The 224,796-nt window shown below is 57.6% G+C and carries 229 protein-coding genes, 1 tRNA gene, 2 other RNA genes and 1 pseudogene (1 of these 233 running past the window's edge); 125 read left to right on the top strand and 108 right to left on the bottom strand.

Annotated features, from left to right (window positions below; all coding sequences use genetic code 11):
- Window positions 1-18 precede the first annotated feature (18 nt).
- On the bottom strand, window positions 19-495 hold the full coding sequence (gene greA / locus ACQZ6D_RS05965) for a transcription elongation factor GreA (RefSeq protein ID WP_003513396.1): 477 nt from the start codon (window positions 493-495) through the stop codon (window positions 19-21).
- Between the two features lie 221 nt (window positions 496-716).
- On the opposite strand from greA, the gene ACQZ6D_RS05960 reads away from it, so the two are divergent.
- From ACQZ6D_RS05960 to ACQZ6D_RS05950, 3 genes are all read left to right on the top strand, one after another.
- Complete coding sequence (locus ACQZ6D_RS05960) at window positions 717-1,949, top strand: putative DNA modification/repair radical SAM protein (RefSeq protein ID WP_065702322.1); 1,233 nt, start codon at window positions 717-719, stop codon at window positions 1,947-1,949.
- Window positions 1,949-3,394, top strand: coding sequence for a UdgX family uracil-DNA binding protein (locus ACQZ6D_RS05955; RefSeq protein WP_448729732.1), 1,446 nt, complete (start codon window positions 1,949-1,951; stop codon window positions 3,392-3,394). Before ACQZ6D_RS05960 ends, ACQZ6D_RS05955 begins: the two co-directional genes overlap by 1 nt.
- A gap of 152 nt (window positions 3,395-3,546) precedes the next feature.
- Entirely contained in the window at window positions 3,547-4,686 is a 1,140-nt protein-coding gene (locus ACQZ6D_RS05950) for a GGDEF domain-containing protein (protein ID WP_065702530.1), read from the top strand.
- Window positions 4,687-4,769: 83 nt separating this feature from the next.
- Here ACQZ6D_RS05950 and carB read toward each other — a convergent pair whose 3' ends face one another.
- Both carB and ACQZ6D_RS05940 read right to left on the bottom strand, forming a co-directional pair.
- The gene (gene carB / locus ACQZ6D_RS05945) at window positions 4,770-8,258 is read right to left on the bottom strand and encodes a carbamoyl-phosphate synthase large subunit (RefSeq protein ID WP_065702531.1); all 3,489 of its coding nucleotides are present in this window, start codon (window positions 8,256-8,258) and stop codon (window positions 4,770-4,772) included.
- A 156-nt stretch (window positions 8,259-8,414) separates the two neighbouring features.
- The gene (locus ACQZ6D_RS05940) at window positions 8,415-9,281 is read right to left on the bottom strand and encodes a LytTR family DNA-binding domain-containing protein (protein WP_019565240.1); all 867 of its coding nucleotides are present in this window, start codon (window positions 9,279-9,281) and stop codon (window positions 8,415-8,417) included.
- 48 nt (window positions 9,282-9,329) lie between these two features.
- Here ACQZ6D_RS05940 and ACQZ6D_RS05935 point away from each other — a divergent pair, with 48 nt between their 5' ends.
- Together ACQZ6D_RS05935 and ypfJ are read left to right on the top strand one after the other, a co-directional pair.
- Window positions 9,330-9,818: a DUF2306 domain-containing protein gene (locus ACQZ6D_RS05935; RefSeq protein ID WP_019565241.1), complete on the top strand. Its 489-nt coding sequence runs from the start codon at window positions 9,330-9,332 to the stop codon at window positions 9,816-9,818.
- Window positions 9,819-9,913: 95 nt separating this feature from the next.
- Window positions 9,914-10,843 carry a KPN_02809 family neutral zinc metallopeptidase gene (gene ypfJ / locus ACQZ6D_RS05930; protein WP_003513383.1) on the top strand — a complete coding sequence of 310 codons (930 nt, stop codon included), beginning with the start codon at window positions 9,914-9,916 and terminating at the stop codon, window positions 10,841-10,843.
- Between the two features lie 40 nt (window positions 10,844-10,883).
- On the opposite strand, the gene ACQZ6D_RS05925 is transcribed toward ypfJ, so the two are convergent.
- Together ACQZ6D_RS05925 and mcpU are read right to left on the bottom strand one after the other, a co-directional pair.
- Window positions 10,884-11,363: a DUF2938 domain-containing protein gene (locus ACQZ6D_RS05925; protein WP_065702325.1), complete on the bottom strand. Its 480-nt coding sequence runs from the start codon at window positions 11,361-11,363 to the stop codon at window positions 10,884-10,886.
- A gap of 200 nt (window positions 11,364-11,563) precedes the next feature.
- Window positions 11,564-13,654, bottom strand: a complete 2,091-nt coding sequence (mcpU, locus tag ACQZ6D_RS05920) for a methyl-accepting chemotaxis protein McpU (RefSeq protein ID WP_065659165.1) — start codon at window positions 13,652-13,654, stop codon at window positions 11,564-11,566.
- Between the two features lie 329 nt (window positions 13,655-13,983).
- Here mcpU and ACQZ6D_RS05915 point away from each other — a divergent pair, with 329 nt between their 5' ends.
- On the top strand, window positions 13,984-15,381 hold the full coding sequence (locus ACQZ6D_RS05915; RefSeq protein WP_065702326.1) for an MATE family efflux transporter: 1,398 nt from the start codon (window positions 13,984-13,986) through the stop codon (window positions 15,379-15,381).
- Window positions 15,382-15,420: 39 nt separating this feature from the next.
- On the opposite strand, the gene carA is transcribed toward ACQZ6D_RS05915, so the two are convergent.
- The gene (gene carA, locus ACQZ6D_RS05910) at window positions 15,421-16,626 is read right to left on the bottom strand and encodes a glutamine-hydrolyzing carbamoyl-phosphate synthase small subunit (protein ID WP_013636555.1); all 1,206 of its coding nucleotides are present in this window, start codon (window positions 16,624-16,626) and stop codon (window positions 15,421-15,423) included.
- Between the two features lie 339 nt (window positions 16,627-16,965).
- On the opposite strand from carA, the gene ACQZ6D_RS05905 reads away from it, so the two are divergent.
- From ACQZ6D_RS05905 to ACQZ6D_RS05890, 4 genes are all read left to right on the top strand, one after another.
- A complete protein-coding gene (locus ACQZ6D_RS05905) occupies window positions 16,966-17,415 on the top strand; it encodes a GatB/YqeY domain-containing protein (RefSeq protein ID WP_026330775.1) in 450 nt (149 codons plus the stop codon).
- A 382-nt stretch (window positions 17,416-17,797) separates the two neighbouring features.
- Window positions 17,798-19,783 (top strand): DNA primase, encoded by a 1,986-nt coding sequence (gene dnaG / locus ACQZ6D_RS05900; RefSeq protein WP_013636554.1) that lies wholly within the window; start codon window positions 17,798-17,800, stop codon window positions 19,781-19,783.
- Between the two features lie 394 nt (window positions 19,784-20,177).
- Window positions 20,178-22,232, top strand: coding sequence for an RNA polymerase sigma factor RpoD (gene rpoD / locus ACQZ6D_RS05895; RefSeq protein WP_003513359.1), 2,055 nt, complete (start codon window positions 20,178-20,180; stop codon window positions 22,230-22,232).
- A 195-nt stretch (window positions 22,233-22,427) separates the two neighbouring features.
- On the top strand, window positions 22,428-23,348 hold the full coding sequence (locus ACQZ6D_RS05890; protein ID WP_038491710.1) for a DUF930 domain-containing protein: 921 nt from the start codon (window positions 22,428-22,430) through the stop codon (window positions 23,346-23,348).
- A gap of 176 nt (window positions 23,349-23,524) precedes the next feature.
- Here the strand turns inward: ACQZ6D_RS05890 and ACQZ6D_RS05885 are convergent, their stop codons facing one another.
- Window positions 23,525-26,077, bottom strand: coding sequence for an HWE histidine kinase domain-containing protein (locus ACQZ6D_RS05885; RefSeq protein ID WP_065702327.1), 2,553 nt, complete (start codon window positions 26,075-26,077; stop codon window positions 23,525-23,527).
- A 252-nt stretch (window positions 26,078-26,329) separates the two neighbouring features.
- Here ACQZ6D_RS05885 and ACQZ6D_RS05880 point away from each other — a divergent pair, with 252 nt between their 5' ends.
- Both ACQZ6D_RS05880 and ACQZ6D_RS05875 read left to right on the top strand, forming a co-directional pair.
- Window positions 26,330-26,755, top strand: a complete 426-nt coding sequence (locus tag ACQZ6D_RS05880) for a secondary thiamine-phosphate synthase enzyme YjbQ (protein WP_038491704.1) — start codon at window positions 26,330-26,332, stop codon at window positions 26,753-26,755.
- 159 nt (window positions 26,756-26,914) lie between these two features.
- Complete coding sequence (locus tag ACQZ6D_RS05875; RefSeq protein ID WP_003513350.1) at window positions 26,915-27,292, top strand: hypothetical protein; 378 nt, start codon at window positions 26,915-26,917, stop codon at window positions 27,290-27,292.
- Between the two features lie 171 nt (window positions 27,293-27,463).
- On the opposite strand, the gene ACQZ6D_RS05870 is transcribed toward ACQZ6D_RS05875, so the two are convergent.
- The gene (locus ACQZ6D_RS05870; protein WP_003513348.1) at window positions 27,464-28,207 is read right to left on the bottom strand and encodes an SIMPL domain-containing protein; all 744 of its coding nucleotides are present in this window, start codon (window positions 28,205-28,207) and stop codon (window positions 27,464-27,466) included.
- A 178-nt stretch (window positions 28,208-28,385) separates the two neighbouring features.
- Between ACQZ6D_RS05870 and ACQZ6D_RS05865 the strand changes: the two genes are divergently transcribed.
- From ACQZ6D_RS05865 to ACQZ6D_RS05730, 28 genes are all read left to right on the top strand, one after another.
- Window positions 28,386-28,461: transfer RNA gene (locus tag ACQZ6D_RS05865), tRNA-Ile, on the top strand.
- A 161-nt stretch (window positions 28,462-28,622) separates the two neighbouring features.
- Window positions 28,623-29,819, top strand: coding sequence for a tyrosine-type recombinase/integrase (locus ACQZ6D_RS05860; protein WP_448729731.1), 1,197 nt, complete (start codon window positions 28,623-28,625; stop codon window positions 29,817-29,819).
- A gap of 233 nt (window positions 29,820-30,052) precedes the next feature.
- Window positions 30,053-30,268, top strand: a complete 216-nt coding sequence (locus tag ACQZ6D_RS05855; RefSeq protein WP_448729730.1) for a helix-turn-helix transcriptional regulator — start codon at window positions 30,053-30,055, stop codon at window positions 30,266-30,268.
- Complete coding sequence (locus ACQZ6D_RS05850) at window positions 30,268-30,936, top strand: DUF1441 family protein (RefSeq protein ID WP_448729729.1); 669 nt, start codon at window positions 30,268-30,270, stop codon at window positions 30,934-30,936. The genes ACQZ6D_RS05855 and ACQZ6D_RS05850 overlap by 1 nt, the downstream gene beginning before the upstream one ends.
- Complete coding sequence (locus ACQZ6D_RS05845; protein ID WP_448729728.1) at window positions 30,911-33,001, top strand: terminase gpA endonuclease subunit; 2,091 nt, start codon at window positions 30,911-30,913, stop codon at window positions 32,999-33,001. The genes ACQZ6D_RS05850 and ACQZ6D_RS05845 overlap by 26 nt, the downstream gene beginning before the upstream one ends.
- Window positions 33,002-33,071: 70 nt before the next feature.
- The gene (locus ACQZ6D_RS05840) at window positions 33,072-34,466 is read left to right on the top strand and encodes an RtcB family protein (protein ID WP_448729727.1); all 1,395 of its coding nucleotides are present in this window, start codon (window positions 33,072-33,074) and stop codon (window positions 34,464-34,466) included.
- A 78-nt stretch (window positions 34,467-34,544) separates the two neighbouring features.
- Window positions 34,545-34,760 (top strand): phage head-tail joining protein, encoded by a 216-nt coding sequence (locus ACQZ6D_RS05835; protein WP_448729726.1) that lies wholly within the window; start codon window positions 34,545-34,547, stop codon window positions 34,758-34,760.
- Entirely contained in the window at window positions 34,751-36,568 is a 1,818-nt protein-coding gene (locus ACQZ6D_RS05830) for a phage portal protein (RefSeq protein WP_448729725.1), read from the top strand. The genes ACQZ6D_RS05835 and ACQZ6D_RS05830 overlap by 10 nt, the downstream gene beginning before the upstream one ends.
- On the top strand, window positions 36,558-37,883 hold the full coding sequence (locus tag ACQZ6D_RS05825) for a S49 family peptidase (protein WP_448729724.1): 1,326 nt from the start codon (window positions 36,558-36,560) through the stop codon (window positions 37,881-37,883). The genes ACQZ6D_RS05830 and ACQZ6D_RS05825 overlap by 11 nt, the downstream gene beginning before the upstream one ends.
- A 26-nt stretch (window positions 37,884-37,909) precedes the next feature.
- Window positions 37,910-38,362, top strand: a complete 453-nt coding sequence (locus ACQZ6D_RS05820) for a head decoration protein (RefSeq protein WP_448729723.1) — start codon at window positions 37,910-37,912, stop codon at window positions 38,360-38,362.
- 34 nt (window positions 38,363-38,396) lie between these two features.
- Window positions 38,397-39,497 carry a major capsid protein gene (locus ACQZ6D_RS05815; RefSeq protein ID WP_448729722.1) on the top strand — a complete coding sequence of 367 codons (1,101 nt, stop codon included), beginning with the start codon at window positions 38,397-38,399 and terminating at the stop codon, window positions 39,495-39,497.
- 79 nt (window positions 39,498-39,576) lie between these two features.
- Window positions 39,577-39,903, top strand: coding sequence for a hypothetical protein (locus tag ACQZ6D_RS05810; protein ID WP_448729721.1), 327 nt, complete (start codon window positions 39,577-39,579; stop codon window positions 39,901-39,903).
- Complete coding sequence (locus ACQZ6D_RS05805) at window positions 39,903-40,304, top strand: hypothetical protein (protein WP_448729720.1); 402 nt, start codon at window positions 39,903-39,905, stop codon at window positions 40,302-40,304. The genes ACQZ6D_RS05810 and ACQZ6D_RS05805 overlap by 1 nt, the downstream gene beginning before the upstream one ends.
- Window positions 40,304-40,621, top strand: coding sequence for a DUF6527 family protein (locus ACQZ6D_RS05800; RefSeq protein ID WP_448729719.1), 318 nt, complete (start codon window positions 40,304-40,306; stop codon window positions 40,619-40,621). The genes ACQZ6D_RS05805 and ACQZ6D_RS05800 overlap by 1 nt, the downstream gene beginning before the upstream one ends.
- Window positions 40,621-41,199, top strand: a complete 579-nt coding sequence (locus ACQZ6D_RS05795; RefSeq protein WP_448729718.1) for a hypothetical protein — start codon at window positions 40,621-40,623, stop codon at window positions 41,197-41,199. Before ACQZ6D_RS05800 ends, ACQZ6D_RS05795 begins: the two co-directional genes overlap by 1 nt.
- The gene (locus ACQZ6D_RS05790) at window positions 41,196-41,735 is read left to right on the top strand and encodes a hypothetical protein (protein WP_448729717.1); all 540 of its coding nucleotides are present in this window, start codon (window positions 41,196-41,198) and stop codon (window positions 41,733-41,735) included. The genes ACQZ6D_RS05795 and ACQZ6D_RS05790 overlap by 4 nt, the downstream gene beginning before the upstream one ends.
- Window positions 41,736-41,781: 46 nt before the next feature.
- Complete coding sequence (locus ACQZ6D_RS05785; RefSeq protein ID WP_448729716.1) at window positions 41,782-42,564, top strand: phage tail tube protein; 783 nt, start codon at window positions 41,782-41,784, stop codon at window positions 42,562-42,564.
- 15 nt (window positions 42,565-42,579) lie between these two features.
- Window positions 42,580-43,017 (top strand): phage pre-tape measure protein, encoded by a 438-nt coding sequence (locus tag ACQZ6D_RS05780; protein ID WP_448729715.1) that lies wholly within the window; start codon window positions 42,580-42,582, stop codon window positions 43,015-43,017.
- Between the two features lie 56 nt (window positions 43,018-43,073).
- Complete coding sequence (locus ACQZ6D_RS05775; RefSeq protein ID WP_448729714.1) at window positions 43,074-43,349, top strand: hypothetical protein; 276 nt, start codon at window positions 43,074-43,076, stop codon at window positions 43,347-43,349.
- Window positions 43,349-48,382, top strand: coding sequence for a tape measure protein (locus ACQZ6D_RS05770; protein WP_448729713.1), 5,034 nt, complete (start codon window positions 43,349-43,351; stop codon window positions 48,380-48,382). Before ACQZ6D_RS05775 ends, ACQZ6D_RS05770 begins: the two co-directional genes overlap by 1 nt.
- Window positions 48,383-48,431: 49 nt before the next feature.
- On the top strand, window positions 48,432-49,664 hold the full coding sequence (locus ACQZ6D_RS05765) for a hypothetical protein (RefSeq protein ID WP_448729712.1): 1,233 nt from the start codon (window positions 48,432-48,434) through the stop codon (window positions 49,662-49,664).
- A gap of 1 nt (window position 49,665) precedes the next feature.
- Window positions 49,666-50,481 (top strand): phage BR0599 family protein, encoded by an 816-nt coding sequence (locus tag ACQZ6D_RS05760; RefSeq protein ID WP_448729711.1) that lies wholly within the window; start codon window positions 49,666-49,668, stop codon window positions 50,479-50,481.
- On the top strand, window positions 50,481-50,786 hold the full coding sequence (locus ACQZ6D_RS05755) for a hypothetical protein (RefSeq protein ID WP_448729710.1): 306 nt from the start codon (window positions 50,481-50,483) through the stop codon (window positions 50,784-50,786). Before ACQZ6D_RS05760 ends, ACQZ6D_RS05755 begins: the two co-directional genes overlap by 1 nt.
- Complete coding sequence (locus ACQZ6D_RS05750; RefSeq protein ID WP_448729709.1) at window positions 50,783-50,986, top strand: hypothetical protein; 204 nt, start codon at window positions 50,783-50,785, stop codon at window positions 50,984-50,986. Before ACQZ6D_RS05755 ends, ACQZ6D_RS05750 begins: the two co-directional genes overlap by 4 nt.
- Window positions 50,976-53,177, top strand: a complete 2,202-nt coding sequence (locus ACQZ6D_RS05745) for a phage tail protein (RefSeq protein WP_448729708.1) — start codon at window positions 50,976-50,978, stop codon at window positions 53,175-53,177. Before ACQZ6D_RS05750 ends, ACQZ6D_RS05745 begins: the two co-directional genes overlap by 11 nt.
- 53 nt (window positions 53,178-53,230) lie before the next feature.
- Window positions 53,231-54,418: a peptidoglycan-binding protein gene (locus ACQZ6D_RS05740; RefSeq protein WP_448729707.1), complete on the top strand. Its 1,188-nt coding sequence runs from the start codon at window positions 53,231-53,233 to the stop codon at window positions 54,416-54,418.
- Window positions 54,415-55,335, top strand: a complete 921-nt coding sequence (locus ACQZ6D_RS05735) for a phage tail tube protein (RefSeq protein ID WP_448729706.1) — start codon at window positions 54,415-54,417, stop codon at window positions 55,333-55,335. Before ACQZ6D_RS05740 ends, ACQZ6D_RS05735 begins: the two co-directional genes overlap by 4 nt.
- A gap of 12 nt (window positions 55,336-55,347) precedes the next feature.
- Window positions 55,348-57,441, top strand: a complete 2,094-nt coding sequence (locus tag ACQZ6D_RS05730; protein WP_448729705.1) for a hypothetical protein — start codon at window positions 55,348-55,350, stop codon at window positions 57,439-57,441.
- Between the two features lie 96 nt (window positions 57,442-57,537).
- Here the strand turns inward: ACQZ6D_RS05730 and ACQZ6D_RS05725 are convergent, their stop codons facing one another.
- Window positions 57,538-60,102 (bottom strand): CDP-glycerol:glycerophosphate glycerophosphotransferase, encoded by a 2,565-nt coding sequence (locus tag ACQZ6D_RS05725; protein WP_448729704.1) that lies wholly within the window; start codon window positions 60,100-60,102, stop codon window positions 57,538-57,540.
- Between the two features lie 220 nt (window positions 60,103-60,322).
- Here ACQZ6D_RS05725 and ACQZ6D_RS05720 point away from each other — a divergent pair, with 220 nt between their 5' ends.
- A complete protein-coding gene (locus tag ACQZ6D_RS05720; RefSeq protein ID WP_448729703.1) occupies window positions 60,323-60,913 on the top strand; it encodes an acyltransferase in 591 nt (196 codons plus the stop codon).
- 30 nt (window positions 60,914-60,943) lie between these two features.
- Here the strand turns inward: ACQZ6D_RS05720 and ACQZ6D_RS05715 are convergent, their stop codons facing one another.
- Window positions 60,944-61,261, bottom strand: a complete 318-nt coding sequence (locus ACQZ6D_RS05715) for a hypothetical protein (RefSeq protein WP_448729761.1) — start codon at window positions 61,259-61,261, stop codon at window positions 60,944-60,946.
- A 140-nt stretch (window positions 61,262-61,401) separates the two neighbouring features.
- Between ACQZ6D_RS05715 and ACQZ6D_RS05710 the strand changes: the two genes are divergently transcribed.
- Genes ACQZ6D_RS05710 through ACQZ6D_RS05700 form a run of 3 tightly spaced genes read left to right on the top strand, consistent with a single transcriptional unit; the run spans window position 61,402 to window position 62,512 of the window.
- On the top strand, window positions 61,402-61,758 hold the full coding sequence (locus ACQZ6D_RS05710) for a hypothetical protein (protein ID WP_448729702.1): 357 nt from the start codon (window positions 61,402-61,404) through the stop codon (window positions 61,756-61,758).
- Window positions 61,755-62,006: a hypothetical protein gene (locus ACQZ6D_RS05705; protein ID WP_448729701.1), complete on the top strand. Its 252-nt coding sequence runs from the start codon at window positions 61,755-61,757 to the stop codon at window positions 62,004-62,006. The genes ACQZ6D_RS05710 and ACQZ6D_RS05705 overlap by 4 nt, the downstream gene beginning before the upstream one ends.
- On the top strand, window positions 62,003-62,512 hold the full coding sequence (locus ACQZ6D_RS05700) for a hypothetical protein (RefSeq protein ID WP_448729700.1): 510 nt from the start codon (window positions 62,003-62,005) through the stop codon (window positions 62,510-62,512). Before ACQZ6D_RS05705 ends, ACQZ6D_RS05700 begins: the two co-directional genes overlap by 4 nt.
- A 16-nt stretch (window positions 62,513-62,528) precedes the next feature.
- Here ACQZ6D_RS05700 and ACQZ6D_RS05695 read toward each other — a convergent pair whose 3' ends face one another.
- The 25 genes from ACQZ6D_RS05695 to ACQZ6D_RS05575 form a co-directional block, all read right to left on the bottom strand.
- Window positions 62,529-62,795 carry a hypothetical protein gene (locus ACQZ6D_RS05695; protein ID WP_448729699.1) on the bottom strand — a complete coding sequence of 89 codons (267 nt, stop codon included), beginning with the start codon at window positions 62,793-62,795 and terminating at the stop codon, window positions 62,529-62,531.
- Window positions 62,796-62,879: 84 nt separating this feature from the next.
- Entirely contained in the window at window positions 62,880-63,116 is a 237-nt protein-coding gene (locus ACQZ6D_RS05690; RefSeq protein WP_448729698.1) for a hypothetical protein, read from the bottom strand.
- A complete protein-coding gene (locus ACQZ6D_RS05685) occupies window positions 63,113-63,421 on the bottom strand; it encodes a hypothetical protein (protein ID WP_448729697.1) in 309 nt (102 codons plus the stop codon). Before ACQZ6D_RS05685 ends, ACQZ6D_RS05690 begins: the two co-directional genes overlap by 4 nt.
- Window positions 63,402-64,754 (bottom strand): DNA methyltransferase, encoded by a 1,353-nt coding sequence (locus ACQZ6D_RS05680; protein WP_448729696.1) that lies wholly within the window; start codon window positions 64,752-64,754, stop codon window positions 63,402-63,404. The genes ACQZ6D_RS05685 and ACQZ6D_RS05680 overlap by 20 nt, the downstream gene beginning before the upstream one ends.
- An 8-nt stretch (window positions 64,755-64,762) precedes the next feature.
- On the bottom strand, window positions 64,763-65,047 hold the full coding sequence (locus tag ACQZ6D_RS05675; protein WP_448729695.1) for a hypothetical protein: 285 nt from the start codon (window positions 65,045-65,047) through the stop codon (window positions 64,763-64,765).
- Window positions 65,031-65,270 carry a hypothetical protein gene (locus tag ACQZ6D_RS05670; RefSeq protein ID WP_448729694.1) on the bottom strand — a complete coding sequence of 80 codons (240 nt, stop codon included), beginning with the start codon at window positions 65,268-65,270 and terminating at the stop codon, window positions 65,031-65,033. The genes ACQZ6D_RS05675 and ACQZ6D_RS05670 overlap by 17 nt, the downstream gene beginning before the upstream one ends.
- Entirely contained in the window at window positions 65,267-65,497 is a 231-nt protein-coding gene (locus ACQZ6D_RS05665) for a hypothetical protein (RefSeq protein WP_448729693.1), read from the bottom strand. The genes ACQZ6D_RS05670 and ACQZ6D_RS05665 overlap by 4 nt, the downstream gene beginning before the upstream one ends.
- Window positions 65,494-65,706 (bottom strand): hypothetical protein, encoded by a 213-nt coding sequence (locus ACQZ6D_RS05660; protein WP_448729692.1) that lies wholly within the window; start codon window positions 65,704-65,706, stop codon window positions 65,494-65,496. The genes ACQZ6D_RS05665 and ACQZ6D_RS05660 overlap by 4 nt, the downstream gene beginning before the upstream one ends.
- A complete protein-coding gene (locus ACQZ6D_RS05655) occupies window positions 65,706-65,918 on the bottom strand; it encodes a hypothetical protein (RefSeq protein ID WP_448729691.1) in 213 nt (70 codons plus the stop codon). The genes ACQZ6D_RS05660 and ACQZ6D_RS05655 overlap by 1 nt, the downstream gene beginning before the upstream one ends.
- A gap of 2 nt (window positions 65,919-65,920) precedes the next feature.
- Complete coding sequence (locus ACQZ6D_RS05650) at window positions 65,921-66,208, bottom strand: DUF2312 domain-containing protein (protein WP_448729690.1); 288 nt, start codon at window positions 66,206-66,208, stop codon at window positions 65,921-65,923.
- Window positions 66,201-66,446, bottom strand: a complete 246-nt coding sequence (locus tag ACQZ6D_RS05645) for an acyl carrier protein (RefSeq protein WP_448729689.1) — start codon at window positions 66,444-66,446, stop codon at window positions 66,201-66,203. The genes ACQZ6D_RS05650 and ACQZ6D_RS05645 overlap by 8 nt, the downstream gene beginning before the upstream one ends.
- Window positions 66,436-66,606, bottom strand: coding sequence for a hypothetical protein (locus ACQZ6D_RS05640; protein ID WP_448729688.1), 171 nt, complete (start codon window positions 66,604-66,606; stop codon window positions 66,436-66,438). The genes ACQZ6D_RS05645 and ACQZ6D_RS05640 overlap by 11 nt, the downstream gene beginning before the upstream one ends.
- Before the next feature lie 49 nt (window positions 66,607-66,655).
- Window positions 66,656-67,063: a DUF3310 domain-containing protein gene (locus ACQZ6D_RS05635; RefSeq protein WP_448729687.1), complete on the bottom strand. Its 408-nt coding sequence runs from the start codon at window positions 67,061-67,063 to the stop codon at window positions 66,656-66,658.
- On the bottom strand, window positions 67,056-67,349 hold the full coding sequence (locus ACQZ6D_RS05630; RefSeq protein ID WP_448729686.1) for a hypothetical protein: 294 nt from the start codon (window positions 67,347-67,349) through the stop codon (window positions 67,056-67,058). The genes ACQZ6D_RS05635 and ACQZ6D_RS05630 overlap by 8 nt, the downstream gene beginning before the upstream one ends.
- Window positions 67,346-68,266: an FAD-dependent thymidylate synthase gene (locus tag ACQZ6D_RS05625; RefSeq protein WP_448729685.1), complete on the bottom strand. Its 921-nt coding sequence runs from the start codon at window positions 68,264-68,266 to the stop codon at window positions 67,346-67,348. Before ACQZ6D_RS05625 ends, ACQZ6D_RS05630 begins: the two co-directional genes overlap by 4 nt.
- 29 nt (window positions 68,267-68,295) lie before the next feature.
- Window positions 68,296-68,640: a hypothetical protein gene (locus ACQZ6D_RS05620; protein WP_448729684.1), complete on the bottom strand. Its 345-nt coding sequence runs from the start codon at window positions 68,638-68,640 to the stop codon at window positions 68,296-68,298.
- A complete protein-coding gene (locus tag ACQZ6D_RS05615; RefSeq protein ID WP_448729683.1) occupies window positions 68,637-68,861 on the bottom strand; it encodes a nucleoside hydrolase in 225 nt (74 codons plus the stop codon). Before ACQZ6D_RS05615 ends, ACQZ6D_RS05620 begins: the two co-directional genes overlap by 4 nt.
- A gap of 6 nt (window positions 68,862-68,867) precedes the next feature.
- Window positions 68,868-69,437: a hypothetical protein gene (locus ACQZ6D_RS05610; RefSeq protein ID WP_448729682.1), complete on the bottom strand. Its 570-nt coding sequence runs from the start codon at window positions 69,435-69,437 to the stop codon at window positions 68,868-68,870.
- A gap of 30 nt (window positions 69,438-69,467) precedes the next feature.
- Entirely contained in the window at window positions 69,468-70,043 is a 576-nt protein-coding gene (locus ACQZ6D_RS05605; protein ID WP_448729681.1) for a hypothetical protein, read from the bottom strand.
- Window positions 70,044-70,111: 68 nt separating this feature from the next.
- Window positions 70,112-70,975 (bottom strand): prohibitin family protein, encoded by an 864-nt coding sequence (locus ACQZ6D_RS05600; protein WP_448729680.1) that lies wholly within the window; start codon window positions 70,973-70,975, stop codon window positions 70,112-70,114.
- 152 nt (window positions 70,976-71,127) lie between these two features.
- The gene (locus ACQZ6D_RS05595) at window positions 71,128-71,505 is read right to left on the bottom strand and encodes a hypothetical protein (RefSeq protein ID WP_448729679.1); all 378 of its coding nucleotides are present in this window, start codon (window positions 71,503-71,505) and stop codon (window positions 71,128-71,130) included.
- Window positions 71,506-71,582: 77 nt separating this feature from the next.
- Complete coding sequence (locus tag ACQZ6D_RS05590) at window positions 71,583-71,990, bottom strand: hypothetical protein (protein ID WP_448729678.1); 408 nt, start codon at window positions 71,988-71,990, stop codon at window positions 71,583-71,585.
- A complete protein-coding gene (locus ACQZ6D_RS05585; protein ID WP_448729677.1) occupies window positions 71,987-72,247 on the bottom strand; it encodes a hypothetical protein in 261 nt (86 codons plus the stop codon). Before ACQZ6D_RS05585 ends, ACQZ6D_RS05590 begins: the two co-directional genes overlap by 4 nt.
- Window positions 72,244-72,534: a hypothetical protein gene (locus tag ACQZ6D_RS05580; RefSeq protein ID WP_448729676.1), complete on the bottom strand. Its 291-nt coding sequence runs from the start codon at window positions 72,532-72,534 to the stop codon at window positions 72,244-72,246. Before ACQZ6D_RS05580 ends, ACQZ6D_RS05585 begins: the two co-directional genes overlap by 4 nt.
- The gene (locus tag ACQZ6D_RS05575) at window positions 72,531-73,148 is read right to left on the bottom strand and encodes a GcrA family cell cycle regulator (RefSeq protein ID WP_448729675.1); all 618 of its coding nucleotides are present in this window, start codon (window positions 73,146-73,148) and stop codon (window positions 72,531-72,533) included. The genes ACQZ6D_RS05580 and ACQZ6D_RS05575 overlap by 4 nt, the downstream gene beginning before the upstream one ends.
- Before the next feature lie 65 nt (window positions 73,149-73,213).
- On the opposite strand from ACQZ6D_RS05575, the gene ACQZ6D_RS05570 reads away from it, so the two are divergent.
- A complete protein-coding gene (locus ACQZ6D_RS05570; protein WP_448729674.1) occupies window positions 73,214-73,540 on the top strand; it encodes a hypothetical protein in 327 nt (108 codons plus the stop codon).
- A 1-nt stretch (window position 73,541) separates the two neighbouring features.
- On the opposite strand, the gene ACQZ6D_RS05565 is transcribed toward ACQZ6D_RS05570, so the two are convergent.
- The 26 genes from ACQZ6D_RS05565 to ACQZ6D_RS05440 all read right to left on the bottom strand — a co-directional run bounded on the left by ACQZ6D_RS05565 (window position 73,542) and on the right by ACQZ6D_RS05440 (window position 88,292).
- Window positions 73,542-73,772 (bottom strand): hypothetical protein, encoded by a 231-nt coding sequence (locus ACQZ6D_RS05565; protein WP_448729673.1) that lies wholly within the window; start codon window positions 73,770-73,772, stop codon window positions 73,542-73,544.
- The gene (locus ACQZ6D_RS05560) at window positions 73,769-74,509 is read right to left on the bottom strand and encodes a hypothetical protein (protein WP_448729672.1); all 741 of its coding nucleotides are present in this window, start codon (window positions 74,507-74,509) and stop codon (window positions 73,769-73,771) included. The genes ACQZ6D_RS05565 and ACQZ6D_RS05560 overlap by 4 nt, the downstream gene beginning before the upstream one ends.
- Entirely contained in the window at window positions 74,478-74,741 is a 264-nt protein-coding gene (locus ACQZ6D_RS05555) for a hypothetical protein (RefSeq protein WP_448729671.1), read from the bottom strand. Before ACQZ6D_RS05555 ends, ACQZ6D_RS05560 begins: the two co-directional genes overlap by 32 nt.
- 5 nt (window positions 74,742-74,746) lie before the next feature.
- Window positions 74,747-75,019: a helix-turn-helix domain-containing protein gene (locus tag ACQZ6D_RS05550; protein WP_448729670.1), complete on the bottom strand. Its 273-nt coding sequence runs from the start codon at window positions 75,017-75,019 to the stop codon at window positions 74,747-74,749.
- 56 nt (window positions 75,020-75,075) lie between these two features.
- Window positions 75,076-76,041 carry a hypothetical protein gene (locus ACQZ6D_RS05545; RefSeq protein WP_448729669.1) on the bottom strand — a complete coding sequence of 322 codons (966 nt, stop codon included), beginning with the start codon at window positions 76,039-76,041 and terminating at the stop codon, window positions 75,076-75,078.
- A gap of 729 nt (window positions 76,042-76,770) precedes the next feature.
- Window positions 76,771-78,000, bottom strand: a complete 1,230-nt coding sequence (locus ACQZ6D_RS05540) for a helicase HerA-like domain-containing protein (protein ID WP_448729668.1) — start codon at window positions 77,998-78,000, stop codon at window positions 76,771-76,773.
- Complete coding sequence (locus ACQZ6D_RS05535; protein ID WP_448729667.1) at window positions 77,997-78,209, bottom strand: hypothetical protein; 213 nt, start codon at window positions 78,207-78,209, stop codon at window positions 77,997-77,999. The genes ACQZ6D_RS05540 and ACQZ6D_RS05535 overlap by 4 nt, the downstream gene beginning before the upstream one ends.
- A 66-nt stretch (window positions 78,210-78,275) precedes the next feature.
- Window positions 78,276-78,503 carry a hypothetical protein gene (locus ACQZ6D_RS05530; RefSeq protein ID WP_448729666.1) on the bottom strand — a complete coding sequence of 76 codons (228 nt, stop codon included), beginning with the start codon at window positions 78,501-78,503 and terminating at the stop codon, window positions 78,276-78,278.
- Window positions 78,504-78,531: 28 nt separating this feature from the next.
- Window positions 78,532-79,029, bottom strand: a complete 498-nt coding sequence (locus ACQZ6D_RS05525) for a hypothetical protein (protein WP_448729665.1) — start codon at window positions 79,027-79,029, stop codon at window positions 78,532-78,534.
- Window positions 79,016-79,417: a hypothetical protein gene (locus tag ACQZ6D_RS05520; protein WP_448729664.1), complete on the bottom strand. Its 402-nt coding sequence runs from the start codon at window positions 79,415-79,417 to the stop codon at window positions 79,016-79,018. The genes ACQZ6D_RS05525 and ACQZ6D_RS05520 overlap by 14 nt, the downstream gene beginning before the upstream one ends.
- Before the next feature lie 71 nt (window positions 79,418-79,488).
- Window positions 79,489-79,947 carry a hypothetical protein gene (locus tag ACQZ6D_RS05515; protein WP_448729663.1) on the bottom strand — a complete coding sequence of 153 codons (459 nt, stop codon included), beginning with the start codon at window positions 79,945-79,947 and terminating at the stop codon, window positions 79,489-79,491.
- 40 nt (window positions 79,948-79,987) lie between these two features.
- Window positions 79,988-80,266, bottom strand: coding sequence for a hypothetical protein (locus ACQZ6D_RS05510; RefSeq protein ID WP_448729662.1), 279 nt, complete (start codon window positions 80,264-80,266; stop codon window positions 79,988-79,990).
- Between the two features lie 25 nt (window positions 80,267-80,291).
- Window positions 80,292-80,576, bottom strand: a complete 285-nt coding sequence (locus ACQZ6D_RS05505; protein WP_448729661.1) for a hypothetical protein — start codon at window positions 80,574-80,576, stop codon at window positions 80,292-80,294.
- An 80-nt stretch (window positions 80,577-80,656) separates the two neighbouring features.
- The gene (locus ACQZ6D_RS05500) at window positions 80,657-81,205 is read right to left on the bottom strand and encodes a hypothetical protein (RefSeq protein ID WP_448729660.1); all 549 of its coding nucleotides are present in this window, start codon (window positions 81,203-81,205) and stop codon (window positions 80,657-80,659) included.
- A 1,141-nt stretch (window positions 81,206-82,346) separates the two neighbouring features.
- Entirely contained in the window at window positions 82,347-82,523 is a 177-nt protein-coding gene (locus tag ACQZ6D_RS05495) for a hypothetical protein (protein WP_448729659.1), read from the bottom strand.
- Window positions 82,524-82,579: 56 nt separating this feature from the next.
- Window positions 82,580-82,951: a hypothetical protein gene (locus tag ACQZ6D_RS05490; protein ID WP_448729658.1), complete on the bottom strand. Its 372-nt coding sequence runs from the start codon at window positions 82,949-82,951 to the stop codon at window positions 82,580-82,582.
- Window positions 82,952-83,126: 175 nt separating this feature from the next.
- Window positions 83,127-83,516, bottom strand: a complete 390-nt coding sequence (locus tag ACQZ6D_RS05485) for a hypothetical protein (protein ID WP_448729657.1) — start codon at window positions 83,514-83,516, stop codon at window positions 83,127-83,129.
- Window positions 83,516-83,746, bottom strand: coding sequence for a hypothetical protein (locus ACQZ6D_RS05480; protein ID WP_448729656.1), 231 nt, complete (start codon window positions 83,744-83,746; stop codon window positions 83,516-83,518). The genes ACQZ6D_RS05485 and ACQZ6D_RS05480 overlap by 1 nt, the downstream gene beginning before the upstream one ends.
- A complete protein-coding gene (locus ACQZ6D_RS05475) occupies window positions 83,746-83,976 on the bottom strand; it encodes a hypothetical protein (protein ID WP_448729655.1) in 231 nt (76 codons plus the stop codon). Before ACQZ6D_RS05475 ends, ACQZ6D_RS05480 begins: the two co-directional genes overlap by 1 nt.
- Window positions 83,976-84,224: a hypothetical protein gene (locus ACQZ6D_RS05470; RefSeq protein WP_448729654.1), complete on the bottom strand. Its 249-nt coding sequence runs from the start codon at window positions 84,222-84,224 to the stop codon at window positions 83,976-83,978. Before ACQZ6D_RS05470 ends, ACQZ6D_RS05475 begins: the two co-directional genes overlap by 1 nt.
- Window positions 84,197-84,427 carry a hypothetical protein gene (locus tag ACQZ6D_RS05465; RefSeq protein ID WP_448729653.1) on the bottom strand — a complete coding sequence of 77 codons (231 nt, stop codon included), beginning with the start codon at window positions 84,425-84,427 and terminating at the stop codon, window positions 84,197-84,199. The genes ACQZ6D_RS05470 and ACQZ6D_RS05465 overlap by 28 nt, the downstream gene beginning before the upstream one ends.
- Window positions 84,424-84,930 carry a hypothetical protein gene (locus ACQZ6D_RS05460; protein WP_448729652.1) on the bottom strand — a complete coding sequence of 169 codons (507 nt, stop codon included), beginning with the start codon at window positions 84,928-84,930 and terminating at the stop codon, window positions 84,424-84,426. The genes ACQZ6D_RS05465 and ACQZ6D_RS05460 overlap by 4 nt, the downstream gene beginning before the upstream one ends.
- Complete coding sequence (locus tag ACQZ6D_RS05455) at window positions 84,930-85,136, bottom strand: hypothetical protein (protein WP_448729651.1); 207 nt, start codon at window positions 85,134-85,136, stop codon at window positions 84,930-84,932. Before ACQZ6D_RS05455 ends, ACQZ6D_RS05460 begins: the two co-directional genes overlap by 1 nt.
- A complete protein-coding gene (locus ACQZ6D_RS05450; protein ID WP_174002044.1) occupies window positions 85,133-85,330 on the bottom strand; it encodes a DUF1382 family protein in 198 nt (65 codons plus the stop codon). Before ACQZ6D_RS05450 ends, ACQZ6D_RS05455 begins: the two co-directional genes overlap by 4 nt.
- 66 nt (window positions 85,331-85,396) lie before the next feature.
- Window positions 85,397-87,853, bottom strand: coding sequence for a DUF5906 domain-containing protein (locus ACQZ6D_RS05445; RefSeq protein ID WP_448729650.1), 2,457 nt, complete (start codon window positions 87,851-87,853; stop codon window positions 85,397-85,399).
- 127 nt (window positions 87,854-87,980) lie between these two features.
- Window positions 87,981-88,292: a hypothetical protein gene (locus ACQZ6D_RS05440; protein WP_448729649.1), complete on the bottom strand. Its 312-nt coding sequence runs from the start codon at window positions 88,290-88,292 to the stop codon at window positions 87,981-87,983.
- A 164-nt stretch (window positions 88,293-88,456) separates the two neighbouring features.
- Between ACQZ6D_RS05440 and ACQZ6D_RS05435 the strand changes: the two genes are divergently transcribed.
- The 11 genes from ACQZ6D_RS05435 to ACQZ6D_RS05385 all read left to right on the top strand — a co-directional run bounded on the left by ACQZ6D_RS05435 (window position 88,457) and on the right by ACQZ6D_RS05385 (window position 98,413).
- Entirely contained in the window at window positions 88,457-88,984 is a 528-nt protein-coding gene (locus ACQZ6D_RS05435) for a hypothetical protein (protein WP_448729648.1), read from the top strand.
- Window positions 88,985-89,135: 151 nt separating this feature from the next.
- A complete protein-coding gene (locus ACQZ6D_RS05430) occupies window positions 89,136-89,669 on the top strand; it encodes an NUMOD4 motif-containing HNH endonuclease (RefSeq protein WP_448729647.1) in 534 nt (177 codons plus the stop codon).
- On the top strand, window positions 89,666-90,898 hold the full coding sequence (locus ACQZ6D_RS05425; protein WP_448729646.1) for a DUF2800 domain-containing protein: 1,233 nt from the start codon (window positions 89,666-89,668) through the stop codon (window positions 90,896-90,898). The genes ACQZ6D_RS05430 and ACQZ6D_RS05425 overlap by 4 nt, the downstream gene beginning before the upstream one ends.
- A gap of 22 nt (window positions 90,899-90,920) precedes the next feature.
- Entirely contained in the window at window positions 90,921-91,598 is a 678-nt protein-coding gene (locus ACQZ6D_RS05420) for an ssDNA-binding protein (protein WP_448729645.1), read from the top strand.
- 75 nt (window positions 91,599-91,673) lie between these two features.
- Window positions 91,674-92,270 carry a 3'-5' exonuclease gene (locus ACQZ6D_RS05415; protein ID WP_448729644.1) on the top strand — a complete coding sequence of 199 codons (597 nt, stop codon included), beginning with the start codon at window positions 91,674-91,676 and terminating at the stop codon, window positions 92,268-92,270.
- Window positions 92,165-94,384, top strand: coding sequence for a hypothetical protein (locus tag ACQZ6D_RS05410; RefSeq protein ID WP_448729643.1), 2,220 nt, complete (start codon window positions 92,165-92,167; stop codon window positions 94,382-94,384). The genes ACQZ6D_RS05415 and ACQZ6D_RS05410 overlap by 106 nt, the downstream gene beginning before the upstream one ends.
- An 11-nt stretch (window positions 94,385-94,395) precedes the next feature.
- A complete protein-coding gene (locus tag ACQZ6D_RS05405; RefSeq protein ID WP_448729642.1) occupies window positions 94,396-94,818 on the top strand; it encodes a deoxycytidylate deaminase in 423 nt (140 codons plus the stop codon).
- Entirely contained in the window at window positions 94,811-95,098 is a 288-nt protein-coding gene (locus tag ACQZ6D_RS05400; RefSeq protein ID WP_448729641.1) for a hypothetical protein, read from the top strand. The genes ACQZ6D_RS05405 and ACQZ6D_RS05400 overlap by 8 nt, the downstream gene beginning before the upstream one ends.
- Window positions 95,073-96,683 carry an SNF2-related protein gene (locus tag ACQZ6D_RS05395; protein WP_448729640.1) on the top strand — a complete coding sequence of 537 codons (1,611 nt, stop codon included), beginning with the start codon at window positions 95,073-95,075 and terminating at the stop codon, window positions 96,681-96,683. The genes ACQZ6D_RS05400 and ACQZ6D_RS05395 overlap by 26 nt, the downstream gene beginning before the upstream one ends.
- Before the next feature lie 38 nt (window positions 96,684-96,721).
- Window positions 96,722-97,555 (top strand): hypothetical protein, encoded by an 834-nt coding sequence (locus tag ACQZ6D_RS05390; RefSeq protein ID WP_448729639.1) that lies wholly within the window; start codon window positions 96,722-96,724, stop codon window positions 97,553-97,555.
- Between the two features lie 117 nt (window positions 97,556-97,672).
- A complete protein-coding gene (locus tag ACQZ6D_RS05385; protein WP_174002032.1) occupies window positions 97,673-98,413 on the top strand; it encodes a helix-turn-helix domain-containing protein in 741 nt (246 codons plus the stop codon).
- Window positions 98,414-98,653: 240 nt separating this feature from the next.
- On the opposite strand, the gene ACQZ6D_RS05380 is transcribed toward ACQZ6D_RS05385, so the two are convergent.
- Window positions 98,654-99,016, bottom strand: a complete 363-nt coding sequence (locus ACQZ6D_RS05380) for a hypothetical protein (protein WP_003513347.1) — start codon at window positions 99,014-99,016, stop codon at window positions 98,654-98,656.
- A gap of 212 nt (window positions 99,017-99,228) precedes the next feature.
- Window positions 99,229-99,861 carry an outer membrane protein gene (locus ACQZ6D_RS05375; protein ID WP_003513345.1) on the bottom strand — a complete coding sequence of 211 codons (633 nt, stop codon included), beginning with the start codon at window positions 99,859-99,861 and terminating at the stop codon, window positions 99,229-99,231.
- Window positions 99,862-100,247: 386 nt separating this feature from the next.
- Between ACQZ6D_RS05375 and ACQZ6D_RS05370 the strand changes: the two genes are divergently transcribed.
- Both ACQZ6D_RS05370 and ACQZ6D_RS05365 read left to right on the top strand, forming a co-directional pair.
- Window positions 100,248-100,700: a hypothetical protein gene (locus tag ACQZ6D_RS05370; RefSeq protein WP_003513344.1), complete on the top strand. Its 453-nt coding sequence runs from the start codon at window positions 100,248-100,250 to the stop codon at window positions 100,698-100,700.
- A gap of 202 nt (window positions 100,701-100,902) precedes the next feature.
- Window positions 100,903-101,463 (top strand): dual specificity protein phosphatase family protein, encoded by a 561-nt coding sequence (locus tag ACQZ6D_RS05365; RefSeq protein WP_003513343.1) that lies wholly within the window; start codon window positions 100,903-100,905, stop codon window positions 101,461-101,463.
- A gap of 99 nt (window positions 101,464-101,562) precedes the next feature.
- On the opposite strand, the gene ACQZ6D_RS05360 is transcribed toward ACQZ6D_RS05365, so the two are convergent.
- Entirely contained in the window at window positions 101,563-102,822 is a 1,260-nt protein-coding gene (locus ACQZ6D_RS05360) for an AGE family epimerase/isomerase (RefSeq protein ID WP_448729638.1), read from the bottom strand.
- Between the two features lie 179 nt (window positions 102,823-103,001).
- On the opposite strand from ACQZ6D_RS05360, the gene metH reads away from it, so the two are divergent.
- Entirely contained in the window at window positions 103,002-106,775 is a 3,774-nt protein-coding gene (metH, locus tag ACQZ6D_RS05355; protein WP_019565253.1) for a methionine synthase, read from the top strand.
- A gap of 69 nt (window positions 106,776-106,844) precedes the next feature.
- Here metH and ACQZ6D_RS05350 read toward each other — a convergent pair whose 3' ends face one another.
- Together ACQZ6D_RS05350 and ACQZ6D_RS05345 are read right to left on the bottom strand one after the other, a co-directional pair.
- On the bottom strand, window positions 106,845-108,176 hold the full coding sequence (locus ACQZ6D_RS05350; protein WP_113472943.1) for an MFS transporter: 1,332 nt from the start codon (window positions 108,174-108,176) through the stop codon (window positions 106,845-106,847).
- A gap of 79 nt (window positions 108,177-108,255) precedes the next feature.
- Entirely contained in the window at window positions 108,256-109,032 is a 777-nt protein-coding gene (locus ACQZ6D_RS05345; protein ID WP_065702330.1) for an AAA family ATPase, read from the bottom strand.
- 200 nt (window positions 109,033-109,232) lie between these two features.
- On the opposite strand from ACQZ6D_RS05345, the gene ACQZ6D_RS05340 reads away from it, so the two are divergent.
- Window positions 109,233-109,877, top strand: coding sequence for a hypothetical protein (locus ACQZ6D_RS05340; RefSeq protein WP_065702331.1), 645 nt, complete (start codon window positions 109,233-109,235; stop codon window positions 109,875-109,877).
- 47 nt (window positions 109,878-109,924) lie between these two features.
- On the opposite strand, the gene ACQZ6D_RS05335 is transcribed toward ACQZ6D_RS05340, so the two are convergent.
- The 6 genes from ACQZ6D_RS05335 to ACQZ6D_RS05310 form a co-directional block, all read right to left on the bottom strand.
- Entirely contained in the window at window positions 109,925-110,968 is a 1,044-nt protein-coding gene (locus ACQZ6D_RS05335; protein WP_065702332.1) for a zinc-dependent alcohol dehydrogenase family protein, read from the bottom strand.
- 75 nt (window positions 110,969-111,043) lie between these two features.
- The gene (locus ACQZ6D_RS05330) at window positions 111,044-112,102 is read right to left on the bottom strand and encodes an ABC transporter ATP-binding protein (protein ID WP_003513332.1); all 1,059 of its coding nucleotides are present in this window, start codon (window positions 112,100-112,102) and stop codon (window positions 111,044-111,046) included.
- A gap of 13 nt (window positions 112,103-112,115) precedes the next feature.
- Window positions 112,116-112,898, bottom strand: a complete 783-nt coding sequence (locus tag ACQZ6D_RS05325) for an ABC transporter permease (RefSeq protein WP_003513330.1) — start codon at window positions 112,896-112,898, stop codon at window positions 112,116-112,118.
- The gene (locus ACQZ6D_RS05320; RefSeq protein ID WP_003513327.1) at window positions 112,895-113,779 is read right to left on the bottom strand and encodes an ABC transporter permease; all 885 of its coding nucleotides are present in this window, start codon (window positions 113,777-113,779) and stop codon (window positions 112,895-112,897) included. The genes ACQZ6D_RS05325 and ACQZ6D_RS05320 overlap by 4 nt, the downstream gene beginning before the upstream one ends.
- A 202-nt stretch (window positions 113,780-113,981) precedes the next feature.
- A complete protein-coding gene (locus tag ACQZ6D_RS05315) occupies window positions 113,982-115,088 on the bottom strand; it encodes an ABC transporter substrate-binding protein (protein WP_003513325.1) in 1,107 nt (368 codons plus the stop codon).
- 288 nt (window positions 115,089-115,376) lie between these two features.
- The gene (locus ACQZ6D_RS05310; RefSeq protein WP_003513323.1) at window positions 115,377-116,255 is read right to left on the bottom strand and encodes a MurR/RpiR family transcriptional regulator; all 879 of its coding nucleotides are present in this window, start codon (window positions 116,253-116,255) and stop codon (window positions 115,377-115,379) included.
- Between the two features lie 177 nt (window positions 116,256-116,432).
- Here ACQZ6D_RS05310 and ACQZ6D_RS05305 point away from each other — a divergent pair, with 177 nt between their 5' ends.
- From ACQZ6D_RS05305 to ACQZ6D_RS05265, 9 genes are all read left to right on the top strand, one after another.
- Complete coding sequence (locus tag ACQZ6D_RS05305; protein ID WP_111790690.1) at window positions 116,433-117,206, top strand: N-formylglutamate amidohydrolase; 774 nt, start codon at window positions 116,433-116,435, stop codon at window positions 117,204-117,206.
- Between the two features lie 212 nt (window positions 117,207-117,418).
- Entirely contained in the window at window positions 117,419-118,933 is a 1,515-nt protein-coding gene (locus ACQZ6D_RS05300) for an amino acid permease (protein WP_003513319.1), read from the top strand.
- A 64-nt stretch (window positions 118,934-118,997) separates the two neighbouring features.
- Window positions 118,998-120,362: a glutamine synthetase family protein gene (locus ACQZ6D_RS05295; protein WP_448729637.1), complete on the top strand. Its 1,365-nt coding sequence runs from the start codon at window positions 118,998-119,000 to the stop codon at window positions 120,360-120,362.
- Between the two features lie 18 nt (window positions 120,363-120,380).
- Window positions 120,381-121,769: an aldehyde dehydrogenase family protein gene (locus ACQZ6D_RS05290; protein ID WP_013636539.1), complete on the top strand. Its 1,389-nt coding sequence runs from the start codon at window positions 120,381-120,383 to the stop codon at window positions 121,767-121,769.
- Window positions 121,766-122,911, top strand: a complete 1,146-nt coding sequence (locus ACQZ6D_RS05285) for an iron-containing alcohol dehydrogenase (protein ID WP_003513312.1) — start codon at window positions 121,766-121,768, stop codon at window positions 122,909-122,911. Before ACQZ6D_RS05290 ends, ACQZ6D_RS05285 begins: the two co-directional genes overlap by 4 nt.
- 9 nt (window positions 122,912-122,920) lie before the next feature.
- Window positions 122,921-123,304, top strand: coding sequence for a hypothetical protein (locus ACQZ6D_RS05280; protein ID WP_035251832.1), 384 nt, complete (start codon window positions 122,921-122,923; stop codon window positions 123,302-123,304).
- A 161-nt stretch (window positions 123,305-123,465) separates the two neighbouring features.
- Window positions 123,466-124,182 carry a ParA family protein gene (locus ACQZ6D_RS05275; protein ID WP_038491666.1) on the top strand — a complete coding sequence of 239 codons (717 nt, stop codon included), beginning with the start codon at window positions 123,466-123,468 and terminating at the stop codon, window positions 124,180-124,182.
- Between the two features lie 59 nt (window positions 124,183-124,241).
- Entirely contained in the window at window positions 124,242-124,889 is a 648-nt protein-coding gene (locus tag ACQZ6D_RS05270; protein WP_026330777.1) for a TetR/AcrR family transcriptional regulator, read from the top strand.
- Window positions 124,890-124,935: 46 nt separating this feature from the next.
- Entirely contained in the window at window positions 124,936-126,141 is a 1,206-nt protein-coding gene (locus ACQZ6D_RS05265; protein WP_306625851.1) for an MFS transporter, read from the top strand.
- 70 nt (window positions 126,142-126,211) lie between these two features.
- On the opposite strand, the gene ACQZ6D_RS05260 is transcribed toward ACQZ6D_RS05265, so the two are convergent.
- Window positions 126,212-127,603, bottom strand: coding sequence for a L,D-transpeptidase family protein (locus ACQZ6D_RS05260; RefSeq protein WP_003513302.1), 1,392 nt, complete (start codon window positions 127,601-127,603; stop codon window positions 126,212-126,214).
- Window positions 127,604-127,759: 156 nt separating this feature from the next.
- Here ACQZ6D_RS05260 and ACQZ6D_RS05255 point away from each other — a divergent pair, with 156 nt between their 5' ends.
- From ACQZ6D_RS05255 to ACQZ6D_RS05245, 3 genes are all read left to right on the top strand, one after another.
- Window positions 127,760-128,593: an aldose 1-epimerase family protein gene (locus ACQZ6D_RS05255; protein WP_113556392.1), complete on the top strand. Its 834-nt coding sequence runs from the start codon at window positions 127,760-127,762 to the stop codon at window positions 128,591-128,593.
- Between the two features lie 142 nt (window positions 128,594-128,735).
- Window positions 128,736-129,074: a protein tyrosine phosphatase family protein gene (locus ACQZ6D_RS05250; protein ID WP_003513297.1), complete on the top strand. Its 339-nt coding sequence runs from the start codon at window positions 128,736-128,738 to the stop codon at window positions 129,072-129,074.
- A 49-nt stretch (window positions 129,075-129,123) separates the two neighbouring features.
- Window positions 129,124-129,465, top strand: a complete 342-nt coding sequence (locus ACQZ6D_RS05245) for a RidA family protein (protein WP_003513295.1) — start codon at window positions 129,124-129,126, stop codon at window positions 129,463-129,465.
- Window positions 129,466-129,675: 210 nt separating this feature from the next.
- Here the strand turns inward: ACQZ6D_RS05245 and ACQZ6D_RS05240 are convergent, their stop codons facing one another.
- From ACQZ6D_RS05240 to ACQZ6D_RS05225, 4 genes are all read right to left on the bottom strand, one after another.
- Window positions 129,676-130,440 carry a HugZ family pyridoxamine 5'-phosphate oxidase gene (locus ACQZ6D_RS05240; RefSeq protein WP_065702340.1) on the bottom strand — a complete coding sequence of 255 codons (765 nt, stop codon included), beginning with the start codon at window positions 130,438-130,440 and terminating at the stop codon, window positions 129,676-129,678.
- A gap of 67 nt (window positions 130,441-130,507) precedes the next feature.
- The gene (locus ACQZ6D_RS05235) at window positions 130,508-132,175 is read right to left on the bottom strand and encodes a thiamine pyrophosphate-binding protein (protein ID WP_065702341.1); all 1,668 of its coding nucleotides are present in this window, start codon (window positions 132,173-132,175) and stop codon (window positions 130,508-130,510) included.
- Window positions 132,172-133,374: a succinate--glutarate CoA-transferase gene (gene caiB, locus ACQZ6D_RS05230; protein ID WP_038491653.1), complete on the bottom strand. Its 1,203-nt coding sequence runs from the start codon at window positions 133,372-133,374 to the stop codon at window positions 132,172-132,174. The genes ACQZ6D_RS05235 and caiB overlap by 4 nt, the downstream gene beginning before the upstream one ends.
- A gap of 100 nt (window positions 133,375-133,474) precedes the next feature.
- Window positions 133,475-134,446, bottom strand: a complete 972-nt coding sequence (locus ACQZ6D_RS05225) for an alpha/beta fold hydrolase (protein WP_173995117.1) — start codon at window positions 134,444-134,446, stop codon at window positions 133,475-133,477.
- 127 nt (window positions 134,447-134,573) lie between these two features.
- On the opposite strand from ACQZ6D_RS05225, the gene ettA reads away from it, so the two are divergent.
- The 3 genes from ettA (at window position 134,574) to metF (ending at window position 138,307) form a co-directional block, all read left to right on the top strand.
- A complete protein-coding gene (ettA, locus tag ACQZ6D_RS05220; protein ID WP_003513287.1) occupies window positions 134,574-136,223 on the top strand; it encodes an energy-dependent translational throttle protein EttA in 1,650 nt (549 codons plus the stop codon).
- Between the two features lie 163 nt (window positions 136,224-136,386).
- Complete coding sequence (locus tag ACQZ6D_RS05215) at window positions 136,387-137,400, top strand: ArsR/SmtB family transcription factor (RefSeq protein ID WP_019565268.1); 1,014 nt, start codon at window positions 136,387-136,389, stop codon at window positions 137,398-137,400.
- 1 nt (window position 137,401) lies between these two features.
- Entirely contained in the window at window positions 137,402-138,307 is a 906-nt protein-coding gene (gene metF / locus ACQZ6D_RS05210; protein WP_003513283.1) for a methylenetetrahydrofolate reductase [NAD(P)H], read from the top strand.
- A gap of 465 nt (window positions 138,308-138,772) precedes the next feature.
- Here the strand turns inward: metF and ACQZ6D_RS05205 are convergent, their stop codons facing one another.
- The 7 genes from ACQZ6D_RS05205 to ACQZ6D_RS05175 all read right to left on the bottom strand — a co-directional run bounded on the left by ACQZ6D_RS05205 (window position 138,773) and on the right by ACQZ6D_RS05175 (window position 146,495).
- Window positions 138,773-139,999 carry a lytic murein transglycosylase gene (locus ACQZ6D_RS05205; RefSeq protein ID WP_065702342.1) on the bottom strand — a complete coding sequence of 409 codons (1,227 nt, stop codon included), beginning with the start codon at window positions 139,997-139,999 and terminating at the stop codon, window positions 138,773-138,775.
- A 122-nt stretch (window positions 140,000-140,121) separates the two neighbouring features.
- Window positions 140,122-140,901: a glycoside hydrolase family 25 protein gene (locus ACQZ6D_RS05200; protein WP_013636525.1), complete on the bottom strand. Its 780-nt coding sequence runs from the start codon at window positions 140,899-140,901 to the stop codon at window positions 140,122-140,124.
- A 245-nt stretch (window positions 140,902-141,146) separates the two neighbouring features.
- Window positions 141,147-141,863: a class I SAM-dependent methyltransferase gene (locus tag ACQZ6D_RS05195; RefSeq protein WP_065702343.1), complete on the bottom strand. Its 717-nt coding sequence runs from the start codon at window positions 141,861-141,863 to the stop codon at window positions 141,147-141,149.
- The gene (locus ACQZ6D_RS05190; protein WP_065702344.1) at window positions 141,860-143,110 is read right to left on the bottom strand and encodes a BtaA family protein; all 1,251 of its coding nucleotides are present in this window, start codon (window positions 143,108-143,110) and stop codon (window positions 141,860-141,862) included. The genes ACQZ6D_RS05195 and ACQZ6D_RS05190 overlap by 4 nt, the downstream gene beginning before the upstream one ends.
- A 293-nt stretch (window positions 143,111-143,403) precedes the next feature.
- On the bottom strand, window positions 143,404-144,471 hold the full coding sequence (locus tag ACQZ6D_RS05185) for a lytic transglycosylase domain-containing protein (RefSeq protein ID WP_065702345.1): 1,068 nt from the start codon (window positions 144,469-144,471) through the stop codon (window positions 143,404-143,406).
- A 125-nt stretch (window positions 144,472-144,596) separates the two neighbouring features.
- Window positions 144,597-145,232, bottom strand: coding sequence for a LysE family translocator (locus ACQZ6D_RS05180; RefSeq protein WP_025594056.1), 636 nt, complete (start codon window positions 145,230-145,232; stop codon window positions 144,597-144,599).
- 51 nt (window positions 145,233-145,283) lie between these two features.
- Window positions 145,284-146,495 (bottom strand): pyrophosphate--fructose-6-phosphate 1-phosphotransferase, encoded by a 1,212-nt coding sequence (locus ACQZ6D_RS05175; protein WP_003513264.1) that lies wholly within the window; start codon window positions 146,493-146,495, stop codon window positions 145,284-145,286.
- A gap of 318 nt (window positions 146,496-146,813) precedes the next feature.
- Here ACQZ6D_RS05175 and ACQZ6D_RS05170 point away from each other — a divergent pair, with 318 nt between their 5' ends.
- The 6 genes from ACQZ6D_RS05170 to rnpB all read left to right on the top strand — a co-directional run bounded on the left by ACQZ6D_RS05170 (window position 146,814) and on the right by rnpB (window position 152,210).
- Window positions 146,814-147,554 (top strand): J domain-containing protein, encoded by a 741-nt coding sequence (locus ACQZ6D_RS05170; protein WP_013636520.1) that lies wholly within the window; start codon window positions 146,814-146,816, stop codon window positions 147,552-147,554.
- On the top strand, window positions 147,551-148,330 hold the full coding sequence (locus ACQZ6D_RS05165; protein ID WP_080798128.1) for an N-acetylmuramoyl-L-alanine amidase: 780 nt from the start codon (window positions 147,551-147,553) through the stop codon (window positions 148,328-148,330). Before ACQZ6D_RS05170 ends, ACQZ6D_RS05165 begins: the two co-directional genes overlap by 4 nt.
- 247 nt (window positions 148,331-148,577) lie before the next feature.
- Window positions 148,578-149,117 (top strand): lytic transglycosylase domain-containing protein, encoded by a 540-nt coding sequence (locus ACQZ6D_RS05160; protein ID WP_003513258.1) that lies wholly within the window; start codon window positions 148,578-148,580, stop codon window positions 149,115-149,117.
- Between the two features lie 186 nt (window positions 149,118-149,303).
- Window positions 149,304-150,491 carry an NAD(P)/FAD-dependent oxidoreductase gene (locus ACQZ6D_RS05155; RefSeq protein ID WP_448729636.1) on the top strand — a complete coding sequence of 396 codons (1,188 nt, stop codon included), beginning with the start codon at window positions 149,304-149,306 and terminating at the stop codon, window positions 150,489-150,491.
- A 66-nt stretch (window positions 150,492-150,557) separates the two neighbouring features.
- On the top strand, window positions 150,558-151,748 hold the full coding sequence (locus ACQZ6D_RS05150) for an FAD-dependent oxidoreductase (RefSeq protein ID WP_111783562.1): 1,191 nt from the start codon (window positions 150,558-150,560) through the stop codon (window positions 151,746-151,748).
- A 56-nt stretch (window positions 151,749-151,804) separates the two neighbouring features.
- An RNA gene (gene rnpB / locus ACQZ6D_RS05145) (RNase P RNA component class A) lies at window positions 151,805-152,210 on the top strand.
- Window positions 152,211-152,236: 26 nt separating this feature from the next.
- Here the strand turns inward: rnpB and ACQZ6D_RS05140 are convergent.
- The 3 genes from ACQZ6D_RS05140 to ACQZ6D_RS05130 are packed head-to-tail and all read right to left on the bottom strand — an operon-like array spanning window position 152,237 to window position 154,403.
- Entirely contained in the window at window positions 152,237-153,394 is a 1,158-nt protein-coding gene (locus tag ACQZ6D_RS05140) for a glutathionylspermidine synthase family protein (protein WP_448729635.1), read from the bottom strand.
- A 1-nt stretch (window position 153,395) separates the two neighbouring features.
- Window positions 153,396-153,992 (bottom strand): DUF1190 domain-containing protein, encoded by a 597-nt coding sequence (locus tag ACQZ6D_RS05135; RefSeq protein ID WP_448729634.1) that lies wholly within the window; start codon window positions 153,990-153,992, stop codon window positions 153,396-153,398.
- A 9-nt stretch (window positions 153,993-154,001) separates the two neighbouring features.
- Window positions 154,002-154,403, bottom strand: a complete 402-nt coding sequence (locus ACQZ6D_RS05130) for a DUF350 domain-containing protein (protein ID WP_003513245.1) — start codon at window positions 154,401-154,403, stop codon at window positions 154,002-154,004.
- A 621-nt stretch (window positions 154,404-155,024) separates the two neighbouring features.
- On the opposite strand from ACQZ6D_RS05130, the gene mraZ reads away from it, so the two are divergent.
- The 13 genes from mraZ to ACQZ6D_RS05065 all read left to right on the top strand — a co-directional run bounded on the left by mraZ (window position 155,025) and on the right by ACQZ6D_RS05065 (window position 170,015).
- Window positions 155,025-155,465 (top strand): division/cell wall cluster transcriptional repressor MraZ, encoded by a 441-nt coding sequence (gene mraZ / locus ACQZ6D_RS05125; RefSeq protein WP_003513235.1) that lies wholly within the window; start codon window positions 155,025-155,027, stop codon window positions 155,463-155,465.
- Window positions 155,466-155,479: 14 nt separating this feature from the next.
- Window positions 155,480-156,505 carry a 16S rRNA (cytosine(1402)-N(4))-methyltransferase RsmH gene (gene rsmH, locus ACQZ6D_RS05120; protein ID WP_013636514.1) on the top strand — a complete coding sequence of 342 codons (1,026 nt, stop codon included), beginning with the start codon at window positions 155,480-155,482 and terminating at the stop codon, window positions 156,503-156,505.
- 1 nt (window position 156,506) lies between these two features.
- Window positions 156,507-157,067, top strand: coding sequence for a cell division protein FtsL (gene ftsL, locus ACQZ6D_RS05115; RefSeq protein WP_003513232.1), 561 nt, complete (start codon window positions 156,507-156,509; stop codon window positions 157,065-157,067).
- Entirely contained in the window at window positions 157,067-158,809 is a 1,743-nt protein-coding gene (locus ACQZ6D_RS05110; RefSeq protein ID WP_113556385.1) for a peptidoglycan D,D-transpeptidase FtsI family protein, read from the top strand. The genes ftsL and ACQZ6D_RS05110 overlap by 1 nt, the downstream gene beginning before the upstream one ends.
- Window positions 158,810-158,868: 59 nt before the next feature.
- The gene (locus ACQZ6D_RS05105; RefSeq protein WP_448729633.1) at window positions 158,869-160,329 is read left to right on the top strand and encodes a UDP-N-acetylmuramoyl-L-alanyl-D-glutamate--2,6-diaminopimelate ligase; all 1,461 of its coding nucleotides are present in this window, start codon (window positions 158,869-158,871) and stop codon (window positions 160,327-160,329) included.
- Window positions 160,326-161,759, top strand: a complete 1,434-nt coding sequence (locus tag ACQZ6D_RS05100) for a UDP-N-acetylmuramoylalanyl-D-glutamyl-2,6-diaminopimelate--D-alanyl-D-alanine ligase (RefSeq protein WP_026330779.1) — start codon at window positions 160,326-160,328, stop codon at window positions 161,757-161,759. Before ACQZ6D_RS05105 ends, ACQZ6D_RS05100 begins: the two co-directional genes overlap by 4 nt.
- Before the next feature lie 23 nt (window positions 161,760-161,782).
- On the top strand, window positions 161,783-162,883 hold the full coding sequence (mraY, locus tag ACQZ6D_RS05095) for a phospho-N-acetylmuramoyl-pentapeptide-transferase (RefSeq protein WP_003513226.1): 1,101 nt from the start codon (window positions 161,783-161,785) through the stop codon (window positions 162,881-162,883).
- A 3-nt stretch (window positions 162,884-162,886) separates the two neighbouring features.
- The gene (gene murD, locus ACQZ6D_RS05090; protein ID WP_111783560.1) at window positions 162,887-164,296 is read left to right on the top strand and encodes a UDP-N-acetylmuramoyl-L-alanine--D-glutamate ligase; all 1,410 of its coding nucleotides are present in this window, start codon (window positions 162,887-162,889) and stop codon (window positions 164,294-164,296) included.
- 4 nt (window positions 164,297-164,300) lie between these two features.
- Complete coding sequence (gene ftsW, locus ACQZ6D_RS05085; protein ID WP_003513223.1) at window positions 164,301-165,455, top strand: putative lipid II flippase FtsW; 1,155 nt, start codon at window positions 164,301-164,303, stop codon at window positions 165,453-165,455.
- Between the two features lie 6 nt (window positions 165,456-165,461).
- Complete coding sequence (murG, locus tag ACQZ6D_RS05080; RefSeq protein ID WP_111783635.1) at window positions 165,462-166,598, top strand: undecaprenyldiphospho-muramoylpentapeptide beta-N-acetylglucosaminyltransferase; 1,137 nt, start codon at window positions 165,462-165,464, stop codon at window positions 166,596-166,598.
- Complete coding sequence (gene murC / locus ACQZ6D_RS05075; RefSeq protein ID WP_111783559.1) at window positions 166,595-168,010, top strand: UDP-N-acetylmuramate--L-alanine ligase; 1,416 nt, start codon at window positions 166,595-166,597, stop codon at window positions 168,008-168,010. The genes murG and murC overlap by 4 nt, the downstream gene beginning before the upstream one ends.
- Entirely contained in the window at window positions 168,007-168,972 is a 966-nt protein-coding gene (gene murB / locus ACQZ6D_RS05070; protein ID WP_003513214.1) for a UDP-N-acetylmuramate dehydrogenase, read from the top strand. The genes murC and murB overlap by 4 nt, the downstream gene beginning before the upstream one ends.
- Before the next feature lie 200 nt (window positions 168,973-169,172).
- Entirely contained in the window at window positions 169,173-170,015 is an 843-nt protein-coding gene (locus ACQZ6D_RS05065; RefSeq protein WP_236768928.1) for a GGDEF domain-containing protein, read from the top strand.
- A gap of 69 nt (window positions 170,016-170,084) precedes the next feature.
- Here the strand turns inward: ACQZ6D_RS05065 and ACQZ6D_RS05060 are convergent, their stop codons facing one another.
- Entirely contained in the window at window positions 170,085-171,389 is a 1,305-nt protein-coding gene (locus tag ACQZ6D_RS05060; protein ID WP_003513212.1) for an MFS transporter, read from the bottom strand.
- Between the two features lie 542 nt (window positions 171,390-171,931).
- Between ACQZ6D_RS05060 and ACQZ6D_RS05055 the strand changes: the two genes are divergently transcribed.
- The 7 genes from ACQZ6D_RS05055 (at window position 171,932) to recN (ending at window position 180,964) form a co-directional block, all read left to right on the top strand.
- Window positions 171,932-172,858, top strand: coding sequence for a D-alanine--D-alanine ligase (locus ACQZ6D_RS05055; protein WP_003513211.1), 927 nt, complete (start codon window positions 171,932-171,934; stop codon window positions 172,856-172,858).
- Entirely contained in the window at window positions 172,846-173,778 is a 933-nt protein-coding gene (locus ACQZ6D_RS05050; RefSeq protein WP_003513210.1) for a cell division protein FtsQ/DivIB, read from the top strand. Before ACQZ6D_RS05055 ends, ACQZ6D_RS05050 begins: the two co-directional genes overlap by 13 nt.
- Window positions 173,775-175,106: a cell division protein FtsA gene (ftsA, locus tag ACQZ6D_RS05045; RefSeq protein ID WP_003513208.1), complete on the top strand. Its 1,332-nt coding sequence runs from the start codon at window positions 173,775-173,777 to the stop codon at window positions 175,104-175,106. Before ACQZ6D_RS05050 ends, ftsA begins: the two co-directional genes overlap by 4 nt.
- Before the next feature lie 92 nt (window positions 175,107-175,198).
- Window positions 175,199-176,944, top strand: coding sequence for a cell division protein FtsZ (gene ftsZ / locus ACQZ6D_RS05040; RefSeq protein WP_003513206.1), 1,746 nt, complete (start codon window positions 175,199-175,201; stop codon window positions 176,942-176,944).
- A gap of 271 nt (window positions 176,945-177,215) precedes the next feature.
- Window positions 177,216-178,172 (top strand): UDP-3-O-acyl-N-acetylglucosamine deacetylase, encoded by a 957-nt coding sequence (gene lpxC / locus ACQZ6D_RS05035; protein ID WP_003513204.1) that lies wholly within the window; start codon window positions 177,216-177,218, stop codon window positions 178,170-178,172.
- 236 nt (window positions 178,173-178,408) lie between these two features.
- Window positions 178,409-179,275 (top strand): outer membrane protein assembly factor BamD, encoded by an 867-nt coding sequence (locus tag ACQZ6D_RS05030; protein ID WP_003513201.1) that lies wholly within the window; start codon window positions 178,409-178,411, stop codon window positions 179,273-179,275.
- A gap of 15 nt (window positions 179,276-179,290) precedes the next feature.
- Window positions 179,291-180,964 (top strand): DNA repair protein RecN, encoded by a 1,674-nt coding sequence (gene recN / locus ACQZ6D_RS05025; protein WP_112290509.1) that lies wholly within the window; start codon window positions 179,291-179,293, stop codon window positions 180,962-180,964.
- Here recN and ACQZ6D_RS05020 read toward each other — a convergent pair.
- Window positions 180,961-181,575, bottom strand: a complete 615-nt coding sequence (locus tag ACQZ6D_RS05020) for a LysE family translocator (protein ID WP_448729632.1) — start codon at window positions 181,573-181,575, stop codon at window positions 180,961-180,963. The genes recN and ACQZ6D_RS05020 overlap by 4 nt on opposite strands.
- A gap of 130 nt (window positions 181,576-181,705) precedes the next feature.
- Here ACQZ6D_RS05020 and ligA point away from each other — a divergent pair, with 130 nt between their 5' ends.
- Together ligA and ACQZ6D_RS05010 are read left to right on the top strand one after the other, a co-directional pair.
- Window positions 181,706-183,880 carry an NAD-dependent DNA ligase LigA gene (gene ligA / locus ACQZ6D_RS05015; protein WP_111783556.1) on the top strand — a complete coding sequence of 725 codons (2,175 nt, stop codon included), beginning with the start codon at window positions 181,706-181,708 and terminating at the stop codon, window positions 183,878-183,880.
- A gap of 64 nt (window positions 183,881-183,944) precedes the next feature.
- Window positions 183,945-184,838, top strand: coding sequence for an aminoglycoside phosphotransferase family protein (locus ACQZ6D_RS05010; protein ID WP_111783555.1), 894 nt, complete (start codon window positions 183,945-183,947; stop codon window positions 184,836-184,838).
- 4 nt (window positions 184,839-184,842) lie between these two features.
- Here the strand turns inward: ACQZ6D_RS05010 and ACQZ6D_RS05005 are convergent, their stop codons facing one another.
- Both ACQZ6D_RS05005 and ACQZ6D_RS05000 read right to left on the bottom strand, forming a co-directional pair.
- Window positions 184,843-185,373 (bottom strand): GNAT family N-acetyltransferase, encoded by a 531-nt coding sequence (locus ACQZ6D_RS05005; RefSeq protein WP_013636501.1) that lies wholly within the window; start codon window positions 185,371-185,373, stop codon window positions 184,843-184,845.
- Between the two features lie 187 nt (window positions 185,374-185,560).
- A complete protein-coding gene (locus tag ACQZ6D_RS05000; protein ID WP_025594031.1) occupies window positions 185,561-186,493 on the bottom strand; it encodes a DMT family transporter in 933 nt (310 codons plus the stop codon).
- 197 nt (window positions 186,494-186,690) lie between these two features.
- On the opposite strand from ACQZ6D_RS05000, the gene gcvA reads away from it, so the two are divergent.
- From gcvA to ACQZ6D_RS04985, 3 genes are read left to right on the top strand one after another with little or no spacing between them, the layout of a single operon-like run.
- Window positions 186,691-187,593 (top strand): transcriptional regulator GcvA, encoded by a 903-nt coding sequence (gene gcvA, locus ACQZ6D_RS04995; RefSeq protein ID WP_003513188.1) that lies wholly within the window; start codon window positions 186,691-186,693, stop codon window positions 187,591-187,593.
- Between the two features lie 43 nt (window positions 187,594-187,636).
- A complete protein-coding gene (locus ACQZ6D_RS04990) occupies window positions 187,637-188,245 on the top strand; it encodes a 3'-5' exonuclease (RefSeq protein WP_013636498.1) in 609 nt (202 codons plus the stop codon).
- 46 nt (window positions 188,246-188,291) lie between these two features.
- Window positions 188,292-188,783 carry a CreA family protein gene (locus ACQZ6D_RS04985; protein WP_003513184.1) on the top strand — a complete coding sequence of 164 codons (492 nt, stop codon included), beginning with the start codon at window positions 188,292-188,294 and terminating at the stop codon, window positions 188,781-188,783.
- 212 nt (window positions 188,784-188,995) lie between these two features.
- Here the strand turns inward: ACQZ6D_RS04985 and ACQZ6D_RS04980 are convergent, their stop codons facing one another.
- A complete protein-coding gene (locus ACQZ6D_RS04980; RefSeq protein WP_003513183.1) occupies window positions 188,996-189,463 on the bottom strand; it encodes a chemotaxis protein CheW in 468 nt (155 codons plus the stop codon).
- Window positions 189,464-189,548: 85 nt separating this feature from the next.
- Here ACQZ6D_RS04980 and ACQZ6D_RS04975 point away from each other — a divergent pair, with 85 nt between their 5' ends.
- The 3 genes from ACQZ6D_RS04975 (at window position 189,549) to ACQZ6D_RS04965 (ending at window position 191,562) form a co-directional block, all read left to right on the top strand.
- Window positions 189,549-189,845, top strand: a complete 297-nt coding sequence (locus ACQZ6D_RS04975) for a hypothetical protein (protein WP_065702357.1) — start codon at window positions 189,549-189,551, stop codon at window positions 189,843-189,845.
- A 143-nt stretch (window positions 189,846-189,988) separates the two neighbouring features.
- Window positions 189,989-190,588 carry a cytochrome oxidase assembly protein Sco gene (sco, locus tag ACQZ6D_RS04970; RefSeq protein ID WP_003513179.1) on the top strand — a complete coding sequence of 200 codons (600 nt, stop codon included), beginning with the start codon at window positions 189,989-189,991 and terminating at the stop codon, window positions 190,586-190,588.
- 95 nt (window positions 190,589-190,683) lie between these two features.
- Window positions 190,684-191,562, top strand: a complete 879-nt coding sequence (locus tag ACQZ6D_RS04965; RefSeq protein ID WP_065702358.1) for a 50S ribosomal protein L11 methyltransferase — start codon at window positions 190,684-190,686, stop codon at window positions 191,560-191,562.
- Window positions 191,563-191,712: 150 nt separating this feature from the next.
- Here ACQZ6D_RS04965 and ACQZ6D_RS04960 read toward each other — a convergent pair whose 3' ends face one another.
- Window positions 191,713-191,886 carry a hypothetical protein gene (locus ACQZ6D_RS04960; RefSeq protein ID WP_003513176.1) on the bottom strand — a complete coding sequence of 58 codons (174 nt, stop codon included), beginning with the start codon at window positions 191,884-191,886 and terminating at the stop codon, window positions 191,713-191,715.
- Window positions 191,887-192,223: 337 nt separating this feature from the next.
- On the opposite strand from ACQZ6D_RS04960, the gene ACQZ6D_RS04955 reads away from it, so the two are divergent.
- Entirely contained in the window at window positions 192,224-194,065 is a 1,842-nt protein-coding gene (locus ACQZ6D_RS04955) for an aminopeptidase P family protein (RefSeq protein ID WP_065702359.1), read from the top strand.
- On the opposite strand, the gene ACQZ6D_RS04950 is transcribed toward ACQZ6D_RS04955, so the two are convergent.
- Both ACQZ6D_RS04950 and ACQZ6D_RS04945 read right to left on the bottom strand, forming a co-directional pair.
- Window positions 194,062-194,376: an AzlD family protein gene (locus ACQZ6D_RS04950; RefSeq protein WP_003513172.1), complete on the bottom strand. Its 315-nt coding sequence runs from the start codon at window positions 194,374-194,376 to the stop codon at window positions 194,062-194,064. The genes ACQZ6D_RS04955 and ACQZ6D_RS04950 overlap by 4 nt on opposite strands.
- On the bottom strand, window positions 194,373-195,092 hold the full coding sequence (locus ACQZ6D_RS04945) for an AzlC family ABC transporter permease (RefSeq protein WP_065702360.1): 720 nt from the start codon (window positions 195,090-195,092) through the stop codon (window positions 194,373-194,375). The genes ACQZ6D_RS04950 and ACQZ6D_RS04945 overlap by 4 nt, the downstream gene beginning before the upstream one ends.
- 181 nt (window positions 195,093-195,273) lie before the next feature.
- On the opposite strand from ACQZ6D_RS04945, the gene ACQZ6D_RS04940 reads away from it, so the two are divergent.
- On the top strand, window positions 195,274-195,510 hold the full coding sequence (locus ACQZ6D_RS04940; RefSeq protein ID WP_003513169.1) for a DUF2164 domain-containing protein: 237 nt from the start codon (window positions 195,274-195,276) through the stop codon (window positions 195,508-195,510).
- 7 nt (window positions 195,511-195,517) lie between these two features.
- Here ACQZ6D_RS04940 and pncA read toward each other — a convergent pair whose 3' ends face one another.
- Complete coding sequence (gene pncA / locus ACQZ6D_RS04935) at window positions 195,518-196,144, bottom strand: bifunctional nicotinamidase/pyrazinamidase (protein WP_065702361.1); 627 nt, start codon at window positions 196,142-196,144, stop codon at window positions 195,518-195,520.
- A gap of 455 nt (window positions 196,145-196,599) precedes the next feature.
- On the opposite strand from pncA, the gene ACQZ6D_RS04930 reads away from it, so the two are divergent.
- The gene (locus ACQZ6D_RS04930) at window positions 196,600-197,886 is read left to right on the top strand and encodes a DUF2778 domain-containing protein (protein WP_013636492.1); all 1,287 of its coding nucleotides are present in this window, start codon (window positions 196,600-196,602) and stop codon (window positions 197,884-197,886) included.
- 52 nt (window positions 197,887-197,938) lie between these two features.
- Here the strand turns inward: ACQZ6D_RS04930 and ACQZ6D_RS04925 are convergent, their stop codons facing one another.
- The 4 genes from ACQZ6D_RS04925 to ACQZ6D_RS04910 form a co-directional block, all read right to left on the bottom strand.
- The gene (locus ACQZ6D_RS04925) at window positions 197,939-198,364 is read right to left on the bottom strand and encodes a DMT family transporter (protein ID WP_003513163.1); all 426 of its coding nucleotides are present in this window, start codon (window positions 198,362-198,364) and stop codon (window positions 197,939-197,941) included.
- Window positions 198,361-198,843, bottom strand: coding sequence for a DMT family transporter (locus tag ACQZ6D_RS04920; RefSeq protein WP_065702362.1), 483 nt, complete (start codon window positions 198,841-198,843; stop codon window positions 198,361-198,363). Before ACQZ6D_RS04920 ends, ACQZ6D_RS04925 begins: the two co-directional genes overlap by 4 nt.
- A gap of 110 nt (window positions 198,844-198,953) precedes the next feature.
- Entirely contained in the window at window positions 198,954-199,784 is an 831-nt protein-coding gene (locus tag ACQZ6D_RS04915; RefSeq protein WP_065702363.1) for an alpha/beta fold hydrolase, read from the bottom strand.
- Window positions 199,781-200,719, bottom strand: a complete 939-nt coding sequence (locus ACQZ6D_RS04910; RefSeq protein ID WP_003513158.1) for a choline ABC transporter substrate-binding protein — start codon at window positions 200,717-200,719, stop codon at window positions 199,781-199,783. The genes ACQZ6D_RS04915 and ACQZ6D_RS04910 overlap by 4 nt, the downstream gene beginning before the upstream one ends.
- A 102-nt stretch (window positions 200,720-200,821) precedes the next feature.
- Between ACQZ6D_RS04910 and betI the strand changes: the two genes are divergently transcribed.
- Complete coding sequence (betI, locus tag ACQZ6D_RS04905) at window positions 200,822-201,418, top strand: choline-binding transcriptional repressor BetI (protein ID WP_065702364.1); 597 nt, start codon at window positions 200,822-200,824, stop codon at window positions 201,416-201,418.
- A 163-nt stretch (window positions 201,419-201,581) separates the two neighbouring features.
- Here the strand turns inward: betI and ACQZ6D_RS04900 are convergent, their stop codons facing one another.
- From ACQZ6D_RS04900 to ACQZ6D_RS04890, 3 genes are all read right to left on the bottom strand, one after another.
- Window positions 201,582-202,394, bottom strand: coding sequence for a glycosyltransferase family 25 protein (locus ACQZ6D_RS04900; protein WP_065702365.1), 813 nt, complete (start codon window positions 202,392-202,394; stop codon window positions 201,582-201,584).
- 103 nt (window positions 202,395-202,497) lie between these two features.
- Window positions 202,498-204,972, bottom strand: coding sequence for an ATP-dependent helicase (locus ACQZ6D_RS04895; protein WP_065702534.1), 2,475 nt, complete (start codon window positions 204,970-204,972; stop codon window positions 202,498-202,500).
- 101 nt (window positions 204,973-205,073) lie between these two features.
- Entirely contained in the window at window positions 205,074-205,484 is a 411-nt protein-coding gene (locus tag ACQZ6D_RS04890; protein WP_448729631.1) for a carboxymuconolactone decarboxylase family protein, read from the bottom strand.
- A gap of 225 nt (window positions 205,485-205,709) precedes the next feature.
- Here ACQZ6D_RS04890 and ACQZ6D_RS04885 point away from each other — a divergent pair, with 225 nt between their 5' ends.
- The 4 genes from ACQZ6D_RS04885 (at window position 205,710) to ACQZ6D_RS04870 (ending at window position 215,370) form a co-directional block, all read left to right on the top strand.
- The gene (locus tag ACQZ6D_RS04885; protein ID WP_065659206.1) at window positions 205,710-206,876 is read left to right on the top strand and encodes an efflux RND transporter periplasmic adaptor subunit; all 1,167 of its coding nucleotides are present in this window, start codon (window positions 205,710-205,712) and stop codon (window positions 206,874-206,876) included.
- On the top strand, window positions 206,873-210,022 hold the full coding sequence (locus ACQZ6D_RS04880; protein ID WP_065702366.1) for an efflux RND transporter permease subunit: 3,150 nt from the start codon (window positions 206,873-206,875) through the stop codon (window positions 210,020-210,022). Before ACQZ6D_RS04885 ends, ACQZ6D_RS04880 begins: the two co-directional genes overlap by 4 nt.
- 130 nt (window positions 210,023-210,152) lie before the next feature.
- Window positions 210,153-211,565, top strand: a complete 1,413-nt coding sequence (locus ACQZ6D_RS04875) for an FAD-binding oxidoreductase (RefSeq protein WP_038491558.1) — start codon at window positions 210,153-210,155, stop codon at window positions 211,563-211,565.
- A 91-nt stretch (window positions 211,566-211,656) separates the two neighbouring features.
- The gene (locus ACQZ6D_RS04870) at window positions 211,657-215,370 is read left to right on the top strand and encodes an AsmA family protein (protein WP_448729630.1); all 3,714 of its coding nucleotides are present in this window, start codon (window positions 211,657-211,659) and stop codon (window positions 215,368-215,370) included.
- A gap of 119 nt (window positions 215,371-215,489) precedes the next feature.
- Here ACQZ6D_RS04870 and ACQZ6D_RS04865 read toward each other — a convergent pair whose 3' ends face one another.
- From ACQZ6D_RS04865 to ssrA, 5 genes are all read right to left on the bottom strand, one after another.
- Entirely contained in the window at window positions 215,490-215,819 is a 330-nt protein-coding gene (locus tag ACQZ6D_RS04865; RefSeq protein ID WP_013636482.1) for a hypothetical protein, read from the bottom strand.
- Between the two features lie 236 nt (window positions 215,820-216,055).
- On the bottom strand, window positions 216,056-216,265 hold the full coding sequence (locus tag ACQZ6D_RS04860; protein WP_013636481.1) for a ribbon-helix-helix domain-containing protein: 210 nt from the start codon (window positions 216,263-216,265) through the stop codon (window positions 216,056-216,058).
- 116 nt (window positions 216,266-216,381) lie between these two features.
- Window positions 216,382-216,585, bottom strand: a complete 204-nt coding sequence (locus tag ACQZ6D_RS04855) for a DUF4169 family protein (RefSeq protein ID WP_013636480.1) — start codon at window positions 216,583-216,585, stop codon at window positions 216,382-216,384.
- Between the two features lie 44 nt (window positions 216,586-216,629).
- A complete protein-coding gene (locus ACQZ6D_RS04850) occupies window positions 216,630-217,142 on the bottom strand; it encodes an SspB family protein (protein WP_003513127.1) in 513 nt (170 codons plus the stop codon).
- Between the two features lie 229 nt (window positions 217,143-217,371).
- Window positions 217,372-217,744, bottom strand: a transfer-messenger RNA (tmRNA) gene (gene ssrA, locus ACQZ6D_RS04845).
- A 141-nt stretch (window positions 217,745-217,885) separates the two neighbouring features.
- On the opposite strand from ssrA, the gene ACQZ6D_RS04840 reads away from it, so the two are divergent.
- From ACQZ6D_RS04840 to ACQZ6D_RS04805, 8 genes and pseudogenes are all read left to right on the top strand, one after another.
- Window positions 217,886-218,194, top strand: coding sequence for a DUF2853 family protein (locus tag ACQZ6D_RS04840; protein WP_003513125.1), 309 nt, complete (start codon window positions 217,886-217,888; stop codon window positions 218,192-218,194).
- A 93-nt stretch (window positions 218,195-218,287) separates the two neighbouring features.
- Window positions 218,288-219,082 carry a thymidylate synthase gene (locus ACQZ6D_RS04835; RefSeq protein WP_013636479.1) on the top strand — a complete coding sequence of 265 codons (795 nt, stop codon included), beginning with the start codon at window positions 218,288-218,290 and terminating at the stop codon, window positions 219,080-219,082.
- A gap of 125 nt (window positions 219,083-219,207) precedes the next feature.
- On the top strand, window positions 219,208-219,900 hold the full coding sequence (locus ACQZ6D_RS04830; RefSeq protein WP_141680481.1) for a dihydrofolate reductase: 693 nt from the start codon (window positions 219,208-219,210) through the stop codon (window positions 219,898-219,900).
- A 9-nt stretch (window positions 219,901-219,909) separates the two neighbouring features.
- Window positions 219,910-220,128 (top strand): annotated as a pseudogene (locus tag ACQZ6D_RS04825) (dihydrofolate reductase); the annotation flags it as partial.
- 143 nt (window positions 220,129-220,271) lie between these two features.
- A complete protein-coding gene (hflK, locus tag ACQZ6D_RS04820) occupies window positions 220,272-221,393 on the top strand; it encodes an FtsH protease activity modulator HflK (RefSeq protein ID WP_003513120.1) in 1,122 nt (373 codons plus the stop codon).
- Window position 221,394: 1 nt separating this feature from the next.
- Window positions 221,395-222,318, top strand: a complete 924-nt coding sequence (gene hflC, locus ACQZ6D_RS04815) for a protease modulator HflC (protein WP_003513118.1) — start codon at window positions 221,395-221,397, stop codon at window positions 222,316-222,318.
- Window positions 222,319-222,579: 261 nt separating this feature from the next.
- Entirely contained in the window at window positions 222,580-224,124 is a 1,545-nt protein-coding gene (locus ACQZ6D_RS04810; protein WP_003513113.1) for a Do family serine endopeptidase, read from the top strand.
- 89 nt (window positions 224,125-224,213) lie between these two features.
- Window positions 224,214-224,796, top strand: partial view of an SDR family oxidoreductase gene (locus ACQZ6D_RS04805; protein ID WP_065702368.1) — the 5' portion only. Its footprint extends 167 nt past the window's final position; the window shows 583 of its 750 coding nt (coding positions 1-583); it begins with the start codon at window positions 224,214-224,216; the stop codon falls past the right edge of the window.

The raw sequence follows: 224,796 nt of genomic DNA, 5'->3' as shown, positions 1-224,796 counted from the left end.
ATTGCATGAAAGGGCAGATCAGCCCCACTGTACGGCGAGAATCTCGTAACCCTTGGCGCCGCCCGGTGCGTTGACTTCGATGCTGTCACCGACTTCCTTGCCGATGAGGGCGCGGGCGATGGGCGAGGAAATGGAAATGCGTCCAGCCTTCACATCGGCTTCCTGGTCGCCAACGATCTGATAGATTCTCTCCTCGTCGCTATCCTCGTCGATAAGCTTGACGGTGGCGCCGAACTTGATCTTGGAACCGGACATCTTGGAAAGGTCGATGACTTCCGCGCGTGCGGTCAAGTCTTCGAGTTCAGTGATGCGGCCTTCGTTATGGCTCTGGGCTTCCTTGGCAGCGTGGTATTCGGCATTTTCCGAAAGGTCGCCATGGGCGCGCGCCTCCGCAATTGCCTCGATGATACGGGGACGCTCCTCCTGCTGGCGAAAGCGCAGCTCCTCCTGCAGCTTGATGAATCCACCGTGCGTCATCGGTACTTTTTCTACCATTTTTTTATCCTTCGCAGTCCTGTCGCTTTACTTGCAGACACAAAAAGAAACAGGTTCCGGAGGGGAACTCCGGAACCATGCCAAAATCATAACTAAGCCGACTATATCAGAAGACGACAACGAAATGCCAGCAAATTTGAGACGGGCATTTTCTTGCATTCGTTCAGGGCTTTAACAGATGAGATTGACATTTTTCAATAGAACATATAGTGAACATAACCATGAAGAAGTCAATCAGGCAACGGCTAGCCATTCTTTCCGATGCGGCCAAATACGATGCGTCCTGTGCCTCCAGCGGCACGACGAAACGCAGCTCTGCTGCATCCGGCGGACTTGGCTCCACGGAGGGGTCGGGCATATGCCATGCCTATGCGCCGGACGGGCGCTGCATTTCGCTCCTGAAGATTTTGCTCACCAATTTCTGTATCTATGATTGCGCCTATTGCATCAATCGTTCTTCGAGCAATGTCGAGCGGGCGCGGTTTACTGCCGAGGAGGTGGTGTGGCTGACGCTGGAGTTCTATCGGCGCAACTATATCGAGGGGCTGTTTCTCTCTTCCGGCATTATCCGCTCTTCCGATCATACGATGGAAGAGATGGTGCGGGTGGCGCGGGAACTGCGCGTCACGCATGGCTTTCGCGGCTACATCCATCTGAAATCCATTCCCGAAGCATCGCCAAAGCTTATTGAGGAAGCGGGGCTTTACGCCGACCGGCTGTCGATCAACATCGAATTGCCGACTGATAGCGGCGTCAGCCGTTTTGCGCCGGAAAAGCAGCCCGCCAATATTCGCCGCTCGATGGCTGATATCCGCCTGAAGATCGAGGAGGCGGGGGAGCCGACTGTCAGGACGCGAAAGACCAAACGTTTTGCGCCTGCCGGACAGAGCACGCAGATGATCGTTGGGGCGGATGGGGCTGATGACAGCACCATTCTGTCCACCAGCGCCCGGCTTTATGGCAGCTATGGTTTGCGGCGCGTCTATTATTCGGCTTTCAGCCCCATTCCGGATTCGTCGAAGAACCTGCCGCTCATCAAGCCGCCTTTGATGCGGGAACACAGGCTTTATCAGGCCGACTGGCTTTATCGTTTTTATGGGTTCGACATTGGTGAAATAACCGCGATCGGCGGTAACGGAATGCTCGATCTAGATATAGATCCAAAGCTTGCCTGGGCGCTGAAAAATCGCGACCGTTTTCCAGTGGACGTGAACGTGGCGGATCGCGAAATATTGCTGCGCGTGCCCGGCTTCGGTACCAAGACGGTCGCCTCGATCCTGTCTTCACGCCGGTTTCGCCGATTGCGGCTGGAGGATATCGCCCGCTTCGGCGTTTCCCTGAAAAAGGTGAAGGCCTTCATCGTTGCCGACGGCTGGACGCCGGGCAAGCTGACCGAACGGCCGGATTTGCGAGCGATGTTTGCTCCGCAGCCCGAACAATTATCGCTGCTGTGATGTACGGCCCGGTTCTGGAAGGGCGGGGCGATTTCGGCGAGTGGCGTGATGCGGCGCGCGCGGCTCTCGCCGCCAATGTGCCGCCGGAGGCGATTGACTGGCGGTTGCGGGATGAGAAAGGCGGGCTTCTCGATTTTGCCGGAGAGCCTTTGCCGGCGGCCCGTGCGGATGACGTGCAGGTGTCCGTTCCAGCCTCCTTCGTGACTTTGGCGCAAGCGATTATCTGTCATAGCGATCCGGGTCGTTTCGCACTGCTTTACCGGTTGCTGTGGCGGCTGAGGCGGGATCGCGCCCTGTTGCAGTTCAAGTCCGATGCGGATGTTTCCGAAGCCCGGCAGCTTGAAAAATCGGTCCGCCGCGATTGTCACAAGATGACGGCCTTTGTTCGCTTCAAGGAATTATCCTTGCCGCAGGGGCAGGGCGGTCGGCGGCGCTTCGTCGCATGGTTCGAGCCGGATCACTTCATCGTCGAGCGCACGGCCCCGTTTTTCCAGCGGCGGTTCACGGATATGGACTGGCTGATCGCGACACCGAACGGCTCCGCGCGGTGGGACGGAAACGTGCTGGAGACATTGCGGCAGGCCGCTTCCAAGCCTGAGCTGACGGATGAAACGGACGAGCTGTGGCGAACTTATTATGCCAATATATTCAATCCGGCGCGTCTGAAGATAAAAGCGATGACGGCAGAGATGCCAAAGAAATACTGGAAAAATTTGCCGGAAGCCGAGCTTATTCCAGGTCTCGTTCTCGGTGCCGAGGCGCGGGTGCTGGAGATGGCGGCAAAGGCTGCGAGCCAGCCGCAACCATTCCATCACCGCCTGCAGGCCGCGGCCTCGGCGCGTGAAGAGCCGCCACCGGCGCCGGACGGTACGCTCGCTTCATTGGCGCGGGAGGCTGGCCAATGCACGCGCTGCGCCCTGCATTGCAAGGCAACGCAGACAGTATTCGGCATGGGACCTGAAGATGCGAAAGTGATGATCGTCGGGGAACAGCCGGGAGATCACGAGGATCTTGCCGGAAAACCTTTCGTCGGTCCCGCTGGTCAGTTGTTCGACCGGACGTTGGTTGAAGCCGGTATTGACCGCAAAAAGCTTTATGTCACCAACGCCGTCAAACACTTCAAATACGAGGCTCGCGGCAAGCGGCGCATCCACCAGCGACCGGATGCGGGCGAGGTGCAGCAATGCCGCTGGTGGCTTAACAAGGAAATCGAGCTGGTACGGCCGAAGCTTATCGTTGCCATGGGTGCAACTGCGCTTTATGCGCTGACAGGCGGCAAGGAAAAGGTCTCCGAGGTTCGGGGTCGCCCGATACCGATGCAGGAGGAGCGGACGCTTTTTGTCACGGTGCACCCTTCCTATCTTCTTCGCCTTCCCGACTCGCAGCAGAAGGAGGCGGAAATGCAGAATTTCAGGAATGAAATTGATTTTATAAGATTATTCTAATAGACTGTTTTGTGTGTTGCTATGCTATATTGGATGATCATCGATATCTTCATCGATATGATTAAATTTTTGTTTATTGGTTATTTTTATTGAAATTTTATACTTGATACCATAATTCAGATATTTATATTTATTCATTGCGTGGATGTATGATGCTCGGCGAGCTAGATCTTGCAACAGTGATACTGATGCAAAAGTGTTCTTACATTGTTGGAATGCTGAGTTTTATATATCTGAAGCTCACAAATCGTGGTTTGCACGGCCCGACAGCTCTTGCAGCAGGCTTCGCAGCCATGGCTGCCGGCTCCACGCTCGCTGGGTACGGCGAATGGGGAATAATGTCTCCGGCCTTGTGGCAATTCGGCAGCATCGTCTTCGGTATCGTGGGTTATGCGCTGATCTGGCTTGGCCTGAAAATCGTGAGCGATGGACGTGCTGCCAGCAGGGGGACAGTATCAGCTGTCTGTTTGATTGCCTTGCTGGCAATTGTCCTTGCACAGCAGGTGGCTGACAATAACGCTTATCGTGCGGCCCTGTTCAACGGTTGTGCGGCTGTGGCCTATCTTGCGGGAGCGGGCGGGCTTTTTGCGCGGTGGCGCAAGGAGCCACTCCTGTCCCGCTTCGCGTTGGGCGCGATTACGGGTATTTCCGGCCTGATTTCGTTGTCGGTGGCAAAGAGCGTGCTTTTGCCCCAATACGCCGCCATCGATCTGGTCAATGCGTTTTTCTTGATCATCATGTTGAACTTCGCCATTGCGCTGTTCGTGATGATGCTGGTAGCCGAGCGGTCAGAGCGCAAATTGCTGGTTCTCGCCAACACCGATCCTTTGACGGGCGTCAAGAACCGTCGTTTTTTCTTCCAGGCCATGCCGGCGGTGCCGGGTCCCAACGATGCGGCGATGCTGCTCGATATCGACCACTTCAAATCAATCAACGACCGCTTCGGCCACGCCGTCGGCGACAGCGTTCTTCAGGAAGTCGCGAAGCGTATCGGCGGCAGCATACGCGGTGGTGACGTGCTGGCGCGTTACGGTGGCGAGGAGTTCATCATCTTCCTGCCGGGTGCCGGTGTTCAAAAGGCTTGCATGATCGGAGAACGCATTCGCGATGCGATTGCGATAACCGAAGTCGATTGCGGCGGTTTGCGTGTCGGCGTGACGATCAGCATCGGCGTCGCAACCAGCGGCGATATGCGCTGCGATCTTCAGACCCTGGCGGAAATGGCGGACCGCGCCCTTTACCGCGCCAAGACGGATGGGCGCAATTGCGTGCGCGAAGCCCTGGCGGCGTGAGGCTTTTGAACTTTTTGTGAGACAATGCAAAACGCCGCGGGCATGACCCGCGGCGTTTCCATGATCTTCGCTGGCGGCTGATTTTACAGGAAGTAGCTCTGCAAGGGCTTCACTTCCAGATTGCCGGCCTTAAGCGCCTTGATGGCAAGGGCTGCTGCTTCGGCACCGGCCATCGTCGTGTAGTATGGCACCTTCTGCATCAGCGTTGCGCGGCGCAGCGACTTCGAGTCGGAAATCGCCTTGTTGCTGTCGGTGGTGTTGATGACCAGCTGGACCTGCCGGTTGCGGATGGCGTCTTCGATATGCGGACGACCTTCCTGCACCTTGTTGATCTTCTCGGCGTTGATGCCCTGTTCAGCAAGGAAACGCTGGGTGCCGCCGGTTGCCAGTACCCTGAAGCCGCTCTCGACCAGAATACGGATTGCGGGCAACACGCGGTCCTTGTCGTCGTCGCGCACCGAGACGAAGACGGTGCCGGAGCGCGGCAGGTCGACGCCGGCGCCGAGCTGGCTCTTGGCGAAGGCGAGTGCGAAATCGGTGTCGAGGCCGATGACTTCGCCGGTCGAGCGCATTTCCGGTCCGAGCAGAATGTCGACGCCGGGGAAGCGGGCGAAGGGGAAAACGGCTTCCTTGACGGCGATGTGCTTCAGGTTGCGCGGATCGGGTTTCTTGCCGTAAGCGGCAATCGCCGCATCAAGCTTTTCGCCGGCCATGACGCGGGCAGCGATCTTGGCGATCGGCGCACCGATGGTTTTTGCAACGAAGGGCACCGTGCGGGAGGCACGCGGGTTGACTTCGAGAACGTAGATCGTGCCGTCCTTGATCGCGTACTGAACGTTCATCAGGCCACCGACGTTGAGCGCCTTTGCAAGCGCCGTCGTCTGGCGTTCCAGCTCGTCGAGGGTTTCCTTGCTCAGCGAACGGGAAGGCAGCGAGCAGGCCGAGTCGCCCGAGTGGATACCGGCTTCTTCGATGTGCTCCATGATGCCCGACACGAAGACGTTTTCGCCGTCGCACAGTGCATCGACGTCGACTTCGACGGCGTTGGTCAGGTAGCTGTCGAACAGAAGCGGGTTCTTGCCGAGCAGGGTGTTGATCTGGCCGGTCTTGTCGTTCGGGTAACGCTGCTTGATGTCCTCTGGCACGAGGCCCGGAACCGTGTCGAGCAGATAGGTCTGGAGCTGGCCTTCCGAATGGATGATCTGCATGGCTCGGCCACCCAGAACATAGGAAGGACGCACGACCAGCGGGAAGCCGATTTCCGAAGCGACGAGGCGCGCCTGTTCAACCGAATAGGCAATGCCGTTGTTCGGCTGGGCGAGGTCGAGCTTCATCAGCAGCTTCTGGAAGCGGTCGCGGTCTTCGGCAAGGTCGATCATGTCAGGCGCGGTGCCGAGGATCGGGATACCGTTCTTTTCCAGCGCTTCGGCCAGCTTCAGCGGCGTCTGGCCGCCGAACTGCACGATGACGCCGACCAGTTCGCCCTTTTCCTGTTCGGCGCGCATGATCTCGATCACGTCTTCGGCCGTCAGCGGTTCGAAATAGAGGCGGTCGGAGGTGTCGTAGTCGGTCGAAACCGTTTCCGGGTTGCAGTTGATCATGATCGCTTCGAAGCCTGCATCCTTCAGCGCGAAGGCAGCATGGCAGCAGCAATAGTCGAACTCGATGCCCTGGCCGATACGGTTCGGACCGCCGCCGAGGATGACGACCTTCTTGCGGTCGGAAACCTGCGCTTCAGAGCGGGCGGCGCCGACGAAGGGGATTTCATAGGTCGAATACATGTAGGCGGTGGGCGAGGCGAATTCTGCCGCGCAGGTATCGATGCGCTTGAAGACCGGGCGAACATTGAGGCTGTTGCGCAGCTCGGCCACTTCCTTCGGGCGCTTGCCCGTCAGAATTGCTAGGCGGGCGTCGGAAAAGCCCATGGCTTTGAGCATGCGCAGGTTCTCTGCGTCCTGCGGCAGGCCTTGCTCACGGACACGGGCTTCCATGTCCACAATTGCCTTGAACTGGGCGATGAACCAGGGGTCGATCTTCGAGTTTTCGTGGACTTCTTCTTCCGTCATTCCCATACGCAGCGCCTGGGCGACCATGCGCAGGCGATCCGGCGTCGGCGTGCCGATGGCGGCGCGGATGGCGTTCTTGGAGCCTTCGCCCTCTTCAAAGCCGGGGATTTCGATTTCATCGAGACCGGTGAGGCCGGTTTCCATGCCGCGCAGCGCCTTCTGCAGCGATTCTGCGAAGGTGCGGCCGATGGCCATGACTTCACCGACGGACTTCATGGCCGTTGTGAGGATCGGCGAGGCGCCCGGGAACTTCTCGAAGGCGAAACGCGGGATCTTGGTGACGACGTAGTCGATCGACGGTTCGAACGAGGCAGGCGTCGCGCCGCCGGTGATATCGTTTTCCAGCTCGTCGAGCGTATAGCCGATGGCGAGCTTGGCGGCGATCTTGGCGATCGGGAAGCCGGTTGCCTTGGAGGCGAGAGCGGACGAGCGCGAAACGCGCGGGTTCATTTCGATGACGACGAGGCGGCCGTCTTTCGGGTTGACGGCGAACTGCACGTTCGAGCCGCCGGTTTCCACGCCGATCTCACGCAGCACCGCAATCGAGGCGTTGCGCATGATCTGGTATTCCTTGTCGGTCAGCGTCAGCGCTGGCGCAACGGTGATGGAATCGCCGGTGTGGACGCCCATCGGATCGATGTTTTCGATGGAGCAGATGATGATGCAATTGTCCGCGGTGTCGCGGACCACTTCCATCTCATATTCCTTCCAGCCGAGAACCGATTCTTCGACCAGCACCTCGGTGGTCGGCGAAGCGTCGAGGCCGCCCGAGACGATGTCGAAGAATTCGGAGCGGTTATAGGCAATGCCGCCGCCGGTGCCGCCGAGCGTGAAGGACGGGCGGATGATGGCGGGCAGGCCGACATGGTCGATCGCCTGGGCGGCGATTGCAATCGCATGCGCCATGTAACGCTGCTTGCGGTCGGTCTCGCCAAGGTTCCACTGGTTTTCCAGATCGTCCAGCGCCTTGTCCAGTTCCGTACCGGAAAGCTTCGCCTTGAGTTCGGCGCGGGCAGCTTCGTGCTTCTTGCGGTCGGCGTCCTTGATTTCAGTGGCGTTGGCCAGCATGGACTTCGGCGTTTCGAGGCCGATGCGAGCCATGGCCTCGCGGAAGAGGGCGCGGTCTTCGGCCATGTCGATGGCTTCGGGCTTGGCGCCGATCATTTCCACATTGTAGCGGTCGAGAACGCCCATGCGCTTCAGGGACAGCGCGGTGTTGAGCGCGGTCTGGCCACCCATGGTGGGCAGCAGCGCGTCCGGGCGTTCCTTAGCGATGATCTTGGCAACAACTTCCGGGGTGATCGGCTCGACATAGGTTGCGTCGGCAAGGCCCGGATCGGTCATGATGGTGGCCGGGTTGGAGTTGACCAGAATGACCCGGTAACCCTCTTCCTTCAGCGCCTTGCAGGCCTGGGTGCCGGAATAGTCGAATTCACATGCTTGGCCGATGACGATCGGTCCTGCGCCAATGATGAGGATGGACTTGATATCTTGGCGCTTCGGCATGGCTCTCTCGTTCCGCGTTTTGGTTGCGCAAAACACCAGCCAGGGTGAAAGATCACCGGCCGGGGCGCGCAATTCAAAGTTTTCAGGCTAGAAGCGGCTTATAGGCAAATGTTTTTGAGAACGGAACCCCATAAATTCCGGAATCGACAGAAACTCTTAACCCGCCGGTGTATGCGCGGCGAAACGGGCCTGCACGGCCGCGCTATGGGAGCGGCTGACGGGTATTTCCGAACCGTCTCTTGTAATGACGTGCAGACGGCCAGCCTGTTTACGCAACGAGACGACGTCGGAAATGGCAATCCAGTGGGAACGGTGCACCTGCAAGCCTTCCGTGAGGCCTATTTCTTTCAGCGCATCGGCAAAACGCAGCAGAACGAGCTGATGGCCGCGCGTGGTGACGATTTCGGTATAGTGGTCCTGCACCGACAGCCGCAGCAATTCTCCGCGCTTTTGCGGCGGAAGCCGCTCCAGCAGCGGCGCGATGCTTTTCACCTCACCTTTGGCATCTCCATTCGGGTCCGCAACGGCATCCGTTGCCGTTGCGCGTGACTGGCAGGCCGTGAGGTAGCTCAGCAGGCAAAAGATGGCGCAGAGCGGCAGGGCCGACATGCTGCTTTTCAGAAAGGCGGCGAAACCCATTTCCCTGCCGGAAAAGATTTGGTTCATGATGGAAAGCAGCAGCCCGATGGGCAGGGCTGCCGTCAGCGAGCCGATCATCATGCGTGTCAGCATATTTTCAATGCTGCTGGCAAGGATGGTGTTGGCGAGGATGGAAAAGGATATTGCGAACGTCCATGCGCCAGCCTGAACGATTGTCCAGTAAAGCAGCCGGTCGGCGAAACTCATGGTCTCACTTGTCCCGAAAGGGCCGGTCAGAATGAAGATCGCCAATATGGCAAGGAAGGTCAGCCACAGTCTGCGCGATTGCAGGATGGCGTGCATTTCACGAAGCGTGGACTGCAAAGAGAGGTGATCCACGAAGTTTTCCTGCGGTTGACGCCAATGCGTTTTTCTTTCGCGCATGTTTTGCCGAAGTTAGCGATAATTTCAACCGGGTCAAAACGCTTCACCATGTCACTTCAGCCTTTGCTAGACGCACCGCTTGCCGTGCAATTCCATGTCGCCACCGTTGTTCCGGCCGCGATTCTCGGCGCCTTCATTTTCCTTCGCCCCAAAGGAACCGCCATCCACCGGCTACTCGGCAGGATCTGGGTGACGCTGATGGTCATGACGTCCGTTTCGACCTTCTTCATTCATGAATTGAGGGTGTTTTACGGTTTCAGCCCGATTCATCTTTTATCGGTTCTCACCATATATGGCTGTCTGCAATCGGTCCTTTTCGCGCGCAGGGGCGAAATCAGGCGCCATATGAGGATCATGCAGAGTGTTTATCTCGGCGGTATCGTCATCGCAGGCGGTTTCACCTTCGTTCCGGGGCGGATCATTCACGAGGTTGCTTTCGGTGACGGTCAGCCGGGTCTTGTGGTGCTTTTCGCGGGCGTGTTCGCGTTTGCCCTGCTGTCTCTGACCGTCTTCACGCAAAGGCGGCGAGCCTCCTGAACGAATGCACCCACCTCCGCTTTCTTCCGGAACAAGATGTATTATAGTGCCGTTATAAGGTTGCCTGTTGAGGCGACGTTTGCGGAGAGAAAAGCATGGAATGGAGAGGGCGCCGCCAGTCGGACAATATCGAGGATCGGCGCGGCATGTCGGCGGGATCGGGGCCATCCGGCAACGATCCTTTTTCGCGTGGCGGAATGCGCGTGCCGATCGGGCGCCGCGGCGGCGGCATCGGCATTGGCGGTCTTCTGCTGATCCTGCTGATAAGCTGGGTGCTTGGCATCAATCCGCTGACGCTGCTTTCGGGCGGAGACATTTCACTGGATGGGGGCGGTACCACGCAGCAATCCGGCCAGCAGGCGGGCACTCGGCCGCAGGGCCAATCGTCCGACGAGACGACGGCTTTCGTGCGCACCGTGCTGGCTGAGACGGAAGATACGTGGAGCGGCATTTTCCAGTCCGCCGGCGAGACCTATCAGAAACCGACCCTTGTGCTGTTTTCCGGGCAGGTTGCGTCTGCCTGCGGTTCTGCCTCTGCGGCCAGCGGCCCGTTCTATTGCCCTGGTGACCGCAAGGTCTATCTCGACACCAGTTTCTTCAGTGAACTGGACAAGCGTTTCGGCGCGTCTGGCGATTTCGCGCAGGCTTACGTTATTGCGCATGAGGTGGGCCACCACGTCCAGAACCTGACCGGTGTCTTGCCGGAGTTCAACCGCCGCCGCCAGTCCATGAGCCAGGTGGACGCCAACAAGATGTCGGTGCGTGTGGAGCTTCAGGCCGATTGTTATGCCGGTATCTGGGGCAAGTTCACCGAACAGAAGGGCATTCTGGAAACCGGTGACCTTGAGGAAGCGCTCAACGCTGCCCACCAGATCGGCGACGACACCCTGCAGAAGCAGACCCAAGGATATGTGGTGCCTGACAGTTTCAACCACGGCACGTCGGCGCAGCGCATGGAATGGTTCAAGCGCGGCTTCCAGAACGGACGCGTCGAGGACTGCGACACCTTTTCGGCGAATATCTGAGAATCAAATGAACGAGGGGGCTTTTCAGCCCCCTTTTTATTCAGCGCATCAACAGCGCCACGGCATACATGCCAAGCGCGAAGATCGTATGGGCGACGAGGTTGAGAAAGCGAACCTTGTTCGGGTTCGGCGTCTTCGATGCCGCCCAGCCGATGCCGAGGCCAGGTTGCAGCAGGAACCAGCCCGCGCCGACCGTGACGATGCCCACGATCCAAGGCTGAATGAAGGAAGGCTCTGAAAACCACGAGACCGGGACCACCAGAGCAAGAATGACGCCATAGAGAATGCCGACGGCGTAATGCGAAATCCAGCCGAGCGCCAGTTCATGCTCGTAGGGCTCAGCCGTGGCGATGCTGTCGTGGAATATCCTGCCCTTCGGCACATGCCAGAACCAGCGGCCGACCGGCGCCCAGTTCGGGGCGGATTGGCCGAAAAACCGGTGCAGCACAATCGCCCATATATCCATAAACACGGTGCCACCCACCCCCATGGCAATACCGCGCCAAATCAAATCCAGCATAGATCCCTCCGCAAATCATGATCGACCAAGCTCTAGCTGATCGTGTGAGTGGCGGGAACAGGGTTTTTCGCGTGCTGAGGGCGGACAAGAAAAATGGCCGGATCGCTCCGGCCATAATGAATACTGAAACGTCTCCTCCGTCATGCCGGGCTGGATCCGGGGTAACGGTGCGATGGTCTCACCAGTGAGCTATTCTCGCTCTACGCGGCACGCCCATATTCAGCCTGCCGCCGCGTTGCCGTGGCGAGCTGGAACTGCGCAAGCAATTCGTTGAGCGCCGCCGCTTCCGAGGCGAGGCCGTGACTTGCCGCAGTCTGTTCTTCGACCATGGCGGCATTCTGCTGGGTGCCCTGATCGATGGTGTTGATGGCGGTGTTGATTTCCTGAAGTCCGGTGGACTGTTCGCGCGACGACGTTACGATGGCGTCGATGTGGCGGTTGATCTCCTGGACTTCGCGGACGATGGTTTCCAGCGCCTTGCCGGCATTGCCGACGAGATCGACACCGGATTGCACCTGCGATGTTGAGGCGTTGATCAGCGTCTTGATCTCCTTCGCGGCATTTGCCGAGCGCTGGGCAAGCTCGCGCACTTCCTGTGCGACGACGGCAAAACCCTTGCCTGCCTCACCGGCGCGGGCGGCTTCCACGCCGGCATTCAGCGCGAGCAGGTTTGTCTGGAAGGCGATTTCGTCGATCACGCCAATGATGTTGCTGATCTCCGACGACGATTTTTCGATGCCTTCCATGGCGCGAACAGCGTCCTCGACGATGATGCCGGACTGCTCGGCATTGTTGCGCGTGCGGTCTACCAGACGGCCTACCTCTTCGGCACGGCGGGCGGAATCCTTGACCGTCGTGGTTATTTCCTCAAGTGCGGCCGCAGTCTCCTCGACAGAGGCGGCCTGCTGCTCGGTGCGCTTGGCCAGATCGTCGGCAGACTGGCGGATTTCTCCAGCACCGGCATCGATTGCGCGTGCATTCTGGCCGACTGTGCTCAAGGCAACGTTCAGCTTGGCGACGGAGTTGTTGAAGTCGTCGCGCAAGCGGTCGATGCGGGTCACGAAAGGTGTCTCGATCCGGTAGTTGAGGTCGCCGTTCGAAAGGTGCGTCAGTCCCTTTGCCAGCGAATCGACTGCGAACTGGATGTCGGCCGCGTCTTTCGCCGCCAGTCGTTCGCGGTCGTTGCGCTCCTGTTCGGAAAGCGTGCGGTTCTGTTCGGCGTCGCCCTCAAGACGCAGACGTTCCGTGGCGTTCGATTTGAATACGGCAACCGCCGCAGCCATCGAGCCGATCTGGTCACTGCGCTCCTGGCCGGGAATGGCGACATCTAGATTGCCGGCGGCAAGCCTTTCCATGGCAGCAGTCATCTGCGTGACGGGGCGAACAATGAAACGGCTGAGAACGGTTGCCAGCAGGGCGATCATGATCGCGGCGGCAAGGATCGTAGCGATGGTTGCCGCGAGGCGAAATTGGCCGATCGCGCTGTAGGCGACGTCGGAATCGACAACGAAACCGAGATACCAATCGACCGAGGGCAGACCGGCGACGGGAATGAAGCTGGTGATCTTGCCCTTGCCGTCGATCTCGGTTTGCGAAATCGCGGAAGAAATTGCCGGTGTATCAACCTTGAAGAGATCGGTCAGCGGCTTGTCGACGAATTTCGCATCGGGATGCATGAGGATCTTGCCGTCCTTGCTGACGAGGAAGGCGTATCCATCCTTGCCGGCATCCACCGACTTGATCATCGTTACCAGCGAATCCAGCGAGAAGTCGCTACCCGTCACGCCGGCCAGCTTGCCGTCGATGGACACGGGAATGGCGGCAGTGATGATAAGGCCGCCGGTCGACGCATCGCTATAGGGCTCGGTCAGTACTGGCTTGCCGGCCTTGACGGCGTCCAGATACCAGGGGCGCTTGCGCGGGTCGTAGCCTTCCGGCAATGGCAATTTCGGGAAAGTCGTGAAACTGCCGCTTTCGGCATTGCCGAAATAGGTGGACATGAACTGAGCCGTCAGCACGTCGTTCTGGAGGAACTGCAGCTTGGCGTCGTCATCTGGGAGCTTGGCGAGCGTCTTCGCAACCGTTTCGGTCAGCATGATGCGGCCGTTCAGCCAGTTGGCGATGCTTTGCGCTGCCTGCTTGCCGGACGAATCGATATTTTCCGCCACGGCTTGCGTTGTCACCTGGTGTTGAAGACTGTCGATATAGAAGGAAAAGCCGGCAAAAGCGGCGACGACAAGCGATGACGCCGCAAACAGAATGCGCGTCATGAGATTGGTTTTTTTGGGCAAGCTACACGTCCTTGGAACCAGATGTGCCCATTCGGCTCATCTTGGAAAATAATGGGAAAGACATGCCTCAATGGCGGGAATATTCTGCGTCATGCAGCTTATGGTTTGAAAGAACTTCGCGATATTCTAATGCGTAAAGTGAAATGGTAAAATTCGGCTAAATTTGTTTTATGTCAGGCCGTCTCGGCCCAAGTGGACGTAAAATTCCCGTTCTGCGTAAATTTTGATCATTGATCCGCAAAGGTTGCGTGCAGGAAGGGAATATTTTATTCATCACCTGCTGCCATTGCGCAATTCGCGGGCAATGGCCAAAATTCAGGTGAATTACAATGTCTTCGTCGGTTGTTGCAGAAACCGTTCCCTCTGGATCGGGGTCGTGGCTTTCGCATTTCAAGGCTACGCTTGCGCTTGGAATTCCGCTTGTCGGTGCGCAGCTCGCGCAGCTTGGCATCCACACTACAGATATGGTCATCGTCGGTCAGCTCGGAGCTGAGAAGCTGGCGGCCATGGTGCTGGCCGGGCAGTTCTTCTTCGTTGTCTTCATTTTCGGCTCGGGATTTTCCGTGGCCGTGGTGCCAATGGTAGCGCAGGCTTACGGGCAGGGCGATGCGACAGCTGCCCGCCGCTCGCTGCGCATGGGCATGTGGGTTGCAATCGCGTACTGGGTTCTTGCCCTGCCGATATTCTTCAACGCCGAGCGCATTCTGGTCTATCTCGGGCAAAACCCCGAAGTTGCGGCGTTGACCGGCCATTATCTCGCCATCGCCAAGTTCGGCCTTTTGCCGGCGCTGCTTTTTTACGTGCTGCGCGGGCTTGTCAGTGCCATCGGCCGTGCGGGCATCATTCTGTATGTCACCATCATCATGTTGGTGATGAACGGTTTGATGGCCTATGCGCTGGTCTTCGGCCATTTCGGATTGCCGGTGATGGGCATGAACGGCGCGGCTGTCGTTGCCGTCATCGTCAATGCCTTCAGCTTCATCTTCATCGTCGCTTATGTGCAGACGCGTGAGGAAACCAGGAAATACGAGCTGTTCGTGCGCTTCTGGCGGCCGGACTGGCATGCGCTGTTCGAAGTGCTGCGCCTTGGCCTGCCGATCAGCATCACCATCCTTGCCGAAGTGACGCTGTTTGCGGCCGCTTCGATCCTGATGGGACAGATTGGCACCGTGCAGCTTGCGGCGCATGGCATCGCCCTGCAGCTTGCCTCCATCGCTTTCATGATCCCGCTCGGCCTGTCGCAGGCGGCGACCGTGAGGGTCGGTGTCGCGTTCGGTCAGGGTGATTTCAGGAACCTCGTGCGCGCCGCCATCATGGTCTACGCGATTGCCTGCGGCATTGCCGTTTGCGGCGGCATCCTGTTTGCGGCTGTTCCGGAATTTCTGGCGAAGTGGTTTCTTGACGCGAAGTTGCCGGAAGCGGCGGAAGTGCTTGCCTACGCAAGCAGCCTCGTGGTGATCGCCGGCATCTTCCAGTTGGTCGATGGTATCCAGGCTGTGACAGCAGGTTTGCTGCGCGGATTGAAGGATGCGCGCATTCCGGCGATGCTGGCGCTGATTTCCTATTGGCCGATCGGGCTGGCGCTGGCCTGGACCATGGCCTTTCCGCTCGGCTTTGGCGGACGTGGCGTCTGGTTCGGTTTCGTGATCGGCCTTTCGACGGCGGCCGTTCTCTTGACTATACGTTTCGTCATTCTGGTGAAGCGTGAAATGAAAACGGCCCGCTGAAAGCGGGCCGTATATTTTTCCTGATTTTCCGAAGATGTCTCAGCGCTCGGCGAGCGCTGCCTCACCTTGTCTCTCGCGCAGCAGGTTGACGAAGCGGCGGAAGAGATAGTGGCTGTCCTGCGGGCCGGGCGATGCTTCCGGATGGTGCTGGACGGAGAAGACCGGCTTGCCGACGATGCGCAGGCCGCAATTGGTGCCGTCGAACAGCGACGTGTGGGTTTCTTCGACGCCATCAGGCAGCGACTTGGCGTCAACCGCAAAACCATGGTTCATGGAAACGATTTCCACCTTGCCGGTGGTGAAGTCCTTGACCGGATGGTTGGCGCCGTGGTGGCCCTGGTGCATCTTTTCAGTCTTGGCGCCGACGGCCAGGCCAAGCATCTGGTGGCCGAGGCAGATGCCGAAGATCGGCAGGTCGCTGTTGATGAGGTTCTGAATGACCGGTACGGCATATTCGCCTGTCGCTGCCGGATCTCCCGGACCGTTGGAAAGGAAAACGCCATCCGGCTTCAATGCCAGAATGTCTTCGGCGGATGTCTGGGCCGGAACCACCGTGACCTTGCAATCGAGACCGGCGAAGAGACGCAGGATGTTGCGCTTGACGCCGAAATCCACGCAAACGACATGGTACTTCGCATCGGCTTCATTCAGCGTGCCGTAACCCTCGTTCCAAACCCAAGGCGTTTCCGTCCAGGTGGAGGATTGGCCGGATGTGGCTTCGATGGCGAGATCGAGGCCGACGAGACCGCTCCATGCCTTGGCTTCCGCCTTCAGCGCATCGATGTCGAACACGCCGTTGGGATCATGGGCGATCACCGCGTTTGGTGCACCGTTTTCGCGTATCCATGCCGTCAGCGCGCGCGTGTCGATGCCGCAAAGGCCGATGACGCCGCGGGCTTTCAGCCAGGCATCCAGATGCTTGGCGGCGCGGAAGTTCGAAGGGTCGGTGATGTCGGCCTTGAAGATGACGCCGACTGCACCGCGGCGGGCGGCTGGCGTCAGGTCTTCGATGTCTTCCTCATTGGTGCCGACATTGCCGATGTGCGGGAAGGTGAAGGTGACGATCTGGCCGAGATAGGACGGATCGGTCAGGATTTCTTCGTAACCGGTCAGTGCGGTGTTGAAGCAGACTTCCGCCTGTACCTTGCCGGTTGCGCCGATCCCCGTTCCCTCGATCACTGTGCCATCGGCAAGAACAAGCATTGCGGTCGGTTTGCGGGTAGTCCAGGGCGCTGTCTCGGTCATCTCGTTCCGTTTCTGCCGCTTCGCACCCCGCCTCTTGAAAGGCAGGGGGAGAGGGGCCATTTTTTGTCGCAGGCTTCGTGACATAAAGGGGCGCGCGAAAAACTCGCGTTTTGACCCTTCGTTAAAATCTCGTGCAGGTGCCGGAAAATAACGAAAGCTGCTTAAACGGTCAACCGCAGGCTCGAGATTTACGCGGAATTAAACCTTCGCACATTCAAAGGCTTATGCATTTGATTTGCTTGAGCGGGTTTGCTCGGTTATGTCGTTTCGAAAAATAAGGTGGAAAGTTTCCGTGTCGAGAAGCTGCGGAATGCACTTTCCCAAGGAGAAGAAGAAATGATGCGCGACACGTTCGCTAATACTCTGAAAGACGCGCTGAAGGCTCGTGACGCCCGGCGTACATCGACCGTGCGTCTCATCCAGGCGGCCATCAAGGATCGCGATATTGCCAATCGCGGCGTGGGCAAGGACCCCGTCACCGACGACGAGATCATGCAGATCCTGACCAAGATGGTAAAGCAGCGGGAAGAGTCCGCCAGCATCTATGATGGTGCCGGTCGCGCCGAGCTTGCCGCTCAGGAGCGCGAGGAAATCGTCATCATCAAGGAATTCATGCCGGAAGAGATTCCGGCCGAAAAGGTGCGCGAATTGTGCCAGGCCGTCATCAGCGAAACCGGCGCCTCCGGCCTGCGTGACATGGGCAAGTGCATGAATGCGCTCAAGGAGCGCTATCCCGGCCAGATCGACTTCGCGAAAGCATCCGGCGTCGTCAAGGATTTGCTGAAGTAGGTTTCGCCCGTTCGGAAAAAGTAAAGGCAGGGCAGCCATGGCTGCCCTGCCTTTTTGCTGCCGACGAAGGCGCATTTCGGCGGATCAAAATGCGGTCACGCGCAGGCGTTTTTCGGGGGACGTGCCTGCGGGCGTCAGCAGCTTTATGAGAATGTCCGGGCGCTGCCTTTGAATATGTTTTATACCTCGGCGACGGTTGGCTCAAATTACAAAAACATAATTTTTTGTGATGATGCGCTGCCATAAATTTGCCCGAAGCGGGCGACAGCGGCGATGCGGTTTTAGTGCGATGGCCTGTGAATATCGGGTATTCCGGTTCTTTGGGTTTGGTACTGACCCCTTTCTGCGCTTATATGAAAGACTGGCCTCGAACAGGTAAACCATGCGATTTTCCAATTCTTTTCTCGATGAGATACGCGACCGCGTGAACATCTCTGATGTGATCGGCAGACGTGTGTCCTGGGATAAGAAGAAGACCAATACGCCGCGGGGCGATTATTGGGCCTGCTGCCCGTTCCATGGCGAAAAAAGCCCGAGTTTTCACTGCGAGGATCGCAAGGGGCGATACCATTGTTTCGGTTGCGGTGTTTCCGGCGATCATTTCCGGTTTCTCACCGATCTCGAGGGGTTGAGTTTCCCCGAAGCCGTTCAGCAGATCGCCGACATGGCCGGCATCTCCATGCCGCAGCCCGATCCGCAGGCTGAGAAGCGCGAGCGCGAGCGCACCTCGTTGCAGGACGTCATGGAAATGGCGACGCTGTTCTTTCAGGATCAGTTGCAGACCGCGCTTGGTGCGCGGGCGCGGGCTTATCTGCGCGATCGCGGACTGACTGGGCGCACCATCGAGACATTCAGGCTCGGTTTTGCACCAGATAGCCGCAATGCGCTAAAGGAGCATCTGGCGAGCAAGGGTGTGGCGCGCGAACAGATGGAAGCCTGCGGGCTGGTGGTGCATGAAAACGTGCCGGTTTCCTATGACCGCTTCCGCGACCGCATCATGTTCCCGATCCTGTCGTCGCGCGAAAAGGTGATCGCTTTCGGCGGCCGCGCCATGGCGGCGGATGCAGTGGCCAAATATCTGAACTCCAACGAGACCGAGCTTTTTCACAAGGGCAATGTTCTCTACAATTTCGCCCGTGCGCGGCGCGCCTCGCAGGCTTCCGGTGGCACCGTCATTGCCGTCGAAGGTTATATGGATGTCATTGCGCTTTATCAGGCGGGTGTCGAAAATGCTGTCGCCCCGCTCGGCACGGCGCTGACGGAAAGCCAGCTTGATCTCCTGTGGAAAATGTCGCCGCAGCCGATCCTCTGCTTTGATGGCGACGGCGCCGGCATTCGTGCCGCCAACCGCGCAGCCGATCTCGCCTTGCCGCATATCAAGCCCGATCGTTCGGTGAGCTTTGCGCTTTTGCCCGACGGAAAAGACCCTGATGATCTCGTGCGGCTGGAGGGGCGTGCGCCTTTTGACCGTGTGCTTTCCGAGGCAAAACCGCTCGCGGCGATGATCTGGAGCCGCGAGACCTCTTCGGTGACTTTCGATACGCCTGAAAAGCGTGCCCAGCTTGAAAGCCGGCTGCGGCAGATCGTTGCCGTCATCGGCGACGAGGCGGTGCGGCGTTTTTACCAGCAGGATATGCGCGACAGGCTGAATGCCTTCTTCCAGCCGCGTTTTCAGCAGGGCGGTTCGCAGGGTGGAAATTTCCGCCGCGATGGCCAGCAGGGTAATGGGCGCGGGTTCCAGAGGAACGCTTCCGGACGGGGTGGAGCCATGGCTGCGCCGGCCAGCAACATTTCCGACCGGCTTACCCAGTCGGGTCTGGTCAGGGGGCACCAGACCAAGCCTTCACTTCGCGAAAGCGTTCTCGCCATCACCATCGTCAACCATCCCGAACTGCTGCTTGAGGAATATGACGAGATCGCCGCGATCGATTACGAGAACCGCGATCTGCAACGCCTGTGGTCGACTGTGCTGACCTTTGCAGCGGAAAGTGCGGCCGAGATTTCGCGGGCAGGGCTGATCGAGCGCCTGTCGCAGCAGGGTTTCGAGGTGCTTTTGAAAACCATGGACCAGCAGGTGCGCAATGCGCGCCTGTGGACGGCCACGGAACAGGCGGCGCTAGAAGATGCGCGTGAGGGATATGTGCAGGCGCTTTCCCTGCACAAGAGGACGAAATCCCTGCTCTGGCAGAAGCGCGAGCTGGAACGGGAAATAGGCGAGGCGACGGACGACGAACGCGGCACGCTTCTGGTGCGGGCGCTGGCCGAAGTTCAGCTGGAAATCGGCCGAATGGAAAATCAGGAAGCGATCATCGATGGTTTCGGCGTCATGTCCGGCCGGGTAAAGGGTCCGGCTGTCGGCCATGGCTGAGAACTGCGGCCAAGAATAGAAAGACGTGTGGGGTTGCCTTTTGCTGCAAGCGCCCTAAATAGGGGGTAGTCTGGTGATAACTCGCAAAATGCGGCCCTTTTTATGAATTTCCGTGGCTGTCTCGCCCTCAAAGGCTTGACGGGGCGGGAAATAGCGGGAATCACCAATTCAGGAATAGTAAGGTGGAATGAGCCTTGGCGGATAGAAATTGCATGAGCAAGCATTTTCGGGTGCACTGTCTTTGCATTCTGCCTGAGGCTGCCGTGGTTAATCGGCAATTAAAGATCACTCCGTTAGGTGTCTGACAGTGATTCGCTGTTATCAGCCGGATGCTCTCAAGGCGAACGGCTATGCGGCGGAACAGGTGTTAGCGTCAGGGAAAGCGACGAGATAGATGGCAACCAAAGTCAAAGAAAACGAAGAAGCAGAAAACGAACGCGACGGTGCGACGGACGGTCCGCTTCTCGATCTTTCGGATGACGCGGTCAAAAAGATGATCAAGGCCGCCAAGAAGCGCGGCTATGTGACGATGGACGAGCTGAATTCCGTCCTGCCGTCCGAAGAAGTGACGTCCGAGCAGATCGAAGACACGATGGCGATGCTGTCCGATATGGGCATCAACGTTATCGAGGACGAGGATGCCGAGGAAGCACCGGGCGAAGCCGAAAGCGACGATTCCGATAACGAAGAGTCCGAAGGCGGCGAACTGGCACCTTCCGGCGGTACCGCGCTTGCGACCGCGAAGAAAAAAGAACCGACCGACCGTACCGACGATCCTGTGCGCATGTATCTGCGCGAAATGGGTTCCGTAGAGCTTCTGTCGCGCGAAGGCGAAATCGCCATCGCCAAGCGCATCGAGGCCGGCCGCGAAACGATGATCTCCGGCCTTTGCGAAAGCCCGTTGACGTTCCAGGCGCTGATCATCTGGCGCGACGAACTCAACGAAGGCACGACGCTTCTGCGCGAGATCATCGATCTCGAAACCACCTATTCCGGCCCGGAAGCCAAGGCTGCCCCGCAGTTCCAGAGCCCGGAAAAGATCGAGGCGGACCGCAAGGCCGCCGAAGAGAAGGAAAAGACCCGCAGACTGCGTGCGCCCTCCGGTGACGAGGATGTGACTGATGTGGGTGGCGATGGCCTGCCGCCGGAAGAGGAAGAAGAGGACGACGACGAGTCCAACCTTTCGCTTGCCGCGATGGAAGCCGAGCTGCGTCCGCAGGTCATGGAAACGCTCGACACCATTGCCGACACCTACAAGAAGCTGCGCAAGCTTCAGGACCAGCAGGTCGAAGCTCGCCTTGCCTGCACGGGGACCCTGTCCTCCGGTCAAGAGCGCCGCTACAAGGATCTCAAGGACCAGTTGATCACGGCTGTGAAGTCGCTGTCGCTGAACCAGAACCGTGTCGACAGCCTTGTCGAGCAGCTTTACGATATTTCCAAGCGTCTGATGCAGAACGAAGGCCGGCTGCTGCGCCTTGCCGAATCCTATGGCGTCAAGCGCGACAGCTTCCTCGAGCAGTATCACGGTGCGGAACTCGATCCGAACTGGATGAAGTCGATTGCCAATCTGGCCGCCCGCGGCTGGAAGGAATTCGCCCGCGAGGAAAGCAACACGATCCGCGAGATCCGTCAGGAAATCCAGAATCTGTCGACGGAAACCGGTATTTCCATCGCCGAATTCCGCCGTATCGTTTCCATGGTACAGAAGGGTGAGCGCGAAGCGCGTATCGCCAAGAAGGAGATGGTCGAGGCCAACCTGCGTCTCGTGATCTCCATCGCCAAGAAATACACAAACCGCGGCCTGCAGTTCCTCGATCTCATTCAGGAAGGCAATATTGGCCTGATGAAGGCGGTGGACAAGTTCGAATATCGCCGTGGTTACAAGTTCTCGACCTATGCGACGTGGTGGATCAGACAGGCGATCACCCGTTCGATCGCCGACCAGGCGCGCACGATCCGTATTCCGGTTCACATGATCGAGACGATCAACAAGATCGTTCGCACCTCGCGCCAGATGCTGCACGAGATCGGCCGTGAGCCGACCCCGGAAGAGCTGGCGGAAAAGCTGGCCATGCCGCTTGAAAAGGTGCGTAAGGTTCTGAAAATCGCCAAGGAGCCGATTTCGCTCGAAACCCCTGTGGGTGACGAAGAGGATTCGCATCTCGGCGACTTCATCGAAGACAAGAACGCGCTGCTGCCTATCGACGCCGCCATTCAGGCCAACTTGCGCGAGACGACGACCCGCGTTCTCGCCTCGCTGACGCCGCGTGAAGAACGTGTTCTGCGCATGCGTTTCGGCATCGGCATGAACACCGACCATACGCTGGAAGAAGTCGGCCAGCAGTTCTCGGTCACGCGCGAACGTATTCGCCAGATCGAGGCGAAGGCACTGCGCAAGCTGAAGCATCCGAGCCGCTCCAGAAAGCTCAGAAGCTTCCTCGACAGCTAAGCCTTTGCCTGCTTTAAAATTGAACCCGGTCAGTCACCTCTGGCCGGGTTTTTTGTTTCCCGCACTGGCGATCTCTGCGACAAGCCTTATGTGTGAAAACAAAGCGTTCCGCGTTTTCGGAAATGCTCAGGTTCGATTTGGCTCGATAACATGCAACAGGTTTCGGCAAGCAGATGGCGAGGGAAGGGATGGGCGGTGCCCGTCTCCGTGTTGCTGCATCTGGCTGTGGTCGCGATCTTTCTTTTTGAACTGCCCGAACGCATAGCCGAACCGCAGGAGCCGGAAAGCATCAGCGTCGATCTGGTGCCGCCGCCTGAGGAAAAGAAGCCGGAAGAAGCCAAGCCTCCCGCCGCCGAGCAGGCAAAGCAAGAAAAGCCGCAGCCTCCACCGCCGCCGCCCGCTCCGCCGGCAGAGGAGCCGAAACCTTCGCCGCCCTTGCAGGCGACGCTGCCGGCGATCGCCATGCGGCCGGAGGAGACGCAGGCGGACCCAGAGGACAAGCCAGGTAAGGCGGAGGAAGCGGACAAGACCGAGCCTTCCAAGGAGCCTGAAAGCCAGCCTGAAAAGACGGCTGAGGATAAGCCCGCGCCATCTGCCGCCAACGGCGATCTCAAGGCGTCCGCCGAGCAGGGAGAAATTGCGGTTTCACCCGTCAAGCAAGAGGCTGAGCCGGAAAAGGCGCCTGTGCCGCAGGAGAAACCGGCTGACGAAAAACCTGCCGAGGTGGCAAAGGAGAAGCCCGCGAAACTTCCGGCCGCGAAACAATTATTGTCTTCGTCGCTGCTTTCTCCGGCCCAAAGACGCCAGATGTTTGGTGATCTGCCGCCCCGCCGCCGCATTGTTCAGCTTTGCAGCACGGAGGCTCTGGCGCAAATTCAGGGCGCGGGTTTTGCCGCCCGTGGCATGATACCCTATTCGGATACGGGCGGGAGGATATCGGGGAATTCGATTGATGCTTCCGGCGGCGCATTCAACACCGGCAATAGCTGGCACGATGTGTCTTTTCAGTGCGAAGTCGATCTGGATAACTACGCCGTGACGGCCTTCCGGTTTAAAATTGGGAACGCCTTAACACCGGATGAGGCGAAAAAGCGGGGCTTCACCCGATTTCAATGAAGGCTAGTTTTTTTAAACTTTTGGTTTGCTGACGAAGGTTTCCGTCCGCCACTCCGTCTTCCTCGGGCTTGTCCCGAGGATATGCAACCGACTGATTTTGTAGACGTGTTTAAATCCTTGGGACAAGCCCAAGGATAACGTCGAGTCTGGACATGTCGGTCAGCAGGGCTGGGAGCTTACACCCTCTCCGTATCCCCGACCAACAGCCCGATACCCGCCATCAGCGCATCCTCGTCGTACGGCTTCCTGATAACAGGCACGTTGCCGAAGTCGTCAGGCACCATGCTGGCATCGGCATAGCCGGTTGCGAACAGGAAGGGGATGCCGCGGCGGTGAAGCTCGCGTGCGACGGCGATGGAGGTGTCGGAACCGAGATTGATGTCGAGGATAGCCACATCCGGCACGTAGCTCTTCAGTTTCTCGATGGCCATTGCCGAGGAGGTCGCGGTTTCGATTGTCTTGATGCCGTTGTCTTCCAGCATGTTTTCCACATCCATGGCGATCAGCATCTGGTCTTCTACGAGCAATATTTTCAACGTTTCCTCCCGGTTGGACCGTCTGGGTTGTGGTACGGCGTCATCCTCCGTCTTCATCTCGGAAGCTGTCATGACTGCTGAGATATGGCGGGAGGGCAGGAGAATTTCCGCCTCCAGTCCATCAGGCAAATACCGAATGGTGCTGCGTCCGCCCAGATCGTAGGGGATGCTGCGGCTGATGAGCGCCGTGCCGAACCCGGAGCGTGATGGTGTGGGCAGCTTGGTAGGCAGAATTTCGCGCCAATGTATCAGGCAATCGCGGTTTTCGTCGACTTCCCAGCGTAGATCCAGTTTTCCGCCGGTCTGCGCAAGCGCGCCGTATTTGGCAGCATTCGTCGCCAGTTCATGCAGTACGAGGGCCATGACGGAAAATGCGCGCGAATCGAGCGTGACCTGTGGTCCGGCGAGATCAACAACGGCCTCGGCTGAACGGTGCGGCGACAATTCGGCGTCCAGCAGGTCGCGCAATGACCCGCCGCCTTCACCGCGAATGATCTGGTCATGGGCAAAGGACAATGCCTGGATACGACCCTTCAGCGCACCGACATATTCCTGCAGGGTTTTACCCTCCTGCGAGGGATTGCCGACCAGCGATTTGATAATGGCGAGAACGTTCTTGACGCGGTGGTTGAGTTCCTCGTTCAGCATGCGCTGGCGCACTTCCGCGCGCTCCCTTTCGCCCGCCATCAGCTCGCTGTGATGGAATGCGACCTCGACCAACGCTATTCTTGCGGCTTCGGCAATTTCCCGGTCCGCATCTGACCATGGCTGCGCCTGCAGGCGCACGGTCTCCTTCCAGATCGCGAAGCTCTTGCGCGGGGTGAGACGATCGCCGAGCGGACCGGTCTCATAGGATTTTTCCGGGTTGCCGGCCCAGTTCAGATTCTGCACGATCTCCCTGCGGAAAAACAGCAGATAGTCGTTTTTGACCTGCGACAGCGGAATGGCGAGCATTCCGGCTGCGGTATCTGCATAAATCTCCGCTTCCGGTATGGCTTGCGAGATGGCATGGGTTGCCCAGACCCTTCCCTCACTGACAGAGGTTACGAAGCGCGCCAGCCTTGGAATGGCATCCGCGGGCGGCGTTGCGCCGTGGCCGTGCCAGTTGTTGTCCACCCAAAGCCCGACGCCGTCGCATGGCATCAGATCGGCAAAATCCTGGAAACTGTCGATCAGCAGTTCCTCAATGTGCGCGTGATGGGCGGCGAGCCGCAGGAAGCGGTCGAGAGCGGCATGGGCGTGGTTGACGGTATCGAGTTTGCGCTTCTGCTTAAGGACCTGCAAATGCATGGAGAAAAACTCTCCAAACATTTCTGCGGCGATCCTGACCGACATCGTCAGAACGCGTGGCGAATAATGGTGGCAGGCGATAAGACCCCACAGGGCGCCATCGACGATCACCGAAATCGACATGGAGGCAGCAACGCCCATATTGCGAAGATATTCGCAATGGATGGGAGAAACGCTGCGCAAATGCGCGAATGACAGATCAAGCGGTTCACCAGACACATCGATGGCGGGCAATACGGGAACTCGTATTCCGCTGGCGTCGGATATGATACGCAGTGTGTTTTTCAGATAGAGCGTGCGGGCCTGTTGCGGTATGTCGCTTGCCGGAAAATATTGTCCGAGAAAGCTTTCCAGTTCCGGCTGCTTTGCCTCCGACACGACCTTGCCTGCACCGTCATCCTCGAAACGGTAGATCATCACCCGGTCGTAACCCAAGGTCGCCTTTACCAGCCGGGTTGTTCTCGAAATCAGGCTTTCGACCGTGTCCGCCTCGCGAATGCGGTCCACCATCTTGCGTGCGGTACCAAGCGGCTGGGTCTCGCTCCCTGACGGTTCGAATTCGATGATCGTCGTGGATTTATAGCGGTGGAGCGCAATATCGAAGCTGCGACCATCGCGCAGTTCCATATTGGGCAGCATGGCAGGGCGGGTGGTCCTGCCGGTTACCGTGAGTGCGTTGCGAAGGTCATGGACGAGATTTTTACCAAGCACTTCTTCGGCGGTTCTGCCGTTGATATCGCCATCGACGCGCAAGATCTCGCGACAGTTTTCCGAATGTCGCAGGACCATGCGCATGGCGTTATCGCAAGCGATCAGGCAGCCGTGCGATTGAATATAACCTGGAATGTGGATGGGTTCGCGGTCGCAATTTGTCAGGTCGACATTATAATCAGTGGATGCCATGAATCTATCTCTCGCACCCTCTGCCTGTCTTGCACTGAAAATAGTTTAGTCGTCCGCAGACGGGAAAGCCTGAATGGTTCATTCTGATAGTGCCAATCCTTCCCCGTTTTTTGCAACCGTGACGCCGGTATTCCGTTCTATTAAAGGCAGCCGCCATGTCATGGAAGCAAGCCTTTTCGCCATCAGTTACAATTCGACATGGTCCAACGTTTGCAGTGCCTAATTTGTTCCGAATTTTCTAAAGGAAATAACGTGCCGCAGAAGAAAATGACCATTACCACCACCCACGGGCAGGGGCTCTACGAATTTACGTCCGAGGCCGAGCGCTTTGTGAAGGAGGCAGGCGTGGACGAAGGCCTTTTGACCGTCTTCGTCAGGCACACATCCTGCTCCCTGCTTATCCAGGAAAATGCCGATCCGGATGTTCGGCGCGATCTGGCGATATTTTTTTCCCGCCTCGTGCCACCTTCCGACGATGTCTCCATGCGCTGGGTCGTCCACACGCTCGAAGGCCCTGATGACATGCCTGCTCACATCAAATCGGCCCTGACCGCGGTTTCCATCGGAGTACCGATCAGCGATGGCAGGCTTACCCTTGGCACATGGCAGGGCCTTTATCTTTTCGAACATCGCGACCGGCCGCACCGCCGTGAAATCGTTCTGCATATCTCCCCATGATTCCCGTCAAAAGCCCCGACTTTTCCTTTCGTTTTCCCGTTAATGTCTCTGAACGTCTGCTGAACATGCGGTTCTGTCGGCGTTCAGGCGGGCGGGTCTAGGGTCTCGTCAATCGCCGGGGGACGTCCCTGCCGGCGCAGAACCAAACGGAGTGAGTTCATGTTCAGTACCTTCGCAAAAGCCGGCCTGGCTGCCCTCATCGCCCTCGGCGGAATTTCCGTCACCGCTCCAGCTGCTTCGGCTGGCCCGGATGTTCAGCTCAGAGTTCAGGTTCAGGATGGATACGGTCATGACAGAGGCCGCGGCCCGGGCTGGGGTCGTCCCGATCGTCCTGGTCCGGGTTGGGGCCGTCCTGACCGCCCGCGTTACGGTTGCTCGCCGCGGCTTGCGGAGGAAAAGGCTAGCCGCATGGGTCTTCGCCGCGCGCGCGTTGTCGATGTATCGCCGCGCCGTGTCGTGGTTGCAGGCTTCGACCGTCGCGGCCCTGACCGCATCTTCTTCGCCAATGAGCGTGGTTGCCCGGTGATCCGTCGCTAAACGGCTGATATTGATCCGCGGAAATCCCCCGCCCTTCGCGCGGATCAAAAAAAATGCCCCTCGCTTGTTCTGACAGGCGGGGGGCGTTTCTTTTTGTGGCCTCTCGGGTGGCGGTTACGCGCAGCCGTTCGGCAAATGCGGGCGGCGGGCAATGCCGCCGCTCCGACTGTTTTATTCGCCCAGGGCGAAGGTGACGTTGACCACCACGCTGTAGCTGTTCTCACCCGAAGCGATCGGCACGCTGTCGGCCTCCTTCGCCATCGAAGCGCGCATCATGGTCTGCGGCACCGGCATGGGCCGCTGCATGTTCTCGCTGATCTGGATCACGCGTCCAAGCTTCACGCCCGCCGCTTCCGTCAGCGTTTTCGCTTTGGCCAGCGCATCGGCAACGGCTTGCTTGCGGGCCTCGGTCACGGTTGCTTCCGGCTTGTCATTGGTAAAGGTAATATCGCCGCCCTGGTTGATACCGAGCTTGACGGAGGTATCGAGTATCTCGCCCAGCTTCTTCAGGTCGCGTACGCGCACGGTCAGTCCGTTGGAAACTTGATAGCCGGTAATTTCCGGTGCAACGTAAACGCCGTCTTTCGGCTCATAATGCTTGTAAAGCGGCTGCACGGAGAAATTGCTCGTCTGCAGGTCGCGGTCTTCGATGGCGGACGCCTTCAGCGATTTCAGAACCTCGGCGAGCGCCTTGGAATTCTCTGTCAGAGCCGCAGCCGCCGTTTCCGCCTGCTTGACGACACTGAATGACAGGATCGCCATATCGGGCGCGATTGCCGACTGGCCTTCGCCGGAAACACTGATGGTTGCTTCGCGCGGAGTGGCATCCTGCGCAAGGGCATTACCGGCAAGCGGCATCATTGCTGCTGCGGTCAATGCACTGAGTGCGAAAAGGCGGGCCTTTGTCGTCGTCATGGTGTTTCCTCGTTGATTGTGTCCCTTTGCAGGGTATTGCCTTAGATTGTGAAGCTAATACGGCAACGGCAGCTTGCGATAGCATCAATGGCTTGTCGGGCCGTAAAAATTACGTTAGAGCGTGACCCACCGGATTCGAACCATTGCGAAGCCGGTGTTTCGGATAATTTTTCCGAAAGGGCCTGTAGCTCAATGGTTAGAGCCGGCGGCTCATAACCGCTTGGTTGGGAGTTCGAGTCTCTCCGGGCCCACCAAACTCTCGTTTCATCGAGATCATACCGTTTCAAAATCCCCTCGAAACCCTTATAATCCAGCCATCTAAGTGTTCATCCTGTTTCATGTTGTTGCATGGCATCCGTGCGCAATGTTGGTATAGGTGTTGGAAACGCGATGTTGGATTCCAACAGGAGTGAAAATGGCGCTCACAGATGCAGCTTGCCGTGCGGCAAAAGGTCAAGAGAAGCTTTATAAACTGAGTGATGCAGGAGGTCTCCAACTGTGGGTGCATCCTACCGGATCGCGCACTTGGCGACTCGCATACAGGTTCGAGGGGAAGCAGAAAAACCTCACCCTTGGCACCTATCCCGACATGAAGCTGGTCGAAGCTCGCGATCTGCGCGACGACGCGAAACGCCGGCTGCGCAAAGGTGAAGATCCTGCAATCGTAAAAGAGGATGTCAGTTCGGCGCCAGTCCGAACATTCCAAGAGATGTATAACGAGTGGTTCGAGAAAAAGAAGAACCGCTGGTCTGAAGGTCAGTCCATCCGCATCGCCAGCCGCATGAAGCGAAACGTCATGGCCGACCTCGGGCCTCTGGATATCACGAAAATCGACGCCGACACGATACTGAGAGTTCTCCGAAAGATTGAAGACCGCGATGCCGTCGATATGGCGAAGCGCGTCCGTCAGAGTGTCGCGAACGTCTTTCAATATTGCCAGGGGCTCGGTGTGATAGCGGTCGATCCCACAGTCAACATGAGCAAGGTCATGAAGACCCCGCCCAAAAAGAAACGCAGGAGCTTCGTCAGGCCGAGCGGTGTACCGGCTCTGATGGCCGCCATCCGAGATTATGACGGAGAGCCGGTCACGAGACTGGCATTGGAATTCACGTTGCGAAACATGGTCCGCACTAAGGAAACGCGGTTTGCTGCGTGGAGCGAATTTGAGGACCTGGATGGTAAAACACCGCTTTGGCGAATTCCGGCCGAGCGGATGAAAGTTGGCCTTGAACACCTGGTGCCGTTATCTTCGCAGAGCGTGGATTTGCTGCGCGAGGCGAAGAAGTTCAGCTTGGGAACCGATTTTGTTTTTCCAACTGATTCGCGAGAAGGGGTGATGTCGTACAATACGATGCTCTATGCCCTCTACCGTATGGGTTACCATTCGACGGCGACAGTGCACGGCTTCCGGACGACCGCGTCTACCATTCTGAACGAGAACGGGCATTTCAACTCGGACTGGATCGAGCGACAGCTTTCTCATGTTGAGGAAAATCAGGTGCGTGCTGCCTACAATGCTGCGGAGTACATCAACCAACGGCGTGAGATGTTGCAATGGTGGAGCGATTATCTTGATGAGAAATTGGAAGCCGAACAATCCCGTCGCGACTGAGACTGTTCGGCCAAGCTCCTGCATATTGGCCTACGGGACGGATGCCCTCTCTGGTGCGGTGTCCGTCTACTCCAAGTACGATCACCTGTTTCAGTTAGCTGCCGCTTCGGCTACTTGCTATCAATGCTCTTTCCAAAAGCCCGCTTAGCGGGACAACAAACAGTTGGCATATTCCGGCTTGTAAATCAACAAAAAGGTGATTATCGTCTCATCAAGTGACGGGATGAAAATCTATGCAACAACATGCGACATCTGGCCAGAAGCCCACAGAACCCATGCGGTTCCTGCGTGTAAAGCAGGTTCTCGAACGGGTTCCGGTCGCTCGCTCGACGATATGGCGCATGTCGGAGAGTGGAGAATTCCCGCGCAGCATCAAAATCGGAAGCGCAACTTTTTGGGTTGAATCCGAAGTTGATGAGTGGATGCGTGAAAGGGCTCAGTCCAGATAATGGCAGATGTATTCGACGACATTCTTGGATCCGACAACAGCCCGCCCCGGCAACGCGGACGACCGAAGGGGAGTTTCAAAAAAGCGCCGCCGCCGAACATGAAGTACAAGGCTATCGGTGACAACAAACTCCTGCAGCTTGACGACATCTATACCGGTGTGTCGGTCGATTGGCTTTCCAAGGTCTTCCGAATGTCCCGCGCCGCCGTGGTAGCGTCACTCGCAGACTGCCCACCGCTCCGTGACGGTGGCGCCAAGCATTACGACCTAGCGACGGCTGCCGCCTATCTCGTCGATCCTGTGAAGGATCTGCAAGCGGCCATGAAGAAATTGAAGGCCGAAGACCTGCCGGAGAACCTTCGAGAGTCATTCTGGAACGCCCAAATCAAGGAACTCAAGTACCAGACACTGGCCGGCGAACTCTGGCCCACCAAGTCGGTAGAGAAGGTGCAGGGCGATGCCTTCAAGGCGATCCGCAGTCACACCATGTTGTGGGCCGACACGGTGGAAGAAAAAGCGGGGATGAACCCCAAACAGCATTCGGTTCTGACCGGACTGGTGGATCAGCTTCTCAACGAACTCCATTCAACATTAGTCGCCTTCGAGAAGAAGTCCACGACCCGTAGCAAGATCGCAGATTTGTATGACCCTTCTGACGACGCTATTTGAACAAAAGGTGAAGCCGAAATTCCGCAGTCTCGAAGCAATGCTGGTCGAGACATCGGCCGCTGTGCGCCCGCCAGAACGCCTATCGGTTTCGGAGTCGGCGCAGAAGTACCGCTATATCGACGGACTGAAGTGGGACAATTCCACGGCGCCATATCTCAAAGAGCCGATGGACATGCTCGGCAGCCTTGATCACACCGGCATGGTTCTCGTCGGGCCGGCGCGCTGTGGCAAGTCGGAAGTGGGCTTGAACTGGCTCAACCACTCTGCGCTCTGCGATCCTGCGGACATGATGATCGTCCACATGAAGCGTGACAGTGCTCGCGATTGGTCGAACAAGGAACTGCAGAAGTTCATCAACCAGAACGCCAAAATTCGCGAACAACTACTGGATCGCAACACCCACGACCTCCGTTTCCGAAACGGTATGGACTTGCTGATCAAGTGGCCGACCATCACCGAATTTTCCGGTAAGACTGTTCAGCGCATGGTGCTGAATGACTACGACCACATGCCCCCTGACATTGATGGCGAAGGGCCGGCATGGGATTTGGCGAAAATGCGTACCTTCACCTTCCGGCGCTTTGGAATGACCTACGCCGAAGGCTCCCCCGGTCGCGAACTGGATGATCCCAAGTGGATACCGAACTCCAAACATCAGGCTCCACCCGCCAAGGGGATCATGGAAGTCTACAACAAGGGTGATCGGCGCCGACTTTACTGGCGCTGTCTGTCTTGCGGTAATGGGTTCGAGCCCGACTTCTCTTGCATGAACTATCCTGACACCAAAGATTTTCTGGAAGCAGGAGAGATGGCGACAATGCGTTGCCCTCACTGCCAGCACGACCACTTGTTCGAAGACCGGCAGGAACTGAATGAGAACGCGAAGTGGTTGCGTGACGGTCAGTACATGGACGATCAGGGCAACATTCTCGGGAATGGCGTGGTGTCGGATATCGCATCGTTCTGGCTGAAGGGGCCGGTTGCAAAGTACCAGACGTGGGCTGGTCTCGTGGTGGAGTATCTTCGTGCACAGGCCGGTTTTGAGGCGACCGGTGATGAAGGTGCGCTGCGGAAATTCACCAACACGAACCTTGGAATGCCGTATATTCCCCGAGCCCTCGCGAACGCCCGCACGCCTGAAACGCTCATGGAGCGTGCCGACAATTGGGGTTCTACTAAAGAAGAACCCACCGTACCGGCCGGCGTGCGCTTCCTTGAGGCCACTGTGGATATTCAGTCCGGCAGCCGCCGCGGCTTCGTCGTGCAGGTTACGGGCTTTGGTGTAGGCGGGGATGCGTGGATTATTGATATGTTCCGCCTACTGAAGTCGGAGCGCTTGGATGAGTCCGGCGACAGGCTCCCGATGAACCCCGCCGCTTACGCGGAAGATTGGGATCTGCTCATCGATCGCGTGATCAACAAGACATACCCACTGGCAGATGGTTCCGGCCGGCGCATGTCGATCAAGATTACCGGTTGTGACTATGGCGGTGAAGATGGCGTTTCCGTCCAGGCGCGAGAATTCTGGCGGCGGCTGCGCAATGAGCACGGTCTTTCTAACCGCTTCGCGCTGGTCAAAGGTATGCCGAACCGGAACATCCAGACGGCATCGAAGCACTATCCTGACGCTCAGCAGAAGGACAAGTTGAACACCGCTCGCGGCGACGTGCCTGTCTGGTATTTGAATTCCAACGAATTGAAAGACACACTGGCCGGTCAGTTCGATCGCACGGACGCGGCCGGTGGCCGGTGGACATTCCCTCATTGGGCAGAACCATGGCTGTATTCTCAGCTAACTGCTGAAAACCGAACCGACAAAGGTTGGGAGCCACCGAAGAACAATCGCCGGCACAACGAAGCGTGGGACTTGAGCTATTATGCACTCGGCCTGCTTCGCCATGAGGAAGTCCGAGCAACGCGAATCGGTTTTTGGGATAGTCCGCCACCGTGGGCCGCACCGTGGGATGAGAACATCCTGGTGTTCGGTGAAAAGGAAGAACCAGCCTTCCACGCTCCGCAAAAGAAATCATATGATTTCGGCGCACTCGCGAAAACTCTTGCCTGAATAATCAACAAACAGTTGACTTTGTAAACTGGTTTCGGGTATCTTTTTATCAACCACCAAGGAGATAGCGATGATAGTTACCGGTAAGGACCTGATTCACGCTGGCGCGAAACCGGGGAAGTGGTTCTCGGATGCGCTCAAAGACATTAACGAAAACGGACTGTCGATTGGGCAGGCACTTGCTCGCCATGAACCGCCACCTGTTCTGGCCCTGAGCCCGTATCACTCAAAGCCGATCTACAAAAATATTCGCGCCGAGACTGACGCCGAAACCGCCAACATTCTTGCTGTGACGGAGACGATGCAGGAAGTGATGCGCACCCCGGTTACCGTGGCAGCATCTATCATGCCAGACGCATGCCCTGCCGGCCCTCTTGGAACTATCCCGGTCGGCGGGATTGTGTCTTCGACTGAGATACATCCCGGCATGCACTCGGCGGACATCTGCTGCTCAATGGCGATCACGGTCTTTGACGCTGACGTGGATCCGAAGGCGCTGCTCGACTCAGTACACTCTGTGACTCACTTCGGTCCCGGTGGCAGAGCCTTAGGTCATCACGCGCTGAAGGGTGGCGAATTTGAGGGCATAACTGATAGCGACAATCCTTTTCTTCAAGAAGCGAAGAAGTTCGCCTCGTCTCACTTTGCAACGCAAGGAGACGGCAATCATTTCGCATATGTTGGTCGTCTGAAATCCAACGGACGGGTTGCACTAGTGACCCATCATGGATCGCGAGGTCCAGGTGCTGCGCTTTACAAAGTCGGGATGCGGGCTGCTGAAAAACATACCAAGGAAGTTTCTCCTGAAACCTTAAAGCAGAACGCTTGGATAAAGTCTGACAGCCGGGATGGCGAGCTTTATTGGGACGCTCTGCAGCAGATACGCAGGTGGACCAAAGCCAGTCATTTCCAGATACATCACGATGCCGCCAAACTTTACGAGGCGAACATCTACGGTTCTGGATTTCGAAAGGTTTGGGTTGAAGACCGCTTTTGGAACGAACATAACTTCGTATTCAGGAAATCCGATGGGCTGTTTTATCATGCCAAGGGTGCCACGCCAGCCTTCGATGGTTGGGCTGAGGATGCCGGGGATAGAACGATCATCCCACTAAACATGGGTGAACCGGTGCTGATCGTCCGTGGCAAGAACGCAGCGCACGCACTCGGGTTTTCCCCTCACGGCGCTGGCCGCAATTTCTCCCGAACTCAACATAAGCGATTGATGGGCGATCGATCCGACGCGGAAATTTTCGCAGAAGAAACCGCTCACATCGATGTCAGGTTCTTCATGGGGATCACCGATATTTCGGAACTCCCGAGTGCCTACAAAAACGCGGCAGCCGTTCGGTCTCAGATTGACGAATTTGGACTGGCTGAAGTCGTCGACGAGGTCATCCCTTATGGCTGCATCATGGCCGGCGATTGGGAACGTGACGCTCCCTGGAAGAAAAAGCGGAAGTAGCTAAAATCAACTAACAGTTTGCAAATCAACAAAAGGTCGATTATACGGAGATAACAACTCTGTCGATCGGCCTTTTGAATGACGCTACAGCAACGTCTCGATGAAGCAAAAGCCGCTCTCCACGATCTGATGACCGGGAGGGCTGTTCGTGTTGTAGTCGATCAGAACGGCGAGCGAGTAGAGTATTCAGTCTCCAACAGAGCCAACCTTCTTGCGTACATCGCCATGCTCGAAGCCGAGATTGCGAACGCAGGGAAGCCGCGAGCCGTAGGGGCGATGCGCCCATGGTTTTGATGGCGTCTCCCAAAGATTTCACAGATGTGCTCGGTCCCGACTCCTCCCAAGGTGTTTCGAGCACGCCCGCGCCTGACGTTCTCAGGGTGGCGTCAGGCGCGGGTAAAGAAACAGCGATTGCCGGCGAAGCCTATGAAGGCGCCAGCAAGTTCTCACGTGAACTCGCTCTCTGGCAGCCGGGAAATCGCACGGCCGATCAAGACATCATTCCGGCGAAGCGCCTTTCCGACGCCCGCATCCGCAACATTCTGCAGAACGACGCCTATGCGCAGAATGGTCAGCGCCTTCATCAGGACAATATCGTCGGCAGCCAGTTCCTCTTGAACGCCAAGCCGAACAGCCAAGTGCTGATGGGCAAGCTCGACGAGACGTGGGAAGACGAGTTTCAGGAAGAAGTCGAGGAAAAGTTCGGCCTGTGGGCTGAATCCGACGCCAATTACATCGACTCTACCCGCCGCAATTCCTTCACGATGCTGGTTCGCCAAGCCGTTGGCACCTACTTGATGTGCGGTGAAGTCCTTGCTGCGGTCGATTGGGACCGGTCGGCAAAATCCGATCGTCCGTTCAGCACCTCGATCCGAATGATCGACGTGGACCGCCTTTCGACCCCGATGGATAAGATGGCGAACGCCTTCATCATCGGCGGTGTCGAGGTAAACCAAGACCACGTGCCGACACACTACCACATTCGTAAAGCGAACCCTCGCGATGTGTATCTGGCGCAAGCCTACCAGTGGGAGCGCCTGCCTGCGAAACTCTGGTGGGGTCGTCCACAGTTCATACATCTGTTCGAGCAGATGCGTCCGAACCAAACCCGTGGCATGTCTGATATGGCTGCGGGCATTCGTGAAACGCACATGGCTCGCCAGTTCCGCGATGTGGCGCTGCAGAATGCTGTCGTCCAGGCGACCTACGCTGCAGTCGTAGAATCGGACCTTCCGGCACAGGACATTTTCGCTCGCCTGATGGCGTCTGATACGGACGCTGATACGGCAATCAAGCAGGGTCTCGGCCAGCACCTGGAAGTCATGTCGGCTTTCATGGCCGCCGCTGACCAGTTGAAGCTCAACGGTGTTCGCATCCCCGCGTTGCCGCTTGGCTCAAAGCTCAAGATGCAGTCTCCCGGTCAGGGCGCTCCACTCGGCATGGAGTTCGAGCAGTCCATTCTGCGCAACATCGCAGCCTTGCTTGGCGTATCTTACGAGCAGCTTTCCAAGGACTATACGGAAACAAACTACTCGTCGGCCCGCGCCGCGATGACCGAAACTTGGAAATTTATGGTCGGCCGCAAGAAAGTGGTCGCCGACCGGTTCGCCAACATCATCTATCGCCTGTGGCTCGAAGAAGCGATCAACAAAGGCGTCATCAAGTCCTTACCGAAGCGGATGGGCTCCGACAGCGCTTGGCTTTACGCACCTCTTGCGATGGAAGCCATCACGGCTTGCGAATGGATCGGCGCAGCCCGCGGTCAGATCGATCCGCTCAAGGAAACTCAGTCGTCCGTTCTGCTCATCAAGCACAAACTCTCGACCTACGAACGCGAGCTTGCCCGTATCCACGGTAGCGACTGGCGCCGTGAACTGCGTCAGGTGGCACGCGAGAAGAAGGAGTTTGAGCACTACGATCTCGCGTACATCGATGACGTTCAGGACAACACAGTGAACGCAGCGTCGGGTGCAAAGAACGTCAGCGAAGCCGCGAAACACGATTTTTCAGACATCCTTGGTGGCGAGAACGGAACGCTCGCGAACAACTTTATGGATGCCGTTCATCCAGATCCAGACAAGCGAGGCCGCGATGCCGCATAACATGAACCCGCTTCTCGCCCGTTTCGATCAGAAGCCATCCATCGTTGCGCCGGAAATGCAGGGCATCTTCGAAGCTTCGCTGCACCAAGTTGCTGCACAGATGGGCTCGCCTGAATTCAAGGCCGAGATGGCATCCGTCGACGAAAACTGGTGGGGTGAACCTGGTTCTTTCCGATCGATGCTGCGCCCGTATGTCGTCAAGGACGGCGTGCTGATGATCCCGGTCAAAGGCGTGCTCCTGCACGACTTCCCTTACGCTTTCGGATCTTGGGCAACCGGTTACGCCTACATCCAGAAGGCGTTCGAGCGCGGGTTGGAAGACGGCAGTGTCCGTGGCATTGCGCTGATCATTGACTCCCCCGGTGGCGAGGTCGCCGGCAACTTCGATCTCGTGGACAAGATGTTCGCGGCTCGCGGTACGAAGCCGGTGCGCGCTTACGCAATGGAGAGTGCCTATTCGGCCGCCTACTCGATCGCGTCTGTCGCAGATTCCATCACGGTGTCGCGCACTGGCGGCGTGGGTTCGATTGGCGTGGTTACAGCGCACATCGACATCTCGGCTGCCATGGAGCAGCGCGGATACAAGGTCACCTTCATTCACTTCGGCGCCCACAAGGTCGATGGCAATCCCTATGAGGCGCTGAAACCCGAAGTCAAAGAACGCATCCAGGCTCGCATTGATGAGCTTGGCGCAGTTTTCGTGTCCACCGTGGCGCGGAATAGAGGCATGGATGAAAAGGCTGTTCGGGATACCGAAGCTCTCACATTCACGGCTTCGCAAGCAACGTCGAACGGGCTGGCCGATCACATCGGCACGCTTGACGACTCCGTCGCCGCATTTGCGGCAGAACTGTCCTCAGATGAAGGAGACGAAACCATGTCTGGACAGACGAACAAAGACGCGGCAGTCGATCAGGCTGCTGTTGATACCGCTCGCGCCGAAGGTCACGCTGAAGGTGTGAAGGCCGGCAAGATCGAAGGTGCCAAGGAAGGTGCCACAGCCGAACGCGCCCGCATTTCCGCAATCGTCAATTCCGACGAAGGCAAAAAGCGCCCCTCGATGGCACTGAAGATGGCAACCGGCGACAAGTTCGCATCGCTCGATGCTGAAACGGTCACCGAGATGCTGGCCGACATGCCGGAAGAAAAAGCCGCAGCGACCGACACGAAGACGAATGCCACCGGCAAGAACTTCAAGGAGGCGATGGACGACACCAAGAATGCTGACGTTGGCACTCCTGGTGAAGGCGACAGCGGCGCAAACAACCGCGCAACTCGCGCCCTTACGTCCATCGGCGTCAGCTACAACGCATAACGAACACGGCTCAAAGGAGATAGAAAATGCCTATCAACACGCCATATCTCGCTCATGAAGCCGGTGTTCCCGGCCAATGGTCGGATGAGATCAATCCTGTTCGCGAAGGTCTGATTGTCGGCAATCCCGATGTTGTCACCGTGGATATGACCGTGGCAGCAAACCAGACCATCGCTGTGCCCTACGTACCGGTCGGCTTCGACGGTTCCGGAAATCTGGTTCCGGCTGTCTACGATGCAACCTACGCATCCTCCGGTGTCCGCGCAATCGGCATCTTGCTGCGTCCGATCACAACGGGTGCATCGCCGATCCAAGGTCAGCCAGTCCTGATTCAGGCTGGCCTGAACATGGATATGATCGCCTGGCCCGCTTCTTTCGACACTGTTGAGAAGAAGCTTGAAGCGTTCCGCGGTGCGCCTACGCCCACGTCGATCGTGGTCAAAAAGGCGTACTACGGCGCAACCGTAGCTCAACCATAAGCCGTTCGACCGGCAATCACACAGGAGACTTAAAATGCCGATTGAACTTTGGACACCACAGGAACTCTACGATCTGCGTCGTGATGACCGGATGGATGACCTTCCTACCTACTGGCTCGACGAACACTTCGCTGGGAACGAACACTACGCCGAAGATGGTGAAATTCGTTTCGGTGATCTCGAAGAGTCGACCCGCTTCCTTGCGCCGTTCGTGCTTCCCTACGAACAGGGTAAGCCCATTCAGTTCATGGAAGGCGAGAGCGTCGAGGCGTTCCGCGTGCCTTACATTAAGCTGAAAAATGCGGTGCGCCCCGAAGATGCGAAGAACATCAAGCCTTCGGATGTCTACCGCAACAACGGGCAGGTTCCGTCGATCGAGGAACGCTTTGAAGCTCGCGTTGCCGAACTGGATCGTCGCCACCGTCGTATGATCCGCATGCGTGAAGCTTGGATGGCCGCTCGTGCGATCATCGATGCAAAGGTGCAGATTGACTTCGAACGTGACCAGGGCGCCGCCAATCCGTCTGTTCTTCTCGACTTCGGCCGAGACCCTTCGCTGAACGTCGTCAAGACTGCCGATTACTGGAACGATGTGGATACGCCGATCCTCGATGATATCGAAGAATGGTTGAACCGCATGTACCTGATCTACGGCGGCGGTTCGGGCTTCCGCATGACGGTGGGCGCGCAGGTGGCCGGTGTGTTCCGAAAGAACAAGCAAATCCTCGATATGCTTGACACCAAATACTACGGTGCTCCCGAAGAAGTTTCGATCAAACGCGGTATTAACCGCATCGCTCGCCCTCGCACCTACATCGGTCGACTCGATTCCGGTCTCGAAGTCTGGTCCTACAAGGACACGTTCGACATTCCGACCGTAGGCGGTGGCAAGCAGCGCGTGGACCTTTTCAACGAAAAGGACATCTTGATCGAAGCGCCCGGTGCGTCTGGCGTCAAGGTGCGTGGTCCAATCTACGACACCAAGGCAATCCAGTCCGGTCAGGTCGCGGCCGACGTATTCGCGAAGATGTGGGAAACGGAAGATCCCGGCGAGCGCTTCATCATGCACCAGGCATCTTTCCTGCCTGTTCCGCTCAATCCGAACCGGACCCTCAAGGCTCGCGTCTTGGCTTAAAGCGCAAATAATGGCGGCAGTTGCATGTCGCCATTATCAACTGTTTGTGGATATTTAACCCTCACTAAGGAACACTGAAATGGTAAAAGCTTATGCACTGACTACGATCCATCGGCGTATCGATGGCAAAAAAGATGTCGTTGAGGCTTCTACGAAGCAGCGCATCTCCATCTTCGAAACAACCAGTGAAGAACTGGAAAAACTGGTTGCTGTCGGTGCCGCTCGCAAGGCCACGACAGAAGAAGTCGCAATTGCCAAAGCAAAGTCCGGTGAAACTGATGCTCCAACCAACGTCGAAAAGCAGATTGCTGCTCAAGAAGCGAAACCTGCTTCCGGCGCGGAAGGTGACCCCCAGGGAAAACCGAAAGGCGCCGCAAAGGCTGCTTCCAAGGACGAAGAAATCTGATGGTATCTTTCCGCGACATTAAGCGGAGAGCCCGCAGGGACGTGCAACTCCATTTGCGCGTCCCTGCATTGTATCTCGCGTCAATCGACGCCGAGCCGGTGCCGTGCTTCGTGCGCGTGCACACCAAGTTCCAAGCCCTTGGGGATATGAAGGGCACCAATTTCAATTACGCAGAGCGTGAGGATATCACCCCTCGCATTATCATCTGGCGCGAAGAAATCCCGCAGCCGGTCCGTAATGCGATCATCTCAGTGGAAGCGGGTGAAGCTTACTACCTCGATAACATCCAGCCGCCTGACGATCTGACGATAACCGCAATGGTTCTGCAAATGCATGCCGACGATGAAAAGTTGGCTCTCTTGCCGGTCCCGGCAACATACGTTCCACCGGAGTCTCCGTGATGGCGCTCATTTCTCCCAAGCTCCGCAGCCTCGAAGGTGGGCGTCTGATGTTCTGGTGCCCTGGTTGCGACGGCGCGCATCAGGTCAGCGTCGGAGAAGGCTCGGGCCCGCGATGGGGATATAACGGCAATCCGGACGCGCCAACATTCACGCCGTCAGTTTTGGTCACCTACAATGGACCCGATGCCGGCAAAGACGGTGCTCCACCAGCGATTTGTCATTCTTTTGTGACGGACGGCCGTATTCAGTTTCTATCCGATTGCACCCATGCGCTCGCCGGCAAGACGGTCGACCTCCCTGATTGGGAGAGCGCCTGATGGTTCGTGCTGTCGACATCGTCATTCAGGGCATCACTTCGTTCGATGAGATCGAAACGCTCGATCCGAAGATTGCGTCCATCCTGCGCCAGTCGGTTAACGAGACGACCCAAGAAGGTCGACGCCTTGGTGCTCGATCCATGGAGAAGCAGGTCAACTTCCCCCGTGGATACCTGACAGGGCAAGCCGGTAGATTGGGAATCGCCAAGTACGCGACAAAGGGCGACCTCACGGGCATCGTCCGTGGTCGAGATCGCCCAACCTCGCTTGCCCGTTTCGTTCAGGGTAGCCCGAAGGTTGGAGTTAAAGGGGTGAGCGTAAGTGTTGATCCCGGTACATCCGAGTTCATGCCAAGTGCGTTTCTGATCAAGCTCCGCAACAACAATATTGGACTGGCCTATCGAACGAAGAACGGTAAAGCGCCGAGCCGCGGCGCGAAGCAACTCGGTAAGGGGCTCTGGCTTTTATATGGGCCCTCGGTCGATCAGGTGTTCGACGAAACCCGCGAAGAACTTAAACCCAAACTGGAAGAACTGCTGCGCGACAAGTTCGAGCGCCTGTTCGAGGCACAGACATGAATGACCCTTTCCGCCTGAAAACCCAAAAAGCGATTGCTGCCGCCATCAATGAGATCAGTGTTGCGACAGGCTACAATGTCGACTTTACAGGCAATGTTTTCCGTGGTCGGCTGATCTTCGGCGATGGTGATCCGCTACCGATGGCCAGCATTATTGAGCCGCCGCTTCCGAATGAGATGCGCCCATCGCCCTTTGTGTCAACGACTGAAGACGGCTGGTGGGACATTATCGTGCAGGGCTTTGTGCGTGACAACCGCGAAAACCCGACTGATCCTGCTCACGTCGCTATGGCTGACGTGAAGAAGCGACTGGCGCAGGAAAATAACCGCAAAGCCCCAGGGTCGGCATTCCGTCAGATTGACCCTTTCGGCGTCAGCTACAACAACGACGGGACGCCCCGAAAGAACCGCATCGAGCAATTCAAGATCGGCGCCGGGGTTGTACGCCCTCCGGAAGAAGCCGTGTCCACGAAGGCGTATTTCTGGCTCACCTTGCGGCTGAAAATCGTTGAGGACAACAGCGATCCTTTCGGTTAAAAGGAAATCAACCGTTTGTCGATTTGGCAACAAAGGAGTGACAATAATGGGAAGTGAAAACTATACACTTGGTCGCGGGGAACTTCACTTCTCGCGCTTCAAGCCTGGAACGCAGATCGGCGAAGGCTACCGCTATCTCGGCAACTCGCCCGAGTTTTCGTTGACGCTGGAAACGGAAGAACTCGCTCACTTCAACAGTGACCGCGGCATCCGCGAAAAGGACAAGTCGATCACCCTCGAAGTGACGCGCTCCGGTTCGATCGTTCTCGATGAGATCGATGAAGACAACCTCGCATACTACTTCTTCTCGGCGGCCGGCAAAGAAACGATCACTGAAGCTGGCGGCGCGGTTACCGGCTTCGCGATCGCTGACGCCATCCCCGGTCGTTCGTATCAGCTTGGCGAAAGCGCTTCGGACGCGATCGGCGACGTGAAGATCAGCACGACCGGCCTGACCGTGAAGAAGGGCGCGACCACGTTCACGATCATGGATGACTACCTGATCGACTATGAGCGCGGCCTGCTCACCATCGTCGAAGGTGGCGCGATTGTGGATGGCGACGATCTTACGGTCGATTACACCACTCTCGCATCAACATACGACCGCGTGATCTCGGGCTCCGAGAAGGTCGAAGGTGCGCTCAAGTTCGTCACGCGCAACGCGACCGGTCCCGACCGCGTCATCACGATGCCTTACATCACGCTGGCTCCGAATGGCGACTATAACCTGAAGGGCGACGACTGGCAGCAGATCCCGTTCACGGTGGAAGTGCTCCGCAAGGGCGCACTCGAATCCATCTACATCGCCAGCCTGCCGAAGGCGGCTTAACGCGGAGCCCGTGCTTTGAAATACACCCTGAAAACTGAAGCAGTTACATTCGAGGGCGGTGAGATCGTTGTGCGCGGTCTTACCGTTCCGGACCTTTCGCAGCTTGTCGAAGTCCACCAAGACAGCGCGGTTGCCATCTACGAGAAGTTCAGCGGCAAAAACCCCGAAGCCCTGAGCGAGCAGACGGTCGAGTCCGTGGCTCTGGAAATCCTCGGAAAGTTCCCATCAGCGATCGCACATCTCCTTTACCTCTGTGACGCTGAGAGGGAGCCCGACACGACCGTTGAACCCTATGCGAGCCTTCCTATCGACGTGCAGGTGGCAGCGCTCGAAAAGATCGCGACCCTCACATTCGCGATGCAGGGTGGCGTAAAAAACTTCGTCGAGACCGTCGTGCGACTCGTGGCGAACGCGGGCGGTCTCAGCAAAGAACTCAGAAAGCCCCAAGCCTAGACGAGTGGATTTGGGGTTTACGAGGTCAAGTCAGCCAGTTGTTGGCGGAAGGCCATGTGAACGCTGAACTCTACACCGTAGGAAAGGTTTGGGAAGAAAATCAACTAGTTGTGGAGCGCGTCAACCGTCATCATGCAACTACCGCCACGATCCTGAGTGCAGTCATGACATCCGCCGTGGCTGCGTTCGGCAAAAAGAAAGACGCCGAGAAGGCCGGTGAAGCCCTGAAGGAACTGATCGAGAACCTGAACGGATCAAACGACCGAGACGATGAATCGACCAGTGCCAAACCGACCAAAGACATAAGCGAGTTGCTTAAAAGGAAGGGCTGATGGCCAAGGAAAATGTCGTCGATCTGGTCGTAAAAGCCAGAAACGAAGCCTCCAAGAACCTCGATGTCATCACCGAGTCGTGGAAAGAACTAAAGGCTTCGCTCAAAGATGGCGGCGGCGAAGCCTCGAAGGCGACCAACACTCTCGGACAACTCGGAAACGCCCTTGGCACTCTATTGCAGCAGGCCAAGGGTCTTTCTGCACTTGGTGCGATCGCCGACAACCTGGACCGCGTCGATAAGGCTGCCAGCGAAGCTGCGACCGCGCTCAACAAGAGTTCTCAGGAGACGAAGGACTGGTCGGCACTTCAGGCCGAAGCCGCTGCTAATGCCAAGAAGTTTCGCGACGAGGTGCAGGCGCAGAACGATGTTCTGACACGCGCCAAGACAGCCCGAGACGCCTACAAGAAGGATCTCGCCGAGGTTAATCGCCTGGTCAAAGAGACTGAGCGGGCGCAAAACCAATACAACAAGGAACTTGCCCGCACGCCTCGCAAGGCACCGGGACCGGTAGCTCCGTCTGGCGATACATCCGTATTTCGTGACGCGCAGGCCGCCCGTGGCCTTCAGGCGCAGGTTCAGCAACAGCTTGCCGATCAGGCGCGCACTATCGCGACCACGGAAGCGGAACTCGCACGGCTCAATCCCAAGCTCGATGCCGCTGCCAAATACGAAAAAGACCTTGCCCGCGAGACGGCCAAAGCCACGGCCGAGATGAAGCGCAACGAGGCTGCACTGGCAACGGTGACGGCTGAACAGTCCAAGGTCAAGGCTGTTGCCGATCAAGCCAGTGGTGCCATGGGCGGGCTTGCGCTTCGCCAGAATGAAGTTGCTGCGGCTGCCGCGAAAAACGCAGCCGAGATCGACCGTACACGTCGCGCTATCGAAGCGCTGAACAAGTTCAGCAGTGGCGGTGCCGAAGTCGTAGACCCTAAACAGGCGGCGGCACTCCAAAAGCAAATTGCGGCAATCAACATACTGCGTGACGACTGGAAGGCTTTGGAAGGTGAGGCCAAGCGTCTTGCTACTGGTTTACAGTCCGTCAGCGGCAATGCCACGCAGCAGGTGGATGCATTCAAGCGCATTACGGAAGCCGCCCGTCGCGCCAAGACCGAGTATTTCTCTCAGGTTGACGCGCTCGACAAGCTGCGTGCTGCTGCCGGCCTACCGGTGTCGGGACTGGCCCGTGTTGCGCAGGCAGCGACTTCCAGTGCCGCGGCAAATCGGCAGCTTGGTAACAGCGCGAATGCCGCGCTCCCGCCTATCCGCGCTATGGGGCAGGCGGCACAGACGGCCGGATCGGCAATGGAGTCCGGTGCATCCGGCGCCAAGAATTTGGACAGCGCCCTCCGCAGCAGCACTCGCGGTGGCCGTGATGCGCTCTCACTATTCCAGCGCATCCGTGGCGAGGTCCTGTCGCTCACCGCAAGCTACATTGGTCTGAACGCGGCAATCTCGCAGATCGGTGGCGTCCTCAAGGCGTATCAGACGCTCGAAGCGGCCCAAAGCCGACTCGGCGTGGTGTTCAATCAGGACACCGGCAAGGTCAGCAAGGAACTTGATTTCCTTGAGCGCAATGCCGCTCGGCTTGGCATCGAGTTCGGTGTTCTCGCCGACCAGTATTCGAAATTCGCCGTGGCCGCCAATGCCGCAAACTTCTCTGCCGGTGCCACCCGAGACATCTTTCTGTCGGTTGCCGAGGCTGGCCGCGTCAACAAACTGTCAATCGACCAGTTGAACGGCGTGTTCCTCGCCCTCGAACAGATGATCTCGAAGGGTAAGGTCTCATCGGAAGAACTGCGGCGCCAGTTGGGCGACCGGCTGGCAGGTGCCTTCAATATCTTCGCAGAAGCGATCGGCGTCAGTGCTGCCGAACTCGACGAGATGATGAAGAAGGGCGAGGTTCTGGCCGACCAGACTACGCTCTTGAAGTTCGCGGACGAACTGAAACGCCGTTTTGGCCCTCAACTTGGCGCAGCACTCGCTTCGACGACTGCTGAACTCGGACGCTTCCAGAACAACGTTTTCCAGGCGCAACTGCGGATCGGCGAGGGGGGCTTCATTGACGCCTTCACCGACGGTCTTCGGACGCTCAACACGTACTTCCAGAGCACGGAAGGTCGCGAGTTCTTCCTGTCGCTCGGCGCGGCACTCGGCAATGTGACCAGAGGCTTGGTTGCGTTGCTCCCATACATGGACGACTTCGCCCGCATTGCCGGCGTTCTGGTCGCGCTGAAGGTCGCAGGCAGTCTTGGGAACTGGCTCTCTGCCATCAAGGCCAACGCTGTTGCCACCGGAACGTTGAACCGCGAGATGTTCACGTGGGCTGGCACAGTTACCGCAACCCAAGCAAAGTGGAATGCGCTGGCCGGATCGTTGACACGGGGCACCGGCATCATTGCTGCGATGAACGCGCAGTTGCGGGTGGCGACGGTCGTTGGCGGTACGGCCGGTTCTCGTTTCCTCGCATTGCAGGTTGCTGTTGGCGGGCTCACGCGCCTTGCTGGTGTTGCTGCCGGCGCGTTCCGTCTGCTCTGGTCGGCAGTTGGTGGCCTTCCCGGTATTATCCTGACCGGCGTGACGCTGGCAGTTACTTCGTGGGCAACTGAGGTCGACAAGACGGTTGCCGCGGTCAGCGAACACGAGCGGATCCTGCACGCCGTTCAGACGGCATACGATTCTATCGAAGGCACCACCAAGAAGGTTGCCGACAACATCAAGGGTGCCACGCTTGCCCAGGCTCTTGCGAGTGCCGAGAAACTGCGGAGCACGTTTCAGTCGAGCCTCAAAGACGCGGAGAGGCTATCCCGCGTGCTGTATGCGGGCAACGCCGATCTGCCTTCCGATTCTCCGCAGATCAAGCAATTCCGTCAGATCGAGGGAGCGATCAACGGTGTCAGGGACGGCACCAAGACGCTGCGCGATTTGGAAAAAGTGCTCAATGACATTGCACTGAACCCTGCTGATCAGACATTCAAAGATATTGCCCTCGATCTGCTCAATCTCGTCAACACCGGTGACGGCACGACCAAGAGCCTGCTTGAGCTTTACAACGCTTGGCAGCAGGCCGACGCGGTCGTTAAGGCTTTCGAAGGTACTGCCACCGAAGCGGACAAGGCGCTCATCGGCACGAAGGCGGCAACCGACAGCTACGGTGACTCGACCAAGCTGGCCGAGGAAAAGGCGAAAAAGTTCAACGAAGCGATGGACGAAATGGGGAAACTCATTCCGTCCGTGGCCGAAGAACTGAAAAAGCTCGAAACCATCAAAGGGCTCGAAGAACAGTACAATCAGGCGATCAAGTTCGCCCGTTCGTTCGATGATCTCGTGAAGGCACAGGAGCGATACCAGGCTGGCATGACTGCCGTGAATTTCGGCAACCTTGGCAGTGATGGTGGTTCAGCAGCTTTCAACATCATCAAGCAGTTCGAGGGCTACCGTTCAACGCCATATTGGGACGTGAACGCTTATCGTGCCGGCTACGGCTCGGATACAGTCACTCTCTCTGACGGATCGATCCAGAAGGTCGTTCAGGGGATGACCGTTCCGATCTCTGACGCCGTGCGCGATCTGACGCGCCGCGTGGATGAGTTCGGCAAGATCGCCCGTGATCAGGTTGGAGGCACACGCTTCGACGCCTTCTCGCCTCAACAGCAGGGCGTCCTGACATCGATCGCCTACAATTACGGCGATCTGAAAAGCACCGGCATTCTCGAAACCATCCAGCAGGGCACTGTTGAGCAGATCGCCGACGCCATCCGGAGCCTCGCGTCTCATAACGGCGGCATCAACACCAACCGCCGCAATCAGGAAGCCACCCTTTTCCAGAGCGGTGGGGATTTCACCGAAAAGCAGTTCGAGACAGAGCGAAAAAGACTCCAGGCGCAAAAGGAATATAACGATGATCTCGCGCAGCGGATCGCTCTGCAGGAGGCTGAGAACAGCAACGCTGGCCGGCTGACCGAGGAAGCGTTCGTCCAGAAGAAGTTGGCCGAGGAACAGAAAAAGGCCAAGGAAGCCGGTGTCGTTCTCACGGATGAACAGATTGCGAAAATCAAGGCACTGGCTTCCGAAGAATACAAGATAAGCCAGGAAAAGCGTGATCAGAAGGCGTCGATTCAGGAGGCCAATACTGCGCTTCAACAGGCGCAGGCTCTTGAGCAACAGCGCAACGCGCTCATGCAGCAGTATAAGCAGGCTGTGCAGAGCGGTGATGCAGGCACCGCAGAAAACCTTCAGCAGCAGATTCTCGGCTTGAACGGCCAGATCGTTACGGCAGCCGAGAATGCGCGGGCAATGTGGGAGGCCATCGGTGGACCGGAAGCGGCTGCGAAATTGCCTGTCATCGATGCGCTGATTACGAAAACGCAGACCGCGGCGGTCACGATTTCCAATGTCGGGCGAGCGATCAATACCCTTGGCCTCACTTCTCAGCAGACGCAACAGCTTGTCGGCTCGTTTGTGGACGGTCTGGTCGGCGTGTTCGACTCGTTTGCGCAAGCAGTCGCCAACGGCGAGAACGCCTTCCAAGCGCTTGGCAAAGCCTTCCTGCAGTTCGCGGCGAACTTCCTGCGCGAGATCGCCATGATGATCTTGAAGCAGACGATCCTTAATGCACTGGCCGGCTTCGGGGGCCCGATCGGTAAGGCAGCTTCTGCGCTCGGCGGAGCGGTTGCCCATGGTGGCGGTACGATTGGCTCGACCACGCGTTCTCGCAGAGTCGACCCAGGCGTATTCAGTGTCGCATCGTACTACCACAGCGGCGGTGTGGCGGGTTTGAAATCCAACGAGGTGCCGACCATCCTCGAACGGGGTGAGACAATTCGGACAGAAGCGCAGGAAAATGCTCTGACAGAGCGAATGGCTGCTGCGGAACGCGGTTCAACCGGCAGCAACAACATAAGCGCCATCAGGAATATCGTCGTGCTCGACGAAGCCAGCGCTTCAAACTGGATGGATAGTGCGTCTGGTGAAAAGGTGATCATGGGTGTGCTCGGTAGGAACAAGGGTAAGCTCAGAAGTTTGCTGAGTTGACAGTCAACAAATAGTTGACTAATCCACTTATGATTGGCACGGTAATGCGATGGCGATTGAGATTTTACCCACCTGGACTTTCGAGCCTAATTGGGCTGGAACATACACGGAAGCCCTCGAATGGCTGACCGATGTCCTGACCTCGCCAAAAGGTGCGGAACAGCGTCGATCGCTTCGCCTATATCCCCGCAAGACCATCGAGTTCACGTCCGCAGTAGGTAACAACGACAGGCAGGTGTTTCGGCAGTTCCTTGAAGCGCACAGCGGCCGCAATTTCTACCTGCCACAGTGGCACGAGTCATATCGATCTGGTGTCAGTGTTCTTGCCGGCACAACCTCGATCCCGGTGCCGTCTGCAGACAATGGCGGCATTCGTGTCGGTGACGTGATCTTTATCGGCGGTGAGAAGTCCCGCCAGTTCGAGCTTGCGGAAGTCGCAGCGCTATCCTCGACCGCCATCACCTTGGTTGCGCCACTGGAAAACGCATGGGAAGCGTTCTCGAAAATCCATCCGGTACGCAAGGCGCGCCTGGACGATCAGCCGACGCTTCGGAAGGTCACCGACACCGCAATGTCGTTCTCGATCAACTTCCGAATCATGGAAAGAAACGACGACGCACCGAGTGAAGCACTTCTTGTTTCCCACCTCGATGTCTACGGCGGACTCAACGTTCTTCACTTGCCACCTGACGAAGGGGACAACACCGATTTTACGTTCAGCCGGATGATGGATGAACTCGACAACGACACCTCTATCCCGCAATTCTTTGATATCGCGGGACTTCCGTTTCCAACGCAGAAGCACAGTTGGGTTTCCTCCGGTCGACAAGACTACGGGAAACTAAAAGAACTTCTGTTCCGACTGCGCGGGAGATGGGGAAACCTCTGGCTTCCGTCTTTCACCGACGACATGCGCTTGGTCGATCCAACGCCAGCCGATGATCAATACCTGTTGGTGGAGAACTTTGGATTCACGCTGTCTGGCGGCATTCAGGTTGGGCACGACCACCTCGCAATCTTCTTCTGTGATGGCCGACGTGAGTACCGCCGCATTACGAGTAGCACGGTTTTGAATGACGACGTGGAGGTCATCGGTGTTGATCAACCTTTTGTGGATGGTTTGCTGCCCGAAGACGTGATGCGTGTGAGCTTCATGCGACTTTCCCGCCTTGATCAGGACCGGATCGAGATTGTGCACGTGACTGACACTCAGGGTGTCTCTCGATGCGCGGTGAACTTCAAATCGGCGCCACCGCTCCGAACACCATTGGCAGGGTTCTGAAATGAGTCATGACGTAACCGAACGCTCCAACAATCTCGGTGAGCCGATCGCTCTATACGAATTCACGTTCGGGACGGCCAATTGGAAGTACTCGACCGACGACGAAGATACGGAGCTTGGCGACGAGACCTATATTGCTACGCCGATCAGCGATTCAGGTGTCGAGCAGTCTGGCGATGCGTCTTCAGACGAAATGAAGGTCACGCTTCCGAAATCGCTTCCGGTCGCCATCATGCTGAACGGCCAACCGCCTAGTGAGAAGGTGTGGTTGCTGATCCGGCGCCATCACCGTGGCGAGACAGAAGCACCGATCGTTTGGGTGGGATATGCGGTAAGTTGCAAACAGATTGATACCGTCTCGGTCGAAATTTCTCTAAAGATGTTGACCTCAGGCTTCAACAGAAACGGCTTGCGGTTGAGTTGGGGGAGACAGTGCCCCCACGCGCTCTATGACATTAGTTGCAGGGTGCCTAAGGCGTCCTATGGCATCACCTTTGAGATCGATGCCATCAGTGGAAGCACGATAACTTCAGCAGATATCGGCTGGCTGCCAGTGTCTTACTTCTCGAACGGTTTTATTGAATACCCTCGGTTTTCCGGAGCAATCGAACGCCGGGGAATTGAGAACCACTTCGGGCTCAGTTTCAATATCTTTGGGACAGCTTCAGGGCTTCAAGCTGGCGACCTGATTACCGCGTATCCCGGTTGCTCGCGTACTCGCGAAGACTGCAAGAACAAATTCAATAATCTTCCAAATTTCGGTGGCGTTCCGCATATGCCAGGAAAATCACCGTTCAACGGCGATCCGGTGTTCTGATGAGCGACCTAAAGGTGTTAACCGTCGAGATGATGGTGAGCGGCGAGATCAAGCCGGTCTACGCTTTCATCAACTTTCTTTGGGGCTTGGGGATGCTTATCGCCTCCTATGCCATCCAGGTTCTGCTGACGCCGAAAACAGAGGCACAGAAGCCGGCTGCGTTAGAGGACTTCGACTTTCCGCAGTTCGATGAAGGTACGCCCCAGCCGGTTGTCTTCGGTGATGTGTGGACCGAGGACCAGTTCATTCTCTGGTATGGCAACTTGAGAAGCTCAGCAATCAAATCAGGTGGCGGGAAGAAATGACAATAATTGTTTTAATGCGCCATATCAGAGCCGCCAATCTTTGCGCTGGGGGAACACGAGAGTGGTTCTCACGTCACGGTTTCGATTGGGCCGATTTCATCGCCAACGGTATTCCGATTGAGAAGATGGAAGGCACAGGGGATCCGCTCGCTTTGAGAGTTACAGCACAAGCTCGGAAGGAGTTTGAAGATGGGCGGTAAGGGTAAAAGCCAAACTATCGGCTATCGATATTTTCTGACTGTCCAGTACGGGCTCTGCCGCGGCCCTGTCGATGAGATCGTTCAGATCAAGGCCGCAGATAAAAGCGCTTGGCCTTTCGTTGAGGGTGGCGGTTACTATGATTCGTCGATCACAGGAGACCGCTCAACCACTATCAACGCTCCCGAGTTGTTCGGTGGCGAAAAGGCTGAAGGTGGTATTCAGGGTTCGCTCACCGTAATGATGGGAAGCGCCTCTCAGTCATATCCCGGCTGGTTCAAAAGTTTGTTGGGAGGTGACGTTCCGGACTTCCGAGGTGTTGTGACAGCCGTTTTCGACGGCATGGTCTGCGCCTTGAATCCCTATCCTAAAAAGTGGGCATTCCGCTTACGAAGAACGACAGCAGGCTGGGATGGTCCAGTTTGGCAACCGGGGCTCGCTACCATTTGGCTTGCTGACGGTCAGATCCGCTCTATGAATCCTGCGCACATCCTGTACGAATGCGTTACCAACCGCGCTTGGGGTAGGGGATATGATCGCTCCCGCATAGGAGAAGCAAGCTGGTTCAAAAGCGCAACCACGCTGTTCAACGAAGGTTTCGGACTTTGTATTAGGTGGTCGAGGCAGGATTCACTTGAAAGTTTCATCCAAGAAATTCTCGATCACATCGGCGGCACACTGTACGTCAGCAGAGAAACCGGACTGCTTGAGCTTGACCTGATTCGAGACGATTATAACGTCAATGATTTGCCCTTGTTCGATCGCAATAGCGGGCTTCTGTCAGTTGACCAATCGGAAGCCGCAACCCAGGCAGATGCAATCAGCGAGGTCATCGTCAAATACAAAGATGTTTTGCTGAATGGTGCGCAGGAAGTGCGGGCTCAGAACCTGGCACTGATACAGTCGAATGAGGGAACGAGCTCCAAGACGAACACCTATGACGGAATCCCGGTGTTGTCACTGGCTGCCCGTGTCGCTCAGCGCGATCTCCGCACTCTCTCAGCCAGCACCAACAGGTACACTGTCAAGCTCGATCGACGGGCATGGCGCATACATCCCGGTAAAGTGTTTCGAGCCTCGGATCCCGACATGGGTATACAGAACCTAGTGCTGCGCGCCGGCAAGATAAATGACGGCACTTTAAGGGATGGGACCATCACGGTCGAAGCTGCGCTGGATGTGTTCGGGTTGTCGTCAACAGCGTTTATTTCTCCGGAAACACCGGGGTGGGTTCCTCCCGTTTCCACGCCTCAAGTGATAACCACTAGGGTCGTGAGGGAGGCGACATACCAGGAGTTAGTCGGCCAGTTGACTCCTGCCGATCTGGCGATTTTGGACGTAAATTCGACGGCCCTAGTTTCAGCGGCTGTCCGCCCGTCGCAGATGCTGCTGAACTATTCGATCGCATCGCGAACCGGGACCGAGGAATTTGTTGTAAGGGGGAGCGAGGCGTTTGCCCCGAGCGCTCACTGTGACGGTGCCATCGGGTACTACGATACAACAGTTGCTTTCGACAATGCGGTGGATCTCGGTCTCATGGTCTCGGGCAGCCTTGTCCAGATTGGAACGGAAATTCTTCAGGTAATTAGCATCGATGTTGATGAGGCCGGCGACAGTGGGACAATTACCGTAAAGCGCGGTTGTGTTGATACGGTGCCCACGTCTCATGCAGACAACACGACTATCATTTTCTTGGGTGAGTATGTCGGGACCGATTCCCGCGAATACGTCACGAGCGACGTAGCTGAAGCCAAACTGCTCTCCAACAGTTCGTCTGCCACGCTCGATCCTACATTGGCTCCCACGGACACTCTGACGTTCGTGGGACGGCAAGGGCGCCCTTACGTACCAGGGGCGGTCAAGGTGAATTCGACACCTGCTTTTGAGGTGGACGAGATCGAGGGAGACTTCAGAATTGATTGGGCTCACCGTGATCGTAAGCTTCAGTCGGACCAGGTCGTGAGCCATTGGGATGCTGATGTTGGGCCAGAGCCTGGCACGACCTACACTCTCAGGTTCTACAATTCGAGCAATACCTTGATCGAGACATACCCCGACATAACGGACAATTTCCGTGAGTTTGATTGGACCGATATCACGCTGGTCGGTGACATGTTTGTCGAACTCGAAGCCATTCGAGACGGCCTTGCTTCATTTCAAAAGTACCGCTTTGCGCTCACAAGATCACTTTAAAGTGGATTAATCAACAAATTGTGGTATTTGTTGGCAAACCATAGGAGTTTGCCGTGGCCACCGCTGCACAGATCAAGAGACTTTGCCCATCCGCGAAGCCGGCTCTGGTTGATGCGATTGTTAAAAATTGGGACTATGCCGAGCTTGAAGGTGACATTGTTACACCCCTTCGGGTCCAGCATTTTCTTTCGCAGATTGCCACTGAGACCGGGGGGCTCAAGGCTGTCGAAGAAAGCCTCAACTACTCTGTTGATGGACTTCTTAATACCTTCGGTCGCCATCGCATTTCGGAAGCCGATGCCAAGCGGTTAGGTCGGTTCGGCAATCGCAAAGCCAAACAGGAAGAAATCGCGAACATCGTCTACGGCGGCGCTTGGGGGAAAAAGAACCTCGGCAATATACAGGCCGGTGACGGATGGAAGTACCGTGGTGGCGGCATGATGCAGACCACGGGACGCGAAAACTATCAAAAGATGGGCTTCGCAGATAACCCTGAGGGCCTGCGCGATCCGGTGACCGCATTTAAAAGCGCTGTGCGCGAGTGGCGCAACCGCGGTTGCAACGCCCTTGCCGATAAGGACGATGTGGTTGCGGTTCGCAAGAAGATCAACGGCGGCTCTAACGGGCTGTCGGAATCTCGCGATTATCTTGCGCAAGCCAAAAAGATTTTTAAAACGGTCTCAGCAGTCGCTACTCCTGTCAACGTACCTGTTCCTGAACCCAAACCTGTCCAGCAGGACGATAAGCTGGTTGAGCGCGTTCAGGACCTGTTGTGGGATAAGGGTTACCCCGAGGTGGGTGAGTCCGACAATAAGTATGGTCGGCGCACGCGCAATGCCATTCTAGCCTTCCAGGCCGACAACAATCTGCCGCTGACGGGCGAGATCACCGACGAGCTTATTGCGCAATTGGTGAAGGCGCCGAAGCGCGAGATGGCGCCGGCCCGCCAGAACGCAACCGAGAAAGACCTGAAGACCGAACCGGTTGTGAAGGAAGCTTCGTGGCTGAAAAAGATCGGCATGACCATCTTCGGCGGCGCTCTGTTCGGTGGCATCACCGATGGAACTGCCAGCCTTGACGACATCACCAACGGTGTCACGCAGGTCCGCACGATTTTTGAAACTGTTCAACCTGTCCTCCCTTGGCTGCTCATGGCTGCTGCGGGCGCAGGTGTCTTCTACTTCGGCCGGCGCGCCGTCCACAAATATGTCGAGGCTTACCGCGAGGGGCGTGCGCTTTGACAACTACGTCCAACGCAACCCTGATGATCGGTCGAGGCGAACTATACTTCGACCGTTTTGCCGCTGGCACTCTCAAGGGAGAAGGTGAGCTTTATCTAGGCAACACCCCCGGCTTTACCCTCTCAAGGACGGTGGAGGAAGTTGAGCGCTTCACGTCCTACGGTGGTCAGCAGATAAAGATCGGTAGCCTGATCACACGCGAGGTTCAGACTGCTGACATCACTACCGACAACAGTTCGATGGAAAACATCGCTCTGTGGTTTGGCTCCGACCCAAATGATGTCGGTCAGCTTGCCATCGGAACGATCAATGAGTCGATCAAGGTAAAAAGGGGCCGGTGGTATCAGCTTGGCACCAGCGCCGAGCCGTTCGGGGTTCGTCACGTTGAACCGGACATCGAGTTCACCCTTTCCGGCTCGCCGGTCGACAAGCTCACGAACTTCATCCTCGATCGTGTAGAAGGCCGCTTCTACGTCCTCGACGAGGCTCCCGACGTTGATGATGGGGAGACCGTATCGGTTTCATTTCAATGGCGCACCTCGGCGTCTGTTGACGCTACGGAGAGCAGCAGGGAGGTCGTCGGCGCTCTCCGTTACATTTCCAAAAATCCAGTTGGTCCGTCGATCAGCTACTACTTTCCATATGTACGGATAACGCCGGCATCCCAAATCGATTTCAAGACGGACGCTTGGCAGGAATTCTCGTTTGAAGTCGAGATCCGCAAGCTGAACGCGGCGACCAATTTCCTCTACGTCAAGCAAACAGCAGGGCCGCTCCTGACTCAAGACGAGCAGGCGATCGTGGACCTTGGCCCCATCTCGCTCGACGAGTTCCCCTTCTACGAAGACCTGCTCGATCAAATCATCAATGTTTCGATGCCTGAGGCCGACTACGGCCAGGTTATCGGCTACCCATAAAGGTCGCTATCCATGGCTCAACTCGCTCTCAACCTTGGTATCCCACGCTTCAAGCAGAACGAAGAACGGATGGACCGGTTTACGAATGGTTCTGACAACCAGACCTTCACGACCAGTGGGGGGATCGATGTTCCGACTATTCGAAAGTTTCTGAAAGACAAGGATGCCGAGATCGATTCGAACGTCGAACAGATGTTTGAGGACGCCGCAACCGGTCTTATTGCGTCAGTCACGAACGAAGCCAACCGTTCGAGGGATGAGGCCGACAGGTCTGAGGCAGCACGTGACATTGCGGCAGGTTACGCCAGTGACGCGGTATCGCAGGGAAACGTACCGATCTATGCGACGGTTATGGGCATGCCGGCGTTGACAATCCCCACGGGCATTAATGCGATCCGCGTCAATGGGTACTATGCTGTCGGTGACGAAGGCGGCGGTTTTTACGTGAAAACAGATAGCGAGCCCACCCATGCCGGAAAGTTTCAAACCAGTGACGGGGCATGGTGGCAACTGATCGAGAAAGACAGCATTACGCCTCTGCATTTTGGCGCTGTAGCTGCCGCTGGAACTGACTCATCCGCAGCCTTCGCTGCCATGGTAAAATACTCCGAATTGTTTGGCGTAGGAATGAAGCTGCCAGGTGGGGGGCGTGTTTACGAAAAGTCCGGGCGGACACTTGTTCATAACAACTTCCACCTGGAAATCTGTAAGGGCGCCACTTTAAAACGGACCGGCAGTGATGGGTACATCTTCATCAACGGCGACGGCACCCGCCCTGGCGGGTACGCTGGGTGCAAGAACGTCAGCATTGTTTTGGAGGGCGTTGTTGACTGCGGACGCGTAGGAACAACCATAACGACAGCCCTTTGGGTCGGCGCTCATCAAAATGGCCTTTACATCGGCGCAACCGGCGTTGGGGAGATAACAAACTCCTACGGATCACACGTAATGGAGATTAATTCCACGCGTGGAGCGCTTATTGAGAACATCAGGATTACGGACCGTCTCTATCCAGCTAGTGGTAACTTCGAAGCCGTTCAGATCGACTATAGCAATAACGTCGGATATCCGGCACATGGTCCCTATGATGATACCCCGTGTGAAGACATAACTATTCGCAATGTGTACTTCGATGGAGGTCAGAGCGGTGTGGGATCTCACTCTACGCCGCCGACGCCGCACAAGAATATTAGAGTTATTCAGTGCACATTTAATGCGCCGACAGGCTACGCCATTCGTCCTCAGCGCTGGAAGGACAGTTTCGCACTGTTCAACACGATCATTTCTGCCGGCACCCGCGGCATTCTATCATGGGCCTGCGACAACACGGTGTTTGCCTACAATAACGTGCTCGGAGGTTGCTCTGACTTCGGCATCCAGATTTCCTGGGATGGCGCGATCAATCCCACTAATGTGAGAGCGATTCAGAATTCTGTGATTGGGGTTTCTGGCGTTGGGATCTATATTTCCAACGGAAGCGGCCATGTGGCCGAAGACAATGTAATCAACGACGCGGGGCAGGAAGCGATCAACGTTTCTGCTACCACCGTTACAAACGTCTTCGTTGGTCTCAACAAGGTTACTGGCGCTTCTGCTTCGAACAATGGTGCTTATAGTGCTATTCGTATTACTGGCGGCGGATGTTCGGTTAAAACCAATACCGTCAAAAGAAGCGGTGCCGCTAATACTTATTCGTATGGTATCTACTTCCCGACAGGATCTCAGTCCAACACTTGTGACGGGAACGATGTACAGGCGGGAACATCCGCCGATATCGGCGATCAGTCTGCACTGACTTCGCTGAACTCGATCAATGGCCGTGTACTTTTGTTCAACGGTAACGTATCGTCCGGAACGATAACGCTGGCTACTGACATTACGCTGTTCGCTGCGCTCGAAGTGCAAACTGGTGCGGTCGGAACAGGCTTCTTTTCATCTGGAAGGGCTGTCCCGTTCAACACGACCAGAAGGTGGAATGTTGGTAGCGATCACGTGACCGTAAAGACAATTCAAGGTAAAGTTGATTGCACGATACCGACTTCGAACACCCTTACCATAGTGACGGCGAACGATGCTGTTCGGAGTATCTATGGCTTAGCGGCATAACATTTCACCCTGATTTCGTGAAACCCAAGCGCTCAGGACATATTAAAACCCTGAGCGTTTGCGCTGCATTGATGTCTTGCCTATTGATCGGCATCTTCAGCTTATATTGAGGATTGCATCGTAAAGGCGTTCACTGGACTTACCGTCCTTGAAGGGGAACGTCTTGATGCGCCTCTCATGGTATACACGGTCCTCCAAATCGGCCGCCGCTTTATTGATCGCATCGAGCGCGGATTCTTCATCCATGGCAACGGGCCCAAACCCATGGTGCTCATAGTCGAAGTACCCCGGTCTGTAGATGTGGCCGGCGAAGAACGTGTCTTTGTCGAATTGATAATAGACCACAGGTTTGTCGATGACTGCCGCGTCGAATGCAACAGACGAAAAGTCAGTGACCATGACAGCCATTTCCGCAAAATGCGGCTGCAGTGACTTAATTCTATCTACGAACACGGTCTTTACCGAGCTAGGAATCTGAAAAGCTGACAGGTGCCGTGCCAAGTTGGGATGGGGGCAAAAAACAATTTGCAACCCGTTATCGCGAGCAATCTGCGCCAGTTTCGGAGAATTCAATAGCCCAACCCACCGTGTGACGTATTCGGACTTTTCGAAGCCTGGCTTCAGTTCTCGAACGCCGGGGCGCGACACCTTCCCGCTGAGGGACTCGCGCCAGGTTGGCATGACGAATATTGTCTTACGCGACGGAGCGATATCCAAAAGGGTATCGTGCCTGGGGAAGCCTGTAAGATACACCTCCTTCTCCGACAGATGATATTCGGAATCCTTCGACACGATGCTCTGGTACTCATCTGGTGTAGCGGTTGCCAAGAGCGCTGGCATGATATGGTTGAACCATTCCGCCTGATTGTCCTTCGTCACCCCATGCTGGATGAAAAGGAATTTATAGTTGCTGTCTCGCAGGTGCGCGGCCTTGAATGGCTTTCTCACATAAGCGTCGCCGTGTGAGCTAATGAGGTATTTTGCACGCTGTAGGGCAGCCAAGTGGCGGCGAGAACGGAAGGAAATGAGCCGGAACCCTTCAGCCTTCAATCGCGCCCAATCAGGGGAGTTTCGGCTGATCACGAAATAGTAGTTTCCACCAGGCCGATTGTTCATCAGATATCTGTAGAAGTGCTCAGCGTTATCGTCGGCCTTGTCGATCCGGTCCATCAACAACCACGCATCATCAAACCTGCGTGCCAAACGGGCTTTTATGCCTTTCAGCTTCGGCTTACGCCCAAAGTGGGACAAAATTTCTTTTGCCGTGATCCCTTTATTGAACGTTTTTCCGTTGAAACGAAATCTCGCGTTCCCAACCGGGAGATTGACTGTATATCGCCCAGGATCGACCGGCACCCAAAAAGCAATCTCATAAAAGAAGGTATCGCCGACAAACGTGTTGCGGATTTTCTTCATATGGATTTTGTGAACTTCGAACCCGTCATTCATAATCACCGGATCGTTGTCGTCTGATGATACATACATAGAGATACGCATCAGATTTTTCTGATCATCGTAGTGAGTGATGTAGGCGTTGGTGGCCCATCGACGTTGACCAAAGTAGAGATTCAAAATGCCAACTCGCAGGTCTTCGAACAGACCGGGGAGATCGGTGGACGCGATTAATTTCGGGTCGAGATAGGACATGGCCTCGGCCATCGTGGCCTTGTATTCCTGCTTCTCGTCATCGGTAAGCAACCCTAGAGACTGAGGGCGTTTCAGATGATTACGAAAATGTCCAATGGCATCATAAAGAACGGTGCGCTGAATGAATTTGGGTATCTCGCCGCGGCTCTCTTTGGCTTCGCGGAGGACCGAGAGCCAGCCATATTTCGGCTGATTGAGATAGAACGACTTCTTGGTGCGAGCGGTGTCCTGCATTGAAGACTCGTCTGCCCGCTTGCAATAGTAATATTTTGCCCCAGGAAGGAAGGCGACCCAACTTTCTGGCTGCTTGATCAAGTAGCGGTTAACTACCTCTGCGTCTTCGAAGCCTGGAACTATGAGAGGGTTAAATGTGAAGCCACCTTCCACCATGCGCTCGCGAAGGAGGAATGCACTGTTGATCGCCAACTGCATCATGTCGCCCATGTCATGTGCGCGAACAAGCTTGGTTCCGGCGCCGAAACGGAACTTCAGTGCGTGGTCGTCTTTCTTCTTGCCGGATTTTTCGAAGAACCTCACAAAATTGCAGCACACCGTAGAAAGGTTGCGATGCCGCTCTCTGGTCAAAAACCTGTCGATCGTTTCGAAATACCGGTGGTGGAATAGGTCATCAGGATCAGGAAACGAGACCCATTTGTTGGTGGCCAAGCGAAGCCCCGTATTCCTCGCAGCGCACAAGCCCTGGTTTTCCTGGTAATGATAAGTTATCAGCGATGGGTATCTTTCTGCCCACCGCTTGGCGATCACAGCGGACTGATCGGTTGAACCATCATCCACGATTATGACCTCGATGCCATCGGTGCCAGATGTTTGCGAGGTCAGAGACTTCAAGAATTTGTCGAGATACCGTTCCATGTTGAAGCAGGGAACAACAAGGGTGTATCGCTCATTCAATTTAGACGACTTCAACCAAAACGGGCACACACCTGTTTTCAAGATCATTTGTTCAACAGGTGTTGCTATCGCCTTATCCAGCGCGTTCAGAAAAGGTCTCATTGATCAGGGATACCTTCGACTTGTGATTGAATGTGACGGTTGCGTGTCATATTATCGTCACGTTAAGATCGCAATGAATTTTTTACGTAAACCTTAATTTGCATAAGTGATTTCTAGTAGCCAAATCCTTTGGACGTACAAATTTGACCAAGTGCAAGCTACTACTTTTCTAACGTCCTCCGTTTGTGTAGGCAGTGAAAAGCTCTAATCGGAGAATGAGATGCGTCACTGGTATCAAACACTGGAAGAAACCAAAAACCTCGATATCGATGACGGTTTGAAAATGGTCTCGTCGCTTATTGCGATTGATGAGGAAGGCGACCGAAAAGGTTCAATAAAGATCGGTAAAAATTGCACACTGGACCGCGCAACCATCAGCGTAAAATTAGGGGCTTCCGTGACCATTGGTGACAACGCTGTTGTCAAAGGGAAAATAGTGGCAGAGCAAAACTCATCGATCGTCATTGGCGATGATTTCGTTTGCAATGCTGCAGTAGACATACGGTCCGGTTGGGAGGGTTCGGTAACGTTCGGATCGAACTGTCTACTGGCTGACGTTGCCGTATACGCGACAGACCTTCACCACATTTTCGACGAGGGGAGCGGCGACCTACTCAACCCTTCCAAAAGCGTTGTAATCGGTGACAGAGTGTGGCTCGCCATGCGATCGATCGTCTTGAAAGGGTCTCAAATTGGGGCTGACAGTGTCGTCGGAGCCGGAGCCCTGGTTAGTGGGAAATTCCCCCCGAATGTGTTGCTCGCGGGGAATCCGGCTTCGGTAAAGCGCACCGGCATCGTCTGGCAGAGATAGGGCGCAGGACTTTGCCTTTGGTTGTCTAAATCACATGCCGTTCACAATGAGCATGACGATCAGGAGCACAACAGCAGTAGGCCAGAAATCAGTGATCTGATCGGCGTTCCATCTCCACATCAGATAGCCTTTCAGGTGTGGGGGTTTCATGTCGACGGATCGCTCGTAGTCGCGCTTTTCTCGCCCGTGAAAGTGTCCTATCGAGAACGCAAGACCGATAAGAGCGGCGAGTTTGAGCGGGACTGCGAAGACAAATATCGCTGTGACGATAAGCGACATCACCAATCCCTCAACAATGTGTCCAAGCCAATCCCAATATTTCTGTATGTAATTCCAGTCGATCTTCATCTCGTCTTTCCTGTGATAGCGCTTCACGGCTGTCTCCGCCCCATGTTTGGCCATGACCGTCGCCAACGTCAATGCTCAGAGGCCGCTTCCCTACAGTTTCAGCTTGACCAAACTCCACAAAAAGTGGATTTGTTGATTCCATGGAAAGCGCCGACAAGCTCATAGACCTGGCAGACAAGCAGGGCGTGCACGTTGCCACGATCGTCTTGGTGCTCTTTCTCGTCGGCGTGTCGATTGTCCTGTGGCGCAAACTGAATGCGCGTGACGAGTTTATCCAGGCGATGCGCGATGAATTCGATGAGGACATGGTGGCCGAGCGCACGCGCCATGCGATCGAGATCGCTGCAGAACGCAAACTGAATGCTGAATTGCAGGAAGCCCGCCTTCTGGAAACGCGAAGCGCCATGGAGGCGATTCAGAAGGTCACCGTAACCATCCAGAACGCGACCGATGCGGTGAACACCACACTGGCGATCGTGCAGAGGAATCTCAAATGATGGCACTGCGTGATTGGTTCAAGAGCAAGCCTGCCACGAAAACGCGAAGCAAATCCAGAACGCGGGACGTGGTCATAGTGAGCGACGTACCGGCCGCCGAGCCCCCGAACAAGCCGTTGGCGGCGGAAAGCAAGCGCGAGCAGACGAATTTCATACAAGCACTACTGAACATGGAGCGGAAAGCCGCTCACCTAAACACGACCCTGGCCGAACTGACTCTCAAAAATTTCAATGGAGGCCGCTCGTGAAGCGCATCACCAACAATACCGCGGCCATGATCGCTCTGATCGGCGCTCTCAGCTTCTGGATCATCCTGCCGATGTTCGGGCCGGTGATGATGCTCGAAATCGCCTCTAACCTGATGCTCGGGGTGTTCTTTGCAATCATGATCAGATGGACTGTGCCGGCGTATGACGCGATCAAGGACGGCGGTCAGGCGGGCCCGAACTTTCTGTCAGTGGCAATCTTCGGAATCGGCGCATGCACGGCCTTCTGGCGGCTCTGGACTAACATCATCAGGTGGAACTCCACCTATGACGGCGTGCGGGTATTGCGTCCGGAATGGGCTGTAGATTCACCGGTGACGGCGTTCGTTGTCTGGTGCCTCATGATCGCAGGAGCGCTTGTCGTCCTTGCGCCGGGCACCGAGCGCGGCATCGTGCCCAAAGGGAATATTTTCTGGCTGATAACGTCTGTTGGTCTTGGGTCGTTTGCTGCCGGCGTCATGATCACATTGTCACTGTCTGGACTATGACGCCGGCCGACCCCGCTTAGATCAGGTTGTTCCCGATCTCTTGAAAAAACCCTGTTTCGACAGCGCCATATTTTCCGGATCCGACAATGGCTTTTCCAACGCGATTGAGCAGGGAGGGGTCGTTCTGACCTTGCATGAACCCGACAAGGTCGCTAGCGCGCCTGCGGCCCTCCGCACAGCCTTCTCCCCACTCCCCATTGTTCCCATCGCCGTGCCAGTAGTCGATCTCCCCACCACGGACCTTCACGAAATCAAGGGCTTGCGTCATTTTTACTCGATACATGCACTCACTCCTTTTTGCGAAATTGCTGGCTAGGATTATATTCACAGAAAGTAGAACAGATCAAGAACAAAAGTTTCGTTTTCCTTAACCGAGTATGTCTGAAAAGTCATCAACTGAATCGATCGGCTCGTTCACAAAGCGTTCAACCCTGTCGGTTCGAGCGTAATAGACCACCCCTCGCTCATCCTCGCAGATCAGGTGGTCAGCGTTAGGGTGGCGCGTGATTTTGACCGTGATAGGGTTCTGCAGGTAAGCATCGAGCAGAACTATTTTCCGGCCCACCGGCCAATCGGTCGAAGGAGTGACCTCGATCTTCCTCATTGGATCGTCTCGGCCTTAAAAGGAAGCTCCTGTTGCTCGTCATTACCGTCGCCGAAATCTTCCGCATATGGCGCGAGAAGATCGTCAGAAACGTCTTCCACCATGGTCATCAGTTCTTCGTGATCGTCGATCGTGCTGACGACGGCATAAGAGATGGCTTGGTCATCGCTTTCCCGCTCGGTGACGAGGATGGTCACGTGCTTTCCCTGCGCAACCAGAGCGTCCGTCAGCGCCTTCAGTTGGGCAGACAGACTGGTGGCGATGTCGTTCAGCTTATTGCCTTCTTCAAGAACCGAGAATGTCATCGAACAGAACTCCACTATTTGTTGATTTGACGGGCATGGCTTCGCCGAGGATGTCGTCGAAGTCGAACTCCGGTTTTGCGATGTCGAACCTCTTTTCCAGAAACTCGATGTATTCGGGCTCCGCTTCCATGAGGATGCAGTTCATGCCCTCGCGCTTGGCCGCTTCACCTGTTGTGCCACTCCCGGCGAAAGGATCGAGCACAGTTCCACCGGGAGGCGTGATGTGGCGGATCAAATACTGCATGAGGGCGATCGGCTTGACGGTGGGATGATTACCGCCAGCGCGGTCGGCTTTACCCGCCTTGCCGTGGTAGATCAGCGGATCGGCGTCAGGTCCGAATTGGTGGAAAAAGCGCGCTGCTGAGCCTTCGTCGTTGAAGAACGTGCCGGGAGTCCGGCCATTGAACTTCCCGTAGATCTCTTTGGTCACGCCAGATGGTTCGGTGCCCTTCACAGGTGCCGCAGCGCCGGCTTTAGCAGGAAACATGGCAACCACTTCTGGCGATCCGTCGAGGATCAGGTTGGCGGGATGACGGCCTTCCACAGTGACCTGTCCAATCGAGACCTGCTTCGCTCCGACGCCGTATGCACCCAAGCCGCGAGCTTCATCCGCATCACCAGAACCTTCACGAGATAACTTATTGAGGTTTTCGCCACCCTTTAGATCATAGGTTCTAGGCTCCGATGGAACACGGCAGCCGTCAATGTTCACCGCGCCGACGCCGTGCTTCAGGAGGTTCGCTGCACCAGTCTTGCAGTCGAACGGCTTCTGACCAAGGTAGATCGGCTCAAGGGCTGGCTTCTGCGCCTGAGTGCCGTAAGCCCATCCTTCCCACTCGACGGCTTCGTCACTCACGGGGAAATATTGACCATCGATCGTGCCGCCGAAATCACCGAGCGCCTTGTCGATTGCCTTGTCAGCAGCATGTGCTTTCGGGAATCCCGATCCAAAGCACCAACCGTGCATCGGGTGCATGATGAAGCCGGCAAGCTCCATGGCGCACGCCTGCCAATGACCGGTGCGCGAGCCGCTGAATGCGAACACGTAACCGCCTGGTAGAAGGATGTCATAAATCAGCTTCCAGAATTCCGGATCGCGCTCGATGCCGGTGCCGTCCCAAATCTTCCCCATAAAACCCTTGGACAGCCGATTGAATGATCCGTCGTTCTTCTCGGTGCGGGCAGCCTTCGACCCTTGCTTGCCGAAACGCTTCTGGATGCTCACGAGACCGTAGGGTGGATCGGTGACCACCGAATGCACGCGCACACCCTCATCGATCAGGCGGCGAAGCGTCAGGCGGTTATCGCCGGGATGCAGGGTGATCGTTGTCATCGAATATCCTAAATGTCGTCGAGCAGATCACTCATGCGATCGCTCGGTGTTGTCTCAGGTGCGGCGGCAGTCCCACGGCGCAGATTGTCCCTCAGCAACCACAGAAGCTTCTCAGATGGCCGCGCTTCCGCAGAAAGCTGGTCGACAGTGAAAGAACTGTGGTCGCGTCCCATGCTCACCAGGATGCCGGGACTGCTGACAGCGGCGCCATTGAAGATGCGCACCGAGTGCCAGTCGCCGCTTGTCATGGCCTCATCGAGCAAGGCGACCAGTTCCTCAGCCGAGAACGTCATCGAACGACTCCTTGGGCTTGGGCTGCTTGCGGCGGTCTGGTTTTGGACTTTCCGGCAGCAACTCGATTGCGCTGTCGATGCACTCATCAATGTCTTCGCCGCCGAGCGTCCCTTCGAGGAACCCCTGCCGCGCATTGCGAATTACGCGGATGGCGTTTTCCAGTGCTTCCACCTTGGCGCTCATGATCGAGAACGTGATGGACTTTTGAAAGTCAGCGCTCATCCGAGGACATCCGCAAAATCAGGTTCAGGTTTTTTGGGTTCCGCTGCCGGCGCGTTGATCATCGCCAGTAGCTTTGCTTCCGCGTCTTCCAGGCTGGCTGCCTGATACACGCTGTACGTCTTGCGCTCGGTTCGCCGCCAAGCGGTGATGGTCACAGTTTTCGACATGTCAAACGACACGTGGCTGAAGCCCTTCGACTGAAGATAGGCGACGAACGAGTTGGTCATTTCTGCACCCAGCTTATCAGGAGCTTCGCCGCCACAAACGCCGCATTAAGAAGTGTGACCCGCCGCAACACGGACAGGTAATCTTCGTGCGTGGGTAACGAGATGGTGAGAACCACGGCAATCATGGCCGATATCAGCAAAAGCAGCGCCACCAGCGAGCCGATGTCGACGATGACCAACAGTGCCCGTTTCCAGAACGGCTGTGCCATCACAGGCGCCCTTCTTTGAACGCAACACCTTTCGGCGTGATCACGAGACAGCCGGAACGCCCGTTGTCGAACCTTCGCAACCACTTGGCATAGCCCATGGCAACGAGGTGATCTGCCGGCGAGTAGGCGGTGGATTTGAACACACCCTTGCTGCCGGCCGAGCGGAGTTCAGTAAGCAGGACGGCCTGCGGTTGGGAGAGACGGATGGTCATGATCACTCCATCCCGAGCGCAGCCATATAGGTCTGCAGAATGGTTTCTTCCTCGATCCGCTCGTTCGCATCTTTCTTGCGCATCGCGATGATCTTGCGGATAGCCTTGGTGTCGTAGCCGCGGCCCTTGGCCTCGCCGAGTACGTCCTTGATGTCGCCCTGGATGGCGGCCTTTTCTTCTTCCAGACGCTCCACCCGTTCGATAAACTGGCGGAGTTCTTTCGCAGCCACGGTCTCCGTGGAGCCCATGATGTCGTCTTCCTCGCCGCTGTTGTGGCCGATCTTAGCCATTGGCAATAATCCCTTCGATTGCTGTTGCGATCTGCGAGATCGGCGTGTTCACGTCGAACGTGCCGTCGTGGATCTCGATGTTGAATTCTTCTTCGAGCCGGATCATCAGCTCGATGTCGTCCAAGCTGTCGCCGCCGAGAGTGTCGATCGTCGCGTCTGCGGTGATCAGGTCGGCCGGGAACTGCTGACAGTTGACCAGCGTGTTCTTGATGCGCTCGAAAACGGTGCTATCGGGCATAGGGGTGGCCCTCCGCGGACTTGGCAGCAGGCGGGTTCGCCTTGCCGCTGAACCGGTTGACCGACTTCACGGCTTTCGGAAACTCACGCTCCACGAACTGCTGGCAGATCGCATCAAGCTCACTCTCAGTGACGATGCGCTGGTAGGTGGGCTGTTCCATCGCCCGACTCCTTTTTGTGGTGTTAATCAACTGTATGTTGATTTTTAGGTTAAGGCAATAGGGTCGGCTGATATTCCGATATGAGAAGTTCGATCTTTTCGAGAAGGGCGTCCCGGCACTCGCCGATCCCATCGTATTCCACCCATTCTTCGAGATAAACGAGAGCAGTGGCATCGACACCTGAGATATGGTTTGCTGCACAATACTCGCCGATGAAGATACGCTTGCTGTCCCGTCGTGGGCTGATCGCGTTGGTGATTTCCTCCTGTCGCAATTCCACAAAGTGGCGAGCCTTTTTCAGGTCTTCGAGACCATTCTTGGACCGGTGGCGCGACAGGTATTTCAGGATCGAGAACGCGCCAGCATCCCATCCGTTGACCATGGCAAAATGGAAAGGCTGCATACCCATGTTGACATAGTGGGTGCCAGCCTCCTGGCGTTCATAAGGGTTAGACATCTTTCTTCTCCGTTCCGATGATCATCACGCAGTCGTTGCCCTTGAAACCGGCGATGACCTTGGCTGATGCGAGTTTGCTGATTTGAATGTGGAGGCGGCCACCGGCAGCCTGGTTGATCCGGTCTGCGTCACTGACGCGAGAGGGATGCACGTAGAGCGTGGTGGCGCCGTTGAGTGGGTCTGGCGGTGCCGCTGGCAAGGACTCGATCAGGTCGAGCAGCCGGTCTGCCGTCCAGGGTTCATCCGGCTGCGCGTTGGTCGAGGTGGGCTGGCGGTCGTAGGTCATGCTGCCAATTCGATCTGCCGGCGCAATTGGCGGAAACCAACGAAGTTGCCGTGTTCGCGGGGATTGTACCACCCCTTGCCCATGGTGCCGAGCTTCACGACTTCATCGGCCTGTGCCACGTGCTCAAATGGACTGGCGTGAAACGGCTTCGAATGCAGCTTGTCGTAGATCGCCTCGGCGCGTTCGAGCGTCATGTCGAAGCCGTCCGTCGTCTTGTAGCTCGTGCTGGCGCAACGGGCGACGGAGAGTTTTCGAAGGTCTGCTCCTGCCGCACCCTCCTGAATGATCTGTTCGATCATCTCGCCGGATTCGTATCTGCTCACAAACGGCAGGTGCCATTGGCCGGGTTCGAGCGTCTGCACCGTCGACTCGTCTTCGAGGCACTTCCGGATCTCGCGAGCGAGCATCTGGATATGCGGCTCGGCGTCCTTGTGGTCGCGCAATTCGAGGAAGTTGTCCCATTCCGTCGACGACACGAGCACAGTGATGTGCATGAATGGTTCCAGCAGCCGGTTGATGACCTGCTTGTGGTAGCCGGCTTCTTCAAATCCTCTAGCCATGTCAATGACACGGTTGCGGGCTGTCATCCATGCTTCTTCGCGAGTGTAATGAAAACCCTTCTCTGACAATCCGAATTTGCTTGGAATAATAATCGGAGCATCACACTCCCGATCAGCCTGCATGCCTTTCTGCGCGGCACCCCAATGGATCGGCATGGCGGTGTCGGCCAAGATGTCGTCGATCATCTTCTTGACCGGGATCGCACGGCTACTGGCCGCGTTCCGGCTCATACAGCGATGCGTCATGAACTCGGCATGGATGAACCGAGGATAGCGCAATAGGAGTGTCGAGAGCACCTTGTCTGGCGCACTGGCGTTGCGGCTTCGGAGAATTGTCTGTGCAGTGATTGTGGTCATCAGGGTTGATCCTCAACAAAAAGTGGAGTTTACGCGCAGCCGTCTTCGCCTGTGCGGTTGGAACGCCATTCCGCAAGCTTGTCTGGTGCGAACGTGGAGTTGGCGAGGATCGATTCCGGCTTGTCGTCGATCCAGATATGCGGGACGAACCCTTCGCCGTGGTGAGTGAGATACCACTGCTTGGCAACGCCGCGGCAGTAAATGACCGGCAGCCGCTTTTCCAGTTGGATAAGGGCGGGGGTTCGGTCATGACGGTCATCGCGAGCGGTCACGATGCGGATGTCGTGGCCCGAGTTCTCGCAGACGGAGATGAACAGATTCCACAATTGCGGGTCGGCGGTGTAGGTGGCGTCGTAATCGAGGGCGATGTTCATTCCGGCTCCCCCGACAGTTCCGTCAGATTCCATTCACGGATGCTGGTGAGCGGGATATGATGGGTCTTGGGTCCGCACAGCATGGATAGGACACCACAAGCACCGGCTTGCTGCGCCATATGCCGACCAAAGCTCGCGCCCACCTTGATGGTGTAGGTTTGGACAGTGCCGTCGTTGAAGATTACTTCAACTTCGGACCAGCGGTCAGGGTAATCAGTCATCGTCGATCACCACTTCTTGCCGTTAGCCTGCGCACGGGCCTCGTAGGTGTGGTCCTGACGTTTGGCGTTGTAAGCAAGCTTTTCCTCGATCGCGCCGGCCAAATCGAGACAATGGGCGAAGGAGTACAGTCCAATCAGATGAAGCGCGCCGTTCAGCCAGCCCGCAACCTCGGCGGTCCGTCCTTTGCGTTCGCATTCCATGGCTTTGCTGAGATGTAGATGGATGACCGCATGTTGGGCGAGTTGAATGACGCGAGGACCATCGTCTTCGAACAGGTTTCGAACGCCTTCCATGACGGTGATGACGGCGGGCTCAAGGTCGTAACCGAACCCTTCAGCATAATCGAGAATACGGATGGCAGTGTCGGCCATCTCGACCTCATGCATCTGCCGATGTGGAAGCTTGTCATCCATTGCGTTGGCCAGTGCGCCTTCGGTGGCTTCAGACACCTCGGAATGGAAAAGGCAGATGAGTTCGCCCTTATTGCGATCGAGGCGGTTGCCGGCCTCGTCGTGCCACCAACGGTGGTTCAGGGCATGGATGCGCTTCTGCATTTCTCGGATGTTGGAGATCATTTTAGGGCTTTCTCTACAAATGGTTGATTTTTACTCGATGCCAAAGTTGCGAAGGACGGCTAGCCGGTCGAGGACATCGTCAGCAGTGAAGCGCTCATAGAGGCCATCAAGGTTTGGCGCCTGGTCCGATTGCATGAAAGTGAGCGTCGGCTGGTCAACCGGCACCACGTCTACATACTGATCGAGGACGATGATCACTTGATCGGAGTGCATCCGGATGGTGTGAAATTCGTCAGCCCACATGCGGTATTTTTGACCTGGCATGTGAGTTACACGAGTGGTTTCTTCGAGCCGTGTTTCCTTGACCCACGTGAAGCCGTCACCACCGTTCAGAGGCGTGCGCCATTCGAACTGTTGATAGAGAACCCCATTGTCACTCTCAACGTAGTGGGAGTTGGACATTGTTCCGGTGACTACCGTTGTATCGAAATGGTAGCGGTGGTCATGCGGGTTGACTACATCCGGCAGCTTGGTCACATCACCGTTCAGAAAGTATGCCTTCCGTGTGTGCTCAGGCGTTCGTTTCAGGCAGATGTAGTCCAATCCCTTCGCGTGGAAGTTCTTGAAACTATTATCGATAATCATCTGAATGCGTTGCTCATCCATGGTCAGGGTTCCTTGGTGGCGGGTTGGGAATCCGGCATCTCTGACCTGCCGGTGACCGAAGCCGTCAGTTAGTTCATGCGCATGAACGGGAGGGTGGCGTCCGGAACCATCGTGGTCGGCAGTGCGCCGTTCCACTTTTCGGCTTTGGTCAGTTCCACCAGGTTGGGGCTTGATGCCAAGGCATCAGACTTTGCCTTGATTGCAGCAGCCTCGGCTTCACCGTTCAGTCGAACAGCTTCAGCATTTGCTTTGGCCGTGGCGACCTGACTGTCAGCCTGAGCCTGTGCTTGTGTCACCGCGATCTCGGCGATAACCTTTTCGCGTGCCAACTTCTGTTTCTCGGTCTGAACCAACATCTCGGCTTTGGCACGATCCTCGGCAGCCTGTTCGACCGCATCCGAGAAGTCGATATTTTCGATGTTAACGCCTTCGATCTTGATCAATGGTTCGCCGAGCGTGGCGATGGTCGCGCTGACTTCCGTATTCAGCCGGCCGCGTTCGCGGATAGCGGTGTCGGCGGTGAATGTGCCAAAGACGTTCTTGATCTGCTCGCGCACCTGGCGTTTCAAAGCACGTGTCTCGATGCCGTCGAGAGTCTGAAATTCACGATATAGCGTGGTGATTTCGGCGTCTGTTGGCGTGGCTGCATAGTTGACAGAAAACGTTACGGTCGCCGTCTGCCGGTCGGCGGTGTAAACGGGCTCATCCTTAAACTCGATGGCCTGAGTGCGAACACTGATAATATGCGCATCGGTGATGAACGGAGCCTTCCAGTGGAATCCGGGTGCCGATACACCTGAAACCTTGCCCTGACTGACCGCGACGGCGCGCTCACCTTCGTCGACAGTGTAGAACGAACCGCCAAGGACGGATGCGGCGACAATGGCAATCAGGCCAAAGAAAACGGTTTTGACAATAGACGCAGGGTTCATTCGGTTTTGCCCCTCCTTGGGCGGCGGTCATTCCGCTTGATGCGGACGTTGTTGAGCAACCAGGTTGCACCGATTGCGATTAGAGTGACGACGACACAAGCGCCGATAAGCCTGAGTGCCATGTTAATATCCACAAAAGGTTGACTTGGAGGTTAGGCGGAAACCTTCTTGGCGCGGGGCTTTTTGACCTTCGCAGGAACCCCGGCATGTTCCGACAGCAGCTTCGCAACGCGGTCAGGCGAGACACAGGCGATGCCGATCAAACCGAGATCGCGAACAGCCTTCAGATTGGCGTGGTAGGTGGCGGTCGCAGCGTTTGCGCGTTCAACCCGTTCTGTCTTGCGCTCGGCCCGCGTCTTGCCGCCAACAGTACGAACCGGCTTGCCGGGATAGAGGCGGAAACCTTTGCCACGCGTGATCTGTGCGATGGTGGTCAGGCGACGATCGATCGCTGCAAGATCGCCGAGCGGTGCGCCGAAACGGAAGGTGCTGACGAAATCACCGCCTGCGAGCTTATCGAAAATGGTCATTGGGTGTTCCTCTTGGTACAGGGTTAATAAATCAACAAATAGTTGATTATTGAGAACCGGTCAAGCGGGTCGGCCGATTATTTCTTGCCTCGGAAAATGAAAGCGAGCGTGTCCATCGCCTTCCCGGCAACTTGCACGCCGAAGAAGCTTAGTAAAATCGCCCCCTCCCATTCGTCCATCGGACTCGGGAACTTCGGCACGCCCCACCCAAAACGAAATACGGTATCGAGCCCAACCGCCCACAGGTGGATGACGAAGGGGAGGGCGATCAGGAACGTGATGGTGCGCATTTCCCAAAACCCTGCGGTCGCCAGTCGGATTTCCTTGGCGTTCTGCCGCACTTCGAGATCCGCTTCGATCTGCTTGACGGCAAACTCGGCGGCCAGTTTCTGCGCGGCGCCGTCCGCCTGCAGTTTCTTTTCGTAGAGGCCGGTCAGGCGGTCGAGGACGGAACCGGTGAGCAGTTTGACGATCCAGGCGATCATCTCAGGTTCTCCAATGCTTCCCACGCAGCCAGTTGCAGCCGAATGTCCCGAGCAGCGTCTTGCGCAATGCGGGTGAGGGCAGGGAACTTCTCGTTGTTGACGCGGGAAAGGGGATCTAAACGAACGTAAGCACGTAGCCTGGTGTCAGGATCATCCGACCTCGCGAACTGCCGGCCGGAACTGGCGCCGCACCAGACGTAATAGGCTTGCATTTCAAGCGGGAGCCGAGCTCGACCATCGGTGATAAGCAGGCTCATATATCGACCTCGTCATCCTGCTCCCACGGCCATTTCCGCATCCCGTCAATGTCAGGTATAGGTTGGAGCATGTTGCCGCCGACGATCGCCAACATTGTTTTGTCAATGATTTGGTCAGGCTCGGCCAGTGCGAAGATCGCAGCGATGACCTGAAGCTCAGAAAGAGTTTTCGCTTCTATGATCAAGCGGGATCGGTGCGATGGATCGAACGTGTATTCTCCGTACTTGCGAACGCAGTAGACGAGTTCGCTTACCGCATCACCCCAATAACTCGGTTTATCGGTCATCGCGCACGCACCTCATGCATCAGCTTCCAGTGCGTGTTGCAGTAGGACCGACCTTCAATACTGCGTTGGCCGCAACACGGCGTCTCGGGACCGCTCACAGCCTCAAAGCGTTCTAGCGGGAAGTGACACTGGCTGCCCGAAAGTTTCCAGTATGCTACCGGCTCGGTGCCCTCAATCTGGTATTGCGTGAAGTCGTATCGCTCGGATGCTTGGGCACTCACGAAGGACACGTTTGCCTCTGGCGCACCAACCGGTTTTGGCGGCTTGCGGGTAACCGCCCTGACCGGGAACATGTCCTTCTGGTTCCGGTAAATCACCGAATTGGCGGTCGTATGTGGAACACCGAGAATTTCGGCGATCTCGCGCACGGATCGACCTTCCTTCCAAAGCGCCGAAGCTCGCTTGGTCTGCTCGTCGCTCCATTTGATCCGTTGAACAGGAGCCCTCGACCGGTTCTCGAACTTGTCGCGGTTACGCAGGATCATTCCGGAAATGGTGCTTCGGCTGACATCGAAGTGCCGCGCCAGTTCGGTGACGGACTTGCCGCTGGCCCACAAGCTGCTGGCCGTGGCAATACTCCTGTCATCCCATTTCATGCGGTTCTGCGTGCTCATCTTTGTTCCTCGTCTTAGCTATCGATAATCAACTATTTGTGGATATTGTCAAGGTGGTTCGGGCCATGTTGACTCTCAACCGGTTCTGCGAACAAAATAGGAACATGAAACACCGCCGCGGCATCAACCTTGTTCCGGATTCCTTTCGCGTGATTTACGAAGGGACGGTCAGCCGCGACCTCTATCCAACGCTCGATTCCTACCCCGAGTGGTACGTGTTCGGCGGCAGGTGCTCCCGGTGCGAGAGGGAAGGGTGGGTGGACCGGAAAGACCTGACGCGGCGTTTCGGATCGGGCATCTATCTCACCCACTTGCGGCCGAAGCTTCGATGCATGAAGTGCGGCAACAAGGGAAACAACAACTGGATCTTCGGCAAGCTGGCTCGGGACTGACTCAGTTGTCGTGCCGGCTCACGACCATGTGCTGAATCTCGTCTTCTGACACTTCCAGTTTGCTGATCTGGTTTGCCAGTGCGCTTGCTGCCACCTTGGCCGTACCATCCCACGCCATATGACAGAGTTGGGCTTCACGTTCTGCGGCTTCCAGCCCGAGCCGGTAACCTTCGTGAAGCCCCTTGCGGTAGATCGCATTCATTCTGCGGATCTGGCGTGCTTTCTCGCTCAATCCGGTTTGTCCTGCTTTGCGGGTGCTGCGGGGAGAGGCTCCCATTTGACCGCGGGCTTTCGCGATATCCTGAAATTGCCGGCGTTATTCTGCTGGGCCGTCCGTAATGCTTCTTGGGCTTCTTCCAAGGCGACTACGCCAAGCTCGCGGTATAGCCCCCACATTGTCTTTTTCTCGACATATGAGCGATAGTCATATTCGATCCTGTAGAAGAAATCCGGTTCCGCCACGTCCTGCACCTGCGCGGAGAGGGCGGAGCGAATGCGGGCCTCGTAGTCGGCTTGGGCGGCGGCTTTGGCAGCCTCAAGGCTTTTTGCCATCGGTAGGTGAACAGCCTTTCCATCAATATGATGGACGCATCCCCAACAACCAGTTTTTACTCTACTTACGCCGTACCAGTGTCCGAACGCGCCGGTCCCGTAATGCATCCGACCGTGACCAAAACCTTCGTTATGAGCCTTCCACTCCAAAGCCTTCACGGCCACGGATGGCGCGGGAGGGGCGGAGTAGAGTTTTGCCCCAATGGGCAGATGATCTACCGAACCAGGAGGGTGAGGAACCAAGACACGCACGCCACTGGCACCCATGACAGCGACAGTTGCGACTGGCTCGGCGTCAACCGCGCTGTGCTTCATCACCAGTTCGATGATGTCGTTGCGATCCACATCATGCCGCTCGCCGTTGAACCAGCCGGCCAACATCTCATCAACGCTTTTCTCGATTTCGTCTTTGTGCATCATAGTCCACCATAAATCCTGATTGATAGTTCTTGCTGCTCTCGATCGACCAAGCCGGCGCCCAAAAGCCGCCTTCGGCCTTCACGAGCCACCGCTTGGGGATCCACACCTCATGGCCGTAGTATTCGAACAGGTAGGCTCGATGTGTGGAGTTGAGGCACCTGCCTAGCCCGCGGTAACCGGCCGGCACTTCGTCGAGTTCTTTGGCTACCACCTGGTCGTTGGGGATCATGAAAATCACCTTTTGGTTGATTTAATGGTCAGCCGTAATCCGACGAACCGTTTTGTCTCGATCCCGAAGCCCAGCTTCTGAAGGGTTTTTCTCAGCTTTGAGACGTGGGATGAGATTGCGGTTTCGCCCTGCGGTACCGGCTCACCGACATCCTCCCACATCCACTGTTCGAGATCGGCCGCGGTGACGAAACGAGGGTAAGACGAGACCAGCGCATCGAGAACGGCCCGCTGCTTCCGCTGCAGTTCAAGTTGGTCAAGCTCGTTGATCACCTCCATCGGAAGGTTCGAATTGATCGGTCTCTGGCAGTGTGGGCACATTCTCGACATGGATGTCACTCGTTTGTTGATTTGTAATCCATGGTTTCGAGTGCGTCGAACGGATTGCTCGGCTCCCCATCGGCGACTGGCGTGAGCATCCGGTGAAACGCTTTTGCGATGCTGAAGGTCGACGGCATCGAGTCGCGGCCATACTTCGCGTGCCAGTCTCTGACCTCGGCGAGAACTTCGTCATGGATCTCGCGAAGGGATGGAATGGCGCTCAGACCCCCTTTGGTTTTTTCGGAATCCGGAATCCTATTTTCAGATTCGTTTTTGGGGACGACCTGGTTTCCCCCAAAGAATGCAACTGCGCACTCGGCCGCTCCGCGAAGTTTCTGCTGCGCAGTATCACCCAATTCGTAAAAACCCTTGTCGCCGAAAACACTGGCCATTTGTTCGAGCAATTCATCGGTCACCGATATTGGCGCCTGCTCAGTCACCGGCACGAACCCAATCCCATACTGCGCCTTGAAGCCTGCCGTCAGGATCGCATTCACGAACTGCTCGTAGGCAGGGTCAGCCTTGATGCCCGCATCCATGGCTGCCTTGGTGACGTGGGGAGGGATGGTGGCGCACATATCCCAGTGCGGTTGCTCGGACGCTTCCATCTCAGTGACTTTGAGAAGTTCTCTCGGTCCTACGCGCACGATGTCACGATCACAAAAACTGCTGATCCACACCGTGCCGGCAGCCGTCCAAGATGTGCCTTCAGGACCATCCCAAATGTAATCTGATGACGTGGCATGATCCTTACTAATCGGACCGACAATCTCCCCGTTCCGAAGCAAGGCGTAACATCCCTCGTAAATTCCCAACTCACTCATCGCCGACTCCTCGGGCTCGCGTTCATTCGTTAATCCGATAATCAACATTTTGTTGATAAAGTCAATGCGAAAATCTACAAACAGTTGTTGCGGCCGATCCGGTTTATGGTATGGTGTTCGTGTCTCGGAAGGTAGGTTCCCGCCTGCAATTACCATGACCCCTCAGAACGCCTCGTGCCGATTTCTCCCGGTACGGGGCGTTTGAGTTTTTCGAGCGGTGGATCAATCTGGAATTTTAGGGTCGCGGATCATTTTGGAGATTTAGGGTCCAAGCGGGAAATCGCGCTGGCCGGCTGGCCGCAGACTCTCTGCCTCGTCGATCGAGAACGTGATCGGTCGCTCCGGAACTGCGATTTTGTGCCAAATCGGCTGGCTCTCTGGCGTCAAAATCCCCTCATATCTGCCGCTGGCAACGCCATGGAAACGATTCAACGGGTTCTGACTCCGGTTATGGCCGAAACACGGGAATCGCGCTGTGCGGGCTTCTATGCCGGATTCGTGCGATACTTGGATTCCGGTTTCGGAATGGCCGAAAATAGGCGGTGACCTGCAGCATGGAAATCGGCCTAGACGCCGTGCTTAACAAGGGTTTTAGGGCGGTGACCTGCAGCATGGAAATCAGCGGCAAATGCTGGACAACAAAAAGCCCGCTCTAAGGCGGGCCATTGTGCTGCAGGCGAATCGGTTACCGTTTCAATTGCCTATGATGGTCTATGGGCTTTCCGGTTTTCTTGTCCCAGGAATAACCGCATGATTCCGGCCTGCCGTCATAGGTTGCCATGAACGTGCTATAAGCCAATGAGCGGCGCCATGCGGCAAACCATGAGTCGTGGTACGTTCCATCTTTGGCGGGGTGTTTCACTTGTCCGTCGATTATCATTTCCATCAACCCCTCAAAACGCCAGCGATTGCCACGGCGAAACCGATTGCCGCAAGCTTGCCCATTGTACCGGCCGCCCATGCCCACACAAGGCCATATGACACAAACCCGCCTGCTACCAGGATCGCAAGCAATAGCGCGATTTCCGGCTTGCCCATGCGCGCCCATTGCGGTTTTACAGCCATTGGTTCAACCGTAACCGGCGCGGGCTTTTCGTCGTCTGTCAACGCGCCTAGCGGACATTCCGGCAAGTCGATTTGCACTAGCCCATGGTTTACCGGACCGCCGCGATCGTTCAAGCCGGTAACGCACGCCTGTCCGATACGATAGGCGCGTTCATGGGTTATCTGGAATGCCAATTGTTCACGGATCGCGTGCGGCACGTCATCGGGTGATTGCGTGACGAAATAGACGCCAACGCCTTTGGAGCGGATAAGGCGAACCGTTTGTTCTATCCGCCGCAACAGGGCGGGGTTGATCTCACTGAAAAGCAAATGCGCCTCATCGAAAAACATGACGAGTCGCGGCTTGTCGATATCGCCTATTTCAGGCAGGCGGTCCCATAGCTCCGTCAAAAGCCATAGCAGAAAGGCCGCATAAACCCGTGGCGAGTTAATGAGGCGTTCCGCCTGCAGGATGGAAACGAGTCCGCCTTCCTTATCGTACCAGAAATGAGGGGTTTCTGTTTCCAGCAATGCCGCCACGTCGAATTGCGGATTGCCGAAAAAGTGGTTGCCGCCTTGTGTTTCCAAGCGCAACAGGGCGCGCATGATCACGCCAACACTTGCTTTAGTGACCTGCCCGTAATGCCTGCTAACATAGCTCGAGTCCTCGTCCATGGCGGAAAGGACCTTGCGCAAATCGGCAATCGTGGCCAGCGGTGCGCCGCTGTCACGGGCATAGGCAAACGCTATTTCGAGCACGCCCGCTTGTGTGTCCGTCAATTCCAGGGCACGCGCCATTAGGTCCGCGCCCATAGACGAGATTGAGACAGTTAGCGGCTTTCCGGTTTGCCCAAAAACGTCAAGAAATTGCGTCGGGCAGGATCTCGAAAGAGCGGCAATGTCGCCTTTCACGTCGCTGATAAAGACTGGCACGCCCGCCTTGCTGAATTGCTCAGAAAGGCGTTGCAATGAGACGGTTTTGCCCGTACCAGTCTGGCCGGTAATGAGGCCGTGCCGGTTTGCGTATCGCAGCGGAAAGCCGGTTTTCGTGTTGAGCATGGCGTGGGTCATACGGCGACTCCGTCGACTTCCACCAATTCGTCGTTTTCCGGTTCATCTTGACTTGCTTCAAAGGTGATAGGATCGCCGTTAGGCCACGCGCCCGCATTGCAGTCCGCGCAATCGAAAGCCGCATTGAGCATTTGGCGGGCTTGCGCTTCATTCTCAGCTTTCACGCGGATTGCGGCAAAAAGCTTTACGTCAAACAGATATTCTTTCATTCCCATGACTCCCGTGTGAAGTTAGGAAGGGCGCGCCGTGGAACGCGCCTAACCAAACGTCACCCCTCAATCGGAATCTTCCCGGTATTCTTCACGGGCCATGTCCAAGGCCATTTCAATCTGAGCCGTTGCGCCTTCAGCGGTCATTCCGCATTCCAGGCGTAAGAAGTGCCAAATGTTGCCGACTAGGTCGCGGGCTTGCGTTTCGCGGGTTTCTGAGATTGCGCCGGTAGAAAGTGAATGATGCTGAATTGCAGTTGCGGCGACATCCGCCCGGGTGGAGTTGTTGAACATTTTGATTAATCCCCTTTTGGTTGACTATTCAGGCGTAAATCTGCCCATCATCGCCTACGTACAAATCGACGTTGCCGAATTCCTTGCTTGCGGTATCGAGCGCGCTTGCTGCAGGTTCCGGCCAATCGCCATCCCAAAAGCCCGCACCATGTCCGCAACGGGTTAGCCAAAAATCGTGGCCTGCCATGGCGGCTTCACGTGCTGCAATGGGGCCTTCAAATTCGCGGGACAATGGCGCGCCGTCGCAATGGATATGCGCTTTGTTTGCGTCATAGAAACGGGCGCAATCGGCAAGCATGGAATCGAGCGTGGCGGGCGCTAGATCGCTGATATCGTGCTCATCTGTGATAACGGGACCTTCCGAGTCGTCGTCGGTGACGCTAGACCATAGCGCCGCGCCGACATAAGAGCGGAAAAAGTGCCATTCCGCGCTGTGACCGGAAACCGGGCTATCGGCGCGCATTGCTTCAAGAGCGGTTGTCATAGTGATAAATCCCCAAATAGTTGATTTGTTAAGCGTGCGCATGGTTAATGTATGGGCGGGCAATCCCCAAATGTGCGGCCAGTGCCTGCAGACTTTCCCGCATAGCGCCGTCGCCACGGCCTTCAATCGGTTCCGCCAAACGAACGCCAGCCGCCTGCAGTGCCTCAGACATGGCCGCGCTTTCCTTGTGGTATCCGCCGCCGCTGGCCTTGCCGTAACCGCGTGCACTTGTGAGAGCGCGATAACCATCGACGAAAAGCCACGTGACGCAATAGACAGTAGAGTTAGGGCCATAGAACCGCACGCTAGCGACCTCTTGTCCCTTATCTAGGTCAATGAGGGATATCGCCTTATAGAACGAACGTTCACGGCGATAGCTTTCGATATTGCGGCGGTCGGTCGCGGGGGTGAATGTCGTTACAGTCTGCATTTCCTTGACTCCTCAGTAGCTGGATTATCGATATCACAGCGTTATGGCATAATCAACTGTTTGTGGATTATTTAAGCGACCAACTTGGCGATTTTCGCCTTAGCATCATCCAGAGCTTCGCCGATATAGTCGTCCGCCACGGCGCTAAGATAGTGGTTAGGATTGCGGCCAAACGGATAATTGCATTCAATGCCCCACAAGGCATGGTCATAATCGCCAGTAAGTTGAACGCCTTCTTTTTCGACAGTCACGGCCACGCCGACATAAAACCATTCATCGGCCTTCCAGGACCGCAACACTTCCCGTGCGCGGGCCATATGGCGGGCAAGCGTGGATTTGGACTTTGGCCCGATATAACCGGCATTGTCGGGGTCGAGCGACGGCCAGAAACCGTCATCCCGCTCATTGGGCGCGCTGCAATCGTCGTCACGGTAGATAGTTGCGGTAAGGGTGAAACCCTCAATTTCGAGCGTGACCGTGTCACCGTCACAAACGAAAGAATCGAAATGGGGAAACGTTGTATTGGTCACGTCGATAATCCCTAAATGGTTGATTGTTGGCGTAAATGAGTTAGCGCGTGCGTTCGCACAGAACGTCATAACCGGAGCGCTGCAGGCGGTCTTTCAGGAAGCCGCAATCCGTCACGCTGAGATTATAATCGATGATATCGGACTCGCCGTCTGGCGACACTTGCACAAGGTCATATGTGCGATCGCGTTCGAGCGGCAGAACGACAGGCAGCATTGCCGCCATGCCGACGCCCGCCAGCAAGCCAAGAGCGGCAAACCCGCGTGCCGTGCCTGTAATGTGTTCCCGTATGGCGGGATCCAAGGTGCGGATAGGTGCCATGGTGGATATATCCCCAAATGGTTGATTAATTGGCAACATAGATATTTCTACAGCGCGTGTAGTGCTCTGCCCAATGCACAGCACCTGGAATTTCGCTCATATTCCAGCGCACGAACGTTTCAAGGCCATCCGCGCCGTACAGCTTGCAAGCTGGATCGAAGAAAGCTTTCAGCTTATCGACAGTGGAAATAGTGTCACGCCCGCTTGCCCGTATGAGTGTTCCGAAGTGCTTTTGCCGGTAACTCCACCACGCGATATTTCCGCGAAAGGTAAAGGAAAACGGGCCAATTTTCTTTCGTGTAGTTTCCATTTGCGTCATCTCCGTTTCAGTGAGTCTGTTATCTCACAGCGTTACACAATAGTCAACTGTTTGTTGATTATTGGCGCACGTTAAATGTCGTCCAAAAGGCCGGTTTTCTTTGCCAGTTGGCGCGCCCTGAAACGTGCCTGCCGTTCCCGGTTTGCGGCTTGTGCTGCAGGCGTGGCCCGGTAGGCTTTGGCAAAGACTCGGGCGCATTCCACGCAATTGCCGCTCACCACATAGCGCTTATCAGTGGCGCATTCCTCACATGCTATTCCCGTGCTGTACGTCTTGCGGCCCGCCTTCTTGGCAGTGGCCTTGTTAGGGCATGTTGTGGCCATGGTCTTTCCTTCCTTTGTAGTGACTGTTTCCAGGCTTTTCAGATACAGAGACAATGCGGGGTTATGTGCCTTCCTTGCACGATAACGGGCGCGTGCAAGGGCATTGATATGAGCGCGTGTCGCATGGTCCCAATTGCGCGCCAACTGCCAATCAAGGTCACCCATATCGTAACAGAGCGCGCACCACTTATCGTGTGTCCGCTTCTTGTGCTGCAGGCATTTAGGGCATTGCTTGCCACGGTAAAAGGGCAAACCCTTCTTTAGGGCAATAGCTCGATTTGTGCCTACAGCGTTCATATGGGCAATCCGTTACACGTATCGTTTTCATACCGTCATACTGTTAGATGGTCAACCGTTTGTGGACTTTGGTAACGCTGTGCCGAAAAGCATTCTTGTCATACCGAGACCGTCACATGTTACGGTTTTCACCAATTCTTGTCATACCGGCAGAACGTAACGCATGTGGTTGTCATTGCGTTAGCTTCACAGTGCGTTAGAGCGGGCTTGTCGTCATACCGTTACGTTAGGAAAAGATGAGCGTTATCAAGGCGCTACGGGTCCCTCTCGATCGGAATAACGCTTTGGGGAGGGCGCCGAGACCCCGGTTCTCGCCAGTTTTCGGAAAAATTTTTGCCCTGAAATTGGCCTGAAGGGCTCAAAGCGTTACGAAAGTGCGGTTTTTCGGCAAAAACAACGGATTTTGGAAATCTCCTTATCTCACTTGGCCTTCCTTATCTCATCCTTGTCTCACTTAAACTATTGATTCTATTATATAATATTAAGGTGAGATAAATGAGATAAATGAGATAAGGACTTTTCCGTGTATGGCTACAAGAAATTTCCCCTCCCACCGTGGTAGCATCCGGCCTAAAGTGTGCAAAAAATCACTTCGTTTTTCTGAGCAAAAAACTCCTTGTCTCACTTGTCTTCCTTATCTCACCCCGGTTTTTTGCAATGAATCCAATATATTATCTGAGACAAGGAGTGAGATAAGGAACCCCAACTGAGATAAGGAGAAATTTTACTGGAAACGCCGATACAGGATGACAAAGATCGCACGACACACCGTTACGAACCCAAATTCCGGTGGAAACGCACGCAGATTGATAACGAAGATCCGCCGACCGATTTCGACTGGATGGGCTATGACGACGGAGAACCGATCGGTCGCATCAGGAAAGAACTACACGGCCCCACCAAGGGTAAATGGCAATGGGCCGGCTGGTATTCCCGCAAATACACTGGCGCACCGCCCACGCCCAATACAGGATGGGTAGACACGGCCAGGATTGCCACGCAGAAGGTTGAGGAATATTGGGAGCGCAGTAAGCAGGTCATGCGACCGCGGGGAGATGGTGTCGGTAATTCCGATAGCACCTGAAAACGAAAAAGCCCGCGCAAGGCGGGCCATTGTCAAAGCGTTATGATGACGTGTCAGTTAGTTCTTTTCGAATTCCTTCACCGTCGCGACGGCAGCGCGAGCCATGGGGAGATAATAATCCCTCCACTTCTCCCAAAAGTATTCACCCATCTCACTCTCGTCCACTTGTCCGCATTGCTGCGGATCGCTTTCCGCAAGCGCCCGAGCAACCTTCTCGATCAGTTCCTCATCCATCGGTTATTCCTTCTCCGTGATGTCAGTTTTGCGTATTTGTTGCTTTGTCAGGGGCATCAGCAAAAATCCTCATCGGTCGGTTTTCCACTCTTTCCGGCCCGCGCTGCTTCGTCGGGATACGCCTCTTCGAAAGCGGACCACACCTGATCGAATGTCACTTCGACCTCAATGCCCTGGTCGACGAATTGCATCGTTTCCTCGGTTGCCCTGATAGGATTGTGGTTCGTGTCGATTTCTTCGATCACCACACGGTTGTCGAGCTTAGGAACAAGGAACTTTCGAACGGATGCGATCAGTGGAAGGTGACCACTAATCCAAATGCCATCGCCCTGAAACAAGAGGGTATCGAACGGATCTTCGTCGAACATGTCGCCGTCACTGAAACCCCATTTTGAACAGAGGGAACCGGCATCAAGCAGGTAGTTCACCACTTTCCCCCTATCCTAATCGCGCCAGGCAGTTTGCCACCACCAGCATGTTTGGTGCAGGCTTCATAATTGTGGTCACGACCACCGCAATAGGTGCAGCGGAGATTAGTGGCGGTGCCGTTAGCGGGGCAGCACGTGTACGGGTGACCTGGCTTGCCACAGTATGAGCATTTCATCACAAACCCTCTACACATTCGAGAAGCGCATCAATACCTCGCGGTGTGACGAGGTAGATCGGTGGAACGGACGGCAGCCGATAAGGGTGACCACCTTCTTTCGACCAGGCGATCAGCCGGCACCGCTTCAGGTATTGCACGATCGACGTGATGCAGGTCTCGCCGAGATACGGGACGAAGATGCGGTGGTTCTCCCACCGATTGCTCCAATCGCGTTCCTCCCGCCACCAGACGCCATCAGTGAAGGCGATATGGAACAGGATCTCTCGGCGCCGCGGTGTGAGCTTCACCTTGCCGCCAAGCACCATTCGATCGCGAGGACGGTAGTTAGGTTTGCGCCGGCCTTCGTAGGAGCACTTGATGGCGATCTGCTGCTTGGTGAGGGGCATCAATCACCTCCAAGCTTCTGCGGTTTGAACGACATGAGGCGATCTCGCTCGCGCTTAACCAAATCCTCGAAGAACTCCTTACGCTCATCCATGAACGGGCCGGTGGCATCACGAGGCATCGGTCCAAACATAACGCTGCCGCCGATCTGGCCGTTGATGACTTCGGTGATGAAAGCGTCAGAGCCGTCGATTGCGACATCCCAACGGATGATGAATCGGGTATTGTTCATCACACACCTCCCACACGGCGCATCAACTCCGGAAGGATGACATGCCACATCGTTGCGTCGTAAATCGGTTCTCCCGGCGCGAAGTTCATCGGGCTCATGTGCGCCATATACAGCTTGGCACTGGCGACCAAGTTCTCGTCTGACAGATTTGCAAAGTGCATCTGCTTGGCTTCCTGATAGTTCCGGCAGGCGTCCACACGGGCTTGGGCTTCAGAGGTGAGTTTGAACATCACAGGCACTCCCACTTTACAGTCACTTCCCGCACGTACCTACCGACGAGTGCAGCTTCCGCCATGCGTTTCTGGCTTGCTGCGAATACAGGGCCGGCAAGCTGGCAGACCTTCTCGCTTTCGAACTGAAGGTATGAGACGGAGAATTGGGCACCGCCTGAATTCGTGTGGCTCGCGCTGTTGTGGGACAGCATGATTATGAGAATGGCTTTTCCGAGCATCACACCAACCCCGCTGCCCTGAGCCACTGGCGCCACCCGCGTTCGATAGCCCTCTTTCCTGATGAGATCGAACTAACATCACCTCGGGATTTCCCTGCGCGACTCATGATTAATCCGGTGATGTCATATGCCGCTGTCCCATCAGGACGATCGACCACGATACCGATGATCAGCTTGCCGGCGAATGCGTACCAGATGCCCATGTTGGATTTTTCCCACGTGAGTTTCATTCGTCCGCTCCTTTCCAGCCGCGAGCCTCACCATAGGCAATGCCGGCCGGCGTGATCCCATAACCCGAGCCACGGATGAAACCCTCGTCGTCATGAAACGGCACCTGCTTGGCGAGACCCTTCCGTTTGAGGGCGCGACAGGCGAGCCGCACTCTGTTCTTTTCGCACTGCAGGTTGATCGCGATACTGTTGAGCGAGGAATAGAGCTCGCGTTTCTCGTCCTCGAACAGGTGTTGCAGGACATCAGTCTGGAAGGAGCTCAGGCGGATGACGTTGACGGGTTGCGGTGCGACACCGCCGATAGGGAGACGGTTTTCAGGGAACCTTGCTTCTAACTGCGCGAGAAGTGTGTCGAGCGTGGCCGGATTTCGGTTGAGCATCACACGAAGCTGCGAAACATCCTTGGCGCCGATCGTTATGGCATTCGCGACATAGCCGATGGCGGCAGAGGTGAGCAACGGAACATCGCGCGTCGTGCCATTGGTGAGGTGAATTGTAGCCATCAGAACAGCCCCTTGTATTTCGGATACTCGTCAGTGATCGCCATGGCTTCTTCGACAATGCGAAGATCGAAACATGCGACAGACGACGGATCAGATCTGAATTCGGCTGCGATGATGGTGAGAAGTTCAATGGCGCGCTGCTCGATCTCCCATTTTCTCTCCATCTCGCGCTGCGCTTTTGGGGTGAGATGAAAACCGACCATCACACGGTTCCCTCCTGCGCCCGCTCGGCGGCCTGCGCGACTTCCTCCAAAGCGACCTGCTGCTTCAGCAGATGCACGCGGTAGGCGTCTTTGTTCAGTACCGGCATCACGACGAAGCCGACATGGGATTTCGCCAGTTCGTGGGCGATCTCCAATTGGGCGCGGATCTGCGCAACGGTGACGAAATCTGCTGACATCGCAATCTCCTTTGTGACTGCGATGATCCTACCCCAAGCAGTTTACAAAATCAACCGTTTGTTGATTTATAGATCGTCGTAATCGTCTTCAAGAACGATTTCAGGAGCGTCAGTGCTCTCCCACTTGATCTCGGAATTCATAAACTTGCTGAACTCCAATCGGCACTGCGGCAAACTTGGAATGACATATGTCCAAATCTGCTTGATACCATCACGGCGCCGCCTGTCTTCGATCTGCGGGCAAAGCTCGCGCAGCCGCTTGCCGATCATGAATTTCACAAGCTCGCTGCCGTCATAGCGCTGGTGGCGCATCCATGCAGAGTAGACATTGCGGAAGTCGTCTCGATCCACGACGATGGCTTCAGTGTTCCAGTCGGCCACGATACCCTTGATGTTCTGAAACTCGAACTCTGGCTCGCCCGATTCGAGCATCGAGAACCACCACTTGTCGAGGTTCTTCAAACCCTGGATTTTCTGATCGGCCAGCGCATTGGTATCCGGCACCTTGCGCACTTCGAACTTGCTGAGATCGTAGTTCTGCAGGTAGTGGAGCAGAGCTTCCAGACCACCGTTCATCATCTCGCGCTTCATCGCGCCGAAATACTTGTGATCGTCCTTCCGCTTGTCGGAAACATCCAGAACAAAATACCGCCCTTCGTCCGCGGTGGCCGGCACCACCCAATCTTCGTTCGAGGAAATGAAAAGGCGCAAGTAGCTGTCGACGGTGAAGGCATTGACGCTCTTAGGCTCGATCAGCACGGACGTGGAGGTGATCAGATATTTGAGGGAGCCTTCAGCCTGCTTGTTGCCGGCCCAAAAACCTTCCTGAACATGGAGGAGCAGGCACCGCTCCTGATGAGCATTGAACTTGCCGACCATTTGATCCTGATTGGCGACCGTGACGTGATAGCGCTTGATCAGTCCGGCGAAATAGTCGGCGATCGTATCCTTGCCGATGCGCTTCCTCCCGCGCAGAACCATGGCGACCCCTGGTTTCTCCCACGGCTTCTGGATCATGTGGGCGAACCAGCCGAGTGCATAGCGATAGTGTGTTTCGTTGCCGTTACAGATGATCTCGCGTAGGTGATCCAGCCACATTTTACAGGAACCCTTGGGATCAGGCTCCACATCGAACCCCTTCCAGTGGTTGAAGTAGCCGTCACGTTCCTTTCCAGGGGAGAAAACAACACCGTTCGGATACTGCCGCCGTCCTTTGTGCTGCATCCAGGCTTTCGACACCGGTTGAGTGGACTTCTCACTGGCCACACGGTCGTTTTCGTACCAGTTATGAAGTTCACCGGGGGTGCCGTAAGATGTTGTCCCGTCAGAATTTTCGGTGATAATTACGCACTTGCCGCTCAAAAACGTGACAGCGTGCTTTGCATTCAGACGCTGGATACGCTTCGGGACTATGCCGAAGGCGTGCTCGACCTCTGCCTTGCGCAATCTGATTTCTCGTTTGGACGGCTTGTCGGGATCGGTGCCGAGCACGTCATCGAATTCACCATCATCGTCTCCATCGGCTTCCTCCGGACCAAGGTCGTCAAACTCCCCAAGGTCTTCCATTTCCTCGTCGAGCTCGATCTGCCGGACTTCGGCTTGGATCGATCGCATCGTGCGCTGCTTGCGATTCGGGTTGTTTCTGAAACTTTTGTATTTGAATCGGGTCGTCTCATCATCGTGCTTTGGGGATTTGGCCGACCACGACCGGAACACCTCGTAAAACTGCTTGCGAATCGAAAGAGGGTGGCCTTGTGCCTCGTGCTGAACAGAGGCCATGACGTTCAGCCATTCCTCATAGTCCAGATCTTCATTGGGGATTTTAGCGAGCATGTCGCTCACTTCGTTGACCGTCAGGCCGAGCGGTTCAATGGCATCCGGATTGACCGGTGCGTTCTCGCGTTCTTCGTCGTAGTCGATAAGGGAAGCGACGCGGTCCGAATCAACGAACGGGCCCAAGCCAAGATCGAGGTCGTCCAGGTCGAACGGTCGTTCCCAAACGTAAGGTTTCCCGGTGATCGGGTGGATCGATGGCGGCATGGCAACCTGTTTACCGGTGCCGAAAAGCTCGATCTCCCAATCCCACTTCTTCACGTCCTTCTGCTGCTTCTCATCCCAAACGAGGGACTGGTGCGCAGAGTGAGCCAACTGCTTTGATGGGAATTCACGAGATGTCAGAATGTAAAAGTGCCGGCTCGCGCCGCCCGATCCCGAGATCACAGAAGGGTACGTCGCGTATTCCGGAAACATACGCTTCAGTTCTGCGAAGGCTTCTTTCGCCAGTTCCGGTTTGCGAATGTCGACATCAATGACGAGCAGGAAATCCGAACCCACTTTCGACCACTTGCCGAGTCGGACGCCAACGTTCTTACCGGCAACACCTGCCTCGTAGCTGCTGCGAAGTTGATCCAGCGTTTTTACCGGCTTCGAAGCCCAATCGTTACCGATCGGTCGCTTGGATTTCGGGTGCAGCCAGTGGATCGCAAAACCTGCTCGCGCAAATGGTTCAATCTCATGGAGCATTGACGGCTCCCGATCCTTCGCGCAGACGGCAGAAGGTGTATCCGTCAGATGGACGGCCAGCGAGTTTCAGTTTTAACATTTCTGACAGTCCGCAGTTAGAGAGAAATCAGGGAGTACTGCGGACGAATCAGGACGGAAGGAATGGTTCCAGGTCGAGCAGCGTCAGGGGCTCGATTGTCTTGTGTTCCTCAGAACATTCGATGAGCTTGCGCGCCAGACGGACAGAGAGGTTCTTTGCCGCCGATGGTTTGTCGCCGCTCGGAAGCACCTGATAAATGTGCTGCGGGCTCACACCAATGGCTTCAGAGAGCTTGTATATGTCAAGACGTGTGTGCCCACCGTAAGTCATATGGTAATCGGGCAGCTTCTTGACGAGAAGGTCGTAGAGTGGGCCACAGGGACCAGAATTCCGTCGTTTCTGTTTCGTCTCGGTTGTCATTCCCGTTTCCTGTTCGAACATGTGATTTCAATAGAAACTACTTTTTGTTGATTTTGAAGTCAATCACTTGTTGACATAATCAACTGTTTGTGGAAATTGATAATGCATCGTAAGCGGCGAACGCACGATCTTACAAATCCAACCAACACCCTGAAAGGAATGACATGTCCCTCGAAGCGAAGATCGAAGCTCTGACCAGCGCCGTTGTGGCGCTCACGGAAGCGCAGACCGATCATACCGAAAAGCTCAATGCTGTGCTGGCAGCAGGCGGCAAGTCGGCGTCGGCAGGCGACGGTGATGAAAAGCCGAAACGCACCCGCGTCAAGAAGGAAGATACGAAGGCTGAAACCGGCGCCGACACGGGTGAGGGCGATGGTGACGGCGAAGAAGACACTGCGCCGAAACTGACTAACGACAACGTCAAGATGAAGATCGTCGCACCGTGGCTCGGCGAATTTGCCAAGGTCGAGGGCGATCCGGAGACCGACGCACGCAAGACCAAGATTAAGGGCGCCCTGGCGAAGCTCGTCGGAAAGGAAGGTGCAACGGTCGCCGACGTTCCCGCGAAAGACCTTCAGCGTCTCGTCGATTGGGTCAACAAGCAGAAGGAATCGGACACAGGATTCGGCAAGGGTCGCCTCACGGCTGCTCCCGGCACTGACGACACCGGCTCCGACGACGAAGAAATCTGACCATCGCCTCCCAAGGCAAAGAGTGGTCTCGGCCTTCGGGCCGGGATCATTTCAAAGGACGCTCCACCGCTTTCCCCCCGGTGTTCAGTCTCCCCTGAAACGGTTCAACCTCTGCCGTTGAGCGTCCTTTGAAATGATCCGAGGAAGAACTGTGCAGGAAATCTGGAAAGATATCTCTGGTTACGAAGGGCTGTATCAAGTCAGTGATTTCGGCCGTGTGAAGAGCCTTGGTCGCATCATTCATGTCGAGAGTTTGATTAAGGGTTCTCATAAAAGAGTAAAACCTGTTCGAATAATGAAGGGTATTCCTGACAAGGACGGATATCTCCAGGTCAATTTATTCGACGAAAATAGCGTCCGAACCACCCGCAAAGTCCACCAGTTGGTGATCAAGCAATTTTTGGGTGAGCCGCCAGTTGAAGGCATGGTTCCTGATCACAAGAACGGAGTGCGTTCTGACAACAGGTTGACGAATTTGCGATGGTTAACAGAGTCGCAAAACCATATTTTAAAGCACACAGCACGAGGTTTGTCCGGAGAGGTTGGCGTGTGCTTTAGGGATGGGAAACTGAACCCTTGGCAAGCTTATTTCACGCTTAATGGTAGATTCAAAAGCCTCGGGCATTTTCCAACGAAATCTGCTGCCGTAGTGGCTAGGAAAAATTACGAGAGGACGGTCATTTGACAGGTCACGCTCGCAATTCCCCATCTGATTCGAAAAGGTGGCTAGGGTGTAGCGGCGCTATAATGCGTTGCAAGAAGCTTGGTCTGACCGGTGATGACGGCAAGGTCAACACCGCCGCGGACGAAGGTACTGCCGCTCATCTGATCCGTGAACTTTCGCTCTCCGTTGGTCTTGATGCCTATGATTTTGTCGGCACTGAAGTCGATGTCAACGGCGTTATCTACGTCTGCGATGAGGACATGGCTGACGCCCTGCAACCAGGCATTGACAGAGTGCGTGAGTTCCAAGGCGAGATGGTCATCGAATATCGCGTTGACACGACGCCCTGGGTTGGCCTTGACGAAGAAGGTAATCGACAGGGCGGTACGCTGGATTGCGGTATTATCGGTGACGAGGAAATTGTTATCAACGACCTCAAGTTCGGCCGAGGTATCCCCGTAGAGGCAGTGGGCAACACACAGATCCGTCTTTACGCACTCGGATTTTACGAACAGATCGCCAAGCACAAAACCGAAGCCAAAAAATTCCGGTTTGTGATCGACCAACCGCGCAATGCAAAGGGCGGCGGCGAGTGGACGCAGACGCTCAATGAGCTACTGGCGTTCGGTGAGTATGTGAAAGAGCGTGCAGCAATGACGTTCGATCCGAATGCACCTTGCACGCCGAACGTGGACTCGTGTCTATGGTGCCCGGCTGCCAAGGTTGACGGTGCGTGCCCTGAATATGAAGCGTGGAATTTAGAGTTCTGCGACATCGAGTTCGAGAACCTGGACCATTACGTGGAATTTGGCGTCGAGGTGGAGACACCGGAGGTCGAAGGTCTCACTACCGCCCGCAAGAAGGCCATTTATGATCACCTTCCAGCAATCCGGAAATTCCTCACTCGCGTGGAAGCTTCCGTCGCTGCAGACGTGCGGACCGGCGACGGTGAGAAATACGGACTGAAGATTGTCGCCGGCCGGCGTTCGAACCGCAAGCACGCGGACGAGGAACAGTCGGAAGCCTGGTTGAAGAAGCACGGCTTTAAAGATGACCAGATAATCATCAAAAAGTTGAGAACTCCCGCAATGCTGGACAAAATCGTTGGTAAGGGGAAGTTCCCCAGGGATTTTGTTGTCGGCGGCGAACCAACTCCTTCGATCGTATCGATCGAGGATGCGCGACCAGCGCTTCTGGTCAGTTCAGAGTTCGAAAATCTGGAAGACGACTTCGAAGATTTCGACGATTAAAACGTGAAGTGGAAAATGTGAAATGGGTTTTAAACCTACGTTCAATCCCGAAACAGGCCGCGTAAAAGTTCTGGTTCGTCTCAGCTATTGTGCTGTTACCAAGAAGACCAAGTCAGTCAACCAGGAAGGTGCGAAATTGAAGCACCGAACGAATGGCCTAATCTACAAGAACACCAAGGATGGTAAAGCCGCCAAGGCTGTTCTTGACCAGGCTGTCGAGCACGTCATGGATTCCGTTCCCAAGTGGAAGGGGAAACATGAAAAGATCCTGAAGGCCATGGATGACAAGCGTCTGCCGGTTTTTGATGGCGACGAATATACCACGGCCGAAGGTGATATTCGTGACCATTATGAAGACACCTGGTATCTGAAACTCACCAACGACAAGCTGCCGAAGTTCAAAGATCGTCGCGGTGACGACCTTTCGGTTGAAGAAGCCGAGGAACTGTTTGTTTCCGGCCATTGGGCGGTCGCTTACCTGCATTTCTACCCGATCACTGACACGGACAAGGGTGGAAACGGTGTGTTTGCAACTCTTGACGCTCTGCAGTTCTTTAAACGTGATGAGCAGTTCAGCGGCGGCGGCATCGATGACGATGAAATCGATGATCTCGGCGACGATGATGATGACGGTGACGATCTGAACGACAAGACGACCAGGAAGAAAGCACCCTCTATCGACGATGACGAAGAAATCTGATGCCACTTTACAGGGCGCTTAATCGCGCCCTGTAAATCCACTATTTGTTGATATTTGGGGAGTTCTGCCGTGGGAATGAATTTGATGATTGACTTGGAGACGTTCGGAAACCGAATGGACTCCGCGATTGTAAGTATTGGAGCAGTTTTCTTCGATCCTGATACCGGTGAACTCGGTATGGAATTTTACAAGGCGATCGATGCAGACAGCGCATGCCGATACGGACGTGTCACCGGTTCGACGGTCACGTGGTGGCTTCAGCAGTCACAAGCAGCTCGTGATGCGGTAGTTGCGGGAAAAACCCCACTGCCGGAAGCCCTGGCGAAGCTAGCTGATTTCTACGCATTGCAACCCAAGGCACCTGTTTGGGGTAACGGACCGACGTTCGACATATCAATTCTTGAGCATGCCTACTGGCGGGCTCACGACAAGCCGGCGCCATGGGCGTTTTGGAATGTACGCGATTGCCGCACGATTAAGGATCTCGGGGAAGCCATCGGCTATCGCATTCCGAAGCTTGAGGGCACCGCCCACAATGCGCTCGACGATGCGCGTCACCAAGCGAGTTGGGTGATCGAAATCCGCCGTCGTCTACTCAACAAGAGCGCTTCGCAGATGGCGACAGTTGCGTACAAGGCGCCAGCGCAAGCCGACGACTTCGACGATATCTGATGGCCAGAGAAGTCAGGACCAAGACCGAACGTCCAGTCGCCTTCTTCGACTTGGAATGCTACCGGAATTACTTCTACGTAGCATTCCTGACCGAGGACGGCCGGTCCATTGGTTACGAGCGTAGCGAGCGCGCTGATTTCGATCCGCTGCGCGTGAGGCGCATTCTCAAGAAGTACACCGTAGTCGGCTTCAATTCGAGAGACTACGACATGATGGTTCTGTTGTACGCGCTCAATGGCGCGAGCAATGCGGACCTGAAGGCACTCTCTGACTGGATTATCAAAAAGCGGAAGAAACCCTGGGACTGCGAGCGCGAGTTTGGGATCGTCGTTCCGTCCTACGTGGATCACATCGATCTTTTCGACACCAACCCCTCCGTGGGAACAGGTGCCGATGATGACGACGAGCAGGAAAACGTTTTCGCCTCTGGTAGCGCGAGCCTCAAGACGCTTGCCGGTCGCTTGCACGCGAAGCGGCTCCAAGACCTGCCCGTAGACCCTGACGCCGATCTCACCCACGACGAGATGGACGTACTGAACGACTATTGCCGAAATTCGGACTGCCCTGCGACCGCAACCCTCTATTCGCATTGCAAGCAGGCGCTCGAACTTCGCGAGTCGATCGGCGAAATCTACGGGATCGATGCCCGTTCTCTGTCTGATGCGCAGACCGGCGAGCGCATGATCAAGATCGGCGTTGAGCGTCTGATCAAAAAGCAGGTGCAGAAAGCCGAGTTCAAAGGCGGCTATCGGTTCCGATACCAGGTTCCCGACTTCATAGAGTTCAAAACGCCGCTGCTACAGAACGTTTTGAAGGTCATCCGAGAGACTGATATCGAGGTCACCGATACAGGCTCTGTACCGTTCCCCGACGAGTTCAAGAAATTCAAGATTGAGATCGGCCAATCCACCTATAAGCTCGGCATCGGCGGTTTGCATTCGCAGGAGAAGTGTCGTGTCGAAGAGTCGGATGACGACTGGCAGCTTGTCGACTTCGACGTGGGTTCTCAGTACCCGTCAATCATTCTGAAACTCGGTCTCTACCCGAAAGCGGTCGGTCCAAAATTCCAGCCAGTCTACGGCGGCATCAAAGCCGAACGCATGGCCGACAAGAAACGCTCGAACGATGCCCGAGATGCTGGCGACCGTGAAATGGAGTTGTTCTTCAAGGTTCGTTCCGATGGCCGCAAGGTTGGTCTCAATGGTCCATACGGCAAGCTCGGGAGCCGATACAGTGTTCTGTTCGCTCCGCATCTGATGATCGCGACGACGCTGACCGGTCAGCTTACACTGCTGATGCTGATCGAGCGCGCCGAATTGGCGGGTATCCGGATCGTTTCGGCAAACACTGACGGTGTCGTGATGAAGATCCCGCGCCATCTGTATGAAGGCATGAAGGGTGACCGGCCGGCAGGCGGGTTCCTCAAGGAACTGATCGAGTGGTGGGAGAACACGACAAGCTTCGTGCTCGAAGGCGCTGAGTACAAGGCAATCTATAACCGCGACGTGAATTTCTATCTGGCGATCAAGCCGGACGGTAAGGCCAAGCGAAAGGGTTACATCGCCAACCACTGGCGGAACAAACTCAAAGACGACGACCCTCTCTTGGCGAGGATCGAGCACGAGGGTTTGCGTAAATTCCTGATGAAGGACTCGCCGGAATATAGCCCGTCGTTCGAGCAGATGAAAAAGAATCCCAACATGACGGTGTGCGGTGACGCGATCCTGGCGTTCCTTGTCGACGGGATTCCGATTGAAGACTTCATCAGGAATTATCCTGACGTGCGCGGTTTCGTTCGTGTCATCAAAGCCAAGGGCGGTGGCGACTGGAATGGTCAGTATCTCGGTAAAACGGTTCGGTTCTATTGGGCGAAGGACGGTGCTCCGATCATGCGCGGCAAGCCGCACGCCAAGACAGGTAACCGAGCCAAGGTTTCGAGGTCAGACGGCTGCCGGCCAATCATGACACTGCCGGATGATCTGCTTGTGCCTGCGGACGTGGATCATGACCGCTACATCGAAGAAGCCTACGAAATTCTCAGGAACATGGGGTGGGGGAAGCGGGAAACAGCGCTCGATCTCTATCTTTCGTCGTTTACAAAATCAACTATTTAGGGATTTATGGGATGGATTGGGATACCTACCTCTACGGTTTCGCAGAGCACGCAGCGAAGAAGTCTAAGGACAGCACTCAGGTCGGCGCTGTGCTTGTCGGGCCCAACCGTGAAGTGCGCCTCACGGGTTTCAACGGCCCGCCGATCGGAGTCCACGAAACTGACGAACGCCGCGACCGACCGACAAAATATCTGTTTGCCTCTCATGGAGAAGCCAACCTTATCGCCTTCGCTGCCCGAGCAGGCATCCCCACGGAAGGTTGCACCGTCTACACGACCCATCACCCTTGCGCTGCCTGCACTCGAACATTGATCCAAGCCGGCATCAAACATGTCGTGTTCGGCGGTGGAACCTTTCAGGCGCTCGGCGACGAGATCGAAGCGTCTACTGCGATGTTCAAGGAAGCCGGTGTCGAGGTACGTGCCCTTGGCTGAGTTCTCCGACGTTCAGAACCCCCTGGTTGATTACGGCAAGTCCACAGGCTGGTTGGTCCGCAAGGTGGTCTATCAGGCACGCCGCGGTTCACCGGACCTGTGGTTCCTCAAGGGCGGCGTGTGGGTGCTCATCGAGGCGAAGAAGTTCGGTGATGACGCCCGTATTCAGCAGCAGCGCGAGCACAGGCGTCTGAGGGCGAAAGGGGCAAACGTCTACGTCGTCGATAATTTGTCAGAAGGGATGCGCGTTCTCGATGCTCACGACCCTGACGCCATTTGAAATCTACAGGCAATCGTTCGTCGCGATACCAGTTGTCCGGAAATTCGAGACAACTGCCGCCCTCGATCTCTATCTTCGCTCGTTTGGCCTGATCGAAACCCCTTCGATTTTGGAAGTAGTTGCCGATATTGGCTCACCGATATCGGGGTTGCGCCCTGAGTCCATGCTCCGATCGTACCAGCGGTATCTGGCCGACGAGATCGAGCAGCGGGAATACCTTCTCGGCGCGGCCGAGATGAGTTTGGGCAAGACCGGTGCAACGCTGACCGGTGTGCGCCGTCTTCTCCGCAAAAATACCAACTGGCGGTGCCTGGTTGTCGCGCCGCTCAAAGTCGCAGAAGAAACCTGGCCCACCGAGGTCGGCGAGTGGGAACACCTGCAGGATATGACGTTCACCGTCGTCGTTGGCGATGCCGCACAGCGGAAGGCAGCTTTGGCCGTTGACGCGGACCTGACCATCATTAATCGCGAAAACCTGCAATGGCTTTGGGAGACGATCGGCGGCGATTCCGGCTGGCGCTGGCAGATCCTTGTCTATGACGAGTCGAGCCGCCTAAAAGGTTTCACCTTCCGCACGCCCGCGAAGAAGAAAGACCCTAAGACCGGCCAGACGGTAAAAAAGAAACCGAATTTGACCGAGTTCGGCGTCCTTGCGCAAGCCCGCAAGAACATGAAGCGGGTGATCGAATTGAGCGGCACGCCGTCGCCGAATGGTGTCTACGACCTCGGCGGTCAAGCTTACCTGATGGATCAGGGCGAGAGACTCGGCATCAATAAAACTCGCTTCGAGAAGACATTCTTCGACAAGAACCCTTTCACGCATGAGGTAAAGCCGAAAGAGGGTGCCAAGGACAAGATCATGGGTCTGATGAAGGATTGCATGATCAGCCTTCGATCACAGGACTACATTGATCTGCCGCCGCAGATATTCAATCCGCGCTTCGTTACCCTCGCACCAAAGCACATGAAACAATACCGGGATTTTGAAAAGACCCTGGTTGCCGAGAGCTACGACGTGGAAGCGGTCTCCCGCGGGGTGCTTACAAACAAGTTGCTCCAATTCGCCAACGGCTCGCTCTATCGGACTGACGAAGATGTCTATCCGCCTGTCCGTGAAACAATCCACGTTCATGATGCGAAGATTAAGGAGCTTGAGAGCATCGTCGAAGAGTCTGCCGGTCAGAACATGCTGGTGGCATACAGCTTCAAGTTCGACAAAGAGCGAATCCGCAAAAAGTTTCCCAAGGCGGTTTTCTTCGATGAGGAACCGAATTTCGTCAAGAAGTGGAACGCCGGCAAGATCCAGATGGGTGTTTCACATCCGGCTTCAATGGCACACGGTCTAAACCTGCAGTACGGTGGTTTCATCCAGGTCTGGTACGGGCTCACCTGGTCGCTGGAATTGTGGGATCAGTTCAATCGTCGACTAGCCCGTCCAGGTCAGCTGCACCCATCGGTCTTCATCCACGTCATCATGGCGAAGGGAACCATGGATGAGGTGCAGTACGAAACGCTGCGCTCCAAGGGAGTCACGCAGGACGAAATCATGGACGCAGTGCGAGTTCGCTTGAACTACAAGCTTTAGGATGATAATCAACAAATAGTTGATTTGAGGGCGCTGTTTTGGATAAGCCTGTCATTGCCGTTTGGTTTTCATGTGGGGCGGCAAGTGCTGTTGCAGCAAAGCTTACGCTTGAGCAGTATTCTGACACTCACGAAATTCGTATCCTGAACAATTTCATTTTGGAGGAAGATGAGGATAACCGTCGATTTCTCAAGGATGTCGAGCAGTGGTTGGGTCATACGATTGAACCTGTTTCGAGCCGTAAGTTTCCGAGCGGTAGTGCTGTCGAGGTGTGGGACGCTGAAAACTTCATGGCCGGTCCTAAAGGTGCAACCTGCACCCGCATATTGAAGAAGGGTGCCCGCCAGGAGTGGGAAGAAGCCAACAAGGCTGCTTGGCATGTGTTCGGATTCACGTCTGAGGAAGAAGACCGCCACAATATGTTCGTACTGACTGAACGGGATAACGTTCTGCCAGTCCTGATCGAAGCCGACCTCACAAAGCAAGATTGCTTCGAAATCATCACTGCTGCCGGTCTGATGCTGCCGCGGTCCTACTTTGATGGATGGCCGAATGCGAATTGCTTGGGTTGCGTCAAAGCGACATCCCCCACCTACTGGAACCATCTGCGCAAACTACACCCTGAGATTTTCCGTGCTCGCGCAGAGCAGTCTCGGCGCATCGGCGCACGGTTGGTGCGCTGGCAGGGGAGGCGTATATTCCTTGATGAGCTTCCCGAAGATGCGATTGGCAGGCCGCTCAAGAGTATGGTCATGCCTGAGTGTGGCATTTTCTGTGAAGAGAAAATTCGCGTGCAAGTCAGACGCAAAATCAATTATTCACCGCTGCGCTTATATCTATCCAGTTTTGATCTCATTACGAGAGTTAGTTAAAATTTTAGCTATTAACCAGCAATTACAACCGTTTAGTTGATTTAGGGACTGTTTGTTGACTTTATCGCGCTAAGCGCTCATTTATCAACCAGTTCTTGATTAATGAGGTCGCAGCGAATGATAGTCATCACTGGTAAGACAAATTCCACCCAATCTCATGCGGTGATCCGGCACAAAGACTTTGCCAAACGGCTCGGAATTGCCTGCGAAAACTCACCGCAGGCGCCGGCCGCCCACGGTCGCCAAATTTGGCTGAAGAACCAGCTCGAAGCGCAATTCAATGAACCCGTTAGCAGAGAAGCGGTGCGTAAGTGGTTTGCCGGTGAGGCCAAACCAAAACCGAAAATGATGTCTCTCGTGGCCCGTGCTCTCGGTGTTGATGAGGCGTGGCTCGCGATCGGTTCGACGCCGAACATCACAGTCAGCGAAAAGAAGTCGCGCAATATTCTCGCAAGCGGCGCCGCAAATATGGTAGCCGCACAAATCCAATTGGCCGGTGGGTCCGTTGCTTTTCCCGATGAGGGAGGGGTCGGAATCGATCTGGACACGATTGTTAAGGGGAGAAGGAAGACAGTTGCTGCGCGTCCAGGATCTTCATCAGGTGTTTTCAAAGTTTCCCTGCCGTTACAGGTCGGTGCGGCGATCATCGTTATACCCACGGACACACCCACTGTTTACCGCTTCTTTAACGTGCCAGACACGATCATGAACGATGAGGGTAAGGTTCGCGGCGAGTACACCGAAATCGATTGCGAATTTGTGGCGGATCGGCTTATCGTCGGTAACAAGGAGATGCCGGAGATCGTGGACTTCACCAATATTGAAGGCGTAATCCAGTCCAGCAAAGCAAAACGATGATGTTGGAATCCTGTTGGAACTGTCGGCAGTAATTCGAAATCGCGCAATAATTTCAATGCTCCATGGTTTCCTCCGGGCCCACCATTTTCCTTATATTTTGAACGAGTTGGTGCGATTCCGCATAGCAAGTCGATACATCATCGATCATTGCGCATTCTTTGGATTTTGCTCATCCAACAAAAAATCCGACCAGCCATTCAGACTGGTCGGATTGTTCATCACGGATTTTCAGCTATGGGGTCAGTCGCAGACCCGCATGCTTTCGGTGTGCCAGCCGCCATCATAGGAATTGGGAACGCGGCGGTCTTCGAACCAGCAGCGTGGGCGGGGCGGCGGCGGTGGCTCGTAGTATCGGGGACCGCTGTTACCGCCGTTGGCGATTGCGCCGCCGATCAGGCCGCCGATAACGCCTGCAGCCAGTCCGCCGGCAATCGCAGCACCATCATTGTGGCGGCGGTGTTCGCGATAGGGCGGTGGGGGCGGGCCGCCACGGTCGTAGCGCGGACGATAGGGATAGTCCTGCGCGGCAGCGGTGCCGTAGGACGCGAAGACGCTGCCGGTGGCAACCAGCGCGGCAAGGGTTGTAAGAATGATCTTTTTCATCGAGGGCTACTCCATAAGCCTGCTTCGGGAGATAGAGGCTCATTATGCCCGCATGATGGCACGGGCCGGCTGAACGGTCCGTGAATATCTCATTTTTGCGATGTTCACATTTTCCACGTTTTTAGAGTCTCAGGGCGAAGCTGGTGCGGCGTTCCGACAAAGAAAAAGCCCGGCACTTGGCCGGGCTCTTTTGCTGACGTTTGTCGACGTTATCAGAACTTCACACCAAGGCCGACCTTGACGGTGCTCTGGTCGAAATCGGTGTTGACGCCGAAGATGTCCTTGTCGCCATAGTCATTGTAGCGATATTCAATCCTGCCGAACACATTGTCGGTGAAGGCATAGTCCAGGCCAGCGCCGACTGTGTAACCGTTGAACGTGGTGCTATCCTTGCCGGCGCCAGGCGTTTCGATGAAACCGCGCGTCGCTGTCCAGCCGGCGGTACCATAGATCAAGGCACGGTCGAAAGCGTAACCGACACGGCCACGAACGGAGCCCTGCCAGTCGGTGCCGATGTTCACGCCGGCATAGTCATTGTCGTTCCAGTTATAATCTACATCGCCTTCGATACCGAGGACGAAATTATTATCGAACTGGTAATTGTAACCGGCAAAAGCGCCCAGAATGCCGCCATCGAAACTATCCGACGCGACGGGGCCGCCAGCCGAAAAATCGCCGTTCGCCCAGCCTGCGCCGCCTTGAATACCAAGATACGGACCAGACCAAGTAAATACCGGCAGGGTTTCCTGCGCGACCGGAGGCGCCGGGGTTTCGTAGACGGCATCCGCAGCCATCGCGGTGCTGGCGGACAGGGCCAAGAGTGACGTTACGATCAGCGTTTTCATCGTTTTTCTCCCTGAGCTGATTGACTTCTATAACATATATTAGGTGCATTTAATATGGGTCGGAGATCGGCGGTTCCAAGGGGCAGATTGTTCCCTCGAGTTGCCGGCCTTCCTTGCCCAAATCGCGACGTTTTTTACCGCCCCGTCATGCTGTTCTGATGCGGCGAACGCCTTCAACGGCGTTTGGTTCCTTTCGTCGCCTTGTCAAAGCGACGGGAGAGGGGTCACGCTTGGTTGTCTTGACAGCGGGGGGCACGACCATAGAGTTGTGCCTGTCTGCGGCAACGCCGGTGCTTCGGCACCTGGATACGGCTGATGTTGCGGGCAGGAATGGGCAAGGGAGGACAGGATCGCATGCGGGTTAGTTTTCATGGGGGAGGGGCGACGTGATTGTCGGAGCCGTTCTCAGTGCCATTCTTCTTCTCACCCTCATCGCGTTTCCGCGGCACCTCAAACCGGTCGTCATCTGCCTGCTGTTGATCTGGGGAACCACTGCCGCCTTTGTCATTTACGACTGGCAGCGCGGTAGCCAGCGGCTCGACCATGTGATTGCGACGGCTAGCTTCGATGCGGCGTGCACGGATGCGGCATTGCCGATCCGCGTCAGCTTCCGCAACGACAATAATGTTGCCGTGCAGCGCCTGACCTATACGCTTGAAGGGTTCGAGCCTGCCTTCCGCGCCTCCGTCGCCTTTGATCCCTATCAGGTGAGTGAAAGGCGGATCGAGGCTGGAGAGACCTTTGCCGCGTGCCGCTCTTTCCGACTGCGCAACAATGAAACGGTAGATCCGCAACGGCTGGAATGGCGCGTCACCATCGTTTCTGCGGAATTCGATTGAACGGCTGTCGCTGCTTCCGACCCTCACGGTTTCTTGAACATTTTCGTGCTGTCGCCTGAACCCCTTGTTTCGCAAGGGGTTCGTAAAGGTGCCCGCGTCGTTGCCGGCCACGCCGAGGCCGCTTTCGCCGTTGCGGGACTTGTTTTCGCCGATTTGCAATGCCACCTGCCCACCCGTCCGATGAATGTTGCGGGTTTAGGTTTTGCGTATAGTTCTGAAGTTTCTGAAAATTGCCGCCATTGGCCTGGTGGCTCTGCCGGTTCTGGCCGGCGCGCATATGGGCATCGGCCAGCTGACCGGAAATTTTCACGAGGTCATCCCCGGCGAACTTTATCGTTCGGCCCAGCCGAGCGGCAAGGACATCACGGCCTATGCCAAGGCCTACGGCATCAAGACGATCATCAATCTGCGCGATGAAAAGCGTGAAGGCTGGTATGACGCCGAAAGCCAGGCAGCGAAAAACAACGGTGTCCGGCTGGTCGATTATCCGCTGAGTTCAAGCGAGAAGGTCTCGGTGGAGGAAGCGGAAACGCTCGTCGCCGTGCTGCGCAACGCTGAAAAACCGATCCTCATCCATTGCGAACACGGCGCCAACCGAACCGGGCTCGCCTCCGCGATCTATGTGAGCGCCGTTGCCGGCAAAAGCGAGGCTGCCGCCGAGTTCCAGCTTTCACCCTATTACGGACATGTGCCGATCCCGGGTATCGGCCGTTATGAAATGTACCAGTCCTGGGATGATTTCGAGGAAACTATCGGATTTTGAGGCGCCTCGATATGCTGACACCCCGGATTTGATCCGGGGTCCAGCATGATCACGTCCGATATGACGGAGCGTGTCAGATGCTTCATTCTTGCAGCGGCCTCAATAGGAGCCGCCGCCTTCCTTGATCACTTTCGTCAAACTTCCCGTTGCCGGAAATAGCGGGATCAGGCAGGCCTGAAGCGCGTGGTAGATGTCGCCCTTGCCGGGGAAAAGCGTGTTGGCTGGAATCAGATTTTCCGTCAGCTCCTCGTGCCAGCCGCCATTGTCTTGGTCGATGAAATTGTTGGCGATCGTGCTCCAGATGCGGCGGTAGCTGTCTTCGTAGAATTCGTCCGCCGGCAGATTTTCGTTGAGGAAGTGGGCTGCACCCGCCGCCTCGCACATGGGCCACCAGAGCTTTGCCGTCTTGTCGGGATTGTCGTGCCAGTCGAGCGTATAAAAGAAGCCGCCTTTTTCGCGGTCCCAGCCAAGCGCCATGGATTGCACAAAGAGCGATTTTGCCGCCACCGGCATCCAGTCGTGGCGGCGTTCGCCCAGCACCCACAATTGCAGGATGAGGCGCGCCCATTCCAGCCAGTGGCCGGGAGTGGAGCCCGAGGGGCGGAACATTTCGTTGCCACGATACTCCCTGTCGAGCGTCCAGTTCTCGTCAAAATGCTCCGGCACGCGGAAATCCAGCTCACCGGCGCGGCGACGGATGACGAGATCGGCGATGCGTTCGGCCTTTGTCAGGTAATTGCTGTCGCCGGTCGCCTCGTAGGCGGCCATCAGCGCTTCGGTCAGATGCATGTTGGAATTCTGGCCGCGATAATTGTCGATGGGTGACCAGTCGCGGTTGAATTCCTCGGCGATAGCGCCGTGTTTTTCTTCCCAGAAACGGGTTTCCAGAACCTCGGTGATGTCGGCCAGCATCTTGTCAGCAAGCGGGTGGCCGACAGTTTTGGCGGAGGAGGCGGCCAGAAGCACGAAGGCGTGGCCATAACCCTGTTTGGTGGCGTCCACCGGGCCGCCATCGTTGACCTGCCAGAAATAACCGCCGTGCTCGCTGTCACGATGATTGTTCCAGAGGTAGGTCATACCGTGGTCGACGATATCGCCGCAGCCCGGCCGTCCGAGCAGGTGGCCGATGGAGAAGCAATGCACCATGCGTGCCGAGGCATGGATGCCGCGCACGGGGTCGTTTTTCTGCAGCGGCGCACCCTTGGCGTCGAGATCGAAGAAGCCACCGGCCGGATTGACGGCACGGTACTGGAAGAAGTCGAAAAGCCCATCGGCCTGTTTGACCAGCCACTGGCGATGCCATGGCAAGGTGTTCCAGTTCCGGTTGTTGTGGTCGTCCTCGGGCATTTCGTCCTCCATACGGTTTGCTGCTTCGGCTTATATCCTTGCTGCATAAACCTGTCATCTGTCAGTGAAATTTCGTAGTCTGCCGCAACGACGCAAAGCCATACCTATACCTTGAAGATATATTGACATAAACATATCTTTATGTGACTTGACGGCTTGCGATCTTGCAAATCGAAATGAGGAGTGCGCCCGTGTTTGACGATCTGTTCGGCCCTGAAGGGGCGAAGCGCGACGGCGCGGAAATTTTGCGCGCGCTGCGCCAGGCCGCCAGCGAACGTATCCTCATTCTCGATGGCGCAATGGGCACGCAGATTCAAGGGCTGGGGTTTGATGAAGATCATTTTCGCGGTGATCGTTTTATCGGCTGCGCCTGTCACCAGCAGGGCAATAACGACCTTCTGATCCTGACCCAGCCGGATGCCATCGAAGAAATCCATTATCGCTATGCGATGGCGGGCGCGGATATTCTCGAAACCAACACGTTTTCGTCGACGCGCATCGCGCAGGCGGACTACGAGATGGAAAACGCCGTCTACGATCTCAACCGCGAAGGGGCGCAGATCGTCCGCCGTGCTGCCCAGCGAGCTGAACGCGAAGATGGCCGCCGCCGCTTCGTTGCGGGCGCTATCGGTCCGACCAACCGCACCGCCTCGATTTCGCCTGATGTCAACAATCCTGGTTACCGTGCCGTCAGTTTCGACGATCTGCGCATCGCTTATGGCGAGCAGATCGACGGGCTGATCGATGGCGGCGCGGATATCATCCTCATCGAGACGATCTTCGATACGCTGAACGCCAAGGCCGCAATCTTCGCCTGTGAGGAGCGCTTCGAGGCCAAGGGCATCCGTCTGCCGGTGATGATATCAGGCACGATCACCGACCTTTCCGGCCGCACGCTGTCCGGCCAGACGCCGTCTGCTTTCTGGAACTCGGTGCGACACGCCAACCCCTTCACCATCGGCCTCAACTGCGCTCTTGGTGCAGATGCCATGCGTCCGCATCTGCAGGAGCTTTCGGATGTGGCCGACACCTTCGTCTGCGCCTATCCGAATGCCGGCCTGCCGAACGAATTCGGGCAATATGACGAAACACCCGAAATGATGGCGCGCCAGGTGCAGGGTTTTGCCCGCGACGGTCTTGTCAACATCGTCGGCGGTTGCTGCGGCTCGACGCCCGAGCATATCCGGGCGATTGCCGAAGCCGTCAAGGATTACAAGCCGCGCCCCATTCCCGAGCACAAGCCCTTTATGTCGCTTTCGGGTCTCGAACCCTTCGTGCTGACCAAAGACATTCCCTTCGTCAACGTGGGCGAACGTACCAACGTCACCGGCTCGGCCCGCTTCCGCAAGCTGATCACCGCCGGCGATTACACGGCGGCGCTGGCTGTCGCCCGCGATCAGGTGGAAAACGGTGCGCAGATCATCGACATCAACATGGATGAGGGCCTGATCGACTCGCAAAAGGCGATGGTGGAGTTCCTGAACCTCATTGCCGCCGAGCCTGATATTGCCCGCGTGCCTGTGATGATCGACTCATCCAAGTTCGAAATCATCGAAGCCGGTCTGAAATGCGTGCAGGGCAAATCGATCGTCAATTCTATTTCGCTGAAGGAAGGCGAGGAGAAGTTTCTCCAGCAGGCGCGGCTCGTCCACAATTACGGTGCTGCGGTCGTGGTCATGGCATTTGACGAGGTCGGGCAGGCGGATACCTATCAGCGCAAGGTGGAGATCTGCACGCGCGCCTACAAGCTTTTGACCGAAAAGGCGGGCCTGTCGCCGGAAGACATCATCTTCGATCCAAACGTGTTTGCGGTGGCCACGGGTATCGAGGAGCACAATAATTACGGCGTGGACTTCATTGAAGCCACAAAGACCATCCGTGAAACCATGCCGCTCACGCATATTTCCGGTGGCGTTTCCAACCTGTCCTTCTCCTTCCGCGGCAATGAGCCGGTGCGTGAGGCGATGCATGCCGTGTTCCTCTACCACGCCATCCAGGTCGGCATGGATATGGGCATCGTCAATGCCGGGCAGCTTGCGGTTTACGACAACATCGATGCGGAACTGCGCGAGGCGTGTGAAGATGTGGTGCTGAACCGCCGCGACGACGCGACGGAGCGGCTGCTTGACGTGGCGGAGCGTTTTCGCGGCACGGGTGAAAAACAGGCGAAGGTGCAGGATCTTTCCTGGCGCGAGCTTTCCGTCGAAAAGCGGCTGCAACACGCGCTGGTCAACGGCATTACCGAATTCATCGAAGCCGATACGGAAGAGGCGCGCCAGCAGGCCGCCCGCCCGCTGCATGTCATCGAAGGGCCGCTGATGGCGGGCATGAACGTGGTCGGTGACCTGTTCGGCTCTGGCAAGATGTTTCTGCCGCAGGTGGTTAAATCCGCCCGCGTAATGAAGCAGGCCGTCGCCGTGCTGCTTCCTTACATGGAAGAGGAAAAGCGCCTGAATGGCGGCGAGCAGAACAAGGCCGCCGGCAAGGTGCTGATGGCGACCGTGAAGGGTGATGTGCACGATATCGGCAAGAACATCGTCGGCGTCGTTCTTGCCTGCAACAATTACGAGATCATCGATCTCGGCGTGATGGTGCCGACGACGAAGATCCTTGAGACGGCGATTGCCGAAAAGGTCGATGTGATCGGTCTTTCCGGTCTCATCACGCCATCGCTTGATGAAATGGTGCATGTGGCGGCGGAAATGGAGCGGCAGGGTTTCAACATCCCGCTGCTGATCGGCGGCGCAACGACGAGCCGCGTGCATACGGCGGTGAAAATCCATCCGCGTTACGAACAGGGCCAGGCGATCTATGTCACCGATGCCTCGCGTGCGGTGGGCGTCGTCTCCGCACTTCTCTCCGCCGAGCAGAAGCCAGCCTATATCGACGGCATCCGGGCTGAATATGCCAAGGTGGCGGAGGCGCACGCCCGCAATGAGCGCGAAAAGCAGCGTCTGCCGCTTTCCCGCGCCCGCGAGAATGCGCACAAGATCGACTGGTCGACCTATAGTGTCGTGAAGCCGCAATTCTTCGGCACCAAGGTGTTCGAGACCTATGACCTTGAGGAGCTGTCCCGTTACATCGACTGGACGCCGTTCTTCCAGACCTGGGAGCTAAAGGGCCGATATCCCGCTATCCTTGAAGACGAGAAACAGGGCGAGGCCGCGCGGCAGCTTTATGCCGATGCGCAGGCGATGCTGAAGAAGATCATCGAGGAAAAATGGTTCCGGCCGCGGGCTGTTATCGGCTTCTGGCCCGCCAATGCGGTGGGAGACGACATCAGGCTGTTCACGGATGAAAACCGTTCCGAAGAACTGGCGACCTTCTTCACGCTGCGCCAGCAGCTTTCCAAGCGTGACGGACGCCCCAATGTGGCGCTTTCCGATTTCGTCGCGCCCGTCGATAGCGGCGTTGCCGATTATGTCGGCGGCTTCGTCGTCACGGCGGGTATCGAGGAGGTGGCGATTGCTGAACGCTTCGAGCGAGCTAACGACGATTATTCGTCGATTCTCGTCAAGGCGCTGGCCGACCGTTTTGCGGAAGCCTTTGCCGAACGTATGCATGAGCGGGTGCGCAAGGAATTCTGGGGTTATGCGCCCGAAGAAGCTCTTGCCGGCGATGAGCTGATCGGCGAGGCCTATGCCGGTATCCGCCCTGCGCCGGGTTATCCGGCCCAGCCTGATCACACCGAAAAGAAAACCCTGTTCTCCCTGCTCGACGCCACCAACGCGGCGGGCGTGGAGCTGACGGAGAGTTATGCCATGTGGCCCGGCTCCTCCGTCTCCGGCCTCTATATCGGCCATCCCGAGAGCTATTATTTCGGTGTTGCCAAGGTGGAACGCGATCAGGTGCTGGACTATGCGCGTCGTAAGGACATGCCGTTGGTAGAGGTAGAGCGCTGGCTCGGACCGGTGCTCAACTACGTACCGGTAAACGGTGCCGAGGAAATCGACAGCGCGGCCTGACGTTTCGGCCACCGTTGTTGCAATAAAAAGCGCGGGTCCTGCCCGCGCTTTTTTGTGTCGTCGTTGGGCTTACGACCTCAAGGCCGCCAGTTCCTCTATGCCGACATGGCTTTCGATCTCGCTGCCGCGCAGATAGAGGTAAACGCCGATGCAGAAGGCGAGGACGGCGATGAACACCAGATACCACGCATGCGCCATTGGATTGACGGCCAGCGCCATCGTTACGCCAATCGGTGTCAGCCCGCCGAAGATGGCATAGGAGACGTTGTAGGCGAAGGAGAGGCCCGAGAAGCGGACCGAGGCCGGGAAGGCGCGCACCATGACATAAGGCACTGCCCCCGCCATGCCGACCGACAGGCCCATGACGCCGTAAAGCACGAACATGGTTTCTAGCGATGTGCCGGCATAGCTGTAGAATGTGAAGGTGGCGATGCCGAAGAAGATGCTGGCGGCCATGAAGAAAATGCCGGAGCCGACACGATCGATCAATGCGCCTGCGATGATGACGCCGAAGATGAGGAACAGCGTGCCGAAGCTGGTGCCTGCCAGCGCCTGCGTCGGTGTGTAGCCATAGAGCTTCTGCAGGAAGGTTGCCGTCATCAGCGTGGTAACGACGATGGCTGCGGACAGAACCCAGGTCAGTAGCGCGGAAATGATCACGCCGCGCATATGGTGCTTCAGCACGAGGCCAAGCGGAAGCTTGTCCGTCAGCGACTTCGACTTTTTCATCTCCATGAAGATCGGAGTCTCTTCCAGCCAGCGGCGCAGATAGACGGCAATCAGGCCGAATATGCCGCCGAGCAGGAAGGGAATGCGCCATGCATAGGCCGCCACATCTTCTGCCGAGAAGAGGGAATTGATGGCAAAGGCAATCAGCGAACCGAGCATGATGCCGAAAGAGAGGCCGGACGTCAGAAAACCGCAGGCGAGCCCGACGCGGCGAAAGGGCACGTGCTCCGCAACGAAGGTCCAGGCACCCGGCACTTCGCCGCCAATGGCCGCACCCTGCAGCATGCGCAGGACGATGAGAAGGATGGGGGCCGCAACGCCGATGGTGGCATAGGTCGGCATCAGCGCCATGCCGAGCGTCGAAAGCGCCATAAGCAGGATGGAGAAGGCGAAGACGCGTTTGCGGCCATAACGATCGCCATAATGCGCGAGAACGATGCCGCCCAGCGGCCGCACCAGATAACCGGCGGCGAAGATGCCGAAGGTCTGGATCATCACCAGCCAATCGGGCATTTCCGGCGGGAAGAACAGATGGCCGATGACGGTGGCGAAAAACACGAAAATGATGAAATCGTAGAACTCCAGCGCGCCGCCGAGGGCCGAGAGGCCGAGAGTTCTGTAGTCCTGCCTGTTCAGGGGCCGGGCAGCTGCCGGTGTGGTGGTGGGAGACATAAGCCTGCTTCTTTTTCTAATTCACATGTTGCTAATGGGCATGCGGCAAGCGATGCGCGATTTCAAGCCTTATCAGCTCCTAATCGCTCAGGAATTTTGATGGACGATCAAGAAAGCGCCGCAGGAAACTGATGTTTTCCAGCTCGTCATAAAGACGCTCGGTGATGCCGCTCTCGTCGAAGTAATAAATCGTCGCTTCGGGAATGGCCAAGAGCACCGGCGAATGGGTTGCGATGATCAACTGCCCACCACTATCTGCCGTGTGACGGACGATAGCCGCAAGCTCCAGCTGCTTTTGCGGTGAAAGAGGACTTTCCGGTTCATCGAGAAAATAAAGGCCGGCGCCGTGCAGGCGCTGCTGCATGATATCGAGAAATCCCTCGCCATGCGAACGCCGGTCTATGACGTTGCTTCTGACGATATGCCTGAAAGTGTCCGGTGTTTCCTCGGGAAAATCTTCGCCTCTTTTCAGGGCTTTTTCCCGCTCCCAGCGAAAGTCATCCAGGGTCTCTTCATTCTGCTTGCGGATGTAGCCAAGCACGTCTTCGGCGCGCATGAACATGCGGATTTTCGGGTATTTCTTGCGGGCGAAATAGAATGCCTTCGCCACGGTTTCCGCATGCTGAAGATAGAGGTCGCCGGCAACCTGTCCATGATTGCCGATGGCATAGGCCGTCATTCCGGCCGCCAGCCCTTCCAGCAGCGTGGATTTGCCGGAGCCGTTATTGCCGGCGAAAAAGGTGATCGGCGTCTTGAATTCGAGGCGTTCCAGCTGGCGCAGCGCCGGAACGGTAAAGGGGTATTCGTCCCTTCGGTCCGGAGTTTCCTTCATGGTCACGCTGTCGAGAAACAGCATTTTCAATCCTCTTTATCGATGCTTCTTTTTCTGTGCGTCCGTTTGCGGCGGAAGAGGAGTATATTATATTGGTGTATATTATAAGTATCAAAATTATATCTGTGTATTTTCAAAGTAATTAAATGAATAGTCATCGATTAAATTTTATATTAAGGCGATTGTAGAAATATATCCCGATATTTTTGTATTGCGGGGAAGATATGAATCAGATTGCGCTGGTTTACGTCGCCATGATATTTTTGTTCGCGTCTGCTGTGGATGCCGATGCCAAGCGTTTTCGGTTTTTTGCGGTGCCTGGCTTCAGTCGCGGTGAGACGATCGACAGGGTCTACGACTTGCCAAATCAAACGACTTTCGTGGTGGAAGGGAAGTTCTTTGACCTCGGTTATCTGAACAGCAGTAGTGGCGACGCTTATGTTCTTTATAATGGCGACCAATACGTGAAGTTGGACGAGGTGGGCCTTAAGGGCATTTCCAGTATGCTTGGATTTGACCCTACCGTCGAGGACCGCAAAAAACGTGCGGCGGCTTCGGAGGCGGCTGAGCCTGTAGGGAGACTGATAGGTGGGTTTGTGCTGCTCGTGGGCCTGTTCGTGCTCCTGCGCAGGGGTATTCGCTGGTACTATCGGTCGGGTAGCAGAAACGCTCGTCTCGAGCGGGAAGATATCGAGGAGGTCGTCGAATTACCGGAACCCCGTCCGCCGACCATACGTCAGCAACGTGCGCCAGTTACCCAGGATTATACGCCCGCTCTCAATGAGGTTGCACCGCCGACCAGAAGACCGGAGGCCGCGCCAAATCGCGCGGGGATGGCAGTCCGGCCGTTCGGACGCAGGAATGCCTGATGCCGTCTAGACAAACGGCATTTTCCAGGACGTTCCGGCTGTGACTGTTATTCGAACCTGTCGATGATGCTGATGCCACTTTCCTGGAAACGGTCCATGGCGGGAAGGGCGGTGATGGCATCGGAAAGGGTGATGTGGCGGCCGATCAGTTTTTCGGGCGCGAGCTTACCGCTCTCGATCATCGCCAGCATGTCTTCGTAGCGCCATGCCTGCATGCCGTGGCTGCCGTAAATCTCCAGCTCGTGGGCAATCACCCGGGCCATGGGGATGGCTGGCATGGCGTGATCGGCCAGCATCAGCCCTACCTGAACGTGGCGCCCGCGCCGGCGCAGGTTGCTGATGGAATTGCAGCAGGTCTGCGGGTGGCCAAGCGCGTCGATAGAGACATGCGCGCCGCCGCCGGTCACTTCGCGCACCGCCTCCGTAACATCGGCAACCGAGCGGCTGTTGATGGTGGCGGTTGCGCCGAGTTGGCGGGCAAGTTCGAGCTTGTCTTCCGCAATGTCGATGGCGACGACCTGAGCGCCGAGGCCTGCGCCGATCATGATGGCGGAGAGGCCGACGCCGCCGCAGCCATGTACCGCCAGCCACTCGCCGCCTTTCAGGCGACCCTGGTCCGTCACAGCCCGGAAGGACGTGGCGAAACGGCAGCCGAGACCGGCGGCAGTTGCGTAGCTCATCGTATCAGGCAGATGAACAAGGTTCTGGTCCGCGTAATCGATGGCGACATATTCGGCGAAAGAACCCCAATGGGTGAAGCCGGGCTGGAACTGCGTCTCACACACCTGTTGATTGCCGGAGCGGCATTCATGGCAACGGCCGCAGCCGGAAACGAAGGGAACGGTGACACGGTCGCCTGTCTTGAACCTGGTAACGTTCTTTCCGACCGCGGCGATAACGCCGGCGAATTCGTGGCCGGGGACATGCGGCAGGCGAATATCCGTATCGTGGCCCATCCAGCCATGCCAGTCGCTGCGGCAGAGGCCCGTCGCCTTCACCTCGATGACCACGCCGTCGTCGGTCGGCTCCGGATCAGGCAGGGATGCCATAATCGGGGTCTCGCCGAACAGTTCGTAAAAAAGCGCGCGCATCCTGGCCTCACATTGTCGGTAAGCAGATTTGAATTATACCTGCTCTATCTGCTTCCGACGCTGGAGAAAAGCCATTTAATCTTTGATCACCATAAGATCACCAGCCGCGAATTTAAGCGTTACTTGTTCGCCCAGGGCGGGCGGTGCGGTGCCGGGATCGTTGAACATGTCGAAAGACAAGGTCGAACCGCCGAGATCAAGACGGGTTCGGATGACCGAACCCAGGAACTGGCTTGAGGTGACGATACCGGAAATAGCGACGTCTCCCTTTGCGTCAGCCCCGAGAGCTCCTGCTTCCGGGCGCAAGGCGAGGGTGATTTTTTCACCGTTTGCAACATCGACCGGCTTGTGGAGCGTCACGTTCTGCTCTCCGACACGGATTGTGCTGGTAGAGGAATCGACGACGGTTGCGTCGATCAGGTTCAGCGTGCCGACGAAGGAGGCGACAAACCGGGTCGCGGGCTTGTTGTAGATATCGAAGGGCGAACCGATCTGGTCGGCGCGGCCGGAATTCATGACAACGATACGGTCGGAGATCGACAGGGCCTCTTCCTGATCGTGGGTCACGAAAATCGTGGTGATGCCGAGCTTTCGCTGGATCTGGCGGATTTCTTCGCGCAGCGATACGCGGATCTTGGCATCGAGCGCGGAAAGCGGCTCGTCCAGCAGAAGCACTTCCGGCTTCGGGGCCAATGCGCGGGCAAGCGCCACGCGCTGCTGCTGGCCGCCTGACATCTGGTAGGGGTAACGATCCGCCAGATGCTCCAGATGGATGAGCTGAAGCATTTCCTTCACGCGTGCATCGATCTCGGCTTTCGGCTTGCCGGCGACTTTGAGCCCGAAGGCGACATTTTCGTAGACGTTCATGTTGGGGAACAGCGCATAGGCCTGAAACACCATGCCGATATTGCGCTGGTTGGGCCTGAGCGTCGTCTGGTCCTTGCCATTGATGACGATCGATCCGCCGGTAGGGATTTCGAAACCGGCGATCATGCGCAGCACGGTGGTCTTGCCGCAGCCCGACGGGCCTAGAAAGGAGACGAACTCGCCCTTTTCGATGGCCATGTTGAAATCATGGACGACCTGTACGGAGCCGAAGGATTTCTTGATATTGCTAAGTGTCAAAAAGCTCATGAAAATCTTGTCCTCAGGCCTTGGGAGGCGCGCCCTTCTGGTAGCGTGAAACGAGTTGGATCAACCCAAGGCAACCCCAGGTGATGCCGAAGGAGATCACGGCAAGTGCAGCCGGTTCATAGGCGCGGTTGGCGCCAAGCAGCTGCATATAGGGGCCAAAGGCCGGGCGGTTCAAAAGGGCGGCCATGGTGAATTCACCGATGACGATGGCGAAGGTCAAAAACGCACCTGACAGCACGGCGACCAGAACATTGGGCAGGATGATGCGCGACAGAATGGTCGTCCACCCCGCGCCAAGGCTCTGCGCCGCTTCCGTCAGCGTCGAGACGTCGATGGTCCTCAGACCAGTATCGACGGCGCGGTACATGTAGGGCAAGGCTAGCGTGGCATAACCGAACATCAAAAGCAGGTTGGTGCCGAAGGTCGTGCCGGTCAGCGGAAGCCAGCTGGAGGTGTTGTAAAGCCTGATATAACCGAACACGATGACGATGGCCGGGATGACCAGCGGCAGGAGCGTGATGAATTCGATATAGGGGCGCAGGCCCGGCAGTTTGAGGCGGACCCAATAGGCCGTGGGCACCACCAGCAGCACACCGAAAACGATGGTGAAGAGAGCCATCACCACAGAATAGCTGAAGGTTTCCTGAAAACGCGGGTCGGTGAGCACCTTGCCATAGGCGTCGAAGGAATATTCACCGCGGCGCATTTTCAGCGAGAAGTTGGTCATGCCGATCAGCGGCAGGGCGAAATAGAGCAGGCCGAAGATCAGCGCGCCCCAGGCGAAAAATTTCTTCATTTGAGCCACCTTTCGCTACGGGCGCGCAGCCAGATGTAAAGCGCATTGGCAATGCCGGTGACGACGATCATGCCGAAGGCGAGAGCGTAACCGAGATGCGGATTGCCGAGAACGTCGCCGCGGATCTGCGCGAAAAGCAGGATGGGCACGATGTTGAGCGACGAGCCGGTAAGCGCGATCGCGGTGGCCACCGCACCGAAGGCATTGGCAAACAGCAGCGACATGGTGCCAAGCAACGATGGCAGGAGGATGGGGAAGGCCACCATGCGCCAATATTGCACGCCGGTCGCGCCAAGGATTTCCGCAGCTTCGCGCCACTCGCGCTTCAATCCGTCAAGCGCCGGCGTGATGATGAGGATCATCAGCGGAATCTGGAAGAACAGATAGGTGACGGTCAGGCCCCAGAAGGACAGGATGTTGAAGCCGAGGAGTCTCAGATCAATGCCGATCTGCGTCTTTAAAAACACGGTGAGTAGGCCGACCGGGCCGAGTGTGGCGATGAAGGCGAAGGCGAGCGGCACGCCGGCAAATTGCGATGCGACGCCCGAAAATGTCAGGAGTGGTCCGCGAATGCGCTGCGGCAGACCGCCCAGAACCACGGCGGCGGCGACGGCAAAACCAATCAGGCAGCCAAGAGCCGCCGAGGCGAGGCTGATCTTGATCGAAATCCAGTAGGCCGCGAGGATGGACGAGGTGAAAAGCCCGGCGACGTTTTCCAGCGTCAGGCTGCCATCGGGACGCTGGAATGCACCGACCACGATTTTCATCGTCGGAAAAATCAGAAACAGCAGAACAAAAACAGCAAAAGGTACGACGCCTAACCAATGAAGCGGCAACTTTCTGCCCGCATCGGATGGTCCGCCGGTGTTGGTTGATGGCATGCCTGGTCCCCAAACGCCGTCTTCAAACGGTCTGTCTATAAAGTTCTTTATTATCGCACGTCCGGTTAAAACGGAATCGTCAGACGCACTTTCGATCTTTGTTTTGTGCAATTTCCGGGGGTAAAACCTAGGGAGTTTTACCTGAAATGCTCTCAAAGAAGCACCCCGGCTTTTTGAAAAGCCGGGGTGTATTTTTCAAAGGTTACTTCACGTTCGCGCCGACGACGCTGTCCCAGCCGCCGGTAACGGCGGCCTTGTTGGCGTCGACATCTTCGAGCGTCGGGAAGATTGCCTTTTCATAGGCTGCTGCCGGCGGCAGGCTGTCGATCAGTTCCTGCGGAACCTTGCCGGCCTTGACCATCGCGTTGAAGCGGATCGGGTGGCAATAACCCTTCAGCCAACCGAGCTGACCGTCGTCGGAATAGAGGTGTTCCATCCAGAGCTTGGCAGCGTTCGGATGCGGGGCGTAAGCGGAAATGCCCTGAACGTAAACGCCAGCCAGAACGCCTTTTTCCGGAACCACGACTTCCGTGGGCGGGTTGTCGTTCAGTGTCTTCTTCCAGGAGAGCGCGTTATAGTCCCAGGCGACGATGATCGGGGTAGCACCCTGTGCCAGCGTGCCAGCCTTGCCGATGACTGGCAGGAAGTTGCCAGCCTTGTTGAGCTCGGCGAAATATTTCAGGCCAGCCTCACCGGCTTCCTTGCCGGACTTCGCACCGCTGGCAAGACCGGCGGCGAGAACGCCGAGGATAGCCTGGTTGGAAGCGCGCGGATCGCCGGCAAGCGCTACCTGACCGGAATATTCCGGCTTCTGCAGGTCGGCCCAATCCTTCGGCACGTTCTTGACGAGGTCCTTGTTCACGAAGAAGGACATCACGCCGTAATAGTCGCCGTACCAGTAACCTTCCGGATCCTTGACGTTGTCAGGGATTTCGTCCCAGGTGGAGACCTTGTAAGGCTGCAGCAGGCCTTCGGCCTTCATCTGCGGGCCGAAAGCGAGACCGACGTCGACAACGTCAGGAGCCTGCGGGCCCTTGTTGTCCTTGTTCGCCTTTACCGCTTCGACTTCATCGGCAGAGCCGGCGTCGGGGTTGAGTTCGTTGACGGTGATTTCCGGATATTTCGCCTTGAAAGCGGCGATGACGTCGCCGTAACCACACCAGTCGTGCGGCAGCGCGACGGTGGTCAGCATGCCTTCCTTCTTGGCGGCAGCGATCAGTTCGGCGCTTGGCGCAGCGGCAGCGATCGCGGTGGAGGCCATTACCAGAGCGGTGGTGGCAGCAAGCAGTCGACGGCAATGAGAGATCACTTTTTTCTCCTCTTCGTGTTCTCGTATTACGGACGCTGATACGGATTCTGGATGAAGCTAATGTGACGGCTGGATTGCAATTTATTTATCCGGATTCCGTCACTTTACGCCCATTTTCCGCCATTACCCGGCTTTGTGCCTGCAATCGCGGGGTAATCCCATCATCATTCGTGTTGGACAGATATGTTCCCCAGCTTGTTTTTATCCCGCTTTATCGCGCTGGTAGCGATTTCAGGTATCCAATCAGCCGGCGGTTTCCGCGTCAAGCACTGTGCCGGCTACTAATGTTCATGTCCGGTCCGGCCTGCGGAACAGACGCGTCTGCTCGAACAGGCCTTCCAGCGCGTTCATGCGCTCCTTGGTTTCATCCCAGGTGCTGCTCTGCACCGCTTCGATCAGCGCTTCGACGACAAACAATGTAACGACCGATGAATCCCATGCCGAGGGGGCTTCGATCTTCACACGGAAGGTGTGCAGCGCGTGGCGCGCCACCGGCGATGTCCACTGATCCGTGAAAAGAATGATCTGTACGCCGTTTGCCTTCGCCACCTCGGCAAGCGTCGTCATGTCGTGCTCATAACGGCGGATGTCGAAGATCACCAGCACATCGCCGGCGCTCATATTCAACATATATTGAGGCCAGGCGCTGGAGTTGGACGACATCAGCGTCGTCTTTGGCCGGATCACCTGCATATGCGTGAAAAAATATTCGGCAATCGCGCCGGTGATGCGCCCGCCGACGAAATAGATGCTGCGTTTGCGGTCCGAGAGCAGCCTTGCGGCATTGTCGAAGACCGCGGTGTCGAGATCGCTCAAAGTGTCGCGCAGATTGCCCGTTATGGCGTCGGCGAAACGGTTGAGAATATGCAGACCCGGCGCATTGGTTGCCCAGCGGTCATGTTTGGCAACCGGGCCGGAGATCGTCGCTTCCAGTTCCTGGTGCAGATGGGCCTGAAACTCCGGGTAACCTTTGTATCCGAGCTTCTGCACCATGCGCGCCACCGTCGGCGTCGAAACACCCGCATTTTCGGCAATCGTGGTGATGCTGCCGAGACCCGAGACGGGGTAGTTGCCGAGAAGGCTCTCCGCCAGCCGTTTTTCCGAACGGGTCAGCGCGTCATAGTGGGCATGGATGACATCCGACACGGTGGCCGTCGTACTGCGCAAATCTTTCCCCTTCCGGTCTTTTTGCCGGTGTATGGGCGAATATAAGCATCTGTGCCAGCTATCGAGTCAATGGGGAAAATGAAGAGAAAATTTCAAAATTCCATTTGACACTCGCGATAATGTGAAGAATTCTTTTCGTCATCGGCGGGATGGCAGGTTTCGGGGCGGGATGCGTGCATGACGGTGCGTTCACGGTTTTTCACGGAAGCGGAAGGACAGGCTGTCGGCGTCGAGAACGCCGCAGCAAAGGGCGACGTCGTTCTGGTCTGCGAACATGCTTCAGCCACCATCCCGGAAAAACTCGGTACGCTCGGTCTTTCGCCGGACGTGCTTTCGAGCCATGCGGCCTGGGATCCGGGTGCCTTGGCGGTTGCAAGGCTGCTTTCGCAGAAGCTTGATGCCACGCTCATTCATCAGCGGTTTTCGCGCCTGGTCTATGATTGCAACCGGCCGCCGGAATCGCCTTCTGCCATGCCGGTCAAAAGCGAGATTTACAATATTCCCGGCAATCTCGATCTGAGCGATGCGGAACGGTTTGCCCGAACCTCGGCGCTTTACGTGCCGTTTCACGACCGTGTCAGTGAGATTATTGCCGAGCGGCAGGACCGCGGCCGCAAGGTGGTGGTGGTGACCATTCACAGTTTCACGCCGGTCTATCACGGTCAGTTCCGTGAAGTGCAGATCGGCATCCTGCACGATACTGACAGCCGGCTGGCCGATGCGATGCTGGTGGGCGCCGAGGGTTCTGCGCTCACGGTAAAGCGCAACGATCCCTACGGTCCGGAAGACGGTGTAACGCATACATTGCGGCTGCATGCGCTGCCGGACGGACTTTTGAACGTCATGATCGAGATCCGCAACGATCTGATCGCCAATGAAGGAGACCAATCGGTAATTGCCGATTTTCTCCACGAGCTTATGGGGAAGGCGCTCTCATCAATCGATGAGTGAGGGAGCAATGGGGCGGCTTATGGTGAAAACACCGCGGCCGACCGTCAATTAGACTGCCGCAATCGACAAAAGCCGGAACGGCATGAAGCGGCAAGGGAACAGCAGATGCGTGCGGCGCAGTGCGGGAAACCTCCCGGGCGATGCCGGAAACTGGGGGCACAATCGGCCAATAACGGCTGGCTGGCTTTTTTTTCTATTAAGGAGAGAAGGGCATGGACGGTTCATCATCAGGCGTCAGCTACAAGAAGGCTGATGCATCCTATTTCGAAAAACGCGGACTATCCCGATACGCGGGCGTGTGGTCGCTGTGGTCGCTTGGCGTCGGCGCGGTTATATCAGGGCATTTTTCCGGATGGAATTTCGGTTTTTCCACCGGCGGCTGGGGTGGCATGCTGGTGGCGGGCATCATCATCGCCATTATGTATCTCGGGCTGACATTCTCGATTGCGGAAATGAGCCCGGCGCTGCCGCACACGGGTGCTGCCTATTCCTTTGCCCGCACGGCCATGGGCCCGTGGGGCGGTTTCGTCACCGGACTTTGCGAGAATGTCGAATATGTGCTGACGCCGGCGGTCGTCGTTACCTTCATCACCGCCTATGTGAACTCCATTCTCGGCCTCGATCCGGCCTATTCACCCTTCGTGTGGATAGCCTTCTACGCGATCTTCCTTGCTCTCAACGTCTTCGGACTTGAGCTTTCCTTCAAGGTCACCCTGGTCATCACGCTGATTTCACTCGGCGTTCTGGTGTTCTTCTGGGTTAGCGCCATTCCGAACATGGATTTTTCGCGTTACGCGCTTAATATCGGTGTCGGACCCGATGGCAAGGCTGTGGAGCTGCCGGAAGGCAACGGTTCCTTTTTCCCATTTGGTTTTTCGGGCGTTCTTGCCACGCTGCCTTTTGCGGTCTGGCTGTTTCTCGCCATCGAGCAGCTGCCGCTGGCGGCTGAAGAATCCGTTGATCCGAAACGCGATATGCCCAAGGGTATCATTCTCGGCGTCATCACGCTGATGGTTTCGGCCTTCATGATCGTGTTGCTGAACCCGTCACTACCGGGCGTCGGCGCCTTTCATCTCAGCTCGTCCCTTGAACCGCTGCTGGATGGCTTCAAGGCGATCTACGGCGATGGCGGCGTGGTGCTGCTTGGTCTCGTGGCATTGACCGGCCTGATTGCCAGCTTCCATACGATCCTCTATGCGCAGGGCCGCCAGATCTATTCGCTGTCGCGTGCGGGTTACTTCCCGACAGTGCTGTCAATCACTCATTCGAAATACCGGACGCCATACGTTGCCAATATTGCCGGCGCGCTCGTCGGCCTTGCGGTCATGCTCGTCATCTGGTTCTCGCTGGGTGCGGAACAGGGCGGCAGCATCATCGGCAGCGTGCTTTTGAACATGGCCGTGTTCGGTGCGATGTTCTCCTACATCCTGCAGGCGATTTCCTTCATTCTGCTCAGGAAAAATCTGCCGCATATCGAGCGGCCGTTTCGCTCGCCCTTCGGCATTCCGGGCGCGGTGTTGACAATCATCATCGCCATCGTGACGCTGCTCTATCAGATCCAGGATCCGAACTTCACCAAGGGTGTGCTGTGGGTAGCCGTATGGTTTGCGGTTGCCATTGCCTACTTCGCCTTTGTCGGACGCCATCGCCTCATCCTGTCGCCGGAAGAGGAGTTCGCGCTGGAGCACAAGCAGGCTGCCATGGCAGCGGCGGCTGCAAAGGCCTGATGCTCGAACTGACGGGCGGCCGCATACCGGCCGCCTGCTCGCCACATGAAAAGGGATGGACAAAATGACGAGCTATACATTCGACGCGCTGAAGATGGATGTGGCCGAAGGGCGCATCGACACGGTTCTGGCCTGCCTTGTCGACATGCAGGGGCGTCTGATGGGCAAACGGTTCCAGGCGGAGTTTTTCGTTGAAAGCGCCTTTGAGGAAACCCATAGCTGCAACTATGTGCTTGCCACCGACATGGAGATGGAAACCGTTCCCGGTTACAAATCCTCAAGCTGGGAAAAGGGCTATGGCGACTATACGCTGAAGCCCGACCTTTCGACGCTGCGGAAGGTGCCGTGGCTGGAAGGCACGGCGCTGGTTCTGTGCGATGTGCTCGATCACCACACCCATGAAGAAGTGCCGCATTCGCCGCGCGCGCTGCTGAAAAAGCAGGTGGCGCGGCTGGAGGCGATGGGGCTTAAGGCCTATATGGCCACCGAGCTCGAATTTTTCCTGTTCGACCAGACCTTCGATGCGGCACGCGCCAGCGGCTACAGGGACCTGAACCTCGCCAGCGGCTACAACGAAGACTATCATATCTTCCAGACGACCAAGGAAGAGGACGTCATGCGGGCGCTGCGCAAGGGCCTGCAGGGTGCGGGAATTCCGGTCGAGAATTCCAAGGGCGAGGCGTCTCCCGGTCAGGCGGAAATCAATGTGCGTTATGCCGAGGCGCTGACCATGGCCGACCGGCACGCCATCATCAAAAACGCCACCAAGGAGATCGCCTGGTCGAAGGGTAAGGCGGTGACGTTCCTTGCCAAGTGGAACTACAATGCCGCTGGCAGTTCCTCGCATATCCACCAGTCGCTGTGGAGCCTGGATGGCAAGCCGGCTTTCCTCGACAAGGATTGCGAACACGGCATGTCGGATGTGATGCGGCATTATGTTGCCGGGCTTCTGGCGCATGCCAGCGACATCACCTATTTCCTGGCGCCCTACATCAATTCCTACAAGCGGTTCATGGCTGGCACCTTCGCGCCGACCAAGGCGATATGGAGCCTCGACAACCGCACGGCAGGATACCGCCTTTGCGGCGCGGAAACCAAGGGCATCCGTATCGAGTGTCGTGTCGGCGGGTCGGATCTCAATCCCTATCTCGCCATGGCCGCCCTTCTTGCGGCGGGCATTGACGGCATTGAAAATAAACTCGAACTTGAGCCCGCTTTTGTCGGTGACGCCTATGGCGGGAAGGACGTGCGCGAGATACCCAAGACATTGCGCGACGCGACCGCCTTCCTGGACGGATCGAAAATGCTGCGTGAGGCCTTTGGCGACGACGTGGTCGATCACTATGTGCACGCCGCAAGGTGGGAGCAGGAAGAATACGACCGCCGCGTGACCGACTGGGAAGTGGCGCGCGGTTTCGAGAGAGCCTAATCATTACGGGAAAACATCATGACCATGATCCAGAATATCTCGCCCATCGACGGCTCGGTTTATGCCGAGCGGGAGGCGATGTCGCTGGAAGCGGCGCGCGCCGCCGTTTCTAAAGCGCGCAAGGCGCAGAAGGACTGGGCGCGACGTCCGCTTGAGGACCGTGTTCAGCTGGTTCTCAAGGGTGTGGCGCGCCTTAATGAAATGGTGGCCGAGGTGGTGCCGGAACTGGCGCATATGATGGGCCGCCCGGTTCGTTATGGCGGCGAGTTCAAGGGCTTCAACGAGCGCTCCAATTATGTCGCCTCCATTGCGGCGGATGCGTTGGCGCCGCTCGTCATCGAGGAAAGCGGCAATTTCGAACGCCGCATCGAGCGCGAAGCACATGGCGTGGTCTTCGTCATCGCGCCGTGGAACTATCCCTACATGACGGCGATCAATACCGTTGCCCCGGCTCTGATGGCCGGCAACACAGTCGTCATCAAACATGCGGCGCAAACGCTTCTCGTCGGCGAGCGGATGGTGCGGGCTTTCGTCGAGGCGGGCGTGCCTGACGATGTCTTCATCAATGTCTTCCTCGATCACGGCACGACCTCGGCGCTGATCTCCGAAGGCCTGTTCAATTTCGTCAACTTCACCGGTTCGGTGGAAGGCGGCCGAGCCATTGAGCGTGCTGCTGCCGGCACCTTCACCGGTCTCGGGCTTGAACTCGGCGGCAAGGACCCCGGCTATGTGATGGAGGATGCTGATCTCGACGCTGCCGTCGATACGCTGATGGATGGCGCGACCTATAACTCCGGGCAATGCTGCTGCGGCATCGAGCGTATCTACGTCAACGAAAACCTCTATGACGCATTCGTCGAGAAGTCCGTGGCGTGGGTGTCCAACTACAAGCTCGGCAATCCGCTGGAACAGGAAACGACACTCGGGCCGATGGCCAACAAGCGTTTCGCCAAGGTGGTGCGCGCACAGATCGCTGATGCCGTCTCAAAGGGCGCCAAGGCTTTGGTCGATCCCAAGCTTTTCCCTGCGGATGACGGCGAGAGCGCTTACGTCGCTCCGCAAGTGCTCGTCAATGTCGATCATTCCATGGAGTTCATGACCGAAGAAACCTTCGGCCCCGCTCTTGGCATCATGAAGGTGAAGAACGACGACGAGGCCATCGCCCTGATGAATGACAGCAAATATGGCCTCACCGCATCGCTCTGGACGCAGGATGCAGCGCGTGCCGGGCGTATCGGCCGTGAGATCGAAACCGGCACCGTGTTCATGAACCGTGCGGATTATCTCGATCCCGCGCTCTGCTGGACAGGTGTGAAGGAAACGGGCCGTGGCGGCTCGCTTTCCGTTCTCGGTTTCCAGAACCTGACCCGACCGAAATCCTACCATCTGAAGAAAGTCACGAAATGAATATCGTCGCCAACTGGAGCTATCCCACCGCCGTCAAGCTTGGCCGTGGCCGGATCAAGGAACTGGCGGAAGCCTGCAAGACGCTCGGCATCAAGAAGCCGCTTCTCGTCACGGATCGCGGCCTTGCCAATATGGCGATTACCGCGCATGCGCTCGATGTACTGGAAGAGGCTGGGCTCGGCCGGGCGATCTTCGCCGATGTCGATCCGAACCCCAACGAAATCAATATGGAAGCCGGCGTAAAAGCCTATCGCGATGGCGGCCATGACGGCGTCGTCGCCTTCGGCGGTGGTTCCGGCCTCGATCTTGGCAAGACCATCGCATTCATGGCCGGGCAGACGCGCCCGGTCTGGGATTTCGAGGATATCGGTGACTGGTGGACGCGGGCGGACGCCTCGAAGATTGCGCCCATCGTCGCGGTTCCGACGACGGCGGGCACCGGTTCGGAAGTTGGCCGCGCCAGCGTCATCACCAATTCGCAGACCCATGTGAAGAAGATCATCTTCCATCCGAAGCTTTTGCCCGGCGTCGTCATCTGCGATCCGGAACTGACTGTCGGCATGCCGAAGGTCATCACGGCAGGCACGGGCATGGACGCCTTTGCCCATTGCCTCGAAGCCTATTCGTCGCCGTTCTTCCATCCGATGAGCGCCGGCGTTGCGCTTGAAGGCCTGCGTCTGGTCAAGGAATTCCTGCCACGCGCCTATAAGGACGGCACGGATATCGAAGCGCGCACCAATATGATGGCGGCGGCTGCGATGGGGGCGGTTGCCTTCCAGAAGGGTCTCGGCGCCATTCACTCGCTCTCGCATCCGATCGGCGCTGTCTATAACACCCATCACGGCATGACCAATGCCGTGGTCATGCCTGCCGTCCTGCGTTTCAACCGCCCGGCCATCGAAGACAAGATTGCCCGCGCTGCCGCATATCTCGGCATTTCGGGCGGTTTCGATGGTTTCTATGATTATGTGCTGGAGCTTCGCAAGGAACTCGGCGTGCCTGATAACCTGACCGCCATGGGCATTAAGCCTGACCGCATCGACGAACTGGCGGCAGAAGCGATCAAGGATCCGAGCTGCGGCGGCAATCCGGTGCCGATGACGCTGGAGAATACCAGGAAATTGTTTGAGGACTGCTTTTAAAGGGTAGTTATGGCAGCCATGAGATTTTCAGTTTTTTCGCCATTGCTCGCAGTGGCGTTTCTAAGCCTGCCCCTTGTGGCGCAGGCCGCTTCTTTCAGGGAACTTTCCGGTCAAGGTTACAAAGTCGGAGCTCTGTCGAGCAATAAGGCGGGAATCCGGGGATGGAATTTGTCCAGGGGTTCAGACCGCTATTTCTGTGAAATGCGCGCGACTATGGCGTATTCTGGAAAGAACGGCATGGTGTCCTTCACCAGCGCCGGACGCATGATTACGCTTGATCGTGCAACCGTTGAGAAAAGGCTGGGCAGTTCCCTGAACTTGCCGAAGTACGAGGATCTAAAAGCCGGCCGCCTGCGCGCGGACGATGTGGGTTCCTGCCGAAAGCTGGCGTGATCAATCAGATGGCAAAAGCCCGCGATTTATCGCGGGCTTTTTGTTGTCCACACAAACGATCTTAGTCTTTTCTTAACCATGTTCGTTAAGGTTATGGAAAGCACCATGATTGGTTCGGTGCATGAATGAGCATGAAACGGCTCTGATCATCAGGGGATATCATGCCTGTCATTACTTTTGCCAACACCAAGGGCGGCGCGGGAAAAACAACTGCCGTATTGCTTCTGGCAACCGAACTTGCCCGCAGCGGCCACCGCGTAACGGTTCTGGATGCCGATCCGCAATTGTGGATTTCCCGCTGGCACGAATTATCAGGCGAGATCGAAAATCTCTCGGTAATTTCGCATGTCACGATGGCGTCCCTCGAGGGGCATATCCGCGAAAACAATGCCAATACCGACTGTTTCATCATCGATCTGCCGGGAGCGAAAAACCCGCTTCTGACCATGGCGCTTGGTATTTCCGACCATGTGCTGATACCGGTGCAGGGCTGCGCCATGGATGCGCGTGGGGCTGCCGAGGTTCTTGACCATATCGAGTTCCTGAACCGCAAGATGGGCAAGGCGATCGCCCACTCCATCGTGCTGACGCGGGTCAATGCCATGGTGGCGACCCGCTCGCTGCTGCTCGTCAAAATGCTGCTGGCCGAGAAGAACGTTTCGGTTCTGAATACGCCGATTGTCGAAAGAGCGGCTTATCGCGATATCTTCGATTATGGCGGAACGCTTCTCTGTCTCGACAAGGACAAGGTCAGCAATATCGACAAGGCGGTGGAGAATGCGAAAGCATTCGCGAGCGAGGTGCTAGGCCTTTTGCCGAAACGCCTATCGCGGTTCGGTACGCAACCCGCGCGCTTTTTCACCCGCAAGGCGGCTTGAAAACACTGCCAATGCCCGGACTGCTGGAGGTGCGGGCATTATTTTTGCTTGATTTGGAAATGATCATTTCCTATATTGCGATCATGACCGATACCAGCCACACCAATTCCCCGGAACAACGCCATCGCGGCAGGCCGCGCGAGTTCGATATCGACCGCGCGCTTGATGGAGCAATCCGTGTTTTTTCTAGGCGCGGGTATCACGCCACCTCTGTCGGTGATCTTACAGATGCGATGGAACTGGCGCAGGGCAGTCTCTACAAGGCTTTCAAGGACAAGAAATCCATCTTCATCGCGACGATGGAGCGCTACAGGACCTTGCAGACGGAGCGGTTTGAAGCCGCCGTTGCCGGTTATGATACCGGTTACGAGCGTTTGCGAGCCGGCCTGATGTTTTATGCGGAACGGTCGCACGGTGCCACCGGTTCGGATGGATGCCTCGTGGTTGGCGCCGCCGCCGATCTCGCCGCACTGGACGACGATATCGCTGTCGTGGTCGAGCGGGCGGTGAAGGCGAGGGAGCGGATCGTTGCCCGACTGGTGGCTGAGGGGCAGAGGGACGGTTCAGTGCAGTCGAAGACCGATCCCGATGATCTCGCCAGAGCGATGTTGTGCATGATGTACGGCATGCGGGTGGTGGGAAAGACCGGGCGCAGTCTGGAAGAGATGACGGCCGTGGTGGATATCGCCCTGAAACTTGCCGAATGATTTTGTGGCTATTTAGGAAACATTCGTTTCCATATTGGAGAAAATGATGACGACGCGTGTAGTTGAAGGGGAGGATGTTTACGAAACATCCATTTCCCCGGCCCTGACTTTTCTGCTGGCTACCGCCTGCGGACTGATTGCGGCTAATCTTTATTATGGCCAGCCCCTTGCCGGCATCATCGGAGCGGAGCTTGGCCTGTCTGCCGGCGCAACCGGTCTGATCGTGACCCTGACGCAGATCGGCTACGGCGTCGGCCTGCTGTTCGTCGTGCCGCTTGGCGATCTGGTCGAGAATCGCAGGCTGGTCGTCAGCACCGTTTCGATGGCGGTGCTTGCGCTCCTCGCGGCGGCTTTTGCCCCGCATGCGGCACCTTTTCTGATTGCGGCCTTTCTGGTCGGTATTAGTTCGGTCGCGGTGCAGGTTATCGTTCCCTATGCGGCGCACATGGCGCCGCACGCTGTTCGAGGGCGGGTGGTCGGCAATGTCATGAGCGGATTGATGGCTGGTATTATGCTGGCGCGCCCGGTTTCCAGCATCCTGTCGGAAGTGGTCTCCTGGCGCGGTGTGTTCCTGACTTCGGCTGGCGTCATGGCAATTCTCGCCATTGTGCTCTATCGCCTTTTGCCCGTTCGTGTGCCTGAGGCAAGGCTGGGTTATGGGGCGTTGATGGCCTCCATGGGCAGGCTTGCCGCCCATACGCCTATCCTGCGGCGGCGGGCGATCTATCACGCCTTCCTGTTTGCTGCCTTCAGCCTGTTCTGGACGACGACGCCGCTTTATCTGAGCGGGCCGCATTTCAATCTCAGCCAGGGCCAGATTGCGCTGTTTGCCCTTGCCGGTGCAGCAGGCACCGTCGCCGCACCGATTGCGGGGCGCATGGCTGACCGGGGCTGGACCTATGCCGCTACTTTTGCCGCGATGGTGGCAGCGGCGCTGTCATTCGCCGTCACGCATCTTGCGCCGGAAGGATCGCATCTGGCACTCGGCATTCTCGTGGTCGCCGCCATCGTTCTCGATTTCGGCGTCACCACCAATCTGGTGCTGGGTCAGCGCGCCATCTTCACGCTCGGGGCGGAATTCCGCAGCCGTCTGAACGGCGTCTACATGGCGACATTTTTCATGGGCGGTGCGATTGGCTCTGCCGTCGGCGGCTGGGCCTATTCCGTCGGGGAATGGGGTGCTGCGTCCTGGGTCGGCTTTGCTTTACCAGCGGCGGCGCTGCTTTACTTCCTGACTGAAAAGCGCGGATAACATTCATCAACGAAAAAGCCCGGCGGAATGGCATCCGCCGGGCTTTTGCAATTCGTCTTCGCGGTCAATCCTATTCCGCGAACTCAACCACGACGCCGGGTCGGACCATTTTTGCCAGCTCCGTCGCATCCCAGTTGGTGAGGCGGATACAGCCGTGGCTGTTGGTCTTGCCGATCTTCGAGGGTTCCGGCGTGCCGTGGATACCGTAGGTCGGTTTGGAAAGGGCAATCCAGACTGTGCCGACAGGGCCGTTTGGACCGGGCGGAATTTGCAGGATCTTGTCGTTCTGGCCCTGCCTGAAGTTGATCTTCGGATTGTAAGTGTAACCCGGATTAAGCGCGACGCGCTCGACGGTGTGTGTGCCGCTTGGCGAAGGCGTGTCCGTAGAACCGATGGTGGCGGGATAGGCGGCGATCAGAGCACCATCCTCTCCATAAGCGAAGACCTGCTTGATGCCCTTATGCGCGACGATGCGGGCCACCTGTCCCTTTTTCGGTTCCCCCGGATTGACGACCTTGATGATGGTGCCGGGCACGGAAAAATCGATGCCGGGGTTCAGTTCTTTCAGATAGGTCTCGTCCATGTGGAAGCGTTCGGCCAACGCCTCCGACGTGGAGGTGAAGGAGAGGGCGGGTAGCTGCGACTTCTCCGCATAGTCATCCGGAATGGAAGCGACATAGGGGCCGGCTGCATCGGCTGCGGTGATCGTATAATCGACGATCGGCATGCCGCCGGAGGCGCGCAGACGCTCGAGAATGTCCTCGGAATTGTTCGGGTCGAGCTTTTCGCCGGTCATGTCCTGCCAGGCGGCAATCGCCTTGTTGACGTTGTCGCCCATCTTGCCATCGATCACGCCGGGCGAGATGCCTTCGCGGTCGAGGAAGGTCTGAAGTGCCACGATCTCCTGGCGGGACCGGTTGACCGGTGTGGTGACAGGCGTGTGGCGTTCGATCAGGTGCTGCGGCTGCGGAACGGCAGCCGTGGTGCTTTCTTCGGGCATCGGCTGGTTGAGCGGCGCGCTTTCGACGGCGCCCGGGCCGGGAACCGATCCGGTATAGACATCATCGCCGGAACCATTGCCGCGATATTCGCGGTAATCGCGCACGCTTCCATTATCCTGATAACCGTAATCGCGCTGCGGCTCACGATATTCACCGCCGGGGGCCGGGGGATAGTAGGTGGTGTCGCGTTGCTGTACCTGTTGCCGCTGCTGATAGCCTGACGGCATTTCAGTGGCCAGCAGATTGCCGTACCGGTCATAAAATACCGTGCGGCCCATATTGTCGCGACTGATGACGATGTCGCCACGTTGGGGCACGAAGTCGAGAACACGGCCATCCGGCGTCACCAGAACCGGCTGTTCCTGATAGCCATAACGCTGCTGCGCGCCAGCCTGTAGAGGCGCGCAAACCGCCGCCAAGGCAATCGCCAGACCCAGAGCTGCGTTAACAAACTGTTTCACGATTCTGCTATCCCTTACTTCGTTCACCGATAAACACACCGTAATCTTGACCCTATTGTGAAAAAGGTGAATTCACGGTTAAAGCAATCTTAATTTACGTCACGGTTAGTAGCGTTTCCGTGATTATTGCGCTTTTACTGCCACAGGGAGGTTGTCTTGCGTTCGTTTCAGGCCGGCAAATCGCCACGCATTTTCCTCGATGAAACCTCCGTTTTCGATATTGGCGCCTGTGTTGTCGATGGTATCGACATCGCGCCCGGCCGTTCCATTCCAGATGATGGCGATCCGCGCATCGACCATTCGCTGGAAGGCTTTCTGTTCACCTGCGGTCCCGATCATATCCGCCATCCCGAACCGATCGGCGGTGAGGGCGAGGGGCGTCGATATCCTTTGCATGGGTCCTTCTCCGCGCATCCCGCCAAGATAGTTGCCTTCGACGTTCATGAGTCCAATGCATTGGCGCGTGCCGAGGTTCCCGTGAACCTTGCCGATGGCGGCACGGCCCTTCTCGAGCGGACATGGCGCATCGATGGCGAAAGCGGCGAAGTCAGCCTCGATGACCGGATCGTCAATACGAGTTCGCGGCCGATCCCGGTCTTTCTGATGTACCACATGAATCTTGGCGCGCGGTTGTTTGACGAGGCCGTTCGGCTGGAAGGTGCCATGCTTGATGGCGGTGGTCATGGCTGGCGCTTTGGCGAGGAGCCGGGCACGGTGTTCTGTGTACCCGCCGGTCAGGACGAATGGGCGGAACTAGCTCTCGGTCCGATTGCCGCAATTGGCGGCAAGACGCTGAAAGTACGTTTCTGCACGGAGACGTTGCCCTATCTGCAGATGTGGCGGAACCAGAAGGATCCGGCCAATGTGCTTGGCATCGAACCGGTTTCGCACCGCTGGGTGGGGCGCGGCGAGCTTGAGGCCGCCGGCGAGTTCAATATGCTGCAGCCGGGCGAAAGCCGCTCCTATGGTCTTCGCTTTTCCATCCTCTGAATAGGCGACTGAATGGTGTACCGAATGAAGGCGCCGCATCATTGACGCAAGGGTTTTGAGCCCTTACATCGGATGCGGATTTCAGACAGTGGCGACAGCGTGCCAGCGGCGCCAAGGCGCCGGTTTAAGCGGAGGCATTATTATGGATATCAGGCGCATAGACGACGAATATTCGGTCACGGGACAGATCAGCGTTGCCGATCTCGACGAGGTCAAGGCACTCGGCTTCAAGTCGATCGTCTGCCACCGCCCTGACGGCGAAGAAGAAGGCCAGCCGCTTTTCGCCGATATTGCCGAGCGTGCCGAACAGCTTGGCCTGACCATCGTGCATGTACCGGTTGGCCGCTACGGCGTCGATGCGGATGCGGTTACCGGCATGGTGGATGCGCTTGACGAATTGCAGCGCCCGATGCTCGGCTATTGCCGTTCCGGCGCGCGCTCGACTGCGATCTACGAAAAGACCCACCACCTGCGCGGCTGATTTTCCGCGGATAATTCGATTTTCTAAAGCCAATCAACAGGAGTTTTCCATGACCATCAAGCGTATCGAACCGGGCAAGCGCATGAGCGGCGCCGTCATCCACGGCAACACCGTTTATCTGGCCGGCCAGGTCGGTGAGGGCGTGTCCGTGACCGATCAGAGCAAGTCGGCGCTGGCTGAAGTCGATCGTCTGCTGGCCGCTGCCGGTTCCGACAAGTCGAAGATCCTGCAGACCATCATCTACCTCTCCGACATGTCCACCTTCGGCGAAATGAACGCCGTCTGGGAAGGCTGGATCGACCCGGCAAACCCGCCGGCCCGCGCCACCAGCGAAGCGGCGCTTGCTACTCCGGACTACAAGGTCGAGTTCATCGTTACCGCTGCTCTCTGAGTAACGGTTTGATTTTGAGGAAGGCCGGGTTGCGGAATGCAGCCCGGCCTTTTTTGTTGGGAAAATTCGAAACGCTCGTTTTGTCATCCTCGGGCTTGTCCCGAGGATCCAATCACGTATCGCAAATTGATAGGTAGCAGATGCTCGGAACAGGCCCGAGCATGACGGAGGAGAGGCGATTGTCCCAGGTTTGTGAATCGCTTGCGCCCATCACTTCACTGGCTGGGCGAGCGCCTTCTCAAGCTGCTTCAACGTCTTCACCCGTTCAGCAAACCACAGCCGTGCCAGGTCGTTGGCTGAGGCGAGGTCGATACCATCAGGGTCTACGGAAGTGATTTTCCAGCGTGCGGTTTTCGCACCCGCAAGAGCGGCCAGCCGTGATGCCTCACCCTTGATGGCGTTGAGGCGCGCGGCCTCGTCCGCTGCCGCAGCCATCAGCTGTTCCGCGCCGGAAAGGTCACTGCGCAGATCGGCAGGTGTGATGTTGCTGGCATTGCGGGCAGGGCCACCATTGATCTGCACGCCCTCTGTCCGCAGCCGGTAGAGCCTTGTATCGGGAAGAGAGAGGTAGAGTTTTGCCTTGGGATAGCGGTCGATGTAGCGCTGTCTGGCAAGTGGCACTTCTTCCGGATCGATCAGTTCCGCCTTGCCTACCAGTGTCAGCCGAGGCAGCGTCAGCGCGTCACCCTTGCCGAAGGGGGCAAGTGTCAACGAGATACGCTGGTCGGCCTCCATGTTTCGGGCATGCAGCGTCAGGCCAGCCGCGAAGAAGAACGGTGTACCATCCGGCTCTATGCCGATATTGGTGGCGGTCGTATAGGGATAACCGCTGACCGGATCGAGGGTCGCGAGCGCCGCTGTGCGGGATGTGTGCAGGACATCGCGTGCCACGCGCACGGCCTCGAATGGCGCACCAGCCGAAGGTTCGATCTTTGCGCCGCGTGGGGTGATGACGGGAGGGGCTGCATCCGGCATGTCGTTTCCTAACCTGTATGTTCTAGTCAGGATTTACACCATGCCGGAGCCATGTCCATGCGCAATATCAGGTCCGGCTTCTGATCTGGGTCAGCGTGCGGGTTGGCGTGATCGCTTCGGCATCCAGCTTCACCTCGATGATGGCGGGCTTGCCGCTTGCCCGGGCGCGTTCGAAGGCGGCGGCGAAGTCTTGCGTCTTTTCGACCGTTTCGCCGTGGCCACCATAGGCCTTGGCGAAGGCCGCGAAATCCGGGTTGACGAGATCGGTGCCGCTGACGCGGCCGGGATATTCCCGCTCCTGATGCATGCGGATCGTGCCATAGGTGCCGTTATTGACCAGCACGGTGATGATAGGCAGTCCGTACCGCACGGCGGTGATGAATTCCTGCCCATGCATCATGAAGCAGCCATCACCGGCAAAGCAGATCACCTCGCGCTCGGGAAACAGGTGCTTGGCGGCCACAGCCGCGGGCAGGCCGTAACCCATCGAGCCGGAGGTCGGCGCCGATTGAGTGTTGAAGCGGCGGAAGCGGTGGAAGCGGTGTACCCAGGTGGCATAGTTGCCCGCGCCATTGGTGAAGATGGCATCATCCGGCACGTTGGCCTCGATCCAGTCCATGATCGGACCCATCTGCACCGCGCCCGGACCGGTCTGCGGCGGTGTCGACCAGGTGAGGTAAGCCGAATGCATGGTGGCCGTGCGGTCCGCCCAGGCGGCGTTATCGGGGAGCGTTACGGAAGAAAGGGCGGCGACGAAACCATCCGGGGAGGCGCAGATTGCGAGATCGGGGCGATAGACGCGGCCAAGCTCTTCGGCTTCCGGGTAGATGTGGACAAGTTTCTGCGACGGGTAGGGAATGTCGATCAGCGTGTAGCCGGAGGAAGGCATTTCCGAGAGGCGACCGCCGAGCAGCACCACGAGGTCGGCTTCCTTGATTTCCTTCGCCAAGGCCGGGTTGATGCCGATGCCGACATCGCCCGCGTAAGACGGGCTCAAGTGATCGAACAGCATCTGGCGACGGAAGGAACAGCCGACGGGCAGTTTGTTCTTTTCGGAAAAAGCCGTGAAGCTTGCGACGCTTTCTTCGGACCAGCGTGTGCCGCCGATGATCAAGATTGGTCGCTTGGCCTCGCCCAGCATTTTTGAGAAAGCGGCGATCTGCGACGGGCCGGGATGCGCTTCGACCGGGGTATAGGGCTTTGCCTCGGGGGCTTCAACCTCTTCAACCAGCATGTCTTCGGGTAATGTCAGCACCACGGGGCCGGGGCGGCCGGAGGTGGCGACGGCAAAGGCGCGGGTGACGAATTCCGGAATGCGGCGCGCATCGTCGATCTCGCCCACCCATTTGGCGAATTCGGTAAAGGCGCGGCGATATTCCACTTCCTGAAACGCCTCACGCTCGCGGGCTTCGCGCTGTACCTGGCCGATGAACAGGATCATCGGAATGGAATCCTGCCTTGCGATATGCAGGCCGGCAGAGGCGTTGGTGGCGCCGGGACCGCGCGTTACCATGCAGATGCCGGGTTCGCCGGTCAACCTGCCCCAGGTGTCGGCCATCATGGCAGCGCCGCCTTCCTGGCGGCAGACCACGGTTTCAATGCCGCTTTCATAAAGCGCGTCCAGCACCGCCAGATAGCTTTCACCGGGAACGCAGGAAACGCGGGAGACGCCATTGGCTTTCAGCGCTTCGACGATCAGTTGTCCGCCTGTTCTTTTCATTCCGGTTGCTTTCATGGCGTCGTGGTCCTTTCGATGTTTTCCAGTTCGGCCAGCACTTGCGCCTGATGCTCGCCAAGCTTCGGGCTCGGGCGTTCGTAACGCAGCGGCGTCTGTGACATGATAATCGGTGTCCGCACACCGGGGATGACGGTGCCATCCTGCGCCTCGAGATCAACACGCAGGCCACGTGCCTGAACCTGTGGATCGGCGAACATTTCCTCGATGGAGTTGATTGGCCCGGCCGGTACGGCGTTCTGCTCGCAAGCGGTCAGAAGATCGCGCTTCTGCCATTTCAGCGTTTCGGTGGAAATGATCTGCCGGACCTCGACCTTGTGCGCCACGCGGGCCTTGTTTGTCGCGTAACGCTCGTCATCGGCAATCGCGCCAATGCCGAGAATATTACAGAGGCGGCGGAACTGGCCGTCATTGCCGACCGCGAGGATCAGGAAACCATCAGCCGTCGGCACCACCTCATAGGGGGAAATATTCGGATGGGCGTTGCCGAGCCTGACGGGGGCATTGCCGGAAATCAGGTAATTCATATTCTGGTTGGCGAGCACGGCCGACTGCACGTCCAGAAGCGCCATGTCGATATGCTGGCCTTCACCTGACCGCATGGCGTGGATCAGCGCGGCCTGAATGGCTGACACGGAATAGATGCCGGTGAAGATATCGGCAACGGCAACGCCCGCCTTCATAGGCTGACCGTCGGGTTCGCCGGTGATCGACATGAAACCGGACATGCCCTGCACGATATAATCATAACCGGCGAAATCGGCATAGGGTCCGGTCTGGCCGAAGCCGGTGATGGAGCAATAGATCAGCTTCGGATTGAGAACCCTGAGACTCTCATAGTCGAGGCCATATTTGGCAAGCCCGCCGCGTTTGAAATTCTCGATGACAACATCGGCGGTTCGCACGAGCCGCCGCACCAGCGCACAGCCTTCCGCCGTCTTGAGATCGGCGACGATGGAGCGTTTGCCGCGATTGGTGGCATGGTAATAGGCGGCGGAGAGGTTTTCGCCATCGGCGCTTTCGACAAAGGGCGGACCCCATGCGCGGGTATCGTCTCCACCTTCAGGATTCTCGACCTTGATGACATCCGCACCCATATCGGCCAGCATCTGCCCCGCCCAGGGACCGGCCAGAACACGCGCCAGTTCGATGACGCGAATGCCTGATAGTGGCGGTTTCCTGTTCGGCGTTTCGGTCATTTGTCCCCCGGTGTTTTCTGCTTGCCGGTTTATAGACGTCTCCCCGCATTGCCGCATGTGATTTTATCTCATGGACTTATTCCGTTTCGGCAAAGGCTCGTCATTTGCCAACGACGCGGCCGCACCAGGCGGCGAAATCCGCAGCCACGGCATGCCAGCCGATCTCGTTCAGGGTTTCGTGGCGCATGCCCCGATAGATCGTGTGTTCTACATGGCCGAAACCTGCTTCGCGGAAGCGTTCGGCAAGCCAGACGATCTCTTTGCCGTCATTGGTCGCGGCATCCTGATCGCCGCTGACAAGCAAAATCGGCAGCGTCTTCGGCAGGCGTTCGATGAGCCTCGGCGCACGATAGGACAATTCAAAGACATCCTGCCAAAGGGAGACGCTGGCCTCGAACTGGCAAAGCGGATCCTCCACATAAGCGTCCACCGCTACCCTGTCACGGCTCAGCCAGTCCGCATGAGTGCGTTTTTCCGGCATTCTGGCATTCCAGGCACGGAAGGTTGCTTTGGGCAGGATGGCGCTCGGCACATCAGAGCCTTTCAGCATCTTTTCAAGGCGCAGCACGATCTGTGCAAGACGGCCCATGACACCGGGATTGAGGTTGGAATTCCAGATGGACAGAGCATCAAAGGCATCCGGATGGCTGACGGCGGTGTTGAGCGCCACAAGGCCGCCCATGGAATGGCCGAACAGGATGACCGGCAGGCCGGGATGTCTTTCGCCGACCATCCGGCGCATCGCCATGACATCGGCAACGACCTTCTCGGCTCCGTCCTTCCAGGCGAAGCGGCCAATCGGCGCATCGGCAGCCTTTGTGCGGCCATGGCCACGATGATCGTGGGCATAGACCTCGAAACCCTGCTTTGCCATGACATCGGCAAAACGGCGGTAACGGCCGGCGTGCTCCACCAAGCCGTGGCAGATCATCAGCACGCCGCGCGCCGGAGAAAGGGCAGAGGGCTGGTGGCGAAAGGCGATGGATGCGCCTGATGGAGCGTCGAGCCTCTCAATCCGGCTGAACGTCAAGTCATCCGTCGTCTCATTCATGCTTTCACCCGTGCCTGCCATGGTATCCCTTGTCATAATCATGGGGTCATAATCGTGCCAGAGGTTGCCCCAAGGTCCTATTTACCCTACATAGCGGCAAATTTCCCGATACGTACTCTTTAAAATCCGATGTGGAGCATTCGCTACAATGGCACGTCAATTCATCTATCACATGGCCGGGCTGAACAAGTCCTATGGCGCGAAGAAGGTTCTTGAGAACGTCCATCTCTCCTTCTACCCCGATGCCAAGATCGGTATCCTCGGTCCGAACGGTGCCGGTAAGTCGACCGTTTTGAAGATCATGGCCGGTCTCGACAAGGAATATACCGGTGAGGCCTGGCTCGCTGAGGGTGCGACGCTCGGTTATCTCGAGCAGGAGCCGAAGCTCGACGAAAACAAGACCGTGATGGAGAACGTCATGGAAGGTGTGGCGAGCAAGACGGCAATCGTCGACCGCTACAACGAGCTGATGATGAACTATTCCGACGAAACGGCGGATGAGGGCGCAAAGCTTCAGGACATCATTGACAGCCAGAACCTGTGGGATCTGGAAAATCAGGTCGAAATGGCCATGGATGCGCTGCGTTGCCCGCCTGGCGACTCGGCAGTAACCGGCCTTTCGGGTGGTGAGCGTCGCCGCGTGGCGCTCTGCAAGCTGCTGCTTTCGCAGCCTGACCTGCTGCTGCTCGACGAACCGACCAACCATCTTGACGCCGAAACCATCGCCTGGCTCGAAAAGCACCTGCGCGACTATCCCGGCGCCGTGATGATGATCACCCACGATCGCTACTTCCTCGACAACGTCACCGGCTGGATTCTAGAACTCGACCGTGGCCGTGGTATTCCCTACGAAGGCAACTATTCCGCCTATCTGCAGGCAAAAGCCAAGCGCATGCAGCAGGAATCCCGCGAAGACGCCTCGCGCCAGAAGGCCATCAGCCGCGAACAGGAGTGGATCGCTTCCAGCCCCAAGGCTCGCCAGACGAAGTCCAAGGCGCGTATCCGCGCTTATGACGAACTGGTGGAAGCCGCTGAAAATCGCCGTCCCGGCGACGCGCAGATCGTCATTCCGGTCGCCGAGCGTCTGGGCCGCGTCGTTATCGAGGCGGAAAACCTCACAAAGTCCTATGGTGACCGGGTTCTGATCGAAAACCTCACCTTCAAGCTGCCTCCGGGCGGCATCGTCGGCGTCATCGGCCCGAACGGTGCGGGTAAAACCACGCTGTTTCGCATGATCACGGGTCAGGAAAAGCCCGATAGCGGTTCGGTGACCATTGGTGAGACCGTGCACCTTGGTTACGTCGACCAGAGCCGCGATACGCTGGCGGGTGACAAAACCGTCTGGGAGGAAATCTCCGGCGGCAACGACATCATCAAGCTCGGGAAGTTCGAAACGAACTCCCGCGCTTATTGCGGCGCCTTCAACTTCAAGGGCGGCGATCAGCAGCAGAAGGTCGGCAACCTCTCCGGTGGTCAGCGTAACCGCGTTCACCTTGCCAAGATGCTGAAGGCAGGCGGCAACGTGCTGCTGCTCGACGAACCGACCAACGACCTTGATACGGAAACGCTGGCAGCGCTCGAAGAAGCGCTGGAAGCCTTCGCCGGTTGCGCCGTTATCATCAGCCACGATCGCATGTTCCTCGACCGTCTGGCCACTCACATCCTCGCCTTCGAGGGTGACAGCCACGTGGAATGGTTCGAAGGCAACTTCGAAGACTATGAAAAGGACAAGGTCCGTCGTCTCGGCCCGGAAAGCATCAAGCCCGGCCGCGTCAGCTACAAGCGCCTGACGCGCTAATCCTGTTCTCGGATCACTTCAGAAAGGCCCGCCCAAAAGCGGGCCTTTTTTCATGCAATAAATGGGGCTTGAGGGGAGAGCGTGGCAAATTGCGCTTGCATCTCGCGTGACGCCGACATAAAGATATCTTTATATGTTGATTAGATTGCAAGGTGCGGCAGACGTGGCGTTCGGTTTGGATAAATTGGTGGATCTCTTGAAGGCGGCCGGTGAGCCGACGCGCTTTCGCTTGCTGGCGCTTCTGGCGGCCGGCGATCTGACCGTCACCGATCTCACCGAAATTCTCGGCCAGTCGCAGCCCCGTATTTCCCGTCATCTCAAGCTTTTGACTGAAGAAGGGTTGATCGAGCGGTATCAGGAGGGCGCCTGGGCCTATTTCCGCCTGCGGCAGGATGGCGAGCCCGCCGTTGTTATCAGGCAACTGCTGGGCGCCGCATCGCCCTCTGACGCCGTTCTCCAGCGCGACAGCGAACGCCTTGCCACCGTCAAGCGGGTAAGGGCGGAGCGGGCGCAGGATTATTTCAGCCGCAATGCCTCCGCCTGGGACGAGTTGCGCCGCCTGCATGTGAGCGACGAGGCCGTGGAAGGCGCATTGCTGAAGCTGGTCGGAACCACCCCGATCGACTCGCTGCTCGATCTCGGTACCGGCACGGGCCGCATCCTGCAGCTTCTGAGCGGCATCTATCGCCGGGCAATCGGCGTCGATGCCAGCCGCGACATGTTGTCGGTGGCGCGCTCCAATCTGGACAAGGCGGGCGTGGTCAATGCATCCGTTCGCCATGGCGATATTCTCAACCTGCCGCTGGAAGGCCAGGATTTCGATCTGATCGTCATCCATCAGGTTCTGCATTTTCTCGACCAGCCGGAGATCGCGCTTTCCGAAGCCGCCCGCATGTTGCGTCCCGGTGGCCGGCTGATCGTCATCGATCTTGCACCCCATTCCTTCGAGCATCTTCGCGACGAGCATGCGCATGTGCGGCTCGGCTTTTCGCATCCGCTTATGGATGAATGGCTGAAAAAGGCCGGGCTCGTGCTCGACCGTGCCGTCGATCTTCATTCTGAACGGGCGTCCGATGAATCCTTGGACGTCACGATATGGGTTGCCCGCGACCAGCGGCTGCTGATGGCAGACGATGTGGTGCAAGAGGCCGTTTTACTTGCTGCCGGGAGGGCATGATATGTTGAGGTCGGAAACCGCGCGCCACAATGGCGAAATCCGGGGGGATATCCGGTTATCTTTCGAGTTTTTCCCGCCCAAGAACCCCGAGATGGAGAACCAGCTCTGGGAAACGGTTGCCGAGCTGAAGAAATGGGATCCGGATTTCGTCTCCGTCACCTATGGCGCGGGCGGTTCCACCAAGGCGCCGACGCTGGATGCGGTGCGCCGGATGATCGGTGACAGTCATCTGCCGACCGCCGCGCACCTGACCTGCGTGGATGCCAGCCGTGACGACGTACATCAGGTCGTTGAAGAGTTTCGCAATGCTGGCGTTCGCCATTTCGTGGCGCTGCGCGGCGATCCGTCGACCGGTATCGGCACGGACTACAGGCCGCATCCGCAAGGTTACGAGAATGCCGCCGCTCTGGTGAAGGGGCTACGCGATATCAGCGATTTCGAGGTTTCCGTTTCTGCCTATCCCGAAAAGCACCCGGAGAGCGCCAGCGATGCGGTCGATATCGATATGCTGAAGCGCAAGGCGGACAACGGCGCAACGCGGGCGCTGACGCAGTTCTTCTTCGATAATGACGTGTTCGAGCGCTACATGGAGCGGGTTACGGCTGCCGGTATCACCATTCCGGTGGTTCCGGGTATCATGCCGATCCAGAACCTGACCCAGCTCAAGCGTTTCGCCGGCCGCTGCGGTACCAGTGTGCCCAGTTTTCTGGATGAGCGTTTTGCAGGTTATGATGACGATCTCGAGGGACGCGCCCGCGTTGCGGCGGAAGTTGCTGCCGAGCAAATCGCTGATCTTCAACGGCGCGGTGTCAACGAGTTCCATATCTACACGATGAACCGTGCGCCGCTGGTCGATGCGGTGCTTGAGAACCTCGGTCTTGAGCGTTTGCGCCGCAGCGCCGCCTGATTTCAGATATTCCATTTACGACTGGAAAAAAGCGCAGGCCCGACAGGACCTGCGCTTTTCAAACTCGTGTCATCTACGGTTCTTTTCTGCGTTTGGTCTTCACGTCTCGTCAGATGAAAAGCATCATCGCTACGAACAAAAACGCCAAACCGACTGCCAAGGCATTGAGAGATTTTGTAAGTCCCATGGGTGCCTCCTGTTGTTGACAGGTTCGATAATATGACCGTTTTGTGGCACTTGAAAAGCGGTTTCTGTGATGCGGTGCAGCATGCTTTGTGGCCGCTTAAAAAAGTAACTTCTGTAATTAGTTGAAAATAAAAGATTATTTTCTCATCACGCAGTGCTTCATATCTTTAAAAAAAGTAAATGACCGGGGTGTTATCCCCAGTCATCCGGTCGAGATTAACAGTTTGCGCCTTGATTCCGGCCGATAGATTAAAGGCCTGAAGGTGCGCTTAACACAGGTTAAAGCGCCTGGAGAAGTGCCTGGGTCGGCCATCCATCCGCGGGGATTCCGAGACGCTGCTGTTCCTTCTGGATGGCGACGCGGGTGCCGGAACCGAGAATTCCGTCCACCTTGCCAACATCGTGGCCGCGCGCTTCAAGCTTGGTCTGCAACTCTTTCATCGTCGCGTCATCGAAGCCCGGATCAGGATTGCCCTTGTTATAGACAGGGGCGCCCATCAGACGGTTGGCGAAATAGGCAGCCGAGGTCGTGTAGATGAACGACTGGTTCCATTCCAGATAGATGTTGAAGTTGGGATAGGTGAGGAAGGTCGGTCCCTTGCGGCCCTGCGGCATGATGAGGGCTGCGGGCAGGGAGGCGAAATTTTTGTTACCGTCGCGCGGGGTTACGCCGAGGGTAAACCAGTCACCGGCGGTAAGCGAACCGCCGAGGCCGGATTTCTCCCACGGCAGGTTTTCCGGTACGGAAACTTCCTGCATCCAGGGTTCGCCCTTCTTGAAGCCGAGGTGCTGGATGAATTTCGCCGCCGTGAGGATCGCATCCGGTGCGCTGCTCTTGACGTTGACATGGCCATCGCCATCACCATCGATGCCGAAAGCGATGATGTCCTTGGGCAGCATCTGTACCTGGCCGATTTCACCGGCCCACGCACCCGTGTTGGACGTGGGGTCGAGATCGCCATGCTGGACCATTTCGATGAGGGCCAGCAATTGCGGACGGAAGAGTTCCGGGCGGCGGCAATCATGCGAGAGGGTCACCAGCGCGTTACGGGTGTTGAAATCGCCCTGGACGGCACCGAAATCGGTCTCCATGGCCCAGAAAGCGGCAATGACGCCAGCCGGTATACCGAATTCGTTCTCGGCACGGGCAAAGGTTGATGAGAGCTCCTGCAGCTTCTTGCGGCCGATATCGAGACGGGCCTGGCTGACGGTGCGCTGGGAAAATTCGAGGAAGGTCTGGCGGAAGACGCCCTGTGCGCGGTCACGTGAAAGCACTTTGGGGTCTATCTGCGCGCCGGCCAGCGCCTTTTCGATGGCAGCCGCCGGAACACCCTTGGCAGCGGCCTCAGCCTTCACGCCCTCAAGAAATGCGCCGAGATCACCGCCGCAGGCAACCTGCTTTGGATCGTCAGGCGAGGCCACAGGCGGTGTGGCAAGGACGGAGCCGGTGGAGAGAAGCGACAGAGCGGCGGCAAAAATGATGCTGCGCGACCGAAAAGTGGGCATGGGAATTTCCTCGATAGGTTGTTAGCCCGCTTTACCCACATGTTTGCGACAAAAAAACGGGTCCAGCGATCTGCCGGTGCAGAAGAACGCCGATTTTTCGAATGTGTTGCTTCTTGGCCGTATTATTTGGCCGAAGCGATCCATTTCCGCCAGTTTTTCTCACTTCCGGCGAAGACATTGATGTCGGTCGGGCCGTTGACGCCGGGCACGACGCCGGTGGCCGTATATTGCCAGAAGGCCCACTGCCGGTCTTCGTAAATCTTGGCGGGATGCGCGGCGACGGAGCGCACCCAGAAATGGTAATTCTTGAACTGGCCAACGAGGTTGTCGCGGTGGAAGTCGACCGAGGTGTAGATGATCGGGCGCTTGCCGTAATGGGCCTCGAGGCGGTCGAGGAAACGCTGCATCTCGGCACGGACGATGCCAGGAGCCGGGCGCGTCTTGCAGGTGGGGGAGGAGGGGTTCCATTCCACATCGAGAACCGGTGGCAGGGTGACGGCTTCCTTTGGCACGTTGCTGATGAACCAGTCGGCCTGAGCGTCCGCCGTCGAGCAGAAATAATAGAAATGGTATGGCGCGTGCAGGATATCTGCCGCCGCCGCACTGCGCCAATGGTCGCCGAATTTCGGATCGATGCGGTCTGAGCCTTCGGTGGCCTTGATGAAGACGAAGGAAACGCCGGATTTGCGAACGGTCCGCCAGTCGACGTCGCCATTCCATTTGGACACGTCGATGCCATGCACCTCGTGGCGATGCGGGTTGTTCGTGCCAAAATCCTGTGGGTCGGTATCGGAGAATTTCGGCTTGGAAACAGAAGCCGTTTCAAGCAGGTCATAGCTCGTGGACGTACAGCCGCCGATCAACAACATAGCCGACAAAAGTGCCGATAGACGCAGCCGCATTGGAACCCTGATGAATTATTGTTGCCCATCCACGGCCGCAAAGTGGCGCGCCGCATCTCCCGATTTACCCATAACATGGTAAACAAGCCGTTATAGCAAGGGGCCGTGGCGTTTTTTCGGCTCGCAAGTCGCTGGATTCCAAGAGATTTGCGGTCTTTCAGTCCCAGTGGCGTATACTTGTAGGACCGCTGGCTGGCAGCGTCTCGCCCGCATTTGCAGAGGCGAGGCGCCTTAACCCTTGAGGATCAGGCGTCTGCCAGAATACGGCTGACTTTTGGCTGCACTTCGGCGACCGGAAGCGTGATGATGGCCCGCCAGGCGTAACCCCGGGCAATCTCCTCGAATTCGAGATTACCGTCAAAACGGCCTGCCATGTTGGCCAGAACGTAACGGAGATTGGCGCGGGGCGTGACGTGGAAGCGGGTGAGCCATGCCTGCAAAAGTGCGCGGAACCACTTGGGCAACTGTTCCTGCTGGCCGAAATCGACGATGTGCAGCGAGCCGCCGGGCTTGAGAGCTGTCAGCGCCTGTTCGATGGCCTTTTCCCAGTCCGGTATCATCGAAAGCGCATAGGGGATCATGACTCGGTCGAAACCGTCCGGCTGACCGAATTCTGCGGCGCGGAAAGCGGTGGCGTCGGCCACGCGCAGAACGGGGCGTTCCGTCTTTCCGGTAAAATTCTCGGATGCGGTCAGCAGCATTTCGGCGGAGATATCGAGACCGAACAGTCTTGCTTCCGGAAACTTGCGGCTGGCCAGCAGCAGGTTGCGGCCGGTACCGCAGCCGACTTCAAGCAGCGTGCCACCCTTGGGCACATCGAGGCCGGAAATGGTCCTGTCGCGGCCCAGAAGGTAATATTTGCGGGTAATATCGTAGATATGCCGCTGGTGGCGATACATGCGGTCCATCAGGCTCGCATGCGCCTCATCCGCAAGGCCGACGTTCTCGCCGATGGCTTTCATGCCAGAGCCCTCTGATAGATATGGAAGCCGCCATAGATGGCCGAACGGTCCATGGCGTTGAGCTCATTGGAGCGTTCCTCTAGATAGATCCACTGGTTGCGTATATCGGCCGAGAGACGGCCTTCAATCACGCTCTTTTCGGCGGCGGTGCGGAAGATGACGCGGGCGCCGGGAGCGGCGGTGCGGCTGATCTGCGACCACAATTCGTTGAGCTGCACATCCGTCATCCAGTCCTGCGCATCGAGCAGAATGTAGCGATCGACGCCGTTTGCCGGCTTTTTGGAAAGCAGCTCGGTATAGGTGGCGTGGTGCACGGCAACGCGGGCGGTGTTGTCGCGGATCGTCTCGTAATATTCCCGCTTGAGATAAGCGGGTAGGGCACCCTCATGCGGCTCGGGATAACGGCGCGCGAAGGCCTGCCAGGCGAAATAATTGTCGCTGAGCGGAAAGTTGCAGGCAAGCTTTTCCAGCCGCTCCTTGAGGACGGAGGCGACCGTGCCGTCGTTGGAAAGGCTTGCCAGCTCGTCATATTGGCGGGGTGGAATGCCAAGGCCGAACAGCGAACTTTTTCGCTTCGTCAGCCAGCGCACCACCGGCTTGTCGAACAGCGGTGCGACCTTGCTGTCGAAGAATCGACGCTGTTCATCCAGCGTGCGGCTATTGGCCATTTCGGTCAGCTTGACGCCGTGCAGGCGCGCCATAAGGTGGCCGGCGCCGATGAAACGGCCGAGCAGACCGGTGCGGTATATGTTCCTGTCGAATACCGAGATGCGGCGACGGCCGGACAGGGTGCGCTTCGACCAGTAGGCCTTGGTCGTGTCGTCGAGATGGTCGGCGATGAATCGGTCGTAGCCGTGACTATTGCTGCGCGTATTGGCGCGGCCGAACTGGCGAACCACATCCTGATGGGCCGGGAGATGGCGGAAGGCGGCAAGCTTCAGCTTGTTGAGAGCGATGTGATGCGGGTTGAGATCCACCACATCGATGCTGGCAGGGTTGCGGGAGAGGTAGGCCAGCATGTTGCAGCCACCCGAGCCGATGGTGACGATGCGGTGGCCTTCAGCAAGCTCCATCGCTTCCATATCGATTTCCGGGTCTTCCCAGATTTGCGGATAAACCAGACCGGAAAAGAGAACCCCGAAGAACCGTTCGGAAAAACCGCTTTTCGAGAGCGCCTTGTGCTGGAGCAATGCGGACTTCAGTTTCGTATTCTTGCTGAAGCCGGTCTTGGGTGCCGCACTCGTCATATGTTCACCTCTCAATAGATTGAGAGGCGTCTACAGTCACGACGCTACAGTTTGATGACAGGGGTTGTGGGCCGACGTAACGAATCGAAAAGGCGGTGTGAAACCAACTCAGGTCTCAAGCTTAGATTTGGATGCGACGTCATCCTCGGGCTTGTACAGAGGATCCAACCACATATCGTAAAATCAAAAGCTTGCAGATCCCAGGGACAAGCCAGAGGAGACGAAAGTGACGTGCTCGACGTTTTTAAGAAAAGCTGCTTTCCTGCATTGCAGTCCCGGTGCTGCTCAAAGGCTTACTTGCGCAGAACGTGCAGCATGCCCTTGCGCTTGGCGTCGTAATAATAACCGCGTGCATAAAGCCTGACAGCATTGTCCCGGTTGTTGTCAGCAACAAGCCAGGCGCCGCTCAGATATTTGACGGCATATTTGAGGTTGGTTTCGGCATCGAACAGGCCAGAGGCGGGACCATCAAAGCCCATGGAGCGGGCCGTGGCGTGCTTGATCTGCATCAGGCCGAAGTGGCCGCCATTATAGGCGCCGGGATTGTATCTGCTTTCACGCTGCACCACGCGATGCACCAGATCTTCCGGCACATTATACATGACAGCGTATTTCGAAATAAGCCCGCTCAGCTTTTCACGTCCGGCCGGTGCGGATTTGTACGGCGCCGTCATCGTTTCGTTCTGCCGGATAGCGGCAAGGGCGGCGTTGGTCGGACCGGCCGCATAGGCCAGAACCGTGCTGTCCGGCTTCGGCAGTGGAATGACTTTGCGTTCCGCGGTCAGTTCGGTACCGATCGACGGCGTTCCGGGCGGCGGCGGTGCGGGCGGGAAGCTGCCCTTGACGGCAACCACCTGCGGCAGGTCGGCGGCAGCCGGTTTCCCGGCGGCACTTGCGGTTTCGATCGCTGCGGCTGCCGGCGTTGCGGCGTGCGGTGCAAGAGCCGCAGCCGTCGTCGGCGCGGCTGTCGTTACCGTTGCCTGCGCGACCTCTGTCTGTTGTTGCTGCGGCTGCATCTGGATTGGGCTCGCCACTGCCGCTGCAATTTCCGCTGCCGGCGGCAGCGCCACGCGGCCACCCTTGACGGCGGCGACGGTTGGAAGCGATTCGGGCTGGGAAGAGGCTGCCACGTCAGTGGCATGTGCTGCCGGTGCGGCGGTATCAGCCGGGGTACCAGCCGTTTCCGACTGTGCGGAGGCTTGTGCCGGTGCGGTTTGGTTGACGGCAGCTATTTTCGGGCCGTTCGGCCCTTCCTTTGCGGCATATTCGACGCTGGTGCATCCGGCCAAAGCCAGGGCAAGGCCCACCGTGGAAGACAGAAGAAGTGCGCTTCTTCCGCGGAATTTTGCCGAATTTCGCATGTTGCCGCCTTCGTTATGCCTGTCTGTCGATACCCCCGCGTCGAGCGAAGCAGGCAGTGTCCCATCGAGCCTTCATTAACCTATTGTAAGGATAGCGGCAAGCCGGGACGTGGCGTCGCGGTTTTTCAGGCGGCGATGCGGCGGTATCCGGCGCTGACGGCACGGCCAGAAATGAAGTGAGTGCGGTATTTCGGCCGGATTTTTTTGTTGCCGGACATGCGGCGCACCAGTGCCAGCGTGGAGCCGGCAAAGAGTGCCTGCGCTGCCAGAATGCCAAGTGCCAGCAACAGGATTGCGGCCTGCGCTACGGCCAGCGTTTCGACCGCATTGCCGGAGGTGGAAACGAATTGCGGCAACAGTGCCAGGAAGAACATGAAATAGCGCGGACGTAACGCTGCAATGGCGTAGCAATCACGGAAAATGCCGCTGGATGATTTGCCGGGCAGATTGTCATTGTCTGCATTGGCTGCCTGGGCGGCGGGGGTGGCAAAGGTCCATAACAGGAAAAGAATCAGCCAGCCGATACCCGTCCACTGAACGATTTCCACAAAGGCATGCGGCAGATAGGCAAGGCCAGCCGCTGGAATCGCAGATATCGTCATGGCTGTGACGATGCCAAGCGCGCCGCCAGTGACGGAGGCAAACACCGTTTTTCTGCCGCGGATAGCGGCATAGGAGGCGACAGAGAATACAAGGGGAGAGGGAAGTGCGAACACAACGGCACATGCTGCACAAAAAACCAGCCACGCCTGTCCAGACATTCTCTTCCTCCTTGCCCTCCCTGTCGCCGCTTTATCCAGCCTATCGTAAAATTAGGCCGCTGTGAACGGTTGACCGACGTGTTCCATCACTTCGGTAAACCATTTTGCAGACAGGTCGAAATGCTTTCCGCCCTTGATACGCGGAAACTCGATGGTCCGCAATTTACCCTTTTGGTCTTCGTCGTGGCCGGTGACGCCCGAGACCTTGTTCAGCGCGCTTTCGACGGCAAGATCGACCATGCCCTGGATGAGGCGCAGATCATCGCCATTGGCGGGAGCGGAGCGGGCGAAGTAACCGGATTTCTGGACCATGGAGCGTTCGGCGCCGATGAGGCCGGCGAATTGCTTCTGGAACCAGCCGCCGACATTGATGGTGTCGATCTTCACATGGCCGAAGGCATCGCGCTTGACAGCCTCACCGGCGGCTTCGCGTTCGGCAACGATGGAATCGAGCCCCGCACCTTCGGAAACGAACAACGTGACGTAGCCGTGTTTGTCCATGATCGCCTTCAGCCGTTCGGCTTCCGCTTCGATGTCAAACGCCATTTCCGGCAGGTAGATGCCGTCTATGTTCTTCATCTGCGTGTTCATCATCAGGCCTTCGACATATTCATTGCCGTTGGTCTTCTGGATGTAGGCGCGGGCGGTTGCAGCCGTCAGCCAGCCGCAATGGCGGCCCATGACTTCGTGGATGACAAAGGTCTTCGGCGCAGCACTCTGCTCGTTGCTGACATTGTCGAAGAAGGAAGCGCCCACTTCGGCCGCGGTCCATGCGCCGAGCGACTGCCTGATCGGAACCACGTCGTTATCCACGGTCTTCGGCAGCCCGACGACGGTCAGATCGTAACCGTTGGCGCCGAGATAGGCGGCAAGGTCGGCGGCCGTCGTGTTGGTGTCGTCGCCGCCGATGGTGTGGAGAATGGTGATGCCGTCGGCAGCCAGCCGTTCGGCGGCAACGCGCAGCGGATTTTCACCCTCTTTCACCAGCCCGCGCTTGGCGCAATCGGCAGCGTTGGTGAGCTTTACGCGGCTGTTGCCGATCGGCGATCCGCCATAACGGTGCAGCAGATGCGCCTTTTCGCGCATGTCCTTGTTGATCTCGATCCGGTCGCCCAGAAGCACGCCCTGATAGCCGGAACGATAGGCCACAATGTCAATATCAGGCGCGACGTCGCTATAACGCTCGATCAGGCCGCCAACGGCTGAAGAGAGACAGGGAGCAAGGCCACCCGCGGTCAGCATTGCGACTTTCTGTTTGGCCATCGTGGCTCTCCTTTGCTTGGATAGAAAGATATGTCTGGCAAATGGATGCGACAGCCACGTGTAGGTGTAAAGTGAATTTATCACGAAAAATGCCGATTTCTCGCGGTTTTTCAGCAGCTTGGGCAAAGAAGCCGAATATAATCGTTTCAATCGCCTCCAACCTTGCACCAGGCTTCGCCGTCTGTGGAAAACCGTTGCTCTCCCGTTTGCCGCCCCCTTGCTCCTGAAGAAAAACTGTCGCAAAAATGAATAAAAGTTAATGCCGCAGCGGCGCCGCGCATATTGCATTCACGGCGATATGCCGTCATGCTTGGCGTCATGATGTTCGATTTCGCCTGTTTGCATATTTCATCCCTGTGGGAACGGCTGCTCGGCGCGATCGGTGACGCGGCAGGCAGCACGCTCGGTCGCGTGGTAGAGGCGATCCGTACCCTTTTCGAGGGAGATCCGGAGACCCGCCGCAAGGTTTCTTTTTCCGTGGCCATTATCGCGCTGTCGGCAAAGATGGCCAAGGCAGACGGTGTCGTGAACGATGCCGAAGTGCGCGCCTTCCGGCAGATTTTCGATTTTCCTGAAGAAGAAGCCAGAAACGTTGCCCGCCTTTATAATCTCGCACGCCAGGACGTTGCGGGATACGAGGCCTATGCCGAGCGTCTTGCCGGTCTTTGCGGCTCAGGCCATGACAATTGCGAGATGCTGGAAAGCGTCATCGATGGCCTGTTCCACATCGCCAAGGCAGACGGCTTGATCCACGAGCGGGAACTGGCGTTTCTCGGCCGTATCGCGGAAATCTTCCATATTACCGAAGATCATTTCGAAACGATCATGGCACGGCACGTCCATATGGATGGGCGCGATCCCTATCGTGTGCTTGGCGTTTCGCCCTCGGACGACTTTCTGGATATTCGCAAGCGTTACCGTTCGCTGGTTGCCGAGCACCACCCGGACAAGCTCATCGCGCGCGGTGTGCCGATGGAATTGCACGCTGCCGCGAATGAGCGTATGGCGGCTCTCAATGCCGCCTATGAGGCCATCGAGAAAGAACGCCGCGTCGCATGAGTGAATTTCTGCCGGATTTCAACCCGGATTTCGGGGGCGCAACCATTGCGCCTTCTCCCAACCATGGCGAAAGACAGGGCGTGGCAGGCCCGGATATCATTCTCCTGCACTATACCGGCATGACGACAGCCGATGGCGCCCTTTCGTGGCTCTGCAATCCCGAAAGCCAGGTCTCCAGCCACTATTTCGTTTTTGAAGACGGGCGTATCATGCAGCTTGTTGCGGAAACTCGCCGCGCCTGGCATGCGGGCAAAAGCAGCTGGGCGGGGGAGGCGGACATCAATTCCCGCTCCATCGGGATTGAAATCGCCAATCAGGGCCATCCGGGCGGCCTGCCGGAATTTCCGGAAAAACAGGTGGCTGCGGTCATCGAATTGTGTCGCGATTGCGGCCAGCGGTGGTCTATCGCCCCTGAAAGGGTGCTTGCGCATTCCGATGTGGCGCCGATTCGCAAGGTTGATCCGGGTGAAAAATTCCCATGGGACATCCTGTCGCGGCACGGTGTCGGTCATTGGGTGGAGCCTGCGCCGATCCGCGGCGGACGTTTTTTTCAGCGCGGCGATCACGGCCAGCCGGTGGAAGCGCTCCAGTCCATGCTATCCATTTACGGATATGGCGTTGAAATAACAGGCGCATATTGCGAAAAAACAGAAGGTGCCGTGGCCGCCTTTCAGCGGCATTTCCGCCCGGCGCTGGTGGATGGTATCGCGGATTTTTCCACGATCGACACGCTGCATCGGCTGATTGCCAGCCTTCCGAAATTTTCGGCCGTTTGAACGGCGTTTCTGGAAAAGCCTTCCCCGTTTCCCGGTCGCGCAAGTCGATTTTTTTGTTGTGCCACAGTTAATCCGCATTGAGGAAGTCTAAGAGCCGCAGTGGACGCGGTGCTGTTCTTCAGGGGAGCTTGCCGTCAATATCAATCAAGGAGACTGGACGGTAGAAGGTCGTAATCGACTTTCCGCGCGCTGGACGTTTTTATCGTTTCATTGTTCCGGTTATCCGATCTGGAGACTATTTCAACAGATGAACAGAGTTTTTGTTGCTGTCGCAGCGGGCGTTGCTATGCTCGTTTCGCAGGCGGGGATTGCTTTTGCCAAAGACGAGGACGTCAAGACCAAAACCGTGACGCTGGGGACCTTCTTCCGTACGCCCGGTTATCCCGTTCCCGAAAAGAGCCTGCCTTCGTCGCTCAAGAACGACTATTCCGATCTGATCGTCAAATATGCCAAGCGTTACGGCGTCCCCACCAATCTGGCCCATGCCGTCGTTTCTGTAGAAAGCAAGTTCAACCCTAGGGCTCGCGGCAGCGCAGGCGAGGTCGGGCTGATGCAGATCAAGCCGGCAACGGCGCGCATGATGGGCTTTCGCGGCACGACCAAAGCCCTCTTCGACCCCGAGACCAATATTCGCTGGGGCATGCAATATCTGGCAACCGCACACCAGCTTGGCGGCGGTGAGGTTTGCAGCACGATCCTGCGTTACAATGCCGGCCACGGCGCCACCCGCATGAACCCGGTGTCCAAGCGTTATTGCGGCAAGGTCCAGGCGCTTCTGGCCAGCTGAGGTCTTTTGCTCAAGCGTGTCGTGATGTTTCAGATTGGCCATAAGCTTTAGGTCCTTGTTTTAACGCATCTCGTTATTGCAAAACCGCTGCACGCTCTTGCGCGGCATGTTTCGGACGTCACGAAAATCGATTCCGGTTTATGCGTTCATGCTGTAGTCAGGAGCAAACCTGATGCGGAGCATGACATGCCGGATTTCAAATATATCGTGGTCGGTGCCGGAATGATGGGTGCGGCGGCAGCGAGACACCTTTCGGCGCAAACGGATGGCGTGGCGCTGATCGGGCCGGATGAACCCGCCGATCGCAAGACCCATAACGGTGTGTTTTCAAGTCACTATGACGAGGCGCGCATCACCCGTGGTTTCGATGGCGATCCCGTATGGGCGGAGCTGGCGCAACGCTCCATCCGGCGCTATGCCGAGATCGAAGCAAAAAGCGGCATCCGTTTCTTCACCGAAGCGGGCTGCCTGTTTACGGGAAACGGTAAGGGGCTTGCCGGAGACTACGTTTCGCGAGCCTTGGTCTCGACCGACCGTCTCGGTCTAGGCGTGGAAACGATTGGCAGCGATGCGCTGGCTGGCCGGTTCCCGATTTTTTCCCTGCCGTCGGATCACGACGGTTACTTCGAGGCGCACAATGCCGGCCACGTCAATCCGCGTGCGCTTGTGAGGGCGCAATGCAAGATTGCTGCTGCGCAGGGCGCGCGACTGATCCGCGAGACGGCGGCGCATGTTCGCGATACCTCCCAAGGTGTGGAAGTTTCCACCAGGGAAGGGGCCGTACACACGGCCGAAAAGGTCATAGTGGCCGCTGGCGGTTTCACCAACATGGCTGATCTTCTGCCTTCCCCGGTCGATATGGCGGCAACGGGCCGCACCATCGTGTTTTTCGAACTGGACGAAGCAAGGCAGGCCCTCTTCGGCTCCATGCCCTCGACCATCGTGCTGGCGGAGACCGAGGACGATATCGTCTATATTCTGCCCCCTGTGCGTTACCCCGACGGCAAGGTCTATCTGAAGATCGGCGGTGAGAGCGAAAAGGGCAGGCTGGAAACGCTGGCCGAAGCAGTCGGCTGGTTTCATTCCGACGGCACGCCGGGCGAAGTGGAATTCCTGACGAAACGGGCGCTATCGCTCATGCCGGAACTTGCGGGCTGCCCCGTGACCTCTGGTTCCTGCGTCGCATCCATTACTCGTAGCGGTTATCCATATATCGGCTATACGCAATCTTCCAATATCGCGGTTCTGACCGGTGGCAATTTCGTTTCCGCCAAGTCTTCCGACGAAATCGGGCGGCTAGGCGCGGTGCTGCTTCTGCATGGCCAGCTGACCGAGAGTGATTTTGCCGCCGAAATGTCGCCGGTTTTTATCTGACATTCAGCAGCGAAGCGGCTACAAAATCGCAGCTGTACTAGAGCGGGTTGAGGCGAAGACGGCGGCATGTCGGGACATTTCAAATATATCGTTGTCGGTCGTGGCATGATGGGTGCTGCCGCCGCCCGCCATCTGGCGGAAACCACCGAAGGTGTGGCCCTGATCGGCCCCGGTGAACCTGCCGACATCAAGTCACATCCGGGTGTTTTCGCCAGCCATTATGATGAGGCGCGCATTACCCGCACCATTGATGGCGATGCGGACTGGGCGCTACTCGCCAACCGCTCGATCGCGCGCTACACCGACATCGCGGCAAGGAGCGGCGTGGAATTTTACGCTCCCGTCGGCTGTCTGATGGTTGGGCCTGAACGCGGTGGCGACAATCCCTTTGTCGACAACGTCTGTGAGGCAGCGGCGCGTCTGCGGGTTTCCACGGAAATGCTTGACGACGCAGGTCTGAAAAGCGCCTTTCCCTATTTCTCCTTCGAGCCGGGCTGCGAGGGCGTGTTCGAAAAGGACAATGCCGGTTACGTCAATCCGCGCGCGCTGGTGAAGGCGCAGAGCGTTCTGGCAGACAAAGCCGGCGTTACGCTCATCGACGATATAGTTGTCTCGACGCGGGAAGAGGCTGGCCGTGCACGCGTCGAGACGGCCTCGGGCGCGGTTTATACGGCAGACCGGGTGCTGGTCGCTGCGGGTGGCTTCTCGATCACGAAGGATTTGTTGCCGCAGCCCGTCGCTCTCAATGTCTATGCGCGCACCGTCGCCTTCTTCGAGGTAGACGAGGCGGAGCTGGGACAATATGCGGGCATGCCGTCGCTGATTTACGAGCCGCGCGACACGACGAAACATATCTATCTCCTGCCGCCCGTCCGTTATCCCGATGGCAGGTTCTATCTGAAAATCGGCGGCGATCCCGATGATAAGAAGCTCGATAGCGATCCCGAAATCCGCGCATGGTTCCGTTCCGGCGGGCGCGAAAGCGTTCGCGACCATCTCTCTGCCATCGTCGGGACCTTGGTGCCATCCATCGACCGGTCGCGCATTTCCATGGCCGCCTGCGTGGTGTCCAAAACGCCGGGCGGTTATCCGGCCATCGGCTTTACGACGTCACCGCGCATTGCGGTTCTGACTGGCGGCAACGGTACGGCGGCCAAGAGTTCCGACGAGATCGGGCGGTTAGGCGCCCTGTTGCTGCGGGATGGAAAAATTGGCAACGACGCCTATGCAACGGATTTCAAGCCTGCATTTCTTTGATCTTCCGTTACGCTTTTCGGTGGCTTTCGCCAAAGAACATGGGTATTGACGCCATGCCAGTTGGCTGGGCAGCCGCGCTTTACCAATGTCGAAAGACGGTAAGGTGAGGAAAGTCCGGGCTCCACGGAAATACGGTGCCGGATAACGTCCGGCGGGGGCGACCCCAGGGAAAGTGCCACAGAGAGCAAACCGCCATGCCTGGCATGGTAAGGGTGAAAGGGTGGGGTAAGAGCCCACCGCGCCGCTGGTGACAGTGGTGGCAAGGTAAACCCCACCGGGAGCAAGACCGAATAGGGATGACACGGGGCGCGGGCGAAAGCCTTCGTCTACAGCCGGTTTCCGGGCCCGTCATCCGGGTGGGTTGCGAGAGGCGGCATGCAAATGCCGTCCCAGATGAATGGCTGCCACGTTCCGGGTCAAACCGGGGCCATACAGAACCCGGCTTACAGGCCAACTGGCGATTTTCCTGCCGCTTTTTTCGGTGGCGTTCAGCCCTCGATGATATGGGGAACGTAGCGGGAGAGATTTGCGGTGATAGGTGACGCGTCCTCGCGAATCCCGAGCCCGCAGGGCCGATCGGCGACGATCCAGCTTCCTAACACGGCGTATCCGAAATCGCTCTTGAACAATGGTGCGTAGGCCTGAAAAACATACCCCTCTTGGCCATAATTGCCGGGGGCCGATAAAATTTCGCGCCGGTTTCGGTAAAGGCTGACATTTTCGCCTTCACGCGAAAGAAGCGGCTTCACCACGTAATCCTGCAATTCATATATTTCAGGATCGTCCGGGAAGAAACTCGGGAGCAGATTCGGGTGATTGGGATGCCGCTGCCAGAGCAAAGGCAGCAGGCCTTTGTTCGACAGCACGGCTTTCCAGGCCGGCTCGATGAAAATATCGCCTTGTGCAGGCAGATGCGTGGCAAAGGATTCTCGTAACATGTATTCCCAGGGATAAAGCTTGAAGCAGCGTTCGATGACGCGACTTTGAAGGTCAGCATAACGCCCGCACGCATCGATGCCGATGTCTCTGATATCGAGGAATTGGGCACGGTGGCCCGCCTGAATGGCGCAGTCCATGAGATAAATCGTCGTGCCGCGATCCTCGGCGTTGTCGCTCACCGCCGCGAAATGGAAAATCCTGTCTCGCGAGAATTGCCCGAAGGCCTCAATCAAGGCTTCCTGAACCGAGTTGAACTGGTCGGTTTGCGGCGGGAGCGTTCCAAGGGCGACCTGATCGGTCAGCCAGTTATATTGGAAATATCCCGTTTCGAATACGGAAGTGGGCGTGTCGGCGTTGTATTCCAGCAGCTTTGCAGGGCCATGCCCGTCATAGGCAAGATCGAAGCGGCCATACAGGTGGCGGTCGCACCGCCGCCAAGAATTTCGAATGACATCATGGTGATCGCGGGGGATGGCAAGACGGGTTAAAGCCTCCTCACTGTGTACGATGTCGGCGACGAGATCCATGCACATGTCGTGCAGGATCTGGCTCGGTTCTTCGATGTCGCGCTCGATTTCAGCCAGTCCAAAGCGATAGGCTGCATCGTCCACCCAGTAAGGCTCGCCATGCATTTCATGGAAGGAGAAACCGACAGCATTGGCTTTCTCGCGCCAATCCGGGCGCGGCGGGACTGTGATGCGGCGCATGTCAGCTTCCTGAAAAGGAGTGGCCGCCGAATCCACCACGGCCCTTGACGTTCGTTTTGGCGTTGGACGTCTTCACGTCATTCGCTAGCGCGCCTCCTCCTGACGTGATTCCCCTGCCGCCTTGGTCCTGTTTACTGGCCGTCACATCCGGTATGACGAGGTCGCCGTTGCGTTTTCGATAGGCCGACATCGCACCGTTGGAACCCGACTCGCTGTTTTTCTGCCTGCGGCGATAGTTGCTGTAGTCTGCAAAGTTTTCGATGGACCGAGGCATAACAAAACCGGCGGGTGAGGGTGTGAAGACGCCTATGCCGGTGGGGTTAGTGGAATTGAGATTTTGTTTCAGCTCAAAGCAGTTTCCCGCGCCGTATTCCATTTCACATGCGACCATATTGAGAAATTTAGGTGCAGTGGCGAGATGATGTTGGCCGGCGTCTTCGGATGCCGCTTGGCAAGCCTTGGGATAGACACCGGAGGCAACGCATTTTTCAACTGAGGTATAAAGAACCTCTTCGTCCGATGAAAAAGCCATAAAAAGGCCTATTGCGGCAATCGTACCGAGGGCGAGACGCGGGTGTTCTGTCACGTCCAAATACATGTCTGTTCCTCAATAGGCCATGCAGGCTGCGTTTAAAATCCCGATGACCACAGCGATGCCGCCGCTCCAGAGCCCGGCCGCAACGTTATCCTCGGTGATTTTCAGGTGCAGGTCGGTCATGGAGAGTTTGGCGATGTAGAATGCGAGAACCTGTACCAGCAGGCCGATCACTGCCCAGACGATATAGTCGGGGAGGCTGACGGAATTAGCCGCCGCCGAGGCGAGCGGCAGGCTGAAGCCGATCAGTGCCCCCAAAAAAGCGACGACGGCGGCAAAGTTGCCGGCCTTGATCAACTCCCCCTCGCGGTGGGGAGTAAGGCGGGTGTAAATAGCGGAAAAGGTTGCCAGGCAGAGCAGGCCGATCAGAAAATAACTTAAGAAGGCAGGTAAGCCTGCCACGTAATTCGGCATTATTGTCTCACAATGAAAAACACAACTTCAGAAATCAAAATCAATTGAAAGTTTAAAAAGTCAAGCGTCGCGGCGTTGTTGTTTGTAGAGAATGACGGTTCTGGCTGAGCGCAACATGCGCATTGCTTCGGCGTCAAATCGAACCTCTGCAACTGGTCTATCGCTAAATCACACAGATAGCCGTAACGCCAACCAAGTTGGCATTCCCACGGCACCATCAGAGCGTCTTTTGCGATTTAAGTGGCGCGTGTTCGGCGAGGGCCGCCAAGTGTCTGTTTCGCAAACAAAAAATTGGCATATCGACCCAAGTTTTATTTGTTTCCGCTGGCACATGAGTTCGCGAAGTAAACCATTCGTTAAACTTAACGGCTTATGAATTTCCGATGCGGAGTCGGTATCGTGCCGGCTTCTCCCATTGACGCCCATAGTGTCCCATGGTATCCCAAATGCACACCACACTGGGTCGTGTTTTTGACCCGCAATCGCTGAAACGAGTGAGGAGCCTGCAACGGGCTGCTGCAGGGCATGTCGCCCTGACGCTTGGCGATGTGTCGTGCGTACCGGTGTTGTCTGTGGGGCGGATGATTCGCTTTGCGGAATGCGGTTTTGGCGAGTTGAGTAATGGACCGCTTTTTATCGAACGTAACGAACAGGATCGACGCCAAGGGGCGCGTTTCGGTTCCGTCTCCGTTTCGTTCGGTGCTGGCACAGCGTGGGATTCAGGAGCTTTATTGTCTTCAGGATTTCGCGTTTCCGGCAATCAGTGTCGGCGGTCCGGATTTGCTGGAGCGCTACGAGCGGCAGATCGCGTCCATGGATGCCTTCTCGCCGGAGGCGAACGCAATGTCGCTGCTGGTACACGGCGGCGGCGTTTTCATGAAGCTCGATCAGGAAGGTCGGTTGATGGTGACGGATTTCGTCCGGGAATTTACCGGCATATCCACGGATGTCACCTTCGTTGGACGAGCGGATCATTTTCAGCTTTGGCAACCGCAGGCGTTTTTGGCGGCGCAGGCGGCAGCAAGAGCGGGGCGCGGTTTTTCGGCTGCACGCCCCGCATAGGACGGGGACACGGAATGGCGGCGAATTCTGGCGGGCGATCTTCTGATGCCGGTGAGGGACCTCAGCGTCACATCCCGGTCCTGCTTCGCGAAGTGATCGCTGCGCTCGAACCCGCATCTGGCAAGGTCATCCTCGACGGCACTTTCGGCGCCGGCGGCTACACCCAGGCAATTCTCGATCAAGGTGCCAATGTCATCGCGCTTGACCGCGATCCGAACGCGATCGCCGGCGGCCAGGCCATGGTTGCTGCAAATGGCGGCAGGCTTACCCTCATTCAATCGCAATTTTCCGATCTGGCAAGGCACGCGCCGGAAGGCGGTCTTGACGGCGTGGTTCTCGATATCGGCGTTTCCTCCATGCAGATAGACGAGGCCGAGCGCGGTTTTTCCTTCCAGAAGAACGGTCCTCTCGACATGCGCATGTCCAGCTCCGGCGTTTCGGCGGCGGATGTCGTCAATCGCGCCAAGGTCGGCGATCTCATCCGCATCTTCGGTTTTCTCGGCGAGGAAAAGCAGCCGGGCCGCATCGCCCGCGCGATTGAAAAGAGGAGGGCGGAAGAGCCCTTCCGCACCACGCGTGATCTGGCGGGCCTCATTGAAATCGTTACGCCGCGCAAGGCTAAAGACAAGATCCATCCCGCAACACGGGTGTTTCAGGCGCTGCGTGTTTTCGTCAATGACGAACTCGGCGAATTGGCGCAGGCCCTGTTTGCTGCCGAGCGGGCCTTGAAGCCCGGCGGCCGGCTGGTTGTCGTCACGTTCCATTCGCTCGAAGACCGCATCGTCAAGAAATTTTTCTCCGAACGTTCCGGAAAGGCGGCGGGTTCCCGCCATCTGCCGATGGTGGAGGACAAGCCCGCCATTTTCGAAAATATCGGCAAGCCGATGGTCGCTGCAAGCGACGAGGAGGCGGAGATCAATCCGCGGGCCCGTTCGGCCAAGCTGCGCGCCGGCCTGCGCACGGCGGCACCTGCCCGGGCGGCAGATTTTTCGATTTTCGAACTTCCCGATCTCGCCAGCCTTGAAAAGATGGGAGGCTGATATGCTGCGCACATTCGATGTCGTGTTGATGGGGGTCATGGTCGCTGCGGCGGTGGTGACCTATTCGATCAAGCACAAAACCGATCTCAAGCTGGAACAGGTCCGCAAGCTCGAGACCGAAATCAAGCTCGAAAAAGACACGATCGATCTTTTGCGGGCCGACTGGGCATTGCTGACGCAGCCGAACCGCCTTCATCGTCTCGTGAATGCCTATCAGGACGAGCTTGGCCTTTCGCCGACGCTGCCGACACAATTGGCGCAGCCGCGCGAATTGCCGATGCTGCGCTCGCAATTGCCGCAGCCGCCCGAGCCGGAAGGCATGAGCGTTGCGGATGTCATCGCCGCTGCCGTCAACGGCTCCAAGCCGGGCGCTACGCTGGGGGGAGCTGCCAAGAAGAAATCACCGCCCGCCGGCCAGATTGCCGCCAATGGCGCTCCTGTTCCAACACCGCGGGCGCGTGTTTCCCGTCCCACGGCGGCTCCGGCTCCTGCCGTCGCCGCTGTCGCAGGCGATGAAGATGGCGAAATGGATGAAACCATAACTGGATCGGTGGACCGCTGATGTCTTTTCTCTCCCGCGTCATGGTTCTGAAGAGCAAGGCTCACTTTTCCGCCAGCACCACCGGCATTCATACTGACCATGCAGCTTTCGAGGGCGCTCGCAAGAAGAGGGCGGCCCAGGCGAAAAGCCGCGTCGGTCTCATCATTTTCGGCTTCGTCGCCTTTTACGGCGTCGTGGGCGGCCGTCTGGTGCAATATGGCCTTGCCGAGCAGGAAACGGTTTCGAGCATTGCCCCTGCTGACCGGCTGATGGCGTCGCGTCCCGATCTTCTTGATCGTAACGGCGAGGTTCTGGCGACTGATATCCGCACCGTGTCGCTGTTTGCGGAGCCGCATCGCATCGTCGATATCGACGAAGCCATCGAGAAGCTGCGCACTGTATTGCCAGATCTCGACCAGCGCGGCACCTATCAGAAGCTTTCCTCCAATTCGCGCTTTCAGTGGCTGCGCCGTCAGTTGACGCCGAAGCAGCAGAGCCAGATCCTGGCGCTCGGCATTCCCGGTGTCGGTTTCCGCCCGGAAAAACGCCGCTTCTACCCTGGCGGGCCAACAGCTGCCCATGTTGTCGGTCACGTCAATATCGACAATCGCGGTGTTGCCGGAATGGAACGTTACGTCGACAGCCAGGGACTGGCCGATCTGACGGCGCTCGGCATGACCAGCGATCAGCCACTGGAGCCGGTGAAGCTTTCCATCGATCTACGCGTCCAGTCCATCGTGCGTGAAGTCGTGACCTCGGCCATTACCAAGTTCCAGGCGATCGGCGCGGGGGCTGTGGTTCTGGATGTGCATACCGGCGAAGTGCTCGCTATGGCCTCTGTGCCGGATTATGATCCGAACAACCCGGCAGAAGGTGCCAAGGAAGGATGGCTCAACCGCATGTCGAACGGCACGTTCGAAATGGGCTCCACCTTTAAATCCTTCACCATTGCCATGGGTCTCGATTCGGGTCGCGTCCGCCTGGGCGATATGTTCGACGCGCGTTATCCGATCCGCATCGGTGGCTTCACCATCAAGGACTTCCACGGCAAGGGCCGCATGCTCTCGGTGCCGGAAATCTTCCAGTATTCGTCGAACATCGGTACGGCAAAAATCGCCGACACCGTGGGGACCGAAGGACACAAGGAATTCCTGACGCGGCTTGGCCTTCTGACGCGCATGCAGACCGAACTGCCTGAAGTGGCGCTGCCTTCGCAGCCCCGCGAATGGAAGAAGATCAACTCGATCACCATTTCATTCGGCCACGGCGTTTCAACAACGCCGTTGCAGACAGCAGTTGCCGGTGCCGCGCTCGTCAATGGTGGGAAGTTGATCGAGCCGACATTCCTGCCGCGCACGCGCGAACAGGCGGATCAGGTCGCAAAACAGGTGCTGAAGCCCGGCGCCAGCAAGGATATGCGCTTCCTGTTCGAATGGAACGGTGTCAACGGTTCTGGCCGTAATGCGCGCGTCGACGGTTTCAATGTCGGCGGCAAGACCGGTACGGCTGACAAGGTCGTCAATGGCCGTTATGTGCATGACAAGAACTTCAATGCCTTCCTTTCGGCATTCCCGATGGACGACCCGCAATATGTGGTGCTCTCTTTCATCGACGAACCGAAGACGGACAAGGGCAATGGCGCGGCACTTGCAGGCACCTCGGCTGCGCCGATGGTGCACGATATCATCAGCCGCACGGCGGCAGTGCTGGGCGTGAAGCCGAAGTTCGGCAAGGATGGCTCGGCCTTGCTCGTGTCTTATTGATTGTTAGAGCTTATGGTGTTCCGGCGAATCGCGCCGGGGGGACAAGACGGACACAGTCGATGAATTTGCGAGATATATCCGGGACGGCGTTTCCGGAATTGAATGAATTGCTCCTGTCTGAGATAGGGGCAATCGAAATCGGGGGAATTACCGCGGACAGCCGCAAGGCTGCGCCCGGCAGCCTGTTCGTGGCGGTTGCGGGAACCAAGGCGGATGGCGCGGCCTATGTGAAGGACGCGGTCGCCAAGGGTGCGGTTGCCGTCGTTTCCGGGCATGCGGTGGATGCCGATGTGCCGGTACTCGCTGTCACTGACCCGCGCCTCTACCTTTCGCTCGCCGCTTCCCGTTTTTACGGAAAACAGCCGGAAACCATGGTCGCCGTTACCGGCACCGCGGGAAAGACCTCCGTTGCCTCCTTCGTGCGGCAAATCTGGGCTTTCGCTGGCCATGCCGCCGCCCAGATCGGCACGACGGGTGTCATCGCTCCCGGCCGCGAAGATTATGGCGCGCTTACCACACCGGATCCGGTGACGCTGCATGCGCTTCTCGCCGAGCTTGCTGCCGAAGGCGTGACCCATGCGGCCATGGAAGCTTCGAGCCACGGCCTCGACCAGCGTCGCCTTGATGGCGTGAAGCTCGCTGCGGCCGGTTTCACCAATCTCGGCCGTGATCACATGGACTATCACCCGACCATCGAGGACTATATGGCCGCGAAGATGCGGCTGTTTGACACGCTGATGGAAAAAGGCGCGCCGGCCGTCATTTTTGCCGACGACCCTTGGTCGGATAAGGCCATTCGCGCCGCCGCGGATGCAGGCCTCAATGTGCGCACCGTTGGCCGGAAGGGCGATTATCTGACGCTGAAGCGTGTAGAGCATTTCCGTCACAAGCAGCTGATCGAAGTGCACCATGACGGCGTGATCCACGAAGTCGACATTCCGCTGGCCGGCGATTTTCAGGTAGCCAATGCTCTCGTCGCCGCCGGTCTTGCCATGTCCACCGGCGTTTCCGCCGCAACGGCCATGAAGGCGCTTGAAAAGCTGATCGGTGCTGCCGGTCGCCTGGAACTTGTGGGCCAGACGAAGAACGGCGCGCTTGCCTATGTGGATTATGCCCACAAGCCGGATGCGCTTGAAAATGTTCTGACCTCGGTCAGGCCCTTCACCTCCGGCCGCATCATCACCGTCTTCGGCTGCGGCGGCGACCGTGACAAGGGCAAGCGCCCGATCATGGGCGAAGTGGCGACACGGCTTTCCGACATCGTCATCGTTACCGACGACAATCCGCGCTCGGAAGACGCTGCAACGATCCGTTCCGAAGTCATGGCGGCTGCTCCGGGTGCGTTGGAAATTGGCGATAGGGCAGAGGCGATCCGTCATGCGGTGTCGCTGCTTTCGAGTGGCGATACGCTGATCGTCGCGGGCAAGGGGCATGAAGAGGGGCAGATCGTCGGTTCCGTGACGCTGCCGTTTTCCGATCATGAACAGGTGCGTACCGCGCTGGAAGGATTGAAGATTTGAATTGGTTATGGACAGTCGCCGACATGATCGCCATCACGGCAGGGCGTCCCGTCGGGAACCTGCCGACCGGTATCACCGGCATTTCCATCGACAGCCGGACTGTGAAGGCTGGTGAAGCATTTTTCGCCATCAAGGGCGATAGGGTCGACGGCCATGACTATACGAGTTTTGCTGTCGCCAATGGTGCGGGCCTGCTGGTAGTCGCCGAAGGCAAGCTGCCGGCCCTCGGCCGCCTGACCGTGCCCATGATCGTCGTGGAGGATGTCCTCGCGGCGCTTGGCAAGCTCGCCATTGCGGCGCGTGAAAGGACCACGGCGCGGATCATCGCGGTGACCGGTTCTGTCGGCAAGACGACGACGAAGGAAATGTTGCGGCAGGCTTTGGCGCCTTCGGGCCGGGTTCATGCGGCGGTGGCCTCCTTCAACAATCACTGGGGTGTGCCGCTGACGTTGGCGCGCATGCCCGCCGATACTGAATTCGGCGTTTTCGAAATCGGTATGAACCACTCCGGCGAAATCCGTCCGCTGGTCAAGATGGTACGTCCGCATGTCGCGATCATTACCACCATCGCGCCAGCTCATTTGGGCAATTTCAAGAACATAGAAGAGATCGCGAGCGCCAAGGCGGAGATATTCGAAGGGTTGGAGGAGGGCGGCTTCGTCATCCTCAACCGTGACAACGCCCAGTTCGAGCAACTTGAAGAAGCGGCGCAGGACCAGGGTATCGAGCATATCCTGACCTTCGGGCAGCATGCCAAGGCCGATTTCCGGCTGGCCGATTTCGAAAGCACGTCCACGGGCTCGACCATCTGGGCGATCCTGAACGGCGAAACGAGCGAATTGCACCTGAACATTCCCGGCAGGCATATTGCCGACAACGCCATGGCGGTGCTTGGCGCTGTTGCCGTTACCGGCGCCAATCTCGACCGCGCCTTCGAGGTGCTCGGAACGCTCGAGGCAGTCAAGGGGCGCGGACAGCGCCATCGCCTGACGATTGAAAGCGGTTCCTTCCTGCTGATCGATGAGAGCTACAACGCCAACCCCGCCTCCATGCGGGCGGCGATTGCCGTGCTTGCGGAAACAGAAACGCAGGGTTATGGCCGTCGCGTTGCCGTTCTCGGCGACATGCTGGAGATGGGCGAATTCTCAGCCCAGCTACACGAGGAACTGGCCGGACCGCTGCTAGCCGGTGGTATCGAACATGTCTGGCTGGCTGGGGAGGCGATGGCCGCCCTTCGCGATGCGCTTCCGGACAGTGTAACTGTCATCTGGTTCCCGACGACAGCTGAACTTGCCGATTTTGCCCTGCAATGGGTGCAACCGGGCGATGCGCTGATGGTAAAATCGTCACTTGGGCTGGGTTTCGGCAAGATTGTCGCGGCGCTGCTTGACAAGTATCCGGCATTCCCCGAGACGGAACGCCAAGTCTGAAATAGCCTTTTGAAAGGGCAATTATGCTGATCTGGCTCGTCGAACTGTCGGATAAAATTCAAGTCTTCAACCTCTTCCGGTACATCACCTTCCGGGCGGGTGCGGCGATGTTCACCTCTGCGTTGATCGTCTTCCTTTTCGGACCGGCGATCATCAATTCGCTGCGCGTGCGCCAGGGCAAGGGCCAGCCGATCCGTGCCGACGGGCCGCAGACGCATTTCAAGAAGGCTGGCACGCCGACCATGGGCGGGCTGATGATCCTTGCCGGTATTCTCGGCGGTTCGCTGCTCTGGGGTGACCTGTCGAACGTCTACGTCGTCGCCGTTCTGATGGTGACGCTCGGCTTCGGGGCTATCGGCTTTTATGACGACTATCTCAAGGTGACGAAGCAGAGCGACAAGGGCTTTTCCGGCAAAGCCCGTCTCGGCATCGAATTCCTGATTGCCGCGATTGCCGTGTTCTTCATGATGAAGGTGGCGCTTGCTTCCGCACCGCATGGCGGCACGCTCGGAAGCTCCATCGCCTTTCCGTTCTTCAAGGAACTCGTGATCAATCTCGGCTATTTCTTCGTGCTGTTCGGTGCTTTCGTGATTGTCGGCGCCGGCAATGCGGTTAACCTGACCGACGGTCTCGATGGTCTCGCCATCGTGCCTGTCATGATTGCAGCCGCCACCTTCGGCGTGATTGCTTATCTCGCCGGTAACGCGGTTTTCGCCAATTACCTGCAGATCAACTTCGTGCCCGGAACGGGTGAGCTCGCTGTCATCGTCGGCGCGGTGGTCGGGGCTGGCCTCGGCTTCCTGTGGTTCAACGCGCCGCCCGCCGCCATCTTCATGGGTGATACGGGTTCGCTGGCGCTCGGCGGCCTCATCGGCTCCATCGCTGTCGCCACCAAGCACGAGATCGTCATGGTCATCGTCGGCGGCCTGTTCGTGATGGAAACGCTCTCGGTCATCATCCAGGTTTTCTGGTTCAAGCGCACCGGCAGGCGCGTTTTTCTGATGGCGCCCATCCACCATCATTTCGAGAAAAAAGGCTGGACGGAAAGCCAGGTGGTCATCCGTTTCTGGATCATTTCCGTAGGGCTGGCGCTGCTCGGCCTTGCTACGCTGAAGCTGAGGTGAGCGATGATCCCGGTCTCGTCGTTCAGAGGTAAGAAGGTCGCGCTTTTCGGGCTTGGCGGTTCGGGCCTTGTCACGGCCCGGGCGCTGGTTGCCGGCGTGGCGGATGTTGTTGCTTTCGACGATAATCCCGACAGCGTCGCCAAGGCTGAGGCCGAAGGGATAACGACGGCTGATCTTCGAACGATAGACTGGCATTCCTTTTCGTCTTTCGTGCTCGCACCCGGCGTGCCGCTAACGCATCCGAAGCCGCACTGGTCGGTCGATCTTGCCCGGGCGGCGGGTGTCGAGATTATCGGCGATATCGAGCTTTTCATTCGCGAGCGCCGGGCGCATGCGCCGGATTGCCCCTTCATCGCCATCACCGGCACGAACGGCAAATCCACGACGACCGCACTGATTGCCCATATCCTCAAGGCTTCGGGCCGCGATACACAACTCGGCGGCAATATCGGCACTGCGGTGCTGAGCCTCGATCCGCCGAAAGCGCAACGTTTCTATGTCGTTGAATGCTCGTCCTACCAGATCGATCTGGCGCCGACGATCAATCCGACGGCCGGTATTCTGCTCAATCTGACGCCCGACCATCTCGACCGGCACGGCACCATGCAGCATTATGCCGATGTCAAGGAACGGCTTGTGGCCGGCAGTGGCACGGCAATTGTCGGCGTTGATGACAGCTATTCCACGCTGATCGCCGACCGCATCGAGCGTGCCGGCGTGAAGGTGGAGCGCATTTCCAAGCGCAATGTCGTTTCCGAAGGTCTTTATGCCGAAGGCAGCCGCATCCTGCGGGCGCATGGGGGCAAGTCCTCGCTGCTGGTCGATCTCGACGGCATCCAGACGCTTCGCGGCAGCCACAATGCCCAGAATGCAGCGGCTGCAATTGCCGCATGCCTTGCCGTCGGCGTTTCCGAAGAGGACGTTCGCGCAGGTCTCAAGTCCTTCCCCGGCCTAAAACATCGCATGCAGCCGGTCGGTCGGCGCGGCAATGTCACTTTCGTCAATGACAGCAAGGCAACCAATGCCGATGCCGCAGCACCGGCCTTGTCTAGCTATGAGCGCATCTATTGGATCGCGGGCGGTTTGCCGAAGGCCGGCGGCATTGCCAGCCTTGCGCCCCTGTTTCCGCGCATCGCCAAGGCCTATCTGATCGGCGAGGCGGCGGCGGAATTTGCAGCGACGCTCGGCGAAGCCGTGCCTTACGAAATATCCGGCACGCTGGACAAGGCGGTGCAGCATGCGGCGGCGGATGCGGAAAAAGATGCGACGGCCGGCAATATCGTGATGTTATCCCCGGCTTGCGCAAGCTTTGACCAATATAAGAACTTTGAAATCAGAGGTGATTCGTTCGTCGCGCAGGTTGCGGCGCTCGATGGCATGACGATGCTCGTTCACTCTGGAAAAGGGGGCTGAGGCCATGGTAAGCCGAGTTGATCGCGGTCCGGTCGCGGAATGGTTCTGGACCATCGACCGTTTCTTTCTGGCGGCGTTCATCGCGCTGATGGGCATCGGCCTGATGCTGTCATTTGCGGCATCGCCGGCGGTCGCCGAACGCATCGGTCTCAACAGCTTCTTCTTCGTGGAACGTCAAGCGATGTTCATGGTGCCTTCGCTGGCGATCATGATCGGTCTTTCCTTCCTGTCGCCGCGTCAGGTCCGACGCGTGGCGGTGATGATGCTGATCGCGTCGCTGCTGATGATGATTTTCGCGCTGTTCTTCGGTATCGAGGTCAAGGGCGCACGGCGCTGGATTTCCATCGGCAGCTTCTCGATCCAGCCATCGGAATTCATGAAGCCCGCCTTCGTCATTGTCTGCGCCTGGCTGTTTGCCGAACGCGCGCGTCACCCCGAAATTCCCGGCAACCTCTTCGCTATCATCACCTTCGGTATCGTGGCGGCACTTCTGATCGCCCAGCCCGACTTTGGCCAGACCATCCTGACATCGGTGGTGTGGGGCGGCATGTTCTTCATGGCCGGTGTTCCGTGGTTCTGGATCATCGTGCTCGGCGGCCTCGGCGTTCTTGGCATCGTCTCCGCCTATCTGCTCCTGCCGCACGTCGCCGGCCGTATCGACCGTTTCTGGACCGGTGAGGGTGATACCTTCCAGGTGGATACGGCGCGCGAGGCGATCATTCGTGGCGACTGGTTCGGTCGCGGCCCCGGTGAGGGTATCGTCAAGCGTATCATTCCCGACAGCCATACCGACTTCATCTTCTCGGTGGCGGCGGAAGAATTCGGCATTGTTTTCTGCATGTTCCTTGTGGCGATCTTCGCCTTCATCGTGTTGCGCGGCCTCTCGCACGCCTTCAGGGAAAAAGACGATTTCTGCCGCTTTGCCGTGGCCGGTCTGGTCCTGCAGATCGGCATGCAGTCGATGATCAATATCGGCGTTAATCTGGAGCTTATGCCCGCCAAGGGCATGACGCTGCCGCTGATTTCCTATGGTGGTTCGTCGATGATGGCGATCTGCGTCACGGCAGGCTTCCTTCTGGCGCTGACACGCCACAGGCCGGAAAAGAGGGCGCAGGAGCGCAGCTTCTTCCGCGTCGGTTCCGGCGTTCCTGCGGAGTAAATGATCATGAGCAAGGGTATTGTTCTGCTCGCCGCCGGGGGTACCGGCGGCCATGTCTTTCCAGCCGAGGCCTTGGCGCACACGCTGAAAGCGCGCGGTTATCAGGTGCATCTGGTCACCGACAGCCGTGCCGAGCGTTATGCGGGAAAGTTTCCGGCGGAAGAAATTCACGTCGTTCCATCCGCCACCATTGGTTCGAAAAACCCGATTTCCGTGGCGCGTTCGCTGTGGAAGCTGTGGACAGGGCTGCGTTCAGCGCGCCGGCTGATCACGAAGCTGAAGCCGGTTGCGGTCGTCGGCTTTGGCGGTTATCCCACCGTGCCGCCGCTGCTTGCCTCGACCGGGCTTGGCGTGCCATCGATCATTCACGAGCAGAATGCGGTGATGGGTCGTGCCAACAAGGCGCTGGCGGCCCGTGTGAAGGCGATTGCCGGCGGTTTTCTGCCGCCCGCCAACGGCCAATATTCCGACAAGACGGTTGCGACCGGCAATCCCGTGCGCCCGGCGGTGCTGGCGGCGTCAGAGATACCCTATACGCCTTCGCAGACCGGCGAGACGTTCCAGCTCGTGGTTTTTGGCGGCAGCCAGGGAGCGCAGTTCTTTTCAAGCGCCGTTCCGGCGGCGATCTGCCTGTTGAAGGACGAGCAGCGCAAGCGCATCGTCGTGACCCAGCAGGCGCGCCCAGAAGACAAGGACAGTGTGATCTCCTCGTATCAGAAGCTGGGCGTGAAGGCGGATGTCTCGCCTTTCTTCGGCGACATGGCCTCGCGCATCGGTGAGGCCGATCTGGTCATCAGCCGTTCGGGTGCATCGACGGTATCGGAGCTTTCGGTCATCGGCCGACCCTCGATCCTCGTGCCTTATCCGCATGCGCTGGATCACGATCAGGCGGCCAATGCGGCAGCGCTTTCGGCAGCCGGCGGTGCAAGCGTTATCAAGCAGGCGGAACTGTCGCCGCAGAAGCTCTCCGGCCTTCTCTCCTCGGCGCTGTCCGAGCCGGATCGGTTGTCCGCAACGGCGGCGGCGGCCAAGGCGACAGGAAAACCGCATGCGGCGGATGTACTGGCCGATCTGGTCGAGGCGATTGCGAGCGGAAAGTCCGTACAGGAATTCAAGAAGAACATTGAAGGAGTTGAGGCATGAAGATGCCGAAAGCCATAGGCCTTGTCCATTTCATCGGCATAGGCGGGATCGGCATGAGCGGCATTGCCGAAGTGCTTCACAATCTCGGTCATCGCGTACAGGGCTCCGACCAGGCCGACAGCGCCAATGTGCAGCGCCTGCGCGACAAGGGCATCGAGGTCTTCGTCGGCCACACGGCGGATAATCTCGGTGATGCCGAGGTCGTGGTCGTTTCCACCGCGATCAAGAAGAACAATCCGGAGCTGATCGCCGCGCGGGAAAAACACCTGCCGATCGTTCGCCGTGCCGAAATGCTGGCTGAACTCATGCGTTTCCGCAACGCCATTGCCATCGGTGGCACGCACGGCAAGACCACGACGACCTCGATGGTCGCGACCCTGCTGGAAGCCGGCAATCTCGACCCGACCGTGATCAACGGCGGCATCATCAATGCCTATGGCACCAACGCCCGCATGGGCGAGGGCGAGTGGATGGTGGTGGAGGCCGATGAATCCGATGGCACATTCCTGAAGCTTCCGGCCGATGTGGCCGTGATCACCAATATCGACCCGGAACATCTTGACCACTACGGCAATTTCGACGCCGTGCGCGCTGCTTTCCGGCAATTCGTGGAGAATGTTCCGTTCTACGGCTTCGGCGTCATGTGTCTCGACCATCCCGAGGTGCAGGCTCTGGTTGGGCGTATCGAAGACCGTAAGGTCATCACCTATGGTGAGAACCCACAGGCCGACGTGCGGTTTTCGAATGTGCGCATCGATGGCACGCGGTCTATCTTCGATGTGGAAATTCGCCGGCGCCGCACCGGCAAGATATTCTCCTTCACGGACCTCGTCCTGCCGATGCCCGGTCGCCACAATGTTTCGAACGCAACGGCTGCGATTGCCGTCGCCAATCGTCTCGGTATTTCGGAAGCGGACATCAAGAAGGGCCTCGCCTCCTTTGCCGGCGTCAAGCGTCGTTTCACGCTGACGGGCGAAGCCAATGGCGTGCAGGTCTTCGACGATTACGGTCACCATCCGGTTGAGATCAAGGCTGTGCTCGCGGCTGCGCGCGAAGCCTGCAAGGGCCGCATCATCGCCGTGCACCAGCCGCACCGCTACAGCCGCCTTTCCAGCCTGTTCGATGATTTCGCGCATTGTTTTAACGATGCCGATACGATTATTCTTGCTCCGGTCTATGCAGCGGGCGAAGATCCGATCGAGGGCGCAAGCTCGGAAGCGCTGGTCTCCGCAATCAAGGCTGCCGGCCATCGCGATGCCCGTTTTCTCGAAAAACGGGAAGATCTCGCGTCAATGGTTGCAGGCATTGCGAATCCGGGCGATTTCGTGGTTCTCTTGGGGGCCGGAAATATCACGCAATGGGCGGCAGCGCTGCCTTCGGAATTGAAGAGCATATCAGGAAAGTCTGAATGAGACAGGTCGATGGGGTTAAATTGCTGGGGAGGCTCGGCGACGGGGTAAAGGAATTGCGGGGACGTCTGACACCGGATGCGCCCATGGACCGCGTGACGTGGTTCAGAGCCGGCGGTCTTGCGGAAGTCATGTTCCAGCCGCACGATACCGACGATCTGGTTACATTCCTGAAAATCCTTCCGGAGGACGTGCCGTTGACCGTGGTCGGTGTCGGCTCGAACCTTCTGGTGCGCGATGGCGGCATTCCAGGTGTCGTCGTCCGTCTTTCCGCCAAAGGTTTCGGCTCGGTGGAGCTTTCGGGTGAAAACCGCATCAAGGCAGGCGCGATCTGCCCGGACAAGCATATTGCCGCGATGGCCATGGATAATGGCATTGGCGGTTTCCATTTCTATTACGGTATTCCCGGCTCCATCGGCGGCGCTCTGCGCATGAATGCGGGCGCCAACGGCGGTGAAACGCGTGAGCGTGTCGTGGAGGTTTATGCGGTGGACCGTCAGGGCAACCAGCATGTGCTCTCCAATGCGGATATGGATTACAGCTATCGCCACTCCGGCGCCGATGCTGGTCTGATCTTCACCGGCGCCCTGTTTGAGGGTTATCCGGAAGACCGCGCGAAGATCCGCGCCGATATGGACGCCGTGCGTCACCACCGCGAAACCGTGCAGCCGATCCGTGAACAGACCGGTGGATCAACCTTCAAGAACCCCGAAGGTCATTCCGCCTGGGAGCTGATCGACGAAGCGGGCGGTCGCGGTCTGGTCATCGGCGGTGCGCAGATGTCATCGCTGCATTGCAATTTCATGATCAATACCGGCCATGCGACCGGTTACGATCTGGAATATCTGGGCGAGACCATTCGCAAGCGCGTGTTCGAGAAGTCGGGCATTCGGCTGGAGTGGGAAATCAAACGGCTTGGCCTATTCATGCCGGGTCGTGAAGTGGAGCCCTTCCTCGGCGCCTGAAAATTGCGATGCCTCGCGATTGCCATGAGCAACTGCGTTAGCCGTTTCATATCTCTCCTGGCAGCACCAAGCGGCCAGGAGTTTTTGTTTCATATCATCCTTGGCGAAGGGTAACGGTCGATCAATAGTTTTTATCTATAAGCAGTATTTAGATTACGGGAGAGGCAGCGTTGCGCCGCTCTACTGCTTGGGTGATATTTATGAGCATTTTCATTGCCGATCGCGTAAGCGGACAGCTGTCACGTTTTTTAAGCGAACTCGTCGCGATAACGACATTCACCGTGGCGACACCGGATGGATGGCGTCGGCTTGACCCGGTACAGTCATCATTTCGATTGGCTTGCCTGATCGCTTCCATAGCCGCCGTTATCTGTGTCGTTGCGATCCTGACGATGGCGCAGTTGGACCTAGTCTCGGACTTGAGCAATGGGCTCACAATCGGCCTGGTCCTTAGTACGACAATCTCTTTCACCGTCGGTTTTTTAATTTGCTGGCTCAATGCGAGGCAGATGCAGTTACTGATCCAGTCACACGAGCGTTTTGCGCAGCTCAGCCAGACTGATGCTCTGACAGGTCTTCACAACCGGCTAGGTCTTTATTCGAATTGCGTTCATCTGAGCACGCCGTATTGCGTCGCATTTATCGACATTGATCATTTTAAGTCCGTGAATGACAGGTACGGCCATTTGGCTGGTGACATGGTTATCTCCAGTGTTGCCAAGACAATTCGGGAAGGTTTCGATGAAGCCGCTCATGTGGCGCGGATGGGCGGTGAAGAGTTTGTCGTCGTCCACACCCTTGCCCCGGACCGGTTCCTGGAACAGTGCGAAGGCGTCCGTGAGAAGATCGCGACGACAACGGTTCATTTTCAGGATTTGCAGATCAGTACCACCATCTCGATAGGTGTGGCCTTGCGCGGGAACAGGGAGATTTTCGAGAAGGTCATGCACAGTGCGGATATGGCGCTCTACGAGGCGAAACGTGGCGGGCGTAATCGCATCTGTTCGTCGGGCGCGAAAGGTGGCCGTCAAATTATCGCTTGAGGATCATCACAGACGAAAAAAGGCCGCGAAAGGTGATTTCGCGGCCTCGATCTTTTAGTGGCCTGACGCTCAGACTTCATCCTTGCGGGACAGAAGAATGCAGGCGAGCGTGATGAGGGCGGATACGCAGAGGTAATATCCGACATATCCCATGCCGTAATTCACCTGCAGCCATGTGGCGATGTAGGGTGCCAGCGATGCGCCGAAGATGCCGGCCATGTTGAAGGTGATGGACGAGCCGGTGTAGCGCACCCTTGTCGGGAAGGGGGCGGCAAGCGCCGTTCCAATCAGGCCGTAGGTCATGCCCATCAGCGTCATCGCAAGGGCCGCGAAGATGAAGATCGAGCCTTCGCCGCCTGTCATCAGGGTAGGAAGCAGGAACGAGAACAGGCCGATCAGCACCGTCGTCAGGATCAGTATTTCGCGACGGCCGAAGCGCTCAGCGAGCTTGCCGGCAATCGGGATGAAGATGCCGAAAACGATGGAGCCCATGATTTGCACTTCGAGTGCGTCCAGGAACGGGATTTTCAGAACCTTGACGTTGTAGGACAGCAGATAGGCGGTACCGATATAGAACAGCACGAAGGTAGCCAGCGCCACGAAAGTGCCGAGCGCGAGGCTGCGCTTGTGGTTGCGGAACAGTTCCACGACCGGCACGGCAACACGTTCTTCCTTTTCGATTGCCTTCTGGAAGGCAGGCGTTTCGGTGATCGACAGACGAACCCACATGCCAACCGCGATCAGGATGATCGAAGCGACGAAGGGAATGCGCCAGCCCCAGCTCAGAAGCGCTTCCTGCGACATGAAGTGCAGCAAGATCCAGAAGACGCCGGAGGAGAGGAACAGACCGACGGGCGCGCCGAGCTGCGGAAACATCCCGTACCAGCTGCGCTTGCCGGGAGGAGCGTTTTCCGTGGCCAGCAGGACCGCGCCACCCCATTCTCCGCCAAGACCGAAGCCCTGACCGAAGCGGCAAAGCGCCAGCAACAGAGGTGCCAGAACACCGGCTGTCTCATAGGACGGCAGAAGGCCGATCACGACCGTCGATACGCCCATGGTCAGCAGAGCGGCGACAAGCGTAGCTTTACGGCCGACGCGGTCACCATAATGGCCGAAAACGACGGCGCCGAGCGGGCGGGCGAAAAAGGCGATGGAGAAGGTGGCGAAGGATGCCAGAAGTGCCGTCATCGGATCATTGTTCGGGAAGAACAATGTCGGAAACACGAGCACTGCGGCCGTGGCGTAAACGTAAAAATCGAAAAACTCGATGGTCGTGCCGACCAGGCTGGCAGTGAGAACTCGTGCAGGCGAATTTGTCTTTACAACGTTCGAATTGCCAGCTGTCGGCGATACCGGAGATATCGCGTCAGTCATGGTTTTGGTCCCATTTTTGGATGATTGCATGTCATGCCTTGGGAGGCATTGACTGCGTTAACGCAATTTTTGTTCTTTTGGAATGCTAAAAAAGAAATAATGCGGACAATGTGATCGGCTGGTGCGACAGGGACCGCAGCGTGTGCGAGGACGTAGTCTCAAGATTGAGAGACTGATTCAGGCGACGGATTTAAAACGCTGAAACGTCAGATAATTTTCGCTGGGGAAAAGCGTCATCTGTTAACGTTTTCGCCTTGTCTTTATCAGGGATAGAAGTGTGCGGCACCCTCGTTCTATTTCCGATCATTGAAAACCTGCATGTTGCAATCCGTCCAACTCTCTGATTCCAAGGAGGTAATTCGGATCGATGCTGATTCTTTAATGGAACTGGCATGTTGGGCGCGGCGGTTAACGAAAGTAAACGATTCATTAACCTTAATGGCGTTTAACTGATCTCAAGGATCATGTGCCAGAATCACCGTTCGTCAAATTCGGTTGGTTCCGGTGCGGATCGTAGCGGAGATTTGGTGTCAGAGGTATCGATGGGCGGCAAGCACGTAGCTGTTCTTTTGGGTGGGTTTTCGTCGGAGCGGCCGGTCAGCCTCTCGTCCGGGAACGCTTGCGCGCTCGCCCTTGAGGGCGAGGGGTACAAGGTCACCCGGGTCGATGTGGGGCGCGATATCGCCGCCGTACTCGGCGAGCTGCGCCCGGATGTCGCCTTCAATGCGCTGCATGGCCCCTTCGGTGAAGACGGCACCATTCAAGGCATTCTCGAATATCTCGCCATTCCCTATACCCATTCCGGCGTGCTCGCTTCTGCACTTGCCATGGACAAGGCGCAGGCCAAGAAAGTGGCTGCGGCTGCTGGCATTCCGGTGGCTGACGAACGCGTCATGAACCGGTTTGAATTCACCAGCGAACATCCGCTTGCGCCGCCCTACGTCGTGAAGCCGGTGCGCGAAGGCTCGAGCTTCGGTGTGGTGATCGTCAAGGAAGACCAGTCGCATCCGCCGCAAATCCTTACCTCGTCCGAATGGCGTTACGGCGATCACGTCATGGTCGAGCGTTACATCCATGGTCGCGAACTGACCTGCGGCGTGCTCGACGGCGAGGCGCTAGGAGTGACGGAAGTGGTGCCGCTGGGTCACAATTTCTATGATTATGACGCTAAATACGCAGCCGGTGGCTCAAAGCATGTCATTCCGGCAGAAATTTCACCAAAAATTTACCAAAAAATTCAAACACTGGCGGTTATGGCGCATCGGGCGATCGGGTGCCGTGGCGTAAGCCGTTCAGACTTTCGTTACGACGACCGCTTCTCAGAAGATGGCGAAGTTATCTGGCTTGAAGTGAATACGCAGCCGGGCATGACGCCGACCTCCCTGGTGCCGGAAATGGCGGCCCATGCTGGCCGCTCCTTTGGTAACCTTGTCAGCTGGATGGTGGAGGACGCTTCGTGTTTGCGGTGACCGGCAAAAAGTCGACGGCAAAAAAGCGCGAGCAATTCGTGGCGACGGCAAATGCCGACGATCGCAGGGTGCTGCCGCGTCCGCTGCGTCGTTTCGTGCGTTTCGGTGTCAGCCTTGCGACCGGACGCATCCACATTCCCGCCCATACCGGCACGATTTCGGCTGTTGCCTTTTACGCGGTGATCGGGCTTTACGGCATGTCGCTTGGCGGACATACGAATATCGTCACCCAGACCACGACCTCGGCCGCCGGTTTTGCGGTTGAGGACGTCAAGGTATCCGGCAATTTGCAGACATCGGAAATCGAAGTCTTCCAGCTTCTCGGCCTTGACGGCAGCACCTCCCTGATTGCGCTTGATATCGATGCGGCACGCCGCAAGCTCGTCCAGCTTCCCTGGGTCGAAGATGTTGATATCCGCAAGGTCTACCCGAAGACGGTTGAGGTTCGCCTGAAGGAGCGTGAAGCTTTCGGCATCTGGCAGCATGGCACGGAACTGTCGCTGATCGAAAAAAGCGGCAGCGTGATCGCGCCGCTGCGTGACAATAAATTTGCCGCCCTGCCGCTGTTCGTCGGACGCGACGCGGAAACGGGTGCTGCCGGTTTCGTAGCGCAACTGGCCGATTGGCCGGAAATTCGCAATCGCGTTCGCGCCTATGTTCGCATTGCCGGCCGCCGCTGGGATCTGCATCTCGACAACGGCATCGTCGTCAAGCTGCCGGAAGAGAACCTGCCGCAGGCACTGCAATTGCTGGCACGGCTCGATCTCGAGGAAAAGGTTCTGTCGCGTGATGTCGCTGCCGTCGATCTGCGTCTGACGGACCGCACCACGATCCAGTTGACCGAAGGTGCAGCAGAGCGCCGCCAGACGGCGGTAGATGCACGCACGAAGGCACTCAAGAAAGCGGAGAAGAACACATGAGCTTTTTTGGTTCTTCCCATTTCGGTCTGCCTCGCCTGAAGCCGCTGTCTTCCAAGCGCAGCCACATCGTCTCGGTGCTCGACATCGGCTCGACTAAGGTCGTTTGCATGATCGGACGGCTGACGCCGCGCCAGGAAAGCGAAATCCTGCCGGGTCGCACCCACAAAGTGGAAATCATCGGCATTGGTCACCAGCGCTCGCGCGGTGTGAAATCCGGCGTGATCGCCGATCTTGACGCGCTCGAAGGCGTGATCCGTCTTTCGGTGGATGCGGCCGAGCGCATGGCAGGCCTGACCGTCGACAGCCTGATCGTCAATGTCTCCGCCGGCCGGCTGGCAAGCGACATCTATACCGCGAGCATCGATCTCGGCGGACAGGAAGTGGAAGCAAGCGACCTGCGCAAGGTTCTGGTGGCGGCGAGCCAGCAGTCCATGCGTCAGGACCGGGCGATCCTGCATTCGCTGCCAACAGGCTATTCGCTGGATGGCGAGCGCGGCATTCGTGATCCGCTGTCGATGTATGGCGATCTTCTCGGTGTCGACATGCATGTGGTGACTGTCGAACGCACGGCGCTGAAGAACCTCGAGCTTTGCGTCAATCGTGCGCATCTTTCGGTCGAGGGCATGGTGGCGACGCCCTATGCCAGCGGTCTTGCGGCACTGGTCGATGACGAGGTCGAGCTTGGCTGTGCCGCCATCGACATGGGCGGCGGCACCACGACGATCTCGGTTTTCGCCGAAGGCCGTCTCATTCATACCGACGCGATCGGCCTTGGCGGTCATCACGTTACGACAGATCTTGCACGAGGCCTCTCGACACGAATCGAAGATGCGGAGAGACTGAAGGTGGTGCATGGTTCGGCTTTGCTGAATGGCGCGGATGAGCGCGACATGATTTCGATCCCGCCGATTGGCGAAGATGATCGCGATCAACCATCGCAAGTTTCAAGGGCACTTGTTACCCGCATCGTGCGGGCGCGTATCGAAGAGACGCTGGAATTGATCCGTGATCGTATCCAGAAGTCCGGCTTCAGCCCCATCGTCGGCAAACGTGTTGTCCTGACGGGCGGCGCGAGCCAGCTGACGGGGCTGCCGGAAACGGCACGGCGCATTCTTGCCCGCAACGTTCGTATCGGCCGCCCCATGGGGGTTGCGGGTCTTCCGGTTGCGGCAAAGGGACCGGCATTTTCAACCGCATGCGGACTGATGATCTATCCGCAGGTGGCGGACATCGAAATTCATGCGGCGCAAGGCGGAATGTTCTCGCCGTTTGGTACGGGTAGCGGCCGGATAGCCCGGGTAGGGCAATGGCTGAAAGAGAGTTTCTGAGTAGCCTCGTGGCGTGAGCCTGAGGTTTCCAAGTTGAGTTTTCAAGAATCGGCCAGCGGGGCGATGCGGCCAGAGAAAGAAGGAATGGTAAAATGACGATACAGCTGCAAAAGCCTGATATCACCGAGCTGAAGCCACGCATCACTGTTTTCGGTGTGGGCGGCGGTGGCGGTAACGCTGTCAACAACATGATCACGGCTGGCCTCCAGGGTGTCGATTTCGTCGTCGCCAACACGGATGCACAGGCTCTGACCATGACGAAGGCAGACCGGGTCATCCAGCTCGGCGTCAACGTCACCGAGGGTCTCGGTGCCGGTTCCCAGCCGGAAGTCGGACGCGCCGCCGCTGAAGAATGCATCGATGAGATCATCGATCACCTGAACGGCACCCACATGTGCTTCGTCACTGCCGGCATGGGTGGTGGTACCGGCACCGGTGCTGCACCTGTCGTCGCACAGGCTGCCCGCAACAAGGGCATCCTGACGGTCGGCGTCGTTACCAAGCCTTTCCACTTCGAAGGCGGTCGCCGCATGCGTCTTGCCGAACAGGGCATCGAGGAACTGCAGAAGTCCGTCGATACGCTGATCGTCATTCCGAACCAGAACCTCTTCCGCATTGCCAACGACAAGACGACCTTTGCCGATGCCTTCGCCATGGCTGACCAGGTTCTCTATTCCGGCGTTGCCTGCATTACCGATCTGATGGTGAAGGAAGGTCTCATCAACCTCGACTTCGCTGACGTTCGCTCGGTCATGCGTGAAATGGGCCGCGCAATGATGGGTACTGGCGAAGCTTCCGGTCCGGGCCGTGCGATGCAGGCTGCGGAAGCGGCAATCGCCAACCCGCTGCTCGACGAAACCTCGATGAAGGGCGCACAGGGCCTCCTGATCTCCATCACCGGCGGTCGCGATCTTACCCTGTTCGAAGTAGACGAAGCGGCTACCCGTATTCGCGAAGAAGTCGATCCGGATGCGAACATCATCCTCGGCGCAACCTTCGACGAGGCACTTGAAGGTCTCATCCGCGTCTCCGTCGTCGCGACCGGCATCGACCGCGTTGCGGGCGTTGGCGAACAGAACGTTGCCGATATGCGCGCCGCAGCCGCCAAGCCGCTTATCCGTCCTTCCGCGGCCGTTGCTCCCGCTCCGGCCGCAGTTCAGCCTGCACAAGCAGTATCGCAGGCACCAAAGACCGTAGACCAGATCGCCCAGACCATCCGTTCGGCGGAAGCCGAAATGGAACGTGAACTTGGTTTCGCAGCACACCAGCAGCCCTCTCAGGATTTCCGTCCGCAGAGCAAGCTGTTTGCATCCGCTCCGGCTGAAGCACCGGCAGCTCTCCGTCCGGCCCAGCCGGTTCAGCAGGCTGCTCCGGCACCGGTTGCCCCGGCACCGGTCTATCACGCGCCGGAACAGGTTGCCGCTCCGCGTCTGCAGCAGCCGCAGGCTCCGGTCTATCAGGAGCAGGCTCCTGTTGCCCGCCAGCCCGAGCCTGTCCGCATGCCGAAGGTTGAAGACTTTCCGCCGGTCGTGAAGGCCGAGATGGATCACCGTGCCCACGCAGCTCCTGCAGCCCAGGAAGAGCGTGGTCCGATGGGTCTTCTGAAGCGCATCACCAACTCGCTTGGCCGACGCGAAGAGGAAGAAGTTCCTTCCGAAATGATGGATGCGCCGAGCATGGCGCCGCAGCAGCGCCGCGCACTTTCGCCGGAAGCCAGCCTCTACGCTCCGCGTCGTGGCCAGCTTGACGATCACGGTCGTGCGACGCCTTCTTCGGCAAGCCACCATGACGACGACCAGCTGGAAATTCCGGCCTTCCTGCGTCGCCAGTCCAACTAACAGCGATTCCGTTCGCCTCTCCAAACGCCCGGGTCACACGACCCGGGCGTTTTGTTTTATTGTGCGTTATTAACAGTAAATTAATTCATCTTTTCAATGGCTTGTGCGTGTAACAATCCGAAACGAACAGTGATTTGTCCTGGCACTTTCATGTGCGTATGTATGAGGCTGGGTAAGGGAAAACATTGACCTCGCCGGTTGTTGAAACCGGCTTGAAAAACTTGAACGGCGCTGAATATACGGCGCGGTTTTCAAAACAAGGCATATACGCATGACTATCGGACTGCTCGGATTTCAGACGACTATCGCAAATGCTGTTCAGCTCAAGGGCATTGGCGTGCATTCCGGCAATCCGGCTTCGATGACGTTCCAGCCCGCAGAAGCAGGAACGGGCATCGTGTTTCAGCGCCTTCATGAAAATGGCAGCGTAACCGAGTTGAAGGCGGTGTCTTCCAATGTCGGCAATACCGATCTGTGCACCGTGCTCGGCCGCTCGCTATCCCAGTCAGTGGCAACGGTCGAGCACGTCATGGCTGCCATCTACGCCATGGGCCTCGATAACCTCGTCGTTGAGGTCGACGGTCCGGAAGTGCCGATCATGGACGGCAGCTCTGCGCCATTTATCGATGCGATCGAATCGGCTGGCATCAAGAACCTTGGTGTGAAGCGCCGCTATATCCGCGTCATCAAGCCGGTGCGCATCGATTCGGGTGCGTCCTGGGCGGAGTTCCGCCCTTACGACGGCACGCGGTTCGAGGTCGATATCGACTTCGACACGCCGCTAATCGGCAAGCAGTCCTGGAAGGGCGACCTGACGGCGGATACGTTCAAGAACGAGCTTTCGCGCGCCCGCACCTTCGGCTTCATGCGTGACGTGGAGCGCCTGTGGGCTGCTGGTTACGCACTCGGCTCCTCGCTTGAAAACTCTGTTGTCATCTCCGATGACAACAGCGTCATCAACATGGAAGGCCTGCGTTATGCCAAGGACGAATTCGTTCGCCATAAGACGCTGGACGCCGTGGGCGACCTGGCACTTGCCGGTGCGCAGTTCATCGGTTGCTATCGCTCCTATCGCGGCGGCCACAAGGTCAATGCCAACGCGCTGAAGGCTTTGCTGAGCGACCGCTCGGCCTATGAGATCGTGGAGGCTCCGGCCGCCCGCAACCAGGTACGTGCCCGCGAATTCGTTCCGGTCAACATGCCGGAATTTGCACCCTGGTCCGCTTGAGTTTGTTTGCAGGCTATTGATTGACAGGAAAAGCCGCTCCGTTTCGGGGCGGCTTTTTCACGATGAGGGGCGGGATGTTTTGTCATACCGCCTGATATTCATGCGATTGCATGGGCCGATGCCATAAAAATGCGTTAATGCATCATCATTGCGTTGCCCTGCAGATGCTTTTATGGCTAGAAACGCCAGTGCAAAGCCGATGCTTATGTATTTGCGCGGGAAGTGGGAACTGTCGAATGAAGCATGTAGGGTCTGGTGCAATGAAGGGTACGATGCGGGGGATCGCCGTTTCGTTGATGTTGGTCGGTGCGAGTGTTGCCGTCACGGCCTGCCAGTCCGATCCGGATATCGACATTACCAAGCTCGGCGTCGAGACCGATCCGCCAGACGTTCTGTACAAGCAGGGGCTTGCCAACATGAACGCCGGCAACATGACGGAGGCCTCGCGCAAGTTCGAGGCGATCGACAAGCAATATCCCTTCACCGAATGGGGCCAGAAGGCGCTTGTGATGCAGACCTTCATCGCCACGCGCACCAACAAGAACGACGTGGCCATCGCGTCGGGCAGCCGCTTCCTGCGCCAATATCCGCGCTCCAAGGATGCCGCCTACGTTCAGTACATGATCGGTCTTGCCTATTCGAAGCAGATTTCCGACGTGACGCAGGACCAGCGCGCCGCGCAGCGCACGGTCGAGGCGATGAGCAAGGTGGTCAACGACTACCCTGATTCGGAATATGTCGCTGACGCGCAGGCCAAAATCCGTTTCGCCCGCGACCAGCTCGCTGGCCGCGAAATGCAGGTCGGCCGTTATTACCTTGAGCGCAAGGAATATCTCGCCGCCGTTTCGCGTTTCCGTATCGTCGTCGAGCAATACCAGAACACCAACCAGATCGAGGAAGCGCTGGCCCGTTTGACGGAATCCTATTATGCGATGGGTCTTTCCGACGAGGCGCAGACTGCTGCCGCCGTTCTCGGCAACAACTATCCCGACAGCCAATGGTATGCGGATTCCTACAAGCTGCTGAAGGGCGGTGGGTTGGAGCCGCGTGAAAACAAGGGGTCCTGGATTTCGCGCGCCGGCAAGAAGCTTATCGGCGCCTGAGACAGGGCATAGGCCATGCTGGTCCAGCTCTCGATTCGTGACATCGTTCTGATTGAAAGGCTCGACCTCGGCTTTGAGGCGGGCCTTTCCGTGTTGACGGGTGAGACGGGCGCGGGCAAATCCATTCTGCTTGACAGCCTGTCGCTGGCCCTCGGCGGCCGCGGCGATGGCGGTCTGGTGCGCCACGGGGAAGAGAAGGGGCAGGTCACTGCCACTTTCGAAGTTCCGAACAGCCACCCCACACGGCATCTCCTGCGCGAAAACGGTCTGGATGACGATGGCGACCTGATTTTCCGCCGCGTGCAATCCGCAGACGGACGCACCAAGGCCTATATCAACGATCAGGCCATCAGCGTGCAGATGATGCGTCAGCTGGGGCAGCTACTGGTCGAAATTCACGGCCAGCACGACGACCGCGCCCTTGTCGATACCGATGCCCACCGTACGCTGCTGGATGCTTTTGCCGGGCTGAGCGAAGATGCCCGTGCCGTTCAGGGTTTCTACCGCACATGGAAGGACGCCGAGCGGGCATTGAAAACCCATCGTGCCAAGGTTGAGGCTGCTGCCCGAGAGGCGGACTATCTGCGTTCCTCCGTCGAGGAGCTTGAGGTGCTCTCGCCGCGCGACGGCGAGGAGGAGGAGCTTGCCGAACGTCGGGCGGTGATGCAGAAATCCGAACGTATTGCCGGTGATATCGCCGAAGCGAGCGAGTTCCTGAACGGCAACGCCTCGCCAGTGCCCATGATCGCATCCATGATGCGGCGCCTGGAACGCAAGAGCCACGAGGCGCCGGGATTGCTGGAAGACACTGTGCAATTGCTGGATGCCGCGCTCGACAGCCTTTCCAACGCGCAGATGGAAGTGGAAGCCGCACTTCGCCGCACCGAGTTCGATCCACGCGAGCTGGAGCGGGTGGAGGAACGGCTGTTTGCGCTACGCGCCGCCGGACGCAAATATAATGTCGCGGTGCCTGATCTACCGGCGCTTGCGGAAAAAATGGTCGCGGATCTCGCCGACCTCGATGCGGGCGAAGAAAAGCTCGGCAAACTTGAAGCCAATCTCGGCGTTGTGAAAGCCGATTTCGACCACGCGGCCAAATCGCTTTCCGAAAAACGCCGCAATGCGGCAAATGCGCTTTCCGAAGCTGTCATGGCTGAGCTTCCGGCGCTCAAGCTGGAGCGGGCACGTTTTACCGTCGAAGTCAGCTCCGACCCGGAGCAAGCGACGGCTGACGGTATCGACATCGTGGAATTCCACGTTCAGACCAATCCTGGAACGCGGCCCGGCCCGATCATGAAAGTCGCTTCTGGCGGCGAATTGTCCCGTTTCCTGCTGGCGCTTAAAGTCGCGCTGGCTGATCGTGGATCGGCACCGACACTGGTGTTCGACGAAATCGACACGGGCGTTGGCGGCGCTGTGGCAGATGCCATTGGCCAGAGGCTGCGTCGTCTGTCGAAAACCGTGCAGGTTCTGTCCGTCACCCACGCGCCCCAGGTGGCCGCGCGGGCGGCCACACATCTTCTCATTTCCAAAGGCCCCTCCGGCGACGGCACCGAGCGCATCGCCACGCGTGTCGCTACCATGGAGCCGAAACATCGCACCGAAGAAATCGCCCGCATGCTTGCCGGTGCCTCGGTGACAGATGAGGCGAGGGCTGCCGCCGCCCGCCTGCTTGCCGCCAAGGATTAACGGCTGACGGCCACCGCCACGCCGGAGCCGATCATGACGCCGCCCGCCGCCCGGTTCACCCTGCGGACGATTCTTGGCTCACGAAGCAGCTTTCTTGCCCGCACAGCCAGAACCACATGAGCGCCGATCACAACCGCCTCCACCACGACGATGACGGATGCCAGCGCCAGAAGGTGATCGACCGTCAGCGAGGCGCCGACAACGTTCGGTAACAATGCCACGTAAAAGAGCGGCATTTTCGGATTTCCGAGATTGAGCGCGGTTCCCGTGGCGAATATCGAAAGAAGGCTATGGCGGCCATTCATGGGTTGCAGACCGGGAACCACAGGTTCCGCTGTCCAGAGTTTGAATCCCATCCAGACGAGATAGGCCGCGCCACCATAGCGCAGCACCGCCATCACCGTTCCCATTTCGGCGGCGAGGATCGACAGGCCGAAGGCCGCAAGCGTGAGGAATATCAATATTCCTGCAACGGTTCCGGCCCCATAGGCGAGGCCGGAGGCGGCACCATGGGTGATGGTGCGGGCGACGATCGTCATATTGTCAGGGCCGGGGCTGGCCGCGAACACGAAGAAGGCTGCTGCAAAGGCAATGAGGGTGGTGAGTTCCATGGGGGCTCCGGCTTCTGTTTCATCCGGATGCTCAGAATAGCGGATTCCCGCCTGTTGAAAAGCGAGGATGGTTTTGCGTTTGCCAATAATTCGCTAAAAGCATTGCAGATTCATCCGTGAGGCTTCTTCCATGTCGAAAGACCAGATTCCCGTCGAAAACCTGACCGAGCTTGAGGCCTCTTCCGAGCTGGCATTTCTGGCAGCCGAGCTTGCCCGCCACGATGCGCTTTATCATGGCAAGGACGCGCCGGAAATTTCGGACGCGGACTACGATGCGCTGAAGCGGCGCAACGATGCCATAGAGGCGGCTTTCCCGGCGCTGGTGCGGGCCGACAGCCCGTCGAAGAAAGTCGGCTTCACGCCGCTTCCCACCTTCGCGCCCATCGTGCATGCGCGGCCGATGCTTTCACTCGACAATACGTTTTCTGAAGGTGATCTGCGCGATTTCGTCAGTTCGGTTTACCGCTTCCTCGGGCACCTGCCGGATGGTTCGATTGCCTTTACCGCCGAGCCGAAGATCGACGGACTTTCCATGTCCATCCGCTACGAGAACGGCAAGCTGAAGACGGCAGCAACACGTGGCGACGGCACGACGGGCGAGAACGTCACCGCCAATATCAAGACCATCAAGGAAATTCCGAACGAGCTGCCTGCCGATGTACCCGATGTGGTGGAGGTGCGCGGCGAAGTCTATATGGCCAAGAGCGACTTCATGGCGCTCAATGCCCAGATGGAGGCCGATGGCAAGCAGACCTACGTGAACCCGCGCAACACGGCCTCCGGTTCGCTGCGCCAGCTTGACGCCAATGTGACGGCGAAACGCAAGCTGCGGTTCTTTGCCTATGCTCTTGGCGAGGTCTCCAATGGCGGCCAGCCGACGCGGATTGCCGACACGCAATATGGTATCGTCGAGAAATTCCGGGAATGGGGTTTCCCGGTCAATCCGCTGATGAAGCGATTCACCTCTGCCGAACAATTGCTTGAACATTATAATGAAATCGGCGTCGCGCGACCCGATCTCGATTACGATATCGACGGCGTGGTCTACAAGGTCGACCGGCTGGACCTTCAGGAACGGCTGGGTTTCCGTTCGCGCAGCCCGCGCTGGGCCACCGCACACAAGTTCCCGGCCGAACAGGCCTTCACCACGGTCGAGAACATTGAAATCCAGGTAGGGCGCACCGGCGCGCTGACACCGGTTGCGCGTCTCACCCCGATTACCGTCGGCGGCGTCGTCGTCACCAATGCGACGCTACACAATGCCGATTACATCGAGGGTATCGGCAATAGCGGCGAGCGCATTCGGCCCGAGGATCATGATATCCGCATTGGCGATACTGTCATCGTGCAGCGTGCAGGCGATGTCATTCCGCAGGTGCTGGATGTTCTTCTGGAGAAGCGACCGGCTGAGGCGGTGAAATATGCGTTTCCGGAGAAATGTCCTGTGTGCGGCAGCCATGCGGTGCGGGAGCGCAATGAAAAGACCGGCAAGCTCGATTCGGTCACGCGCTGCACCGGCGGTTTCGTCTGCCGGGCGCAGGCGGTCGAGCATCTGAAACATTTCGTTTCGCGCAATGCCTTCGATATCGAGGGGTTGGGTACCAAGCAGATCGATTTCTTCTTCGAAAGCGAGGATCCGGCCCTCTCCATCAAGACCGCGCCTGATATTTTCACGCTGAAGGCGCGGCAGGAGGCATCGCATCTTACCAAGCTCGAAAACATAGATGGCTTCGGCAAGGTCAGTGTCAAGAAACTGTTCGATGCCATCGATGCCCGCCGCGAGATCGATCTGCATCGGCTTATCTTCGCTCTCGGCATTCGTCATGTCGGTGAAACCACGGCGAAGCTTCTAGCGCGTTCCTATGGCACCTATGAGCATTTCGAGGAAGCCATGAAGGCGGCAGCCGACCCGGCGAGCGATGCCTGGGCCGAACTCAACAGTATCGATGGCATCGGCGAGGTCGTGGCGCGCGCCATCATCGAATTCTACAAGGAACCGCGCAATCTCGATGTCATCGACCGGCTGATACGGGAGCTGCGGCCGAAGGAGGCCGAGAAGCCCTCGACCGAAGGCAGCCCGGTAGCGGGCAAGACGGTGGTCTTTACGGGGTCTCTGGAAAAATTCACGCGCGACGAGGCCAAGGCCCGTGCGGAAAGTCTGGGCGCCAAGGTGGCCGGCTCCGTATCGAAGAAGACGGATATTCTGGTGGCCGGGCCGGGGGCAGGTTCCAAGCTTGCCAAGGCGGCGGAGCTGGGCGTTCAGACCATGGACGAGGACGAGTGGCTGGCGCTGATCGGTGGCTGAAGCACCGTCATCGCCTCGTTGTTTCGCGCCGCTATGGGTCTCATCCTGAAACGGGGGACGGGACATGGATGACCGCATCGTCATCTCTAGGCAGCAGGTGCGAGCGCTGATCGCAAGCCAGTTTCCGCAATGGGCGGAGCTTGATGTCAGGCCAGTGGAACTGAGCGGCTGGGATAATCGCAGCTTCCGCCTTGGTGATAATATGCTCGTTCGCCTGCCGAGCGCTGGCCGCTATGTGGCACAGGTGGAGAAGGAGCATCGCTGGCTGCCGAAGCTTGCGCCTCTTTTGCCTCTTCCGATCCCAAAGCCATTTGCGATTGGGGAGCCGGGACAAGATTATCCGTTTCCATGGTCCGTTTATGGCTGGCTTGATGGCGAGCCTCTCGCCCGGCATCTTGGGCATATAAATCTCGCAACAATAGCCGTCGACGTAGCAGCGTTTTTGAAATCCCTGCAGGGCATCGATGCGACGGATGGTCCGCTTGCGGGCGAGCAAAATTTCCACCGCGGTGGGTCGCTTGCGGTCTATGACGGCGAGGCGAGGGCGGCGACGTTGCGCCTCGCCGATGAGGTCGATCAGAGGCTGGCCATGGAAATATGGCAGCTTGCTCTTTCGAGCAGCTGGCAGGGCCAGGGCGTTTGGGTGCATGGCGATATTGCCGAAGGCAATCTGCTGGTGAGAGATGGCCGCCTCTCAGCCGTCATAGACTTCGGCAGTTCCGGCGTCGGAGACCCATCTTCCGATCTCATTCTGGCATGGAACGTGCTCGACGCCGAAAGCCGGAACGTCTTTCGCCAGGCGATGGATCTCGACAATGCCACATGGCAGCGCGGGCGCGGCTGGGCGCTGTGGAAGGCGTTGATCACGCTTGAGGCTCAACGTGGACGTGATGAGAAACTGGCCGAATGGTCACGTCGGACCATTCGGGAAGTGATTGCCGATCATTTGTCCGCCTGAAACATCAGCGCAGACGCGCCATGACGTAGGCATCCACATATTTGCCGTCGCGATAGGCATCGTTGCGCAAGGTGCCCTCGCGTTCGAAACCGAGTTTCTCATAGAGCCGGAGGGCGGCGAGATTGTCGGTGAAGACATTCAGTTCGATGCGGCGGATATCATGCCAGTTGTCGGCCGCGTCGATGAGCGCCGTCAGAAGCCTTGAACCGACGCCCTTTCCGGCAAAATCGTCGTGAACGGACATCGCAAGATCGGCGACATGGTATTGTCTGCCCGCTCTGCGGTATAATCCGGCGTTACCAACGAGTTTTCCGTGCCACTCCGCGACGATGACGATGTCGGTAGGGGCTCGGTTTTCTATCGATTTCCTCGTCTTTTCAATCGTCTGGAAAGGCTGCCGAAGGGTGCCGTGCCGGACGCCGGGAAGGTTGAGCATTTCCGTCAAGGCTTCGACGTCTTCAAGCCGGGTGGCGCGCAGGACAACGTCCTTTAGATCAAATGGCTTGTTTGTAATATCCGCTGGTTTCATGTTCATGCCTGTCTCCTTGTGGCGCGTTCGGAGCAGGCGTGACACCCCTGCTCTTATCGGCAGGGGTGGATGTTGATCGCTCAGTGCGCGGACATGCCTTTCCCTGCCGGTTGACCGGTCATCGTCATATGGCGGGTGGTCGTCGTTTTGATAGCGATCATGATGGCGAGAATGCTTTTACGAACTGTCACTGTCAAGCGGGGGCCTTGCGCAGGAAATCTCTTAGTTTCGCCGGCAGCCTGCCGTCAATCGCGGCAAGGCCGGCGGCAATCATCGCCATTCCAGCGAAGTGCTTGATTTCCAGCTGTTCTCCGAGAATGAGCGAACCGAGAAGGATGGCGCTGACGGGAATGAGGAAGGTGACGAGCGCGAGATTGGTGGCGCCGGCAGTTGCAAGGATGCGAAAGAAGATGAGGTAGGCCAGGGCCGTGGACAAGAGCGCGATACCGATGAGTGCGCCCCAGGTGCCGAGGCTCGGCATGGCAAGCGTCCAAGGCTTGTCAATGAGGAGCGCGGCGGGGATCAGCATCAGTGTCGAAGACGATATCTGGCCGGTGGCGGTCATCAGTGGCGGCACGCCCATGGCCTTGAAGCGGCGGCCGAATATGCCCGCGAAAGAATAGGAGATCGCTGCGCCGAGAATGGCAATCTGACCCCAGAGGCCGGAGATCGCACCGCCAAAGGCTGCCGGGCCGATCATCGTCGCCACGCCGGCAAAACCGATGAGAACACCCGCCAGCTTGTTGCCCGTCATCTTCTCGTCGGCTGTGAGGAAATGGGCGACGATGACGGTAAAGAGCGGCGTCGTCGCATTGAGGATCGAGGCCAACCCGCTGGCAATATGGGTCTGGCCCCAGACGATCAGGCAGAAGGGAATGATGTTGTTGAGCAGGCCCATGCCGAAAAAGGCGCGCCATACGGCCCATTGCCGTGGCAGATGAAGGCCCATGATGCGGCAGACGATCAGCAGTGCCGTGGCAGCGAGGCTGACACGCAGCGTGACGATGGTGACGGGCGGCAGTTCCTTGACGGCAATGCCGATGAAAAAGAACGATCCGCCCCACAGCAGCGAGAGCGCCACAAGCATCCCCCATTCGCTGGCATCCATCTGTTTTTGTATTGCCACCTTCGTCTCTCCCACCGCTGGAAAATTGAAATAGTCACAGAGAACGCCACGTTCAGCCACCCGATATCGGTTGAGTTTAGCTCAATCAGTCGTCTGGCAATCTTGGTTCCGTCCGTGCCCGTTGCATCTATTTACTCCTCATATTATGCTGTTTTCAAACGATAGTTTCTCGTCGGATAATTGAGCTCAGCTAAACCATGGTTGCAGAACTCCCTTCCTTGAAAGGATTGCAGGCCTTTGAGGCTGCGGCGCGCTACCGCAGTGTCACGCTTGCCTCCAACGAGTTGAACGTCACCCCCGGCGCGGTCAGCCTGCAAATCCGGGAGCTGGAAGCCCGCCTTGGCGTGCAGCTGTTTGTCCGCAAGCCGCGCAGCATCCAGCTGACGAGGGAAGGGGAGCGGTATTACGGTTCCCTTCGCACCGCATTCCGGATGATGCGCGAGGCGACGGCGGAACTGACGGCGCGATCAGAGATTACGGTCTTGACGTTAAGCTGCACGCCAACTTTTGCGGTGCAATGGCTGATGCCGAGATTGCCCGGCTTTCAGCAACAACATCCGCAAGTCGATGTTCGTATCAGCGTGACGAACCGGCTGGTGGATTTCTCAAGGGACGATGTCGATCTGGCCGTGCGTCACGGTTTTGGTCGCTATGAAGGGCTGGAAAGCATCCGATTCATAGACGACAGCACCTTGCCGGTCTGCTCACCACAACTTTTTGAAAAATATGGCCCGCTTCGGGTGGCCGGTGATCTGAAATGCGTGCCGCTTCTGCACGATGAAAACCGCAACGAGTGGCGGCGCTGGCTGGAAACGGCGGGGGCTACAGAGGTCGATGCTTCCGGGGGCACCGTGTTCATCGACAGCAACGGCGCGCTGGACGCGGCCAAGGCCGGGCATGGTGTTGCGCTGACGCGACGCTCGCTTGTTTCCCGCGAACTTGCCGAGGGAGCGCTGATAGCTCCCTTCGGCACGGACATTGCCAGCACGCTTGCCTATTTCCTGGTTTATCCGCGGCGCATGCTTGATAATCCCGATCTTGTGAGGTTGCTTGACTGGATGCTTGCGGAAGCGGGGTCTACCGAAGCCGGTTCTCTTTGACGCCAATCCGGTCTATGCCGGAATGAAACAACGGGAATCACTCTTGAAAACCATCGCCATCGATTTCGAGACCGCCAATGAGGAACGGGGTAGCGCCTGCTCCATCGGGCTTGCGTGGATAGAAGACGGTGAGATCGTTCGCGTCGAGGAACGGCTCATCCGGCCGAAGGACATGCGGTTCTCGCCCTTCAATATTGCCGTGCACGGTATTCGCCCTGCCGATGTAGAGGATGCGCCGGAATTCCCTGATGTGATGGAAGAATTCATCGACGATTTCCACGGCGCCACGATGATTGCCCACAATGCCGCCTTCGATTTCAGCGTCATGCGGGCATCCTTCGACAAATACCGGCAGTCCTATCCTGATCTTTCCTATCTGTGCAGCGTCAAGATTGCCCGCCATGTCTGGCCGCAGCTGGCGTCGCACAAGCTGAATGTGATTGCCCATCACCTCCAGCTGCGTTTCGTGCACCATAACGCCGCCGAAGATGCTGTCGTCTGCGCTGCGGCATCGATTGCGGCGGCCAGGGCGTTGCGCGTTGACCATATCCGCGACCTGCCGGAAAAGATCGGCATGGTTGCCGGCCGTCTCACTTCCACGGGCTATCAGCCGTGCAGCATGAAAAAACGTGTTGTCTCGCGGGTTGCGTAACCGTTCCCGGCACTTATGTTTGAAGTAGCATAACGGAGAACATGCGATGACGATGAAAACGCTCTCGGGTTTATTTGCAGGCTTTCTGGTGTTGTTTCCGGTGACGGTTGCGCATTCGGAGGTCGTCGGTAAGGTCGGTGTCGATTGGATCGGCAACGATATCGTCATCGAGGCTATTGCCGATCCCAAGATCAAGGGCGTGACCTGCCATGTCACTTATTTCGATCGTGGCGTTATCGACCGGCTGAAGAATGGCAATTGGTTTGAGGACCCTTCCAACAACGCCATTTCGTGCAGCCAGACGGGTCCGGTCGAAATCGGTGATATCGATCTGTCGAAGGGCGGCGAAGAGGTGTTCCGGCAGGGCATGTCGCTGGTGTGGAAGAAGCTGGTCGTCAGTCGCGTTTACGACAAGGCGAATGACACGCTGATCTATCTGGTCCATGCGCGCGAGCTGAAGGATGGCTCGGCCAAGATGGCGATTTCGACGGTGCCTCTCTATAACCAACAGGTGACGTGGGAAAAGGGCAAGCCTTGAGGCTTTGCCCTTGGTACTGCTGACACCATAATTCACCCGCGACGTCATCCTCGGGCCGTCCCGAGGATTCAATCACGTATCGTAAAATCGACAGGTTGTAGATGCTCGGGACAGGCCCGAGCATGACGGAGGAGAGGTTTCCGACCCTGCCGTGCCCCTCAGGGCAAGCTGTGGAACCTGCGCGTTATATTATCAAAACCCCACCGGCTCTATTAAGCCGCTTCGCGCGCCAGCTCGTCGGCAATCACGGTGTCGAGGTTGAGGAAGCACACCATGCTCTTTTCCAGCGCCACGATGCCGCGGCAGAAGTTGCGCTGTTCTTCGGGAATGATGTCGGGCGCGGGCTGCAGGTCTTCGGAGCGGATGGTCATCATGTCGGAGACCTGTTCCACCAGAAGTCCGACCAGCTTGCCGCCGATATCGGTGACGATGATGGCGGAGCGCTCGGAGGGTTCGGTCATTTTCATGCCGAGGCGGCCTGCCATGTCGATGACGGGGATGACGGCGCCGCGCAGGTTGATGAGGCCGAGAACATAAGGTGGCGTGTGCGGCATCGGGGTAACCGGCGCCCAGCCGCGGATTTCGCGGATCGCCATGATGTCAATGCAGAATTCCTGACCGCCGAGATGGAAGGAAACGATTTCGAGATATGCGCCGGATTGCTTGATGGCGTTGGACATGACGGCAGGTTTCCTCTGGCGGCTCTTAGGCAGGCCCATGCATGATTGAGCTTTATGCGGTGGCCGGAGTGGACCGGGAGACATCATGTCGGAACTTAAAAACCGCTATGGCCATATTGCACAGCAAGATTTTAAACTTTCCCTAACAATTGGCGGTGCCGCGCTCGCAAAACCCAGTATTTTGGCGGTTTTCCTGCTGGTGCAAACAGGTTATAACAGACGCATGAATACACTCGTTGCCAATCCGCTGAAGTTTATTCTTGCAAGCCTTGCGGTAGCGGCCTCGCTTGCCGTCGTGCTTCTTGCCTTCGATGGCTGGGTGCGACACGGCACGGATATTTTCCTCTCCGCCGTGCAAAGCGGCATCGCCTGGTGTCTGTAATCTGCCGTCCCGTCCCGGCTTTGTGACAAATCAGCGCGGTTTAGGCAAATACGCCCAGTTGATTTGCCGTCGCCACCGCTGTTCGTTATCAGACGATGGAGGCCCACGTCATGCGGCCGGCCTTCGGGGGTAGGATTAGGACAATGAGAAATATTCGCATCGTATTGTGGGCCGTGGTGGTCGTTCTTGTCGGTGTCGTCAGCTGGTTGACGCTCGAAATGACGAAGACCCGTGAGGAAATGGTGGAAACGGCCTATGGCGTGCCGTTCGAACTCACGGCGCAGAACGGTCAGCCGATCACCGAAAAGGCGTTTCAGGGCAAGCCCACGGCGCTCTTTTTCGGTTTCACCCATTGCCCGGAAGTCTGCCCAACGACGTTGTTCGAGCTGAACGGCTGGATGGAGAAGGTTGACCCAGCCGGCGACAAGCTGCAGGCCTATTTCGTATCCGTAGACCCCGAGCGCGATACGCCTGAACTCATGCAGCAATATGTCTCCAACGTCTCGAAGCGGATCACCGGCATCACCGGTCCGGCCGACAAGATTGCCGAAACGCTGAAAGGCTATCGCATCTATGCCAAGAAGGTGCCGGTCGATGACAAGGATCCGAATGGTGACTACACCATGGATCACACGGCTTCCGTCATCCTGCTTGACGCCAATGGTCGTTTTTCCGGCACCATCGCCTATGGCGAGAACCCGGATGTTGCCGAGCAGAAGCTCCAGAATCTGCTGAAGGGCTGAACGAGACGGCATAATTGTGCCTGGCTTATTGGACTGGCGGAGGTTTTGTGGCAAAGGCAAGCCTTAAGAACCTTAGCTAGAGAAAGCAGCCTGCCGTGAGCGAAATCCGACTTTACGTCACCACAACCGAAATCAAGGCCGGTGAAATCCTCGATCTCATGTCGGACTATTTCGGCGAGGAGGATGTCGCGATCGCCACCACCGAGGTGGATGAGAAACGCGACATCTGGGAAGCTTCGGTTTACCTGATGGCCGAGCAGGAAGACGAATTCCGCGAGCGCATCGACACCTTGCTGGCTCCCGCCTTTCCCGGCCTCGCCATCGAAAAGGAGATCGTTCCCGACATCGACTGGATCGCCAAATCGCTCGAGGGGCTAAAACCGGTACGGGCAGGGCGCTTCATCGTTCACGGCGCGCATGATCGCGATAAGATCAAGCCCAACGATCTGGCCATCGAGATCGAGGCCGGTCAGGCTTTCGGCACCGGCCATCATGGCACGACAGCGGGCTGCCTTGAGATGATCGAGGATGTTCTGCGGGCGCGGACCGTGCGCAATGCGCTCGATCTCGGCACCGGCAGCGGTGTATTGGCAATCGCCGTGCGCAAGATGCGCCATATTCCGGTACTCGCAACGGACATTGATCCTATCGCGGTGCGCGTGGCCAGAGAGAATGTGCGGCTGAACGGCATCGTCTCCGGGCTGGCGCTTGAAACCGCTCCGGGTTTCCACTCCGACGCTTTCCGCAAATACGGCCCGTTCGATCTCATCATCGCCAATATTCTGGCGCGGCCGCTCATCAAGATGGCGCCGCAGCTTGTCACGCATCTGGCGCCCGGCGGCACCGTCATCCTGTCGGGAATTCTCGCATCGCAGCGCTGGAAGGTGCTTGCGGCCTATAATGGCGCGCGGCTCTCCCAAGTCCGCACCATCTGGCGCAATGGCTGGGTCACGCTGCATCTGCGCAAGGACTGACGCTGTAGCAGCATCCGTTACCGGACAAAGAAAAGGCGGCGCTTTCGCGCCGCCTGAAAACCCGCGAGCATATTGGAGGAGAATCGCTCAAGCGGGTCGACGTATTCCTGTTCCTGCGCGGTGGAGGGAGGATCGCCGCGCCCGAAGTGATCAGAATACGTAGCTGGACTTTGCGGTGCGGCGAAGTTCGGCGCGGTTCATGCCGAGCGCTTCGAGCGACTTGTCGTCGAGGTTGAGCAGGGCTGCGTTGACATGACGGCTGACCTGACGCTCGCGTGCTTCAATGACGCGATCGAAAGCGGTGCGGAGGAAAGATTTTGCCATTGCTTCAAATCCTTGTTTGCCAGGAGAGTGTGTCTCTCGCTGTGTTGGCTTGAAGATAAGCGATGTGTTTTTGTTTGGTTAGGGGTCTTGCTTCAAGGTAGATATGCGTTTTTCGCATGTCTGCGGCTTTTCAATATTACTTATTTAAGGGAAATTGCTCAATTTAGCGGCGTCTTTTCTCGGCCTTTGGGGTAAATGGCAGCGCGCGCGCCTGTCGTAATGGTTGATGGCACATATGGCTTGAAACCGGGTTTGTCGGCATGGCATTGTCGTTGCGCGCCAATGATTTGACGGCGTTACCGACCGCTTTCCTCATGACAGTTCCCGAAAGATGCCCATGTTCCAGACCTTCGAAAACAAATCCGCGCCGCAATTCGGCAAGGCCCGCGTCGAGGCGCTGCGTGCCAGTTTCGACGCCCTTGGTATCGATGGTTTCCTGGTGCCGCGTGCCGATGAATATCAGGGCGAATATGTACCTGAATCATCTGAGCGTCTCTCATGGCTGACCGGATTTACCGGCTCTGCCGGCATTGCGCTGGTAACGCGCGCAGAGGCGGTGGTGTTTGTCGATGGTCGCTATACCACGCAGTTGAAGTCGCAGGTCGATCAATCGGTGTTCAGCGGTGGTGATTTGGTCGGTGCCCCGCCTTCCGTCTGGTTGTCGGAGCACGGGGCTACGGGCTTTCGGCTCGGGATCGATCCGTGGCTGCATACCGGCGCTGAATTGAAGCGGTTGGAAAAGGCGCTTGCGGGGAAGGGCGGTTCCGTCGTCCTGCTCGAAAACAACCCACTCGATGCGCTGTGGCACGACCGCCCGTCAGAACCGCTGGAGCCTGTCGTCATTCAGCCGGAAGCCTTCACCGGCAAGCTGGCGAAGGAAAAGATCGCCTCGCTGGCAGAGACGGTGTCGGCAAAGGGAGCCGATGCACTGCTGGTGACAGATCCGTCTTCCATTGCCTGGATTTTCAATATTCGCGGCAACGATGTGCCGCACACGCCGCATCCGCTTGCCCGCGCCATCATCTATGCGGATGGCAAGGCTGATATTTTTCTCGACAAACGCAAGACCGGTATCGAGGCCGAGGCCTATCTGGCACAGCTGGCGACGCAATTGCCGCCATCGAATATCGCCGATCGTCTGCACGCCATTGCCAGCGCCAAGGGCCGCGTCATGGTGGACGCCGATCTGACGCCTGTGGCGCTGACAGGGGCGATTACGGCGGCGGGTGGCACCTTGATCGAGGAGGCCGATCCCGTCCGCTTGCCGCGCGCGTGCAAGAACGCGGCGGAGCTTGCCGGCTCGGCAGCGGCACATGTGCAGGACGGCGCGGCTATGGTTGAATATCTGTGCTGGTTGGATCGTCAGCAACCGGGCAGCGTTACCGAAATTGCGGCCGTGAAGGCGCTGGAGGCTGCGCGCGCCAAGGTGGGGCAGTCTCTCCAGAATCCTCTGAAGGACGTGTCTTTCGATACGATTTCGGGCGCGGGCGAACATGCCGCCATCATCCATTATCGCGTCACCACCGATACGGACCGGACACTTGGCGATGGTGAGATGTTCCTCGTCGATTCCGGCGCGCAATATGTCAACGGCACCACTGACATCACCCGCACCGTGGCAATCGGCAATGTCCCGGAAGATCAGCGGCGTTTCTTCACGCTGGTGCTGAAGGGCGTGATCGCCATCAGCGACGCACGGTTTCCCAAGGGAACGCGCGGTTGCGATCTCGATCCCCTGGCACGTATCGCGCTGTGGAAGGCCGGTGCGGATTATGCTCATGGCACCGGCCACGGCGTCGGCTCCTATCTTTCGGTGCATGAGGGGCCGCAGCGTATCTCTCGGCTTTCGACGCAGGAACTTCTGCCGGGCATGATTCTGTCGAATGAGCCCGGTTATTACCGCCCCGGCGCTTTTGGCATCCGCATCGAAAACCTGATCTATGTGCGCGAGGCGGCGGAAGTCGCGGGCGGCGATCAGCCGATGTTGTCCTTTGAGACCCTGACCTGGTGCCCTATCGATCGCAGGCTGGTCATCACGGCACTTTTGACCGACGACGAACTGGACTGGCTGAATGCCTATCACGTCGGCGTTCTGGAAAAGCTCTCGCCTTTGATCGCGGATGAAGAGGTGAAGGTGTGGCTTGTTGCGGCCACGCAGCCTCTGGCGCGGAACGCTTAAAGGATAGAAAAGTGCCTGATGGCGACGACGATGGCCCAGCCAATGGCCAGCATCGTCAGGCCGGGGAAACGCAGGCAGACCAGAAGAGCGGCCACCATGGCGATCTTCACCTCGTATCCGCCTTCAAAAAAGGCGGGTGCGACAAGGGTCGTCAAAACCGCCACGGGAACGGCGTTCAATCCCGCCTCCATGCGCGGCGGGATGGATTTCATCCGCGTCATCAGAACATAACCGCCGATGCGGGTAAGATAGGTGGCGACGGTGGCGAGCGCGATCAGGATCAGCGTGTCGGCGTGCAGCAGATCGCTCATGGCGTTTCCACCTTGCTTTCAGAATTGGCCTCGCCGGTTGGTTTCGGCGGATAGACGACTGCGACGAAAATGCCGGCAAGCGCGCCGAGGCTGACATGCCAGGGCGAGCCGACGATGTGATAGGCAACGGTTGCGCCAAGAGCGCTTGCCAGCATCACCGGGTAAAAATTCTCCCGCTGGCGGAAGCTCAAAACCATGCCCATGAAATAGATCGGCAACAGCACATCAAGGCCGATGGCTTTCGGGTCGCCGACGAGATTGCCGAGCGATGCGCCGACAATGGTCATCACCAGCCACAGAATATAGATCGGCGTGGCGAAGCCCATGTACCAGGCGAAACCGACCACGCCGGTGTTTTCGTATTTCCTGACCGACTCGGCGAATTGTGGATCCACCAGCACGAAGAACCCGATGGCCTTTTGCAGGAAAGTCCAGTTGGTTATCATTCTGGCAATGGCGGCCGAATAGAGAATATGGCGAAAATTGACGGCAAAGACCGATAGAACGATCAGCCAGGGGGCAACCTTCTGGCCGAATAATTCGATGCCGACCAGCTGGCTGGCACCGGCATAGACGGTGCCGCTCATGATCGTCGCTTCGGCGACGCTCAGCCCGTTATCGACCGCGACCGCGCCGAACAGCGCGCCAAAGGGAGCGGCGGAAAGGGCGATCGGAAAGCCGCTTTTGAGGCCTTCGCGGAAATCTGCATTGGACATTGTTCAGGAACTCCTTGCCCGCCGCTCTATCGCCGTCCCGGCCGGCTGGCAAACAAATTGCATGAATGGATCGATTGATTCCCTTGAAGCTTCCGTTACGGTAACGCCGATACGCGACGTCGGACGGAAGGCCTCACCCGGTTTTTGCTCCCCGCCCAAACGATTGAATAATGGAGGATCAATGCTGGAGAAGCAGGATAGGGCAGTGCTGGCCGCGCGTGTTCGGGAGTATCTGGCCCGGGAGACCGAAACCGAGATCGGCTTGCTGCAGGCGGAAATCTTCGTCGACTTTCTGGCCGAAGAAGTCGGATATGTCTTCTACAATCAGGGGCTCAAGGATGCGCATGCCGCGATCCTGCGGCGTCTGGAGGATGCGGCAGGCGATATCGACGTGCTGGAGAAGCCGAGGCTGCGATGACCGGCCCTCAGTCGCGCAAAATGTCGCGGCTTTTGAGGATGGTCGCGCCTTTTTCCCGCATGGCCGCAATCGACGCCTGTATACCTTGGGGATCGATGCCGCGGCTGGCGTCCTCGATGAAACGAACCTTGACGCCAGGCAGCATGTCGAGGGCATCGAGCACCGAGAAACTGACGCAATAATCGGTGGCGAGCCCGCATATGTCGATCTGGGTTACGCCTTGGCGCGTCAGATAATCGGCAAGACCTGTCGTTGCCCCCTGATCGTTGTCGCGAAAGGCGGAATAGCTGTCGACGGCGGGATTTTCGCCTTTCTGCTGGATATAGTCGAAAGCCTCCGTCTTGAGGTCGGGATGGAATTCCGCATCCGGCGTGCCCTGCACGCAATGGTCCGGCCACATCATCTGCGGTTTGCCGGAGAGTTCACCCATATCGAACGGCTTCTTGCCGACATGCTGCGAGGCAAAGCTGCCGTGATTTTCCGGGTGCCAATCCTGCGAGGCGACGATCAGATCGTAACCGCCATTGTCGATCAGGGCATTGGCGACGGGCACGATCCGGTCGCCATCGGCGACAGCCAGATTACCGCCCGGACAAAAGCCGTTCTGGATATCGATGAGCAGCAGCGCCTTCATGATTTGCCTCCCTTATTTCCGGCAGGATGCCAAGCCGGCAGCAACGGATCAAGTGCCCTTACCAGCTTTGTATGTGCTTGACGGCTGATGGCATAGATTTGCTCCGTCGCAGTCCTGCCGCATTTACAGCAAATTTCCGGCAAAGTCGGAATTTACCTGACGATGCGGCGACGTAAACTTTAAAGGCCGATGACGCCCTGCGGGGCATTTTCCGGGAAAAGGCGATGCAGATGCATGCCCAGCCCGCGCAAGTCATTGTTTTGCCTTCGCCCGATAATGCGCAGACCTTAACGAATTATTTTTGCAGGGACTCGTAAACACTTTGGTTACCATAATTCGTCATGCTTCGAACCAGTCAGTTCCGAAATCGGCCGGGTGTCCACCCGCTGTTCGGATGCCCCAAAATCCCTCCGGCTTTGCCCGGGTGTGCGTGAACGGTTCGAGTAACGAGTATCATGGCGTATTCTGCTGCGGCTTATAATGGCGCCGGTCTTGCCGGTTCGTCTTGCCTCAAGAGAGGCAAATCCTTTTCTCTTGGCCGAATGTCCGCTCTGCTTGGCGGTGGTGCCTTTGCCGGTCTGTTCGCCTTCGCTGCCTTCGCCTCGCTTCACACGATGGCGGCCGCATCGCATGGTGTCGGGCAATTTGAGAAGACGCTGGTAGCGAGGCTGGAGTCTGGCGAGGCTGCGATTTCCGGCGCAGCCGCACGCGATATCCACGTCCGCAAATTTTCCCGTCTGAGCGACCACAGCCATGGCCCGCAGAAGGCGGTTCGCCTTGCCGGCATCATGCCCGAAATCGGCGAGAAAGAGTTCCGCGAGCGTTTTGGCGCGGCTGCGAACGCGAAGGGGCAGGCGACAGTCAAGGAACTTGCAGCGCTGCGGCCCTCCGCCATCGTCGATTCGGCGCTTGGACGCACCACAGAAGTCGCCTATCAGAGCGCCGCATCGCAACATCCGGCATTTGAAGTGGCATTAGGGCGCCCGCAGATCGAGGAAGAGGCGAGCAGCCTTCTTCCGGACGACGTCCCTTTGCCAAGCTTCCGGCCCGAGGTTGCGGCTGCCGAAACGGTGGAGCCATCACCCCGCCCCGCCGTTCTAGCGAAGACCGATGAACACCCGGCAGCCGTTGCTTCCGCACCTGCTTTCGATGCGCCGGTGCCTGCGCGTGCACCCCAGCAGCCGCGGCAGGGCACGGCCGGCATGCTCGCCTTTGCAAAACCTGATAATCCGGTGCGCGAGCCGAGCAAGATGGATGCGGTTCCGTGGCCGGATCGCGGCAACGGCACGGCGATCTACGATATTTCCTCCGGCCTGGTTCATATGCCGAACGGCGAGAAGCTCGAGGCACATTCTGGCATCGGCAAGATGCGCGACAACCCGGACTATGTTCATGTGAGAATGCGCGGCTCGACGCCGCCCTCCAGCTATCGTCTGACGATGCGCGAGGCGCGGTTCCATGGCGTCGAAGCAATCCGTCTGACGCCGGAAAATGGCGTCAATCCGCATGGCCGCGACGGTCTTCTCGCCCACACCTACATGCTGGCGAAACGTGGTGAATCGAATGGCTGCGTTGTGTTCCGCGATTACTCCCGGTTCCTTGCGGCCTTCAAACGTGGCGAAGTCAAACGCATGGTCGTGGTGCCGAAGCTGAATGGTGGTCGCCCGACGCTCGCAAGCAGCGGTGGCAAGAGTGGCGGCAAGACCCTGCTCAGCATGTTCTCACGCGACAGCGATACCTGATTTACGCTTTCCCGGACGTAAAACCGCTGCACATTTTTACCGGAGAAATGCCCTAGCGGCCGCGTCGCTGGGTCAGCACCATGCCGGCGAGAATCAGCAGAATGCCGAGTGCGCTCGCCCAGAGTTTCGGCGGCTGATCGCTGAAAAAGTCGAGCACGACGCTTGAGACCATCTGGCCGCTGATGACGAGAAGTGCGGTATTGACCGCGCCGATGCGGGGGATGAGCCAGCTTCCCGAAGCGATGAAGACAACACCGATGGGGCCACCGATAAAGGCAAGCCACGGCGCGTCGGCCGCGCCCGGCGGAATGAGGCCGCCGACGATGAGGCCGATGACGGTCAATACCCCGAAACCGACGATATGGTTCCAGAACGAGGCGATCAGCGGTGAGTTCGACAGGCTGAGGCGACCGTTGACCTGACGGCTTAGTGCCACAAAGACGCCGCCGGTAAACGCCATGGCTATCCAGACGATCATGCCGTTCTCCCGACAAGGATAATAAGTGCGCTGCCACAGAGAATCAGTGCCACCGCCGCCATGTCACGCAAATCCGGCCGCCGTTTGGGCAGGCCAAACAGGCCGAAGAAATCGGCCAGAAGGCTGAAGATCACCTGTCCGCCCAACCCGAGCGCGATGGTGCCGGAGAGGGCAAGCGGCGAATTGACGGCGGTGGAGGTGAGGATGACGATGGCCGCACCAATCACCCCACCGCAATAGGCCCAGAGCGGCGCCTTCGGTTTGTTCAGCGAACCCGCCTCCGTCTTCGGGCGCATGATCGCGAGATAGATCAGCGCCGCCACCGTGCCGGTGCCGTGTGCAGTCCAGGAGGAGAAAAGTGCGTTACCGTAGTGCGCAAGCTGGCCGTTGAAATGCACCATCAATGTCAGAAGACAGCCGCTTGCGAAGGCGGCGGCAAGGTGCAAAGGGTTCAGGCGGGGATGGGTCGTTTCTGTCATGGCCAGCCAAAATATGATTATTCAGCGAAGCGTTACAACATCGGCACCTGAATCGAAATCGATTTGTCAGTTGTTTCCAGAAACATGTGCAACCAGCGCACTCCACTCCCTTACCTAGCGCAGTCGGTCATCACATCCGCGAAAAAATCGGCGATCAGCGTGGATACGCCCTTCGGGTTTTCCCAATGCGGATTGTGGCCATGCCCATCGAGCGTAACGGTTTGAGCCTCGGGAAAGGCGGCGGCCAATTTTCGACGATGCGACGCGCCGAAAAGGGGGTCTTCGAAACCGGCGAGGCACAGTACCGGTTTTTTTATTCTGGACGCGCTGTGATGCAGGTTTGTATCCGCAAAGCGCTCAACGACGCCATGCCAGATGGCAGCCGGCATGTTGGCGGCATCCTGTTTCATTTTCGACAAAAAATCATCGTCGACTGGCTGACTGCACGAATACCAGCCGCGCAGAAAGCCGCTATTGGGTCCGATCGGGTCCCGAAGTGCGAGAATATCTCTGGTCAACTGGCTTTCCGCGCCAAAATCCGGCTCAAGCGTTGCCGAGATGAGGGCAAGAGCCCGGATCGTGTCGCCTCGCCGGGCGGCAAGTTCGATAGTGGTCATCGCACCCATGGAGTGGCCGAGCAGAAACAGCCGTGAAATACCCAGGAGCGTTAGAAACCGATCGACCGTTTCGGCGAAATCAGCGACATGCAGGCTCTGTCCCGCCGAGGAAACACCGTGTCCGGGCAGGTCAGGGACGATGAGCCTGTATTCGCTGAAAAAAGGCTCAAGCATGGAGAAGCTGCGGCTGGTGTCCGAAAAACCATGCAGCATCAGCAGGACTGGGCCCGGACCGCCGGTGTCGATGAAAGCCAGCTGGCGACCGCGGGGCAATTCTACATATTGCTTCCGCTTCTCCCAATCATCCTGCAATATTGCCGTCACAGGCCGATCCCCGCCTTCACGGCAGTGAGACCATCCTGCCCGTCGAACGTCGATACGCCCTTCAGCCAGGCGTCCAGTCTTTGCGGCTCATCCTTGATCGCCTGCCTTGCCGCGTCTTCCGGGGACATTCCACCGTTCATGATATAGTCCATGCCCTTGTTTTCGTACTCCACGTCGAATGCTAGATTGTCGAGCAGCTTCGCCACATTCGGGCATTCCTGTAGGTAGCCTTTGCGTACCTGCGTATCGACTGTTGCAGCGCCGAAGTCGGGCCCGTAAAATTTATCGCCGCCCGTCAGGTACTTGATGTCGAATTTGCTGTTCATCGGGTGCGGCGCCCACCCCTGGAAAACAATGAAGGACTTGTTGCGGGCGAAACGGGTTACCTGCGAAAGCATGCCCTGTTCGCTGGACTCGACCACTTCCCAATTGTGCAGTCCCAGTGCCGGATCGTTGACGGCATCCAGCATCAACTGGTTGGAGCCCGGTTCGATGCCGTAGAGCTTGCTGTCGAACTTGTCCGCGAATTTTTGCAGGTCGGAGAAATCCCTGACGCCGGCATCCCAGACGTAAGTCGGAACCGCGAAAGTGTATTTGGCGCCCACCAGATTGGTTCGGACTTTTTCGACCGATCCGTCTTCCTTGTAGGGCTTGTAGTAGTTCACCATTGCCGGGTTCCAATAGCCCAGAAAGACGTCGAGATCCTTGCTCTTCAGGCTCGTGTAGATGACGTCGATCCCAAGAAGCTGGCTTTGCGGCTCATATCCCAGTGATTTCAACAGCGACATGGCGATGCCGGTGGTGAAAGCAAGATCGTTCCAGCCGGGCTCGGCCAGTCGCACAACCTTGCAAGTTTCAGCATCCGATGCGAGCGCGGAAGTGCCGACGGTCGTCAAAACCATCGCGGCCGAAAAAACACCTGCCCATTTTTTCATTGTTCCACCTTTTTTTGTCTATTGGGTCATTAAATTGACCGGTGGGACAATAATTGATCTTCACGGAAAATTTGTCAATATTGCTCATGCAAGGAGACAAAGATGCGACTGACCAAGATAAGCGATATTCGCCGGGCGGAGCTGAGGCGGGCTGCATTCGAAGTCCTTCAACGTGAGGGAATGGCGGGTGCCACGCTTGAAAGGGTGGCGGCGCAGGCAGGCGCCTCAAAAGGCATCGTGCTGCATTATTTCGCCAACAAGCAGGAACTGTTCGAGCACGCGATGCGCGAAGCCAATGTGAAGCTGAAGGAGGCCGTGGTGGCGCGCCTCAATCGGGCGGTCAGTCCGCGTGAACGACTCGATGCGATTATCGAGGCGAATTTCGACGAGAGCTTCTTTCAGCCCTCGATCTGCCACGCCTGGCTGTCGCTTTGCGCCGAGGTTCCGCGCGAGCCGCAGCTCGCCAGGATTCAGAAGGTGATCCATGCGCGGATGCGCTCCAATCTTTTGTCGGCTTTGGTGCATCTCGTGCCGAGGCAAGACTGCGCAACTGTCGCGCTCGGGATCACTTCGCTTATCGACGGCCTCTGGTTGCGCTCAGGATTGCAGTCCGGCGGTTTGACGCGCGAGGAGGCAATGGAGCAGATGCGGGATTACCTGTCTCACAGGTTACCGCGGGCAAAAGCTGACAATCCGTAGGGAACCAGTACGCGCGCTTCGCATTATTCCACCATGAAGAAAACGACGCGCAAACCCTTGAACCGGATGACGATTTTCGTCATTTCGATTTTCACTCTCGCAGCTGTGATCGCGGCGGTCTATCTGGTTGGGTTCACGCCCGGCGAAGTGTAGGCCAGCGCAGTCAATTGCCGGTGGGAACGGTCTTGCCCTTGCCGCGCTCCAGCGCAACGGTCAGCTTGGCAACGGCAAACCGGAGGCTGCGCATGAGGAAACGGCTGGTTTCCAGAAAAGTGCGGTAGGGCAGCACGCTGAAGTAGCGCCAACCGGGCAGACGGTATATCCGCAGATTGTTCTGGATCTGGCTTTCCCCGTCCGCATCCTGCGTGGCGCAGAGTGGGTAAATGAAGGCTGCCCTCAGGCCAGCGAGATATTCCAGGTCGAAGGCAATATCGTAGGCAAGCCGCATGGGGATCAGCTTCGAGATCCATTTCCCGGCGCGGCGGTTGACGAGATATGCGCCCGAACCCTTTTCCCGCGTCAACGCAATTGCGAGTGAGCGCCCGCCAACGAGCTTGCGGAACGGAAACTTGCGACCGTTGCTGACCGTGGTCAGCCGAAGCAGATCCCAGTCGCTTCCATTAACTATCGCCTCGTCGATTGCTTCCAGGAAATCCTTTTCGAAGATGACATCGTCTTCAAGAATGAGCGCGATATCGGCATCGCTGCCCATGAACCTGTTGGCACAGGCGACATGGCTGAGATAGCAGCCGATTTCCGGTGGCGAGGTGCGGCGGCCATGCATGAGCATGTAGGAAAGCTCGCTGAATTCCGGGATAGGATAATTCAGTTCACGGCCATTGACGCCTGGGACCCGCTCTGCCTTCAGCCCGATGGCGTCGAGGCGTGCGTTCATGTCCTCGAGGCGCTTGGTGGCGCTGTCCATATTGATCAGGAAAACGGCAAGCTTGCGCCCGCTTTTCGGTAAAATATGCAAAGCAGTCCTCGCCCGGTTTCTGCACCCTGTTGCAACTCCTTTATTGCAACGGCGTGACGGGGGCTATGGAAAAAACTGCATTCGCACACTCATAGTTGTCGAATCAAACCTTTTCCACAAATCCATCCAGCACACGCTTTTGTCCGGCGCGGTCAAAATCGATGGTCAGTTTGTTACCCTCGATGGCGGAGATGTTGCCATTGCCGAATTTGATATGGAAAACGCGGTCTCCGACCACGAATTTCGACGGTGTGTCGGCAACCGATTTGGCCACCAGTTCGCCGTCGATCGTGCGGGCGCGGGGCCCGCTTTCGCCATAACCAATCCGCTCGACCGCATGGCCGGAGCGTGTGCCCCAGTTATCGCGGGTCGCGTCGGACTTGTTGGCCTGGGCACGTTTCCAGCCGGGGGTGGAGTAGTTGTTAGCGAAGGGCTCCGCCTTGTCGAAACGGGACTGGCCATAACCGCCGCGTCCGCCGTAACCACCGTAATTGCTGTCGGATGCCGCGACATCCACGTGCGCTGGCGGCAGTTCATCGAGAAAACGCGAGGGCAGGGTGGATTGCCACAGACCATGGATACGCCGGTTCGATACGAACCAGATATGGCATAGCTTCTTGGCGCGGGTGATGCCGACGTAGGCTAGACGACGTTCTTCCTCCAGACCGGAGCGGCCGCCTTCGTCCAGCGCCCGCTGGTGCGGGAACAGACCTTCTTCCCAACCGGGAAGGAAGACGGTGTCGAATTCCAGCCCCTTGGCGGAATGCAGCGTCATGATGGAGACGGCATCGAGATTTTCGTTCTGCTCGGCATCCATGACGAGCGCGACATGCTCGAGGAAACCGCGCAGGCTTTCGAAGGCCTCCATCGAGCGAATGAGTTCCTTCAGGTTTTCCAGTCGGCCGGGCGCTTCCGCCGTCTTGTCGGCCTGCCACATGGCCGTATAGCCGCTTTCGTCAAGGATCTGCTCGGCAAGCGTGGTGTGTTCGGTGTTTTCCAGAAGCCCCTGCCAGCGGCGGAAATCCTGCACCACGTCGAACAGCGCCTTGCGCGCCTTCGGTTTCAGCTCGTCGGTCTCGATGATGTCGGTCGCTGCCGCCAGCATCGGAATGTCGCGGGCGCGGGCGTAATCATGCAGATTGCGGATGGTCGTGTCGCCCAGGCCGCGCTTGGGGGTGTTGACGATTCGCTCGAAGGCCAGATCGTCGGCCGGCTGGCAGACAAGGCGGAAATAGGCCATGGCATCGCGGATTTCGAGACGCTCGTAGAAGCGCGGACCGCCGATCACGCGGTAATTGAGGCCAAGCGTGACGAAACGGTCTTCGAACTCGCGCATCTGGAAGGAGGCGCGAACGAGAATGGCCATGTCGTTCAGCTTATGGTTCTTGCGCTGAAGCTGCTCGATTTCTTCACCGACGGCGCGGGCTTCCTCTTCGGAATCCCAGGCCGCATGCACCACGACCTTCTCATCGTCGGGGCTGCTGCGCTCGGTGAACAGGGTCTTGCCGAGACGCCCTTCATTATGGGCGATCAGATGGCCGGCGGCGCCCAGAATATGCTCGGTGGAGCGGTAGTTGCGCTCCAGCTTGATGACCTTGGCACCGGGAAAATCCTTGTCGAAGCGCAGGATGTTGTCCACTTCGGCGCCGCGCCAGCCATAGATCGACTGGTCATCGTCGCCGACGCAGCAGACGTTTTGCGGCTCGCCTTTGGGGCGCTGGGCAAGAAGCCTGAGCCACATATATTGCGCCGTATTGGTGTCCTGATACTCGTCCACCAGAATGTAGCGGAATTTCTGGTGGTACTCCTTCAGAATATCGGGATTGCGGCGGAAGATGCTGATGGGGTGCAGCAGAAGATCGCCGAAATCGCAGGCGTTCAGCGTTTTCAGCCGGTTCTGATAGGCCGTGTAAAGTTCGCGGCCCTTGCCATTGGCAAAGGCGCGGGAATCGCCTTCGGGAATATCCGGCGGCGTCAGCCCCTTGTTCTTCCAGCCGTCAATCATGCCGGCGAATTGTTTGGCCGGCCAGCGCTTGTCATCAAGACCTTCGGCCTGGATAAGCTGTTTGATCAGCCGCACCACATCGTCGGTGTCGAGAATGGTGAAATCAGACTTCAGGCCGATGAGTTCGGCATGGCGACGCAAGAGCTTTACACCGATGGAGTGGAAAGTGCCGAGCCAGGGCATGCCCTCAACCGCGCCGCCAACCAGAACGCCAATACGTTCCTTCATCTCGCGGGCGGCCTTGTTGGTGAAGGTCACGGCCAGAATCTGGCTGGGATAGGCGCGTCCGGTCGCCAGAATATGGGCGATGCGGGTGGTGAGAACGCGGGTCTTGCCGGTGCCGGCGCCCGCAAGCACCAGAACCGCGCCGTCCAGTGTCTCCACGGCTTCGCGCTGCTCCGGGTTGAGGCCGGAAAGATAGTCGGGCGTGGGCCGGGCCTGATCGCGTGCCGCCATGGCGCGCGCGGCAATGCCAAGCCCGCCGGCGTTGCCTGCATCGGCATTGTTCGTCGCCTTGCGCGGCACCTCAGGTTCTTCGTCGAAGAACGGCATATCGTCAAAACTGTTGCTCATGCGGCCCAATGTAGTGATTCGGGATATAAAGGCTAGAACCGTGTTCTGCTTTTATTCCGGTATCATCCGTCAAAACGCCTATTCCAAGACGTTTTTTCGTCTCAGGCCCGCCTGTCGGCATCAAAAGCCGTGTCCACCGGCAATTGCAGCGCCACGGCCAGTTGGTTGGTCTTGGCGGCAAGGGCGATGACGCGCATGAGATCGGCATGCTGTTCGCCCGTCATGCCCTTGGCTTTTGCAGCCGCGGTATGAGAGTGGGCGCAGTAGGAGCAGCCATTGGTGACGGAAACGGCGATATAAAGCATTTCCTTCACCAGCGGATCGAGCGCTGAAGGTGTGGCCATCACCGCCTTGACCTCGGCCCAGGTCTTTTCCAGAAGATCGGGGTCGAAGGCGAGGTAGATCCACATATTGTTGATGAAATCCGATTTCCGCGTTGTGCGGATATCGTCGAACACAGCCTTGACGCGCGGGTTGGCTTCAGGATTTTCGGCTTTCGTTACGGTGCTCATGCATTCCTCCGGTCATGGCTATTTCAGCTGCAGATTACCGGATTGGCGAATGTTTGCGACAGAAATGGCCGTCAGTGCGCTTTCGACGATAATTCATCACAAATTACAATTATGTAAGGAACGGATTTGTGCGTTGCCTTCGTTAAGGCATGCGGGAATACTTCTACCGTTCCGAAAAGCTCTTTTCGGGGCGGGTTTATGCTGTGCGGATAATCGGAGAATTGTATGCGGGTGTGGAAACAGGTGGGTGTCTGTCTTGCTGTGGCGGGAGCAGGACTCTGTCTTTGGGGGTTTTATTCACCCGAAGCGCGGAATCTGCTCGCGGGTATCGGCATCGGCAAAACACCTGTTGGCGCGGTCGAGGTTGCCGCATCCGGTGCCAGAACACCTGGTTCGTCATCCGGCCAAAATGCCGGCGCCGCACGCCGCGATGGCAATGCGACCCTGGTGGCGATGGCCCCGGTCAAGCAGGGCACGGTCAATGACAGGCTGAACGCCATCGGCAGTGGCGAGGCCATCCAGTCGGTCGTCGTCATGCCGCAGACATCAGGCACGCTTTCGGAAATCCGCATTTCATCCGGCGCCCGCGTCGTAAAGGGGCAGGTGCTCGCGCGGCTCGATGACGAGGAGCAGGTGATCGAGCGGGACAAGGCGCAGGTTGCGCTACGCAGCGCCGTCGAAAAATCGAGTTCCTACAGTAACCTGAAATCCGTATCCCGCCTTGATGTGCTGGATGCGCAGATTGCCGAGGAAGCCGCCAAGCTTGCACTGAGCACCGCCGAGCTGAACCTCAGGCGCCGCGACATCGTCGCACCGATTGAGGGTGTTGTCGGGATCGTGGCCGCCAATATCGGCGACAATGTCACCACGCAATCTACGATCGTCGGCATTGATGACCGTTCTCAAATTCTGGTCAATTTCTGGGCGCCGGAACGGTTCGTAACTGCAATTACCGTCGGAATGCCTGTAGAGGCCACCTCGATTTCACGCCCCGGCGAGACGTTCAAGGGTGAGGTCGAGGCCGTCGACAACCGTGTCGACGCCGCAAGCCGTACCATCCGCATCCGGGCACGGTTTGCTAACGACAAGGATGAGCTTCGGGCCGGTATGTCCTTCGGTGTTACCATGCGTTTTGCCGGAGAGACCTATGCATCCGTCGATCCGCTGGCCGTGCAGTGGGATGCCGAAGGTTCCTATGTCTGGCGCGTGACCGACAATAAATCGGCCAAGGTGCGGGTGCAGATCGTGCAGCGTAACCCCGATGCCGTTCTCGTGAAAGCGGAACTGGCGGAAGGCGATCAGGTCGTGACCGAAGGATTGCAGCGGGTGCGGGAGGGTGGTGCCGTCCGTGTCGCAAGCCAGCCGAAGCCCGAGGAGGTTGCCAGCCAATGACGACTCAGTCGCCTTCGGGTCAGGATTCCAAGCTCGCCTTCACCGCACTGTTCGTTCGCCGGCCCATTCTGGCAGCGGTTCTCAATACGTTGCTTGTGGTTGCCGGCCTTGCCGCGCTGGTTGGCGTTGAGGTGCGCGAGTTGCCGGATGTGGACCGGCCGTCCATCAGCGTCAGGACGACCTATGAAGGTGCGGCGCCCGAAACCATCGATCAGGAAGTGACGCAGACCATCGAGGGAGCTGTTGCGCGCGTCAGCGGCGTCAAAACCATCTCCTCCAATTCGCAATTCGGCACCAGCCGCGTAACGATGGAATTCGGCGACAATGTCGATATGGCCGTTGCCGCAAACGATGTGCGCGATGCCATTGGCCGCGTAACCAACCAGTTGCCTGATGATGCTGACGAGCCGCAGATCATCAAGGCGGATTCCGACAGCCAGCCGATCATGCGTCTTGCCGTCACTTCGTCCACGCTCAGCATGGAAGATCTGACCAAGCTGGTGGATGACGAGGTCATCGACCGCCTTGCCGCCGTCGACGGCGTGGCGGATGTGGAGCTTTACGGCGATCAGGAAAAAGTCTTCCGCGTCGATCTCAATCAGGCCGCACTTGCCAGCCGTGGTCTGACGGTGACGGATATTTCGACCGCGCTGGCCAGTGCCGCGCTTGATGTGCCGGCGGGATCGCTGAAAAGTTCGACGCAGGACATCGTCGTGCGCGCGACCGCGAGCCTCACGAAGCCTGAGGATTTTTCCAACCTTCTGATCAAGGACAATATCCGCCTGCGCGATGTGGCAACCGTGATGCTGGGTGCGGATGACGAATCCACCTCGCTGCGGTCCAATGGTGTGCAGGGCGTGGGTCTCGGCGTCATCCGGCAGGCGCAGTCCAATACGCTGAATATCTCCACCGGCGTGAAGGCTGCCGTCGAGGCCATGTCGGTCAACCTGCCGCAGGGTACGCGCATCGTGGTGACCAGTGACGACGCCGTCTTCATCGAAGGCGCGTTGCACGAGGTGGAACTGGCGCTTGGTCTTTCCGCGCTGATCGTGGTTGTGGTGCTCTACCTGTTCCTGCGTGACTGGCGGGCAACCCTCATTCCGGCGATCACCATGCCGGTGGCTTTGATCGGCACGATCATCGCCATCTACATGGTCGGATTCTCGATTAACATCCTTACGCTGCTCGCCATCGTTCTGGCGACGGGTCTGGTGGTCGATGATGCGATCGTGGTGCTGGAAAATATCGTGCGCCGCCGTGCGGAGGGCATGGGGCCGCGCGCTGCCGCTGTTCTCGGCACGCAGGAAGTGTTCTTCGCGGTGATTGCGACGACGGCGACACTTGCCGCAGTGTTCATTCCGCTCTCCTTCCTGCCGGGCCAGCTGGGTGGCCTTTTCCGTGAATTCGGTTTCGTTCTCGCCTTCGCTGTCGGTCTTTCCTCCATCGTGGCCCTGACGCTTTGTCCGATGCTCGCTTCGCGGATGCTGAAAGACGGATTGAAGGAACCCACGGGACCGCTGGCGTGGTTCGGCAATGTCTTTGCCTCCACCTACGAGAAGACGCTTTCCGCCTGCCTCAACAACCCGCTCATCGTCATCATCGTTGCGCTCGTCTTTTCGGGCCTGTCTTGGATTGCCTTCGGCATGATCCAGAACGAACTGACGCCGCGCGAGGACCGCGCCTCGGTGATGATGCGTGTGACAGCGCCGCAGGGTGTCAGCCTCGACTATACGCGCGACCAGTTGCAGCGGATCGAGGAAAATCTCCAGCCGCTGCGCGACAGTGGCGAAATCCGCAATATTTACTCCATCACCGGTATGAACGGTTCCTCCAACACCGGTTTTCTGGTGCTGACGCTGGCGCCGTGGGCTGATCGCGACCGCACGCAGAACCAGATTGCCGCCGATGTTACCGCTGCCGCCAACAAGGTGCCGGCGCTGCGCGGCAACGCCATGCAGCCGAACAGCCTGCGCATTCGCGGTGCGGGCAACGGCCTGCAGATGGCAATGGTCGGCAGCAATTATCAGGCACTGACGGCTGCGACGCAGAAACTACTGCTTTCCATGGAGGAAAGCGGCCTGTTCGAAACGCCGCGTTTGGACAACGAGCCCAACCAGGCGCAGCTATCCGTCTCCATCGACCGTGAGCGCGCCTCCGATCTCGGCATTGATATCACCGGCCTGTCACGCGCCATGCAATCGCTGCTGGAAGGACGTTCGGTTGTCGACGTCTTCGTGGATGGGGATGCAATCCCGGTCCGGCTGCTGTCCTCCACCCGGCCGATCAACGACCCGACCGATCTCGAAAACGTCTTCCTGAAAACAGGTGACGGCAAGATCGTGCCGATGTCGGTCATTGCCACCCTGAAGGAAAATGCGGTGGCGCCGCAGCTGAACCGCGAGCAGCAGCTTCCCTCCGTCGGCTTTACCGCCAATCTCAAGGACGGCGTTTCGCTCGGTCAGGCTCTGGAAAAGGTGAACGAACTCTCACAATCCCTCCTGCCGCCCGGCGCCCGCCTTCTGCCGCTCGGCGAGGCGGCGACGCTTGAGGAGAATTCGAGCGGCATGCTGCTGACCTTCGGTTTCGCCATCGCCATCATCTTCCTGGTCCTGGCCGCGCAGTTCGAAAGTGTCCTGAGTTCGATCATCATCATGTCGACGGTGCCGCTCGGTCTTGCCTGCGCGGTTATCGCGTTGCTAGTCACCGGATCCAGCCTCAACGTTTATAGCCAGATCGGGCTTGTGCTTCTGGTGGGCGTGATGGCGAAGAACGGCATTCTCATCGTGGAATTCGCCAACCATCTGCGTGACCAGGGCGCCACCGTGCGCGAAGCCATCGAAAAAGCCACCAGCATCCGCCTGCGCCCGGTGATGATGACAATGATCGCGACCATTTTGGGCGGCGTGCCGCTGGTGCTGGCGCAGGGAGCAGGGGCTGAAGCACGCATCGCGCTCGGCTGGGTCATCGTCGGCGGTCTGGGTTTTGCGACGCTGGTGACGCTTTACATCACCCCGGTTTCCTACCTGCTGATTGCCCGTTTCGCCAAACCGCAAGCCGATGAGGAAATCCGCCTCCACCGCGAACTGGAACTTGCCGCGCGTCGGAAGGCGCTTGAGGAGGACAAGCAGCTGCTTGCGGCGGAATAAACGGTCCTCGCCAAATGTGTCCCGCGCAATCGCGATGCTGGACAAAGCCTTAACCTTATCCCATACCACCCAACGGAATTTCGTAACGGATCGAGTCCGTTACGGCGGTATCTTGCGGTGGAGATGGACGATGGCGCTGAAAGATGTGGTCGCGGGAAAACGCAATGAGGAAGGCATCGCGTCGGTGCTTGCAGCGCTGAAGCAGCAGCTGGGTGACAAGCTCCAGACTGGGCAGGCGTTTCGCGAGCAGCATGGCCATACCACCACCTATCTGACCTTGCAGGCGCCCGACGGTGTCGTTTTTGCCGAGAGCGCCGATGACGTGAAGGCCGTGGTGAAAGCCTGCGCGCTCTATAAGGTGCCGGTCATTCCCTTCGGAACTGGCTCTTCACTGGAAGGACAGGTCAATGCGCCTGATGGCGGAATATGCATCGATTTCAGCCGGATGAATCGCATCATTGAGGTAAACGCCGAAGATCTTGACGTGACGGTGGAGCCGGGTGTGACGCGCGAGGACCTTAACGTCTATCTGCGTGATACCGGCCTGTTCTTTCCGATCGATCCGGGTGCCAATGCCTCTATCGGCGGCATGGCCTCCACGCGAGCTTCCGGCACCAATGCCGTGCGTTACGGCACGATGAAGGACAATGTTCTGGCCGTTACCGCCGTCGTCGCCAATGGTGAAGAAATCCGCACTGCTCGCCGCGCCCGCAAGTCGTCGGCCGGTTACGATCTGACGCGGCTTTTCGTCGGCGCCGAGGGCACGCTTGGGGTTCTGACCTCGGTTACGCTGCGGTTGCAGGGCATCCCGGAAAAGATCGCCGGTGGCGTCTGCACCTTCGACAGTATTCAGGCGGCCTGTGACGCCGTTATCATGACGATCCAGATGGGTGTTCCGGTTGCGCGCATCGAACTGCTTGATGAAGTGCAGGTGCGGGCCTGCAATGCCTATTCCGGCCTGAACTACGCGGAAAAACCGACGCTGTTCGTGGAGTTCCACGGCACCGAAGAGACGGCGGCCCTGCAATCGCAGCAATTTGCAGAGATCGCGGCGGAATGCGGCAGCGTCGATTTCCGCTGGACCAGCGATGCGGCCGAGCGCAACAAGCTGTGGAAGGCCCGGCATGACGCTTATTGGGCCTCGCGGGCGCTTGCGCCGCATCTCGACGGTTTGTCCACCGATGTCTGCGTGCCGATTTCGCGGCTGGCGGACTGCGTGGTGGAAACGCAGCGGGATATCAAGGAAAACGGCTTTCTGGCGCCGATCGTCGGTCATGCCGGCGACGGCAATTTCCATGTACTCATCCTGTTCGATGGCAAGGATGCCGAAAGTGTCGCCAAAACCGAAGCTTTCGTTGCGCGTCTCAATCGCCGGGCCATCGCCATGGACGGCACCTGCACCGGAGAACACGGCATCGGCCAGGGCAAGATGAGTTTTCTGGCCGAAGAAGCGGGAAATGCGCTGGATGTGATGCGCGCCATCAAAACGTCGCTCGACCCCGATAACATCTTCAATCCAGGCAAACTGTTCCGTCTTGTCTGATCATTCTCACAATTGATTGGTACAAAAGGCTGCTTGCCGTTAAGGCAAATAAGAATAGGTTTGCAGCGTTCGCGAAGGGAGAAGCAGTTCAGTGCTCGGGCGTATTCTGGTTTTTCTGGGCGGACTGCTGGCCGTGGTGCTGTTTTCAGCGCTGCTCATTCCCTATTTCGTTGACTGGACGGATTTCCGCCGCGATTTCGAAGATCAGGCAAGCCGCATTCTGGGCAAGAAGGTGGTGGTGCACGGTCGCGTCGAAGCCCGGCTTCTCCCTTTCCCTTCGGTGACGCTGCATGACGTGCGCGCAGGAACGGATGCGGACGGATCGCCGCTCATTCAGGTGGCGCGTTTTTCCATGGATGCCGAGTTGGCGCCTTTCCTTTCCGGTGAAGCGCGTATCTTCGACATGCGCATCGAGGAACCCAAGGCCAAGATCCGGCTTTTGAAGGACGGCACTCTGGACTGGATGCGCGGCAGCCGGGCGGAAATTCCAGCCCGCACCGTGGTTCTGGAAAGTGTGCAGATCGAAGGCGGGCAGATCGAATTCATCGATGAGCAATCCGGCCGCAACCGTGTTGTGACGGGTCTTAACGCCGACATGTCCGCCAATTCGCTGGCCGGACCATGGAAGGCGGAAGGGCGCGCCGCCGTTGACGGGCATCCAGGCTCATTCTCGCTGTCCAGCAGTGAGCCGGATTATACCAATGGGCGCATGGGCCTGCGGATTCGCGTGGTGCCGGATGAACATCCGGTTGAGGTCGATCTGGACGGTGCGATTGCCGCGACTGCGGGAAAACCCGCCTATAGCGGTTCCTTCGCCTTCAGTTTCCGTGAAGGCCAAAAACAGAAGCAGCAGGGCGGGCAATCGCTGTTCTCGTCGCCGCGCACCCGCGGCAGCTTCGAACTGACGAATGAAAGCGTGCGCATACCGAGCTACCGCATGGAGCTCGGCGGCAACGAAAATCCTTACGTCGTGACCGGCGAGGCAACGCTGGATACCGGGGCCAAGCCGGAATTCCTGCTGACGGCGGATGGCCAGCAGATTGACGTCAATCGTTTCGCACCGCCCGTCGTGCAGACCGGCAAGACCTCGCGCCAGCCCACCGCCTCCGTGCGCCAGCGCATCGAGGCATTTGCCGCCATGGTCGCCCGCATTCCGGTTCCGCCGGTCCCGGGCAAGGCCAGCATCAGCCTACCGGCGCTGGTTTCCGACGACACGACCATTCGTGACATCCGGCTGGACGTGCGCCCTGATGGCAGCGGCTGGCAGGTGGTTAACGCCGTGGCAACGCTGCCCGGCAGGACGCAGCTGGAAGCCAAAGGTTCCCTGACGCTGCTGGATGGTCCCGCTTTCAACGGCAATCTGCTCGTTGCCTCCAACCAGCCATCCGGGCTGGCAAACTGGCTTTCCGGTTCTGTCGATCCGGCGATCCGCCAGCTCAATGCAGCCGGTTTTTCCGCCGACGTCTCGCTGACGACGCTGAACCAGCGTTTCGACAATCTCGAGCTTGCCATTGGCGACGCCTCTCTGAAGGGTAAGCTGGAACGGCGCTCTGACGGCAAGGCTTCCAATCTTTCGATCGATCTTGCCGGTAACGAGATTGATCTCGACGCCCTGAAGGCGCTTGGCAGCCTGGCGCTCGGCGATCAGGTCGGAAGTTCTGTTCTCGACCATCGCATTGACGCCAAGTTCAAGGCCGACCGGTTCAACATGGCCGGTGTAACTGCAAATCATGTGGAAACTGCCTTCACCATGGCGGGCGGCGTTCTCTCGCTTGAAAAGATGACGGCTGGCGATATCGCCGGTGCCGAAGTCAAGGCGAAAGGGCAGTTGCAGGGGTCGTTGCTGAAATATGCGGGCAAGGGCACGGTGAACCTGCATGCGACAGACATGCAGCCGTTCTTCGCCATGCTGCAGCAGAAATTGCCTGGTCATCCGTTCCTCAGCCGTCTGGCGGCGAGTTCGCCGTGGTACGCCAATTCCGACCTTGCCATGGATGTTTCGGTCAACAGCGAAAATGGCGGCGCCAATGTCGCCGTTTCCGGCACAGTCAACGGCAGCCGTCTGTCGGCCGTGGCCAAGATGCCGGATTTCCTGTCCATCACCGATGATACGGCGATGTCGCTGGAAGGGGTTTTGAAAAACCAGTCGACGGCGATCCTGTTCGGGCAGGCAGGGCTTGATCCCCTGCCGTTCGATGCCGACGGCGAAGGGCTGCTTTCCGTCAAGCTCAACGGCACGCTCGGTTCTCCCGTCCAGACCGATATCCGTTTCTCGACGGAGCGCACGCATTTCTCGATGATCGGGTCCTTTGCCGTTGCCGCCGCCAATTTCGGCGAGGGTAGTGCGGATCTGGCGCTCGAAAGCGCTGATATAGAGCCCTATCTCATCATGAACGCCGTTGGCCTGCCGCAGCTTGGTGGTGGCATGGCGCTGAAGGCGAACGGAAAAATGGCGGTGGATGCGCAGAAGATTGCGTTTTCCGCCCTCGGCGGGCAGGCGGGCGGCAACCCCTTCTCGGGCAGTCTGGCGTTCCAGCGCGCGGCCCCGCATTCCGTCACCGGTGATCTTGCCCTTCGGACCGTCGATCTTGCGTGGCTCGGAGATGCGATCTACGGACCGGTGATCGACCCGGAGACGGGCACGCTCAACGCCAAGCCGCTGGCCATGCCGGCTTTCCCGCAACTCAAGGCCACGCTGTCGCTGAAAGCGGAAAGTTTCGAGGCCGGTCCCTTCGGAACGGTCACGGGTCTGTCGACCAAGGTCACGCATGATGATGGCAATCTCGCGCTTGACGATATCGCCGGCACCTTCATGGGCGGAAAGCTGACCGGGCGGCTTGCCATGTCCACAGGCGAGGGAGCGGGCATTTTCCGCACCAAGATTGCGGTGAACGACGCCAATCCCGAGTCGATATTGTGGGCGAATGCCAACGGCCCGGTCGCGACGGGCCGGGTGGCGATCGATCTGACCGCCGAATCGACGGGCAAAAGCGTTGGTGAAATTTTGAAATCGGCAGGTGGCTCGGGGGAAGTGCGCGCCAGCGGGCTTGTGCTCAAAGGGCTTAATCCCGGCGCCTTTCCGCCGATCCTGCAGGCGGCGGAAGGCTTGCAGCAGCCGATCGACGCGCCAAAGGTTCGGCCGCTGGTGGATCAGAGCCTGTGGCAGGGCGAAATACCGCTCGGCAACGTAGCCCTGCCATTCACCCTGAATGGCGGCGCGCTGCACTTCCAGAATTTGCGCGCCGGGATCGATCCGGTGACGCTTACCGGAGATGCGACGGTCGATATTGCAGCATCGACCGTGAATGGCGATCTCGATCTTATCTTCAATCCCGGCACCGAAGTGGTTGCTGGCGCCGAACCGTCGCTGCGTCTCAACTATAACGGTCCGCTCGCCGCACCGGCTTTGACGACCGATGTTTCGGCGCTCGGCAATTATCTGTCACTCCGGGCTTTTGAAAAGGAACGCCGTCGCGTCGAGGCCATGCAGGCCAGCGTTCTCGAAAAGCAGCGCCTGCGTCGTGAAACGGCGCTTTATCGTTCTCAGGCGGCTGAACGTCAGGCTGAAAAGGAACGGGTGGAGGCGGAAGCCAAGGCCAAGGCCGAAGAGGAGGCGCGCCTCAAGGCGGCGGCAGAGGAGCGTCTGCGGCAGGAAAAGGAACAGCAGGAGCGGTTGCAACAGCAACAGCAACAGCAACAGCAGCAACCTGTTCCCGAGCGGCAATCAACGCCGGCCCTGACGGTGCCTCCAACTGAAGATGCGATCAGGCAACTGGCGCCCGAAAACGCGCCGGCCAATCCGTAAGTTTGCCGCGACGACGGCGCGTTTTGGGGAGAGGTTAGAGCCCGTGTCTCAGGGCGAATTTTGACGCGGTCCGGACAGCTGCCGCTTCGACCACTTTGCCAAAATTATCCGTTAGCCTGTTAAATCCAGGCTTCACGCTCGCCGAAGGGCGTGTCGGCATCAAAATTCTTGGTGCCGATCCTGCTGCTTTCCCCCGACAGGCTGGGCTTGTCCGCGCTGTTGCTTGAGGAAGCCGATTTGTCGGAGCTGTTTTCGAGTGCCTCGAGCTGCGCTTGCAGTGATGCAATAGTACTCTTCAGTTCTTCCTGTGCTTTCGCTTCGGAGGTCTGGGCGAGTTCTGACTGCTTTTCGGCAATCTGCGATTTCAGTTCGGCAACGCTTGAAGACGAGGTGGATGAAGAGGAGAGGACGGAAACAGCGATGCTCGTTCCCGAAGCGGCGGAAACCATGGGTCGCCTCGTGGCGTGCGGTCGGAAAGGAAAAGCTTGAAATACAAATCTGAAAGCAAGGCTACGCAGTACTGAAGCGCCTTGCAGTACAAATTAGCGCGCTAATGTTTAATGAATGCTTTCACGGCATTATGAGTTTTCGGCAAGAATGTTTGTAGTCGGAGAATGGCTGGATATGAGCCGGCGCATATGCGCGCCGCTGCAGTGTCATCTTTCGATGCCACCTTGCAGCAAGCTCACTTGCTCTTCAGCCAATTCAGTACATGGACCCGAAGGGATGAGGACAGATTGCTGTCGGCTGGCCGGTTGTCGTCTATTTCCGCAAGCAGGGCGGCGAAACTGATCTTGCGCTTTTCGGCGATGATTTTCAGCTCGTCCCAGAAGGCATCCTCGAGTGAAATGCTGGTGCGGTGGCCGTGCAATGTCGTGGAGTGCTTGCGGATCATCAGATCAATCTCTCCGGCTGGTCCGGTTGGGAATCTGAATCATGTCGTGCCTGCAAGCCTCTGTTTAGCGGTGTTTTTTCCGGTCTTCCGAAAGCTTGCCCTGGCAGGCCGGCTCTTCAATCCCTGTCGGTCCTGTCATCGTCCTTTTCAAGCCGCCCCTGATCGAGCGCCTTTGCGGCTTTTTCGTTAAGGGCCGATGTGAGGTTTTTTTCCGCTTTGGTGCGACCGAAGGACAGGCGGTTCTGATCCGCCTGTTTTTCTTTTTCGCTACGGGCTTTCTGCTTCCGGAACTGACGCAGATTGACGATATCGGCGGCCATGCGGATATGTCTCCTTGAGCTTCGCGCGGTCGGGCAAAAAGCCGTTATTGCTTCTTGCGGAAGGCGTCCAGAGAAACGACAGAGCCTTCCTTCTTTTCCTCACCGGACTTGGGCGTCTCGGACGTTGTAGCCGGCTTTGCCTCATGGGAAACGGGATAGGCGGTGATTTCGGCCTCTTCCAGCTCTTCCTCGTCTGCCAGGGGTACATCGAACTCAAGCTCGAAATTGACGGAAGGATCGTAGAAACCTCTGATGGCGTTATAGGGAACAACCAGCTTTTCCGGCGTATCCGAGAAGGACAGGCCGATTTCAAAGCCGATCTCCGTCACTTTCAGGTCCCAGAACTGATGCTGGATGACGATGGTCATCTGCTCGGCATATTTGGACTTGAGGTGCTGCGAAATCCGCACACCGGGCGCGCCGGTCAGAAATGTTATGAAGAAATGGTGGTCGCCGGGCAGGCGGCCGGTTGCGGCCACTTCACCCAAAACTTTGCGAATAACGCCGCGAAGGGCATCCTGTGCGAGAATGTCGTAACGGATATGATCCTGCCCCATGCGGTCCTGTCTTTCCCTTATTCGAACGTCTTTTAAAGCGCTGCGCACCAAGTGCGCCAAGGACGCTGTAACACTTTGAATCTTTGCGTAATCCGCAAGCCGGGATCAATTTCGATCCTGGCGGCTACGCATTACCCAAGTATACGCAATGTCCTGAACGGCAGCAACGGAAAAGCCGATGCTGTGTGCAAGTCAGCTATCATATAACCAATTCAGGCAAAATGGAGAAGGTGGAGGTTTCTGTTGCCAGGTACCTCCGAACCCCGCCTCACGGGGCTAACCGTGAGGACTTTAGAGCGGAATTCCCGCACCGCCATTAGGCAGCGAGAGCGTATTCCTTAGCGTTGTTGTCATTTGCAACTACACTTGTGACCCGATAACGGCGGTATCATGCCGAGCAAAAGTTCGATCTTTACGCCCTTGTCGATCCTATTTCGCCCCCATCAAAAGCCGGCCTTCATCTTGAAAAGCCGCCGGTTTTTGGTGGAGGCGCCGGGTACCGCCCCCGGGTCCAATAGGTTTATTACACCGACCGTTTATCGCCATAGCCGGGTTGCCCCGGCAAGGTTCATATAGGCGTTTCCCTTGGCCGAGAAAAGGGGCCGATGACAATTCCATGAAAAGATTTCGTGTTTGCCGCCCACAATTTAGACAATTCTTGACGACGAGGGATTGCTGACACATTCTCCCTACAACCGGTCACCACAAGCAACACCGGGCCGGGGACACACGAAGGAGTGGACATGACTGACTATCTCGCAGATGTGAAGAAATACGACGCAGCAGCCGACGAAGCGATTGTCGGCAAGATCGTCAAACATCTCGGCATTGCCCTGCGCAACCGGGATTCATCGCTGGTGTCCGCTTCCGATCCGGAAGAGCTTGCACGTGTGAAGGCGAACTGGTGCGGCAAGAAGCTTGGCGTGACCGATGACAGCGCCGACAAGGCGATCGATGCAACCGCCAAGGCCATGGCCGCAGACCGCTCCAAGTCGCGTGTGACCTTTTATTATCTGGTGGCCAAGGAACTGGGCAAACTCCAGTCGCTCTGATTTTTTCGCGGGGATAAGCGACCCGCTGGTGATTGGTTCTGTCGCCCTGTGTTATTATATTCCCTTGATATCAGGGAATCGGCGGCAGAACACATGAAACAATATCTCGATCTTCTCCGGCATGTGATGGATACCGGCTCCGACCGCGGAGATCGCACCGGCACGGGTACGCGTTCGGTCTTCGGTTACCAGATGCGTTTCGATCTTGCGGAAGGTTTTCCGGTTCTCACCACCAAGAAGCTGCATCTGCGCTCGATCATCCATGAACTCCTGTGGTTCCTGAAGGGCGATACCAATATCGCCTATCTTAAGGAAAACGGCGTTTCCATATGGGATGAATGGGCCGATGAAAATGGTGATCTGGGTCCGGTTTACGGAGCACAGTGGCGTTCCTGGCCGGCGCCCGACGGCCGCCACATCGACCAGATCGCGCTTTTGATCGAGGCCCTCAAAACCAATCCCAATTCCCGCCGCCACATCGTTTCGGCCTGGAACCCGGCGCTGGTGGACGAGATGGCGCTGCCGCCCTGCCATTGCCTGTTCCAGTTCTATGTTTCGGATGGAAAGCTGTCCTGCCAGCTTTACCAGCGCTCGGCCGATATTTTCCTCGGCGTGCCTTTCAATATTGCTTCCTACGCACTTCTGACGCTGATGGTGGCGCAGGTCACGGGGCTGAAGCCCGGCGATTTCGTCCATACGCTTGGTGACGCGCATATCTACGCCAACCATTTCGAGCAGGCGAAATTGCAGATGACGCGGACCCCCAAGGCCCTGCCGACGATGCGCCTCAACCCGGATGTGCGAGATCTCTTCTCCTTTAAGTTCGAAGACTTTACGCTGGAAAACTACGAGGCGGATTCAACCATCAAGGCACCGATCGCGGTATAAAATGGGGTGACTGGCCTTGTTTTGTATGGTGGTAAGGTGAGAGTTGTCATGTGACGCCAATTCTGACAAACAGACGCCGTTGGTATGAATGAAGTACCAGACGTGAGAAGTCAGAAGGTAAATTCGTGTCGAATAAAAAAAGAGCGAAGATGCCATCCGCGGTTTCCGTGGTGGCTAGAAGCTATCCTGATCGAATTATCGGTATAGAAAATAGACTGCCTTGGCGGCTTGGTACTGACTTGAAGAACTTCAAGGCTTTGACCTTGGATCATGCTATTATAATGGGAAGAAAAACCTTTGAATCCCTAGGCCGTCCGTTGCCGCGCCGAATAAATATTGTTCTTTCTCGCGACCATGTTCCTGATACTGAGAATGTAAAATGGGCTCAAAATCCTGAAACTGCGCTTTTGCTTGCTGATTTTTACTCAATATGCATGGGTAAAAAGCAGTTTTTTGTGATTGGCGGCGAAAATATATATGGTATTTTTGATAAATACATCAATAAAATATTTTTGACTGACGTCAATACTGGATCAATAAATGGGGATGCCAAGTTTGACTATGATTTTGATCCAGCGGAGTGGATATTCAAATACGAAAAGGAATTCCCTGAATCTGAGGTCGATGACTACTCTTTTCGCATATCCTATTTGGTAAGGCGTAGGCATGAGCATCGCCAACGCTTCATTGAGGAATTCAAAAAAAGTAACTCGATGTTTAACCGCCATTGGGACGACTATGCATCTGACGATTTGGTAAAAGAGGAGCGCAATATCGAACAAGCGCAACTCGATCTTATTGATCGATTGAAGGCGTAGTTCTGGAATTTCGTGGCCGGTGGCGGGGAAATCTACCGTCAGGCCATGCCGTTTGCCGATCAACTTTCCGTCACCCATGTGGCCGTAAAGCTTGATGGCGACACTTTTTTTCCGGAAATCGATCCCGCCGTGTTTGAAAAAATCGAGGAAAATGCCGTTCCCGCCGGGGAAAAGGACAATTATCCGGTTCTGTTCACCACTTATTTGCGCAGAGCCGCGTCAAAGTGAACTATTTACCCTGATTGGGTATTTAGTTACCACCTCTGCGTTGAAACACACGCTTCTCCTTCTTATAACGGGTCCATATTCCCGCCGCACGCGAGCAATCGCTTTCGAACGGGATCGGGAGAGGCTTTTATAAAGAGGTATTGATGCCCTGGAGCAATCAGAATGGCGGCGGCGGCCCTTGGGGCGGCGGCGGTGGTGGCGGAAACAACCAGGGTGGCGGTGGCGGCCCATGGGGGCAGGGACCTAACCGGCCTCGCGGCGGTGGCGGCGGCAATGGCGGCCCGCCCGATCTGGAAGAGATCATCCGGCGCAGCCAGGACCGCTTCAAGAATGTCCTGCCGGGCGGGTTCAATGGCGGCGCGATTGCGATCGTCGCTCTCGTCGTTCTGGTTTTCCTCGGCATTCAGTCCATCTACACCGTCCAGCCGGACGAGCGCGGCGTGGAGCTGCGTTTTGGTCGTCCGAAGGATGAGATTTCGATGCCCGGCCTGCATTTCCATCTGTGGCCGATCGAGACGGTTGAAATCGTCAAGGTGACCGAACAGCAGCAGAATATCGGTTCGCGCGCTTCGTCTTCTTCCGCGAACGGCGTGATGCTGACCGGTGACCAGAACATCGTCAACGTGCAGTTCTCGGTGCTCTATACGGTTTCCGATCCGAAATCCTACTTGTTCAATGTCGACAGCCCGGCTGAGACCTTGCAGCAGGTTTCCGAAAGCGCGATGCGCGAAATCGTCGGCCGTCGTCCCGCACAGGACATTTTCCGTGATAACCGTCAGGCGATCGCGGCGGATGTGCGCACCATCATCCAGTCCACCATGGACGGATACGGGGCCGGCATCTCCATCAATGCTGTCGCCATCGAAGACGCGGCGCCGCCGCGCGAAGTGGCCGACGCCTTCGACGAAGTGCAGCGTGCCGAGCAGGACGAGGACCGCTTCGTGCAGGAAGCCAACCAGTACGCCAACCAGAAGCTGGGTGCCGCACGTGGTCAGGCAGCACAGATCATCGAAGAGGCGAACGCTTACAAATCTCGTGTCGTCAACGAGGCAGAGGGTGAGGCACAGCGCTTCATTTCCATCTACGATCAATATCGCACGGCACCTGACGTGACCCGCCAGCGCATGTTCCTGGAAACGATGGAACAGGTCCTGAAGGGTTCCAACAAGGTCATCATCGACGAAAAACAGGGTGTGGTGCCTTATCTGCCTCTGAACGAGATCATGCGCGGCAATCCGGGCGCGGCACAGCAGGGAGGCAACTGATATGAGCAACCGTCTTACGGCCGTTCTCGTCGGTCTCGCCGCCGTGCTTTTCCTGGCCTATTCGTCGATCTTCGTCGTCACCGAGCGCCAGCAGGCCATCGTTGTACGCTTCGGTCAGATCCAGGACGTAAAAACGGCGCCGGGCCTCTATTTCAAGCTGCCCTTCGCCTTCATGGATGCCGATCGGGTGCAATATATCGAGAACCGGGCGCTGCGCTTCGATCACGACAACATCCGTGTTCAGGTTTCCGGCGGCAAGTTCTACGAGGTTGATGCCTTTGTGGTCTATCGCATCACGGATGCCCGCCGCTTCCGGCAGACGGTCTCCGGTGACCAGATGTCGGCGGAATCGCGTCTACGCACTCGTCTCGACGCATCGTTGCGCCGGGTCTACGGTCTTCGCGGCTTCGAATCGGCGCTTTCGGATGCGCGTGCATCGATGATGCAGGAAGTACGTGACGATCTGCGTCCCGATGCGGAATCGCTTGGCGTCAGCATCGTTGATGTCCGTATCCGCCGCACCGATCTCACGCAGGAAGTCTCGCAGCAGACCTTCGAGCGTATGAAGTCGGAACGACTGGCCGAAGCCGAACTGATCCGCGCCCGCGGTAACGAGGCGGCACAGCGTCGTCGCGCTATTGCCGACCGTCAGGTCGTGGAATTCGAATCCGACGCCCAGCGTCAGTCCGAAGTCCTGCGCGGTGAAGGCGATGCGGAGCGTAACCGGGTCTTCGGTGAAGCTTTCCAGCGCGACCCGAGCTTCTTCGAGTTCTATCGTTCCATGGCGGCCTATTCCAGCGCGCTGTCTGGAACCGGCACGACGCTGGTCCTGTCTCCCGACTCGACCTTCTTCCGTTATTTCAACGACATCAACGGTGCTCCATCCACGGCTCCGGCCGCACCTGCCGCACCGCCGGCAAATTGATAACGGATCGAATGATTTTGGAGGGGCCGGTTTTAACCGGCCCTTTCTTTTTGAGTGAATGGCTGGGTGGCAGCAAAGCGGAAAGGGGCAAAATCCTGTTGTCTCGCGCCCGGAAAGGGATATCCGTTTTCGCGCCGATGCTGTAGGCAGTGAGCAAGGCAGCCGGTGCTGTTCACGAAAAGGTATTTTTACACTTCATCATTCCGCCTTATGCTTTGACGATATATGCAGGGAATGACGATTTGAAACGCGAGGACGCTTATGGCCGTGACCCTTCTTTCGCCTTTTCGCAGCAGCATTGCCGCAGTCGCGGGCTTCGCACTTGTGGCGGGTAGCCTTTCGGCACCGGTTGCGGCATGGGCGCAGAGCCATGGGCCGGCATCGGTCGCCGATCTTGCCGCACCGCTTCTTGATGCGGTGGTGAATATTTCGACGTCGCAGAACGTCAAGACCGAGGGCAAAGGGCCTGTGCCGCCGAAACTGCCGGAAGGTTCGCCTTTCCAGGAGTTCTTCAAGGATTATTTCGACAACCAGAAACCGGAAGGCGGCGACAAGGTCAGTTCGCTGGGATCCGGCTTCGTTATCGATCCGGCTGGCTACATCGTCACCAACAATCACGTCATTGAAGGCGCAGACGCCATCGAGGTGATTTTCCCGAATGGTTCGAAGCTGAAGGCAACGCTGGTCGGCACTGATACCAAGACCGATCTTTCCGTTTTGAAGGTAGAGCCGAAGGCTCCGCTGAAGGCAGTCAAGTTCGGCGATTCGCGCAGCATGCGCATCGGTGACTGGGTCATGGCCGTTGGCAATCCCTTCGGCCTCGGTGGATCGCTGACTGTCGGCGTCGTTTCCGCGCGCGGGCGCAATATCAATGCCGGCCCCTATGACAACTTCATCCAGACGGATGCGGCAATCAACAAGGGTAATTCCGGCGGTCCGCTCTTCAACATGAAGGGTGAGGTGATCGGCATCAATACGGCGATCATTTCGCCGAGCGGCGGTTCGATCGGTATCGGTTTCGCGGTTCCGACGGAACTCGCCCAGAATATCGTTGAGCAGCTCATCCAATTCGGCGAAACCCGCCGTGGCTGGCTCGGCGTGCGCGTCCAGCCGGTTACCGACGACGTGGCCGCAAGCCTTGGCATGGAAGCGGCAAAGGGTGCCTTGATTTCCGGCGTGGCCAAGGGTGGCCCGGTAGAAAACGGCCCGATCCAGGCCGGCGATATCGTGCTGAAATTCGACGGCAAGGATATTCACGAGATGCGTGACCTCTTGAGGATCGTGGCGGAAAGCCCGGTCGGCAAGGAAGTCGATGTCGTGGTCTTCCGTGACGGCAAGGAAGAGACCGTCAAGGTAAAGCTTGGCCAGTTGCAGGATGCGCCCGATGAAAAGGCCGCAACCGACGATCCGCAGGCCGAGGACGGTGACGGCGGCATGGTCGTGCCTGATGACAAGGGCGGTTCCGACGATCAGGCGCAGGACCAGACGCCGGAGGTGCGCGAAGCGCCGCAGCGCGTGCTCGGCATGAACCTCGTAGTGCTGAGCAACGAGTTGCGGACGGAGAAGGGCATTGCCGAAAGCGTCGAAGGCGTGCTTGTCGCCAGCGTCGATCAGGGTTCGCCGGCCGAACAGAAGGGCATGAAGGCGGGTGATGTCATCGTCGAGGTTGGACAGGACTTCATGGAGGTTCCGGGCGACGTGCTTGTGCGTGTCAACGGCCTGAAATCCGAGGGTCGCAAGAATGCGCATATGATGGTTGCCGATGCACAGGGCAATCTGCGCGTCGTGGCGCTGCCGCTGGAGTAAAGCTTCTTTCGCCCGGTTCGGCAGGAATCGGGTGGCCGTGGTTCGGCTTGCTCTCTATTCCTCGGTCTCCGCCAAAGGAGGCCAAGGATATGAAATTATTAGACAACAAGGTTGCGATCATCACTGGCGCGTCATCCGGCATCGGCCGGGCGACGGCAAGGCTGTTTGCCGAACAGGGCGCGGCCGTCATTATCAACGCGCGTGGTGCCGAGGCACTCGAGGACGTGGCTTCCGCCATTCGCCAGGCCGGCGGTCGTGTTCACCCCGTGGCGGGTGACGTCACAGTTGCGGAAACCCATGCCCGTCTGACGGATGCGGCCATGACCGTCTTTGGCGGTCTCGATATCGCCGTCAACAATGCCGGTGCCGTTGGGGCAACAAAACCGCTTGCGGAGATTTCGGTAGAGGAATGGGATCACGTGATCACCGCCAACCTCACTTCCGCATTTCTCGGCGTGCGCAGCCAGATCCCTGCGATGTTGAAGCGGGGAGGAGGTTCGGTCGTCTTCATCTCCAGCTTCGTCGGCACCAGCGCCGGCATACCCGGCATGGCAGCCTATGGCACCTCCAAGGCGGCGCTGATGGGGCTGGTGAAGGGCATTACTGCCGACTACGCCTTCAAGGGAATTCGCGCCAATGCGCTGCTTCCCGGCGGAGTCGATACGCCGATGG

The organism is Agrobacterium sp. 22-3639C2 (assembly GCF_053522105.1).
The sequence above is the reverse complement of the archived record's forward strand: the minus strand, read 5'-3'. Positions and strand labels throughout refer to the sequence as shown.

Bases quoted from the DNA above. Each gene is read 5' to 3' on its own strand.
- ACQZ6D_RS04960 (WP_003513176.1), bottom strand. From the start codon at position 191,886: ATGGCAAAATCTTTCCTCCGCACCGCTTTCGATCGCGTCATTGAAGCA.
- ACQZ6D_RS04985 (WP_003513184.1), top strand. From the start codon at position 188,292: ATGACGATGAAAACGCTCTCGGGTTTATTTGCAGGCTTTCTGGTGTTG.
- ACQZ6D_RS04895 (WP_065702534.1), bottom strand. From the start codon at position 204,972: ATGAGCAACAGTTTTGACGATATGCCGTTCTTCGACGAAGAACCTGAG.
- ACQZ6D_RS05915 (WP_065702326.1), top strand. From the start codon at position 13,984: ATGTCTTCGTCGGTTGTTGCAGAAACCGTTCCCTCTGGATCGGGGTCG.
- ACQZ6D_RS05820 (WP_448729723.1), top strand. From the start codon at position 37,910: ATGCCTATCAACACGCCATATCTCGCTCATGAAGCCGGTGTTCCCGGC.
- ACQZ6D_RS04955 (WP_065702359.1), top strand. From the start codon at position 192,224: ATGTTCCAGACCTTCGAAAACAAATCCGCGCCGCAATTCGGCAAGGCC.
- ACQZ6D_RS05850 (WP_448729729.1), top strand. From the start codon at position 30,268: ATGGCAGATGTATTCGACGACATTCTTGGATCCGACAACAGCCCGCCC.
- ACQZ6D_RS05760 (WP_448729711.1), top strand. From the start codon at position 49,666: ATGAGTCATGACGTAACCGAACGCTCCAACAATCTCGGTGAGCCGATC.
- ACQZ6D_RS05595 (WP_448729679.1), bottom strand. From the start codon at position 71,505: ATGACCATTTTCGATAAGCTCGCAGGCGGTGATTTCGTCAGCACCTTC.
- ACQZ6D_RS05205 (WP_065702342.1), bottom strand. From the start codon at position 139,999: ATGCCCACTTTTCGGTCGCGCAGCATCATTTTTGCCGCCGCTCTGTCG.
- ACQZ6D_RS05825 (WP_448729724.1), top strand. From the start codon at position 36,558: ATGCCGCATAACATGAACCCGCTTCTCGCCCGTTTCGATCAGAAGCCA.
- ACQZ6D_RS05815 (WP_448729722.1), top strand. From the start codon at position 38,397: ATGCCGATTGAACTTTGGACACCACAGGAACTCTACGATCTGCGTCGT.
- ACQZ6D_RS05325 (WP_003513330.1), bottom strand. From the start codon at position 112,898: ATGAAGAAATTTTTCGCCTGGGGCGCGCTGATCTTCGGCCTGCTCTAT.
- ACQZ6D_RS05060 (WP_003513212.1), bottom strand. From the start codon at position 171,389: ATGACTGACGCGATATCTCCGGTATCGCCGACAGCTGGCAATTCGAAC.
- ACQZ6D_RS05520 (WP_448729664.1), bottom strand. From the start codon at position 79,417: ATGCAGACTGTAACGACATTCACCCCCGCGACCGACCGCCGCAATATC.
- ACQZ6D_RS04950 (WP_003513172.1), bottom strand. From the start codon at position 194,376: ATGAGCGATCTGCTGCACGCCGACACGCTGATCCTGATCGCGCTCGCC.
- ACQZ6D_RS04940 (WP_003513169.1), top strand. From the start codon at position 195,274: ATGCTGGAGAAGCAGGATAGGGCAGTGCTGGCCGCGCGTGTTCGGGAG.
- ACQZ6D_RS05265 (WP_306625851.1), top strand. From the start codon at position 124,936: ATGACGACGCGTGTAGTTGAAGGGGAGGATGTTTACGAAACATCCATT.
- ACQZ6D_RS05320 (WP_003513327.1), bottom strand. From the start codon at position 113,779: ATGCCATCAACCAACACCGGCGGACCATCCGATGCGGGCAGAAAGTTG.
- ACQZ6D_RS05875 (WP_003513350.1), top strand. From the start codon at position 26,915: ATGTTCAGTACCTTCGCAAAAGCCGGCCTGGCTGCCCTCATCGCCCTC.
- ACQZ6D_RS05350 (WP_113472943.1), bottom strand. From the start codon at position 108,176: ATGTCTCCCACCACCACACCGGCAGCTGCCCGGCCCCTGAACAGGCAG.
- ACQZ6D_RS05225 (WP_173995117.1), bottom strand. From the start codon at position 134,446: ATGGCAGGCACGGGTGAAAGCATGAATGAGACGACGGATGACTTGACG.
- ftsL (WP_003513232.1), top strand. From the start codon at position 156,507: ATGCTGCGCACATTCGATGTCGTGTTGATGGGGGTCATGGTCGCTGCG.
- ACQZ6D_RS05175 (WP_003513264.1), bottom strand. From the start codon at position 146,495: ATGGCCAAACAGAAAGTCGCAATGCTGACCGCGGGTGGCCTTGCTCCC.
- ACQZ6D_RS05745 (WP_448729708.1), top strand. From the start codon at position 50,976: ATGGGCGGTAAGGGTAAAAGCCAAACTATCGGCTATCGATATTTTCTG.
- ACQZ6D_RS04865 (WP_013636482.1), bottom strand. From the start codon at position 215,819: ATGGTTTCCGCCGCTTCGGGAACGAGCATCGCTGTTTCCGTCCTCTCC.
- ACQZ6D_RS04855 (WP_013636480.1), bottom strand. From the start codon at position 216,585: ATGGCCGCCGATATCGTCAATCTGCGTCAGTTCCGGAAGCAGAAAGCC.
- ACQZ6D_RS05530 (WP_448729666.1), bottom strand. From the start codon at position 78,503: ATGTTCAACAACTCCACCCGGGCGGATGTCGCCGCAACTGCAATTCAG.
- ACQZ6D_RS05510 (WP_448729662.1), bottom strand. From the start codon at position 80,266: ATGGCACCTATCCGCACCTTGGATCCCGCCATACGGGAACACATTACA.
- mraY (WP_003513226.1), top strand. From the start codon at position 161,783: ATGCTGATCTGGCTCGTCGAACTGTCGGATAAAATTCAAGTCTTCAAC.
- ACQZ6D_RS05840 (WP_448729727.1), top strand. From the start codon at position 33,072: ATGATAGTTACCGGTAAGGACCTGATTCACGCTGGCGCGAAACCGGGG.
- ACQZ6D_RS05855 (WP_448729730.1), top strand. From the start codon at position 30,053: ATGCAACAACATGCGACATCTGGCCAGAAGCCCACAGAACCCATGCGG.
- ACQZ6D_RS05340 (WP_065702331.1), top strand. From the start codon at position 109,233: ATGAATCAGATTGCGCTGGTTTACGTCGCCATGATATTTTTGTTCGCG.
- ACQZ6D_RS05235 (WP_065702341.1), bottom strand. From the start codon at position 132,175: ATGAAAGCAACCGGAATGAAAAGAACAGGCGGACAACTGATCGTCGAA.
- ACQZ6D_RS05415 (WP_448729644.1), top strand. From the start codon at position 91,674: ATGAATTTGATGATTGACTTGGAGACGTTCGGAAACCGAATGGACTCC.
- ACQZ6D_RS05540 (WP_448729668.1), bottom strand. From the start codon at position 78,000: ATGACCCACGCCATGCTCAACACGAAAACCGGCTTTCCGCTGCGATAC.
- ACQZ6D_RS05660 (WP_448729692.1), bottom strand. From the start codon at position 65,706: ATGGCACAGCCGTTCTGGAAACGGGCACTGTTGGTCATCGTCGACATC.
- caiB (WP_038491653.1), bottom strand. From the start codon at position 133,374: ATGACCGAAACGCCGAACAGGAAACCGCCACTATCAGGCATTCGCGTC.
- ACQZ6D_RS05020 (WP_448729632.1), bottom strand. From the start codon at position 181,575: ATGGAACTCACCACCCTCATTGCCTTTGCAGCAGCCTTCTTCGTGTTC.
- ACQZ6D_RS05755 (WP_448729710.1), top strand. From the start codon at position 50,481: ATGAGCGACCTAAAGGTGTTAACCGTCGAGATGATGGTGAGCGGCGAG.
- ACQZ6D_RS04910 (WP_003513158.1), bottom strand. From the start codon at position 200,719: ATGAAAAAATGGGCAGGTGTTTTTTCGGCCGCGATGGTTTTGACGACC.
- ACQZ6D_RS04945 (WP_065702360.1), bottom strand. From the start codon at position 195,092: ATGTCCAATGCAGATTTCCGCGAAGGCCTCAAAAGCGGCTTTCCGATC.
- ACQZ6D_RS05675 (WP_448729695.1), bottom strand. From the start codon at position 65,047: ATGACGTTCTCGGCTGAGGAACTGGTCGCCTTGCTCGATGAGGCCATG.
- ftsW (WP_003513223.1), top strand. From the start codon at position 164,301: ATGGTAAGCCGAGTTGATCGCGGTCCGGTCGCGGAATGGTTCTGGACC.
- carA (WP_013636555.1), bottom strand. From the start codon at position 16,626: ATGACCGAGACAGCGCCCTGGACTACCCGCAAACCGACCGCAATGCTT.
- ACQZ6D_RS05790 (WP_448729717.1), top strand. From the start codon at position 41,196: ATGAATGACCCTTTCCGCCTGAAAACCCAAAAAGCGATTGCTGCCGCC.
- ACQZ6D_RS05270 (WP_026330777.1), top strand. From the start codon at position 124,242: ATGATCATTTCCTATATTGCGATCATGACCGATACCAGCCACACCAAT.
- ACQZ6D_RS05245 (WP_003513295.1), top strand. From the start codon at position 129,124: ATGACCATCAAGCGTATCGAACCGGGCAAGCGCATGAGCGGCGCCGTC.
- greA (WP_003513396.1), bottom strand. From the start codon at position 495: ATGGTAGAAAAAGTACCGATGACGCACGGTGGATTCATCAAGCTGCAG.
- ACQZ6D_RS05935 (WP_019565241.1), top strand. From the start codon at position 9,330: ATGTCACTTCAGCCTTTGCTAGACGCACCGCTTGCCGTGCAATTCCAT.
- ACQZ6D_RS05475 (WP_448729655.1), bottom strand. From the start codon at position 83,976: ATGTTCAAACTCACCTCTGAAGCCCAAGCCCGTGTGGACGCCTGCCGG.
- ACQZ6D_RS05545 (WP_448729669.1), bottom strand. From the start codon at position 76,041: ATGGTAATTGCAGGCGGGAACCTACCTTCCGAGACACGAACACCATAC.
- recN (WP_112290509.1), top strand. From the start codon at position 179,291: ATGCTGGTCCAGCTCTCGATTCGTGACATCGTTCTGATTGAAAGGCTC.
- ACQZ6D_RS05160 (WP_003513258.1), top strand. From the start codon at position 148,578: ATGAACAGAGTTTTTGTTGCTGTCGCAGCGGGCGTTGCTATGCTCGTT.
- ACQZ6D_RS05155 (WP_448729636.1), top strand. From the start codon at position 149,304: ATGCCGGATTTCAAATATATCGTGGTCGGTGCCGGAATGATGGGTGCG.
- ACQZ6D_RS04980 (WP_003513183.1), bottom strand. From the start codon at position 189,463: ATGTCCAACGCCATCAAGCAATCCGGCGCATATCTCGAAATCGTTTCC.
- ACQZ6D_RS05670 (WP_448729694.1), bottom strand. From the start codon at position 65,270: ATGAGCGCTGACTTTCAAAAGTCCATCACGTTCTCGATCATGAGCGCC.
- ACQZ6D_RS05275 (WP_038491666.1), top strand. From the start codon at position 123,466: ATGCCTGTCATTACTTTTGCCAACACCAAGGGCGGCGCGGGAAAAACA.
- ACQZ6D_RS05805 (WP_448729720.1), top strand. From the start codon at position 39,903: ATGGTATCTTTCCGCGACATTAAGCGGAGAGCCCGCAGGGACGTGCAA.
- ACQZ6D_RS05550 (WP_448729670.1), bottom strand. From the start codon at position 75,019: ATGGAGGTGATCAACGAGCTTGACCAACTTGAACTGCAGCGGAAGCAG.
- ACQZ6D_RS05765 (WP_448729712.1), top strand. From the start codon at position 48,432: ATGGCGATTGAGATTTTACCCACCTGGACTTTCGAGCCTAATTGGGCT.
- ACQZ6D_RS05360 (WP_448729638.1), bottom strand. From the start codon at position 102,822: ATGGAGGACGAAATGCCCGAGGACGACCACAACAACCGGAACTGGAAC.
- ACQZ6D_RS05395 (WP_448729640.1), top strand. From the start codon at position 95,073: ATGCTCACGACCCTGACGCCATTTGAAATCTACAGGCAATCGTTCGTC.
- ACQZ6D_RS04810 (WP_003513113.1), top strand. From the start codon at position 222,580: ATGGCCGTGACCCTTCTTTCGCCTTTTCGCAGCAGCATTGCCGCAGTC.
- ACQZ6D_RS05535 (WP_448729667.1), bottom strand. From the start codon at position 78,209: ATGAAAGAATATCTGTTTGACGTAAAGCTTTTTGCCGCAATCCGCGTG.
- ACQZ6D_RS05590 (WP_448729678.1), bottom strand. From the start codon at position 71,990: ATGATCGCCTGGATCGTCAAACTGCTCACCGGTTCCGTCCTCGACCGC.
- ftsZ (WP_003513206.1), top strand. From the start codon at position 175,199: ATGACGATACAGCTGCAAAAGCCTGATATCACCGAGCTGAAGCCACGC.
- ACQZ6D_RS05465 (WP_448729653.1), bottom strand. From the start codon at position 84,427: ATGAAACTCACGTGGGAAAAATCCAACATGGGCATCTGGTACGCATTC.
- ypfJ (WP_003513383.1), top strand. From the start codon at position 9,914: ATGGAATGGAGAGGGCGCCGCCAGTCGGACAATATCGAGGATCGGCGC.
- murG (WP_111783635.1), top strand. From the start codon at position 165,462: ATGAGCAAGGGTATTGTTCTGCTCGCCGCCGGGGGTACCGGCGGCCAT.
- ACQZ6D_RS05385 (WP_174002032.1), top strand. From the start codon at position 97,673: ATGATAGTCATCACTGGTAAGACAAATTCCACCCAATCTCATGCGGTG.
- ACQZ6D_RS04880 (WP_065702366.1), top strand. From the start codon at position 206,873: ATGACGACTCAGTCGCCTTCGGGTCAGGATTCCAAGCTCGCCTTCACC.
- ACQZ6D_RS05650 (WP_448729690.1), bottom strand. From the start codon at position 66,208: ATGGCTAAGATCGGCCACAACAGCGGCGAGGAAGACGACATCATGGGC.
- ACQZ6D_RS05925 (WP_065702325.1), bottom strand. From the start codon at position 11,363: ATGCTGGATTTGATTTGGCGCGGTATTGCCATGGGGGTGGGTGGCACC.
- ACQZ6D_RS05405 (WP_448729642.1), top strand. From the start codon at position 94,396: ATGGATTGGGATACCTACCTCTACGGTTTCGCAGAGCACGCAGCGAAG.
- ACQZ6D_RS05710 (WP_448729702.1), top strand. From the start codon at position 61,402: ATGGAAAGCGCCGACAAGCTCATAGACCTGGCAGACAAGCAGGGCGTG.
- ACQZ6D_RS05725 (WP_448729704.1), bottom strand. From the start codon at position 60,102: ATGAGACCTTTTCTGAACGCGCTGGATAAGGCGATAGCAACACCTGTT.
- dnaG (WP_013636554.1), top strand. From the start codon at position 17,798: ATGCGATTTTCCAATTCTTTTCTCGATGAGATACGCGACCGCGTGAAC.
- ACQZ6D_RS05525 (WP_448729665.1), bottom strand. From the start codon at position 79,029: ATGCGCACGCTTAACAAATCAACTATTTGGGGATTTATCACTATGACA.
- pncA (WP_065702361.1), bottom strand. From the start codon at position 196,144: ATGAAGGCGCTGCTGCTCATCGATATCCAGAACGGCTTTTGTCCGGGC.
- ACQZ6D_RS05645 (WP_448729689.1), bottom strand. From the start codon at position 66,446: ATGCCCGATAGCACCGTTTTCGAGCGCATCAAGAACACGCTGGTCAAC.
- ACQZ6D_RS05730 (WP_448729705.1), top strand. From the start codon at position 55,348: ATGGCTCAACTCGCTCTCAACCTTGGTATCCCACGCTTCAAGCAGAAC.
- ACQZ6D_RS05065 (WP_236768928.1), top strand. From the start codon at position 169,173: ATGAGCATTTTCATTGCCGATCGCGTAAGCGGACAGCTGTCACGTTTT.
- ACQZ6D_RS05150 (WP_111783562.1), top strand. From the start codon at position 150,558: ATGTCGGGACATTTCAAATATATCGTTGTCGGTCGTGGCATGATGGGT.
- ACQZ6D_RS05800 (WP_448729719.1), top strand. From the start codon at position 40,304: ATGGCGCTCATTTCTCCCAAGCTCCGCAGCCTCGAAGGTGGGCGTCTG.
- ACQZ6D_RS04920 (WP_065702362.1), bottom strand. From the start codon at position 198,843: ATGACAGAAACGACCCATCCCCGCCTGAACCCTTTGCACCTTGCCGCC.
- ACQZ6D_RS05480 (WP_448729656.1), bottom strand. From the start codon at position 83,746: ATGAACAATACCCGATTCATCATCCGTTGGGATGTCGCAATCGACGGC.
- ACQZ6D_RS05505 (WP_448729661.1), bottom strand. From the start codon at position 80,576: ATGGAAACTACACGAAAGAAAATTGGCCCGTTTTCCTTTACCTTTCGC.
- ACQZ6D_RS05570 (WP_448729674.1), top strand. From the start codon at position 73,214: ATGTTGACTCTCAACCGGTTCTGCGAACAAAATAGGAACATGAAACAC.
- ACQZ6D_RS05810 (WP_448729721.1), top strand. From the start codon at position 39,577: ATGGTAAAAGCTTATGCACTGACTACGATCCATCGGCGTATCGATGGC.
- ligA (WP_111783556.1), top strand. From the start codon at position 181,706: ATGTCGAAAGACCAGATTCCCGTCGAAAACCTGACCGAGCTTGAGGCC.
- ACQZ6D_RS04885 (WP_065659206.1), top strand. From the start codon at position 205,710: ATGCGGGTGTGGAAACAGGTGGGTGTCTGTCTTGCTGTGGCGGGAGCA.
- ACQZ6D_RS05560 (WP_448729672.1), bottom strand. From the start codon at position 74,509: ATGCACAAAGACGAAATCGAGAAAAGCGTTGATGAGATGTTGGCCGGC.
- ACQZ6D_RS05575 (WP_448729675.1), bottom strand. From the start codon at position 73,148: ATGAGCACGCAGAACCGCATGAAATGGGATGACAGGAGTATTGCCACG.
- ACQZ6D_RS05440 (WP_448729649.1), bottom strand. From the start codon at position 88,292: ATGACAACCGAGACGAAACAGAAACGACGGAATTCTGGTCCCTGTGGC.
- ACQZ6D_RS05500 (WP_448729660.1), bottom strand. From the start codon at position 81,205: ATGAACGCTGTAGGCACAAATCGAGCTATTGCCCTAAAGAAGGGTTTG.
- ACQZ6D_RS05635 (WP_448729687.1), bottom strand. From the start codon at position 67,063: ATGTCTAACCCTTATGAACGCCAGGAGGCTGGCACCCACTATGTCAAC.
- ACQZ6D_RS05285 (WP_003513312.1), top strand. From the start codon at position 121,766: ATGAATATCGTCGCCAACTGGAGCTATCCCACCGCCGTCAAGCTTGGC.
- ACQZ6D_RS05485 (WP_448729657.1), bottom strand. From the start codon at position 83,516: ATGCCCCTCACCAAGCAGCAGATCGCCATCAAGTGCTCCTACGAAGGC.
- hflC (WP_003513118.1), top strand. From the start codon at position 221,395: ATGAGCAACCGTCTTACGGCCGTTCTCGTCGGTCTCGCCGCCGTGCTT.
- ACQZ6D_RS05420 (WP_448729645.1), top strand. From the start codon at position 90,921: ATGGGTTTTAAACCTACGTTCAATCCCGAAACAGGCCGCGTAAAAGTT.
- ACQZ6D_RS05885 (WP_065702327.1), bottom strand. From the start codon at position 26,077: ATGGCATCCACTGATTATAATGTCGACCTGACAAATTGCGACCGCGAA.
- ACQZ6D_RS05695 (WP_448729699.1), bottom strand. From the start codon at position 62,795: ATGTATCGAGTAAAAATGACGCAAGCCCTTGATTTCGTGAAGGTCCGT.
- ACQZ6D_RS05110 (WP_113556385.1), top strand. From the start codon at position 157,067: ATGTCTTTTCTCTCCCGCGTCATGGTTCTGAAGAGCAAGGCTCACTTT.
- ACQZ6D_RS05640 (WP_448729688.1), bottom strand. From the start codon at position 66,606: ATGGAACAGCCCACCTACCAGCGCATCGTCACTGAGAGTGAGCTTGAT.
- ACQZ6D_RS05680 (WP_448729696.1), bottom strand. From the start codon at position 64,754: ATGACAACGATCACCCTGCATCCCGGCGATAACCGCCTGACGCTTCGC.
- ACQZ6D_RS05380 (WP_003513347.1), bottom strand. From the start codon at position 99,016: ATGAAAAAGATCATTCTTACAACCCTTGCCGCGCTGGTTGCCACCGGC.
- ACQZ6D_RS05870 (WP_003513348.1), bottom strand. From the start codon at position 28,207: ATGACGACGACAAAGGCCCGCCTTTTCGCACTCAGTGCATTGACCGCA.
- ACQZ6D_RS05950 (WP_065702530.1), top strand. From the start codon at position 3,547: ATGCTCGGCGAGCTAGATCTTGCAACAGTGATACTGATGCAAAAGTGT.
- ACQZ6D_RS05330 (WP_003513332.1), bottom strand. From the start codon at position 112,102: ATGAGCTTTTTGACACTTAGCAATATCAAGAAATCCTTCGGCTCCGTA.
- ACQZ6D_RS05195 (WP_065702343.1), bottom strand. From the start codon at position 141,863: ATGAAAGCCATCGGCGAGAACGTCGGCCTTGCGGATGAGGCGCATGCG.
- ACQZ6D_RS05795 (WP_448729718.1), top strand. From the start codon at position 40,621: ATGGTTCGTGCTGTCGACATCGTCATTCAGGGCATCACTTCGTTCGAT.
- betI (WP_065702364.1), top strand. From the start codon at position 200,822: ATGCGACTGACCAAGATAAGCGATATTCGCCGGGCGGAGCTGAGGCGG.
- ACQZ6D_RS05720 (WP_448729703.1), top strand. From the start codon at position 60,323: ATGCGTCACTGGTATCAAACACTGGAAGAAACCAAAAACCTCGATATC.
- ACQZ6D_RS04925 (WP_003513163.1), bottom strand. From the start codon at position 198,364: ATGATCGTCTGGATAGCCATGGCGTTTACCGGCGGCGTCTTTGTGGCA.
- mraZ (WP_003513235.1), top strand. From the start codon at position 155,025: ATGGACCGCTTTTTATCGAACGTAACGAACAGGATCGACGCCAAGGGG.
- ACQZ6D_RS05295 (WP_448729637.1), top strand. From the start codon at position 118,998: ATGACGAGCTATACATTCGACGCGCTGAAGATGGATGTGGCCGAAGGG.
- ACQZ6D_RS05375 (WP_003513345.1), bottom strand. From the start codon at position 99,861: ATGAAAACGCTGATCGTAACGTCACTCTTGGCCCTGTCCGCCAGCACC.
- ACQZ6D_RS05835 (WP_448729726.1), top strand. From the start codon at position 34,545: ATGACGCTACAGCAACGTCTCGATGAAGCAAAAGCCGCTCTCCACGAT.
- ACQZ6D_RS05185 (WP_065702345.1), bottom strand. From the start codon at position 144,471: ATGCGAAATTCGGCAAAATTCCGCGGAAGAAGCGCACTTCTTCTGTCT.
- ACQZ6D_RS05250 (WP_003513297.1), top strand. From the start codon at position 128,736: ATGGATATCAGGCGCATAGACGACGAATATTCGGTCACGGGACAGATC.
- ACQZ6D_RS05190 (WP_065702344.1), bottom strand. From the start codon at position 143,110: ATGACGAGTGCGGCACCCAAGACCGGCTTCAGCAAGAATACGAAACTG.
- ACQZ6D_RS05940 (WP_019565240.1), bottom strand. From the start codon at position 9,281: ATGCGCGAAAGAAAAACGCATTGGCGTCAACCGCAGGAAAACTTCGTG.
- carB (WP_065702531.1), bottom strand. From the start codon at position 8,258: ATGCCGAAGCGCCAAGATATCAAGTCCATCCTCATCATTGGCGCAGGA.
- ACQZ6D_RS05170 (WP_013636520.1), top strand. From the start codon at position 146,814: ATGATGTTCGATTTCGCCTGTTTGCATATTTCATCCCTGTGGGAACGG.
- ACQZ6D_RS04840 (WP_003513125.1), top strand. From the start codon at position 217,886: ATGACTGACTATCTCGCAGATGTGAAGAAATACGACGCAGCAGCCGAC.
- ACQZ6D_RS05625 (WP_448729685.1), bottom strand. From the start codon at position 68,266: ATGACCACAATCACTGCACAGACAATTCTCCGAAGCCGCAACGCCAGT.
- ACQZ6D_RS05240 (WP_065702340.1), bottom strand. From the start codon at position 130,440: ATGCCGGATGCAGCCCCTCCCGTCATCACCCCACGCGGCGCAAAGATC.
- ACQZ6D_RS05165 (WP_080798128.1), top strand. From the start codon at position 147,551: ATGAGTGAATTTCTGCCGGATTTCAACCCGGATTTCGGGGGCGCAACC.
- ACQZ6D_RS04890 (WP_448729631.1), bottom strand. From the start codon at position 205,484: ATGAGCACCGTAACGAAAGCCGAAAATCCTGAAGCCAACCCGCGCGTC.
- ACQZ6D_RS05055 (WP_003513211.1), top strand. From the start codon at position 171,932: ATGGGCGGCAAGCACGTAGCTGTTCTTTTGGGTGGGTTTTCGTCGGAG.
- ACQZ6D_RS05600 (WP_448729680.1), bottom strand. From the start codon at position 70,975: ATGAACCCTGCGTCTATTGTCAAAACCGTTTTCTTTGGCCTGATTGCC.
- rsmH (WP_013636514.1), top strand. From the start codon at position 155,480: ATGGCGGCGAATTCTGGCGGGCGATCTTCTGATGCCGGTGAGGGACCT.
- ACQZ6D_RS05335 (WP_065702332.1), bottom strand. From the start codon at position 110,968: ATGCGCGCGCTTTTTTACGAACTGTTCGGCGAGACCCCGATTATGGCA.
- ACQZ6D_RS05610 (WP_448729682.1), bottom strand. From the start codon at position 69,437: ATGATCTCCAACATCCGAGAAATGCAGAAGCGCATCCATGCCCTGAAC.
- ACQZ6D_RS05030 (WP_003513201.1), top strand. From the start codon at position 178,409: ATGAAGCATGTAGGGTCTGGTGCAATGAAGGGTACGATGCGGGGGATC.
- ACQZ6D_RS05180 (WP_025594056.1), bottom strand. From the start codon at position 145,232: ATGTCTGGACAGGCGTGGCTGGTTTTTTGTGCAGCATGTGCCGTTGTG.
- ACQZ6D_RS05585 (WP_448729677.1), bottom strand. From the start codon at position 72,247: ATGAGCCTGCTTATCACCGATGGTCGAGCTCGGCTCCCGCTTGAAATG.
- ACQZ6D_RS05200 (WP_013636525.1), bottom strand. From the start codon at position 140,901: ATGCGGCTGCGTCTATCGGCACTTTTGTCGGCTATGTTGTTGATCGGC.
- murC (WP_111783559.1), top strand. From the start codon at position 166,595: ATGAAGATGCCGAAAGCCATAGGCCTTGTCCATTTCATCGGCATAGGC.
- ACQZ6D_RS05300 (WP_003513319.1), top strand. From the start codon at position 117,419: ATGGACGGTTCATCATCAGGCGTCAGCTACAAGAAGGCTGATGCATCC.
- ACQZ6D_RS05960 (WP_065702322.1), top strand. From the start codon at position 717: ATGAAGAAGTCAATCAGGCAACGGCTAGCCATTCTTTCCGATGCGGCC.
- ACQZ6D_RS05450 (WP_174002044.1), bottom strand. From the start codon at position 85,330: ATGTCAGCAGATTTCGTCACCGTTGCGCAGATCCGCGCCCAATTGGAG.
- gcvA (WP_003513188.1), top strand. From the start codon at position 186,691: ATGGTTGCAGAACTCCCTTCCTTGAAAGGATTGCAGGCCTTTGAGGCT.
- murD (WP_111783560.1), top strand. From the start codon at position 162,887: ATGATCCCGGTCTCGTCGTTCAGAGGTAAGAAGGTCGCGCTTTTCGGG.
- ACQZ6D_RS05615 (WP_448729683.1), bottom strand. From the start codon at position 68,861: ATGACTGATTACCCTGACCGCTGGTCCGAAGTTGAAGTAATCTTCAAC.
- ACQZ6D_RS04875 (WP_038491558.1), top strand. From the start codon at position 210,153: ATGGCGCTGAAAGATGTGGTCGCGGGAAAACGCAATGAGGAAGGCATC.
- ACQZ6D_RS05445 (WP_448729650.1), bottom strand. From the start codon at position 87,853: ATGCTCCATGAGATTGAACCATTTGCGCGAGCAGGTTTTGCGATCCAC.
- ACQZ6D_RS05690 (WP_448729698.1), bottom strand. From the start codon at position 63,116: ATGAGGAAGATCGAGGTCACTCCTTCGACCGATTGGCCGGTGGGCCGG.
- ACQZ6D_RS05435 (WP_448729648.1), top strand. From the start codon at position 88,457: ATGTCCCTCGAAGCGAAGATCGAAGCTCTGACCAGCGCCGTTGTGGCG.
- ACQZ6D_RS04850 (WP_003513127.1), bottom strand. From the start codon at position 217,142: ATGGGGCAGGATCATATCCGTTACGACATTCTCGCACAGGATGCCCTT.
- ACQZ6D_RS05905 (WP_026330775.1), top strand. From the start codon at position 16,966: ATGCGCGACACGTTCGCTAATACTCTGAAAGACGCGCTGAAGGCTCGT.
- ACQZ6D_RS05460 (WP_448729652.1), bottom strand. From the start codon at position 84,930: ATGGCTACAATTCACCTCACCAATGGCACGACGCGCGATGTTCCGTTG.
- ACQZ6D_RS05290 (WP_013636539.1), top strand. From the start codon at position 120,381: ATGACCATGATCCAGAATATCTCGCCCATCGACGGCTCGGTTTATGCC.
- hflK (WP_003513120.1), top strand. From the start codon at position 220,272: ATGCCCTGGAGCAATCAGAATGGCGGCGGCGGCCCTTGGGGCGGCGGC.
- murB (WP_003513214.1), top strand. From the start codon at position 168,007: ATGAGACAGGTCGATGGGGTTAAATTGCTGGGGAGGCTCGGCGACGGG.
- ACQZ6D_RS05705 (WP_448729701.1), top strand. From the start codon at position 61,755: ATGATGGCACTGCGTGATTGGTTCAAGAGCAAGCCTGCCACGAAAACG.
- ACQZ6D_RS05130 (WP_003513245.1), bottom strand. From the start codon at position 154,403: ATGCCGAATTACGTGGCAGGCTTACCTGCCTTCTTAAGTTATTTTCTG.
- ACQZ6D_RS05580 (WP_448729676.1), bottom strand. From the start codon at position 72,534: ATGACCGATAAACCGAGTTATTGGGGTGATGCGGTAAGCGAACTCGTC.
- ACQZ6D_RS05955 (WP_448729732.1), top strand. From the start codon at position 1,949: ATGTACGGCCCGGTTCTGGAAGGGCGGGGCGATTTCGGCGAGTGGCGT.
- ftsA (WP_003513208.1), top strand. From the start codon at position 173,775: ATGAGCTTTTTTGGTTCTTCCCATTTCGGTCTGCCTCGCCTGAAGCCG.
- ACQZ6D_RS04930 (WP_013636492.1), top strand. From the start codon at position 196,600: ATGGCGTATTCTGCTGCGGCTTATAATGGCGCCGGTCTTGCCGGTTCG.
- ACQZ6D_RS05620 (WP_448729684.1), bottom strand. From the start codon at position 68,640: ATGAACATCGCCCTCGATTACGACGCCACCTACACCGCCGACCCGCAA.
- ACQZ6D_RS05830 (WP_448729725.1), top strand. From the start codon at position 34,751: ATGGTTTTGATGGCGTCTCCCAAAGATTTCACAGATGTGCTCGGTCCC.
- ACQZ6D_RS05005 (WP_013636501.1), bottom strand. From the start codon at position 185,373: ATGAACATGAAACCAGCGGATATTACAAACAAGCCATTTGATCTAAAG.
- ACQZ6D_RS05495 (WP_448729659.1), bottom strand. From the start codon at position 82,523: ATGGATGAGGAACTGATCGAGAAGGTTGCTCGGGCGCTTGCGGAAAGC.
- metF (WP_003513283.1), top strand. From the start codon at position 137,402: ATGTTGAGGTCGGAAACCGCGCGCCACAATGGCGAAATCCGGGGGGAT.
- rpoD (WP_003513359.1), top strand. From the start codon at position 20,178: ATGGCAACCAAAGTCAAAGAAAACGAAGAAGCAGAAAACGAACGCGAC.
- ACQZ6D_RS04835 (WP_013636479.1), top strand. From the start codon at position 218,288: ATGAAACAATATCTCGATCTTCTCCGGCATGTGATGGATACCGGCTCC.
- ACQZ6D_RS05555 (WP_448729671.1), bottom strand. From the start codon at position 74,741: ATGATCCCCAACGACCAGGTGGTAGCCAAAGAACTCGACGAAGTGCCG.
- ACQZ6D_RS05345 (WP_065702330.1), bottom strand. From the start codon at position 109,032: ATGCTGTTTCTCGACAGCGTGACCATGAAGGAAACTCCGGACCGAAGG.
- ACQZ6D_RS05305 (WP_111790690.1), top strand. From the start codon at position 116,433: ATGACGGTGCGTTCACGGTTTTTCACGGAAGCGGAAGGACAGGCTGTC.
- ACQZ6D_RS05750 (WP_448729709.1), top strand. From the start codon at position 50,783: ATGACAATAATTGTTTTAATGCGCCATATCAGAGCCGCCAATCTTTGC.
- lpxC (WP_003513204.1), top strand. From the start codon at position 177,216: ATGACTATCGGACTGCTCGGATTTCAGACGACTATCGCAAATGCTGTT.
- ACQZ6D_RS05785 (WP_448729716.1), top strand. From the start codon at position 41,782: ATGGGAAGTGAAAACTATACACTTGGTCGCGGGGAACTTCACTTCTCG.
- ACQZ6D_RS04975 (WP_065702357.1), top strand. From the start codon at position 189,549: ATGTCGGAACTTAAAAACCGCTATGGCCATATTGCACAGCAAGATTTT.
- ACQZ6D_RS05655 (WP_448729691.1), bottom strand. From the start codon at position 65,918: ATGACCATCCGTCTCTCCCAACCGCAGGCCGTCCTGCTTACTGAACTC.
- ACQZ6D_RS05685 (WP_448729697.1), bottom strand. From the start codon at position 63,421: ATGACATTCTCGGTTCTTGAAGAAGGCAATAAGCTGAACGACATCGCC.
- ACQZ6D_RS05860 (WP_448729731.1), top strand. From the start codon at position 28,623: ATGGCGCTCACAGATGCAGCTTGCCGTGCGGCAAAAGGTCAAGAGAAG.
- ettA (WP_003513287.1), top strand. From the start codon at position 134,574: ATGGCACGTCAATTCATCTATCACATGGCCGGGCTGAACAAGTCCTAT.
- ACQZ6D_RS05135 (WP_448729634.1), bottom strand. From the start codon at position 153,992: ATGTATTTGGACGTGACAGAACACCCGCGTCTCGCCCTCGGTACGATT.
- ACQZ6D_RS05845 (WP_448729728.1), top strand. From the start codon at position 30,911: ATGACCCTTCTGACGACGCTATTTGAACAAAAGGTGAAGCCGAAATTC.
- ACQZ6D_RS05630 (WP_448729686.1), bottom strand. From the start codon at position 67,349: ATGACCTACGACCGCCAGCCCACCTCGACCAACGCGCAGCCGGATGAA.
- ACQZ6D_RS05770 (WP_448729713.1), top strand. From the start codon at position 43,349: ATGGCCAAGGAAAATGTCGTCGATCTGGTCGTAAAAGCCAGAAACGAA.
- ACQZ6D_RS05605 (WP_448729681.1), bottom strand. From the start codon at position 70,043: ATGGATGAGCAACGCATTCAGATGATTATCGATAATAGTTTCAAGAAC.
- ACQZ6D_RS05665 (WP_448729693.1), bottom strand. From the start codon at position 65,497: ATGACCAACTCGTTCGTCGCCTATCTTCAGTCGAAGGGCTTCAGCCAC.
- ACQZ6D_RS04860 (WP_013636481.1), bottom strand. From the start codon at position 216,265: ATGATCCGCAAGCACTCCACGACATTGCACGGCCACCGCACCAGCATT.
- sco (WP_003513179.1), top strand. From the start codon at position 189,989: ATGAGAAATATTCGCATCGTATTGTGGGCCGTGGTGGTCGTTCTTGTC.
- ACQZ6D_RS05715 (WP_448729761.1), bottom strand. From the start codon at position 61,261: ATGAAGATCGACTGGAATTACATACAGAAATATTGGGATTGGCTTGGA.
- ACQZ6D_RS05010 (WP_111783555.1), top strand. From the start codon at position 183,945: ATGGATGACCGCATCGTCATCTCTAGGCAGCAGGTGCGAGCGCTGATC.
- ACQZ6D_RS05280 (WP_035251832.1), top strand. From the start codon at position 122,921: ATGGCAGCCATGAGATTTTCAGTTTTTTCGCCATTGCTCGCAGTGGCG.
- ACQZ6D_RS05105 (WP_448729633.1), top strand. From the start codon at position 158,869: ATGAATTTGCGAGATATATCCGGGACGGCGTTTCCGGAATTGAATGAA.
- ACQZ6D_RS05140 (WP_448729635.1), bottom strand. From the start codon at position 153,394: ATGCGCCGCATCACAGTCCCGCCGCGCCCGGATTGGCGCGAGAAAGCC.